Source organism: Cohnella sp. WQ 127256, from assembly GCF_024519285.1.
GTDB lineage: Bacteria > Bacillota > Bacilli > Paenibacillales > Paenibacillaceae > Cohnella.
Window position 1 is genome coordinate 634385 of sequence record NZ_JAMZCY010000001.1, and the last position, 230686, is coordinate 865070.

Annotated in this window: 206 protein-coding genes, 3 riboswitches and 1 other annotated feature (2 of these 210 cut by a window edge); of the genes, 177 read left to right on the forward strand and 29 right to left on the reverse strand. The window is 45.0% G+C overall.

Annotation, left to right across the window (positions count from 1 at the left end; all coding sequences use genetic code 11):
* The 7 genes from fabD to M1K58_RS02585 all read left to right on the forward strand — a co-directional run.
* On the forward strand, positions 1-389 hold the end of the coding sequence (gene fabD, locus M1K58_RS02555) for an ACP S-malonyltransferase (protein ID WP_256757090.1). The gene continues 826 nt to the left of window position 1, outside the view; only the last 389 of its 1215 coding nucleotides appear in the window; the start codon falls outside the window, past its left edge; the stop codon is at positions 387-389.
* A gap of 39 nt (positions 390-428) precedes the next feature.
* Positions 429-2051, forward strand: a complete 1623-nt coding sequence (locus M1K58_RS02560) for a type II CAAX endopeptidase family protein (RefSeq protein WP_256757091.1) — start codon at positions 429-431, stop codon at positions 2049-2051.
* Positions 2052-2062: 11 nt separating this feature from the next.
* Positions 2063-12313, forward strand: a complete 10251-nt coding sequence (locus tag M1K58_RS02565; RefSeq protein ID WP_256757092.1) for a non-ribosomal peptide synthetase — start codon at positions 2063-2065, stop codon at positions 12311-12313.
* A gap of 67 nt (positions 12314-12380) precedes the next feature.
* Complete coding sequence (locus M1K58_RS02570) at positions 12381-22433, forward strand: non-ribosomal peptide synthetase (protein WP_256758213.1); 10053 nt, start codon at positions 12381-12383, stop codon at positions 22431-22433.
* An 11-nt stretch (positions 22434-22444) separates the two neighbouring features.
* Positions 22445-23152, forward strand: coding sequence for a thioesterase II family protein (locus M1K58_RS02575; protein WP_256757093.1), 708 nt, complete (start codon positions 22445-22447; stop codon positions 23150-23152).
* Positions 23153-23188: 36 nt separating this feature from the next.
* The gene (locus tag M1K58_RS02580; RefSeq protein ID WP_256757094.1) at positions 23189-24139 is read left to right on the forward strand and encodes an ABC transporter ATP-binding protein; all 951 of its coding nucleotides are present in this window, start codon (positions 23189-23191) and stop codon (positions 24137-24139) included.
* On the forward strand, positions 24126-24968 hold the full coding sequence (locus tag M1K58_RS02585; RefSeq protein WP_256757095.1) for an ABC transporter permease: 843 nt from the start codon (positions 24126-24128) through the stop codon (positions 24966-24968). The genes M1K58_RS02580 and M1K58_RS02585 overlap by 14 nt, the downstream gene beginning before the upstream one ends.
* Positions 24969-25084: 116 nt before the next feature.
* Here M1K58_RS02585 and M1K58_RS02590 read toward each other — a convergent pair whose 3' ends face one another.
* On the reverse strand, positions 25085-26410 hold the full coding sequence (locus tag M1K58_RS02590) for a globin-coupled sensor protein (protein ID WP_256757096.1): 1326 nt from the start codon (positions 26408-26410) through the stop codon (positions 25085-25087).
* A 375-nt stretch (positions 26411-26785) separates the two neighbouring features.
* Here M1K58_RS02590 and M1K58_RS02595 point away from each other — a divergent pair, with 375 nt between their 5' ends.
* The 7 genes from M1K58_RS02595 (at position 26786) to M1K58_RS02625 (ending at position 35558) form a co-directional block, all read left to right on the forward strand.
* Positions 26786-28405 (forward strand): response regulator transcription factor, encoded by a 1620-nt coding sequence (locus M1K58_RS02595; RefSeq protein ID WP_256757097.1) that lies wholly within the window; start codon positions 26786-26788, stop codon positions 28403-28405.
* Between the two features lie 6 nt (positions 28406-28411).
* Complete coding sequence (locus M1K58_RS02600; RefSeq protein ID WP_256757098.1) at positions 28412-30193, forward strand: cache domain-containing sensor histidine kinase; 1782 nt, start codon at positions 28412-28414, stop codon at positions 30191-30193.
* Complete coding sequence (locus M1K58_RS02605) at positions 30190-31176, forward strand: substrate-binding domain-containing protein (protein WP_256757099.1); 987 nt, start codon at positions 30190-30192, stop codon at positions 31174-31176. Before M1K58_RS02600 ends, M1K58_RS02605 begins: the two co-directional genes overlap by 4 nt.
* 179 nt (positions 31177-31355) lie before the next feature.
* The gene (locus M1K58_RS02610) at positions 31356-32864 is read left to right on the forward strand and encodes a sugar ABC transporter ATP-binding protein (RefSeq protein WP_256757100.1); all 1509 of its coding nucleotides are present in this window, start codon (positions 31356-31358) and stop codon (positions 32862-32864) included.
* 28 nt (positions 32865-32892) lie between these two features.
* Positions 32893-33891: an ABC transporter permease gene (locus M1K58_RS02615; protein WP_256757101.1), complete on the forward strand. Its 999-nt coding sequence runs from the start codon at positions 32893-32895 to the stop codon at positions 33889-33891.
* Between the two features lie 70 nt (positions 33892-33961).
* A complete protein-coding gene (locus M1K58_RS02620) occupies positions 33962-34969 on the forward strand; it encodes an ABC transporter substrate-binding protein (RefSeq protein ID WP_256757102.1) in 1008 nt (335 codons plus the stop codon).
* 178 nt (positions 34970-35147) lie between these two features.
* Positions 35148-35558, forward strand: a complete 411-nt coding sequence (locus M1K58_RS02625) for a DUF6232 family protein (RefSeq protein WP_256757103.1) — start codon at positions 35148-35150, stop codon at positions 35556-35558.
* Between the two features lie 168 nt (positions 35559-35726).
* On the opposite strand, the gene M1K58_RS02630 is transcribed toward M1K58_RS02625, so the two are convergent.
* Positions 35727-36557 carry an AraC family transcriptional regulator gene (locus M1K58_RS02630; protein ID WP_256757104.1) on the reverse strand — a complete coding sequence of 277 codons (831 nt, stop codon included), beginning with the start codon at positions 36555-36557 and terminating at the stop codon, positions 35727-35729.
* Positions 36558-36670: 113 nt separating this feature from the next.
* On the opposite strand from M1K58_RS02630, the gene lacZ reads away from it, so the two are divergent.
* The 16 genes from lacZ to M1K58_RS02710 all read left to right on the forward strand — a co-directional run bounded on the left by lacZ (position 36671) and on the right by M1K58_RS02710 (position 58748).
* The gene (lacZ, locus tag M1K58_RS02635) at positions 36671-39796 is read left to right on the forward strand and encodes a beta-galactosidase, LacZ type (RefSeq protein ID WP_256757105.1); all 3126 of its coding nucleotides are present in this window, start codon (positions 36671-36673) and stop codon (positions 39794-39796) included.
* Positions 39797-39841: 45 nt separating this feature from the next.
* On the forward strand, positions 39842-42031 hold the full coding sequence (locus M1K58_RS02640; RefSeq protein ID WP_256757106.1) for an alpha-galactosidase: 2190 nt from the start codon (positions 39842-39844) through the stop codon (positions 42029-42031).
* 59 nt (positions 42032-42090) lie between these two features.
* Entirely contained in the window at positions 42091-42333 is a 243-nt protein-coding gene (locus tag M1K58_RS02645) for a DUF3892 domain-containing protein (protein WP_256757107.1), read from the forward strand.
* A gap of 235 nt (positions 42334-42568) precedes the next feature.
* A complete protein-coding gene (gene araA, locus M1K58_RS02650) occupies positions 42569-44053 on the forward strand; it encodes an L-arabinose isomerase (protein WP_256757108.1) in 1485 nt (494 codons plus the stop codon).
* Positions 44054-44425: 372 nt separating this feature from the next.
* Positions 44426-46603: a putative bifunctional diguanylate cyclase/phosphodiesterase gene (locus M1K58_RS02655; protein WP_256757109.1), complete on the forward strand. Its 2178-nt coding sequence runs from the start codon at positions 44426-44428 to the stop codon at positions 46601-46603.
* A gap of 53 nt (positions 46604-46656) precedes the next feature.
* Complete coding sequence (locus M1K58_RS02660; protein WP_256757110.1) at positions 46657-46959, forward strand: STAS domain-containing protein; 303 nt, start codon at positions 46657-46659, stop codon at positions 46957-46959.
* 24 nt (positions 46960-46983) lie between these two features.
* Positions 46984-47901: a sensor domain-containing diguanylate cyclase gene (locus tag M1K58_RS02665; protein ID WP_256757111.1), complete on the forward strand. Its 918-nt coding sequence runs from the start codon at positions 46984-46986 to the stop codon at positions 47899-47901.
* 26 nt (positions 47902-47927) lie between these two features.
* Entirely contained in the window at positions 47928-48608 is a 681-nt protein-coding gene (locus M1K58_RS02670) for an MCP four helix bundle domain-containing protein (RefSeq protein WP_256757112.1), read from the forward strand.
* The gene (locus M1K58_RS02675) at positions 48608-50035 is read left to right on the forward strand and encodes a PP2C family protein-serine/threonine phosphatase (protein WP_256757113.1); all 1428 of its coding nucleotides are present in this window, start codon (positions 48608-48610) and stop codon (positions 50033-50035) included. The genes M1K58_RS02670 and M1K58_RS02675 overlap by 1 nt, the downstream gene beginning before the upstream one ends.
* 16 nt (positions 50036-50051) lie before the next feature.
* Entirely contained in the window at positions 50052-50471 is a 420-nt protein-coding gene (locus M1K58_RS02680; RefSeq protein WP_256757114.1) for an ATP-binding protein, read from the forward strand.
* Positions 50472-50771: an STAS domain-containing protein gene (locus M1K58_RS02685; protein WP_256757115.1), complete on the forward strand. Its 300-nt coding sequence runs from the start codon at positions 50472-50474 to the stop codon at positions 50769-50771. It begins immediately after the preceding gene.
* A 293-nt stretch (positions 50772-51064) separates the two neighbouring features.
* The gene (glgB, locus tag M1K58_RS02690; protein ID WP_256757116.1) at positions 51065-52972 is read left to right on the forward strand and encodes a 1,4-alpha-glucan branching protein GlgB; all 1908 of its coding nucleotides are present in this window, start codon (positions 51065-51067) and stop codon (positions 52970-52972) included.
* Between the two features lie 65 nt (positions 52973-53037).
* Positions 53038-54204 carry a glucose-1-phosphate adenylyltransferase gene (locus M1K58_RS02695; RefSeq protein ID WP_256757117.1) on the forward strand — a complete coding sequence of 389 codons (1167 nt, stop codon included), beginning with the start codon at positions 53038-53040 and terminating at the stop codon, positions 54202-54204.
* Complete coding sequence (gene glgD / locus M1K58_RS02700; protein ID WP_256757118.1) at positions 54201-55313, forward strand: glucose-1-phosphate adenylyltransferase subunit GlgD; 1113 nt, start codon at positions 54201-54203, stop codon at positions 55311-55313. Before M1K58_RS02695 ends, glgD begins: the two co-directional genes overlap by 4 nt.
* 27 nt (positions 55314-55340) lie before the next feature.
* Entirely contained in the window at positions 55341-56759 is a 1419-nt protein-coding gene (glgA, locus tag M1K58_RS02705; RefSeq protein WP_306220222.1) for a glycogen synthase GlgA, read from the forward strand.
* A 21-nt stretch (positions 56760-56780) separates the two neighbouring features.
* Positions 56781-58748: a glycoside hydrolase family 15 protein gene (locus M1K58_RS02710; RefSeq protein WP_256757120.1), complete on the forward strand. Its 1968-nt coding sequence runs from the start codon at positions 56781-56783 to the stop codon at positions 58746-58748.
* 129 nt (positions 58749-58877) lie between these two features.
* Here the strand turns inward: M1K58_RS02710 and M1K58_RS02715 are convergent, their stop codons facing one another.
* Positions 58878-59990 (reverse strand): AI-2E family transporter, encoded by a 1113-nt coding sequence (locus M1K58_RS02715; RefSeq protein ID WP_256757121.1) that lies wholly within the window; start codon positions 59988-59990, stop codon positions 58878-58880.
* 99 nt (positions 59991-60089) lie between these two features.
* Here M1K58_RS02715 and M1K58_RS02720 point away from each other — a divergent pair, with 99 nt between their 5' ends.
* Positions 60090-60827: a DUF1361 domain-containing protein gene (locus tag M1K58_RS02720; RefSeq protein WP_256757122.1), complete on the forward strand. Its 738-nt coding sequence runs from the start codon at positions 60090-60092 to the stop codon at positions 60825-60827.
* Here the strand turns inward: M1K58_RS02720 and M1K58_RS02725 are convergent.
* Positions 60816-61652, reverse strand: a complete 837-nt coding sequence (locus tag M1K58_RS02725; protein WP_256757123.1) for a helix-turn-helix transcriptional regulator — start codon at positions 61650-61652, stop codon at positions 60816-60818. The genes M1K58_RS02720 and M1K58_RS02725 overlap by 12 nt on opposite strands.
* Before the next feature lie 121 nt (positions 61653-61773).
* On the opposite strand from M1K58_RS02725, the gene M1K58_RS02730 reads away from it, so the two are divergent.
* Positions 61774-63819 carry a beta-galactosidase gene (locus M1K58_RS02730; RefSeq protein ID WP_256757124.1) on the forward strand — a complete coding sequence of 682 codons (2046 nt, stop codon included), beginning with the start codon at positions 61774-61776 and terminating at the stop codon, positions 63817-63819.
* 156 nt (positions 63820-63975) lie between these two features.
* Entirely contained in the window at positions 63976-64548 is a 573-nt protein-coding gene (locus M1K58_RS02735; RefSeq protein WP_256757125.1) for a zinc ribbon domain-containing protein, read from the forward strand.
* A 70-nt stretch (positions 64549-64618) separates the two neighbouring features.
* On the opposite strand, the gene M1K58_RS02740 is transcribed toward M1K58_RS02735, so the two are convergent.
* From M1K58_RS02740 to M1K58_RS02760, 5 genes are all read right to left on the reverse strand, one after another.
* Entirely contained in the window at positions 64619-65452 is an 834-nt protein-coding gene (locus tag M1K58_RS02740) for a carbohydrate ABC transporter permease (RefSeq protein ID WP_256757126.1), read from the reverse strand.
* A 2-nt stretch (positions 65453-65454) separates the two neighbouring features.
* Positions 65455-66330 carry a carbohydrate ABC transporter permease gene (locus tag M1K58_RS02745; RefSeq protein ID WP_256757127.1) on the reverse strand — a complete coding sequence of 292 codons (876 nt, stop codon included), beginning with the start codon at positions 66328-66330 and terminating at the stop codon, positions 65455-65457.
* 98 nt (positions 66331-66428) lie between these two features.
* Positions 66429-67763: an ABC transporter substrate-binding protein gene (locus M1K58_RS02750; protein ID WP_256757128.1), complete on the reverse strand. Its 1335-nt coding sequence runs from the start codon at positions 67761-67763 to the stop codon at positions 66429-66431.
* Between the two features lie 128 nt (positions 67764-67891).
* Complete coding sequence (locus M1K58_RS02755) at positions 67892-69505, reverse strand: response regulator (protein WP_256757129.1); 1614 nt, start codon at positions 69503-69505, stop codon at positions 67892-67894.
* Complete coding sequence (locus M1K58_RS02760; protein ID WP_256757130.1) at positions 69483-71297, reverse strand: cache domain-containing sensor histidine kinase; 1815 nt, start codon at positions 71295-71297, stop codon at positions 69483-69485. Before M1K58_RS02760 ends, M1K58_RS02755 begins: the two co-directional genes overlap by 23 nt.
* Before the next feature lie 239 nt (positions 71298-71536).
* Here M1K58_RS02760 and M1K58_RS02765 point away from each other — a divergent pair, with 239 nt between their 5' ends.
* Together M1K58_RS02765 and M1K58_RS02770 are read left to right on the forward strand one after the other, a co-directional pair.
* Positions 71537-72982, forward strand: coding sequence for a DEAD/DEAH box helicase (locus tag M1K58_RS02765; protein ID WP_256757131.1), 1446 nt, complete (start codon positions 71537-71539; stop codon positions 72980-72982).
* A gap of 372 nt (positions 72983-73354) precedes the next feature.
* Complete coding sequence (locus tag M1K58_RS02770; RefSeq protein WP_256757132.1) at positions 73355-75037, forward strand: PucR family transcriptional regulator; 1683 nt, start codon at positions 73355-73357, stop codon at positions 75035-75037.
* 84 nt (positions 75038-75121) lie between these two features.
* On the opposite strand, the gene M1K58_RS02775 is transcribed toward M1K58_RS02770, so the two are convergent.
* The 5 genes from M1K58_RS02775 to M1K58_RS02800 form a co-directional block, all read right to left on the reverse strand.
* Positions 75122-75262, reverse strand: a complete 141-nt coding sequence (locus M1K58_RS02775; protein WP_256757133.1) for a sporulation protein YjcZ — start codon at positions 75260-75262, stop codon at positions 75122-75124.
* A gap of 116 nt (positions 75263-75378) precedes the next feature.
* Positions 75379-75762, reverse strand: coding sequence for a spore germination protein GerPE (locus M1K58_RS02780; protein WP_256757134.1), 384 nt, complete (start codon positions 75760-75762; stop codon positions 75379-75381).
* Between the two features lie 199 nt (positions 75763-75961).
* Positions 75962-76624 carry a spore germination protein GerPC gene (gerPC, locus tag M1K58_RS02790; protein WP_256757136.1) on the reverse strand — a complete coding sequence of 221 codons (663 nt, stop codon included), beginning with the start codon at positions 76622-76624 and terminating at the stop codon, positions 75962-75964.
* Between the two features lie 16 nt (positions 76625-76640).
* A complete protein-coding gene (locus M1K58_RS02795) occupies positions 76641-76856 on the reverse strand; it encodes a spore germination protein GerPB (RefSeq protein WP_256757137.1) in 216 nt (71 codons plus the stop codon).
* The gene (locus M1K58_RS02800; RefSeq protein WP_256757138.1) at positions 76856-77092 is read right to left on the reverse strand and encodes a spore germination protein; all 237 of its coding nucleotides are present in this window, start codon (positions 77090-77092) and stop codon (positions 76856-76858) included. The genes M1K58_RS02795 and M1K58_RS02800 overlap by 1 nt, the downstream gene beginning before the upstream one ends.
* Positions 77093-77287: 195 nt before the next feature.
* Here M1K58_RS02800 and M1K58_RS02805 point away from each other — a divergent pair, with 195 nt between their 5' ends.
* Positions 77288-77749, forward strand: a complete 462-nt coding sequence (locus tag M1K58_RS02805; RefSeq protein WP_256757139.1) for a hypothetical protein — start codon at positions 77288-77290, stop codon at positions 77747-77749.
* 73 nt (positions 77750-77822) lie between these two features.
* Positions 77823-78023 carry a hypothetical protein gene (locus M1K58_RS02810; RefSeq protein ID WP_256757140.1) on the forward strand — a complete coding sequence of 67 codons (201 nt, stop codon included), beginning with the start codon at positions 77823-77825 and terminating at the stop codon, positions 78021-78023.
* Between the two features lie 76 nt (positions 78024-78099).
* Here M1K58_RS02810 and M1K58_RS02815 read toward each other — a convergent pair whose 3' ends face one another.
* Positions 78100-78333, reverse strand: coding sequence for a hypothetical protein (locus M1K58_RS02815; RefSeq protein WP_256757141.1), 234 nt, complete (start codon positions 78331-78333; stop codon positions 78100-78102).
* A gap of 158 nt (positions 78334-78491) precedes the next feature.
* Between M1K58_RS02815 and yidD the strand changes: the two genes are divergently transcribed.
* The 7 genes from yidD to mntR all read left to right on the forward strand — a co-directional run bounded on the left by yidD (position 78492) and on the right by mntR (position 85130).
* Entirely contained in the window at positions 78492-78737 is a 246-nt protein-coding gene (yidD, locus tag M1K58_RS02820) for a membrane protein insertion efficiency factor YidD (RefSeq protein WP_256757142.1), read from the forward strand.
* 70 nt (positions 78738-78807) lie between these two features.
* Positions 78808-79066 (forward strand) — a binding site (T-box leader).
* Between the two features lie 85 nt (positions 79067-79151).
* A complete protein-coding gene (gene metG / locus M1K58_RS02825) occupies positions 79152-81188 on the forward strand; it encodes a methionine--tRNA ligase (RefSeq protein ID WP_256757143.1) in 2037 nt (678 codons plus the stop codon).
* Positions 81189-81309: 121 nt separating this feature from the next.
* On the forward strand, positions 81310-82272 hold the full coding sequence (locus tag M1K58_RS02830) for a metal ABC transporter substrate-binding protein (RefSeq protein WP_256757144.1): 963 nt from the start codon (positions 81310-81312) through the stop codon (positions 82270-82272).
* A gap of 55 nt (positions 82273-82327) precedes the next feature.
* Positions 82328-83101 carry a metal ABC transporter ATP-binding protein gene (locus M1K58_RS02835; protein ID WP_256757145.1) on the forward strand — a complete coding sequence of 258 codons (774 nt, stop codon included), beginning with the start codon at positions 82328-82330 and terminating at the stop codon, positions 83099-83101.
* A 3-nt stretch (positions 83102-83104) separates the two neighbouring features.
* Entirely contained in the window at positions 83105-83902 is a 798-nt protein-coding gene (locus tag M1K58_RS02840) for a metal ABC transporter permease (protein ID WP_256757146.1), read from the forward strand.
* A gap of 19 nt (positions 83903-83921) precedes the next feature.
* A complete protein-coding gene (locus M1K58_RS02845; protein WP_256757147.1) occupies positions 83922-84629 on the forward strand; it encodes a cytochrome c biogenesis CcdA family protein in 708 nt (235 codons plus the stop codon).
* Between the two features lie 78 nt (positions 84630-84707).
* Positions 84708-85130, forward strand: coding sequence for a transcriptional regulator MntR (gene mntR, locus M1K58_RS02850; protein ID WP_256757148.1), 423 nt, complete (start codon positions 84708-84710; stop codon positions 85128-85130).
* Between the two features lie 174 nt (positions 85131-85304).
* Here mntR and M1K58_RS02855 read toward each other — a convergent pair whose 3' ends face one another.
* Both M1K58_RS02855 and M1K58_RS02860 read right to left on the reverse strand, forming a co-directional pair.
* Positions 85305-85616 carry a hypothetical protein gene (locus M1K58_RS02855; protein WP_256757149.1) on the reverse strand — a complete coding sequence of 104 codons (312 nt, stop codon included), beginning with the start codon at positions 85614-85616 and terminating at the stop codon, positions 85305-85307.
* A gap of 37 nt (positions 85617-85653) precedes the next feature.
* Entirely contained in the window at positions 85654-86613 is a 960-nt protein-coding gene (locus M1K58_RS02860) for a DUF1385 domain-containing protein (protein WP_256757150.1), read from the reverse strand.
* Positions 86614-86796: 183 nt separating this feature from the next.
* Here M1K58_RS02860 and M1K58_RS02865 point away from each other — a divergent pair, with 183 nt between their 5' ends.
* The 5 genes from M1K58_RS02865 to M1K58_RS02885 all read left to right on the forward strand — a co-directional run bounded on the left by M1K58_RS02865 (position 86797) and on the right by M1K58_RS02885 (position 91044).
* On the forward strand, positions 86797-87342 hold the full coding sequence (locus M1K58_RS02865; RefSeq protein ID WP_256757151.1) for a YqhR family membrane protein: 546 nt from the start codon (positions 86797-86799) through the stop codon (positions 87340-87342).
* Positions 87343-87493: 151 nt separating this feature from the next.
* Positions 87494-87931 carry a type II 3-dehydroquinate dehydratase gene (gene aroQ, locus M1K58_RS02870; protein ID WP_256757152.1) on the forward strand — a complete coding sequence of 146 codons (438 nt, stop codon included), beginning with the start codon at positions 87494-87496 and terminating at the stop codon, positions 87929-87931.
* 62 nt (positions 87932-87993) lie between these two features.
* On the forward strand, positions 87994-89067 hold the full coding sequence (locus M1K58_RS02875; RefSeq protein WP_256757153.1) for a M24 family metallopeptidase: 1074 nt from the start codon (positions 87994-87996) through the stop codon (positions 89065-89067).
* A gap of 35 nt (positions 89068-89102) precedes the next feature.
* On the forward strand, positions 89103-89660 hold the full coding sequence (efp, locus tag M1K58_RS02880; RefSeq protein WP_256757154.1) for an elongation factor P: 558 nt from the start codon (positions 89103-89105) through the stop codon (positions 89658-89660).
* 130 nt (positions 89661-89790) lie between these two features.
* Positions 89791-91044 carry an aspartate kinase gene (locus tag M1K58_RS02885; RefSeq protein WP_256757155.1) on the forward strand — a complete coding sequence of 418 codons (1254 nt, stop codon included), beginning with the start codon at positions 89791-89793 and terminating at the stop codon, positions 91042-91044.
* Positions 91045-91111: 67 nt separating this feature from the next.
* Here M1K58_RS02885 and M1K58_RS02890 read toward each other — a convergent pair whose 3' ends face one another.
* Together M1K58_RS02890 and comA are read right to left on the reverse strand one after the other, a co-directional pair.
* Positions 91112-91570, reverse strand: coding sequence for a DUF441 domain-containing protein (locus M1K58_RS02890; protein WP_256757156.1), 459 nt, complete (start codon positions 91568-91570; stop codon positions 91112-91114).
* An 86-nt stretch (positions 91571-91656) separates the two neighbouring features.
* On the reverse strand, positions 91657-92481 hold the full coding sequence (comA, locus tag M1K58_RS02895) for a phosphosulfolactate synthase (protein WP_256757157.1): 825 nt from the start codon (positions 92479-92481) through the stop codon (positions 91657-91659).
* Between the two features lie 228 nt (positions 92482-92709).
* Here comA and M1K58_RS02900 point away from each other — a divergent pair, with 228 nt between their 5' ends.
* The 38 genes from M1K58_RS02900 to M1K58_RS03085 all read left to right on the forward strand — a co-directional run bounded on the left by M1K58_RS02900 (position 92710) and on the right by M1K58_RS03085 (position 133161).
* Positions 92710-92973, forward strand: a complete 264-nt coding sequence (locus M1K58_RS02900; RefSeq protein WP_256757158.1) for a YqhV family protein — start codon at positions 92710-92712, stop codon at positions 92971-92973.
* A gap of 99 nt (positions 92974-93072) precedes the next feature.
* Entirely contained in the window at positions 93073-94218 is a 1146-nt protein-coding gene (gene spoIIIAA / locus M1K58_RS02905; protein WP_256757159.1) for a stage III sporulation protein AA, read from the forward strand.
* Positions 94211-94738 carry a stage III sporulation protein SpoIIIAB gene (spoIIIAB, locus tag M1K58_RS02910; RefSeq protein WP_256757160.1) on the forward strand — a complete coding sequence of 176 codons (528 nt, stop codon included), beginning with the start codon at positions 94211-94213 and terminating at the stop codon, positions 94736-94738. The genes spoIIIAA and spoIIIAB overlap by 8 nt, the downstream gene beginning before the upstream one ends.
* Before the next feature lie 38 nt (positions 94739-94776).
* Complete coding sequence (gene spoIIIAC / locus M1K58_RS02915) at positions 94777-94980, forward strand: stage III sporulation protein AC (RefSeq protein WP_256757161.1); 204 nt, start codon at positions 94777-94779, stop codon at positions 94978-94980.
* A 9-nt stretch (positions 94981-94989) separates the two neighbouring features.
* Entirely contained in the window at positions 94990-95379 is a 390-nt protein-coding gene (spoIIIAD, locus tag M1K58_RS02920) for a stage III sporulation protein AD (protein WP_256757162.1), read from the forward strand.
* Between the two features lie 19 nt (positions 95380-95398).
* Positions 95399-96649, forward strand: coding sequence for a stage III sporulation protein AE (gene spoIIIAE, locus M1K58_RS02925; protein ID WP_372339093.1), 1251 nt, complete (start codon positions 95399-95401; stop codon positions 96647-96649).
* A gap of 28 nt (positions 96650-96677) precedes the next feature.
* Entirely contained in the window at positions 96678-97442 is a 765-nt protein-coding gene (spoIIIAF, locus tag M1K58_RS02930) for a stage III sporulation protein AF (RefSeq protein WP_256758214.1), read from the forward strand.
* Positions 97443-97464: 22 nt separating this feature from the next.
* Positions 97465-98112, forward strand: coding sequence for a stage III sporulation protein AG (gene spoIIIAG / locus M1K58_RS02935; RefSeq protein ID WP_256757164.1), 648 nt, complete (start codon positions 97465-97467; stop codon positions 98110-98112).
* A gap of 39 nt (positions 98113-98151) precedes the next feature.
* Positions 98152-98832 (forward strand): SpoIIIAH-like family protein, encoded by a 681-nt coding sequence (locus M1K58_RS02940; protein ID WP_256757165.1) that lies wholly within the window; start codon positions 98152-98154, stop codon positions 98830-98832.
* Between the two features lie 232 nt (positions 98833-99064).
* Positions 99065-99550, forward strand: a complete 486-nt coding sequence (gene accB, locus M1K58_RS02945; RefSeq protein ID WP_256757166.1) for an acetyl-CoA carboxylase biotin carboxyl carrier protein — start codon at positions 99065-99067, stop codon at positions 99548-99550.
* A gap of 19 nt (positions 99551-99569) precedes the next feature.
* Positions 99570-100955 carry an acetyl-CoA carboxylase biotin carboxylase subunit gene (gene accC, locus M1K58_RS02950; RefSeq protein WP_256757167.1) on the forward strand — a complete coding sequence of 462 codons (1386 nt, stop codon included), beginning with the start codon at positions 99570-99572 and terminating at the stop codon, positions 100953-100955.
* A gap of 113 nt (positions 100956-101068) precedes the next feature.
* Positions 101069-101476: an Asp23/Gls24 family envelope stress response protein gene (locus M1K58_RS02955; protein WP_256757169.1), complete on the forward strand. Its 408-nt coding sequence runs from the start codon at positions 101069-101071 to the stop codon at positions 101474-101476.
* 213 nt (positions 101477-101689) lie between these two features.
* Positions 101690-102253 carry an alkaline shock response membrane anchor protein AmaP gene (gene amaP, locus M1K58_RS02960; RefSeq protein ID WP_256757171.1) on the forward strand — a complete coding sequence of 188 codons (564 nt, stop codon included), beginning with the start codon at positions 101690-101692 and terminating at the stop codon, positions 102251-102253.
* A gap of 14 nt (positions 102254-102267) precedes the next feature.
* The gene (locus tag M1K58_RS02965) at positions 102268-102498 is read left to right on the forward strand and encodes a DUF2273 domain-containing protein (RefSeq protein WP_256757172.1); all 231 of its coding nucleotides are present in this window, start codon (positions 102268-102270) and stop codon (positions 102496-102498) included.
* 192 nt (positions 102499-102690) lie between these two features.
* The gene (gene nusB / locus M1K58_RS02970) at positions 102691-103146 is read left to right on the forward strand and encodes a transcription antitermination factor NusB (protein WP_256757173.1); all 456 of its coding nucleotides are present in this window, start codon (positions 102691-102693) and stop codon (positions 103144-103146) included.
* Between the two features lie 2 nt (positions 103147-103148).
* Positions 103149-104000, forward strand: a complete 852-nt coding sequence (folD, locus tag M1K58_RS02975) for a bifunctional methylenetetrahydrofolate dehydrogenase/methenyltetrahydrofolate cyclohydrolase FolD (protein WP_256757174.1) — start codon at positions 103149-103151, stop codon at positions 103998-104000.
* 14 nt (positions 104001-104014) lie between these two features.
* Positions 104015-105376 carry an exodeoxyribonuclease VII large subunit gene (gene xseA / locus M1K58_RS02980; protein ID WP_256757175.1) on the forward strand — a complete coding sequence of 454 codons (1362 nt, stop codon included), beginning with the start codon at positions 104015-104017 and terminating at the stop codon, positions 105374-105376.
* Between the two features lie 31 nt (positions 105377-105407).
* Positions 105408-105653: an exodeoxyribonuclease VII small subunit gene (gene xseB / locus M1K58_RS02985; protein WP_256758215.1), complete on the forward strand. Its 246-nt coding sequence runs from the start codon at positions 105408-105410 to the stop codon at positions 105651-105653.
* Positions 105654-105679: 26 nt separating this feature from the next.
* Complete coding sequence (locus tag M1K58_RS02990; protein WP_256757176.1) at positions 105680-106591, forward strand: polyprenyl synthetase family protein; 912 nt, start codon at positions 105680-105682, stop codon at positions 106589-106591.
* Between the two features lie 169 nt (positions 106592-106760).
* Positions 106761-108656: a 1-deoxy-D-xylulose-5-phosphate synthase gene (gene dxs, locus M1K58_RS02995; protein ID WP_256757177.1), complete on the forward strand. Its 1896-nt coding sequence runs from the start codon at positions 106761-106763 to the stop codon at positions 108654-108656.
* Positions 108656-109501, forward strand: a complete 846-nt coding sequence (locus M1K58_RS03000) for a TlyA family RNA methyltransferase (RefSeq protein ID WP_256757178.1) — start codon at positions 108656-108658, stop codon at positions 109499-109501. Before dxs ends, M1K58_RS03000 begins: the two co-directional genes overlap by 1 nt.
* Positions 109502-109744: 243 nt before the next feature.
* Entirely contained in the window at positions 109745-110212 is a 468-nt protein-coding gene (locus tag M1K58_RS03005; protein WP_256757179.1) for a hypothetical protein, read from the forward strand.
* Complete coding sequence (gene ahrC / locus M1K58_RS03010) at positions 110209-110658, forward strand: transcriptional regulator AhrC/ArgR (RefSeq protein ID WP_256757180.1); 450 nt, start codon at positions 110209-110211, stop codon at positions 110656-110658. The genes M1K58_RS03005 and ahrC overlap by 4 nt, the downstream gene beginning before the upstream one ends.
* A gap of 30 nt (positions 110659-110688) precedes the next feature.
* The gene (gene recN / locus M1K58_RS03015) at positions 110689-112374 is read left to right on the forward strand and encodes a DNA repair protein RecN (protein ID WP_256757181.1); all 1686 of its coding nucleotides are present in this window, start codon (positions 110689-110691) and stop codon (positions 112372-112374) included.
* A 127-nt stretch (positions 112375-112501) separates the two neighbouring features.
* Complete coding sequence (spoIVB, locus tag M1K58_RS03020; RefSeq protein ID WP_256757182.1) at positions 112502-113830, forward strand: SpoIVB peptidase; 1329 nt, start codon at positions 112502-112504, stop codon at positions 113828-113830.
* 248 nt (positions 113831-114078) lie between these two features.
* A complete protein-coding gene (gene spo0A / locus M1K58_RS03025) occupies positions 114079-114891 on the forward strand; it encodes a sporulation transcription factor Spo0A (protein WP_256757183.1) in 813 nt (270 codons plus the stop codon).
* A gap of 512 nt (positions 114892-115403) precedes the next feature.
* Positions 115404-116360: an ABC transporter permease gene (locus tag M1K58_RS03030; protein ID WP_256757184.1), complete on the forward strand. Its 957-nt coding sequence runs from the start codon at positions 115404-115406 to the stop codon at positions 116358-116360.
* A 21-nt stretch (positions 116361-116381) separates the two neighbouring features.
* On the forward strand, positions 116382-117275 hold the full coding sequence (locus M1K58_RS03035) for a carbohydrate ABC transporter permease (protein WP_256757185.1): 894 nt from the start codon (positions 116382-116384) through the stop codon (positions 117273-117275).
* A 101-nt stretch (positions 117276-117376) separates the two neighbouring features.
* Complete coding sequence (locus M1K58_RS03040; RefSeq protein WP_256757186.1) at positions 117377-119173, forward strand: extracellular solute-binding protein; 1797 nt, start codon at positions 117377-117379, stop codon at positions 119171-119173.
* Positions 119174-119314: 141 nt separating this feature from the next.
* Complete coding sequence (locus tag M1K58_RS03045) at positions 119315-121099, forward strand: sensor histidine kinase (protein ID WP_256757187.1); 1785 nt, start codon at positions 119315-119317, stop codon at positions 121097-121099.
* Positions 121077-122471, forward strand: a complete 1395-nt coding sequence (locus M1K58_RS03050; protein ID WP_256757188.1) for a response regulator — start codon at positions 121077-121079, stop codon at positions 122469-122471. Before M1K58_RS03045 ends, M1K58_RS03050 begins: the two co-directional genes overlap by 23 nt.
* 6 nt (positions 122472-122477) lie before the next feature.
* Positions 122478-124151 carry an extracellular solute-binding protein gene (locus M1K58_RS03055; RefSeq protein ID WP_256757189.1) on the forward strand — a complete coding sequence of 558 codons (1674 nt, stop codon included), beginning with the start codon at positions 122478-122480 and terminating at the stop codon, positions 124149-124151.
* A 240-nt stretch (positions 124152-124391) separates the two neighbouring features.
* Positions 124392-125351, forward strand: a complete 960-nt coding sequence (locus M1K58_RS03060) for an ABC transporter permease (protein WP_256757190.1) — start codon at positions 124392-124394, stop codon at positions 125349-125351.
* A gap of 12 nt (positions 125352-125363) precedes the next feature.
* Entirely contained in the window at positions 125364-126260 is an 897-nt protein-coding gene (locus tag M1K58_RS03065) for a carbohydrate ABC transporter permease (RefSeq protein ID WP_256757191.1), read from the forward strand.
* 88 nt (positions 126261-126348) lie between these two features.
* The gene (locus M1K58_RS03070; protein WP_256757192.1) at positions 126349-128187 is read left to right on the forward strand and encodes a type 2 periplasmic-binding domain-containing protein; all 1839 of its coding nucleotides are present in this window, start codon (positions 126349-126351) and stop codon (positions 128185-128187) included.
* A 132-nt stretch (positions 128188-128319) separates the two neighbouring features.
* Positions 128320-130080, forward strand: a complete 1761-nt coding sequence (locus M1K58_RS03075; RefSeq protein WP_256757193.1) for a sensor histidine kinase — start codon at positions 128320-128322, stop codon at positions 130078-130080.
* Positions 130073-131482, forward strand: coding sequence for a response regulator transcription factor (locus M1K58_RS03080; protein WP_256757194.1), 1410 nt, complete (start codon positions 130073-130075; stop codon positions 131480-131482). Before M1K58_RS03075 ends, M1K58_RS03080 begins: the two co-directional genes overlap by 8 nt.
* Positions 131479-133161: an extracellular solute-binding protein gene (locus M1K58_RS03085; protein WP_256757195.1), complete on the forward strand. Its 1683-nt coding sequence runs from the start codon at positions 131479-131481 to the stop codon at positions 133159-133161. The genes M1K58_RS03080 and M1K58_RS03085 overlap by 4 nt, the downstream gene beginning before the upstream one ends.
* A gap of 75 nt (positions 133162-133236) precedes the next feature.
* Here the strand turns inward: M1K58_RS03085 and yicI are convergent, their stop codons facing one another.
* A complete protein-coding gene (yicI, locus tag M1K58_RS03090; protein WP_256757196.1) occupies positions 133237-135567 on the reverse strand; it encodes an alpha-xylosidase in 2331 nt (776 codons plus the stop codon).
* A 130-nt stretch (positions 135568-135697) separates the two neighbouring features.
* Between yicI and M1K58_RS03095 the strand changes: the two genes are divergently transcribed.
* The 5 genes from M1K58_RS03095 to M1K58_RS03115 all read left to right on the forward strand — a co-directional run bounded on the left by M1K58_RS03095 (position 135698) and on the right by M1K58_RS03115 (position 140811).
* Positions 135698-136582 carry an AraC family transcriptional regulator gene (locus M1K58_RS03095; protein ID WP_256757197.1) on the forward strand — a complete coding sequence of 295 codons (885 nt, stop codon included), beginning with the start codon at positions 135698-135700 and terminating at the stop codon, positions 136580-136582.
* Between the two features lie 69 nt (positions 136583-136651).
* A complete protein-coding gene (locus M1K58_RS03100) occupies positions 136652-137815 on the forward strand; it encodes a peptidylprolyl isomerase (RefSeq protein WP_256757198.1) in 1164 nt (387 codons plus the stop codon).
* Between the two features lie 242 nt (positions 137816-138057).
* Entirely contained in the window at positions 138058-138756 is a 699-nt protein-coding gene (locus tag M1K58_RS03105) for a response regulator transcription factor (protein ID WP_256757199.1), read from the forward strand.
* Positions 138746-139834: a sensor histidine kinase gene (locus M1K58_RS03110; protein WP_256757200.1), complete on the forward strand. Its 1089-nt coding sequence runs from the start codon at positions 138746-138748 to the stop codon at positions 139832-139834. Before M1K58_RS03105 ends, M1K58_RS03110 begins: the two co-directional genes overlap by 11 nt.
* A gap of 86 nt (positions 139835-139920) precedes the next feature.
* On the forward strand, positions 139921-140811 hold the full coding sequence (locus M1K58_RS03115) for a D-alanyl-D-alanine carboxypeptidase family protein (RefSeq protein WP_256757201.1): 891 nt from the start codon (positions 139921-139923) through the stop codon (positions 140809-140811).
* 312 nt (positions 140812-141123) lie between these two features.
* On the opposite strand, the gene M1K58_RS03120 is transcribed toward M1K58_RS03115, so the two are convergent.
* Positions 141124-141456 carry a DUF2627 domain-containing protein gene (locus tag M1K58_RS03120; RefSeq protein WP_256757202.1) on the reverse strand — a complete coding sequence of 111 codons (333 nt, stop codon included), beginning with the start codon at positions 141454-141456 and terminating at the stop codon, positions 141124-141126.
* Positions 141457-141690: 234 nt separating this feature from the next.
* Between M1K58_RS03120 and lpdA the strand changes: the two genes are divergently transcribed.
* From lpdA to M1K58_RS03150, 6 genes are all read left to right on the forward strand, one after another.
* Complete coding sequence (gene lpdA, locus M1K58_RS03125; RefSeq protein WP_256757203.1) at positions 141691-143121, forward strand: dihydrolipoyl dehydrogenase; 1431 nt, start codon at positions 141691-141693, stop codon at positions 143119-143121.
* A gap of 208 nt (positions 143122-143329) precedes the next feature.
* Positions 143330-144358: a thiamine pyrophosphate-dependent dehydrogenase E1 component subunit alpha gene (locus M1K58_RS03130; RefSeq protein ID WP_256757204.1), complete on the forward strand. Its 1029-nt coding sequence runs from the start codon at positions 143330-143332 to the stop codon at positions 144356-144358.
* Positions 144358-145344, forward strand: coding sequence for an alpha-ketoacid dehydrogenase subunit beta (locus M1K58_RS03135; protein ID WP_256757205.1), 987 nt, complete (start codon positions 144358-144360; stop codon positions 145342-145344). Before M1K58_RS03130 ends, M1K58_RS03135 begins: the two co-directional genes overlap by 1 nt.
* Positions 145345-145376: 32 nt before the next feature.
* Entirely contained in the window at positions 145377-146747 is a 1371-nt protein-coding gene (locus M1K58_RS03140) for a dihydrolipoamide acetyltransferase family protein (RefSeq protein ID WP_256757206.1), read from the forward strand.
* A 154-nt stretch (positions 146748-146901) separates the two neighbouring features.
* Complete coding sequence (gene lipB, locus M1K58_RS03145) at positions 146902-147615, forward strand: lipoyl(octanoyl) transferase LipB (protein ID WP_256757207.1); 714 nt, start codon at positions 146902-146904, stop codon at positions 147613-147615.
* A 118-nt stretch (positions 147616-147733) separates the two neighbouring features.
* Positions 147734-148864, forward strand: coding sequence for a M20/M25/M40 family metallo-hydrolase (locus M1K58_RS03150; RefSeq protein ID WP_256757208.1), 1131 nt, complete (start codon positions 147734-147736; stop codon positions 148862-148864).
* A gap of 80 nt (positions 148865-148944) precedes the next feature.
* On the opposite strand, the gene mciZ is transcribed toward M1K58_RS03150, so the two are convergent.
* A complete protein-coding gene (mciZ, locus tag M1K58_RS03155; protein WP_256758216.1) occupies positions 148945-149094 on the reverse strand; it encodes a Z-ring formation inhibitor MciZ in 150 nt (49 codons plus the stop codon).
* A 120-nt stretch (positions 149095-149214) separates the two neighbouring features.
* On the opposite strand from mciZ, the gene M1K58_RS03160 reads away from it, so the two are divergent.
* From M1K58_RS03160 to fur, 4 genes are all read left to right on the forward strand, one after another.
* The gene (locus M1K58_RS03160) at positions 149215-149784 is read left to right on the forward strand and encodes an NUDIX hydrolase (protein ID WP_256757209.1); all 570 of its coding nucleotides are present in this window, start codon (positions 149215-149217) and stop codon (positions 149782-149784) included.
* Positions 149784-150989 carry an endonuclease Q family protein gene (locus M1K58_RS03165; RefSeq protein WP_256757210.1) on the forward strand — a complete coding sequence of 402 codons (1206 nt, stop codon included), beginning with the start codon at positions 149784-149786 and terminating at the stop codon, positions 150987-150989. The genes M1K58_RS03160 and M1K58_RS03165 overlap by 1 nt, the downstream gene beginning before the upstream one ends.
* Positions 150990-151057: 68 nt before the next feature.
* The gene (gene spoIIM / locus M1K58_RS03170; RefSeq protein WP_256757211.1) at positions 151058-151717 is read left to right on the forward strand and encodes a stage II sporulation protein M; all 660 of its coding nucleotides are present in this window, start codon (positions 151058-151060) and stop codon (positions 151715-151717) included.
* 72 nt (positions 151718-151789) lie between these two features.
* The gene (gene fur, locus M1K58_RS03175; protein ID WP_256757212.1) at positions 151790-152254 is read left to right on the forward strand and encodes a ferric iron uptake transcriptional regulator; all 465 of its coding nucleotides are present in this window, start codon (positions 151790-151792) and stop codon (positions 152252-152254) included.
* Positions 152255-152315: 61 nt separating this feature from the next.
* On the opposite strand, the gene M1K58_RS03180 is transcribed toward fur, so the two are convergent.
* Positions 152316-152792: a glutathione peroxidase gene (locus M1K58_RS03180; RefSeq protein ID WP_256757213.1), complete on the reverse strand. Its 477-nt coding sequence runs from the start codon at positions 152790-152792 to the stop codon at positions 152316-152318.
* A gap of 187 nt (positions 152793-152979) precedes the next feature.
* Here M1K58_RS03180 and M1K58_RS03185 point away from each other — a divergent pair, with 187 nt between their 5' ends.
* Entirely contained in the window at positions 152980-153420 is a 441-nt protein-coding gene (locus M1K58_RS03185) for a MarR family winged helix-turn-helix transcriptional regulator (RefSeq protein WP_256757214.1), read from the forward strand.
* A gap of 20 nt (positions 153421-153440) precedes the next feature.
* On the forward strand, positions 153441-153905 hold the full coding sequence (locus tag M1K58_RS03190) for a glutathione peroxidase (protein WP_256757215.1): 465 nt from the start codon (positions 153441-153443) through the stop codon (positions 153903-153905).
* A 47-nt stretch (positions 153906-153952) separates the two neighbouring features.
* On the opposite strand, the gene M1K58_RS03195 is transcribed toward M1K58_RS03190, so the two are convergent.
* Positions 153953-155065, reverse strand: coding sequence for a response regulator (locus M1K58_RS03195; protein WP_256757216.1), 1113 nt, complete (start codon positions 155063-155065; stop codon positions 153953-153955).
* 58 nt (positions 155066-155123) lie between these two features.
* On the reverse strand, positions 155124-156308 hold the full coding sequence (locus M1K58_RS03200; RefSeq protein WP_256757217.1) for a S8 family peptidase: 1185 nt from the start codon (positions 156306-156308) through the stop codon (positions 155124-155126).
* A 149-nt stretch (positions 156309-156457) separates the two neighbouring features.
* Between M1K58_RS03200 and ald the strand changes: the two genes are divergently transcribed.
* The 7 genes from ald (at position 156458) to M1K58_RS03235 (ending at position 166765) form a co-directional block, all read left to right on the forward strand.
* Positions 156458-157573: an alanine dehydrogenase gene (gene ald / locus M1K58_RS03205; protein ID WP_256757218.1), complete on the forward strand. Its 1116-nt coding sequence runs from the start codon at positions 156458-156460 to the stop codon at positions 157571-157573.
* A gap of 60 nt (positions 157574-157633) precedes the next feature.
* Positions 157634-157867 (forward strand): DUF4227 family protein, encoded by a 234-nt coding sequence (locus M1K58_RS03210; protein ID WP_256757219.1) that lies wholly within the window; start codon positions 157634-157636, stop codon positions 157865-157867.
* Between the two features lie 85 nt (positions 157868-157952).
* Positions 157953-158849, forward strand: coding sequence for a tyrosine recombinase (locus M1K58_RS03215; RefSeq protein WP_256757220.1), 897 nt, complete (start codon positions 157953-157955; stop codon positions 158847-158849).
* Between the two features lie 28 nt (positions 158850-158877).
* On the forward strand, positions 158878-160053 hold the full coding sequence (deoB, locus tag M1K58_RS03220; protein ID WP_256757221.1) for a phosphopentomutase: 1176 nt from the start codon (positions 158878-158880) through the stop codon (positions 160051-160053).
* A gap of 24 nt (positions 160054-160077) precedes the next feature.
* Positions 160078-160905, forward strand: a complete 828-nt coding sequence (locus tag M1K58_RS03225) for a purine-nucleoside phosphorylase (protein WP_256757222.1) — start codon at positions 160078-160080, stop codon at positions 160903-160905.
* Between the two features lie 268 nt (positions 160906-161173).
* Entirely contained in the window at positions 161174-165634 is a 4461-nt protein-coding gene (locus tag M1K58_RS03230; RefSeq protein WP_256757223.1) for a collagen binding domain-containing protein, read from the forward strand.
* A 103-nt stretch (positions 165635-165737) separates the two neighbouring features.
* Positions 165738-165818, forward strand: a riboswitch (cyclic di-GMP riboswitch).
* 36 nt (positions 165819-165854) lie between these two features.
* A riboswitch (cyclic di-GMP riboswitch) is annotated at positions 165855-165935 on the forward strand.
* 14 nt (positions 165936-165949) lie between these two features.
* Positions 165950-166765, forward strand: coding sequence for a transglutaminase-like domain-containing protein (locus M1K58_RS03235; protein ID WP_256757224.1), 816 nt, complete (start codon positions 165950-165952; stop codon positions 166763-166765).
* 52 nt (positions 166766-166817) lie between these two features.
* On the opposite strand, the gene M1K58_RS03240 is transcribed toward M1K58_RS03235, so the two are convergent.
* Positions 166818-167459 carry a class D sortase gene (locus tag M1K58_RS03240; RefSeq protein WP_256757225.1) on the reverse strand — a complete coding sequence of 214 codons (642 nt, stop codon included), beginning with the start codon at positions 167457-167459 and terminating at the stop codon, positions 166818-166820.
* 331 nt (positions 167460-167790) lie between these two features.
* On the opposite strand from M1K58_RS03240, the gene M1K58_RS03245 reads away from it, so the two are divergent.
* The 31 genes from M1K58_RS03245 to M1K58_RS03395 all read left to right on the forward strand — a co-directional run bounded on the left by M1K58_RS03245 (position 167791) and on the right by M1K58_RS03395 (position 199085).
* Positions 167791-169179 (forward strand): sugar phosphate nucleotidyltransferase, encoded by a 1389-nt coding sequence (locus M1K58_RS03245; protein WP_256757226.1) that lies wholly within the window; start codon positions 167791-167793, stop codon positions 169177-169179.
* The gene (locus tag M1K58_RS03250; RefSeq protein WP_256757227.1) at positions 169176-171236 is read left to right on the forward strand and encodes a cyclic di-GMP-binding domain-containing protein, MshE-related; all 2061 of its coding nucleotides are present in this window, start codon (positions 169176-169178) and stop codon (positions 171234-171236) included. The genes M1K58_RS03245 and M1K58_RS03250 overlap by 4 nt, the downstream gene beginning before the upstream one ends.
* A gap of 31 nt (positions 171237-171267) precedes the next feature.
* Complete coding sequence (locus M1K58_RS03255) at positions 171268-172821, forward strand: glycosyltransferase family 39 protein (protein WP_256757228.1); 1554 nt, start codon at positions 171268-171270, stop codon at positions 172819-172821.
* The gene (locus M1K58_RS03260) at positions 172818-173783 is read left to right on the forward strand and encodes a glycosyltransferase family 2 protein (RefSeq protein WP_256757229.1); all 966 of its coding nucleotides are present in this window, start codon (positions 172818-172820) and stop codon (positions 173781-173783) included. The genes M1K58_RS03255 and M1K58_RS03260 overlap by 4 nt, the downstream gene beginning before the upstream one ends.
* A gap of 176 nt (positions 173784-173959) precedes the next feature.
* Positions 173960-175090, forward strand: coding sequence for a D-alanyl-D-alanine carboxypeptidase family protein (locus M1K58_RS03265; RefSeq protein ID WP_256758217.1), 1131 nt, complete (start codon positions 173960-173962; stop codon positions 175088-175090).
* A 214-nt stretch (positions 175091-175304) separates the two neighbouring features.
* Positions 175305-175658 carry an anti-sigma F factor antagonist gene (gene spoIIAA / locus M1K58_RS03270; RefSeq protein ID WP_256757230.1) on the forward strand — a complete coding sequence of 118 codons (354 nt, stop codon included), beginning with the start codon at positions 175305-175307 and terminating at the stop codon, positions 175656-175658.
* Complete coding sequence (gene spoIIAB / locus M1K58_RS03275; protein WP_256757231.1) at positions 175655-176101, forward strand: anti-sigma F factor; 447 nt, start codon at positions 175655-175657, stop codon at positions 176099-176101. The genes spoIIAA and spoIIAB overlap by 4 nt, the downstream gene beginning before the upstream one ends.
* A 25-nt stretch (positions 176102-176126) precedes the next feature.
* Positions 176127-176885, forward strand: coding sequence for an RNA polymerase sporulation sigma factor SigF (sigF, locus tag M1K58_RS03280; protein WP_256758218.1), 759 nt, complete (start codon positions 176127-176129; stop codon positions 176883-176885).
* Between the two features lie 191 nt (positions 176886-177076).
* The gene (locus M1K58_RS03285) at positions 177077-177727 is read left to right on the forward strand and encodes a stage V sporulation protein AA (RefSeq protein ID WP_256757232.1); all 651 of its coding nucleotides are present in this window, start codon (positions 177077-177079) and stop codon (positions 177725-177727) included.
* Positions 177720-178145: a stage V sporulation protein AB gene (locus M1K58_RS03290; protein WP_256757233.1), complete on the forward strand. Its 426-nt coding sequence runs from the start codon at positions 177720-177722 to the stop codon at positions 178143-178145. Before M1K58_RS03285 ends, M1K58_RS03290 begins: the two co-directional genes overlap by 8 nt.
* A 532-nt stretch (positions 178146-178677) precedes the next feature.
* Entirely contained in the window at positions 178678-180405 is a 1728-nt protein-coding gene (locus tag M1K58_RS03295) for a spore germination protein (protein WP_256757234.1), read from the forward strand.
* A gap of 140 nt (positions 180406-180545) precedes the next feature.
* Positions 180546-181877 carry a diaminopimelate decarboxylase gene (gene lysA / locus M1K58_RS03300; protein ID WP_256757235.1) on the forward strand — a complete coding sequence of 444 codons (1332 nt, stop codon included), beginning with the start codon at positions 180546-180548 and terminating at the stop codon, positions 181875-181877.
* Between the two features lie 164 nt (positions 181878-182041).
* Positions 182042-182467 (forward strand): peptidylprolyl isomerase, encoded by a 426-nt coding sequence (locus M1K58_RS03305; protein ID WP_256757236.1) that lies wholly within the window; start codon positions 182042-182044, stop codon positions 182465-182467.
* Between the two features lie 184 nt (positions 182468-182651).
* A riboswitch (FMN riboswitch) is annotated at positions 182652-182849 on the forward strand.
* 301 nt (positions 182850-183150) lie between these two features.
* Positions 183151-184293: a bifunctional diaminohydroxyphosphoribosylaminopyrimidine deaminase/5-amino-6-(5-phosphoribosylamino)uracil reductase RibD gene (ribD, locus tag M1K58_RS03310; RefSeq protein WP_256757237.1), complete on the forward strand. Its 1143-nt coding sequence runs from the start codon at positions 183151-183153 to the stop codon at positions 184291-184293.
* Position 184294: 1 nt separating this feature from the next.
* Positions 184295-184960, forward strand: a complete 666-nt coding sequence (gene ribE / locus M1K58_RS03315) for a riboflavin synthase (protein ID WP_256757238.1) — start codon at positions 184295-184297, stop codon at positions 184958-184960.
* A 14-nt stretch (positions 184961-184974) separates the two neighbouring features.
* Entirely contained in the window at positions 184975-186204 is a 1230-nt protein-coding gene (locus tag M1K58_RS03320; RefSeq protein WP_256757239.1) for a bifunctional 3,4-dihydroxy-2-butanone-4-phosphate synthase/GTP cyclohydrolase II, read from the forward strand.
* Positions 186205-186253: 49 nt separating this feature from the next.
* Positions 186254-186724: a 6,7-dimethyl-8-ribityllumazine synthase gene (gene ribH, locus M1K58_RS03325; protein WP_256757240.1), complete on the forward strand. Its 471-nt coding sequence runs from the start codon at positions 186254-186256 to the stop codon at positions 186722-186724.
* Between the two features lie 62 nt (positions 186725-186786).
* Positions 186787-187578, forward strand: coding sequence for a segregation and condensation protein A (locus M1K58_RS03330; protein ID WP_256757241.1), 792 nt, complete (start codon positions 186787-186789; stop codon positions 187576-187578).
* A complete protein-coding gene (gene scpB / locus M1K58_RS03335; RefSeq protein ID WP_256757242.1) occupies positions 187547-188176 on the forward strand; it encodes an SMC-Scp complex subunit ScpB in 630 nt (209 codons plus the stop codon). Before M1K58_RS03330 ends, scpB begins: the two co-directional genes overlap by 32 nt.
* Before the next feature lie 65 nt (positions 188177-188241).
* Entirely contained in the window at positions 188242-188937 is a 696-nt protein-coding gene (locus M1K58_RS03340; RefSeq protein WP_256757243.1) for a DUF2953 domain-containing protein, read from the forward strand.
* Between the two features lie 94 nt (positions 188938-189031).
* Complete coding sequence (ytfJ, locus tag M1K58_RS03345; RefSeq protein WP_256757244.1) at positions 189032-189517, forward strand: GerW family sporulation protein; 486 nt, start codon at positions 189032-189034, stop codon at positions 189515-189517.
* A gap of 195 nt (positions 189518-189712) precedes the next feature.
* Complete coding sequence (locus M1K58_RS03350) at positions 189713-190939, forward strand: D-alanyl-D-alanine carboxypeptidase family protein (RefSeq protein ID WP_256757245.1); 1227 nt, start codon at positions 189713-189715, stop codon at positions 190937-190939.
* Positions 190940-190941: 2 nt separating this feature from the next.
* Positions 190942-191610 carry a nucleoside recognition domain-containing protein gene (locus tag M1K58_RS03355; protein WP_256757246.1) on the forward strand — a complete coding sequence of 223 codons (669 nt, stop codon included), beginning with the start codon at positions 190942-190944 and terminating at the stop codon, positions 191608-191610.
* Positions 191611-191615: 5 nt separating this feature from the next.
* A complete protein-coding gene (locus M1K58_RS03360; protein ID WP_256757247.1) occupies positions 191616-192155 on the forward strand; it encodes a spore maturation protein in 540 nt (179 codons plus the stop codon).
* A 21-nt stretch (positions 192156-192176) separates the two neighbouring features.
* Positions 192177-192944 (forward strand): pseudouridine synthase, encoded by a 768-nt coding sequence (locus M1K58_RS03365; protein ID WP_256757248.1) that lies wholly within the window; start codon positions 192177-192179, stop codon positions 192942-192944.
* A gap of 128 nt (positions 192945-193072) precedes the next feature.
* Positions 193073-193198 carry a hypothetical protein gene (locus M1K58_RS03370; protein WP_256757249.1) on the forward strand — a complete coding sequence of 42 codons (126 nt, stop codon included), beginning with the start codon at positions 193073-193075 and terminating at the stop codon, positions 193196-193198.
* Between the two features lie 164 nt (positions 193199-193362).
* Positions 193363-193890: a redoxin domain-containing protein gene (locus M1K58_RS03375; RefSeq protein ID WP_256757250.1), complete on the forward strand. Its 528-nt coding sequence runs from the start codon at positions 193363-193365 to the stop codon at positions 193888-193890.
* Positions 193891-193915: 25 nt separating this feature from the next.
* On the forward strand, positions 193916-195625 hold the full coding sequence (gene resB / locus M1K58_RS03380) for a cytochrome c biogenesis protein ResB (protein WP_256757251.1): 1710 nt from the start codon (positions 193916-193918) through the stop codon (positions 195623-195625).
* Between the two features lie 2 nt (positions 195626-195627).
* Positions 195628-196890 (forward strand): cytochrome c biogenesis protein CcsA, encoded by a 1263-nt coding sequence (ccsA, locus tag M1K58_RS03385; protein ID WP_256758219.1) that lies wholly within the window; start codon positions 195628-195630, stop codon positions 196888-196890.
* Between the two features lie 38 nt (positions 196891-196928).
* The gene (locus tag M1K58_RS03390; protein WP_256757252.1) at positions 196929-197642 is read left to right on the forward strand and encodes a response regulator transcription factor; all 714 of its coding nucleotides are present in this window, start codon (positions 196929-196931) and stop codon (positions 197640-197642) included.
* Positions 197643-197645: 3 nt separating this feature from the next.
* Positions 197646-199085: a sensor histidine kinase gene (locus M1K58_RS03395; protein WP_256757253.1), complete on the forward strand. Its 1440-nt coding sequence runs from the start codon at positions 197646-197648 to the stop codon at positions 199083-199085.
* A gap of 231 nt (positions 199086-199316) precedes the next feature.
* Here M1K58_RS03395 and serA read toward each other — a convergent pair whose 3' ends face one another.
* Both serA and M1K58_RS03405 read right to left on the reverse strand, forming a co-directional pair.
* Positions 199317-200909, reverse strand: a complete 1593-nt coding sequence (gene serA / locus M1K58_RS03400) for a phosphoglycerate dehydrogenase (RefSeq protein ID WP_256757254.1) — start codon at positions 200907-200909, stop codon at positions 199317-199319.
* Positions 200910-201140: 231 nt separating this feature from the next.
* Positions 201141-202061, reverse strand: coding sequence for a hypothetical protein (locus tag M1K58_RS03405; protein WP_256757255.1), 921 nt, complete (start codon positions 202059-202061; stop codon positions 201141-201143).
* 94 nt (positions 202062-202155) lie between these two features.
* Here M1K58_RS03405 and M1K58_RS03410 point away from each other — a divergent pair, with 94 nt between their 5' ends.
* The gene (locus M1K58_RS03410; RefSeq protein ID WP_256757256.1) at positions 202156-202749 is read left to right on the forward strand and encodes a CPBP family intramembrane glutamic endopeptidase; all 594 of its coding nucleotides are present in this window, start codon (positions 202156-202158) and stop codon (positions 202747-202749) included.
* Positions 202749-203045, forward strand: coding sequence for a hypothetical protein (locus tag M1K58_RS03415; protein ID WP_256757257.1), 297 nt, complete (start codon positions 202749-202751; stop codon positions 203043-203045). Before M1K58_RS03410 ends, M1K58_RS03415 begins: the two co-directional genes overlap by 1 nt.
* A gap of 47 nt (positions 203046-203092) precedes the next feature.
* Here the strand turns inward: M1K58_RS03415 and M1K58_RS03420 are convergent, their stop codons facing one another.
* Positions 203093-203950 carry a polysaccharide deacetylase family protein gene (locus M1K58_RS03420; RefSeq protein ID WP_256757258.1) on the reverse strand — a complete coding sequence of 286 codons (858 nt, stop codon included), beginning with the start codon at positions 203948-203950 and terminating at the stop codon, positions 203093-203095.
* 147 nt (positions 203951-204097) lie between these two features.
* Between M1K58_RS03420 and M1K58_RS03425 the strand changes: the two genes are divergently transcribed.
* The 33 genes from M1K58_RS03425 to M1K58_RS03585 all read left to right on the forward strand — a co-directional run.
* Complete coding sequence (locus M1K58_RS03425; RefSeq protein WP_256757259.1) at positions 204098-204427, forward strand: hypothetical protein; 330 nt, start codon at positions 204098-204100, stop codon at positions 204425-204427.
* 205 nt (positions 204428-204632) lie between these two features.
* Positions 204633-205232 (forward strand): genetic competence negative regulator, encoded by a 600-nt coding sequence (locus tag M1K58_RS03430; protein ID WP_256757260.1) that lies wholly within the window; start codon positions 204633-204635, stop codon positions 205230-205232.
* A gap of 191 nt (positions 205233-205423) precedes the next feature.
* Positions 205424-206122, forward strand: coding sequence for a glutamic-type intramembrane protease PrsW (prsW, locus tag M1K58_RS03435; protein ID WP_256757261.1), 699 nt, complete (start codon positions 205424-205426; stop codon positions 206120-206122).
* A 50-nt stretch (positions 206123-206172) separates the two neighbouring features.
* A complete protein-coding gene (locus M1K58_RS03440) occupies positions 206173-206331 on the forward strand; it encodes a hypothetical protein (protein WP_256757262.1) in 159 nt (52 codons plus the stop codon).
* Positions 206332-206450: 119 nt separating this feature from the next.
* Positions 206451-207806, forward strand: coding sequence for a germination protein YpeB (gene ypeB / locus M1K58_RS03445; RefSeq protein WP_256757263.1), 1356 nt, complete (start codon positions 206451-206453; stop codon positions 207804-207806).
* 194 nt (positions 207807-208000) lie between these two features.
* Positions 208001-208645 (forward strand): flagellar brake protein, encoded by a 645-nt coding sequence (locus M1K58_RS03450; protein WP_256757264.1) that lies wholly within the window; start codon positions 208001-208003, stop codon positions 208643-208645.
* Between the two features lie 43 nt (positions 208646-208688).
* Entirely contained in the window at positions 208689-208892 is a 204-nt protein-coding gene (locus tag M1K58_RS03455) for a hypothetical protein (protein ID WP_256757265.1), read from the forward strand.
* A 134-nt stretch (positions 208893-209026) separates the two neighbouring features.
* On the forward strand, positions 209027-209731 hold the full coding sequence (gene cmk / locus M1K58_RS03460) for a (d)CMP kinase (RefSeq protein ID WP_256757266.1): 705 nt from the start codon (positions 209027-209029) through the stop codon (positions 209729-209731).
* Between the two features lie 3 nt (positions 209732-209734).
* The gene (locus M1K58_RS03465) at positions 209735-210322 is read left to right on the forward strand and encodes a lysophospholipid acyltransferase family protein (RefSeq protein ID WP_256757267.1); all 588 of its coding nucleotides are present in this window, start codon (positions 209735-209737) and stop codon (positions 210320-210322) included.
* Between the two features lie 135 nt (positions 210323-210457).
* Positions 210458-211696: a 30S ribosomal protein S1 gene (gene rpsA / locus M1K58_RS03470; RefSeq protein WP_256757268.1), complete on the forward strand. Its 1239-nt coding sequence runs from the start codon at positions 210458-210460 to the stop codon at positions 211694-211696.
* A gap of 161 nt (positions 211697-211857) precedes the next feature.
* Entirely contained in the window at positions 211858-213684 is a 1827-nt protein-coding gene (locus M1K58_RS03475) for an alkaline phosphatase (RefSeq protein WP_256758221.1), read from the forward strand.
* Between the two features lie 116 nt (positions 213685-213800).
* Positions 213801-214430: a hypothetical protein gene (locus M1K58_RS03480; protein WP_256757269.1), complete on the forward strand. Its 630-nt coding sequence runs from the start codon at positions 213801-213803 to the stop codon at positions 214428-214430.
* A complete protein-coding gene (locus M1K58_RS03485; RefSeq protein ID WP_372339095.1) occupies positions 214427-215350 on the forward strand; it encodes a YIEGIA family protein in 924 nt (307 codons plus the stop codon). The genes M1K58_RS03480 and M1K58_RS03485 overlap by 4 nt, the downstream gene beginning before the upstream one ends.
* Positions 215343-215522 (forward strand): capping complex subunit for YIEGIA, encoded by a 180-nt coding sequence (locus tag M1K58_RS03490; protein WP_256757270.1) that lies wholly within the window; start codon positions 215343-215345, stop codon positions 215520-215522. Before M1K58_RS03485 ends, M1K58_RS03490 begins: the two co-directional genes overlap by 8 nt.
* Before the next feature lie 163 nt (positions 215523-215685).
* A complete protein-coding gene (gene der / locus M1K58_RS03495) occupies positions 215686-217008 on the forward strand; it encodes a ribosome biogenesis GTPase Der (protein WP_256757271.1) in 1323 nt (440 codons plus the stop codon).
* A 10-nt stretch (positions 217009-217018) separates the two neighbouring features.
* Positions 217019-217636 (forward strand): glycerol-3-phosphate 1-O-acyltransferase PlsY, encoded by a 618-nt coding sequence (gene plsY, locus M1K58_RS03500; RefSeq protein WP_256757272.1) that lies wholly within the window; start codon positions 217019-217021, stop codon positions 217634-217636.
* On the forward strand, positions 217626-218669 hold the full coding sequence (locus tag M1K58_RS03505) for an NAD(P)H-dependent glycerol-3-phosphate dehydrogenase (protein WP_256757273.1): 1044 nt from the start codon (positions 217626-217628) through the stop codon (positions 218667-218669). The genes plsY and M1K58_RS03505 overlap by 11 nt, the downstream gene beginning before the upstream one ends.
* A gap of 77 nt (positions 218670-218746) precedes the next feature.
* Positions 218747-219019 (forward strand): stage VI sporulation protein F, encoded by a 273-nt coding sequence (locus M1K58_RS03510; RefSeq protein ID WP_256757274.1) that lies wholly within the window; start codon positions 218747-218749, stop codon positions 219017-219019.
* 206 nt (positions 219020-219225) lie between these two features.
* Complete coding sequence (locus tag M1K58_RS03515) at positions 219226-219441, forward strand: DUF2768 family protein (protein ID WP_256757275.1); 216 nt, start codon at positions 219226-219228, stop codon at positions 219439-219441.
* A gap of 24 nt (positions 219442-219465) precedes the next feature.
* The gene (locus tag M1K58_RS03520) at positions 219466-219759 is read left to right on the forward strand and encodes a 2Fe-2S iron-sulfur cluster-binding protein (protein ID WP_256757276.1); all 294 of its coding nucleotides are present in this window, start codon (positions 219466-219468) and stop codon (positions 219757-219759) included.
* A gap of 22 nt (positions 219760-219781) precedes the next feature.
* A complete protein-coding gene (locus tag M1K58_RS03525) occupies positions 219782-220402 on the forward strand; it encodes a nucleotidyltransferase domain-containing protein (protein ID WP_256757278.1) in 621 nt (206 codons plus the stop codon).
* Positions 220399-220761 (forward strand): 2Fe-2S iron-sulfur cluster-binding protein, encoded by a 363-nt coding sequence (locus tag M1K58_RS03530; RefSeq protein ID WP_256757279.1) that lies wholly within the window; start codon positions 220399-220401, stop codon positions 220759-220761. Before M1K58_RS03525 ends, M1K58_RS03530 begins: the two co-directional genes overlap by 4 nt.
* Positions 220762-220779: 18 nt before the next feature.
* Positions 220780-221514, forward strand: coding sequence for a hypothetical protein (locus tag M1K58_RS03535; RefSeq protein ID WP_256757280.1), 735 nt, complete (start codon positions 220780-220782; stop codon positions 221512-221514).
* Between the two features lie 304 nt (positions 221515-221818).
* Entirely contained in the window at positions 221819-223297 is a 1479-nt protein-coding gene (gene spoIVA / locus M1K58_RS03540; RefSeq protein ID WP_256757281.1) for a stage IV sporulation protein A, read from the forward strand.
* Between the two features lie 323 nt (positions 223298-223620).
* Complete coding sequence (locus M1K58_RS03545) at positions 223621-224751, forward strand: sugar ABC transporter substrate-binding protein (RefSeq protein ID WP_256757282.1); 1131 nt, start codon at positions 223621-223623, stop codon at positions 224749-224751.
* 120 nt (positions 224752-224871) lie between these two features.
* The gene (locus tag M1K58_RS03550) at positions 224872-226395 is read left to right on the forward strand and encodes a sugar ABC transporter ATP-binding protein (RefSeq protein WP_256757283.1); all 1524 of its coding nucleotides are present in this window, start codon (positions 224872-224874) and stop codon (positions 226393-226395) included.
* An 11-nt stretch (positions 226396-226406) separates the two neighbouring features.
* On the forward strand, positions 226407-227378 hold the full coding sequence (locus tag M1K58_RS03555; RefSeq protein ID WP_306220229.1) for an ABC transporter permease: 972 nt from the start codon (positions 226407-226409) through the stop codon (positions 227376-227378).
* A gap of 115 nt (positions 227379-227493) precedes the next feature.
* Positions 227494-227766, forward strand: coding sequence for an HU family DNA-binding protein (locus M1K58_RS03560; protein WP_256757285.1), 273 nt, complete (start codon positions 227494-227496; stop codon positions 227764-227766).
* A 124-nt stretch (positions 227767-227890) separates the two neighbouring features.
* A complete protein-coding gene (gene mtrB / locus M1K58_RS03565) occupies positions 227891-228112 on the forward strand; it encodes a trp RNA-binding attenuation protein MtrB (RefSeq protein WP_256758223.1) in 222 nt (73 codons plus the stop codon).
* A 186-nt stretch (positions 228113-228298) separates the two neighbouring features.
* The gene (locus tag M1K58_RS03570; RefSeq protein ID WP_256757286.1) at positions 228299-228853 is read left to right on the forward strand and encodes a hypothetical protein; all 555 of its coding nucleotides are present in this window, start codon (positions 228299-228301) and stop codon (positions 228851-228853) included.
* A 101-nt stretch (positions 228854-228954) separates the two neighbouring features.
* The gene (locus tag M1K58_RS03575; RefSeq protein WP_256757287.1) at positions 228955-229833 is read left to right on the forward strand and encodes a heptaprenyl diphosphate synthase component 1; all 879 of its coding nucleotides are present in this window, start codon (positions 228955-228957) and stop codon (positions 229831-229833) included.
* A 6-nt stretch (positions 229834-229839) separates the two neighbouring features.
* Positions 229840-230562 carry a demethylmenaquinone methyltransferase gene (locus tag M1K58_RS03580; RefSeq protein ID WP_256757288.1) on the forward strand — a complete coding sequence of 241 codons (723 nt, stop codon included), beginning with the start codon at positions 229840-229842 and terminating at the stop codon, positions 230560-230562.
* Positions 230559-230686, forward strand: partial view of a UbiA-like polyprenyltransferase gene (locus tag M1K58_RS03585; RefSeq protein WP_256757289.1) — the beginning only. 748 nt of this gene lie beyond the right edge of the window; 128 of the gene's 876 nt are visible here — the first part of the coding sequence; its start codon is at positions 230559-230561; the stop codon falls past the right edge of the window. Before M1K58_RS03580 ends, M1K58_RS03585 begins: the two co-directional genes overlap by 4 nt.

The window sequence follows — 230686 nt, forward strand, 5'->3', positions numbered from 1 at the left end:
AGCTAGGACCGAATTCGATTCTTAAGAAGCTGAACCGTAAAACGGCGCGTAACATTCGTGCTTATTCCTGGGATGAAGCAGAAGATTACACCCGAATCGTTGAAATGCAGCGTCTCAAGCCTGCTCTTATCGACAGATGTTTATCCATCGCAGTTGCTACGCGAAATCATAATGACGATAGGGAACAATTTGAGATAGGGGTTGTCGAACCTTACAAAAACTTATTGCGAATTCAGCAGGAATGTGAGCAATTGGGTCATCCGCCTTCTTCTTTGCAAATGAAAACCATATATGAAAATCTTCAATCGATCTTGCTTGTTAAGAGGGTGGATCAAGAGGAACGGGAAATGCTATTGCTAGAGGTAGAGCTAATAATGAGCGGAATCTAACAGCACATTCGCAAGTGATTTTTATACGAGAGGGAGAAGATGATGAGAAAATATTTGCTGATGGTCGGGGAAGTCGCGTTGCTATTAGGAACCTTTTTGGGGGTATCCATCCTTCACAACACGATTATCGTACCTAATTCGGGTGCCTATGGGGATTTTGTTGGGAGAAATCTACCGATCTGGATCACGATGATGTTTGCGATTACGTCGGTGCTCTACGTGATTTATTTCCAAGTGAAGAAACGATTCGTTAAGAAAAACTATGAAAGTATCATCCAAATGAGCAACTTTAAGAAAATGAACAAGATCGATGTGACGATCTCCGCCTTAATCGGTTTGTTCTTGGGCATTTTCTTCATATGCTTCATGAAATTATCATTCATCATCGATGGATTCCCGGACTTCGAGAATTATGTCGCTATGTTTATGAATTCCGAATCTTTCATCATAACGATCATCGGATTGTCGATCATTGGGCCCTTGTTCGAGGAAGTCCTATTCCGGGGTTTGCTGTTTAACATCATGCGCAAAAGCTTACCATTCGTTGCGGCGTTATTACTGCAAGCCGTCTTTTATGGATATGCCCAGCCCAATCCAAGCATACAGGTGATGGCATTTTTCCTGGCAATCGTCTATGGCATTCTCTATTACCGATTAAAATCGATCTGGTCCTCTTTAATTGGGGCTGCGGTAATGAACACCGTTATCTTCGTAACAAGGGAATACGGCGTTCAAGATAGCATCGCGACTATTCCGGATAATATTCTAATGTTTACTTCGGGCTTCTGCCTCTTCTTCATGATCGCTTTATTAGTAGCGGTATGGAAAGGTGACACCAAAGTAGCCGTCTTGAAAATGACTGGAAATCTACTTCTGTGGACGTTCGTTTATGCGGCATTCTACTACCCTTTCATTTTCATCGTATGGAATCAGTATATTATGGGCATCGATGCGATAGCTCCTTGGCTGGGTGCAAATAATGTGATTGGATTTGTTCCTTACGATATTTTAGCGTTAGTCATTTATTTCTACGTGATGAAATGGGTGAATAAGAAAAACCTGATTAAAGCTAGCAATTTCACGCGCATGTCGTTTAAGAACGGGGTCATCATTTCTATCCTGGGAATCGCGATGGGCGTATGGGTACAATGCTTCTTCGAAATTCCCTACTTCAGAGACAATTATCCGCAATTTGATCAGTTGACCGTATATTTAACGACTACGATTGTTCCCGTTTATTTATTGTTTTTGATCATTCATTCCATTTACAAAGAGATCTATTTCCGCGCATTGATATTTAACGTGCTAAGGACGGCAATGCCAGTCTGGATATCGGTTGTAGGTACGGGAATTATTTACGGAGGTTTGTTCTTCAACTGGGATGTTCCTCTGACAATCTACGCTTCGCTAGGAGCCCTTATTTTCAGTCTGATGTTTGAATGGTATAAGTCGATCTGGGCGCCGATCATTAACGAGTTTTTTGTCTTTGCCGCGTACTACGTGTTAAGAAAGCTTAATCTCAGCTACGGGCCTGGAGTCGTATGGGCACTCGTGATCAGTTCAATTGTCGTCCTTAGCTTGATGTATTATTTGTGGAAAAATCGGGAGACCAAACGCGCACAAAGCTCCGCTGACGAACAAGCCAACACAATGGTTGCTTAGGAGGGGAATCTATGTTGGATTTTAACTTGATCGAATTTAACGATGCGGACGCAGGTGATGGCGATGATATTGAAGAGCTTTCCTCGCAGGAAGTCGCTATTATCGGGATTTCGGCAAAGCTACCACTGGTCGAGAGCCTTGATCAATTCTGGAAGTTTATAAGCAACGGAGTGGATTTCATTTCGGAATTTCCAGAGTCGAGGCGTAAGGACACGGATGTCTATGCCCGAAGCAGAACCAAGGAAGGGGAGCAGCCTGCTTACTTTGACGGTGCTTATTTAGATGATATCGATTGTTTCGATCATGCTTTTTTCCGTCTATCACCGAAAGAAGCGAGCTTGATGAATCCTAATCAACGGATGTTTCTCGAAACGGCTTGGAAAGCCATCGAGGATGCCGGATATAGCAAAACTCAAATGGCAGGTAGCCAGACTGGAGTGTACGTCGGGTTTAACACGGATACGCTCTATGATTATAAAAGAATGATAGCCGAAACGGACCCGGAATCGTTATCGCTAGCGGTACCAGGAAATTTAACCTCAGTTATCGCAGGTAGACTTTCGTATTTGCTCGATTTGAAGGGGCCAAGTATGTGCATCGATACGGCATGCTCCTCTTCTCTGGTTGCGGTGCATCTGGCTTGTCAGGCCATCCGCAATCAAGAATGCGAAATGGCAATTGCAGGCAGCGTCAAAATAAACCTAATGCCTTTAAAAAATGAAGTGAAAATCGGCATCGAGGCTTCCGATTGGCGAGCTCATACGTTTGACGATAGCTCCAATGGTACGGGGGCGGGTGAAGGTGTCATCGCGTTCCTATTAAAGCCTCTCCATAAAGCGCTTCAAGACGGTAATTTCATCTATGGGGTCATCAAGGGTAGCGCGACTAATCAGGATGGAAACTCTGTTGGAATGACTGCACCTAACGTGAAAGCCCAGGAGGAAGTAATCGTTCGCGCTTGGCAGGATGCGGGCATTGATCCTGAATCGATCTCTTATATCGAAGCTCATGGAACGGGGACGAAGCTAGGTGATCCGATTGAAATAGATGGACTCGATCGTGCTTTCCGCAGATTTACGGATCGCAAGCAATTCGTAGCTATCGGATCCATTAAAGCGAACATTGGGCATCTGGACCATGCCGCTGGCATGGCGGGGATGTTGAAATCCGTCCTAGCTATGCGGAATAAGCAAATTCCTCCACTTGCACATTTCACAAAGCCAAATCGAGCCATAGAATTTGTTGAATCTCCTCTATTCGTCAACGATAAGCTGACGGAATGGAAGACGGATCACTTTCCTCGCAGATGTGGAGTTAGTGCTTTCGGGATGAGTGGAACGAATTGCCACGTCATTCTGGAGGAAGCTTCTGAGAGTGAAGAAAGCGGGGAAGCAGGCGAGATTCATTCCAACAACAATTACCTCTTAACCTTATCTGCGAGAAGCGAAAATGCGCTTAAACGGTTGGTTCAACAATACAGTGAGTTTAGCTTGGAGCAAGCTCAGCTGGCTGACCTATGCTATACGGCAAATACGGGAAGAGGACATTACGAATATCGTATGGCCTTCGTATTCCAGGATGCGAGTGAACTGTCAGAACAGCTCGTTTTCTTAAGAGACAGCAGTTTTACCGATAATCGATCCCAAGGCATCTATTATGGTTTTACTAAATTAGTATTATCCGCAGTAGAAGGGGGTAGCTCCATAAATGCGGACCGACTAGTCGCGGATGATCTATCGGATCACAGGCATGAACTCGCACAACGGTATACGGAAGGAACGGATATCGAATGGAGTAGACTTTACGTTGGTCAGCGGCGTTATCGAATTCCCCTGCCCACTTATCCATTCGAAAAAAGCCGGTGCTGGCTAGATGTTCCTAATTCGGAGGAGCAGCTCCAATCGGGTTCTGGATTTGCTACGAAGTGGAGTTCTTCGAGGGTCAGCGAAGTCGAATGGACAGGGAATTCGAACGGCAGCTATTCCTACAATGAAACCGTGATCGCTCAAGCCTGGGGAGAAGTCCTTGGACTAAGTCAAGTGAGATTGACGGACAATTACTATGAATTGGGTGGAGACTCGATTCTAGCGATGAGAATCGTCAACAAAATAAGCTTGCAGCTGACTATCCGATTGGAAGTGGCAGATTTGCTTAAGCATCCTACCATCAGTGAGTTGGCTGCTTACGTAGATCATTTGCCGATCGAAGATCAGCAATCCACTGTTGGAATCCCAGCTATATCTAAAAGGGTTGCTAGAGAGCAATATCCACTAACATCCTCGCAATACCGTGTGTTTATACAAGAACAATTCGCGGCTTCCGGTACTGGCAACAATACGCCGTTCTGCATTAAGGTACACGGCGAGTTAGATGTGAAGCACTTCGAAGCTTGCTTTCGGCAACTGGTCGATCGACATGAATCGTTGAGATCTTCATTCGAGTTTGTGAATGGAGAAGCGGTTCTTCGAGTTGCTCGCATAGTGGATTTTCAAGTGCAGCATTATCGTTGTTCAGAGGACCGACTTGATCGCGTCATTCGTGAATTTATTTGCCCGTTTGATTTAGCGAAGTCTCCCTTACTACGCGTTGGTCTTGTGGGTATTTCTAAGAGCCAGCATGTGATCATGATCGATCTGCATCATATTATTTCTGACGGCGTGTCGACAAGTATTCTGATCAAAGAATTCTGCGAGGTTTATAAAGGTGTGACGTTGTTGGAGCTGCCGCTGCAATATACGGATTATTCCATTTGGCAGCATGACATGCTCGCTCAAGACGGATTTCAGCAGCAGAAGCAATACTGGCTGAACCAGCTGTCCGGCACAATTCCTCTGTTGAATGTACCGACCGATTTCGCTAGAGGTGCGTACAAGACTTTTAACGGAAACTCGGTGAACGCATCGATTCCCGCTGAATTGAAATCGAAGCTTGAGCGCCTTGCCCAAGAACGCGGCATGACCTTGAATTCGTTGTTGTTCTCGGTGTATACCTTAATGCTACACGATCTGTCCGGTCAGACCGATCTGATTGTCGGTACGCTCGTCACGGGAAGAAATAACCCGCGTTTAGAAAATATAATCGGAATGTTCATTAACTTCTTACCTGTACGCATCGTGGTACCGAAGGAGCGTTCCTTCGCCGAGTTCGCTACCGAAGTTCATCGTACGGTAGTGGATGCCTACGGATATGACTATCCTTTCGAGCAGATGATTAGCGATTTACAGGTGAAGACCGAGCGGTCGCGCAATCCGCTATACGATACGATGTTTGTTTACCATAATGAATTCAGCATGAATCCAACGGATCAGTTGAGCATGGATGAGGTTGGTTTGCAATTCGAGGAATATCCCTTACTGAATCCGGCTTCACCTCTGGATTTCAAGCTGGATGTATGGAATGGCCTTGCGGAGAGCTTAACGCTTGTTCTGCAATATGATACGTCCTTGTACATGGAAAGCACGATGCTGCAGTGGCTGAAGCGATTCATAGGTTTGGCGGAAATCGTGGCGACGAACCCAGATATGCTGCTGTCGGGAACCGCTTCCTCTAAAGCACCTGAAAGCCAAGCTAAGCTTGGTACACAAGTGAATTCACCTCTTCAAATCGCGGTAAGCGCAACGTTCACAGCTGAACCGATTGCAGCTCCCGTGAAATGGTGGTGCCAGCAATTTCTTCAAGAAGTGACGATTGAATTCGCAGCGTATCATCAAATTTTTCAGCAATTGCTGGAAGGTTCGAGCTTAATTTCAACTAATGACGGAATTAACCTGCTCTTGATCCGGTTTGAAGATTGGATTCGAGACGATGTTACCTCTATTGAGGATATTGAGGGTATATCAAACAAGCTTGAACGCATTTATAGCGAACTGATGACGGCTCTGCATAATCGCAGTCAGCGTGGAACTTATTTTATCGGGACTTTTCTAGTTTCTACTCACAAGTTGTATTCAAGTGAATTGATCACTTATTTGGAAAGCTTGAATGAGCGCTGGCATAGAGACCTTACTGAACTCAACAACGTGCATGTTCTTGACTTAGGCGAGTCACTAGCTGCACTTTATCAAGTCTCGGAAATGTTTGATCCGATCAAGGATCATGAGGGACATTTGCCTTTCAGCGATGAGTTCTACGCTGCGATAGGTACAGCCATTGCTCGTAAAATCGTGAGCCGCAGCGCAAAGCCCTTCAAGGTGATCGTCCTAGATTGCGACAACACCTTGTGGAGGGGAGTTTGTGGGGAGGATGGTCCGTTAGGTATCACGATTGATGAACCTTTCTTGGCATTACAACAGTTTATGTTAGACCGATACAACGAGGGTATGCTGCTGGCGATATGTAGTAAAAACAATGAAGACGACGTATGGGAAGTATTCGAGAACAATCCGAACATGCTACTCAAGAGGGAGCATTTCGTAGGCGTTAAGATGAATTGGGAAGCTAAGGCCGACAATATCCGCCAGTTATCAGATGAGCTGAACCTAGCGCTCGATAGCTTTGTATTCGTGGATGACAATGCCAAGGAATGCGGAGAGATGATGGCGCGCTGTCCTTCAGTACTTACGCTACAAATACCAGAGCTGATCTGGCATATTCCGTATTATCTAAAGCACGTATGGGCGTTTGATAAATTTGTTGTTACCGAGGAAGATCGTAGGCGGTCATCGTATTATGCTGCCGAGTCTCAAAGACGCAGTATACAGGATCAATCGACTGCATCGATTGAACAATTTCTTAGTAGCTTGAATCTTAAGATGAAGATGCGCCCTTTGACCGAGGAACAGATAGATCGCACGGCGCAATTGACGCAGCGAACGAATCAATTCAATCTCAGTACAATTTGTAGAACAGATGATGAAGTTCGAAGACTGATCGCGGATCCTTCAATGATGTGCTGGGGAATCGAGGTAGCTGACCGGTTTGGAGATTACGGATTCGTAGGCGTTGTGTTTGGTTTGTTGAAACGAGATGCATTCGTATTGGATACTTTCCTGCTAAGCTGTCGGGTGTTGGGGAGACGAGTGGAGCATGCAATATTAAGTGAATTGAAGCGCGTCGCCATCTCTATTCATGCACACACCATTGAAGCCCCATTTGTCGCTACTGCTAAAAATGATCCCTTCAGGCTCTTCCTTGAACAAACAGGTTGGGAGCACAGCGACAAGGAGGGCGAATCAGACCAAGTTTATTACAGTCTGTCATTGGATCAAATTCCAGATGAGGCTGAATTCATTACAATCTGGGAAGACAATTCGGAGTTAAGTCTTCCTGAGCGTCAGGTTGCTGCCAGCTTCTCACAACCCGCCAATCAGATAACATTGGATGCTCCAGAGGAGCAACAGGAGCAGCTTTTGCATTGGGAAGTGTTTGGCTATGATCACAGCGAGTTAACCCACCACAACCAGCTTCTCCCCTTGCAGTACCATAGGGCAGATCAATTATTGAAGCTAACGATACGTAGGCTAGATCAAATGCATCGAATCAGAGGGGAAGACGACGAACCAAGAAATGTAACAGAAATGGAACTGATCAGCATATGGGAAGAGATTCTTGATATAGAACCAATCGGTATTCAGGATCATTTCTTCGATATTGGGGGCAATTCACTACAAGCGGTATCGCTAGCCTCCCGCATACACCAGCATTTCAATGTGGAGATATCCCTGCGTGACCTGTTCGCCGTACCTACGATTCGCCAGCTATCAAGTCTGATTGTTCGAACGGAACAATCACATTATGATCCTATAGAGTCAGATCTTGACTCAGTCTCATACTTAGTCACATCAGCGCAGAAGAGATTGCTTGTGCTTCAGCAATTAGATGCACCGAATTTGGCCTACAATCAGCCGAGTTTGTTTACGGTAGACGGACAGTTAGATGTGGATCGCTTCCAGCAAGTCTGCGAGCAACTGGTGCGTAGACATCACGTTCTGACGACAGCTTTCAAATGGGAGCAAGGTAAATTTTTAGGATACGTCGATTACTCAACAATTGTCCATATTGATTATTATGAGTTAGGCCAGGAAAGCTTAAATGACTTAATCGCCCAATTTATTCGACCGTTCGACTTGACGAAAGCGCCTCTGTTTCGTGCGGGGTTAATCAAAGCTGCTGAGAACAAGCATGTGTTGTTGTTCGATATGCATCATATTGCTGCAGATGGGGTGTCCATCAGCATCTTAATGAAGGACTTCATAGATCTTTATCAAGGTATACATTTGCCTGAGCTTCGCATTCAATATCGCGACTATGCCGTATGGCAGGAAAACTTCTTCTCCGGGCCATCCATGCAGCATCTGGAAGCCTATTGGTTAAACGTCTTTGCGGATGATATTCCCGTATTGAATTTACCAGTTGATGCTCCGCGTTCCGCTATACGGAGCCTCGATGGTCGACGTTTCAGATTCGAGCTAGCTGCTGAACTGCAGGAAGCGGTCAAGAAGCTTGCGTTCGCTGCAGGAGCTACACCTTATATGGTGTATTTAGCCGTGTTCAATATTCTGTTAGCCAAAACCTCCGGACAGGAGGATATTGTGGTTGGTTCGCCTGTTGCTGGAAGACCTCATGCAGATCTACAGACGATGGTCGGCATGTTCGTACAAACTCTTGCGCTTCGGAATAGACCTGCGGGTGGTCGTACGTTCAGGCAGTTTGTCGCAGAAGTGAAGGAAAGCACGTTGAAGGCTTTTGAGCATCAGGATTATCCGTTCGAGACGTTGGTGGAGAAGCTGAATGTTCCGCGTGACCTCAGCCGAAATCCGTTGTTCGACACTATGTTTGTATATCAGAACATGGACTGGACGGACCAGCAAACGGAGGGATTGCGGTTTCAACCCTACGCCTACGATTCCGGACAGAGCCGTTTTGATTTGACTTTGGAAATGGCGGAGATTGGTGAAGGAATGCGTGTTCATTTGGAATATGCAACGGATTTGTTTATGCCAAAGACGATCGAGCTTCTATCGCGACATTTCATTCAAATTCTGAATGCTGTCACTGCTACACCAGACATCGAGCTGGCTCAAATCGATATGCTAGACAAAGTTGAAAAGTCGCAAATTTTATTCGGGTTTAATGCGACCTTCGCCGAATATGCGGCACATAAGACGGTTCATCAGCTGTTCGAGGAACGGGTTCATCTCACCCCAGCGCAGAAGGCTGTCGTTTATGAGAATCAGTGCCTCACTTACCAGGAACTGAATGAAAGAGCGAATCAGTTAGCGCGAACGTTAAGGGACGAAGGTGTTCAGCCGGATCAATTGGTTGGGATTATGGTTGAGCGTTCGTTTGAAATGCTAATCGGCATTATCGCGATCCTAAAAGCGGGAGGGGCTTACGTTCCTATAGATCCGGAATATCCACCGGAACGAATGAGCTATATTTTGGAGGATTCCGGGGCGAAGCTGCTGTTACTACAAGGTCATTTGCATGAAAGACTACCTGTTGCAGGTTTTGACGGAAAGTTAATTGATTTAGATGATCCGCTAGCCTACAACCAGAACGGATTCCCTATCGAGCCAATTGCAACATCGTCTCATTTGGCCTATGTCATTTACACATCGGGTTCTACGGGCAAGCCCAAAGGGGTCATGATTGAGCATCGTTCCGTCGTTCACATCCTCAGTCAGTTGGAGCGGAAGTATCCAATGGTAGCGGGGGACCATTATTTACTGAAAACGACATATGCGTTTGACGTCTCTGTTGCCGAACTATTCGGTTGGTTTGTTGGAAATGGAACATTGGTCATTTTGCCGCCAGGACAGGAGAAAGATCCCTCTCTGCTGCTACAGACGATCGAGCAACAGCACATTACCCATGTCAACTTTGTACCCTCGATGTTTCATGCCTTGTTGAATTCCGTCACGGTGTCACAGTTGGCAAGCGCCCGGAAGCTGAAATATATATTCGTTGCTGGCGAAGCGTTATCCCAAAAGTTAGTCAAACAGTATCACCAGTTAGATCTGCCAGCCAAGCTGGAAAATATTTATGGACCGACCGAAGTGACGATTTATGCAACGCAATATCCAACGAGCTTAGGTACGACGGAATTGTCGAACGTTCCAATCGGGAAACCACTCGGGAATGTGCAGGCTTGGATCGTGAACAGCAGTCTTCAACTTCAACCTATCGGTGTGCATGGGGAGTTGTGCATATCGGGTGAGGGATTGGCGCGGGGCTATCTCAATCGGCCGGAGCTCATGGCGGAGAAGTTCGTTGTCAATCCTAATGTCCCTGGGGATCGGATGTACAGAACCGGTGATTTGGTCCGCTGGCTACCAGACGGAAATATCGAATATTTGGGACGAATCGACCATCAGGTTAAAATTCGTGGCTATCGTATCGAGCTTGGCGAAGTGGAATCCCACATACGGAAAGTAACATCTATCGTAGAAGCAATCGTGGTAGCGTTGACGGATGGATCGGGGCAACAGTATCTTGGTGCGTATTTCGTTGCCACGAAGTTGTTATCTACCGCTGAACTGCGAGGGGCATTAGCTAAAGAATTGCCTGGGTACATGATTCCTTCTCGCTTTATGCAGCTGGACAGCATGCCGTTAAATGCTAACGGGAAAATCAATCTTAAATCTCTGCCGGAGCCAGTACTCTCCCAAGATCATGCTTACGATTCTCCTAGCACGATCTTGGAAGCTGAATTAGCGAAAATGTGGTCGGAAGTTCTCGGTGTCGAGACGATCGGCGTGCAAGACCACTTCTTTGAAATGGGTGGACATTCCTTAAATGCGATCGCTGTGCGGACCCGAATCCATCAAGCGTTTCAAGTTGAGCTGTCATTAACGGACATATTCCAATCGCCTACGATTAAGGAGCTCGCTCTCGTGATTGAGCAGGCCTCCCCGGCTGTATATTCCAGCATTCCAGTGGCCATGCTCAGGCTTCATTATCCATTGTCTTCCGGACAATTGAAGATGTTTGTCCTCCATCAGCTGGAAGGCGGAGCAACCGCTTATAACCTTCCAGGTGCCTATAGGCTGGAAGGAACAATCGATCGGGTTAGGGCGGAGAAGGCATTTAAGGAATTAATACGCAGGCATGAGTCGCTGCGTACTTCTTTTGCGGTTGAGAATGGTCAATTCGTTCAATTCATACATCCTGAAGTGGCGTTTGAAATTGAGTATCGGGAGGATTACGAGGATAACTTCGAGGTCATACAGAAATCACTTGTTGCGTCATTCGATTTAAGTAGACCTCCGCTTATGCGGGTTGTTCTGATCAAGCTGATGAATAGACCGTTCGAAGCTCAGAGTGTTTCAGACTCAGTCGATAGACAACGTCATGTGTTGTTTTTCGATATGCATCATATCATTTCGGACGGGGTTTCCTTAGCCATTCTGATGCGGGATTTCGTGCAGCTATATGATGGGAAGGAGCTTCCTGAGCTCCGCATTCAATATAAAGATTACGCAGTATGGCAGCAACAACAGTTGGAGAGCGATGTGTTTACGCAGCATGCGACTTATTGGTTGGATGTGTTCAGCGGCACACTCCCCGATCTGAGAATGCCGACAGACTATCCGCGTCCGACCGTTCAAAGCTTTGAAGGCAACAGAGTCCATCAATCTATCGGCACGGATCTGACGGAGAAATTGAAAGCGATCGCTGCCGATAACGGTACAACTTTATATATGGTTTTATTCGCTTCTTATTCTGTTCTGCTCTCCAAATACACCGGACAAGAGGACATGATCATTGGAACCCCTTCTGCGGGAAGGACGGATAGCGATTTGCAGCCCTTGATTGGTATGTTCGTCCAAATGCTGGCTCTACGGTGTAAGCCAATAAATACGCTTAGCTTCGACGGGTATTTGCAGGATGTGAAGAAAATGATGCTGTCGGCTTTTGAACATCAAGAATACCCACTTGAAGAGCTGATCAAGACATTGAATCTTCCACGCGATATCACTCGAAATCCTTTATTCGATACTTCGTTTGTGATGCAAAATTACGAAACAATGGAACTAAAGACCGATCAGCTTAGCGCTTCACCGCTTCCCTATGTATCTGAGACAACCAAATTTGACTTCACGTTGGAAGTATACGAACGGGAAGACGGTTTGGAGATGACGTTGGAATATGCAGTCAAGCTTTTCCGTAAGAAGACATCCGAAAGATTACTTTCCGACTTTGTTTACGTTCTACAGACTGTCGTATCTGATCCATCGATACAATTACGAAGCGTGATTTTGGAAAATGCCTCATTTAATCGTCAATCCATCGTGCTTGAAGATGTGGATTTCAACTTTTAGTAGGAGAGTTGACTTGTTTTCGTAGCATTGACAGTTTTGTATTCATTAAGAAGGAGGTCTTACATTGATGGTTAATAATGTCGAAAGTGTATTGAAAGTGAGCTCCGAGACTGAAGTAGACAAACAATATTGGCAAAATCAATTGCAAGGGGTAATGGAGCCTTCAACCTTTCCCGTCGATAATGCTTTATCCGATCGGAGCAAAAGGAGTATGGTGAACAAAAGCTTCCCGTTACCGGGCGAATTAGCTGCAAAATTGTCCTCGATGACCAATAACTCGGATTATGGTCTGTATATGATTGTCCTATCTGGCGTCTTATTTCTTTTAAACAAGTACACCCAACAAACGGATCTCATCATAGGATCTCCTGTGTTCCGAAGCGATTCGCCTAAGATGAACCACATGCTCCCTCTAAGGGTTGAGGTAAACACCGAAGCTACGTTCAAGCAATGGATTCTGGAGATCAAACGCACTTTGAAGGACACTCATGAACATGACCGTTTCCCGCTGCAACAATGGATGTCGTCGCAACCAACTCATACAATGGAAGCCTTCTATTACCGTGTAATCGTTATGCTCGACAACATTCAAGAGCAGACATATGCCCAAAGTATGGATCACGACATGCTGTTCAACTTCGCCAGAGAAGAGAAATCTGTAAGCTTAATCCTTCATTACGACTCCGGATTGTTCAAGGAACAGACCGTGGACGCGATTGTGAGGCAATTACTGACGTACTATAAGTCCATCATGGTTTACCCAGAGTGCTTACTGTCAGAGATTGAGCTCCTTGAACCGGAAGAAAAGGAGCAATTGCTGGTTGGTTTCAACCGCACTTCGGCAACTTATCCGCAAGAGAAGACGATCCACAAGCTATTCGAGGAGCAAGCCGAGAAGACACCGGATGCAGTCGCGGTTAGCTATGAGGATAGTCGAATGACTTATGGAGAATTGAACGCAAGAGCCAATCAGCTCGCACGCACACTAATATTGCAAGGCGTTCAGGCTGACCAATTGGTCGGAATTATGGCTGAGCGCTCGATCGAGATGATTGTTGCTATCCTAGCCATCTTGAAGGCTGGCGGTGCGTACGTCCCGATTGATCCGGACTATCCACCTGAGCGAATCGCTTATATGCTGGAAGATTCCGGAGTGGAGCTGCTGCTGATGCAGAAGCATCTTCAGGAGCTTTCGTTCACGGGCAACGTGCTCTATGTTGACGAGGCTTCATCTTATGATGCGTATAGCTCGAATGTGGAGCCGGTATCGGGGCCTGAGCATCTTGCCTATGTCATCTATACATCGGGCTCAACGGGAAAACCAAAAGGGGCATTAATCGAGCATAAGAATGTGGTTCGATTGTTGTTCAACAGTGACAATCTGTTTGACTTTGGCACTGATGACACATGGACATTGTTTCATTCCTTTTGTTTTGATTTCTCGGTGTGGGAAATGTATGGGGCTCTATTAAACGGTGGGAAATTGGTCATCGTTCCAAGCTTGACCGCGAGAAGCCCAGAGCAATTCCTACAATTGCTCCAAGACGAGAAAGTGACAATTCTGAATCAGACTCCGACCTATTTTTATCAGGTGATTCAAGCAGATAAAGCGAATAATGCCCAATCCAGCCGCAACCTGATCTTAAGAAAAGTGATCTTCGGCGGTGAGGCGTTAAGTCCTTACGCATTGAAGGATTGGCATGCAAAATATCCGAGCACAAAGCTGATCAATATGTACGGCATTACCGAAACGACCGTCCATGTTACCTACAAGGAGATTACGACGGTCGAAATTGAGCAAGCGAAGAGCAACATCGGCAAAGCAATCCCGACCTTGCACGCGTATATTCTCGACGAGAATCGCCTGCTACTACCGATCGGGATGCAGGGTGAGTTATTTGTTGCCGGTGACGGATTGGCACGAGGCTATCTTAACCGGGCAGACCTAACATTGGAGAAGTTTGTGGATAATCCATTCCATCCCGGAACGAAGATGTATCGAACAGGGGATTTGGCGAGATGGCAGCCGGATGGGAACCTCGAATATTTGGGACGGATTGATCACCAAGTGAAAATCCGTGGATACCGTATCGAGCTTGGTGAGGTAGAGGCCCAACTACTGAAAGCGGCAGCAGTTCTTGAAGCGATAGTCATCGCGCGGGAGGACGACGAAGGCCAGAAGGAGCTATGCGCTTATTTCGTAGCGGATTGTCCAAGAACGGCTAGTGAGCTGAGAGAAACGCTAGCGCACGAGCTGCCGAGCTATATGATTCCTACTTACTTCGTGCAATTAGAACAGATGCCGCTGACCTCGAATGGTAAAGTCGACCGCAAATCGCTACCTGCCCCGCAAGCCAGCGTACAGTCCGGAACAGCGTATCAAATGCCTCGCAACGCGATAGAAAGACAGTTCGTGGAAGTTTGGCAGGAAGTGCTTGGATTGATGCAAGTCGGTATTCATGATCCGTTCTTTGCGATCGGCGGAGACTCGATCAAGGTGATCCGAATTATTAGCAAGATCAACGAGCAGCTTCGTACCTCGATCTCGGTTGCGGATTTCTACTCGTACCCTACAATTGCCGAATTGGCGGTGTTGGTTGATGATCGCCCAGCGGCCAGCGATGAGCGAGAGAATGGCTTACGAAGGGTAGCTGCAATCACGGAACAGATCGCCGCCGAAGCAGTGGAACATCCGTTACCGGAACATACAGAAGACTGTTATCCACTCAGTAATATTCAGATGAGTATGGTTTTCTATTCGAAGATGATGCCCCAGGAACCGATCTATCATGATCAGTTTTTCTTTGTATTGGAAATGCCCGGATTTGATTGGGTAATGTTTCAACGCACGATCACCATCTTAACGCAGCGCCATCCCATCCTGAGAACATCCATGGAGTTGGAGCGCTACAGCACTCCGCTCCAAATCGTTCACCGCCATCGCTTGCCGCTCGTGGAGCTAGTTGATTTGAACGGGAACCGGGAGGACGAACAGGAGCTGGCGATTCGTGCATACATGGCACAGGATTTGCAGGACAAATTCAAGTTCGACGGCGATTTGTTGTGGCGTTTGCGAGTATTTCAACTGAGCTGCAAAGAAGCGTGCGTCGTGCTGTCGTTCCATCATGCGATATTGGACGGCTGGAGCGTAGCGACCTTTAACAAAGAGTTGATCGAAACCTATAGCGCCCTTGTCGCTGGTAAGCCGCATTCGCTTCCGTCGCTAAAAGCAAATTACAAAGATTATGTGGCCATTCAAATGTCAAAACAAGCGTCGGATGAAACGCGGCGTTTCTGGAGGGGATATTTGGACGGCTACACACGTAGCAAGCTCCCCTTCAACCTGGCAGGTAAGCGAATCAGTGAGCAAGAAGGGCATGCTATTCATCGGCAACAGGTGGATTCACATATTTGGGAAACGGTTAACAAGTTCTCGCAGCAGCACCGGTACTCAATGAGGGAAATTTGCTTCTCCGCATATTTGTATGTCATGCACATTCTCACAACCGAGAATGACCTGGTTACTGGAATTGTTACCCACGACCGTCCACAGATTGAGGATGGGGACGCGATGCTGGGCTGCTTCTTGAACACGCTGCCGTTTCGAATTGAAGTTAATCGCGAGATGACGAGGCTGCAATTCCTCGAACAAGTGAAAATCCGAATGCACGACATGTTCGCACATGAGCTGTTCTTAGTGGATATCGCCCAAGAGGTTGGGGATACGAAAGGCGATTTGAGCAATCCGTTGTTCGACACCTTGTTCAATTTCACGGATTTCCATGTCATGGATGGGTTGGAGAACAATGCATTCATTCGCGGATCAAATCGCCAACTAGAGCTTACGTCCAGCGAGATGACCAACACGTTATTCGATCTGGAAGTGTCCAACACAATGAATCAGGTATACATTCAGATCAAATATGCGCAGACGCACTTTCATCAGACGGAGATCGAAACAGCTTTTGCGCTCTATGTTCGGATATTGCGTGAATTCGCCGAGCATCCGACTGGCACCCTGCAAGAGCTTCCGGTAATGCAGGATAGGGAACGCAAGCGGATACTTTACGACTTCAATGCGACGCAAGTAGTCTATGCCAAAGAGAAGACGCTGCATGCACTGCTAGAAGAACAAGCAGAAAAGACGCCGGAGCAAGTTGCTCTGAAGCTAGATCAAACGGTAATGACCTATAGGGAATTAAACGGCCTAGCGAATCAGGTAGCCCGCATGCTGCTGAGCAGCGGCGTAAAGATGGGGGATCACGTAGGTCTGTTAGCGGAACGCGGATTCGATATGATTGTTGGGATGTATGCGATATTGAAAGCTGGTGCGGCTTACGTTCCGATCGACCCCGAGTATCCGGATGACCGCAAAGCTTATATTTGCCAGAACGCGGAAATGACGGCACTGCTCACAGATCGCGATTATGGACTCGCGATTGAGAACACGGTATTGCTGGATGCCGGTGTGTATGGTCATTATGCAACTGACAATCTGGAGCTGTTCAAGGATTCGCGGGAGCTCGCGTATATCATCTACACATCAGGCTCAACGGGTACGCCCAAAGGTGTCATGATCGAGCATCATTCGGCCGTGAATCTGGTTCAATGGGTGAATAAGCGATTTGAGGTGGGCGAGCAGGATACGCTGCTGTTCGTGACTTCAATGTGCTTCGATCTATCGGTCTATGATGTATTTGGGACATTGGCATGCGGTGGCAAGGTCGTTATTGCACGCAAAGAGCAGGTGCAGAACCATGTCGAGCTCATTCGCTTGATGAATGAGGAGAAGATCACCTTCTGGGATTCCGTGCCTTCCACGATGAACCATCTGGTTAACATGATCGGGCAGGAAGAGCCTGATTTCTCGCAGATGAACTTAAGGCTCGTTTTCCTAAGCGGTGACTGGATTCCCGTTCCGCTTCCAGATACGATCCGTTCCTTCTTCCCGAATGCGGAAGTGATCGCACTCGGAGGGGCGACGGAAGCGACGGTCTGGTCGAACTATTATCCGATCCAAGGAGTAGAGAGGACGCAAACGAGCATCCCGTATGGCAATCCGATGGACAACAATACGTTTTACATTTTGGATAATCAATTAAGCCCCGTTCCGTACGGGGTAGCCGGAGAGCTTTATATCGGCGGCGTGGGAGTGGCACGGGGTTATATGAACGATAGCGAGAAGACGGCGAATGCCTTCGTGCTGAATCCGTTCTTACCGGGACCGGGAGAAAGAATGTACAAAACCGGGGATCTTGGGCGGATGCTCCCAAACGGGGCAATGGAATTTCTGGGGAGGAAGGACCACCAGGTCAAAATCCGAGGATTCCGTGTAGAGCTTGGCGAAATCGAGAGCCATCTGTTCAAGCATGAGCAGATTAGGGAAGCGGTCGTTCTAAGCAAACAGGATACGGACGGCGTTGCTTATTTGTGTGCATATGTCGTTTGCCATGAACCTATGACCTCGCAGCAATTAAGAGAGTACTTGTCTGGTAAGCTACCGGGTTATATGGTGCCTTCTGCATTCGTACCGTTGGAGCGATTACCGTTAACCTCGAACGGTAAGATCGACCGGAAAGCATTGCCTGAGCCTGAGCGACAGGTGAGAAGTGAATCTGCGGATGTGGGGCCAAGAACGGCGCTGGAGTCGCAGCTCACACAAATATGGAAAGACGTGCTTGGCCTCAACGAGATCAACAAGGACGACAACTTCTTCGAAATCGGAGGGCATTCTTTACGGGCAACAAGCTTGGTAACAAAGCTTCACAAAGAGATGAACATTTCCTTTCCGTTGCGAAATGTGTTCGAATTTCCAACGCTTGAGCAGATGGCGCAAGCGATTGAAGGTATGCAACAAAGCGCGTATTTAACGATACCTGTCGTAGAAGTAAGGGGCACGTATCCCGTTTCTTCGGCGCAGAAACGGTTATTCATATTGAGTCAGATGGAGGAGGGAGAAACCAGCTATAATGTTCCCGCTGTAATGACTGTTGAAGGAGCGATAGACCGAAAGCGATTGGAGGCAAATATCCAGCGTCTAATTGATCGACACGAGACACTGCGAACGAGCTTCGAGTTGGTCAACGGGGAACCGATGCAGCGAGTTCATGAAACAGTGGATTTCGTCGCGTCGTACAGTCGGCTTGGAGATGAAGAGTTGGAGACGAGAGTCCGCGGATTTGTTCGCGCGTTCGATCTGGGGCAGGCACCGCTCTTCCGAATCGAGCTGATTGAGCTCGAAGTCGAGCGCCACGTGTTATTGTTCGATATGCATCATATCATCACGGATGGAACATCGATGGGCATCCTGGTGCAGGAATTTTCCAGTTTATATACAGGAGAAGAGTTGATGCCCTTACGGATCCAATACAAGGATTATTCGTATTGGCAAAGGCAGCAAATGCACAGCGAGCGTTATCGACAGCAAGAGAAATACTGGCTTGAAGCCTTTGCAGGAGACATACCCGTATTGGATCTATTCACTGATTTCCCAAGACCTTCTGTGCGTAGCTTCGTTGGGGCGCAGATCGAGTTTATTGTACCGACTGAGCTAACGGAACAGTTGCGACAGTTGGCGATGAATAGTGGAAGCACATTGTATATGGTTCTAATGGCAACATATACAACGTTGCTACATCAATACTCGGGACAAGAGGATATTATCGTGGGAACTCCGATCGCGGGGAGGTTATCCGCAGACTTGGAGCCACTGATCGGTATGTTTATTAACACACTTGCGATGCGGAACTATCCGGTGAAAGATAAGGCGTTCCTTGCTTATCTAGCGGATGTGAAGGAAAGCGCCTTGCGCGCTTATGAGAATCAAGACTATCCCTTCGAGGAATTGGTCTCGAATGTGAATGTGGCGCGGGATCTCAGCCGGAATCCTCTGTTCGACGCGATGTTCGTGCTACAGAATACCGAGAACGGGAAGCTCGAAGTCGAATCGCTAAGCTTTTTACCTTACGTTCAGGATCAGTTGATCACAAAATTCGATCTTACGCTTACAGTCATAGAGCAAGACGACGAATTGATCTGTAGCTTGGAATACAGCAGCTCTCTATTCAGCGAAGCTACGATCCGTCGAATGGCCGGCCACTTCGTCCAACTTGCTCACTCCATCGTGGAACAACCTGAGAGAACGATTGGATCGCTTACAATGATGACACAACCGGAAATGGAGCAAATCCTGCTATCGTTCAACGAAACAATAATGGACTATCCGCACGAGAAGACGATCCATACGATGTTTGAGGATCAGGCAGCTAAGACGCCTAACGATGTGGCAGTCGTGTTCGCAGATCAGCAGCTTACCTATCGAGAGCTGAATGAACGAGCAAATCAATTGGCTCGAACATTGCACGAGCAAGGCGTACAGCATGAGAGCGTCGTTGGTATTATGGTCGAACGTTCACTAGAGATGATGATTGGCTTATTAGGTATTCTGAAGGCTGGCGGCGCTTATTTGCCGATCGATCCCGACTACCCGCAAGAACGGATTCAATACATGCTGGAGGACAGTCAAGCCAAGCACCTACTCACTCAGAAGTCGATTGCCGTACCTACATTCGAGGGAATCCGGTTAGACATGGCTGATTCTCTCTATGAATTTCAAGACAGTTCGAATTTGGAGTTGACGCAGCCTTCGAATCAGCTCGCTTATGTCATTTACACGTCGGGATCCACCGGGCAACCGAAGGGAGTCATGCTCGAGCATCGAAGTGTGATCAACTTCATCCAAGGGATGGCGGATCGGATCGATTTCTCCGTGGAGAAGACGATTTTGTCGCTGACGACGATCTCGTTCGATATTTTCGTGCTGGAAACGTTCGTGCCCCTGACGCATGGAGGCAAAGTCATTATCGGAAGCGCTGAAGATCAGCAAGATCCGCAACTCATCAGTGACCTGGTCATAAGTCACGGAGTGAACATTGTGCAGATGACGCCTTCGAGGATGCGACTATGGATGAGCGATGCTGCGTATTCCACTGGCGTTCGTCAACTGACTGAGATTCTACTCGGAGGAGAAGCGTTCCCGGCAAAGCTGAAGGATGATCTACTCCAAGCTACCTCGGCCAGGATCTATAACATGTATGGACCGACAGAGACGACGGTATGGTCAACTATGGCTGAAATTGTCGCCAATGATGAGATCACGATCGGCTCGCCAATTGCTAACACTCAAATCTATATCGTGAATGACGGAGATCGTTTGCAACCGATCGGGGCAGTCGGAGAACTGTGCATTGCTGGTGATGGGCTAGCTAGAGGCTATTGGAATAGAGTGGACTTGACGGTGGAGAAGTTCGTGGATAATCCATTCCATCCGGGAACAAAAATGTATCGCACAGGCGACTTGGCGCGATGGCTGCCGAGTGGAAACCTGGAATACGTAGGTCGGAACGATCATCAGGTCAAAATTCGCGGTTACCGCATCGAGCTTGGTGAAGTGGAGGATCAATTGCGACAACTCGCGTCTGTTCAAGACGTAGTCGTTGTTGCAAGAGTTGACGATAACGGGCACAAAAATCTGTGCGCCTATTACGTGGCGGATATCGAACTGAGCATCGGCGAGCTTAGAGGCTCGCTCTCCGCTAAGCTGCCAGGGTATATGATTCCGTCCTATTTTGTACGTTTGGAGCAATTGCCGCTCACGCCAAACGGGAAAATTGACCGTAAACAGCTGCCTGCCCCAGAGCATGACAGGACCTTAATCTCTGAATATGAAGGTCCTGCCAATGCTATCGAAGAGCTGTTAGTCAAGATTTGGCAGGAAGTGCTTCGCATTCCCATCGTCGGCGTACATGACAACTTCTTTGAAGTGGGTGGAAATTCCTTGAATTCGATCCAAGTCATCGCTAGAACGAATACGCTCCAGTTGAACCTTTCCGTTAAGGACATCTGGGATTATCAGACGATTCGAAGGATTACGGAAAACAAGAAGTTGATTCATTCCGTAACCGCGGCAGTTCATGAAGATAGACGGTTTAATCGATCTTTCGAGGTCACTTATGATTACCCCTACTATTATCCGTGCCTCATTGCGGTCATGTTTGAGAAGATCAAACATCAATTTGGTTTTTCACTGGCAAGGGGCTTCCTGCCTGTGTCCGATGGTTTGGCTTTGACTACTTTAGAATACGGGAGATCGGAACAGGGTGTGGACGGTAAGGAATATCGTAAACTCCCATTTGTTCCGACAATGGGGCTTGCCAGAATAATAGAAAAATCGGGCATATCCTTTCAATTTACGGCTTATCCTTCGTTGGAAGAAGGTATGGCTGCGGTTGAGCTTAGCTTAAGTAATAACGAAATCGTGGCGATAGGCGGGATTACTTATTTCTTGAATTACACGCCCGATTACATGCTGCCTGAGGCGGAATGTCGAGAAAGGTTACAAAAACCTGCTTCAAATGTTCCATTCGATCATTCCTTATTAGTCATTGACCGAACGGAGTCGGGTTTTCTCGTGTATGACACGAGCTACAACTTTTTTGGTGAAGTTTCTTATGATGATTTGCTGCAATCGTTTTCCGGTTATCGCAATGTTCAATTCAAGGATGAAGTCCCGCAATACAACGACTACTCCTATCGGGTATTTCATACAAGCAAGCAGGAGGTAATAGTTCGCAAGGATCAGCAATTGGGCCTATCTATTTTTATCGAGTTGATTAATGACTTCTTAAGCTTGCAAGAAAGAGAAATTGAAGCAGAGGGGATTGTCTATTCTAGAGCTGTAGGACTAGGAGCCATTAACGAAATGATGAACATGGTTAGCGCTGAGCAGTTTTTGACGGATGAACAGTTGAATACGGCGTTCCTATCCACGATACTAATCGATTGGAAATACAACTTTATTTTTCTAAGAGATGTACTGGATGATTTGTCTATGCAATTCGACGAGTTTAAGGGATCGTCTACACCAATTGAAATGCTTATTTCGTCTATTGGGGATGCTCACAACGCAATTTTAAACCTGACTTCAGATCAGCGAAGAGATTTGACGAATGTTCTCACTCAAACGATGAACAAGATTTATACCGAACTCTATACTCATTTACCCCAATGGAGAGACTGGGCTCACTTGCGTGAAGAGGAATGTAGAGGTGATGGAGTCTGACGACAATTAAATTGTTTTGTTTCGCTCATGCCGGAGGCTCTGCTGTTGGATTCAACAAATGGAAAAAGCGACTTGATCCCAGAATCGAGCTTTGTCCAATCGAACTGAGAGGGCGGGGAACGAAGGGAGGTCTCCCATTCTACGAAAGCATTACGGAAGCTGTACAGGATTTGTACCCCCTGCTTGTGAAGGAAGCGGGGGGTCGTCCTTACGCGCTACTAGGTCACAGCATGGGGACGTTGCTCATCTATGAAATGTGCCACCATATCAGGAAAATGGGCTTCAGAGACCCTAACACCGTATTGTTCTCTGGTCGGATTGCTCCACACCTCAAAGAAGACGAAAAGGTATTACATCTACTACCAGATGATGAATTTACAGCGGAAATCAAAAAGCTGGGATTAACGCCCGCCGAGCTATTTGAACATAAGGAGCTATTGAATTTATTCATGCCGATCTTGAAGGCGGATTATCGGATGATCGAAACGTACGAATGCGCTGAACGCCCCCAACCGATTAACTCCGAATTTGTCATCTTGACGGGGAGAGAGGATGAGTGGACACAAAATCGAATCAAAGAGTGGATCCCGCTGACAGCTAGGGGATGCCAGTTTCACGAATTTGAGGGAGGGCACTTCTTTCTCTACGAGCAAATGACGGAGGTCATCCCAGTACTGGATCGTTGTTTATTAGCCGCGTTAAGTTCGGTTCATGTATAGAATCAAAGTCCCAATGTGGATAGAGGAGGGGTGTGTGTGAAGAGTGTTTACGAAATTGAGAATTTACGGAAGGTTTATAAGAAAGGGAGAAAGCTTGCGAACGACGATATTTCATTCGACGTAAAGGAAGGGGAGATATTATCGGTGCTTGGTCCGAACGGCGCCGGCAAGTCGACCCTTGTTAAACAAATGGTGGCGCATTCCAGACCGACATCTGGTTCCATATTTCTGTTCCAGCGAGATGTTATTCAACATTCACGGGACGTTAGTCGACTTGTTGGTTATTATGCACAGGAATCTTGGGCTCTTGCGAACTTAACGGTACGAGAGGCGATCTTCTTCACAGCACGGTTAAGAGGAATCGGGAAGTCTGATGCCGAGCGTCTTACAGGATGGTGGCTCGAGAAGCTCAGCTTGAACGGTATTTCCGACAATATGATGAAACGGATATCCGGTGGGCAAAGACGACTTGCTGGGCTAGCAGCCATAATGATCGGAGATCCGCCTGTGCTTATCCTAGATGAACCGACCAACGAGCTAGATCCTGTTAAACGGAAGATTGTGTGGGAGTTGGTGCGCGAGAAAAACCGTGACAACGGAACGACCGTTCTTCTCGTGACGCACAATGTGCTTGAAGCGGAGCAGGTTGTAGATCGTGTAGCCATTATCAATCATGGAAAACTGCAAGTGATTGATACCATCACGAATTTGAAAACAAGGGTGGACCCACGTCTAAAGGTGGAAATCATTGTGCAAAGCGGCAAGCGAGCGGAAGCTGAAGCGATCTTAAAGCAATGGGGAACAGTTGATATCATCAGTGAAAATCGTGTGCAGATGCTCGTTGGACGAGATGAAGTTAACAATCTTGTGTCTCGCATTATAAAAAATTTAGATGAACTTTCATGTATGGAGTACAAGATCGTTCCGCCTAGTCTAGAGGATGTTTATATGAAGCTTGGGGGGCATGATCACGATGAACTCTGTTGATGAAGGGTTAGCGCAGACAAATGCTACTCCTATAGCAACAGCTACTTTGACAAAGGCTGCGCCGGTACCTTTGCTGAGTAGCATCGCGGCATCGATGACGGAACTGATGTACCTGCTAAGAATCCAATATGCAGAAGTCCGTGAAACCTGGATGTGGGTTATTGGATTGGCCTCGATTTTTCCATTCACAACTTTGCTATTCATGAAGTTCTTTCTGGAAAATCCAAGCCCTGAGGTAGTGATGAGGATTGTGAGTGGGAATATTATATTTCCAATCATTATTATGGGAATCAACGGTCTCGGTAATCATATTGCTTGGAGTAAGCAGCAAGGGCAATTTACCTTTTACGCCTCCTTACCCATATCCAAAATCAACTTTTTGCTGGCGTTCATGATCCGTGGCTTCTTGATGTCACTGCCTTCCGTTATTATTATGTCTATCGTCGGACAGGTCGTATTTCACATTCAGATTCATCTGACATTTGGTCTTCTTCCGATGGTGCTCTTATCCGTAGCGGCACCAGCTGGATTCGGAATACTCATCGGATTCCTTTCGAAAAATCCGGATTTGACGAGCATGATCACGAATCTGCTGATGGTATTTTTAAACTTTCTTACTCCTGTGATGATCGATATTAACCAACTGCCTAAGGCGCTGCAGATCATCTCTTATTTGTTCCCGACCACATATGCAGCTGACGGCCTGAGGCAGATGCTCCAAGGGACGTGGACAACTTCGGTTACGCTCGATATGATTGTCCTTATGTTATTCACGCTCTTATCCTTCTGGATCGTTGTTAAGAAGATGGATTGGCGACTTGAGAAGTGAAGTGAGCAGTGCTTTGACCAGTAGTTAAGGATTACAGTTGAGGATTTCGAACAAATGAAGCTTAAATAGACAAACAAGTGGCTGTCTCAACATGCGAGACAGCCACTTTGTTATCATTATAAATTTTCCGTCGCTGCGTTCATGGCACCAGCCATGCCTGCAACCTTGTCGGTAGCGGATCCAACCTCTTCAATTACGCGAACTAGCGAAGCAATTTCTACTTCAACATGGGCAATCTCTGATAAGCTAGCTCCCAGATTCGTGCGGATGTTATCAAACACTGCTTTCGTGCTGATCACTTCCTCCTGACCTATTGCCACTCTTTGCTGGACATCTCCGATTGATTGTACAACCTGTTGAGTAAAGTTATTCGACTGATCGATCAGCTCACGGATTCTCAGAAGGGCTTGATTCGTACCTTCTGCAAGCTTTTTGACCTCTAAGGCAACGACGGAAAATCCCGCACCGTGCACACCCGCTCGAGCCGCTTCGATTGAGGCATTAAGTGAAAGCATCTTGGTTTGTCTGGAAATCCCCTCGACGATGTTCACGATGTTGCGAATTTGAACGGCTGAATCCGTCAATTGTGAGACCGACTGCTGCATATTCACAGAGCTGTCATAGATCGCCTTAATCCCATTATCAAGCTCGTTAACTTTGTCTTCTCCAGAGAGCACGAGGTTTTGTGTTTGCTTAGCTTTATTTGCACTTAATAGAAACGCGCTATTGACTTCATTGCTCGACTCTATGAGTAGCTCCGCTGAGGCGCTAGTTTGTTCTGTTAGTGCGGCAAGCTCCTGGCTGATTGCACCGATTCGACGCTTTAAGTCGTCCTTAACTACCTCGTACTGGCGTTCCTGTACTTCGAGATTTTTCCGTTCATACGCTTCAAGTACGAGCTGCTGCTCGTAATTGAGAATCTTTGTAACAGCATTAGTCAATGCGGTAGTAATCGAAACTTGAATCTGTTCGGTTTGAATCATGGCAAGTAATTCATGCTGCAAATTTTGAAATGCTCCCATATACCATTGGGGCTGAAGTCCGATACGGGAGTGAACGTTCGCAATGAGCATCCGTTTCTCGATGAAGGCTCGATCGATGCATCCATCGAACATCTCGATCATGTGCTGTCGGAGGGTGGAGCGCAACCGCTCTACCGAACTGTTGTGCATGATCAGACTCTGGAGGTGGGGAAGCTCGACTACTTTCGAATAAAAAGCATCCACGATGTGGTCGATATTCTCGATAACCCGGGGTTGATATGCCTTTATGAGCTTCAGGTCAGCCTCAGTCAGGTTAATCATCGCTAGTTGACTGAGTAATTGTGTCTCGTCACGCAGCTCGATTTTTCCGATTGCATGTTCGATGCCTTGCACCCAAGTGGGTACTTGTACCTGTTTGTTGCTTGAACCAGACCCAATAGCCCATCTGAAATCCGACAATATCATCACCCTTAAGAACTGATTTTTCTCATCATAATATATGAGATTTATAGTTGAAGTAAAGGTATATAATGTAATAAATATAATATTTATATTAATCACAATAGAATATTGTTAGATTTCCTACCATGAGTGATTAAATTACAAAAAGTCCCAGTTTTTATTTTATTGGATAACACCAAAAGAAATTCGACTAATAAAGTAGATATTCACATTTTAATGTTTCATTTTGTTCGATAAAATAGAAATATTTCGATTTGTGGAGTTTGCATAATGTTATAGAAAATATGTTAGACTCAGGGAAAACAAACAAATTCATAGCAATAGATATTTTTTGCATTCGTTGCCATTAGAACAACAAGAGGCGGGGATTCCGTGTACAAGCTGCTAATCGTAGATGACGAAGCATTGGTACGGGAAGCAATTAAAGAGCAGATGAACTGGGAACAGCTCGGCTTTGAATGCATTGGCGATTGCGAGGATGGACAAGAAGCGCTTGAATATATTAAGCGTGAAACGCCCGACGTCGTGCTGACCGACATTGGTATGCCGTTCATGAACGGACTGGAGCTGACAAGAGAGCTGTCAATCAGTTATCCAAGCGTGAAGGTCATTATCCTAACGGGGTACGATGATTTCGATTATGCGCAGCAAGCTTTGAAGCTACAAGCCGTGGACTATATTTTGAAACCGATTACAGCAGCGGAGCTTGAAACGATTGTTCGGAAAATGGCTCAGGAATTGGATCATGAGCGAAGTCAAATCCAAGATTACGAGCAGCTGAAGCGCCAGCTCGCAGAGAGTCTGCCACAATTGAAGGAACGGTTTCTGGAGCGTCTTGTCTCCTCTCCAATGACAGTAAAGCAAATTAAGGAAAGCTGTAGTTACTTTCAGATCGAATGGAACGGGCCTTATTTAATGGAGCTTGCTATAGATGTAGACGAGTTTGAATGGCATCTGCCCTCAACGTTATTCGATCAGGAGCTTATTCAATTTGCTGTGTATAATATCGCTCAAGAAATTACGGCTAGGTATACGGGAGCGGCTATCTTCCGGGATCGGGAAAATCGCGTGCTTGTATTAATTTCCGGTGAAGTCACAGAGGAATTGTACGAGCTGAGCGTGATACTTGCGGAAGAAATCCATAGTGCAGCAGCTTCATATTTGCCGATCAAGCTATCGATAGGTATTGGACACGCTTGCTTATTGACGGAGAATGTTTCCATTGTTCACCAATCTGCATTATCAGCTCTTGACTATCGATATGTGATCGGAATGAATGAGATTATCCACATCGCCGATATGGAACAGCGTGAACGTCCAGAGCTGCTATCGGTTGTGACCTGGGAGAGCGAGTTAATTACGAAGCTTAAAACCGGTACACCGCAAGAGATGGACGAGTGGTTAAAGAAGCTGTTTGCGACCTTCCGTGAGCAGGTGTTTCCAATTGATATCTGTTACATCTACCTTCAACGCATCCTATTGACGATGATGCACACTTTATATGAAATGAATAGCAAGCTCTCACAGGCGTCCGGCGAGGAACTCAATCCCATATCCGAAATCAATAGATTTACTACATTGGATGAAATTGAAGCTTGGATGAAGGAATTGTGTGGCAATGCGGTATCTATTATCAGAAGTAAACGAGAGGATCAAACAGCGCTTCAAATCGCGAAGGCAGTCGAATTTGTCAAACAGAATTATATGGATCCAGAGCTTTCACTTAAGACGGTTTGTCATCATGTGTCGCTTAGTAGTAGCTATTTCAGCACAATTTTTAAGGTGAACAATGGCAAAACATTCGTAGAGTTCGTAACCCATGAGCGAATGGAAAAAGCAAAAGAGCTGCTTATTCTTACTGCAATGAAGAGCTACGAAATTGCCTATGCGGTTGGTTATAGCGACCCTCATTATTTCAGCGGGGCTTTCAAGAAGCATACAGGAGATACGCCAACGGACTATCGTAATAATATAACGACAGGGAAAGTGTGAGATCAGGTGAGTATCTTTTCGCGGTTACGCAGCATCCAGACGAATATGGTTCTTGCCTTTGTTATTCTGATTTTGATGACCATATTAATTATGAGCATCACCTCTTACTACTTGACTAAAGATGCAGTGACTTCTAAAGCGCAAGCTTATACGACAGAGCTTGTGAAGCAAGTGAATTACAACATCAAAGACTATGTGAATGGCATGAAGACGATGTCGGATCTAGTGGCGGGTAACCATACTGTTCAGCAATATTTATCTCCAACTGGTTTTAATAGCTTGCAAGAAGAGCAACAGGCTAAGATCGCCGTATCCGATATGCTAGAGTCAATGCTTGTATCTCGCACGGATATTGCTTCAGTGAATGTATTTGGCTATGGAGGACAGTTTGTCTCTGGGCGCAAAAACTTGGAGCTCAATCCTTATGTAGATATAACAAGCATGAACTGGTATACCCTTGCGCAAGAGGCAGGGGGTAAAAGTGTTATTTCTCCCTCTCATGTTCAGCCGGTTTTCAAAGATCGTTATCCTTGGGTCGTGTCTCTAAGTAGAGAACTGATCAGTAGGGATGGCGAGTCGAAGCTTGGCGTGTTTTTGGTTGATTTGAATTTTAGTGTTATGAATGACATGGTTAAAGAGATTAGGCTCGGGCAGAGGGGTTATCTATTTATTGTTGATTCCAGTGGGAAAATTGTTTATCATCCCCAGCAGCAATTAATCTATAGCAACTTGAAATCTGAGATGATTGATAAAGTGCTGGAAATTAAAAATGGTACCTTTACAAGCGATGAAGGCAACGACAGCCGAATGTATACCGTTCAGGAGTCGGATTTCGGGTGGAAGATCGTGGGTGTCTCTTATGTCAACGAGCTTGTAGATAATCAGAATGAGGTCCGGCTGTCCTTTTTTATTTTAGGATTCATATGTATTGTCATCGCGATTATTATTTCCTTCTTCTTGTCTCAGCGGGTGAGTCAGCCGATCAAGCAGCTTCAGGATTATATGAAGGAAGTGGAGAAGGGCAACTTTGATATCCATGTTCCGGTATCTAAGACAGTTGAAATCGGTAGGCTAGCACGTGCGTTCAATATTATGGTAGGGAAAATCAAGGAGCTTATGTCACAGGTTGTATTGGACCAGGAACAGAAGCGCAAGAGCGAGATTAACGCGTTACAGGCTCAGATAAATCCACATTTTCTATACAATACGCTAGATTCTATCGTGTGGATGGCCGAGAGCAATAAGTCCAAAGAGGTCGTATTGATGACCTCCGCGCTCGCCAAGTTATTTCGGGCTTCAATTGGAAAAGGGGAAGAGCTTGTCGCCATTCGTACGGAAATTGAGCACATTACCAACTATTTGATGATTCAGAAGATGCGCTATAAGAACAAATTAGACTATGAGATTGAGATTAGCGATACGGTGCTAGATTACAAGACGATTAAGATCATTCTTCAACCGATTGTTGAGAATGCAATCTATCATGGCATTAAGATGAAGCATGGACCTGGCTTAATTCGGATTACAGCCGAAGAGACGGAATCGGACATTTACCTAATTGTTGAAGATAATGGGAACGGGATGGACGAGGAGAAACTAAGAACTCTGTTACTGTCTTCTCCCAAAACAGAAGAAGGAAGAGGTGTCGGTGTCCGCAACGTCCATGAGCGACTCAAGCTATATTTTGGCCCACAGTTTGGTTTAACTTATAAAAGTACGTTGGGCGTGGGAACAACCGTCTATATTCAATTCCCGAAATCCCTTCAATCATTGGAGGATAGCGAATGATGCCTTGGAAACATAAGTGGTTAGTTAGAGTGGTAGCCGTTCTTCTCATCGTTGTGGTCGGCTTAATCTATTGGTATGACGGTTTCGCCAAAAGAAAACCAATGGATGTCACAGTGATTATTAAATCAGCGGATGCATCCATTGAGTTTTGGCAGGTGTTGGTTGATGGCGTCAATGAGGCGGCAAAGGAATTCGACACACGAGTTCAGGTGTGGGGAGCAAGGGATGAAACGGACGTTGAGGGTCAGATCGCTCTTGTAGAGAAAGCGATAAAAGAGCGACCGGATGCGATTGTACTCGCTGCCACCGATTTCGACCGTTTAGTTCCTGTCGCGAATAATGTGGTGAGCAAAGGGATCAAGTTAATTATTGTGGATTCTGGGATTAATTCCAATGTGGCAAGAAGCATTGTCTCGACAGATAACTTCAACGCGGGTAAAGAGGCGGGGCGAGCGATGCTTGGAGAAATTAAAGGTCCTGCGAAAATAGGTATCATAAGCTACGTTAAAAATGCGGCGTCTCATATCGATAGAGAAAAAGGCGTACGCGAGGTATTAAGTAATCGTCCGGGTATTGAACTATTGGATACTTATTTTGTAGAGGGATCTGAGCAAAAGGCATACTTAAAGGCAAAGGAAATATTACAGGAGCATTCTGATGTGCTAGGAATCATCGGTCTGAACGAGCCGACCTCCGTCGGAGCAGGCCGGGCAATCCGAGAGCTGGGAATTGGAGAACGAGTCAAATTGATTGGCTTCGATAGCTCTGTGAATGAAATAAAATTGTTGGATGAAGGTGTTATGAAGGCGACTGTCATTCAGAGACCTTTCCAGATGGGATATTTAAGCATTAAGACAGCAGTTGAGGTGATTAAAGGCAAGAAGGTTCCCAAGCTGATCGATACGGGCTCCTTAATCATAACCAAACAAAATATGTACGAAGAAGAGAACCAGAAGCTATTGTTCCCATTCGTAGGAAGCTAAGGGAAGGTTTCAAAAAGTCGGCAGATGACTTTTTGAAACCTTTTTTTTTTTGGTTTAATTCCCAAAATTATTCGACTCATATAGAAAGAAATCACATGTAAGCGTTTCGATTCTGCGTGTAAAGTTAATAACAACGAGAAGCACAAAGACATTCGCAAGGGGCTGGGAGGGATAGAAGCATGAGTCAAACGGTTGTGAGGATGGAAGGAATTGAAAAGCACTTCGCCGGAGTACACGCATTAAAGCAATGCCAGTTCGATTTGCGAGCCGGTGAGGTGCATGCTCTAGTTGGTGAGAACGGAGCAGGCAAATCGACGATGATGAAAGTACTTACTGGCGTCTATCAGAAGGATGAGGGACGCATTATCTATCATGGGAATGAGGCACATATTCCAGATACACGCACAGCTCAGAAATTAGGGATCAGCATGATTCACCAAGAGCTGAATCTTGCCCTCGATCTGACTGTCGCCCAGAACATCTTTATCGGTAAGGAGCCTCGTAAAGCGATTCGATTGTTTCTTGATGATAAGGAAATGAATCGGCAGACAGCGATTCTATTAAAGCAAATGAATTTGGATATTGAGCCGACGGCTCTAGTATCGGAGCTGACAGTAGCTAAGCAGCAAATGGTTGAAATTATTAAAGCCATTTCCTACGATTCACAGGTCATGATCATGGATGAACCAACAGCGGCGCTTAGTGATACAGAGATCGATGAGCTATTCAAAATGATCGATCAGCTGCGTGCGAAGGGAGTTGGCATAGTCTATATTTCTCATCGCATGGCTGAATTAAAGCGGATTACCGACCGGATCACGGTTATGCGGGACGGCACTTATATCGATACCGTGAACACGGCTGAGGTCAGTATTGATCGTATCATAGCGATGATGGTAGGGAGAGAAATCTATCAGCCAGCCAAGCCAGACCGTCAGAAGAGCAATGACCAGGAGCATGTGTTTGAAGTACGCAATCTGAATCGCGGCAAAGGGGTCAAAAATGTTAGCTTCACGCTTGGTAAGGGAGAGATTCTTGGTGTAGCAGGACTCGTAGGAGCTGGAAGAACGGAAACGGCGCGGGCCATCTTCGGTGCTGACCCAATTGATTCAGGAGAGATTTTTGTCCATGGTCGCAAGGTGCAAATCAACGGACCGCATCAAGCTGTCATGCATGGCATCGGCTATCTGTCTGAGGATAGAAAGCACTATGGTTGCTTGCTAGAAATGGATGTTAAGACGAACGTCGCTCTAGCTTCGTTAGGCAAATTTACAAAGTTTTTCAGCTGGATGAATGACAAGCATATGGCGAGTGCATCGAAGAAGGTTGTCGAGGATTTAAAGGTCAAGACACCGGGCATCGGACAGATGCTGAAAAATTTGTCCGGAGGTAACCAACAAAAGGTGATCATCGGCAAATGGCTGACGCGGGACTGCGATATTCTAATATTCGATGAGCCTACTCGCGGAATCGATATTGGGGCTAAGAGTGAAATTTATAAGTTGCTTGAAAGCTTAGCAGCTGAAGGAAAGTCGATTATTATGATCAGCTCGGAGTTACCGGAAATTTTAAGACTTAGCCATCGGATTATCGTTATGTGTGAAGGTAGAATTACAGGCGAGCTTATTAATGATGATAGTGCGACCCAAGAACAGATTATGACCTACGCAACGGACCGGATCAGCTAGGACCCGGCAAAGAAAGAGAGGGAGTTCAATGAAGACAGCAACAACAGTAGGTATTCAGAAAAAGCAGTTTGCATTTCATGCAGGGCTGCAGCAGTTTTTGGCTTTCGGAAGCTTGATCTTACTCGTCATCTTTTTCTCGATAGCGTCAAGTAACTTTTTCCACTTTTCTAACATCGTCGGAATTTTGCTGTCCACAGCAGTAATTGGCGTACTCGCACTTGGTGCAACGTTCATTATCGTTACTGGCGGGATTGACTTATCGGTCGGTACGGTTATGACTCTAAGTGCAGTCATGACGGGCGTATTCATTACGATGTGGGGACTACCGGTGTGGGTTGGTGTTATCGGTGGCTTACTGACGGGCGCGCTATGCGGACTCATCTCCGGCTTTGTTATCGCACGACTGGGCATTCCCCCGTTTATTGCGACGCTGGCCATGATGATGATTGCCAAGGGGCTTGCACTGGTCATCTCAGGAACGAAGCCCATCTATTTCACGGATAACGAAGTATTTATGGAGATCGCTTTAGGATCAGTGCTCGGTGATCTGATCCCCGGCTTCGATATTCCGAATGCGGTGCTCATTTTCTTCCTTGCTGCGATCATCGGAAGTATAGTACTTGCTCGTACCATTATCGGACGTTATAACTTCGCGATTGGCAGTAATGAGGAAGCGACTCGCTTATCTGGTGTCGATGTGCGGAAATGGAAGATCATTATTTACATGATTGCGGGTTTATTTACCGGTCTTGCAGGTGTTCTGATGGCATCAAGACTTAACTCAGCTCAGCCGGCTCTTGGTATGGGTTATGAGCTGGAAGCAATTGCAGCTGTTGTCATTGGTGGTACCTCACTGAATGGTGGTAAAGGCTCGATTGTAGGTACAGTGATCGGTGCGTTAATTATGAGTGTTCTGACGAATGGACTACGTATTATGTCGGTACCTCAGGAATGGCAGACGGTCGTTGTCGGTTTAGTTATTTTACTAGCTGTGTATGCGGATATCTTACGACGTCGCAAAGCTTAACTTTGGTATCTTCTCCATTGGAGATTATATAAATCACGTACTCATCATTCATTCAAAAGGGGATAAGAACATGAAAAAGGCATGGTTATTGGCGGTATTGGCACTTGTATTGGTCATCAGCGCTTGCGGTTCCAAGGATAACAATAAGGGCAGCAACGCTTCGCCATCCGCAAAGGCTAGTTCAGAAGCGCCTGCGGCAGACGGACAAAAGATGTACATTCCGATCATCTCCAAGGGATTCCAGCATCAGTTCTGGCAAGCTGTTAAGATTGGTGCAGAGAAAGCGGCTGCTGAGTTAAATGTTGAGATTACGTTCGAAGGCCCTGAGACGGAATCACAGATCGACAAGCAGCTTGAAATGCTTCAGGTCGCATTAGACAAAAAGCCGAGCGCAATTGGATTCGCTGCTCTGGACAGCCAAGCTTCAATTCCATATTTGAAAAAAGCGCAAGATGCGGGCATCCCGATTATTGCATTTGACTCCGGTGTTGAAAGCAATATCCCGGTTGCCTCAGTAGCAACGAACAACGCTGTAGCTGCAGGTATCGCAGCTGATAAGATGGCTGAGTTGATCGGCAGTGAAGGCGAAGTTGCAGTTATCGCACATGACCAAACAAGCCGCACAGGTATTGATCGTCGCGATGGCTTCGTAAACCGTATGAAAGAAAAATATCCGAACATCAAGATTGTTGACATTCAATATGGCGGCGGAGATCACCTGAAATCAACTGACCTTGCTAAAGCGATCATGCAAGCTTACCCTAACCTTAAAGGCATCTTCGGTACGAACGAAGGCTCCGCGATCGGAGTAATCAATGCAGTAGCCGAAACGAAAAAAGAAGGCAAAATTATTGTTGTCGGTTTTGATTCCGGTAAAGCACAAATTGATGGGATCAAAAATGGTTTGATGGCGGGTGCAGTTTCCCAAAATCCAATAGGTATTGGCTATGAAACAGTAAAAGCGGCCGTTGCAGCTGCTAAAGGTGAGAAGGTTGATCCTGTAATCGATAGTGGCTTCGTATGGTACGACAAATCGAATATCGATTCGGAAGAAGTTAAAGCTGTAATTTATGAATAAGCTAAAAATAGCTATCGTATATTAAGTTTACAACCATGTTAAACATAGAAGCTGTCTCAGAGGGTCTGTATTGACCCTTTGAGACAGCTTTCTTTATTGAGTTGACCTATTTTAGGTAGGTATTTCCATCTGGGTGTCGAAGTTTAATTAGGAGCCCATCCTTGAGGAGGAATGAATAATGGAAGTCCAACAACCTATCTTTAAAGATAATAATTTCACCTTAACGAAGGAACTGTTCATAAGTGGTAATACGCGATATGCCATACAGCATCTATGCTCCATTAAGCTAGTCAAATCCAGGCGACAAATACCATATACGTTACTGATCCTTGAAATACTTCTGATCGTTACGGGTTTGATGTGGGACTTCAAATTTCATTCCATCTTAACTTTGGTTGGTAGTCTTGGGTTTATTGCTAATGCGTTAATTTATGTTTTAGTGAAACCGGTTCATAAGTTAACGCTAGTATTCTCTTCTGGCGAAAAAGAGATCATTGGGGTTACGGATTATGCTTACCTCGAAGGTCTAGCAAACTCCTTCAGCCATTGTATGGTGGAAACGAAGCAGAGGGGCTTAATGATTAGCTAATGTCCCAATAAAATAACTAACGATGTAGAGAAAGAGCTGTCCCATAAGTAACTCTTTGGGCAGCTTTTTTGCATTTTCTATCGATTATGTTTTTTGCGAGTATGTATTCCTTCCGGTTGTTGTTGAAATCGTGAAATCTGAATGGGTAAGGGAGGCTGACTGAAGCTATCAACCTCGTCTACCGTAAGACCTCCGAAACTGCTCCGGGCTAACTCCCTCTATTTTCTTAAATACGGAGCTGAAATAGCTAGGATTATCGAACCCAATCCGAAGGGCGATGTCCTGCATCTTCATATTCGGCTCACGGAACATCCATTCCTTGCTCTTATTGATTCGTTCTCGGTTGACGTACTCCATAGGTCTCATCTTTAACGTAATCTTAAACAGGTGACACAGATATTGCGGACTGACCTCAATGCAATGAGCCATCTCGTCAATCGTAATTGGACGGTGGCAGTTGGCTTCAATGAATTGGGTTACGGGATGGAGCTTCATGTAATTGTGGGCTGTCGAAGGCGAGTTTGTCCAGACGCTTCTCATAAGATCCAGTAGGAATGAATAAAGGAGCTTCGAGCATTCCATAGCTAAGAAGGGGTGTCCTGTAGATGACATATTGTAAATATTCGTGATATGCATGATTAGACTATCTGGAGTCGTTAATGTGAAGACACCTGATCTCGTTATTCCAGATTGCTGGAGAAGTTGGGGTACGAGGCTGCCGTTAAAAGAAACCCAATGGACTCCCCAAGGCTCAGATAACGGCTGGTACATATGAGCTTCATTCGGAAATAGTAAAAATCCTTGACCTGGTTTGACAGGATAGATTTGATTGTTGATCAATAGTTCACCTGTACCTGCAATAGCTTGCAGCCATTGATAATCTGGAAACCCGTCAGGACGCTTCGTGCGCTCTTGGGATTCCCAGTACCCGATACTGGTCAAGTATAGCGGAAGCTGGGCGTCCTTCTCGGTCACGACAGGGAAGGAGGGTTTGGTCATGAGGGATCACTACTTTCATATTTTGATAGTCATGTGAATATTGTTAAATACAAAAAGGATAGATATCATTTTATAATATGAATATAGTTATATTATTATAGGGAGTGTAACATTTGTCTAAGTCAAAATTCAAATACGCGCCGCCTAACAATGGTTATCCAGAGTGGAATAATAACCCTGAGATATTTCAACTTAATCGCATGGATGCCCATGCGACTTTAATGACCTATGACTCCTTGGAAGAAGCGTTGAAGGGTGAACGACAAGCTTCTAAGCATTATTCATCCTTGAATGGATTGTGGAAGTTCTCGTTTGCGGAAAATCCGGACAAGCGGATTAAAGATTTCTATGAGCTAGCATTCGATGATAGCAGTTGGGAGGAAATCGTAGTTCCGGCTCACTGGCAGCTTCAGGGGTACGATTATCCGCAATACACTAACGTTAAATACCCGTGGATCGATTCCGAAGTGTTACAGCCACCGTTTGCACCAACGAAGTATAATCCAGTAGGATCGTACATTCGTACATTCGAGGTACCTGAGGGTTGGCAGGGTAAGCCGGTGTTTATTAGCTTTCAAGGTGTGGAATCTGCTTTCTACGTATGGTTAAATGGGGAACTCGTAGGTTATAGCGAGGATTCGTTTACTCCTGCAGAGTTCGATCTAACCCCTTATCTCGTTGCTGGGGAAAATAAGCTGGCAGTAGAGGTTTATCGCTGGTGCGATGCGAGCTGGCTTGAGGATCAGGATTTCTGGCGGATGAGTGGAATATTCCGCGATGTGTATTTGTTTACGGCGCCGAATACGCAAATATATGATTTCTTTGTCCATACAGACTTGGATGATGAATTCCGAGATGCACGGTTAAGAGTCGATGTAACCATTCAGAATTACTTCCGGAAAAATGTTGGAGCACTGGTCGTGGAAGCTGAGTTATACGATTCTCAGAATTATTCGGTGCTGGAACAGGCACTGAAGATTGAGGCGGCTATCGGTTCAAATGAAAGCCTTGAGGTTCAAGGCTCAATAGCAGTTTCTAATCCGTTGAAATGGAGTGCAGAGCAGCCAAATTTATACACGCTAGTCCTTCAGCTATCGAATGAGGATGAGCAACCTGTACAATTCGTAAGCTGCAAGGTTGGTTTCCGCAGGTTTGAGATTCACGACGGACTTATGAAGATCAATGGCGAACGTATTGAATTCAAGGGTGTAAATCGGCATGAGTTTTCATGCGATACAGGGCGTGCACTTGGCGAAGAGGATATGGTCAAGGATGTTATTCTGATGAAATCACACAACATTAATGCGGTTCGGACTTCCCATTATCCGAATCAGTCGAGATGGTATGAGTTATGTGATGAGTACGGCTTGTATGTTATTGATGAAACAAATCTAGAAACTCATGGCTCATGGGTATACGGTCAGCAGGAGGAATTAAATACCGTTCCCGGCAGTAAACGGGAATGGCGCGATAATGTCCTCGATCGCTGTAATTCCATGCTGCAGCACGATAAGAATCATCCGTCTGTTATTATCTGGTCATTAGGCAACGAATCGTTAGGCGGGGATAATTTTGTGCTCATGCATGATTTTCTTCGAGCTAAGGATCCTTCCCGTGTCGTGCATTATGAAGGGGTATTCCATTGGCGTAAGTCGGAAGCCGCTACAGATATCGAAAGCCAGATGTATTCGAAGCCGTGGGATATTGAGCAATATGCGCTTCGAAATCCAGCTCCGTCCAAGCCTCTTATCTTGTGCGAATATAGCCATGCGATGGGAAATTCATGTGGTGGATTATATAAATATACGGAGCTATTCGAGAAATATCCGATCCTGCAGGGAGGGTTCATTTGGGATTGGATTGACCAAGCTATTCGTGTACAAGCTGCAGATGGTTCATCTCACATGGCTTATGGTGGGGATTTCGGGGAGTCTCCCCATGATGGGAACTTCTGTGGTAATGGTCTTATTTTCGCGGATCGTACGGTTTCACCAAAGCTATATGAAGTTAAGAAATGCTACCAGAATGTGAAGTTTACAGCTGAAAGCCTGGAAAACGGACAGTTTATTGTAACTAATCGCCATCTGTTCACAGATTTGAATGCCTATCAGTTGGCATGGAAATTAGAAAGCAGCGGCGTTCTTGTTAAGGAAGGCAAACAAGTCATTCAAGTACCTGCAGGTCAATCGGCAATGTTAGATTTATCCCACTCTTATCCATCAGAAGCGGATATTGGTGATGAATTCGTGCTTACCATTGCGATTCTATTGCAACAGGGGACAGCATGGGCCGAAGCGGGTCACGAAATGGCATTCGAGCAATTTGTGCTGCCGATTCAAGCTCGTGCTGTAGTTGAGTTAGCTGTCGAAGATGCTAAGCCACTGGACATCGTATCCAGTGGACAGGAATGGGTCGCGAAGGGAGACGGCTTCTCTGTTAGCTTCAATACTTTAACAGGGGATATGGTTTCTTATCAGGTGAAGGGTGCGCAATTATTAAAGCAAGGAATGGCTCCGAACTTCTGGAGAGCCTATACGGATAATGACAGAGGTAATAAGCATCAAGAGCGCTGTGCCGTCTGGAGGGAAGCGGGTCAGAATCGCAAGCTTGCAAGATTTGCGACGAGAGCGACCTCAGCTGGTGCTGAAGTTATCGTAGAGTACACCCTTTCAACAAATTCGGTTTCGCATTGTTCCATGATTTATTCGATTCATGGCAATGGCGAGATCGAAGTGAGGCTGACACTTCGTCCGGGGAAAGGTGTTCCGGAAATTCCGGAGATCGGGGTTCTCTTCGAGCTAGACAAAGCGTTCGATACAGTCACTTGGTATGGTAATGGTCCACACGAGAATTATTGGGACCGTAGCTCGGGGGCTAGGCTCGGTCTATTTACGGGTAAAGTGAACGAGCAGGCTGCACCCTACCTAAGGCCACAAGAAACTGGGAACAAGACGGAAGTGCGCTACGCGATGCTGACTAATGAAGATGGCTTGGGAATCAAGCTTGAAGGATCACCTGTATTCGAGCTTAATGTGCTCCCTTACACACCTCAAGAGATGGAGCAATATGACCATCACCATCTTCTACCTCTACCAACTAAATCAGTCGTTCGAGTCAACTATAAACAAATGGGTGTCGGCGGAGACGATAGCTGGGGCGCAAGGACACATCCCGATTTTATGCTGTTTGCTAATCGTCATTATTCCTATTCTTTTGTTCTTAAAGGGATTGTTGGTTAAACTGGCTGTACAATATGTAGATTATAAATATATCGGAGGATCAATATGGGAATTCATTACAATGAGGAACATCGTTTATTCCATCTACAGGGCCCGAATACAAGTTACATTATCCAATTAAACAAGAACGGTGTGCCTATGCATGCTTATTGGGGGCGCAAAGTGTCGGATGCGCCGTGGGTGGGAATGCTTAATTTTCAGGAGCGTGCTTCCTTCTCACCTAATCCTTACCCGGAAGATCGGACGATCTCCTTCGATACCCTTCCACAAGAATACCCGGCGTATGGGAGCAGTGATTTTCGTCACCCTGCCTATCAAGTTCAGCTTGAGGATGGTTCAACGATTACAGAGCTTACTTACGTCGAGCATCGGATATCGTCTGGCAAACCGCAGCTAAAGGGCTTGCCTTCAACATATGCAGAGAACGATTCGGAAGCACACACGTTGGAGCTAGAACTGCAGGATGAGAAAAGCGGATTGCGTGTAATGCTCATCTATTCCGTATTTGCAGAGCATGATGCGATCGTAAGATCGGTCAAATTAAAGAATAAGGGCAATACAACACTGCGCCTGCTTCGGGCATTAAGTGGTAGCGTGGATTTCCGTCACGATAAGTTTCATTTTCTACAGCTATCAGGAGCTTGGTCGCGGGAAAGGGATATGTTCAGACGACAGGTCGTTCCGGGTATCCAATCGGTCGAAAGTCGTAGAGGGTCGAGCAGTCATCAGCAAAACCCATTTATCGCTCTCGTTTCCCCGAATACGGATGAGGAGCAAGGTGAAGCTTATGGCTTCAGTCTCGTTTACAGCGGAAGCTTCATCGCTCAAGCGGAGGTCGACCAATTCCGGACGACTCGGGTTACAATGGGGATTAATCCGTTTGATTTCGAATGGCGATTAGAGGCAGGGCAAGAGTTCCAAACCCCAGAAATGGTCATGGTGTATTCCGGAGCGGGGCTCGGTGGAATGTCGAGAATCTATCATCGTTTATACCGGAGCCGATTGTGTCGTGGTATTCACCGTGATCGCACGAGGCCGGTTCTCGTGAATAACTGGGAGGCGACCTACTTTCAATTCAATGCGGATAAGATTGAGAATATCGCAAAGGTTGGACAAGAGCTTGGTATAGAGCTATTCGTATTGGATGACGGCTGGTTTGGTCATCGGGATAACGATGACTCTTCGCTAGGCGACTGGAAGGTTGATTACCGTAAGTTGCCTGGTGGTTTAGCGGATCTGGCAGAGCGGGTGAATCGACTCGATATGCAGTTTGGTTTATGGTTCGAGCCGGAGATGGTTTCTCCGGACAGTGATTTGTATCGTGCACATCCAGACTGGTGCCTTCATGTTCCTGATCGTAGGCGAACTGAGGCACGTCAGCAGTTAATTCTTGATCTATCTCGTGAGGATGTATGTGAATATTTAATCGAATCTATCGGCTCAGTACTTCGTTCTGCTCCAATCACATACGTGAAGTGGGATATGAACCGTAACATGACGGAGATTGGCTCTGCATTGTTAGCGCCTGAGCGGCAGCGTGAAACCGCGCATCGTTACATGCTTGGCTTATACAAGGTGTTGGAAACAATTACCTCTGAATTTCCAAACATCTTATTCGAGAGCTGTTCTGGGGGAGGCGGTCGCTTCGATCCAGGTATGCTCTATTACATGCCACAAACATGGACAAGTGATAATACGGATGCCGTGAGTCGCTTGCGGATTCAATACGGGACGAGTATGGTTTATCCGATTAGCACGATGGGAGCCCATGTATCCGCAGTTCCGAATCACCAGGTGCATCGCATGACTTCGCTGAAGACACGAGGGGATGTAGCGATGTCTGGTAACTTTGGCTATGAGCTGGACTTAACACAGTTGACTGATCTTGAGAAAGATCAAATAAAAGCCCAAGTGCAGCAGTACAAAGAAATTCGCCATCTCGTGCAATTTGGTGACTTTTATCGGCTGCGCAGTCCATTCGAAGGCAATGATACTTCCTGGATGATGGTTGCGGGGGATGGATCTGAAGCATTCGTTGTGTATGTACGAGTGTTGGCCGAGCCGAATGCGCCACTCGATTGGCTCAAATTCAAGGGTCTAGATCCGGATGCGAAATATCAGGTTGGAGATGAGGAAGCCCTCTATGGAGGCGATCAGCTCATGTATGCCGGTCTAGCCATTCCAAAATTAGATGGGGACTATCAGAGCTATACGTGGCGCCTCATTAAAAAATAAGAAGGTCATGAATGAACTCTCTTGCTGTTGCAAAGACTAACCTCTTGGAGGTGAGTCATATGGAACAACAGGATGGGAAGCAACAACAGATTGTAGCTGTTCGCAAAAATGGGGATGGCGATATCGTGGAAATGCAGCTGTCATCTGGTCAAGTTGTAGGCTATAAAGAAGCTCAGCAAATGGCCAAAAACGATGAAATTGCAAACGTCAATGTGTTTAAGGGTCGTGACGGGGACGAGCACCTGCGCTCTGATCCAGACGGTCGTACAGACAACAACCTAGATCAACTGCCAACTTTTTAACGGATGGTAAAGAAACCGTGGATAACGCGGTTTCTTTTTTTGTCTACTTATGAAGGGGAGCTCCTTAAGTACTGGTATGTACAACATTGAATATATATTAGAAGGAGTCTTCGTTTATTATGAATAAATAATAAATATCTGGTTGTATTAAGCCTAAAATAGCAGTAATATAAGTTTATTATCATGTACGTACAAGTTTGAATTTTATCATTTAACAATAATGGAGGGTTTCCTTATGTTGCAATTGAAGCATTATGAATTCTGGTTTATTACAGGTAGCCAACATTTGTACGGTCCTGAAACTTTGGAGGAGGTTGCTACCCATTCCGAAGAGATAGCGCGAAGCTTAGCAAGTGACTCTAACGTTCCATTCCCGATTGTATTCAAATCAGTCGTTAAAACTTCTCAGGAGATCCGCCAAATTTGCATTGAGGCAAATTCGAGTGAATCCTGCGCGGGTATCATCACGTGGATGCATACGTTTTCACCTGCAAAAATGTGGATTGCTGGGCTTTCTGAGCTTCGCAAGCCTTTGCTTCACTTGCATACCCAATATAATCGAGATATCCCTTGGGATACGATCGACATGGATTTCATGAATACAAACCAAGCTGCTCATGGGGATCGCGAATATGGCTTTATCGGTGCTCGTATGGGCATTGCTCGCAAAGTCGTTGTCGGTTATTGGCAGGATAAGCAGGTTCGTAATAGAATCGGTGGATGGATTCGCACTGCAGCGGCTTACTCGGAGAGTCGTCAGTTAAAGGTTGCACGCTTCGGAGACAATATGCGTCAAGTTGCCGTTACGGATGGGGATAAGGTTGAAGCGCAAATAAAGTTTGGCTGGGAAGTGAATGGTTACGGCGTTGGTGATCTCGTTGAACGTGTTAATGCAGTATCGGAACAAGCGGTTAACGAGCTGTTGGCAGAGTATGATGAGAAATACACCATTGTTGAAGAAGGTCGCACAGAAGGGTCTGTTCGTAACGCCATTGCGTATCAAGCTCGTATTGAGATTGCGCTGAAATCATTCTTAGAAGAAGGTGGATACACAGCTTTCACAACGACATTCGAGGATTTACATGGCTTGGAGCAACTGCCTGGACTCGCTGCTCAACGGTTAATGGAGCAAGGTTACGGCTTCGCAGGAGAAGGGGATTGGAAAACCGCGGCACTCACTCGTCTTGTGAAAATTATCGCTGGGGGTGTGGATACTTCGTTCATGGAAGATTATACCTATCACTTTGAACCTGGCAATGAGCTCGTGCTTGGGTCACATATGCTGGAGGTGTGTCCGACATTAGCTGCTTCCAAGCCTCGCATCGAGGTTCATCCTCTCGGAATCGGAGGTAAAGCGGATCCTGCACGCATCGTGTTCGATGGGAAGGGCGGATCGGCGATCAATGTGTCTGTTGTAGACATGGGTAACCGTTTCCGAATGATTGTAAATGAAGTTGAAGGTGTAAAAGTAGATCAAGCAATGCCGAAGCTGCCGGTAGCACGAGTACTGTGGAAGCCGCAGCCTTCCTTACAGCTAGGAGCAGAAGCATGGATATTAGCTGGTGGTGCCCATCACACCGTATATTCCTTCGCTGTCACGACAGAGCAAATGCTAGACTTCGCGGAAATTGTCGGAATCGAATGCGTTGTTATCGATAAGAACACGAACCCAGTACAATTCCGCAATGAGCTACGCTGGAGTCAGGTTGCTTGGAAATAAAGGAATAGGAACATAAGGATAAGCTAATCCAAATAAGTTCAAACCCCCGATCATGTAGTGAGATCGGGGGTTTTTCTATGTGGTTTAGGGTGTGGTGAATGTGACAATTATCACTTACACGGGAAAGTTTTACAAATAGGATAAAACTATACATCTTGCCGAAAATTAGCATAAGTACAGATAAATTGTAGAAGGCTGAAATCCTAGGTATAACAGAGCTTAAGTCCGTATGGAAATGTATTCTGCGCCAATTGTAATTCTCAGAAACGGGGGAAATCCCCCATTCCAGATGTTAACCGCTTTCATAAATGTGACAAATTATTGAATTTAATAGGCTAAGTTATCATTTGCAGTTTCTGAGGTGAACGGGGTATGGATACGAAGATAGAGTTCAGTTCGAATAAACCCCCAACCTTGAAGGGTGTTCGATGGCCAATACTTGCTGCTCTAGCTGGAGTGCTTCTGGTCATCATGATGAGTCCATGGACGTATTTTGTTATGGAAGATAACAATTATATTAGTTTTCACACGTTTTTGGAGCTGGGAAGTATTGTGGTTTCGTTATCCATAGCCCTTCAAGGCTGGCTAACCTCGATTCATTCCATTACTAGGCAGGCGTTGCTGCTTGCTGCCGTTTTCCTAGGAGTAGGTCTGCTTGATTCGATGCATATGATGACCTACTATGGGATGCCTTTATTTGCATTGAATCCTGAAAGCTCAACATGGTTCTGGAGTGTTGCTCGGATCGTCGAATCTGCAGGATTGTTAATCACATTTGCTATCTTCCAACGTTCTTCCGTTCATTTTTTATCCAGAAGTGTATTGTTTTCATTTGCATTGGTCGCCTTCGTGGCAGTGTCTATTTATTTGTTTGAAAATGCTTCACACTTGCCCCCTCTCCTCTTGAGCGATCTAGGATCAACGAGATTGAAAGTTGGCATTGAACATACGTGCATCCTGCTGAAGCTACTATCCATTGCGCTGCTTATGAGTATGTATTGTCGACGTAGGAATGGATATCTGCTCACACTCGCCTGGGCGCTAATCCTACTCATTCTGGGTGGGATCATGTTCACCTTAAATAAAGTGGAGCAAGATAGCATTAACCTGCTAGGGCATATTTTTAAGTTGCTTGGCTATTACGGCTTTTTGATCGGGATTTATGTCGTGACCGTAGATGAGCCTTTTGCTATTCAGAAGCAGACGAAGCGAGCGCTCTTAGAACATAAGAAGCATATTGAACAAAGTGAACATCGCTATAAGGAGCTAGCCTTTGTTGATGAGCTCACCGGGCTGCCTAACAGACGTAAATTTATGGCGACTCTATACGAGAAAATCGGATTGGACGACAGGGGGGATTATGCTCTGTTGCTTCTGGACATTGACAGGTTTAAGTCAGTGAACGATACGATGGGTCATACTTTTGGAGATTCACTTCTGAGGGCGATTGCAGTCAAGCTGAGGCATTTTTGCGAGGGAAGAGGTTACCTCGCCAGAATGGGTGGGGATGAATTTAGCGTCGTTGTTGCATATACAGGGAATCCAAAGGATATGGTGAGGTTAGGTCATCTGCTGCTTGAGGAGATAGGAACCCCTTGCAGAGTTGAAGATAAGGAATACCGGATGTCGGGTAGTATCGGGATTTCGCTATTTCCACGAGATGGCGATACTCCAGAGTTATTGATGAAGCAAGCTGACATTGCTATGTACCGTGCGAAGGAGCGGCGTAGCAAAGTCGAGATGTATACGTCAGATATGAAGCCAAACCAGGATAATGTTGCGATAGAGCACGAATTGCACAAAGCGCTTGAAAATAAAGAGTTCGTTCTTTATTATCAGCCGCGAATCGATATTGCTCGGAACAGAGTAACGGGTGTCGAAGCATTAATTCGGTGGAACCATCCGCGAAGAGGTCTCATCTCACCTGCAGATTTCATCCCCATTGCCGAGGAAACGGGTTTTATTATCCCATTAGGGGAATGGGTTCTAAGAGAGGCGTGTGATCAATGGTTGGAATGGCAAAATAATGGCTTAGACATACCAACCTTTGCGGTGAATTTATCCAGTCGTCAATTTGATCAAGAACGACTCGTAGAGACGATTTCTTTAATTATGAGAGATGTGGGTATTCCTCCCCAAACCTTAGTACTAGAAATTACGGAAAGCATGGCAATGGATATTGGACAAGCTGCTCAGAAGTTAAATCAATTAAAGTCTTTGGGCGTATTGGTAGATATTGATGATTTCGGCACGGGATACAGCTCGCTAAACTATCTTAAGCGTCTACCTATCGATCGGCTCAAGATAGACCGTTCGTTCGTGAGAGATATTACAACCGATCCGAGCGATGCGGCTATCGTTGCGTCTATTACAGCGATGGCTCATCACTTAAATATAGCTGTTGTAGCTGAAGGTGTAGAGACGATGGAGCAGCTGATGTATTTGACAGACCATGCTTGCGATGAGGCTCAAGGGTACTTGTTCAGTAAACCATTGCCAGCTAACGAATTTAGTAACTACATGAATTTGCAAATAAAGGGTATTCAATAACTGGCGGGCTCTAAGATAAGCGAGCTTACAGAAGTCTGGGGGGGGGGGCGACGATGATTCATGAAATCGTAGTTGATAACGGGGAAATCATTTTGCGACTGCATGGGAAAATCTACGTGGATGAAGCGGCTCTAATTAAAGAGAAGTTATTTCCCTTCATCGATAGAGGCTATTCTCAATTTGTTGTCCACCTTAGTGATGTAACTTATATCGATAGCTCAGGACTTGGGATGCTTGTTGCTGTTCAGAAGAAAGCGCGGCAGATTGGTGGGGGAGTCAAACTCGTGGGATTGCAGGGTGGTGTCCTAGAGCTATTCGAGCTGACTCGTCTAACGAGTGTATTCGAAAGAGAATAACAGCCTAGGCAAGGGGTGATTGATATGAATTACGATGTGTTCGAGGCTGAAGGCTACGTAGAGGCATCGCACCAACAGGCAGAGGAACGACTACGTCTACACGCTAAGGTGTTCGAGTGTTCGGATGAAGGAATGATGATCACCGATACCAAAAATCGGATTCTATGTGTTAATCCTGCATTCACAAAGTTGACGGGATACACCATGGATGAAGTTATAGGACATACCCCGCGTATTATTTCTTCGGGCAATCATGAAGCGCAATTCTATATTCGCATGTGGGCAACGATTCATGAGACGGGCAATTGGAGAGGTGAAATCTGGAATCGGAGAAAGAACGGAGAACTATTCCCTGAACGATTATCTATTAATGCAATCCGGGATGATGAAGGGCGCACAATTAATTATGTTGGTATTTTTAGCGATATCACGATTCAGAAAAAATCCGAAGAGCATTTAACTTATTTGGCCCACTATGATGAATTAACGGGACTCCCAAATCGCTCTCTATTTTTAGAAACACTGAAGGATACACTTCTTCAGGCGAAAAAAAGCTCGACTATGGCTGCCTTGCTATTTATCGACTTAAATAACTTCAAGCTGGTTAATGATCGTTTCGGGCATGTGGAAGGGGATAAGCTACTTCGCTTGACCGCCAAAAGAATTAAACAGTCTGTTCGGCAGTCTGATTTGGTTTCTAGACTTGCAGGCGACGAATTCACGGTTATTCTTCCGTATATTTCAACCAGGAAGGATGCGGAGAGAGTGAAAAGTGCGATCGTGCAAAATATGCTTGAGCCATTTATTTTTGATGAGCAAGAGATGGTAGTTACCGCAAGTGTGGGGATTAGTGTTTTTCCAGAGGATGCTGAGGATTTGGAACAAATGCTGCGTAAGGCCGATTTCTCCATGTATGCGGACAAGAAACGAAAAGCTTATTGATTTGACGGGATAAAAGAGGAGGTGAGATGAACGTGATGCGAGATATGAAATTTAGAGGGAAATTAATATCGATCATTCTGGTCGGCATTGCGTTCGTCCTTTTGGTGAGCTTCATTGGATCTAAATATATCGAAAAAACGGAACGCAATGAGGGGGAAATCTATAAGGCTCGGCTGCTTTCGATAAAGTGGGCTGGAGAAGCAAGCTTGAACTTCCATGTGGTTGAGCGGAACACGAAGGAATTGATGCTAGCTACGGACACGCAGGAAATAATCAATTTACAAGAAGAAATTAATAAATTGATTGTCCGTAATGATGAACTGCTGGAGATGTTACGAGCAGGTAACATTGATTCTTATCAGAAAGATAAGCTCAGTAATATTAAAGAGGCAACCGATGTATACCGGCCTGAACGTAAGAAGGTCGAGATTATGGCGGTTACCGGAAGAGATGAGGAAGTCTATGCTTACTTTCAGCGATATGCAAAGCCGCATCTAAATGAAATCATTAAGCAATATAATGCTCTTGTTGATTACAATGAAAAGTTAATGCAGGATCTATTAGTCGAAATGAGAAATAACAAGGTATCCGTTGATTTCATCCTAATTGGTAGCATACTTATATCGATTCTTCTTGCCATAGGGTTCTTTAGAATAGCGAGTAAGATGAAAAATGACTGTATAGAAGACATTTTAAGGACACGCTGATGACGAAGTTGAAAAACATGAAGCTAAGCCTGAAGCTGGGTGTTGTGTTTGTAACCTTTTTTCTGCTCAATGCAGGGTCGCTTCTGCTTGCTTCTCCAGTCATTTCGAGTATGCAGAGTGATGCGGCTATTATCAATCTATCAGGAATGCAGCGAATGAATGCTGAGAAAATTTATAGATTAGCACAGCAGCTTTCTGCAGATGTTCCCGAAGAGCGTGATGAGCTACTACGAGTGATTCAAAAGTTTGATCATAATCTTCAAATATTAACATATGGAAATGAGACAATCCGTTCCTCGGTGCAAAGCTTGGAAAGCGCGAGTTTCCTTAATGAGAAGGTGTCGCGGAGCTGGGCTGAGATGCATGCTCTATTAGACGAGCTTCTATACGAGTCTTCAGTCAAGGACAGTGCAGTTTTAAAGTCTTCTATTCAATCGATTTATGATCTTTTAAGCTTTGATATTAATCGTTATGTGACAATCGTTCAGCATCAGTCAGATGCTAAAGTGGAGCATTTGAAACGAATTGGCTTGATCATCCTATTGCTGAATTTATTAATCGTCGCTGTGGCTACTTGGGCCGTTATGACCTTTATTTTAAGACCGTTAAGCAGGCTGATCAGGATGATGGATAAGGTAGCGGATGGACATTATCGATTGCCGCTACTGGTTGTAGATAGAGATGATGAAGTTGGTCAATTATCGAAATCATTTAACACGATGCTGCAAAATTTAATGATTCGCAAAGAAGTGATGAAAACCGGGGACTTCCAACGGAAGCTTGTGCCTAGTGAATTCGAGAACGATTGGGTGCAGGTGAGTATGATCTATGAGCCTCAACAATTCGTTAGTGGAGATTTTATAGACTATGTATGGGATGAGCAGCGTAAGCGCCTGTACGGTTTTGTTATTGATATTATGGGTCACGGGATGACTCCAGCGTTGCAAGCGTGTGCGATTCGGGTTTTGCTCCGCCAAGGCAGTCATCGGGAGGAACCACTCCATGAAAGGCTAGCGCGAGTAAATAATGAGACTGTTCAATATTTCAGTGAGGATACATTCGCAGCGGTCATAAGCTTTGAATTAGATGTTGAAACGGGTCGCTTATCCATAACAAGCGGTGGGATCAACCATTTCATTAGCTATGAAGAAGGTAGCATTTCATTGGTGAAAACCCCGGGAGGGTATGTAGGGTTATTGGAAAATTGTAGTTATGAGCAGCAAATCGTTACGTTGAACGCTGAGGCTGGAGTCATCTTCGCCAGTGATGGTTTACTAGAGCTCACAACTATGGATAGGGATGATTGTAATAGCTTCGAGCAATATGTTACTGCTTTAAGGAGATTAGCAAAACAGGGCACGAATCGAGATGATGCTTCTGCGATTTGTATTTATTTGCGGCGGCCTACTAACAGCAAATCGGAGTAGATAGGGGAGAGTCGGCATGGAAGAGATAGAGCTTCGATTCAGTGACATGAACATGTATGCATATTTTCGTAATAGTGTCGGTGAGCTTCTGAAAGATTGGTTTCCAAAGGGTCATACCCTTATCGAGATTGCGGTAAACGAAGCGCTAAATAATGCCTTTTTACATGGGAATAGGGAATCCGCTAAACCGTTGGTCGTTATGAAGGTGAGTAAGGTGGATGAGCATAATCTCGTCATTCGGGTTAAAGACCTTGGTCAAGGTTTTTCATTAAGGAGATCAAGGGATAAGCGTGCTCGAGTTAAAGCGGATAAAATCATGAGCGAATCGGGTAGAGGATTATTAATCATGGAGCAAGTATTCGATGATATCTACTATAACGAAGTCGGTAACGAAGTAACAATGGTCAAAAGAATAGGCGGGCAAGGGGCGAAATAGATGGATAATATTCGTATTCATAATGGCATTGTAGAGATTGTATTATCCGGAAAGGTCTATGCCGACAAAGCCATTGATCTTCGCGAACGATTGTTTCCTTATCTCGGTGCAGGCTATAACCGTTTTTGGTTTGATATGACCGCAATGGATTACATCGATAGCTCTGGCATTGGATTCCTGCTTGCCATTCACAAGAGAGCGGACAAGCTTGGGGGCGAGGTTGTGATCACGGGTCTTCAAGGGGACATGTATAAGCTATTCGAGCTTACCCAGCTTACGCATTTGTTCAAGTTGACATAATCCAATTACGATTTCTTTCACTTCCTACGAGAAGGTAGCAGGAGAATGGGAATAGGAATACGAATTACTTGTAAGGCATACAATGAACTCAATGTGGGGATGATTCCACAAACTTTTTTACGACTTTTTTGAAAATGAGGTGACCTTTTTCATAATATTCGTTATTATTAATGTAAGTTCTGCGTAATTTGTAAGGTATGTTAACATTCAGTTGACATTTTTGACCACAGGATGACATTTCTAGTAGTTGTGAACGCTGATAGTAAGCCCTATTCGTCGGGAGGTGACTTGGCATGCAGGTTTCGCCGGCTTTGGTTTCATCCGACGACCTGTACTTGTTCAATACCGGGCAACTATTTCGTGCCTATTGTACTTTCGGGGCTCATCCAATGGAATTTGAAGGTCAATCAGGTGTTCGCTTCGTGCTGTGGGCTCCTTATGCTCGTGAGGTTTACGTCAGTGGCGACTTCAACAATTGGAGTAGTGCCGATCGACATGTGAGTATGACGCAGGTAGGGACAACGGGAGTGTGGGTTGGATTCGGCCCGAATTTACACGAAGGTGCTCGATACAAGTACGAGATCGTGAATGCTAGCGGAGAACGACAATTAAAAACCGATCCTTTCGGCTTTCAAAGTGAATTACGACCCAATACTGCATCTATCATTTCTTCACTTAATAACCACGCGTGGCAGGATCAGGAATGGCAAATGAATAAAAAGAGAAATCTTCCCTACGATAAGCCTATGCTTATTTATGAGGTTCATCTCGCATCTTGGCGAATGGACGCTCCGGAGCAATTTCGAGATTATGAGCAGCTTTCGCAAGAGCTTGTCGACTATGTATGTTCAATGGGGTATACCCATATTGAAGTATTGCCGATTACTGAGCATCCGTTAGATCGTTCATGGGGATACCAGGCAACTGGCTATTACGCTGCTACTAGCCGTTACGGGCCGGCGGATGGGCTGAAGAAGCTCGTTGATCACTGTCACCGTCGTGGAATCGGAGTATTGTTAGATTGGGTTTGTGGTCATTTTTGTAAAGATGATCATGGCCTTAGGCTATTTGATGGAACAGCTTTATACGAAAGCTCGGATTATCGCCGCGCAGAGAAGCCGTTATGGGGCACTCTTGCCTTTGATTTTGGCAAACCGCAAGTTCAGAGCTTCCTGCTCTCCAATGCATTGTTCTGGCTTGATATCTACCATATCGATGGTCTGAGGGTAGATGCCGTTGCTAGTATGATTGACCTAAATTTTGATAAGCCCGAATCGATGAAGACAGTTAACCGCTATGGTGGAACTGAGGACATCGATGCACTCCAATTTCTACGTAAGCTTAATGAAACCGTCTTTCTCTATTATCCCGAGAGTCTCATGATGGCAGAAGATTCTTCATCCTACCCTGCGGTCACATCACCCACCTACCTAGGAGGTCTCGGATTTAACTACAAATGGAATATGGGCTGGATGAACGATATGCTCCGCTATATGGAGACAGACCCAGACCATAGATCATCCCACCACTCTCTCATCACGTTTTCTCTACATTATGCCTTTTCCGAAAATTATGTTTTACCTCTATCCCACGATGAAGTTGTACACGGTAAACGTTCGTTATTAAACAAGATGCCAGGTAATTATCAAGAGAAATTTGCTAATCTTCGTTTGTTTTACGGATATTGGATCACGCATCCCGGTAAGAAGCTACTCTTCATGGGTGGTGAATTCGGACAGTTCGACGAATGGAAGGATTATGCCGGTCTAGATTGGAGCCTGCTACAATATCCTTCACACGATAGTATGCTGCGGTATGTCCGAGAGCTCAATCACATGTATTTGGACCATTCAGCGTTATGGGAAAGTGATCACGAGCAGAGCGGATTCGAGTGGATTGATGTCAATAACGCCTCTCAGTGTATGCTTTCCTTCCAACGTAATGATCAGTTGTCCAATCGTCCCATCATAACGGTTTGCAATTTCTCTAGACATGCGCACCCTATTTATCGTATTGGAGTATCTCAACCAGGGAAGTATCGCCTGTTGCTTAATAGCGATAAATCGGAATATGGAGGAACGGGAATGCAATTCCCATCCCAAATCGTTGCACAAAATATACCTCTTCACGGTAAGCCCTATAGCATAGAAATTTCGGTTCCCGCTCTATCCATCCAACTGTGGAAGTCAGAATCAGCTTGATCAGTCACAAGGATCATTAAGATTTCGGACGGCGAAGCCGTTTTACTTGGGGAGGAGTGAAGTTCATGCGCAAAAATGAGTGTATTGCCATGCTGCTAGCCGGTGGGGAAGGGCGGAGATTGGGTGTTCTTACTAAGGATTTAGCTAAACCCGGCGTTCATTTCGGAGGGAAATACCGGATTATAGATTTCACTTTAAGTAACTGCGTTCATTCGGGAATAGAAACCGTTGGTGTACTTACGCAATATCAGCCGCTTGAATTGACTCAGCATCTTGGCATCGGTACTCCTTGGGGGCTGGATCGACGTGAGGGTGGTATGCATGTACTTCCGCCATATGTTCGTCAGAAGGGCGGCACCTGGTATAAAGGCACAGCGAACGCAATTTATCAGAATCTAGGATTTATTGAACGCTATGATCCGGAATATGTGCTTATCATTTCTGGAGATCACATCTACAAAATGAATTATGACCATCTATTAGATGCACATAAAAAGAACCGTGCAGATGCAACGATAGCAGTCATTAGTGTACCTTGGGCTGATGCGAGCAGATTTGGAATCTTGAGCGTAGATGATGAAGGCAGAGTTGTCGAATTTGCGGAGAAACCAAAGAAGCCAGCTAGTAATCTTGCGTCTATGGGTGTTTATATGTTTTCTTGGGCGGTTTTGAAGGAAGCGTTGATCCGTGATGAGGCGGAGCGTCTTTCGTCTAATGATTTCGGTAAAGATATAATTCCTACGTTACTTCAAGATAATGCTCGTTTATTTTCCTATCAATTTAATGACTACTGGAAAGACGTAGGGACAATTGATAGCTTGTGGGAAGCCAACATGGATTTGCTTGAAGATAAACCGTCGCTTCAACTGAATGATCGCTCTTGGCGTATTTTTTCCGCAAGTCCCAATCAACCTGCTCAATATATTGCGCCAACGGCTAAAGTGCAAAGTGCACTTATTAATGAAGGTTGTATCGTGGAGGGGCAAGTTAATCGTTCGGTATTATTCCATGGTGCTCGTGTCGGGGAAGGTAGTGTTGTCGATTCTTCTATTCTGATGCCTGGCGCGATTATTGGAAAGAATGCCAAGATTATTCGGGCTATCGTAGGTGAGGGTGCGGTCGTGGGTGATGGCTGTATAGTAGGCAGCATTGATGCGGAGGACATAGCGGTTGTGGGTAGTGGTGAAACTATCCGCCCGGAGGCAGAGCTTAAGGAGGCGGAGACAGTATGAAGTTACCTATGATGGGAGTTATTAATTTAATCCATGAAGCGGATGAGATGGAAGCCCTGACGGCTAATCGCTGCTTGGCGACCGTTCCGTTCGGCGGGAGATATCGGTTAATTGATTTCGCTCTTTCTTCCATGGTCAATTCAGGCATTCCAAAGGTCGCTGTCTTCGCGCATCGGAAATTCCGCTCGCTTATGGATCATCTCGGTTCCGGAAGCAACTGGGATTTACATCGTAAACAAAGTGGGCTGTTCGTTCTTCCGCCATCTATGGAGGATCAGACGGATTTCGGCAGAGGTGATCTCTATCATTTCTATCGAAATCGCGATTATTTTTCCCGGAGCTCAATGGAATACGTAGTGATTTCTCGTAGCCACATGGTTTGTAATGTAGATTTCGCTAAGGTGCTGGATCAGCATCGTGAAACAGGTGCTGACATTACCGTCGTTTGTAAAGAGAGCTTGGAAGGAACACCAGGACTTGCACGTAAGGCAAAGGTGAATGCGGCAGGGCGAATTGTTGAAATGCAGGATCACTTCGGCAGGCTAGATAGTGATATTGTTTCAATGGAAATGTATGTGCTTAGCACGGAGCTATTGCTTGATTTGGTGGAAACATCCTTGGCGCAAGGCCGAGATCATTTCGTACGCCATTCGATATTGCCTCGATTGAACGAATTACAGGTTCATGCTTACATGCATGGGGGTGTACTTGGGGTTGTCAATAATATCGCAGCGTATTACCAGCATAGTATGGAGCTGCTACAACCTGGAGTTTGGAATGAGCTGTTTTTCAAACCAGGCTCCATCTATACGAAGGTTAAAGATGAGCCTCCGACGCACTACCGTAACGGTGCTGATGTGACCCATTCCTTGGTTGCGAATGGATGCGATATTGAAGGCACAGTAACGAATAGTATTCTATTTCGTGGCGTTAAGGTTGCCAGTGGAGCCGTTGTTCGCAACAGTATTGTGATGCAGAATGGCATTATCGGAGTGAATGGTTCGTTAGAAAATTGTATTCTCGACAAGGAAGTGGAAATCCGCGCCATGCAGCAGCTTAGGGGCTCGACAGAGATGCCATTCATCGCATTGAAGCGGAAAGTTATATAACAATCGGGAGTTGATCTTGTGCGGGTAATGTTTGCGGCGTCTGAAGCAATGCCGCTCGTGAAGACAGGAGGGCTGGCGGATGTTATCGGAGCCCTTCCTAAAGCACTAGCTAATCGAGGCGTCGATGTGACTGTTGTGTTGCCTAAATACGGTGAGATCCCAAAAGCGATAACGGATGCGGTCGTTACGATTGCTGTAATCGAAGTTCAATTAGGCTGGAGAAGGCAGTATTGTGGCATACAAGAGGTTACTGTTGAAGGCATTCGTTATTTACTCATAGATAATGAATTTTATTTTAAGCGGGGTTATTTGTATGGCTATGGGGATGAGGCGGAGCGATTTGCTTTCTTCAGCTTCGCCGTACTTGAAATGCTTGGTAAGCTCGAGCAGCTTCCTGATATTATCCATTGCCATGATTGGCAAACGGGACTAATCCCGTTTCTGCTGCGTACGAGGTACGCCTACCATCCCGGTTATCAGCATATTCGGACAGTGTTTACGATCCATAACCTGCAATATCAAGGCGTATATTCTCGTGAGCTGCTGCAGGATTTGCTAGCAACAGGGGATGATTCGTTTACAGAAGATAGTCTTGATTTCTATGGTGCTGGTAGCTGTATGAAAGCAGGTCTTCGTTTTGCGGACAAGCTGTCTACGGTAAGTAATACTTACGCCCATGAAATTCAGACGCCTGAATACGGAGAAAAGCTCGATGGTGTCATAAGGCAACGCTCGCACGATCTATGGGGCATTGTGAATGGAATTGATACAGAGGTATATGATCCGATGAATGATCCACATATTGCTGTTCCTTATCGCAATTCCCAGGCTAAGAAGCGCCAGAATAAAACTGCTTTACAACAGGAGCTTGGGTTGCCGATAGATGAGACGATTCCTATGATAGGTATTGTATCGAGGCTGACGGGGCAGAAGGGCTTCGATCTCATCGGGGAGGCAATGCCTGAATTGATGAAAGAGAACATTCAGCTTGTCATTCTAGGCTCAGGAGAGCCTGGTATTGAAGCTAATCTGCGGGAAGCATTGCTTAAATACCGGAATAAGATCGCGCTTTGGTTCGGTTTTAATGAAGGTCTGGCGCGCCGTGTATATGCTGCCTCGGATATGTATTTAATGCCATCCAGGTTCGAGCCGTGTGGTCTTAGTCAGCTTATCGCTCTGAGATATCGAACCGTCCCGATTGTTCGTGAAACGGGAGGGCTTCGTGACACGGTAGAGCCGTATAACGAATATACCGGAACAGGGACCGGTTTTACCTTTGGTCCGGCAACGACTCACGATTTGTTATATACAGTTCGCCGTGCTTTGGCCTTCTACGAGAAGGAGGAGCATTGGACGCGGGTTGTTGCAAATGGTGCTAAGAAGGATTACGGATGGGAATCCTCGGCAAGATTATATTACAAACTATATCGCGAACTCGTCAGCTAGATAAGAAGGAGAGGGATTGGCATGGCTCGACATCTGGTCATTGGGAATGGAAAAATGCTAGTCAACTTGGACAATAATTGTTTTATTCGCGATGTTTATTTTCCGTATGTAGGACAGTTGAATCATGTGGGTGGCAATGCTTGCCGTTTCGGAGTATGGTGCAATGGCGCCTTTGCTTGGTTAGACGATCCGGAATGGGTAATCGAGTTAAGCTATATCGAGGATTCACTCGTTACGAACGTCACGGCACGACATGATCGTCTGGGGGTTGAACTACAGCTTAATGACGGCATTCATCAACGAGAGTGCATCTATCTGAAGCGTGTCGTTGTGCGGAATTTAAGCGATACCGAGAAGGATGTCCGGGTGTTTTTCCACCATGACCTCATGATCGATGGCAATGAAGTCGGGGATACGGCTGCTTTTTACCCAGAAAACCGTACAATATTCCATTACAAACGCTCTTCCTACTTTATGTTTAACGGCAAATCTGAGCAAGGCGGGATATACCAATTCTCGACTGGCATTAAGAGATTTCATTCGGCTGAGGGTACTTGGAGAGATGCGGAAGACGGCGAATTGATGGGCAATTCGATTGCGCAGGGCTCTGTGGATAGTACGATAAGCTTGCGTACGATTGTCCCTCCGCATAATGAAGGAACGGTCTATTATTGGATGTCGGTTGGATCAGATATGGAAGAAGTGAAGCGGCTAGATCAATATGTGCAGGATAGTCATCCCGAGAAGCTGCTTAGTCGAATAGTGATCTACTGGAATCATTGGCTAGCTCGGGTAGGAGATAGCTTCGGAGATTTGCCAGCTTCTGTGAGCAAGCAGTTCAAGCATAGCTTGCTTATCGTTAGAACGCAGATCGACGAACGGGGTGCCATTCTCGCTGCGAACGATACCGATATTATGCAATACAATCGTGATCATTACAGCTATATGTGGCCGCGGGACGGGGCGCTTATAGCGGACGCTATGTCGCTTGCTGGCTATCATGGGACGATTGCACCATTCTTTCATTTTTGCGGACGGAACCTCACGCCAGAAGGTTATTTGCAGCATAAGTACAATCCAGATGGAACTGTAGGCTCTAGCTGGCATCCTTATGTGGTTCAAGGGGTTCCGAGATTACCCATTCAAGAGGATGAGACAGCTTTAGTTCTCTACGCCCTTTGGAAGGATTACGCTCGTCATGGAGAAATTGAGCTGCCGCAAAGCTTGTACAGTACGCTCATTCGAAAATCGTCGATATTTTTGTGTGAGTACATGGATCATGACTTGGGACTTCCGAAACCGAGCTATGATTTGTGGGAGGAGCGCTACGGGATTTGGACGTATACAGTGGCGTCTGTGTATGGAGGGCTGATGGCTGCCGCATATTTCGCGGACCTATTCGGAGATTACGACCGAAGCGATCGTTATCGGGAAGTTGCTGAGAAGATTAAGCGAGGAATTGTGGAGCATCTATGGGATGAAGAAGCCGGACGCTTTGCTCGCGGTATCGTAAGTCATGAGGGGCGTTGGGAGAAGGATATGACGGTAGAGAGCAGCATGTTTGGGTTGTTCGAATTCGGCGTATTCCCAGCAGAGGATGATCGGGTTGTCCGCACCATGAGGGCGATCTCGGAGAAGCTTCGCATTCATACAGAGGTCGGAGGTATTGCGAGGTATACGAATGATTACTACTTCAGACAATCCGACGATATTGAGAAGGTACCCGGAAATCCATGGATCATCTGTACACTATGGGTTGCGAATTTCCAGATTGAAATAGCGAAGACGCTTGAAGATCTAGATGAGCCTCGTCGGACGCTGGAGAAGGTAACGACCTTCGCTATCCCTGGAGGCAATCTGCCGGAGCAGGTTCATCCGGAGACGGGAGCGCCATTATCGGTTGCTCCGTTAACTTGGTCTCACGCGACTTATGTATCGACGGTTTGTAAATATGTTCGGAAGCGAGAGCAGCTCAAATCGACGCATTAAGCTGCGGTGAATAACTTATAACAACGAACGTTAAAGTGGATTTTGACAAGTGAAAGAAAGACCAAGCAGATTGTGCGTATCTGCTTGGTCTTTTGTCATTTTTCATATCCAAATGGGGAGATCAATTCATTATTTGGACCGCGGGGGTAATAAATTCGGTTCCTTCTTCGTTTCGATAGGGTTATAGAAATTGTATATTCGTATCACAATGATTTTCACGATCGCATAGGTTGGGACGACGATAACCATGCCGAGTGGTCCGACAATGGCTCCTACCCCAATAATAAGAAGCATGACTGTGAGCGGATGAACCTTCATTTGTTTAGCTGTGATTTTGGGACCGATCAAGTTAGATTCGATTTGGTTGGAAATGATGATAATGATGCACACCTGTAGTGCTGCCATCGGTGAGACGGTCAGTGCAACAATGACAGCCGGAATAGCTGCGAACAAGGGTCCTAGGTAAGGGATGACATTCGTTACAGCGGCGACAAGTCCTAGTAATAATGGGTAGGGCAGATCAATGATCAAATAACCGCAGAAGGTTAGAGCACCTATGAGAAGGGAAGTGATTACCTTGCTCATGATGAAGGCGCCGATAGAGGTGTCGATTTCTTTTAACGTGGGAATAACCTCGGCTTTTATACGTTCGGGTAGCAGCTTGGTAACTTGGTTGGGAAATTTATGACCTTCTTTAAGCATGTAATAAATAATAAAGGGTACTAGACTAAGTAATAGGAAAAAGTTCATGATTATGTTGAATATGTTTGTTAAACTACCTACGATGGAATTGAGCAAATCTCCAAGGGTAGAGGTTAATTGGGTAGATAAATTTTCGGTGGAGAAGGATTCGTCTTTACTAATATTTTGAATCCATTGATGCTCCTGTAACGATTCCAACCATTTCTTGACGGATTCAATGATTTCCGGAAAATTGTTGACGAGCAGGATGGCTTGCTCACGAATGGGTGGCCAAACGAGCTTGGCAGATAGAAAAATAAGTCCGAATACAATTAAATATACGATGATGATAGATATCGAGAGTGGAAGCTTTATGGCAATCAGGCGAACGAGTGGTCGGAGCATGTAATAGAACATCCCTGATAGGACAATAGGGACGAACATAGCGAGTAACACCGCGGCAATAGGACTGAACAAATAATCGACTTTCGAGGCTAGATAGGCAATTAACAAAATGATAATGATCCCATATCCGATGCGAAACCATTTTCCTTGTGGCATATTGAACCCTCTTTCATTGATTAAATTTGGTAATTATAGTTTACTATGTAATGTAACTCATCTAAAAGAAATATAAACATTTCTAAAAGGAGTTGTCCAATGAGGAAGCGGGAAGTTCCGGGCTTCGCCCAACCAATCATAGATCCCCTTTTTTACATGCTAACCTTTACTTCTATATTATGTGCGCTTCTAATTAGCGTAAGAGAATTCCAGGTTGAATATGTCCAGTATCGGTTTCTTCTATGGAATCTTTTTCTGGCATGGCTGCCTTTGGGATTCTCGATGTTGGCGTTGCTGCTTACGCGCATTACGAATGGGATTAACCTGTTAATCGGTCTAGCTTTTTGCGGAGTCGCTTGGCTGCTCTTATTTCCGAATGCTCCGTACTTAACGACGGATTTGATTCATCTCATTTTTAACTCTAATTATGAGGGTTATGATAAGCACGGATTATTATTATGGTACGATTTAGTGATGTTTTTCCTGTTTTCTTGGTGTGGATTACTTTTGTGTTATTTGTCTATGAGACAATTCCATTCCATTGTGAGCGATTATATTTCGGCCTGGGTGGGATGGGTGTTCGTCGTTATTGTGTCGTTTCTCGGAGGATTTGGCGTTTATTTAGGACGAGTTGTTCGCTTGAATAGCTGGGATGTTCTGTTCAGCCCCTTCCGTCTGATCAATGGGATTATTGAAGGTATTAACGCGAATGCGGCTGTGTTTTCCATTTTGTTCGGTACGTTAATTCTAATCGTATATGTCACACTGTTCATCTTGGGGCGAAGCCGTAACAAATCCTCTCGATCCAGATTGACGAATGAGGATTTAAAGTGGTGACGGACCGTGAAGTCTACGATAGCTTTCGGGGGTCATCCCCTCCTTCTGGCGAAAGGTAGCGACGAAGTGGCTTGCATCGCGGAAGCCTACAGCCTCCCCGATCTGTCGGACCGTCCAATTCGGACGGGAAGGCAGCCATTCCTTTGCTTTGCGAAGCCGCAGTTGAATAAGATAAGCATAAGCGGTTTGACCAAATAACTCCCGGAATCGTTCATTCAGCTGTCGCTGACCGATGTTTAGTTGTTCAGCCATCTTTGCCAATCCCAAGTCGGGGTTGGCATATTCTATTTCTAACCAATCGAGCAGCTGTTGAATTCTTTCCAACCGGCGGGTTAACGAGGGAAGGTGGTTTTTCCTTCCGTTTGTTTTGAGCAAAGTTAGAAATCGATACAGATCAGCGGAGCTTTTCCAACCGGATGCATCCGAGCCTGATTCAGCAAGCGCTAAAATTTGCTCCAATTGAATCGTAATTTCGTCGTCATTTCGGTCCCATTGGATTTTGTCCGAGAAGGCTCCGAGCAACTCGACAGTGAGCTGTGATGCCATTGTACCTGTGAAGGTAACATAGTAGGTTTTCCAGTTCGGGCTTTTGGCGTAATAGAAATGCTGGACATGGGGATGCAGGAGAATTCCGGAACGTTCAGGAAGCTTGAAGATGGTACCTTGCACATTGAGCTCGCCTTCGCCTTCGATCGTCTGCAGCCAATGAAAGAAAGGATAGCCCTCAGAACGCTGAATATATTCCTGTTCAGGGTTGAGTCCGATCGTTTCTAACTGTAAGGGCAGGGGTTCAGACGGCGTTGGGAACACGGCTCTGCGAAGCATTTCAAAAACCTCCATATTGTTATATGCTATTTCACTTTTATTATATAGGATAAAGAAAAAAATAAACATATAATTAGATTAGAAACGACATTTTACGATATTATAACGACGAGGTGTCCAAATGATTAATACTCAAAAGCCGAAAATATGGTATGGCGGAGATTACAATCCTGATCAATGGGAAAAGCCGATTTGGGACGAAGATTTAAGAATGTTTAAGCTGGCAGGTATTGATGTAGCTACCTTAAATGTGTTTGCGTGGGCTAACAATCAGCCGGATGAGGATACTTATGAATTTGGCTGGCTTGATGAAATGATGGACAAGCTTCATGCGGACGGAGTAGGCGTATGCTTGGCAACGAGTACGGCGGCACATCCCGCTTGGATGGCAAGAAAGTATCCAGATGTGCTACGTGTTGACTTCGACGGACGTAAGCGAAAATTCGGGGGGCGTCATAACTCTTGCCCGAATAGTCCGACCTACAGAGAGTATTCTGTAAAGATGGCGGAGAAATTAGCTGAGCGATATAAGAATCATCCTGCGTTGTTGATTTGGCATGTCTCCAATGAGTATGGTGGTTATTGTTACTGTGATAATTGTGCGGCGGCATTCCGGACTTGGCTGCAAGAACGCTATGGCTCGATCGATGTAGTCAACAAAGTTTGGAACACGAGCTTCTGGGGACACACGTTCTATGATTGGGATGATATCGTACCACCTAGCTCACTGAGTGAGGAATGGCGGGGATGGAACGGGAGGACAGCAACGAATTTCCAAGGGATTTCGTTGGATTATTGCCGTTTTCAATCAGACAGTCTACTAGATTGCTATAAGCTTGAATACGATGCGCTTAAGAAACAGACTCCTGACATCCCTATAACGACCAACCTAATGGGTGCGTATAAGGAGTTGGATTATCACAAATGGGCGAAACATCTGGATGTCGTATCGTGGGACAACTATCCATCCTTGGATACGCCGTATAGCTATACAGCGATGATGCATGACTTGATGCGTGGTTTGAAAGGCGGCCAGCCTTTCATGCTGATGGAGCAGACGCCAAGTCAACAAAACTGGCAGCCCTATAATTCCTTAAAGCGTCCAGGCGTTATGCGATTGTGGAGCTACCAAGCTGTTGCTCGTGGTGCAGATACGGTCATGTTTTTCCAATTGCGCCGATCGGTTGGGGCTTGCGAGAAATATCATGGTGCGGTCATTGAGCATGTGGGTCATGAGAATACTCGGGTGTTTCAAGAGTGTGCTGACTTAGGTTCGGAGCTGTATAAGCTAGGAGACTCATTGCTAGATGCTCGAGTCAAAGCAAAGGTTGCGATTCTGTTCGATTGGGACAACTGGTGGGCGGTTGAGCTGTCGAGTGGTCCAACGATCGCCTTGAAATACGTCGAAGAGCTACACAAATATTACAGTGCGTTCTATCAAGCTAACATTGCAGTGGATGTTGTTGGCGTGGATGCCGAACTTAGCGGTTATGACTTCGTGTTGGCACCGGTTATGTACATGGTTAAGCCTGGTGTCGCAGAGCGGATTGAACGTTATGTTGAAAATGGCGGTACATTCCTAACGACGTATTTCAGTGGAATTGTGGACGAGAATGATAGAGTTACACTAGGAGGATACCCAGGAGAGCTTCGTAAGCTACTAGGTATTTGGTCGGAGGAAATTGATGCATTACTACCGACGCAAAGTAATCGGATAATGTTGAAGTCGTCTATTGACGGGCTTGAACAGTCTTACAACTGCGGAATGCTCTGTGATCTGATTCATTCCGAAGGAGCAGAGGTCATTGCGGAGTATGGTGAAGACTTCTACAAAGGGATGCCTGCTCTAACGGTGAATAAGTTTGGTGCTGGCGAAGCTTGGTATGTGGCGACTAGCCCTGATGTGACTTTCTTACAGGATTGGTTACCGAAATTGTGTGCTGCCCGAGGTATTGAGCCTTTGGTTACTTCCGCTCCTGATGGTGTGGAAACGACCTTGCGCGAGAAAGACGGAGTGAGCTATTTGTTCGTGTTGAACCACAACCCGGGAGCTTCTGTTGTATCGCTAGGTCAACAAAGTGGAGTAGATCTATTGTCCGATAAACAATTGAGCGGAAATGTTGAATTAGCCGGTCGGGACTTATGGATCATTAAGCTCGAAGCGTAATGTTTGCTGCTTAACGCTTACTTAGATAAGGAACAACTCCTTGCTTGCGCTATTATGGGCAGCAAGGAGTTTTCTTATTTTAAGTCTTCTGGAACCATGCGTAATGGTACTCCGTATGAGATAATAAGCATAAGCATGAGAAAGGAGTGAGGTAAGATGAGTTTTTTCAAGAAGATTTCGGATACCGTTAGTAAAGGTGTGACATCGGCAACAGAGAAAGCACAACAGACCGTGGAAATTACGAAGTTAAACTCGCAAATATCTAGCAAACGCAAAGAGATAGATAAAATATTCGCGACAATTGGCGAGTCCGTATACGAAGGTTACTTGGCGCATGATCTGTCCCTCGCCGAATCGAAGGTTTACCCGCAATGCAATGAGATTACGAACATTCGTGATGAAATTGCTGCGTTGAATGATCGGATCAAAGCGATCCGTAACGAAAAGGATTGTGTTTGCGGCAAAAGGCTGCCTGAAGACACGCGGTTCTGCTCTTCGTGTGGTCACCGATTCCCAGATCCTGAACCGGAGCCAGAGCCAGTCAGCACTGATGAATCGTCGATAGATGTGGAGTCGTATGTAACGGATGACACAGCAAGCTCGGAGGATGCAGAAATGGCGGACGTTGTTAAGGCACATGTGGATACTCGTCAGATTTGCAAAAGCTGTAGCACGCCGCTGTATGCAGATAGTCATTTCTGCCCAGCCTGTGGGCAATCAACGCGCTAAATGTAAAAAAAGGACAGTCCCAACGGTCAAATGACTCGGGACTGTCCTTTTTTTTCGTTCGTTTTAACGGCTACTCCTTGACTGCGCCGGCAGTAATGCCAGAGAAAATATACCGTTGTAGGAATAAATAGAGCAGCAAGGTTGGAATAAGTACGATAAGAATGGCTGCGGATAATTGCTCAAAGCTGGAAGCACGCTGTCCAACAAAAGTCATGAGCGACGTTGAGAGAGTATGCAGCTCTTTGGAAGGCATGTATAAATACGGAATATACATATCATTCATGATATCTACTGCCTTAATGATGCCGAGTGTTGCGGCTGCAGGCAGCAGCAAAGGGAAAATGATGCGAGTGAATATATTAACATAGGTTGCGCCGTCAATCATCGCACTCTCATCTAATTGTGATGAGATTTTCTCGATGAACTGTAGGAAAATAAAAATTTGGAGCAAGTCGGTTCCTGCGTAAATGAGCAAAGGAGCGCCTAATGAATCATACAACCCGAAGCTCTTAATAATCTGAAATCGGGCAACTTCCGTTGTGTAGAACGGAACGACCATAGCGACGATAAATAAGCTCATAATGACTTTTTTGAAGCGGAAGTTGAAACGATTCAGAACAAAAGCGGTCATCGCTCCAAGAATTGTGTTCAGAAAAACGCTAACCAAGACGAGAATTCCCGTGTTCTTGAAGCCGATGAGCATATTACCTTTCTCGAAGGCAGTTCGTAGGTTACTGAACGTCCAAGTCTTAGGTAAAGCGAGTGGTGATGAGCTCATTAAGTCAGATGCGGATTTGAATGCCGTAAATACGTTAATGAGTATTGGAAAGAGCACAATTATAGTAATCATAGCAAACAAGAGATACATAAATGGTAGGGAGCGGGTCTGGTAGCTAAGCTTCATGTTTATTCCCCTTTCCCTTTAAACAATTTGCCTTGGAAATAACTGAAGATAATGATCATGAGCATAAGAATGATGGCGAGTGAGGAAGCAAGTCCATAATTATTATATTTAAACGCAGTTTGAATGGTATATACCGTAAAGGTTGTACTCGCAAGCCCAGGTCCACCTTGTGTCATAAGAAAAGGAATGTCGAACACTTGCAACGCTCCGCGGACGTTTAGAAACAGGACAATCTCCATCACGCGGGAAATACCCGGCATAGTAATGTGGATGAATTTCTTCCAAGAGCCCGCGCCATCTATTGTTGCAGCTTCGTATAGGTCGTTCGGGATGGATTGCAGACCGGCGAGGAACAAAATCACATGCAAACCGCTGAACCTCCATAAGGAGACGACGATGAGTGAGTAGTTGACAATGCCTTTATCGCTTAGCCAATTTTGAATCCAGCTTTCTAACCCAAGCGTTTCAAGGAGCGCGTTAATGGGACCGTTGATCGGATTGTACATGTAACTGAATAAGTATGCGACGGCTACACCATTAAGAATATAGGGCAAGAATACGATTGATCTAAAAAAGTTGCTGGTGCGGAGCTTATTGTTCAGGAGTACGGCAACCATCACTTCCAAGGGAATAAATAACGCATGAATCCCAAAATAGAGAAAGTTGTTGGATAATGCCTTCCATATATCCGGATTTTGAAAAGCGCTGACGTAGTTGTCAAGTCCGACGTAATTAAAGCTTTTGCTGATTCCGTTCCAATTCGTCAAGCTGAATTGGAGTAACCGAAGTGACGGGTAGAGCAGAAATAGAAGAAGCAAGGCAACGGGCACGAATAGAAACGAGACGATTACGAGCTTCTTTTGCAAGGAATAACTCATTCCACATCCCCTTAATACTAGGGGGAAAGCCCCGCTTGAGGCTTTCCTCCCATTATGATGGATTCTAGTTTGTTTGTTAGGCTATCGTCTGAGTAGGTTTACTTGGAAGCTTTGGCTTTTGCCCATTTGGTGTTCAAATCAGCAAGGATATCCTCAACCTTCTTGCCTGTCATCATATCCTGGCCGATAGCTTTAACATCAAGCTGGATCGCATTCGTAATTCGTGTGTATTCCGAATCTCCCGGAATATAGCTGAATATCTCATTTTGGTTGCTTGCGTAGAAAGTTTTAAGAAACGGAACATTAGATTCAACACCTTCGAACGTGGAAACCAGCTTCTGTGCATCGATATAGGTTTGGTAAACATCGGGAGAGAAGAACCAAGTCAAGAACGCTTTTGCTTCTTCCTGATGATCGGAGCCGTTCGTAATGCCGTAGAAATGATCGGTGAACATCATGATCTTAAGTGGCTCACTATCGGTCTCTCGATAAGGCATTGGGAAGGCGGCAAGGTCATCGATGTTGCCAACCTTGGACTCGTAAGTAGGTGCAAACCATAAACCGGCAGCGACAACTGCAGCTTGCTTGGAAGTAAATAGATCAGTTGCTTGATCCCAGCTAATGCCAAGCGGATCACGTCCCATTACTTTGCTGGCATACAATTGCTCGATTTGCTTGTAAGCTTTGAAGAAAGGTTTTCCTTCTGTGAAAGGCTGATCATCTTGAGCGATATCGCTCAAATAGCTTTCCGAGCCTGAAACAATCTGTGGCAGGAATTCGTTGAACGGATAATCCGGCCAAGCATCTTTTCCACCCATCGCGTATGGAGTGTATTTACCGTTATCCTTGATCTTCTGCAGTACATCGAGGAATTGCGGCCAAGTTGTAGGCACTTGTAAATTAAGCTCCTTGAATATGCTTGGGTGATAATAAACGAGTTCTGGGAAAGCCATCATCGGTACAGCATACGTTTTGTTGTCAATGGCGAATTTGCTGGCGTATTTGTTTTTGGCTAAATAAGCTTCGCCATCAAGCGGTAGGAGCTGCTCTTGAAAATCATGTAGCCAGTTCGGCTTCAATCCCATAATATCTGGTAGCTCGTTGCCGGTCGCGCGAACCTTCATTGCTTGCAGATAGTCCCCATCAGATTTGAACGTTTCGAGCTCGACTTTGACATTGGGAGCTACTGTGGTATATTCTTTGACTTTTTCATCGAGATAAGTAAGGAAGTCATTGTTGACATCCCAGATTGCCATTTTCAATGTAACCTTATCTTTGCTAGCAGTCGTAGTTGCAGATTGCGAAGCTGTTGGTGTTGAAGCCTTCGGCGATACTGTTCCTTGGTCGTTATTGGTACTACCGCATGCTGCAAGAACTGTGAATGAAGCCAGAATGGTCGTGAGCAATAACGCGATCCGTGAATTTTTCTTCATCTTTGTAACCCTCCCAATGTATTTGTGTAATCGCTTTCGAGATTGATTTTATCGGGAATGGAGACGCTTTCATATGAACGTTCTTGTTCTTTTCTTCTCTCTTTTTATTGTTGACGATGAGAATAACGTCATTTGGACAATTGTTCATCCCGATATTCTAACGGGGTCTTACCGGTAACCTTTTTGAAAATTTTACTGAAGTGTCCTTGATTTGGGTAACCAACCTTCTCCGCAATCTCATAGATCTTCATTCCACTGCTCATAAATTGAATCGCTTTTTCAACCCTTTTCCGCGCGATATATTCGATGAAGGTTTCTCCGGTTTCCTTGGCAAATATTTTGCTTAAATAGCTTTCACTGATGCCAGCGGCCTCGCTAGCTCTCGACAAGGAAATCGGTTCGTGATAATGCCTATCGATCCATTTTTTCACCTTTTCGACTAGAGGTGGTGAATTTTCCATGATGCGTTTTCTCGGATCGATGCTGTCAAAGACGGTTTGAATGAGTGATCGAAACCAAATGTTAAGCTGCGCGACATGCTCGAAAAGAACCAAGTGCTCAAGGGGGGACTCCTGTTCACCAATCGTTGTCCATGTCATCCCCTTGGAATAAAGCAGGGAGCTGATATCCCACAGCAATGCTTGGTACACTTGTAGCGTCTTCTCGACAGGTACTCCACAACCATTTGCGAGGGTATCTAAGCCTTGCTCTAGCATCCTTTGCCAGTCGGGATTGCCGAGTTCTAAATGATTAACAATTCCGGGTGCATCCCAAATCAATGGGTTGAGCTTACTCGGATAGAGAGCGACATCCTCTTCGAAGTAGGCTCGTCCAGAACCGAGATAGAACTTTGTCTCTGCCCAGTGCTTAGCTTGTTTGTAATGCTCCCCCCATGAGGAATAAGGACCACAAACACGCGAAATGCCTAAAGTAGCTCCTAGATTCATGTAATCCCGAATATGGCTAATGATTTTGTTTGCCATCTCAGTGATGATTTCCCGTGTCTGCAACTCTCCCATTTGTCCAGGGATGCGTAACAATATAGCATATTCCCACAAGCTTACGCGGGTGATGACACAATCCAACCGGTATCCACCCGCTACCTGGCGGATCGAATGAGAGATCAAGCGGCTCCGCTGTTTCTCCAAATCTCGATTCGCAATAGGTGGACCTCGGTCGATGAATAGACTGCAAAGAATGTACTGTGAGCCAGTGGTAGACAGCAACCATTCAGAAGCGACCTGGTTATCTTGGGCGGGGATTTCTTCAGAAAAGAGGATGGAAAGTAAGGTTTCCTCTTTCGTTTGTTCTGCGAGTGCGAGGCTTTCTCTTTGCTTCTGCTCATAGACATCGTTAACCGTAGCGATTCTAGTAACTGTCTTTAGTATCACTTCTCCGACGTGCTCTGCATTCAAATCCTCTTTGATGATATAGTCGTAAACTCCGTACATGAAAGCTTGACGAACGTATTCGTATTGAGAATAAGCGCTAAGCACGATTACGGCGATTTTTTGACCCTCGTCTGATTCCCGGAGCTTCTTCAGAAACTCAATGCCAGATAGGATAGGCATCTGGATGTCCGCAATGACTAAGTCAATGCGAAGGGAGGGGATCAACCTGAGGGCGTCCTGGCCGTTGGAAGCTTCGCCTACGATCTCACAGTTGTACTCCTCCCAACAAATAAGCTCTCTTAATGCCAATCTATAAATGGGTTCATCATCAACGATTAATACTTTTAGCATGGCCGCCATCCTCTCGAAGTATAGGCAAGACAACCGTAACGATTGTGCCCTTATATTGTTCGCTTTCGATCGTAACGCCATAGGATGATCCATAATTCAACCTAAGTCTGTCATGAACGTTTTTTAGTCCGATCCCGTTAAAGCTTTCTTGAATGTTGGATTCCTTCGATTCCAGCAGTTGTTGAAGCACTTCTGGGCTCATGCCCCTACCGTTGTCGCGAATGACAATTTGGAAATTGTTGTTGGAGGTAGCTCCAGTAACTTGAATCCAACCTCTTGATTCTCGTTCGTGAAGCCCATGAATGATCGCATTTTCAACGATGGGTTGCAGGAGAAGCTTTAAGATCTGAATGGATCTCGCCTCTGGAGCGATATCGTAATGAATGTCAAATTGGTCGCCATAGCGAATTTTCATAATCTGTACATAGTAGTCGAGTAGCTTAATTTCTTCTTCGACGGTTGTATACATGCCCCCTCGATTAAAAGCGGATGAGAGTAGCTTTGTTAGTGCTTCGGTCATTTTATGGATGTTACCCGCATTTGAGATGCTGGCCATCAGCTTAATCGTGTTTAAAGTGTTTAACAGAAAATGCGGGTTGATCTGCGATTGGAGCGCGGCGATCTCCGCGAGTCGCTTCTGGGTTTCCTTATCTTCGATCTCTTGGATAGATGCTTTTAATTGGGACACCATCTCATTAAATGTAACGCCAAGGATGTAGGTTTCTACGGGACCGGATTCCTTAATTTTTGCTTTTAGATTACCGGCTTTAACGGACGCCATCTGATTGACTAGCGAGCCAATTGGTTTGACGATACTTCGAACGAATAAATAGGAAACAAGTAGGAATACGATTAATGCTGCTGTTGATAGAATGAGTATTCTTTTGTACATGGCATTGGTTTGTTCAAGCATATTGCTGTAGGAGTAAATTTGTATGTATTTATAGCCTTGGTCGGAGGATCTGTAAACGATGAAAGACTGCTGCCCATCGATATTTTCCACGTAATGACCGCTTGTCCCCTGGATGGCTTGCTGGAAGTGAGGATCATCCCGAATTCCGTTCCTCATCGCAGCTTCATTCGTAGAAGCTAGGACGGAGCCCGAAGCATTGAGTACGAAGCTGTCCCCCGCATCGGATACCTTAGTCTTGAGCAGCTCCGTGATTTCTCGTGCTTTAAACACGAAATAGATCATTTCGACTTTGAAGAATGACGTGCTGTAGTTAGGAGCGACAGCAACGCTAATGAATTCATTATCGTTGGAGAACAAGCTTGAGTTCGTTTCGACGCCCATAATAAATACCTTGTTTTTGTTTTGCAGCACCTCTTTGTACCAATCCTGGTTACGCATCAGCTTTTCGTCGATTGTTATGTTTTGTTTGTAGCTGTCTAATCCTTGATCGTTAAAAGTGAACATGATGGATATGACGTCGGGGGTATAGTGGAAGTAACTATGTAGATTCGATTCTAGCTTTCGACTTAGTTCTAGTTGGTTCTGCTTGGTTTCAGAAAAATGGACGGACGATGCGGCAGTAATCATCTCACGGTCGTTTGCAATCGTAGCAATCGTATTCTTCATCAATCTGAGCTTCGAATCTACTGTATAGGAGACTTGCTCTAATGTCTGCATAGCACGGGAGGTTGCGTTATCTAAGAGGATAGTATTGAACGATTTGACGAAATAGCCGGAGATCAACGTAATTGGAAGCGATATCATAATTACGAAAGAGACGATCAGGATGGTTGAGATTTTCCATCTCTTACGATGGGGAGATTTCAATGGCTGTGGCATGGGATTCCCTCATTCCGATAAGTAAGCGTTAATAATTGTATACAATAGCACTCTACTCTAAGTTTCGACAAGACCGTAACGAAGGACTGTGCATTTTAGGGTAATCACGTTGGATTTGCTTGGTGATTTTAGATAATCTATAGGTGGAGATGAACGCACAGACTGGACAGTTGAGTAAAGCTCCGTTATTGTTGGCTATATATAGAAAGATGCTACACCACAGAAGAAGGAGCTTATTAATGAGTGAGAAAAGCTTTAATGACTATAAATTAAGTGAAGAGATCATCCGGGCTTTGGCTAGCTTGGGCTATACAGAGCCGACGGATGTTCAGAATAAAGTGATACCTGTGGCACTTACGAAGAAAGATATCGCAGTGAAGGCGCGTACGGGAAGTGGTAAAACTGCGGCTTTCGGCATTCCCATCTGCGAGATGGTGGAGTGGGAGGAGAATAAACCACAAGCCTTGATCTTAACGCCTACTCGTGAGCTTGCTGCGCAAGTGAAGGAGGACATCACTAACTTCGGCAGATTTAAGCGGATTAAGGCAGCTGCTGTCTATGGTAGAGAGTCCTTTGCGAAGCAAATGGCTGAATTAAAACAGAAAACACACGTCGTTGTAGGTACACCAGGGCGCGTGTTAGATCATATTGGTAGAGATACTATCGAGCTAGATCAAGTGAAGTACCTGGTCATCGACGAAGCGGACGAGATGTTGAATATGGGCTTTATCGAGCAGGTGGAGAAGATTATTCAGAAGCTTCCCAAGAACAGAGTAACGCTGCTCTTCTCCGCAACCTTACCGAAGGACGTAGAGAAGCTCTGCCACAAATACATGAGAAATCCTATCGATATCGAGATTCAACCGCCGACAACAGCTTCGACGCAAATCGATCATTCCCTCATTACAGTGAGAGAGGACGACAAGTTTCTGCTGCTTAAGGACATTCTCATTGTAGAAAATCCAGATAGCTGCATCATATTCGGCCGAACTCAAGAGCATGTAGACAACATAAACAAGCAGCTAGAAGAGTGGGGCTACACCTGCGGTAAAATCCATGGAGGCATGGAGCAGGAGGATCGGTTTAAGGTTATGAATGAGTTCAGAAGAGGGGAATTCCGCTTCCTAGTTGCGACAGACGTGGCTGCGAGAGGGATTGATATTGATAACATCACACATGTTATTAATTATAACCTCCCAATGGAGAAGGAAAGTTACGTGCATCGGACAGGCAGAACGGGCCGCGCGGGTAAAACGGGTAAAGCGATCTCTTTTGCCACACCAAATGAGGATAAGTTTTTAGCTGAAATTGAGGGCTATATCGGGTTTGAAATCCGCCGTAGGAAAGCACCTTCTACGGAAGAAGTGGCACTAAGAATGGAAGCGTTCGAAGCGAAAAGGAATACGCAGCCGACGATCAAAAAGGATAAGAACGAGCAATTAAACAAAGAAATTTTGAAGCTTTACTTTAATGGTGGCAAGAAGAAAAAGCTTAGAGCTGTAGACTTCGTCGGTACTATTGCTAAGCTAGAGGGTGTGACAGCCGAAGACATTGGGATCATTACGATTCAGGACCTCGTTACTTATGTGGATATTCTGAATGGCAAAGGTCCGCTTGTGCTAAAAGCGATGAAGACAACAACGGTTAAAGGCAAGCTGCTGAAGGTTTATGAGGCGAACAAGTAAATTTGTGATCCACCTAATCAATACGAATTGAATTGATAACGAATGGTAAAGGGGCGTCAGGGAAACCTGTCGGCCCTTTTTTTTGTGTTCAACAAAATCATGATTCAAATGCTAGTGTAACTTATGTTAACGCTAATAAAAACGTACAATTTCATAAATTGAATGAAATTACAGGAAAAAACTTTAAATTACTAGTATAAATCTCTAAAGACTTTCGTGATCTTATGTTATATTATATTACATGTATAATAAAATAATCACCGATCCAACCGATATGTCACGTTAGTTCACTTTCGAATATGCACAAATGTTCTTATATTTAGCTGTATTTCCTCTTATCCTAATAAGGACATACAAGAAGGAGATAAATCCATGGCCATGCGCAATGATAATGTCACACGGAGCCAAGTGGAGGAAGCTGGGTTTACCGTTAAGGATTTACTAGCCATTCCGCTGCTTAAAGAGGCACGTCTGATTACGGGTGATCAAGGCATTCACCGGGCAATAACCCAGGTTAATGTGGTGGAGCACCTTGATGGCAACCTTTCTTCTTGGATTAGGCCTGGACAATTCCTAATGCTTACGGGCTCATCCTTGAAGGACGAACCTCAGAGGCTTCATAAATTAGTGTCGGAGCTTATGTTGAATGGGGCTGTCGCTCTAGCGTTCAAAACGAATCTGTATAACGATGAATGGTCATCGGATTTTATGATGAATGCTAGATTGCTTGGCTTGCCACTCATCGAGTTACCTGGAGAAATTGTTATTTCGGAACTGTCCAACTTGATTATGGAGCGAGTTCTAGCGCAGGAAATTTCTCAATATGCGGAGTTGCAAAATCGTATACAGAGTATGACTAGCTTACTTATGGGAGGAAGCGGTCTATACACTTACTTGGATGCCATGGAGGATACGTTAGGAAACCCCGTTGTAGTCGTTCGGGAAAATGACCAGCCTTGGATGTCGCGAGGTCTTCGAAGTGCAGAACCAACGGAAATATGGCCGCTATTGCAATCGCTCGCGTTTCGGCAAGTTGCGCGTGGGTCGAGTACAGGGTTTATGCTTGTGGAGAAAGCGTATCAAATCTATGTGAAACAAATATCAACTCATAAGATGAAACAAGCTTACTTGGTGTTAGTTCAGCGGAATCGAGATATTCAGCCGCTTGATGCACTTAGTTTAGATCGACTGGCCTCGCTTACTGGATTGGAGTTAGCAAACCTAGAGGCTGTGCGAGAGATCGAAGGGAAATATCTCGAACAGTTTATGCAGGATTGGCTGTCGGGTAAAATTGTTTCGGAAGCGGATTGGAAGCTTAGGGCTGAAGTTTGTGGTTGCATGATTCCAGAGGGGATGCCGAAATGTGCGTTTTTAGTAGGGTTGCAGGCTTCAGTGACTCCAGAGAATGTCCGTGACATCGCTAGAAGACTTCGTTCCGAAAGATTCAATAGTGTGGATACGTTACTCGCTACAGCTATTGGAGATCAACTGGCAGTAGTCATTTCGATTCCACCTAACCTATACGGAGCATCAGACCGGGATGAAGCGATCTCGCAATTAATGGGAAAGCTCCTTCAAGAGCTTCGTACATTTGTTGGAGACCGAGAATTAAAGTTATTCGTGGGAAAAATAATTGAGCGTGAAGACAGACTACAAGCAAGCTGGGCTCAAGCGAAACGTGCGAAGCAAGTGGCTGAGGTATGTAGATTGCCAGGAGAGATCGTTACGTATGATCGTTTAGGTGTTTATTCTCTCCTCTATTTGATCCCCTCCGGCGATGAGAGGGAACAATTTATAAGTCGATTCATGGTCCCTTTGCAGCTTGCAGATCGCAAAGGTGGCGGGCGTCTACTGGAGACTTTGGATATGTTCTTCCAATGCAACGGCAATATTAAGCTAACCTCAGAGAAGCTGTTCGCTCATTACAATACAGTCGTCTATCGGCTGGAGAAGATTCAATCAATCCTTGGCATCTCCTTAGATGATCCTGAAGAACGACTACAGCTGCAATTAACATTAAAGCTGGGTCAGATTACACCGTCAATTTCCGGTTAACGTGAGGAATGCAAACGTGAGGCTGTCTCAGAAAGTCAATCCAGACTTTCTAAGACAGCCTCATCGTAGGTTTAGGTCTTTAGGTTAGTGACCAGCCCGAAGGATGATAACCAAAAGAATGAAGAGAACTAATGCGAATGCCGCTGCGCCCATACCGCCTCCGACTGGACCTGGAGTTGGACCACAACCACAACCTGCACCTGCACCTGCTACTGGATAACCCATTGTTAAAGACCTCCTGGATTCATGTGTTTGTGATGGCGAATCACAATGTCAGCATATGGTCGGGGGCATGTGAAATCCTGTATGTTTGTACCGGGAGGACGAATATTCGATGCTTTTCAGCGGATACCCAAATTGTTGTATTGCCGGATGTGCTTGATCCGAGTTTCCGCTACTAGGGGTCCACCATTACCTACTCGTAATTGGGAAGATGCGGACACACCGAGTGTTCTGACAAACCCTACTTGGAGGGTGGGGAATGGGGACTGGCTTTGGAACTGGACGGTTTTACAAGGCTGTAGCGATTGCTTGGGGAGTAGAAATAGAGGATAAGAGGCGAATCGGAATTCGTCATCCTCGTAGTTGGGTATTGCTCTTTGGACGGCGATTGCTCTGGAAAACTGAGTCACTTTATCACTATCACCTAGCTGAACAACTCCAGATGAACTAACTGTATTTACGAATAGACAAGACAGCATGACACAGCGGTATTGTATGCTCATTTGATATCCTCGTTAGGTGGGTTAGGTAGCGGTGCCAATGGCCCTATGATAACGGATTCTGGAGGGGTGTCGAAGTAAGAGTATAGCGTTATAGATTCCGTGTCCCCAAGCAGGAGAGAGGATGAGCTTGATATCCCCACAAGACAGATGCTGCCCACGCATACTGGACCATTCGTAACATTCAGGGTTAACGGAGTGCTCATGGATTAGAGGATTCCCCTTTCTGAGATTGCTGCTGCTTGCTTAAATAGGCAGTGAACGCACCTTGAATATCATTTGTCGTCTTATCCTTGATCGAGTCGAACCACTTCTGCTTATCGTCATCTGTTCCTTTACTTGGATAAGGACTCGTATTGGCATAATATTGCACGCGACTGTTTAGCTGTTTTTTCACATCTGCTACGACATTTTGACGATGTGTATCCTCTAATGAAACTCCGAATTGCTGCTCCAACCCCAGAAGATCATTCGTAGATTGATTGTCCATATAAGCTGCCATCTCATTTTGCAAGATTCCAATAGGGGGCGCGGGTTCGTCTGGTTTTTCAGTCTTAACGTTCCAGCAAGAAGGGTCAGGTGTTTCAAGTGATTCGATCCCCGGTATGCCTTGAGGGGATAAGCCGACATTTAGAGTGCCTTCCAGACGGTTTACCTTTAATTGATCAAAATGATATTCGATGTGAAGGGGCGGTTTGTTCTTTATATCGTTTAGTTGTTGCTGGATACTCGTCAGTTGCTCTGACATTTGCTGGAGCTTTAATTCGGATTGATAGAGTCGTTGAATCCACCCTGACCAATCCGGTGAAATAGGAGCGGGTGTAGGCGTTTGATAGGATCCGTTCCACATAAAAGGCTGCTGCATCTGAATATCCCTCCTTTCAGGTTGGGTTCGGAAGTGGAACGAGTGATAGGGCCGAAGTTGCCTCGGCCAGCTCACCAAGTTGGGGTGCAGCTTCCTTGAAGCCCCCAGTGTTGTTGAGCTGGGATAAGGACTGTATGCTACCGGCGCTGCCGATTTGCAGGACGGAGGAGTTGGTTACTGCGTCTACTCGGAGTTGACAGATTGTTATCGTTTGATTTATTGTCCAGTTCATCAGATGACCCCCGAGTTACCTAGATTATTTTCCGTGGAGTCTTGAACATCTGGATCGTTCGTATTCGTAGCACTGACAGCATTATTGCTACGTGATAAATCCCCTGTTAGGAAGGAACCTGAGCCGGCATAGGTTTTGGAAATGCTCGAGGGAGATATTTGTAGGCTATCCCCGAATTGAACGATGCCGCCACTGCCAACGCTTAGGATTTTGACATTGCCAACAATGCACGGCATGGGCATAACGACTCCTTCGCTTTAGGGTCCTGCATCATAGTATGAAGGCGATCGCCTAGAGGTTCATCTGTTGGTTGTAGATGAGATGATCTTACGCACAGACAGGGTGATTCGGTCATAAGTTGAAGGATATCAACTGGGCGGGTCGCGAGGCCTATTGTACGGTCACAAGCGTGTTAAGGGAGGGATGAGGGCGTGAGCTCCTTTTTTGATAGTGGACCACTTCCAGATTGGAAGCATATCCAGCAGTGGATGGGTAAAGATATTCCTTGGAAGCTAATGGAAAATTGGGACCAGGGTGGCGATTCTAATTGGTTGAATCAATATGTAAAAAATATGATGCAAAACTCAAAAAATATAGCGCGAGTTCAAGCTCAAAGCTTAGTTCAAATTGAGACGAAGCAGGACGCAAAATTTGTATCCGTTACGATCAAGCTTGATTCTGATATTGATCTGAACAAATTGCAGCTATTCGCGACCGTGGATCGGCTTAAGATAACTGGGCTGCCTGGGGATAAAAAGCGCACTGTGCGGTTTCCGAGTCTAGTATACGCCCGAACCGGAAAGGCTGTGATGAAGAAAGAACGCCAGCTCGTTATACGTTTCAAACGACGCCCCCCAGAAAAGTCTGAATATGAATTGTTTATCCAATCGTAAATCGGTATAATGCTAAAGGAAGCAATGATTCGGCATTAATTTGGATGAACAAATCTATTTGGGGGTATGGATTGTGGAAGTCGTCGACGTTTCAAATGTATCGCCAGCATTATTTATTACTGGAGCTATCTTCATCATGGTTATTGGATCTTTCATGAGTGTGGGGATATTACGCTTATTCCAGCTTAAGAAGCGCCAAGGTGGCATATTTATGGGGCTATCCGTCGTGTCGTTCGTGATGCTGTTAGTGGTAGTTAATACCTGGTTTGCATAAACAAAATAAACAAAGACAGCCCCGAACACAGCGGATTGCTGCATTCGGGGCTGTCTATTTAAGAGGATTGAGCGGATTAACGTTTTTTTCTCATGCTTGCAGTGCGAGCACCACGTTCTTCGAAATCACCGCAGAAGACATCTTTAACCGATACCGTCGTTACGTGGTGATAAACGGGTACACAATGATGCCGTTTGATGACTTCGATTTGGTGCACGACATCGACATGCTGAGGATGATAATAATCCTCGAACACGGTTTGAGGTGGGTCGAAAATCGCCTTACCATTACATTTAGGGCAATCTGACATTCTTATCAAGCTCCTTCCTAGGGATCTGGTACAGTATACGATGAACTAACCTATATGACCTGTTCTAAGGCCTAATGGGCTCGCCCACATCTCGTTTGACGAATAATCTCATTTCCTGCATAGTAAAGGGATAAGCGTATTTACAGGAGGTGTTTCTTTTGGGGAAAAGGAAGATTGCGCGTCGAACATTACAGGCGCCGATCCAATTTTACCGAAAGTTTATCTCCCCATTAACGCCACCTTCTTGCCGGTTTCTGCCAACTTGCTCGGCTTATGCGCTGGAGGCGATCGAAGTTCATGGTGCGGCGAAGGGCTCCTACTTAGCTGTCAGAAGAATAAGCAAATGCCATCCCTTTCACCGTGGTGGCTACGATCCGGTTCCTCTCCCGAAGAGCAAGAAGTGAGGCTTCGATTTAGTTGGGCTTGACATGGGTTAAGCAAGTCGGTTATATTTTGGCAATCAGATCATATCAAGCATTTCCATTGAAGGGATAAGTACGAAGACATGCGCCTATTGCAGAGAGCCGGGGGAGCTGAGAACCGGTGTAGGGCAGCTTTGGAAAATGGTCCTGGAGGAATCTTCTTCGAGTGAGGTGGAGGCTGAGTAAGCCTTGGACTTGTAAGGGGGAGACGCATGTCCGGCGTTATGGATGTTTCTTAATGAGCCTTCGGCTATTTGATTTGCGAGGGAAAATTGGGTGGTACCGCGTGAGTAACAACTCTCGTCCCATACGGACGGGAGTTTTTTGTCTTTAAACGGAGCTCAACAAGTCAGTTATTGTCCAGATGATTTTAACTTATTTAGGGAGATGGAATGAATGACGGAAGCGAACAAATCATTTTACATTACAACACCGATTTACTACCCAAGTGACAAGTTGCATATCGGTCATGCTTATACAACAGTAGCTGGGGATGCGATGGCTCGTTACAAGCGCTTGCGTGGGTACAACGTTCGTTATTTGACTGGGACGGATGAGCATGGTCAGAAGATTGAACGCAAAGCTCAGGAATCGGGCAAGACGCCACAGCAATTTGTCGATGATATTGTCGTAGGGATTAAGGAACTGTGGCGTAAGCTTGAAATCACGAACGATGATTTCATTCGTACAACGGAGCCGCGCCACACTAAAGTTGTTCAAGGTATTTTCACAAAGCTACTTGAGCAAGGGGATATTTATAAAGGGGAGTACGAAGGCTGGTACAGCATTTCGGACGAAACCTATTACACAGAAACACAATTGACGGACGTTGTAAAAGGTGAGAATGGTGAGGTCATCGGAGGTAAAAGTCCAGATAGCGGACACCCGGTTGAACTCGTCAAGGAAGAGTCTTATTTCTTCCGTATGAGCAAGTATGCAGACCGATTGTTGGCGTATTACGAAGCTCATCCAGATTTTATCCAGCCCGTATCTCGTAAAACGGAAATGATCAACAATTTCATTAAACCAGGGCTTGAGGATTTGGCCGTATCCCGCACGACGTTTAATTGGGGAATTCCGGTTCCTGGAGATCCGAAGCACGTTATCTATGTCTGGATCGACGCACTATCGAACTATATTACGGCGCTTGGCTACGGTTCGGATTCTGATGAGCTATTCCGTCAATACTGGCCAGCTAGCGTACATCTGATGAGCAAAGAAATTGTTCGTTTCCACACGATCTATTGGCCGATCATGATGATGGCGCTTGATCTCCCGTTACCGGAAAAGGTATTCGCGCACGGCTGGCTTCTGATGAAGGATGGCAAGATGTCCAAATCGAAAGGGAATGTGGTCGATCCAGTGAAGCTGATCGAACACTTCGGATTGGATGCCGTCCGTTATTACTTGCTTCGGGAAGTGCCATTCGGCGCGGATGGGGCATTCACACCGGAGAACTTCGTAGAACGTATCAATTTTGATCTGGCCAATGATTTGGGTAACCTGCTCAATCGGACAATCGCGATGATCAATAAGTACTTCGACGGTACCCTGCCGGAATTCCAGCTTGGACTGACGGAGTTTGACGTTGAGTTGGAGCAAATGTCATTGTCGACAGTTGAGAAGGTGGAAGCAGCACTTGAAAATATGGAATTTTCGGTTGCGCTAAGCGCGATATGGGCCTTGGTAGGACGTACGAATAAGTATATCGACGAAACGAAGCCATGGACATTAGCCAAAGAGGACGAGAATAAAGCTGCTTTGGCGTCTGTTATGGGACATCTCGCTGAGAGCCTACGATTCGTGTCTATCCTCATTCAGCCTTTCCTTACGCATACTCCATTTAAAATTTGGACGCAGCTGGGATTAGAGCAAGGATCGCTGACATCATGGGAAAGTTTGCGAGAATTCACTTCTAAGCTTGCTGGAACGAAGACGGACAAGGGGGAGCCGATCTTCCCGCGTTTGGAGCTTGCAGACGAAGTGACATGGATATCCGAAATGATGGCGGGTGGAGCAGCTCCTATAGTAGCTGCGGGTGACAATATAACCGGAGGCTTGTCGACTCCTGTAACCACTACGGAAGCTGTTGCAGCACCTGACCTTGCACCAGAAATTACAATAGATGACTTCATGAAGGTAGAGCTGCGAGTCGCACAGGTTCTTGCCTGTGAACCGATTCCTAAAGCCGACAAGCTACTCAAGCTTCAACTGGATCTAGGCTTTGAGACAAGACAAGTCGTATCGGGCATCGCGAAGTTCTATAAGCCGGAGGAGTTAGTTGGCCGTAAGGTCATCTGTGTAACTAACCTTAAGCCCGTGAAGCTACGTGGTGAAATGTCCCAAGGTATGGTTCTTGCGGCGTCGCAGGGCGATCAACTGACGCTGGCAACCGTGCCAGTCAGTATGCCTAATGGCGCACTTGTGAAATAATGATGAATTCTTCCCCTTCTCTTCCATAGAGAGGGGGTATTTTGTTGACACCAAGTTGTGAGGGGGCTATAATCGTGTTTGTTAATAAAAAAAATTACGATTAAGGGAGAGGCCATCCTCAATGTCAAAATTATCAAAATTGCTTTTTATATGCCTATGCACAATTGTTGTTGCAGTCGTTTCGGGTTGTGGTAAGGGGGATCAACAAGATGCAGTAGAAGGAAAAATTAATGTTGTGACGAGCTTCTATCCTCTGTATTTTTTCGCAAAGGAAATCGGTGGAGATGGAGCCCACGTCATGAACTTGATCCCATCCGGAGTTGAGCCCCATGATTGGACACCAAAAAGTAGGGATTTGAGCTCCGTATCTAAAGCGCAATTGTTTCTATACAACGGAGCTGGTTTAGAGGGTTGGGTTGATGACTTCCTTCATGGCCTAGGCTCAGACAGCAAGGTGCTAACGGTGGAGGCTAGTAAAGGTATTAAATTAATACAAGGTAATCCAGAACATGAGGCTGAGCACGAAGGGGAAGAGGAAGAGGACCATGGTCACTCTGATCTTGACGTTGACCCTCACACTTGGGTGAGTCCCCGCTCTGCCATAGTAATGGCAGCAAACATTTTAGATGCTTTTGTGAAAGCAGATCCAACCAACAAAGTAGGTTATGAAGAGCGATATGCCGATTTGGAAATGCGTCTCAAGCAGCTGGATGATCAATATACGCAGAAGCTTGCTGGATTTGAGCGCCGTGATATTGTTGTGTCTCATCAAGCTTTTGGATATTTATGTCGCGATTACAACCTCAATCAGATCGCGGTTATGGGGTTGTCTCCAGAAGCAGAGCCGAGATCACAAGATTTGCTTAAAATTATTCGTTTTGTGAAGGAAAACCAAATCCCCTATATTTTCTTCGAGGAGCTCGTTTCCGAACAATTGGCTAACACATTAGCTAGCGAAGCAGATGTAGAAACGCTTGTGCTTAATCCACTGGAAGGCTTGACCACTGAACAGGAAAAAGCTGGAGAAAATTATTTCACATTGAGTGAGAGAAATCTGCAAAACTTGCAGAAGGCTTTGCAGTAATCTAACATAGAAGGAATAAGGCTCACGGTAGCTTAACGAAAGAGGAGTATTCTCCATGAACAATAATGAATTCATACAACAGGCAGGATGTCATCGTGAGATTATCCGCTTGGATGGAGTTTCTTTCTCCTTTGACTCCCAGGTCATCCTCTCCGATGTTTCCTTTAAGATTATGGAACGGGATTTCGTCGGCTTAATCGGGTCCAATGGGGCGGGCAAAACGACGCTGCTGCGAATGATCGTAGGGCTGACAAGACCTCAGAGTGGGAGTATTACACTATTCGGAACACCCGCTGATCAGTTCAAGGATTGGAATCAAATTGGTTATGTCCCACAGAGAAACAATTTTAATCCCTTGTTTCCCGCAACGGTAAGGGAAGTTGTATTATCCGGAATGTACGGTCGGAAGAAGATGTTTCGGCGCTTATCTAAAGAGGACATTAACCGCTGTGAGGATGCGCTTGGGGCGATGAAAATTGCAGATCTTGGCGATAAGAAAATCGGAGCCCTCTCAGGTGGGCAGCAACAGCGAGTATTTCTTGCCCGCGCACTTATCAATAATCCGAAGCTGCTCATTCTAGATGAGCCTCTATCAGGTATAGATATTGAAACGCAGGAAAGCTTCTTCCAAATGATTAAGCATATGCATCAGAGGCATAATATTACATTTTTGATGGTATCACACGATATGGAAATGGTGCGTTCCTACTTGGGAGAAGAGCCGAAAGAGCGTTGTGGCAAGCTTTCGTTCTACGTGCGGCATTCTCATGATCTGGAAAATTGCGAGGGTACGGACTTGCTGCACTCCATTCGGAAAGAAGGTCAGTAAAACTTGGATCTATTATCGGCTGAATTTTTTCAAAGGGCTTTGATCGGAGGGGCTCTAATCGCGGTGACGGCTCCACTAATGGGGCTGTTTCTGGTGTTAAGGCGGTTAGCCATGATCGGGGATACGCTTGCGCATGTCAGTATTGCCGGGGTTGCACTCGGATTTCTGATCAATGTATATCCGGTTGCAGTTGGGCTTCTTTTTGCCATATTGGCATCCTTCGCTATAGAAATATTGCGTAGAACGTATCGATCTTATGCTGAATTATCAATTGCGATCATCATGTCAGGTGGGGTTGCCCTTGCTTCGCTCTTATTTACAATGGGCAAAAATCTAAATATTACTTCTTATTTGTTCGGTAGTATTTATACCCTTGATCGTACGGACTTGATTGTCATTGCAGGTGTTACGGTCATTGTACTTACAATGGTGCTGCTACATAAGAAGGAGCTTTTCCTACTCACCTTCGACGAGGATGCAGCTGCAGTCAGTGGTTTGCCTGTCAGATACTTTAATATCATGCTCAGTATTCTAACGGCTCTTGTGATTAGTGCGTCTATCAAGATCGTAGGAGCTTTGCTTGTCTCGGCCTTGCTGACCATTCCGGCAGCTTGTAGTCTTACGCTTTCTCGTAGCTTTAAGCAGGCGGTCGTATTGGTCGTTATTATCGGAGAAGTTGCGGTATTGGCAGGTCTGTGGGTAGCGGGTGTCGCAAACCTAGCACCCGGTGGAACAATAGTCATGCTGTTGATTGTTATTCTTGCTGTATCCGTTTCTGTGAAACGTATTTTGCGGGCATAGCCCATAGGAGGAGAGTATTATGTCAGATGTTAACGTTGGGATCGCTTTTGCGGCGGGACTCGCTTCATTCATATCACCATGCTGCTTGCCGTTATATCCCGCGTACCTTTCCTACATAACAGGTGTTTCTGTCAATCAAATTAAGACGGACACGAGTCGAAGTATGCGATTTAAGACAATGAGTCATACTTTTTTCTTTATTCTTGGATTTTCGGTTGTGTTTTTCGCCCTCGCATACGGAGCTAACGTTTTTGCGGATGCATTCAGAGATTATCAGGACACGATCCGTAAAATATCCGCAATTTTCATCGTATTAATGGGGTTGTTCTTAATGGGGATTTTCCAGCCTCATCTCCTGATGAAGGAACGTAAGCTGAATATGAAGTGGAAACCGGCAGGGTATTTAGGTTCATTCGTATTCGGAATTGGCTTCTCAGCAGGGTGGTCACCTTGTGTAGGTCCTATCTTGGGCTCCATCTTACTTCTAGCTGCGAGTAATCCAGGGACTTGGATTGGACTCACATCCGCATACGCTCTCGGATTTGCGATTCCATTTTTCGTACTCGCCTTTTTCTTAGGGTCAACAAGATGGATTTTGAAATATTCGAATTTGCTTATGAAAATCGGCGGAGCCATTATGATTATCATGGGGATACTGCTATTTACGGACAAGATGATTTCCATTACCATTTGGTTGCAAGGAATTACGCCATCATGGCTTGGCTAATAACGACTGCACATAAGTTGGGGGCTTGCTCCACGCCTATGCAGCAGTGTATGATATTGTAGGAAAGGGGGATTTGCGTTGCCAACCCCAAGTATGGAAGACTATTTAGAACGGATCTATCGGTTGATTGAAGAGAAGGGATATGCCCGGGTCTCCGATATCGCCGAGGGGCTGGAAGTGCATCCTTCATCGGTCACGAAGATGATCCAAAAGCTGGACAAGGATAACTATTTAATTTATGAAAAATATCGTGGACTGGTCTTAACGAGCAAGGGCAAGAAAACAGGCAAAAGACTTGTTGACCGGCATTTACTGCTCGAGAACTTTTTGAATATCATTGGCGTCCAGGAAGATAAAGTTTACGGAGATGTAGAAGGAATCGAGCATCATCTCAGCTGGAACTCGATTACTTGCATTGAAGCGCTAGTTGAATATTTCAATCGGGATCCATCTCGTGGTGAAGAACTAAGTAAGCTGCGAGCCGAGCTGGACAATGACTAGTAGAATGAATGAACGAAAGCTACCGTTTCTAGGTTACTCTAGGAAAGGTAGCTTTTTTATAGCTATGGGACTGGGTAGGGGAATATCGTCAAAGTTTGTTTCGCAATAATGATATAAAAAAAAGCTACCATGGCAGGGGATAAGTTCCTGACAGTGGAAGCTGTTTTTTTTAAGTTAATGGTACCGTGGAGGTTCGTCGTCCTTGTTCTTCCGACCTTCAATAACAGTGAAAGGGGAAGAACGTCGTCTCTCCGATTTAGTACTCGTGCGATGAATATCTGGGCGTGCACCCCGTCCTGGAGAGCGGCCACGGTGCGAAGGGTTTCTCCATCTTGCCGGTGGGAACTTATACAGCAAGAATACGATGGTGACAAGCACTAAAGGGATTAGCCAAGATTGGGTAGAGCCTCGCGACAAAGAAGTAACCAATCCGATAGCCATGAAGACGAGAACGACGGCAAACCAAGGCTGGATTCGGTTTCTCATGCTTTTCCTCCTCCCATAAGACAAAATCGTTCAAGTGTTACGCTTGCTTAGACAGAACGACAGAAGGAATGATTTGCTGATCCAATTCTCTCATCCGATTGAATGAAGCGATGGATACTGCAACTTGATCATCATTCGGTTCTTTAGTCGTTAAGAGCTGAAGCCACAATCCAGGAACTCCCAACCACTTTAATACCGGAATATCTCTTAGAGCATTTGTCCATTTCAGCACTTCGAAGGATACTCCGAGAACGACTGGTAATAGAACGATCCGCTGAATGATTCTTTCCACCATATTATCCCATGTGAAGAATGAATAGATGATTACACCAACCAACACGGTGAAAATGATGAAGCTGCTTCCGCATCTGTAGTGAAGTCGGCTATGCTTCTGTACTTCGGCGACAGTTAGCTCGGAGCCTGCTTCGAAAGCGCTAATGACTTTATGCTCTGCGCCATGGTATTGAAATAGCCTCTTGATCAATGGGGTTTGGGATATGAAGTAAAGATAGCAGAGCAGGAATACGATCTTGATAGCACCTTCCAGCAGGTTGTGCATTATCTTATTCTCAAAGGCTTGACCAAAGATCAAACCTTCCACAAATGCGGGAACCAATGTGAAAATAAGTTTTCCGACAACAAAGGATAGTATACCCACAAGGGCGACACCTAAAATCATAGTGAGATTCCAGCGTTCTTTCTGCTTAGGCTTAGCGGCCACTTCTTCAGGGGTTGTTTCGTCCTCCGCATAAGCTTCGGCAGAGTAAGTCAAATGCTGTGAGCCTTTTGCTGCAGACTCGACGATTCCGATGATCCCCCGTATAAAAGGGATTTTCTTAACTGCAGCTAGGAAAGGCTGCGGCTTCCTAGGTACTTCAAGGAAAGTGATTTGCTGATCTTTACGACGAACCGCGGTTACATGAACGTGCTTACCCGCGAACATAACTCCTTCTATTACAGCTTGTCCGCCATAGACTGCGGTTGATTTATCGGACATGAATGGTCACCTGCTTTGCTTGAATCTCAGGGTGCGATTAATCTACGCCCAAGTACATCTATTTTACTAGATTGATGGAGAGAAAGCCACAAGGAATGGAAATTGCAATGTCCTAGGATTAGAATATGTACTTCGGGAAACACTATATTCCAGTTTTACCAACTGTGGATGAGGGTGGATGAAATGACATCTGAAAAGGCCGATGAAGCGCAAAGTCGAAAAAAGGGTACAAAGCCTGGTCCTACTCAACCTATTTTATATAGCTTGAAAATTGGTTTTTTTGCAGGCTTGATATGGGGATTAATTCGCTGGCTTGCTACAGGGTTAAATTTCACGAGTGTGACACAAGCGTTTCTGCTCGATCCCTTCGTTCCGAGAAAGCATCTGGGCGGTTTTTACTGGCAAGCTGCAGGCTTGGGAATGTTTATTATGATGTCCATGATCGCAGCATTGCTCTACATTGTGCTACTAAAGAGCCTAAGGGGTCCGTGGCCGGGTTTGTGGTTCGGAGCGCTGTGGTGGGCCATTATATACGCTTGGGTGGGTCCGATGATCGGTGCGGTTCCCCCGCTTAATCAGATCGGATGGAGCAGTATCGTCACTGACTTTTGCCTGTTTTTAATGTGGGGGCTATTTATCGGCTTCAGCATTTCTTTTGAATTTCATAATGAAGCCGAGCGGGAGCCTTCGGGTAAGTCAGCGGGCAAGTCTGCACAACCGAGTTCCTGAGAGCGCTCGACCTTCACTTTCTGTTCCAACATCTTGTTCAACCGTTTTCTTGAGGGATCTGAATATGATACAATGTCTGATGAACTTTACTCGTTATTGGCGCAACTGGCCTTAAAGAATTATGGCTATAAGCGGGAGGAGAGAATCAGACATGCTTAGTATCTTGGTGATTAACGGACCAAACCTGAATATGTTAGGGGTTCGTGAGCCAGGCATCTATGGCGCAGTGACTTTAGCAGAAATCGAAACAAGGCTAATCGATCTGGGGAAAACGCTAGGTGCTGAATTACATTTCTTTCAATCCAATCATGAAGGTTTATTGTTAGATGAAATCCATGCCGCTTATAACAAGCATGATGGAATCATTATTAATCCCGGGGCATTAACGCATACGAGTTACGCTTTGCGGGATGGGTTGGCTGCTGTTGGGCTTCCTGCTGTTGAGGTTCATCTTTCTAATATTCATAAACGAGAAGAATTTCGCCATACTTCGGTAACGGCAGCAGTAATGCTTGGTCAGATCGCCGGATTCGGTCCTGTAAGCTACGAACTAGGTTTGCAGGCCTTATGTCGCCACATCCAGAATTAATCCCCAGTTGCTAGCCTTAGCGGACAGAGGAGATCATCTCATTCGAAAGCGGGGAATTTATTATGCCGAATAATCGTGTCGCACTGTTACGTGAGTTAATTGCTAAATCTGCAGGGAGTGCGCTACTCGTAACTCATCCTATTAATCGCCGTTACCTGACTGGGTTTACAGGATCATCTGGTGTTGTTCTCATTTCAGCGGATCATGCTGCTTTACTTACGGATTTCCGCTACAAGGAGCAGGCTCCTCAGCAGGCGGTAGGCTTTCAAATCGTCGAGCACGGTGCAGATGTGAATATCACGATTGCCGAGCTATTAAGCGAGTGGAAAGTTGAAACGCTGTTAATTGAGGACCAGGATGTTACCTTTGCAACTTACAAAAAGATAGAGCAAGCTCTAAATCCTATAAAGCTGCTACCATCGGAAGGTATCGTGGAGAAGCTGAGGATGGTTAAAGACGATAGTGAGATCGCTATTATGCAGGAGGCTGCGGATTTAGCGGATCGAACCTTCGAACATATATTAGGTTTCATTAAGCCTGGTGTGAGTGAGAAATCCATTGCCTTAGAGATGGAAGTGTTTATGCGCTCCCAAGGAGCTACGAGCTCTTCATTCGATACCATCGTAGCATCTGGCGAACGTTCAGCATTGCCGCACGGTGTGGCGAGTGATCGGATCATTGGACGGGATGAGTTTGTTAAGCTCGATTTTGGAGCGTATTATAACGGCTACTGCTCAGACATAACCCGTACAGTCGTCGTAGGTAAACCAAGCGATAAACATCGCGAAATTTATGAAATCGTCAGGGAAGCTCAGCAATATGCCCTCGACCATTTAACCCCAGGAATGACAGGTAAAGAAGGGGATGCCTTGACGAGGGATATCATCATAAAGTATGGTTATGGTGAATATTTCGGCCATGGGACGGGACACGGACTCGGAATGGAAATTCATGAGGCGCCTCGGCTGTCTTTAACTGGCGGCATCGTACTAACCCCCGGTATGACGGTAACGGTCGAGCCTGGCATCTATCTCCCCGGCTTTGGTGGAGTGCGGATCGAGGACGATATCGTTATTACTGACAAGGGTATTCGAGTATTAACTAGCTCACCCAAGCAGTTAATCGTATTGGACTAATTATGGAGCAATGTCTCTACAGGAGGAATTATTGAGTGATTTCTGTAAACGAATTTAAGACAGGATTGACAATTGAAATGGAAGGCGGTCTTTATTCCGTACTTGACTTCCAGCATGTTAAACCAGGTAAAGGTGCTGCATTCGTACGTTCAAAGCTGAAAAATCTTCGTAACGGTAACGTTGTCGAGAAAACTTTCCGTGCAGGCGAGAACGTAATCCGCGCACATGTTGAGAACCGTGCGGTTCAATACCTCTACAACTCTGTAAATGAATATACGTTTATGGATAACGAAACGTATGATCAATTCGAATTGAACAAGAAGCAGTTGGAGTGGGAAGTTAACTTCCTCATTGAGAACATGACGGTTAACATCTCCAGCTACCAAGGAGATATTATCGGTATTTCTCTTCCGAACAGCGTTGACTTGAAAGTTGTCGAAGCAGAGCCAGGGATTAAGGGAAGCACAGCGACAGGAGCGACGAAATCCGCTAAGCTTGAGACTGGCTATTCTGTTCAAGTGCCGCTATTCATCAACGAAGGCGATGTCTTGACAATCGATACACGTGAAGGAAAATATGTCTCTCGCGCATAGGAGATTCAGCTATAAATCCTTGTTTTTCGCGAAATATTGCGAAAACAAGGATTTTTTTTGTTTTTGGGCCAATATACTTATGCTATAATATACTGCTGTATGCAGAAGTTCTCTTGGGGAGTGACTACCGGTGTCTTTGATAGTAATGAAATTCGGCGGAAGTTCCGTCGGCACGACAGAGCGAATGGGTCGAGTAGCGCAGCGTATTATCGATAAGAAGCTGCAAGGTGACCGCGTCGTCGTCGTTGTGTCGGCGATGGGAGATACAACGGATGATCTGATTGACAAAGCAAATGAGATAAATGATAATCCGCCTTCCCGCGAAATGGATATGCTACTGACAACAGGCGAGCAAATATCTGTTGCTTTATTGTCAATGGCAATTCATAAGCTTGGACATGAAGCTAGGTCTTATACGGGGTGGCAAGCAGGCATCGTGACCGAGGATGTTCATGCGAAGGCCAAAATCAGTGATATTAATCCTGAGCGACTATTCGCATCCTTGGATCAGGGTAACATTGTCATTGTTGCCGGATTCCAAGGCATGACGGAGAGCGGAGAGATTACGACACTTGGCCGTGGTGGCTCCGATACAACTGCAGTTGCGCTAGCTGCCGCTCTTAAAGCAGATGTTTGCGAAATTTATACGGATGTAGATGGGATCTATTCCACGGATCCACGAGTCGTGAAATGCGCCAAAAAACTAGATGAAATTTCATACGATGAAATGTTGGAGCTAGCTCACTTAGGAGCTGCGGTGCTTCATCCGCGAGCAGTTGAGTATGCTAAGCACAACAAGGTGAATCTCGTTGTACGTTCGAGCTTTACGCAAAATGAAGGCACGTTGGTGAGGGAGGCCGCGGAAATGGAACAAGGCGTAGTCGTAAGAGGAATAGCTTCGGATAAAAATGTAGCCCGCATCAGCGTGCTTGGTGTTGAGGATCAACCAGGGGTACTCGCGAAAATATTTGGTGCTCTAGCAAGTCATGGAATCGATGTTGATATTATTATTCAAAGTGGAGTTGCAGAAGGTAAAGCGGACTTCTCATTCACGGTTGGATTAGCTGATCGTCAACGGGCAATTGATGTTTTATCGAGTATTAAAGCTGAAGTGCCTTACCGTGAAGCGACATATGAGGAAGGCTTGGTAAAGGTGTCCATCGTAGGTGCTGGAATGGTGTCTAATCCAGGAGTCGCAGCGAAAATGTTCGAAGCCATTTCGAGCGTGGGCGTAAGCATCAAGATGGTTAGCACTTCGGAAATTAGAATATCCTGTGTGATTGCCGCTGAACTTGTTCAAGAGGTTGTTCGGGCACTTCATACGGCTTATGAGTTGGATACAGCAGAAACCGTATTTGTTGGCGGTCCACAGGATCGTCGCTAATTTTTTGTCGTATAAGGAATAAATGAGAGCTGCCTTTTGAAAGTCTTATGACTTCCAAGGGCGGTTTTTATTTGCCTATAAAGAGCTGAACGACTTTAATAATAACCGCGGTTAGACCGGCTGCCATAAGAGGTCCGACAGGAATTCCTCTTAGTAAAATCACTCCGACAATTGAGCCGATTACAATTCCGACGATTAGCTGGGGATCCATTTTAAGTGTTTCTAATCCTCGACTGTTCAGATAAGCACCAATTGCCCCTCCGGCTAGCGCGACCCAGCCAACCCAACCAGAGAAGGCAATTATAATATCTTTAGGTTGTATTCGCCCAGAGGCAAAAGGAACGAGTACGGCTAAAGTTAAGAACAGCAATCCTAACTCGATGCCTCTACGTTCTATGGACGGAAGATAGCGTTCTAGATGGGTCAGCTTGATGATCAAGAGGATACAAGCTGCGGTAGTAATGATCGACGATCTACCGATTAAGCCTATGATAATTAGCGTGACAAGTACCAGTTCTCCGTACATAACGGCGACACACCCCTGATTGGATAGTTGGTACACGATATGGAACAAGCCCCGCGTTTAGAACGCGGGGCTTGTTAAGGGATCGCTTAAATCATGTAGTCAAAATACGGGACTTGTTGAAGCTCGAAGGTGTCGGAGCGTAGTCCACGCCTTATAGATTCCAATGTGATCACCTCTTGAGGTGCAATATTTCCTAGGTGAACATCCGGACCAAGCGTTTTAATTAACATTACCTGCTGATCTTTCAAAGGGGCTTCCCATAGGATTCGATTCCTATCAGAAACAGCATTAATGATTTCGGATAAATCCTCATCTCTGCAGTCTCCTTGTTCGTCGAACAAGCCAACACCCAAGCCCGATTCCCTAGCCTCTACGGTCACTAATTCTGCACCGCAAGCCAAATCCTGCTCAACAGTTGTTGCGAAATCATATACATTGATCCGCGAACCGAATAGCTTCTTCCCATATTCCGTAAACACCTTCAAACCTAAGCTCTTAGCGTCTTTAATCAGTTCATTCCTTAGGGAACGGCTTAAGTTAATCGTTCCATCTGACACTTCTATACCCGTAAAGCCTAGCTCGGTTACTTGTCGGAAAAATCCGGGGATTAAATCTAAACGGACCGCCGCTTCTAGCAACGTACCACCCGGAATAACCTGGATTCTGTGTTTGTTCGCGAGTTCGATTTTGCTACGTATAACAGGGAGTGGGTACAGAGGGGAGGTGCCAAATCCAAACTTGATAATATCGATGTACTCCCCAGAAGTCGTTAGGATGTCAGTAAAAGAGTGTAACCCGAGTCCCTTGTCTATGACCATAGTTTGGCCAGTTGTTCGAGGTTTGGCTTGCCTACGTCCGCTAGGATCTGATAATGCCTCGGGCCAAGTGGACTTAAATGCTGTTTTTTGCATTCACAACGCTCCTCGTTCGGTTCCTAGATGGATTTTTACAAGCCAATATATGCATTTGCCCATAGTTAGGTGATGTCTAAGCGCAATGATTTAGATAAAGTTCTTCGATCAATGAGACAAGTTACAAGCATGATCCGCATACATATAACGCATACATATAAATACGCACTCATGAGGTCGAACTAATATGTGGATGTCATTCGTACGTCGCGTTTGGGAGGTACAGGTATGGATAAAGCAGCTTTTAGCATGGCGATGCTTAGGATTATGTCTGGAAGTATTGAGTTAATTGCAGCCATTATTATGCTCAGGTTAAACGATGTACAGAAAGCATTGACCGTTAACTCCATGTTAGCTTTGGTAGGCCCCTTAGTCCTTATGTCGACAACAACTATAGGCCTAGTCGGCTTAGCGGACAAGCTGTCCCCCTCAAAGTTCATTTGGATTCTCGCAGGTGTTGGTTGTCTATTAATAGGCATCCTGAGAAAGTAATGCTTGTTCATTCCGTTCGGCCAAGCAGGCATATTCTGGTGGTCCGAGCATACATATGAAACAGCATAGGACAACTTCCGACGGAAAGGGGGGACCTAGTTGCCGCAGCCTTTGATGGAACTGTTCCCGACAACCTTGCGTCTAGTGCTGGAACGAATTCCGGCATTTGCTAGAGAGTCGTTGGAAGAGATCCGAATACGTGAAAATCGGGCTCTAGAGATCAGCTATGGTAGTACGTATTCGTTTGTTCGCGAAGATGGGACACTAACGGAGCACTACAAAGAGGCATTTGTAGCTAGCCAAGAACAATGCCGAGCACTACTGGAACGAGTAACAAACCATTCTATCTACGCGGTAGAAGAGGAGCTTCGACGAGGCTATGTCACAGTACCAGGCGGACATCGCATTGGTCTCGCGGGACGAACGATTCTGGACAAAGGTATCGTTTCTCACCTGCGAGATATCGCAGGATTTAATGTGCGGATCGCTCGTGCTCGTATCGGATTCGGTTCTGAGGTGTTGCCTGGCTTACTAGACTTCAAGGCAAGAACGATCCGCCACACTTTAATCGTCTCCCCGCCGCAACAAGGGAAAACAACACTCATACGTGATTTAGCTCGCTGTCTTAGTTCAGGAGAGTGGCATCATCCAGCAGCGCGTGATTGGGGAAGTCGGAAGGTCGGGATCGTGGATGAACGCTCGGAGATTGCCGCCAGTGAGAGAGGAGTTCCTACCTTCGATCTGGGTCCTCGTTCTGATGTGCTTGATGCATGCCCTAAAGCAGAAGGGATCATGATGATGCTTAGATCCCTATCTCCAGAAGTTATTGTCGCAGATGAGATTGGTCGTCCTGAGGATGCAGAAGCCATCTATGAAGCCATTCACGCGGGCGTGCGTGTGTTAGCTACAGCACATGCTACGAACTTATCTGACGTACTTGCAAGGCCGGTGCTTGCCAAGCTTGCAGAGGACGGAGTATTTGACTGTTATGTGTTCTTGTCTCGAGCTGGCAAGAAAGTGGAGCATCGGATTGTTACGGCTGAGGAGGCAATGCATGAAAAATCACGTCGATATAGCCGTACGATAGGGGCAACCCCAAGGGATGCTCCGTCTCCTATCCATCCCAAGCTTCCGATAACGAGTGCAGTCGCACCTACGCCTACTCAAGTTACAGTTAAAGCTAGACAGATGCCGGTCATTAGATCGCCTAATGGGGATGGGCTAAGGGGATTCGAGGATGCTTAAGTTCGCGGGAATCATACTCGTGCTATTCGCCGGTACGATGATCGGCTTTCTGCAAGCAGCACGTTTTGCTGCAAGACCGCGACAAATTCGTGGACTGCTCCATGCGCTTCAGCGACTGGAAACGGAAATCAGCTATGGCCAAACCCATCTGCCAGAAGCGCTAATGCGGATTTCTGGGATGGTTCCCTATCCCTTGTCCGATCTGTTCGCGAACATTTCCAAGTCGCTCATGAAGGATTCAGCAGAATCAGGAGAAACCGTAAGAGAATGCTGGGAGAGAGCCATTAACGCTCATTGGCCGGAAACAGCGATGAAAAAAGGGGAAAAAGAAGCCATGCTCCGTCTTGGCTCAACGCTAGGACGAAGTGGACGGGAAGATCAGCTCAAGCATATTCGCCTAACGACCCTTCAACTGCAGGTGGAAGAATCGGCGGCGCGTGACGATCAGAATCGGTATGAGAAGCTGAGCCGAAGCTTGGGGATGCTTGGAGCAGCCTTAGTCGTCATTCTGATCATATAGTTGGTGTATTTTGGAGGAACAGTTAGGAGGCCATAGCGATGAACGTCGACATCAGCACCATATTCCAAATTGCCGGCATCGGCATCATTGTGGCAATGATTCATACGGTGCTGAAACAGATGGGCAAGGAAGATATGGCGCATTGGGTGACTTTGATCGGGTTCGTGGTCGTACTGTTCATGGTCGTTCGTATGCTTAATGATTTATTCCAGGAAATCAAGACGATATTCCTGTTCCAGTAGGTGAAGCGGGTGGATATTCTCCAGATCGTCGGGATTGGGTTTCTAGCAACTGTACTCATTCTTATCATCCGAGAACAAAAGCCGATGTTCGCCTATTTGTTAGCCGTATTTGTTGGTGTTGCGATCTTTCTAGCTTTCGTAGGGAAAATCGATGATGTCATCTCTGTTCTGGATGAACTAGCGGATCGCTCAGGCATTCCTACGGTGTATCTCAAGACCATGCTAAAAATCATCGGAATTGCCTATGTTGCAGAGTTCGGAGCGCAAATCGTCAAAGACGCAGGGCTTGAAAGCATCGCATCGAAAATCGAATTCGCTGGCAAAATGCTTATTCTGGTCATGGCAGTGCCCATCATCAGCGTCATCGTCGAAACGGTGCTGAATTTGCTACCGACCTGACGGAAGCTGAACGGGAGGAATGAACATGCTCTGGCAGACGGGAATAGAGAAACGACTCATGATCCTGCTGTTCATGCTTATGTTCTTCCTAATGATGGGGGATTCCCTTGTATTCGCGGAGAAAGGTGCTCCAGAACCCACTTTGACTGAACAAGGGATTAACGAGCCTGACTCTCTATCAGGGGGATTGGCCAAGCAGCAAAGCGAGGACGTTGAGCTGGGTCAAATTCAGAAATATTGGACTGATCTGAAGGGACAATATGGCGGGTATTTTCCAGAAGGAAAGCTGCCCGAGCTTCGTCAGCTCATGTTCCCTGATGGGAATGGGTTTAGCGTAAGTCAGGCGTTCATCGGTCTCGCGAAATTTTTCCTGCATGAAGTCCTCTACAGCGGCAAGCTATTAGTGACAATCGTGCTGCTTACGGTGTTTACGATGCTGCTTGAGACGATGCAGAGTGCATTCGAACGCAATGCAGTAAGTAAAGTCGCTTATGGAATCTCTTATATGGTACTCATCATCTTGGCGGTCAATAGCTTCCGTACAGCAACTTCTTATGCAGGTGATGCAATCGAAAGCATGGTGCAATTCATGCTGGCGATGGTGCCATTATTGCTTACTCTTCTGGCAGGCACTGGGGGAGTTGCATCGGTAGCTGTACTTCATCCACTGATTGTGTTCATGATTCATACGGTAGGAACCTTCGTACATCTTGTCGTATTTCCTTTGTTGTTCTTCTCGGCTGTTCTACATCTCGTGAGTGCGATAACAGAACGTTATAAGGCGACTCAGCTAGCAAACCTGCTGCGTAATATTGGCATTGGTGTGCTCGGGGTTCTTCTGACCGTATTTCTCGGAGTGCTGTCAGTGCAAGGCGCTACAGGAGCGGTAACGGACGGAGTCGCGCTTCGAACAGCTAAGTTCGTAACCGGAAATTTCGTACCTGTCGTTGGGAAAATGTTCTCAGATGCAACGGACACCGTCATGTCGGCTAGCTTACTCGTTAAAAATGCGGTGGGGTTAACCGGGGTCATTGTTTTATTGTTCCTTTGTGCCTTTCCCGCGCTGAAAATATTAACTCTAGCGCTTATCTACAATCTTGCAGGTGCTGTGATGCAGCCGTTGGGAGACACCCCCATCGTTCACTGCCTCCAGACGATCGGCAAAACTCTAATCTATGTATTTGCGGCATTGGCTTCGGTGGGGTTGATGTTTTTCCTCGCCGTTACGATAATTCTAACTGCCGGCAACGCCGCACTCATGATCCGCTGACAAGGGAGGTGAGCGCCCGTTGGGGTTGATGGACGGATTGTCCAATTGGCTCAGGCAGATTATCGCCGTTATCTTGCTTGCGTCGCTTATTGATTTGATCCTACCGAATCGCACAATGCAGAGATATGTTCGGCTCGTTGCTGGATTGTTCATTCTTATGACGTTAGCGACACCGATCCTGCAATGGATGAAGGGTGATTTCACTAGCAAGCTTACCGCTAGCCTTGACGTAGTCGAGCATTCGCCACAACGAGCGAGCCAGCAATTGGCTATGATCGAAGAAGAGGGAGCGAAGCTTCGTAATAAGCATAACGATCAAGCTGCTCAGCTTGTGTCCGCTAAGCTCGAAGCCGCTATTCGTAGTGAAGTGGAGCAAAGCGAGCAACGCGGTGTGCGCAAGGTGGATATCAAACTAGAGCGTGGCAAGGATGATTCTCTGCAGGTTGCGAAGGTCGTCATCTTGCTTGAGCCCGAGTCTGCTCGATCGTCTAGCAGCTCAGTATCTTCTTCCCATAAAGAAGTAGAACCGATCGCGGAGGTTGATATTCACATCGAAGTTGAACAATGGCCGAAGGATCAGGAGACATCAACAGGACCCACATCCGAATCTGCATCTGAATCAACTCTAGAACAACAATCGGACCAAGCCGTAATCGCGGATGCAGACCAGGAGCCTGAGAAGCAAATAGACCGTGAGACACGCTTGCGTGTGTCGGCTTTGATCGCAAGTCGTTTCGGAATTGCGACTAACATCGTCGAAGTGAAAGTACCTGCGGTAGACGTAGAAAAATGAAGAAGATCAGAGGGGGTGCAAAATGGCTAAATGGCTACAGCAACTGGAATCGTTCATCGGTGGGGGCTCGGGCGGACCGCGAAGAATTAAAGCATTCCGGTGGCTTGTGCTGATCGGATTGATCGGTGCAGCCATGCTGCTAGCGGCTTCCCTGATGAATGTCAAAACGGTGGATCCTGCCAAAGAACCTGACCTCTCTCCGCCTCGAGATGAAGATATTCCGCAGCAAGAAGCTTTCTTGGGCAATGAAGAACGGAAGGGCACAACCTTTGCCGATATTGAATCCGAGTATGAGGGACGGCTGAAGGAGCTGCTGGAAAGAATGGTAGGTGTCGGCACTGCAGATATCATGGTCACGGTCGATTCGACGGAGGAAACAGTCGTCCAACTCAATGAGAAGATGATGTCATCCATTACAGATGAGACCGATCGAAACGGTGCCAAGAGACATATTACCGATATCACGAAGGATGGCCAGGTTGTGTTGTACGAAGTATCAGGTAGCCAGTCTCCTATTGTCGTGAAAAAAATAAAACCGCGGATACGTGGCGTCCTCATTGTTGCTAAAGGGGCCGAGAATGCTACCGTGCACAAGCTTATTGCTGAAGCAGTTTCCCGTGGTCTCGACGTACCGATTCATCGGATTTCTGTCGTGCCGCGTAAAACTTAATGACAAATCAAATTTTATTATCCCAGGAGGAATGGAAACATGAACAACAAACGTCAAACCATTTGGTTAGTATCGATGCTGAGCTTGATGGTCGTATTGTCTGCCTTCTACTTATTTACCGAGGATGCTCCGACGAACAAAGTTAACGACAAGGAAGCCGCACAGCTGCTGAATGAGGGGAAATCAACTGTTACAAATGCAGAAGGAGTCATTATTTCGGAAGTCGATCAGGCAACTGACGAGCTAACTGGCGTTCAGGTGGATGGTAAGACGAATGGAACCGTTGCCGAGAATACCAACGAAACAGATGCGACTTCAAAAGGGATTTCCCCTGAAGATGAAGCTGTTATTAAAGGGATCAACAATTCCAAAGGGAACGCTCTACTTGATGAAAAGGCGCTAGAGCGTCTAACAAATACGAGCAAAAAAATGGAAGAATTCTCAGCTATCATGGCGAACAATAAGGTGAGCCAAGAAGAGAGTATTAACGCTGCGGAGCAGTTGAACCGTCTTGAGGACTTGGATACACGGATTACGCACCTCCAGGAAATATTGCTTAAGGACTATGACAATGCAGTCGTATCTGAAGAAGCAGACAAATTCAAAGTCATCGTTCTGAGTGAAAAGATGGATAAGAAACAAGCGATCAGCATTATGGATCTGGCAACGAAAGAGCTTAAAGTAACCCCAGATCTGATCTCAGTACAATATGTACAGTAAGGCTGAAAGCATTAAAAGGTAATCTCCAGTCACCCTGAGGGACTATCTTAAGAGTAGGTTTCGTCTACTCTTGGATAGTCCTTTTACTTGTAATGCAAGGTTTTGCATACGATTGCTCCTAATAGAAAGCGCATAACTCTTTCCATTTCGGTCGATTATGGTATAATAGTTCCGTTGTGGGATCGAACAAGCTTTCTCTATACGGGGAATCCCGAATCAAGGAGTGACCGAGATGTTTAAGCTGAGTGAAATTAAAGAATTGATCAAATTGGTAGACCAAACTACTGTACATGAATTGGAAATTGAGAACGAAGGTATGCGATTATCCATTCGCAAACCGGGTCGCACTGAAGTCGTTAATGTGCAAACACCCCAAATTTCTCATACATACCTGCCACAAGTACAGACAGCTGTGCAAGCACCTAATGCTGCTCCTGCCGCTCCCGTTCTGGAAGAGAAAGCAGCAGACACTTCCAAGTTCCATCGCATCGAATCTCCGATGGTGGGCACTTTTTACCGTTCTCCATCCCCTGATGCTTCATCATTTGTTAACATCGGCGATAAGGTTTCAGACAAGACGGTTGTGTGCATCTTAGAAGCGATGAAGCTGATGAATCCTTTGGAAGCTGAAATAAAGGGTGAGATCGTGGACATTCTCGTGGAGAACGGACAGCTCGTCGAATTCGGCCAACCGCTATTCTTAGTTAAGCCGGAATAATCCCGAGGAGGATTTTAACTTGAAATTTAATAAGATTTTGGTAGCCAATCGTGGTGAAATCGCGGTAAGAATTATCCGCGCATGCCGGGAAATGGGTATTACCGCGGTAGCGGTGTTTTCCGAAGCCGACCGAGAGTCATTGCATGTACGTTTGGCTGATGAAGCCTATTGTATTGGACCAACAGCGTCCAAGGACAGCTATCTGAACTTAACAAATATTATGAGCGTTGCAACTTTGACGGAATGCGATGCTATCCATCCGGGTTACGGATTCCTTTCTGAAAATGCTGATTTCGCGGACATTTGCGAAACTTGCAATATTACTTTTATTGGTCCTTCCTCGGTTGCCATTAGCCGAATGGGCGACAAATCAGTTGCTAAGCAAACGATGAAAGATGCGGATGTTCCTGTTATTCCTGGATCTGACGGCTTGCTCGAAGATCTAGATGATGCTATTCGCGTGGCGCGTGATATTGGTTACCCCGTTATTATAAAAGCAACGGCTGGTGGCGGAGGACGCGGTATTCGGATTGCGGAAAATGAGGAAATGCTTATTCGTGAGATTACGACAGCGCAGCAAGAGGCTGAAAAGGCTTTTGGAAATGCGGGTGTCTATCTCGAGAAGTATTTAACGGGAATGAAGCATGTTGAAATTCAAATTATTGCTGATAAGCACGGTAATGTCGTGCATCTAGGTGAACGGGATTGCTCTGTGCAACGTCGTCGCCAGAAGCTTGTTGAGGAAGCACCTTGCTCGATCATGACACCTGAGCTTCGCGAACGTATGGGTCAGGCTTCAGTTAGGGCTGCTCGTGCTGTTAATTATTCAGGAGCAGGCACGATTGAGTACTTGCTTGGACCAGATGGTCATTACTACTTTATGGAAATGAATACTCGGATTCAGGTGGAGCATCCCGTTACGGAAATGATTACGGGAATCGACTTGATTAAAGAAATGATTTCCGTCGCCGAGGGAGCACCGCTTTCCTTCAAACAGGAGGACGTGAAATTTGACGGCTGGGCTATTGAGTGTCGGATTAATGCGGAAGATTCCGAACGTAATTTCATGCCTTCGGCTGGACGCATCGGCTTCTATTTACCGCCTGGTGGTCCTGGTGTTCGGGTGGACAGCGCTGCTTACCCGCAGTATGTCATCTCCCCTCATTACGATTCAATGATCGCCAAGCTGATCGTATGGGCACCTACTCGTGAAGAAGCCATTGCTAGAACACGTCGGGCATTGAGTGAATTTATGATTGAGGGCGTTAAGACAACGATCCCTTTCCATACGAAGCTCATGAATCATCCGATTTTTAACAAAGGCACTTTCGATATTATGTTCCTTGAAGACCATGATATTAATGGCGAAAGTGAAGCAACAACAGATAACGGCTTCTCGAGATAATTTCTGGCCAAGCGTTTGTCATAATAATCAGAGAATGCTATATTTATAAGTAGTGAAGGCAAGTGCTCGGACTTACTCAGATTTGGTCCGGGTAAGTGGAGGTGGAACTAGGCATGGAAACGATAGCACCGGATTATGAACGTACAGAAATGGGCACCATTGAGATCGCTCCGGAAGTCATTGAAGTGATTGCCGGTCTCGCGACTGTGGAAATCGATGGCGTTGCAGGCATGAGTGGCGGGCTTTCCTCTGGAATCGCTGAACTATTAGGACGTAAAAACCTGTCCAAGGGCGTGAAGGTGGAGGTCGGACAACGTGAAGCTGCTGTTGACGTATCGATCATTGTTCAGTATGGACGTCGGATACCGGAAATTTCAATGGAAATTCAACGTAATGTCAAACGCTCCATCGAGACGATGACCGGGCTTAATGTTGTAGAAGTTAACGTACATATACACGATGTTCACTTCAAAGCGGGCGAGAAGGCTGAAGAAGATGAGACGAATGTACGTGTCCGATAATGACGTAACCGCGTCCTGAATGGTGCGGTAGCGACATAACCTCTGGTCTGCTGATGATGGCCCTCTGACGAGAATTTCCTTCAGGGAACTCTCGCAGAGGCCTTTTCGCAATCATAGAGGACATTTACTCTGTAAGAGAGTTCCTGTTAGCTTCGTGATAAAAAGGATGACTTTTTGAACTCCCTCTATGAGGGAACTGGGAGGGCTCTTACGTTGATTAAAGTGTTGGACAGGCTGCTTTTATTTTTGTATAGTTTGGCGATTGGGATCGCATCGATTGTCGCTATCATTGCAGCAAGCGGCGGATTTTCCGAGAGTTGGCTTATGGATGTCGTTTCAGATTTTACGGGCGACGTAAAAGTCGTACAGGGGTCTGTCATTGGTGTTGCTATTCTTGTAATGCTAATCAGCGTCAGATTTTTTATCGTCTCCATTCGTCGTGATGGCAATTCTGCTCCTTCTATTACCCAACGAACAGAGCATGGAGATATTCGGATCTCTGTGGAAACGGTTGAGAATCTTGCACTGAAGGCAGCTTCACGTACACGCGGAGTTAAAGACTTACGAGCACGTGTAAGGGTATCGGAAGCGGGTCTTGGCATTCTCATTCGGGCTTTCGTAGATGGAGAAGGATCTATACCGACCATGTCCGAAGAAATGCAACGGACCGTTTCGCAGCAGATCGAAGAGGCGACAGGAATTCCGGTTGCGGAAGTTTCTGTATTCATTGCGAACGTGACGCAAGCACCTACTAGCTTTAAGAGCCGTGTAGAATAGGGGGAGAACCGCCTATGTGGAGAATCTGGTGGGAAACCTCTGGAGGAAGAATTGCGGGGGTTGCGGCGGGTCTCTTATTCGGTATTATTTATTTAATATGTGGATTCTGGGACATGCTGTTCTGCGCTTTGCTCATTGGCATCGGATATTGGATTGGAAAGCACAAGGATGAACGACGGGGACCGCTTTTTCCGTGGGAAAGATTGACGGAATGGGCTTCGGACCGTTGGCCTTGGTCACGATAATCCCTGTGAATGTTCTTGCCCAGGCTGGAACGGTGGAGCGCGTATGGTGGCTCTGCAGCTTCCTATGGAATAGATGCTTCATGGGTTTTTTTGTTTTTTATTGTTTCCGTTCGAATAAAGTAAGGTTTTAGCTTTTTTGCACCATAATAAAGGAAACAGAGCTAGTACGATATGTAGCATTCAGGAGGACTCATGAAGCGCAGACTTGCAAGGGAAATTGTGGTACAAAGCCTGTACCAGATAGAGATGAACGGCGTGACGGGTGATGAAGCCGTCAATATTGTGATGGAAGAAGCACGTCAAGACAACGAAATGGGCACAGATGTAGCTGAATTGGCTAGCATCGATGCTTTCACGCGCGAATTGGTTAAAGGAGTTCAAGACAATCAAGACATTATTGATCAAAGTCTTGTTGCTTATTTAACGGGATGGCAAGTAGATCGTCTTTCTAGAGTTGATCGGCAAATTTTAAGATTAGCTGTGTACGAACTAAAATTCTGCCAAGATGTACCCCCTAAGGTCGTCATCAATGAAGCGATTGAAGTCGCCAAGCATTTCGGTTTAGACGAGAATGGGAAGTTCGTGAACGGTGTTCTCGGACGGATGCTACGGGAAAGAGAAGAAGAGCAATCAAAGGAGAGTAACTAGTCGTGAGCGCACAAATCATTAACGGGAAACAGATTTCGGATTCTATCCGTGAGGAAATGCGACAGGAAGTTGAGCAGTTGAAGCAACAAGGGATCACGCCTGGACTTGTTGTTATTCTCGTTGGAGAAGACCCTGCTTCTCAAGTATATGTTAGGAATAAAGCAAAAGCTTGTGAACAGCTTGGCTATTATTCAGAAGTGATCAGAGTTCCATCAGAAACAACACAGGACGAGCTCCTTCGTTTAATTGACCAATACAATAAACAAATTAATATTCATGGCATTTTGGTACAGCTTCCTTTGCCGAAGCATATCGAAGAGAAAGCAATCATTGATGCAATATCCGTAGAAAAGGATGTTGATGGCTTCCATCCGGAGAGCGTCGGTAATCTCATGATCGGTGACGATGCTTTATTGCCTTGTACACCTTCTGGGGTCATCGAACTGCTTAAGAGAACGGGGAATGCACCTGCTGGGAAGCATGCCGTTGTTATTGGCAGAAGCAATATTGTAGGTAAACCAGTGTCGATGCTGCTGCTTCGTGAGAATGCAACGGTAACAATCTGTCATTCCCGTACTCCGAATTTATCGGAAATGGCTCGCCAAGCGGATATTCTAGTCGTAGCCGTAGGTGTAGCTAAGCTAGTGAAGAAGGAATGGGTTAAACCGGGCGCTGTTGTCATCGACGTAGGGATGAACCGTTTGCCAGATGGCAAGCTTTGCGGTGACGTTGATTATGAAGATGTACTCGACGTGGCTGGCTGGGTGACTCCAGTTCCAGGTGGTGTAGGACCTATGACGATCACGATGCTAATGGCGAACACGTTGAAGTCCGCTAAACGCACTCAAGGATAGAAAGGGGCCACAGAATGGAACCGGCGCGCGCGTTAAGCATTCGCGATATTAATCGCCTCATTAAGATGAAGCTTGAAGGCGACTCCGGACTCCAAGACATCTGGCTCAGAGGCGAAATTTCCAATTTTACTTTCCATTCCAGCGGTCACATGTATTTCACGCTGAAGGACGAAGGCGCAAGACTTAAATGTATCATGTTCGCCTCCTACAACCAGCGGCTTCCTTTCTCTCCTAAAGACGGAATGAAGGTGTTGGCTCGCGGAGGCATCTCTGTCTATGAGAGAGATGGGCAGTATCAATTTTATGCGACTGCCATGCAGCCGGATGGGATTGGTAGTCTCTATCTTGCATTCGAGCAATTAAAGAGGAAGCTTGACGCTGAAGGACTTTTTCATGCGGGAGTTAAACGACCTCTACCCCAGTATCCGCGTACTGTAGGAATTATTACATCACCAACGGGTGCTGCAGTCCGAGACATCATGATTACATTAGAGCGTCGTAATCCGGGTGTACATGTGCTGTTATATCCTGTTGTGGTACAAGGAAAGAATGCTGCTCCAGCTATTGTTAAAGCTATTCAAGCAATGAATGAACTAGCTGAGGCTGATGTGTTGATTGTTGGTCGCGGTGGTGGTTCCTTAGAGGAGCTATGGGCGTTTAATGAAGAAGCGGTCGCTAGGGCAATTAGAGCCTCTTCTATTCCAGTGATATCCGCTGTTGGTCATGAGACAGACTTTACGATAGCTGACTTTGCTGCTGATTTGAGAGCACCAACACCTACGGCAGCAGCTGAATTAGCGGTCATGCACGTAGGAGAGCTTAAGCAAGGCCTCGTCCACCTGGAGCAGAAAATGGCGAAATCGCTTAGCGGTCTTCTCAATAAAGCCAAGGAACGTTGGCAGCATGCGGCTAGATCCCCTTACTTTATTCAACCTCGCCGGAGTCTTCTTGTTCAGGCTGAACGATTGGATAGGCTAAGAGATACTTTGCACTACAGAATGCGAGCACAATCGGCTATATCGAAAGAAAAGCTATCCCGACTTAATGGTAGACTGTACGCAGTTAATCCGAGCCAGCAGATTGCTTTTGCCCGCAAACGTATCAAGTCCGCTACGCATGGTTTAGAGCTTTCCATGAATGGAATTTTGCGTCAGCGACACAATCAATTCGGATCGCTTGTTCGTCACTTAGATGCGCTAAGTCCTCTTAAAGTAATGGCACGGGGATACAGCTTAGTCTATGATGAGAAAGAGCAAACTCTAGTTCGTTCCATTAAAGAAGTGCAGCCTGGAGATTTAATCCATGTGCGCTTAGGAGATGGGAAATTGGATTGTCAAATATGGGGGATTCACGGGGAGGAAAGCTCAAGTGGCTAAGAAGAGTTCGGGATCGACGGACAGCTCTGCTATCGACAATACCACTCCCGCTATCACGTTCGAGCAGGCAATGGAAACTTTGGAAACGATCGTATCCAAGCTAGAGAGCGGCGATGTGCCTCTAGAAACCGCAATAGAGCTCTTTCAAGAAGGGATGTCTCTTTCCAAATTATGCGGGCAAAAGCTAGAGCAAGTGGAGCGCCGTATCGAAATGCTGGTTGAAGGCGATGCGGGATTGCAACGTAAACCTTTTGCAGCAACGAAAGATGAAGATTAAGCTTCGGAAGACAAAGGGGTAACCACGTGACAACTTCGGTAGGAATACATACATATTTGGAACAGCAACGTGAAAGAGTGGAAACAGCGCTAAAATCAGTCTTTCCGACAAATGGTTTTATTCCCACTCAGCTTCGGGAAGCGATGGACTATTCTTTATTAGCTGGAGGGAAACGGCTACGTCCTATTTTCGTGCTGGCAGCATCACAGGCGGTATCAGGTGAGGAGCAAGCATCCGAACGGGCACTGCCCTTTGCGTGCGCTGTAGAGATGATCCATACTTATTCGCTAATTCATGATGATTTGCCGGCCATGGACAATGATGATTATCGTAGAGGCCGATTAACGAATCATAAAGTGTTTGGTGAAGCCATGGGGATACTCGCTGGTGATGGTTTATTGACGCATGCCTTTCATGTTGTAACAAGAGCCGCAGCGAGTGGGGTTCCTCCAGAGCGTGTGCTTGCAGTCGTCCAGGAGTTATCTGCATTAGCTGGAGTCCAAGGGATGGTTGGCGGTCAGGTGGAAGATATGCTTGGGGAACAAGGCGTCACCACATTAGAGCAGCTGGAAAACATTCATTTACATAAAACAAGTGATCTGATCGCGTTCTCTCTTAGAGCTGGTGGACATGCAGCAGATGCAGATAATAAGCAGTTGGATGCGTTCGGCTTGTACGGTCGTAATGTTGGCTTAGCGTTTCAAATTCAAGACGATATTCTTGATCTAACTGGAACGACGGAGAAGCTGGGCAAGCCGGTGAAGAGTGATGAGCGTCAGGAGAAGGTCACCTACCCGTTCCTGCTTGGAATGGATGAAAGTCGCAAGCGAGTTGCTCGGCTAACGAATGAAGCGAATGAAACTTTGCTTCAAGCAGGGCTTGCTGCACCGGATAGATTAATCGAAATTGCAAATTATTTGTTAAGTAGGGATCACTAAATGTTCCATCCACCCCAATCGTGTCGAGGAATAGCTCGTATGAGATTGGGGTTTGTTATAACTTGGAGATCAATTGTACTTGCAGACTAATGTTGTTGTAATTTGGGCATTGTTTGGGGATATGATATAATAGCGATAATATTCACTTGGGGAAAGCGGGGAAGATCTCTTGCTGCTCGATCATATCGACAGTCCTACCGACTTAAAAAAATTGACGTTACCCGAACTTCCTCTGTTAGCTGAAGAAGTTCGACAATTCCTAATTCAAAAATTATCTGCTACTGGAGGTCATCTTGCCCCGAATCTGGGTGTAGTTGAGCTCACTTTGGCGTTGCATTATAGGTATAACAGTCCTCAGGACAAATTTATCTTTGATGTCGGACATCAAGCTTACGTGCATAAGATCTTAACGGGACGTCAAAATAGATTCGATACGTTGCGCCAGAAAGACGGATTATGCGGCTTTGTGAAGCGGAATGAAAGCGAACATGATGTCTGGGAAGCGGGTCATAGCAGTACTTCTTTGTCCGCAGCGATGGGGATGGCTTTGGCTCGTGATCTGAAGGGTGAATCCAACAGAGTCATCGCAGTCATTGGTGACGGTGCACTTACCGGGGGTATGGCACTTGAAGCTTTAAATCATATCGGCCATGAGAAACGTAAATTGATGGTCGTGCTTAATGATAACGAGATGTCCATTGCTCCGAATGTGGGGGCTATTCATAATTATTTAGGCAAGGTCAGATCGGAGAAGATCTATCGTAAAGCTAAGGATGAGCTTGATTGGCTACTACGTAAAGTTCCGGCGATTGGTGGTAAGCTTGCTACTACGGCGGAACGCGTTAAAGACAGCTTGAGATACCTCATTGCTCCGGATGGTATGCTGTTCGAAGAATTTGGCTTGAAATATTTCGGACCTGTTGATGGTCACGATGTCAATAAACTGATGGAAACCTTCAAACAAGCAGACAGTGTTGATGGACCCGTATTGGTACATGTACTGACGGTGAAAGGCAAAGGTTATTCTCCAGCAGAAGAAGATTCTCATAAGTGGCATGGCGTAACAGGCTCTTACAAGATTGAGTCAGGTCAAGTCGTTAAGCCTGTTGGTCCTCCGATGTACACTGAAGTATTCGGTAACACTTTAATCGAGCTTGCGGAATCAGATAAGCGGATTGTTGCAGTAACTCCAGCGATGCCTGGCGGCTCCGGTCTTCTGAAATTTGCTGAGAAATTTCCAGATCGGATGTTTGACGTCGGAATCGCTGAGCAACATGCGGCTACGATGTCAGCGGCGATGGCAATGGAAGGCATGAAGCCGGTATTTGCGGTCTATTCAACTTTCCTTCAGCGGGCATACGATCAAGTCGTCCATGACATCTGTCGGCAAAATCTAAATGTGATTTTCGCAATAGACCGGGCTGGCTTCGTTGGAGCCGATGGCGAAACTCACCAAGGGGTTTATGATATTGCGTTCTTAAGACATATTCCAAACATGGTACTGATGATGCCTAAGGATGAGAATGAGCTTCGGAATATGCTGAAAACAGCGGTTGAATATGAAGACGGTCCAATCGCACTTCGTTATCCTCGTAATGCGGGAACAGGTGTGGCCATCGATTCTGAGATGACTCCGATTGAGATCGGAACTTGGGAAACGGTTTGTGAAGGTGATTATGCAGCAGTGCTAGCAATCGGACCGATGGTGCAGGTTGCAATAGAAGCATCTGAGCTGCTGAAGCGTGAAGGAATTAATATTCGGGTCATTAACGCAAGATTCGTCAAACCCTTAGATGAGAAAATGCTTCAAGCCCTTGTTAAGGAACGGTTACCTCTCGTCGTGGTCGAAGAGGGATCTGTCCAAGGCGGGATGGGGAGCGCGATCCTCGAATATTATTCAACACAATCCATTCAGCCAGCTTCGATTCATATCGCTGGTGTTCCAGATATTTTCATCGAGCACGCAACAATTAAGGAACAACGTGCGGAAAGTGGCCTGACGGCTGAAGCTATCGCTAAACAACTGGCTTCGCTCCCCGTACGTAAGAGGCAGAAGGCAACTTAATGGAAAAAACAACAGTCACGAAAGAACGACTTGACGTTCTGCTGCTTGAGCTTGGTTATTACGAGAGCAGGGAAAAGGCAAAGGCTGCCATCATGGCCGGACTTGTATTCATTGGTACGGAAAGCGTAGATAAAGCAGGGACTAAGGTTCCAAGAGATGCAGCCATAACGGTCAAAGGCTCGTTGCACCCTTACGTCAGCCGAGGCGGCTTGAAGCTGGAAAAAGCGATCAAACATTTTGACTTGCAGCTACAAGATGCCATTATGCTGGATATCGGTGCTTCAACTGGCGGGTTTACGGATTGTGCTCTTCAGAACGGTGCTTCATTCGTCTATGCAGTGGATGTTGGCTATAATCAGCTTGATTGGTCCTTGCGTCAAGATGAACGAGTTCAAGTGCTGGAGCGTACGAACTTCAGACATATGACGATGGAGCAGCTGGAAGGACCAAGACCCGTCTTCGCTACGATCGACGTCTCATTTATTTCGCTAAGACTAATTTTGCCGGTGCTCGCCACTTTATTGGAATTAGGTGGACAGACCGTTGCCTTAATCAAGCCTCAGTTTGAAGCAGGAAGAGAGCATGTGGGTAAATCAGGGGTCATTAGAGATCCTGCTGTGCACACCAGCGTACTTCATCAAGTGCTGACAGCCGCGAATAAGCTTGGTTTTGAGCTCAAGGGTCTCACCTATTCTCCAATTACAGGTGGAGAAGGGAACATTGAATTTCTTGCTTACTGGCAATTGTCACAGCAAGGGACTCCATTGCCGGAAATCCCAGACGATGCGCTCGATAAACTTATAAATCAAACGGTCGAAGAGGCTGGATCGACCTTCCGTCGATGATCATTATTTTTTTATAAGATTGCCCCGTTGACCGGAGCTGCCGAAGAACGGCCGGAGAAGATGAACCGGTCGTGTGGCATCTCCGGTTTTTTTTTTCACCTAAAATCGATCAACCAAGTTCCCCTAAAGAGGAAATTCATACATCAATCTCGAAAGAAAAGAGAGCAAGAGCATCAAAACACAACATGTCCACACAGCCTGCTTTTCCTCCGTTCGCGAAATGATCTAGGAGGTAGTATCGGTATGGATAGGCTCGGTGATTGGGTTATTATGCTGGCTGCTGCGGGGATTATGGTGTGGTGGGTTGTTAGAAGAATTGATCGATGGCTGCATGAGCCTCCAGGATCAAGGCTAAGAAAGCTTGCGCTTGCTGGTGGAGTCGACCAGGATGATACTGTCCTACTGTTACAGGAGCATGGCTATGAAGTGCTTTCAGGTAAACACCGTATTCCGCTTGGGGTTGTGCTGGACGATGGACCCGTTATGTCCACGCGGCTATATTTTGATTATTTGATTACGAAGGAAGATAAGTATTATTTAGTAAAGCTCGAGCGAGCGAGACAGCCTATGGAATGGACTGCAAGCGGCTTGCGTGAACAATTGCTCGTATATGCATTAATGTTCCCAGATTGCGACGGAATCGTCATTGTTCTTGCTCAGGAACAGCAAATAAAAACGGTACGATTCAAAGTGGAGGCTGGCGAGGAATGAAAGGGAAACGTCAACGTAAAATTCGTGAATTAATTAGTACACGTGAAATTGAAACGCAAGAGGAGCTAGTTGAAGCGCTCAGTATGGAAGAGATGCATGTTACGCAAGCAACGGTATCGCGTGATATTAAAGAGCTACAGCTTATTAAAGTCCCACTTGAGGATGGTCGATATAAGTATTCATTGCCACAGGACCAACGATTCAATCCCTCACATAAGCTAAAACGTGCTTTGCTTGATCATTTCATTGGTGCGGAAGCTGCGGAAAATTTGGTTGTATTGAAATGTTTGCCCGGTACAGCTGGTACAATTTCCTCTTTAATCGACGGAATGGAATGGCCAGAAATAATTGGGACGATCGGCGGCGACGATACAACATTAATTATTAGTAAATCAAAAAGCCATGGAGAAGACGTGTTAAAACGGATATCCGATATGATGCACTAACCTAACTTGACGAGATTAAGGAGGCTATTTATGCTTCGGGAATTATCCATCCACAACTTAGCAGTTATCGAAAATGTATCCGTTAATTTTCATTCGGGATTTCATGTTCTTACGGGTGAAACTGGGGCTGGTAAATCGATCGTCATCGACGCTTTGACATTAACAGCAGGAGGTCGTGGCTCCGCAGAAATGATTCGCCATGGCTGCGATCGAGCAGATATTGAAGCGGTATTCGATTTGCCACGACAGCATCCCGTTTGGGCGACGCTTCAGCGCTTAGGTATCGAAGCGGACAAAGAAGAAACCTTGCTTATCCGTCGTGAGCTGCTGTCTCATGGCAAATCATCTGCAAGGATTAACGGCCAAAGCGTTACCTTAACGATGCTAAGAGAGATCGGAGAACATCTTGTTAATATCCATGGACAGCATGAGCATCAGTCGTTACTTCGGACCGATAAGCATTTGGAGTGGTTGGATCTCTTTGCGGGAGAAGATATCCATGAAGAAAAATCTACATATCGTAAATTGTTTCAGCAGTATCAAACGGTTAGCAGAGAGCGAAGAGAGCTGGAAGAAAAGTCGCGTCAAGGCATGCAAATGCTCGACCTCTATCGTTTTCAATTGGAAGAAATTTCAGCTGCCCGGCTTAAAGCGGGAGAAGATGAATCCCTTGCTGATGAAAGACGCAAACTAGCCCATGCGGAGAAATTAACAGATGCCGTAACAGAGGCTTATGATCTTCTATATGGCTCCAAAGGATTACCAGCACTTTCACGTGCCTTAACGCGTCTGCAAGACATTGTCAAAGTAGATCCGACGACGCTACAACCGATTGTTGAACAATTGCAATCCTCGTATTACGGTGTGGAGGATAGTGCATTCCAATTACGCGACTACAAAGAAGGCATCGAATTTAACCCACAGCGTCTCATGCAGATCGAACAACGTTTAGATCTTCTTCATAGCTTGAAGCGCAAATACGGTGAGACGATTGAAGATGTATTGAATTATCAAGCTCGAATTAAAGGTGAAACGGATCAGCTTGATAATCGGGATGAGCTGCTCAAGGATCTAGCGACGAAAGAAGTAGCTCTGCATAAAGAAATTCAAGCCCAAGCAGAGAAGCTGACTTCAATAAGAAGATCAGCATCACGGGTTCTCTCGCGTAAAATTGAACAAGAGCTAACCGAATTACAAATGAGTCGTTCTGTTTTTGAGGTTAAGCTAGGTACAGTAGCTCTTACGAGTACGGGAGCAGATAGTGCTGAATTCGTTCTCTCCACAAATCCTGGTGAACCACCGAAGCCTTTAGCTAAAATTGCATCGGGAGGCGAAATGTCGCGGGTTATGTTGGCGCTTAAAGCGATTTTTGCTCAAATAGATGAAATTCCGGTTTTGGTGTTCGATGAAGTGGACACAGGCGTAAGTGGAAGAGCAGCTCAGGCAATCGCTGAGAAGCTGTCGTTACTGTCGAGCCACTGTCAAGTATTCGCGATTACGCATCTGCCTCAGGTCGCCTGTATGGCTGATCACCAGTATGAGATCTACAAGCAGATAACAGAGCAAGACCGTACTCAGACTTCCGTAACGGAGCTTACAGCGGCTCAGAGAGTGGAAGAATTGGCTAGAATGCTGGGTGGAGTGGAAGTGACGGAAAAAACCCGCCATCATGCTCAAGAAATGCTTAGTTTGGCTCAGCAACAAAAAAACGCGTAGTATCGCGAAAAATCAAATGAAAGGAAGCTTTTTGACAACATAAAAGTGGCACAGCACGGTTACCTTATAGGTACGTTATCGGCGACAGAAAAAAGAGCCGATTCAGACTGTAGGGGAGCGTGAGAACTTGTATCAGAAACACTCCAGGAAGCGTCGCATAGGTCTCGTTGCTGTTATTATGCTGTGTATTGCCGTATGTTCTGCTCCTTTTCAACATTTTGCGAAATTTCCTAATCAATTAAGGCTTTTTCAAGGACAAGCGGTATCCCTACATTATGCGATGCCGGTTCATGCGCAAGGGAGCTTAAATCCAAGTGTTGCTGAAATTAACGGGAGCAACGATGCTCAAGTGCGGGTCGACTTAAGACAGCCTTTATCTATTCAACCCAAGCATAGCGGCGTAACAGATCTTAAACTTAAGCTGTTTGGTAAAATTCCTTTTAAAACCGTTCGTCTTCAAGTTATTCCTGATTTACGGGTCATTCCTGGAGGACAGACCATTGGTGTCAAAGTTAAATCTGCTGGCATTATGGTTGTGGGTCATCACCTGGTCCAGACGAAAAGCAATGCTAAGACTTCTCCTGGCGAGGAAGCAAAATTAAGGCTTGGAGATCTAATCGTCGAAATTAACGGGAAGCCGTGTAACGATATTTCGAAAATCGCCTCTTTTGCTGAGACGGCAGGTCGCAATGGAGATCATCTGAAATTATTAGTACAAAGAGGCAAGGAAAGATTCAAAACGAATTTAACACCTGCTTATGATGAAGAAGATAAAGCTTGGAGATTGGGTCTGTATATTCGTGATTCGGCTGCTGGAGTCGGTACATTAACATTTTACGCGCCTGATCAAGGTGTATATGGGGCATTAGGGCATGTCATTACGGATATGGATACACAAACTCCGATCGTTATCGGAAGCGGCGAAATTTTACAGTCGAACGTAAATTCGATTACGAAGAGTCAAAGTGGTGAGCCAGGTGAGAAGAGAGCGGGTTTTATTAAAGGAGGTAAAACACTTGGCAACGTGGAGCGGAACACTCCTTTCGGCATCTTTGGTCAAATGAAGCAAATACCGGAGCATTCATACAACCCTGAGCCAATGCCTGTCGCTTTTGCAGAGGAAGTCAAAGAAGGTCCAGCCCAAATATTGACGGTAATCGATAAGCAGAAGGTGGAAAGCTTCAATATTGAAATTGTTCATGTATCCAAGCAATCATCACCAGCGACTAAAGGAATGGTTATTAAAATCACAGATCCTAAGCTGTTGGAGCGTACGGGTGGGATCGTTCAAGGCATGAGCGGCAGTCCAATTATTCAAAATGGAAAATTAGTTGGTGCAGTTACACATGTATTCGTTAATGATCCTTCTTCGGGTTATGGTTGCTTTATTGAATGGATGCTTCAGGATGCTGGCATCATGCTCAACCCAGAACAAGCGACATCTAAGGCGGTTTAACGCCTTAGATTTTGTCAATTTGAGCAAGTTTGACTACTTGTCGAAAATGTACGAATATAATCATGATTTATCATGATTTGACAGGTCATGACGCAAATTATTAATTATATTCGATTTTAATAAATAAATAAAGTTTTTTTTTTATTTTCAGAAGGAATACAGAATGGCAATGTCGAAAACGGATAAACAGAGAAACGATAAGCGTTTTTCGTCATTAAATTTTGCACAGAGAAAGGGAGGACCAGACATTGCCACGGATAGAAGTGTTCCTAGCAGACGACAACCGAGAATTTACGAATTTGTTATCAGAGTACATCCAAGAGCAGGATGATATGACGGTCATCGGAGTGGCGTACAACGGAGAAGAGGTCATCCGTCAACTGGAGGAAACACAAAGGGTTCCGGATGTCATGATCCTAGATATTATTATGCCGCATTTAGATGGACTTGGCGTCCTTGAAAAATTGCGGGATATCAATTTATCTCCAATGCCCAAAATTATTATGCTCACAGCTTTCGGACAAGAGAACATTACACAGCGTGCGGTACAACTTGGCGCTTCATACTACATACTAAAACCGTTCGATATGGATGTTCTAGCTAATCGGATCCGGCAGCTTGCAGGTAATTCCGTGTCCTCATCCGTCACGACATCTTCCAGTGGTAGTCTCCACAACCGTTCGAACATTGTACAAATCGGTAAGCCCAAAAATCTCGATGCTAACATCACCAGCATCATCCATGAGATTGGGGTTCCGGCACATATTAAAGGCTATCAGTATTTGCGTGAAGCTATTACGATGGTTTACAACAACATCGAAATTCTTGGCGCAATTACGAAAACGCTCTACCCGGCAATTGCCGAAAAATTCAAAACAACGCCTTCCCGCGTTGAACGCGCTATCCGCCATGCGATTGAAGTCGCTTGGACGCGTGGTAACATCGACAGCATTAGCCATCTGTTTGGCTACACGATCAATATTAGCAAGTCAAAGCCTACCAATAGCGAGTTCATAGCTATGGTTGCAGACAAGCTACGGATTGAGCATAAGGTGAGCTAGTTGTAGATTTATGTTGATGTGGTTGGGTTCGTGATTTTTTGGCAGATTTTAACATCCAGAACAATTTTGGCGGTTAATATCTGAAATACTCGATTCCAAACCGATAAATTTCCATGTAGCATACCAACTAATACCGTTATTCATTGGGTTTGCAAAAACCCAATGAATAACGGTATTTTTTATGACTGATATTGAATTTCAGGTAGAACAATCTGACTAATCGAGTCAGGTTTGTAAGAACCCTAAAGCATTCAAATAGATAAATGAGGTACTCCAGAGCCATTGGTTATCAACCAGTGATCAAGGATTACCTTTTTTTGTTGACCAGATTAGAAAACGGTTTCATTCAGTTAGATATTTGTTTACAAATTACGAACCGCGAATGGAATAGCGGAAACATGTACCCATCCCATCTCCGTGTTGCAAGCAATTAGAATAAAGGAAGGGAATCGTAGTAAACGCTTTCAAACCAATTGGCGTTCATCGTCGGTTGACACAACAGGGGGGATAACATGAAGCCGGTTCTAAACAATAATCTACCAAAATCTGTAGCCATCAAAAGCGGACGAATTAGTGAACGCTATCGGCTATTTTTGTACGCATCACCTTTACTCTTACTCGTCTTATTATTTAGCTACTTACCTTTGTACGGTTGGGTATACGCCTTCTTCAATGTTCGACCAGGGTTCAGCTTATTTTCTTCCGAGTTCGTAGGGTTAAAATGGTTCCGTTCACTAGTATCTAATCCGACACAGACGGCGGAAGTCGTTAGAGTCATGAAAAACACGATGGCAATGAGTACGTTGGGCATTGTCACTTCTATTTTTCCGGTTATCTTCGCCATTCTCCTAACTGAAATTAGATCAAAAAGGTTTAAAAAGTGGGTGCAAATTCTTACGACGCTCCCTAATTTCATAAGTTGGGTTCTCGTCTTCTCGATAGCATTCATGTTGTTATCGGTGGACAGCGGAATCATCAACAAAATAATGATCAGCCTTGGGATTCAGGATGCGGGCATCAATTACTTGGCTTCGGACAGTTACATTTGGCTCAAAATGACCTTATGGTCCCTTTGGAAGGGACTTGGCTGGGGAGCTATCTTATACATAGCAGCCATTTCGTCGATCGATCAAGAGCTGTATGATGCGGCGAAGGTGGATGGTGCAGGTCGGTTCAGACTGATGTGGCACATTACGCTACCTGGTGTTATGCCAACGTATTTCGTGCTGCTCCTTCTGTCCATTGCCAACTTCATTAATAACGGCTTAGAACAGTATTACGTATTCCAGAATCCGATCAACAAAAACTCAATCGAGGTACTGGACCTTTACGTTTATAATATCGGATTGCTCGGATCTAACTTCTCATTTGCTACAACTGTCAGCATGCTTAAATCCTTGATCAGTATTATGCTTTTATTTTTCGCTAACCGGCTATCCAAGCTGGTTCGTGGAGAAACCATCATCTAACAGAACAGGAGGAGCATCATCATGGAACTTCAACGAACGAACGGCGATCGATTGTTCTCCGTGTTTAACTATACTTTCTTCGCATTATTTACGTTTCTGTGCGTTTTTCCTTTTTATTATTTGTTCATACAGACGATCAGCGGCAATGACTTAAGTGCGCGTGGACTGGTTACTTGGTATCCAAAGGACATTCATTTAACGAATTATCTCGAGGTATTGAAGATTAAAGGACTCTCTCATGCAGCATTGGTTTCCGTCGGTAGGACGGTAATCGGTACAATCCTGACGGTTCTAGGCTCAGCATTCCTAGGGTTTCTCTTCACGAAGCGACGGATGTGGGGGAGAAAATTCTGGTATCGCTTTGTAGTCGTTACGATGTACTTTAATGCAGGTATTATTCCTTGGTATATCATCATGATGAACTTGCACATGACAAACAACTATCTTGCCTATATATTGCCAGCGATCGTCTCTCCTTTTTATGTGATTCTGATCAAAACATTCGTTGAATCCCTGCCAGATGCGTTACAGGAATCAGCTGAGCTTGATGGAGCAGGCATCATGACCTTGTTCGTTCGGATCGTGTTTCCGTTAATCTTGCCGATTGCGGCAACGACAGCGATCTTCTCTGCGGTCGCTCAATGGAACTCCTTTATCGATACCGTCTTCCTGATGACCGAAGCGAAATATCATACTTTGCAATATGTACTTTTGAAATATTTGAATGAGTCGAATTCACTCGCTTCCATTATCCGATCACAAGGAACAAGTAATGTCGACTTGACGAACTTGCAAACACCTAATTCGATTAGAACTACGGTGTCCATGTTCGTGGTCATTCCGATCCTGCTTGTCTATCCGTTTTTCCAACGCTTCTTCGTGAAAGGCATTATGATCGGGGCTGTGAAAGGATAACGAACGATTTTTTATTAAGGGTGGTGATGCTGGGCGGGTGAGGATCGCTAGTTATTAGCAATAAAATACTGAAGCAACATCATTAAAGGGAGGCAAACCGCGTGGCTTCATTTAGAAAATCAATTTTCATCATCTTATCCGTTATACTTGCTGTTTCACTTGCAGCATGTTCCTCTGGAAACAATAATAAACCAGAGGCGGGAGCATCCTCTTCAGCACCAGCAGCACCATCCGCGTCTGGAGAGGTTAGCCCATCAGCAGAACCATCTCCTGAGCGTGAAGAGCTTACACTTGATGTATTTTCCATGACAGCGAACTTCTCCGGCGAACAGCCTGGCTGGTTTGCAAAAGTGGTAAAGGACAAATTCAACATTAAGCTGAACATCATTGCATCTCAACTTGAAGGCGGCGATGCGAAATTCAGCACGATGATGGCTTCTGGCAATTTAGGAGACCTAGTTATTTTCGGCGGATCTGACCAGAAGTGGTTGGACGCAATCGATGCTGGGATGCTTCTGGATTTTAATAAAGATGGATTGCTAGAAAAGTATGGTCAAAACATGCTGAAAAATGCACCGAAGGCACTAGAGAAAAATAAAGTAAACTTCGGTAAAGGGACGAGCATTTATGGTATCGGCTTTGATGTTGGTCCGGATCAAGCGGGTCCTTCCGAAGCTAAAGAGCTGAATGCCCATCCGAATTTACGTTGGGACCTGTATGAAAAGGCAGGCCGTCCAGCAATCAAAACGATGGAAGATTATTTGCCAGTGTTGAAGAAAATGCAGGAATTGCAGCCTAAGAGTGATTCAGGCCGTCCAACCTACGCATTCTCGATGTGGGGCGACTGGGATGGCAACATGATGATGCATTCGAAAGCTTGGTCCACATTGTACGGCTTTGAAGAAGGAGACGGATTTAATCCAGGTGGCTTCTCGCTGATCTCCGCTGACAAGGATGAAGTACAAGGTATCCTTGATGAAGATGGTCTCTATTTGAGAGCACTGAAGCTCTACTACGATGCTAACCAAATGGGTCTTGTGGATCCAGACTCATTAACACAGAAGTTCGATGATGCGCAGAACAAAATGAAAGATGGACAAATCTTGTTCTCTATGTTCGCATGGCAGGATGATATGTATAGCACACCTGAGCGTCTAGCTGAAGGTAAAGGCTTCCATCTTGTTCCGTTCGAAGAAGAACGCAATTTCTCCAATGGCTTTAATCCTTATGGTGGAGATCGCTTCTGGTCCATTGGCTCGAAGACGAAGCATCCTGAACGTGTTATGGAATTTATCGACTGGTTATACACTCCTGAAGGTTACATGACTTCCAATTATGGTCCTGAAGGCATGGTCTATGAACTGAAAGACGGTAAACCGGTATTAACAGCACTTGGTGAGCAAGCATTACCTTCAAACGATACACCGATCCCAGAGGAATTCGGTGGCGGTAACTGGAAAGACGGACGCAGCCAATTGATAAACTCCTTCAAATTCACATCCGTGAACCCAGACAATGGGGAGCCTTACGACTATCAGCTTTGGTCATCAGAGCTTGCAAAGGTTACTAACAAAGTGGATGAGAACTGGACTAAAGCGATGAACGCGAGCTCTGCAAAAGATTGGCTAGAGAAAAACAATAGGCTGGCCATTCAAAAACCAATCTTCACAGGTACAGCTCCAGTCGTTATTTCTGCTGATTTAGAGCAAAAGAGAGGCCAAATCGCACCGATCATCAAGGAATATTCTTGGAAAATGATATTCGCTAAAAACCAAGCAGATTTCGACAAGCTGAAAAAGCAAATGATCGATAAAGCAAAAGGTCTTGGCTACGATGAAGTTCTTGCATTCAATGTTGAGCAAAACAAAAAGGTATTCGAATACCGTAAAAACAGCTAATTAACTGCTGCGAAAGGGTATGAGAGACACCGCTCTCAGCGGGATCTTTCATACCCTTTCTACATTTACCTGTTTCTTGATGTCGAATGAACTGGTAACATAGGAGAAGTAAGCGATTCCATCGGGAAGGGGATAACCGATTTGTCCGTATTGCGCTATATTCGTAAGATACCTCATCCGTTCAAATCGGGCACTCTGAGACGTACACTAGTGATCTATTTGCTGATCGCATGTTTATTTCCACCGATCATTTTTTCCGGGTATACATATTCCACTTCCTTATCTATTCTTACTCACAAAATCAAGGCGGGAATCGACGCTAGCTTAAAGCAAGAGGCGACTGGACTAGAAAATGTGTTTAACAACCTGGACTTCGTATCTAAGCAATTTGCTCTTGATGGGCAAACCGCTGAACGTGTGAATGAATATTTGAACACCGTGAAGGTGACTGAGAAAGCTGAAATTATGAAAGATATTGAAGAGAGTCTAAACGTCGTCAATTTTACAAATCCGAATTTGGGGTTGACGGTTTATTATAATCCGCAAGCGAAAAACCCGATTCTATTTACGAACTTAGCTGTGAGCACCGAATTTGGGGTTTCCAACCTGCCTAACTTCGTTAGATACAATGGAGCGATTTATTTCGGACCTCACCAAACCCAATATAAGAACAGTGAGAATATTGTGTTTTCGTCTTTAAGAGAGGTGAGAACGGACGGCGAACAACCTGTCTATATCTACTTGGAATCCAACAATAATTTATTCCGTCAAATCATGAATAGCCAATCTAACGAAACTTACGGAATGAAGGTATCACATTATTTAATTAATGAGGCTGGCTTAGCATTTTACGCAGATGATGGTGAAGCTCCATTCGATGCACAATCGTTGAAGTGGGAAATGGCAGCTTCAGGTGACCAACTACATGAAGGGCAGTACTTATTCGGATATGAGAGTCCGCAGGGCTGGAAGCTAGTAACAGCAGTAGATCAAGGCGTCTTTAATCATGAGATTAATGTGTGGATATGGCGGATGGCTGTTCTGTTCATTGTCACCTCTGCCTTTGCGGTTTTCTTAGCAACGATGGTCTGGCGCAAGGTGTATGGATCTCTACGCAAGGTGAATAGAGAAATTGTCAGAATGACAGGTGAACGAGAAGCGCCGGTTAGCTTAACAAACGTGGAAGAATTTGATCAGCTTTTGCGCAACTTCCAAGTGATGAAAACGACTGTTAATGAGTTAATTAGTGAAATTGCGAGTAATGAGCGATTGAAGGGTCAATTAGAGATGGAGAAGCTACTAAGCCAGATCAATCCTCATTTCCTCCACAATACATTGAATACGGTTCAATGGCTCGCCCGCTCCAATGGCCAGGACGATATCGATAGACTCTTAACCTTGCTCGTCCAAGTGCTGCATTATAATATGGGTAAGCAAAGCTTGATCGTAACGGTTCGCGATGAAATAGAGGCACTTAAAAAATATATAGAGCTTCAAGGCTTCCGATATGAAGGGGAGCTTGATTTCGATATTCAGATCGAGGAGGAGACGCTAAATCTCCCCATCCCTCGATTTTTACTACAGCCGTTAGTGGAGAACGCCATTTATCATGGAAAAAATGAGGAGCATGGCATCATTCAGATTTCGACACTTATGACGAGTCAGGGTAAGCTGCGATTGGAAGTAAAAGACAATGGACCGGGTATAGACGAGGATACTGTCCAGCGATTAATAGGCGCTTCGGGAGAACCCCCTATACTCGGGATGGGCATTGGGCTTAAATATGTTCGTAGCTTACTTGAACGTTATTATGGAAATGAAGAGTTGCTGATCATTCAAAGTAAACCCGGTGAGGGGACAATTCTATCTGTAGAAATACCGAACGACATCAAGGAGGAACGCTATGATCAACGCATTAGTGGTTGATGATGAGAAGCTAGTACGTAAAGGCTTCATCGCGATAGCCGATTGGCAGGCTTTCGACATTCATATTGTTGGAGAAGCGAAGGATGGCAACTCTGCTTTAGCGATGCTCGGCAAGCACGAGGTTGACTTGCTGTTCGTGGATATTAGTATGCCAGGGATGTCTGGCTTTGAATTAATGGAGCAGGTGCGCAACCGATATCCTAAAATCAAAGCTGTTGTGCTTACCTGTCATCACGAATTTGATTACGTTCAAGAAGCTCTACGGCTGGGTGCCATTGATTACATCGTTAAAACGCTGCTTAACCGTAACAATGTCTCGGAGACGATTAATCGGATCTTAAAGCGTCTTTCATGGGAATCCAGGGAATCCGTTGTGTCAGCTACGATTGCTAGCACGTTCTCTGGCGCCGCAGTGTTTTGCTCTTTCGATAGTGTGCCACATAAAGAGATTCTGACAGACGAACTTCCCGCTAGCTTACGTGCTTCCCCATTAGATCATGCGGTATGGATGGCTCCACTCCACAATACGGATTCAGCTGATTGGCTGAGAGAGCTACCAGACAGTGTGAAGGACCAATGGCAAGCTATACATATCGCTACTTCGGCCAAATTCACTCTGCCGGAAGCAGAAGCGGCAATCGTTAGTGGGCTTCGTCCTTATGTATTTTATTGGACCAAGACAGAGCCTCTTACAATCATTCGTTTGGAGGATCTCGATACGGATCATGGATCGAGATCCATAGAGGACGAATGCAAGGAATTACGTAACGAGTTAGACAATATGAAGTGGCTGTTATACGGTAAGGATTGGAAGGTTTTAATCGATAAAATCGAAGAAACCAAGCCGAATCCCGATCAGTTACTTGCTCTAATCCAACAGTTAGCCAATGATTGGTTGCTTTATTTCGAATGGGACGAAGACAGCTTAGAGCATTGGACACCTGAGCAGAAACCGCGAAGCTGGAAGCAGGTAAAGGGCTGGCTTTCTGACATGGCTACGAATGTTCAGCGAAGAATGGTAGAGATGTCTTTGTCGCGAGAGGTTGTTGTTTGTCTGCTTCAGGCGATGGTCTATATGAAGCACAATAGGTGGACCGATTTGAATCAAAATGCAGTCGCTCATCAAATCGGAATGAGCCGAAGCTACTTCAGCCAATGCTATAAGAAATTTACGGGAATGTCGTTCGGAGATACCCTTCGGAAGATGAGAGTGGAGTATGCGAAGGAGCTTCTACTGCATACAGATTTATCCGTTTACGAAATTGCAAGTCGGATCGGATTTGAGGATGACAAACATTTCAGTCGGGTATTCCGAGAACGGGTGGGGCTGTACCCAACGGAGTTTCGGATGCAGCGAGATACAAGGGGGTAAGATCAAATGGCAACAATGCGAATAGCGGGAAGGCACCGGTTAGGGTTAGCTCTCTGTGTCTGTTCGTTGCTTGTCACCCTCGCAACGGGTTGTTTTCAGTCGAATGGTTCTGATGAGCAGCAAGTCGTAGAAGATAAGGCATTCGCTCCTTATGAGCCATCGATCATGCTCAAGATCGCTTATTCTTATTCCGATATCGTTCTGCCTGAGGGAGATTTGCGTGACGATCACTTCTTGACCCGTTACCTCAAGAAGAAGACTGGAATTAACATTAAGTATGAATGGGAAGCGGGCGGGGAAGAGCAATATAAAAGCAAGCTAGATCTAGCCATCCGAAGTAATGATCTTCCAGATGCATTCATTGTCGACCGGGAGCAGTTCCGGAAGCTCATCCAACGTGATATGATCGAGAATTTAACCGCATATTACGATCCCTATGCATCTAAGCTAGTGAAATCCATATACGATGCAACAGAAGGAAAGGCGCTTAAGGAAGCTTCTGTCGATGGCAAGATATACGGGATGCCGAACGTGGCTATTGAAGCGGACTCCCCGAGCTATGTCTGGGTGAGGCAGGATTGGTTGGATAAGCTAAAGCTACCTGCTCCTCGGACATTGGATGATATTGAGAAAATTGCAAGTGCATTTATAATGCAGGATCCAGACGGTAACGATAAGGCCGATACGATTGGCATTCCCGTCGATAATGTGCTCGTCTTTGGGGATAAGAAGGGTGTACATGGATTAAATGGTGTATTCTCTTCCTATCATGCCTTTCCGAAAAACTGGATTCGTGATGAGAGTGGGAATATCGTTTATGGTTCGATCCGTCCGGAAGCGAAAATTGCCTTGGATCGACTTGCAATGTGGTATAAAAAAGGAATAATCGATCATGATTTTGTATTACGTAAAGAGATACTAGACGTCATAGAATTAAATCAAACGGGTATTATTTTTGGACCATGGTGGGCGCCTAATTGGCCTTTGAGTAGCTCAGTGTCGAAGGATACGAAGGCGGAATGGCGCGTATATGCGGCACCGGTAGATAGCAATGGAACATTCATGACGAACAGTTCCCCTACAACAGACCGTTACTTAGTCGTTCGTAAGGGATATCCACATCCAGAGGCTGCTTTAAAGGTCATGAATGTCCTAACCCAGCTCGAAAGAAACCAAGATCCGAATATGCTTGAGGTAGAGAAGCTGAGGACGACAGCCGCGCAGTTAGGGACACAGCTTCGCAATTATTATCCGTTTGACCTGTTGCTAGATTATCCGGATGTAATTGAGAAACGCTACGATTTGTTGGACCAGGTTATGAAAGGCGAGCGAGATCCTGAAAGCTTGGACCCAGAAACGAAATCCATATATAAAGACATTTTACTTGAACATAATGCACCACGTAAAAATATGGATGCTTGGAGCATCTCCCAAATTGCATTGTTGGGAGGAGCGGTTAGTAAGCAGCCCATGGTTAAGAAGGAAAGCTTATTTTATGGCACGACCCCAACAATGGAACAGCGCTGGGCTAATCTTCAGCAGATGGAGCACGATACCTACTTGCAGATTATTACGGGGGATTTGCCTATTGATGCCTTCGACTCGTTCGTGGAGAAGTGGAAGAACGATGGTGGGGATCAAATAACAAAGGAAATATCCGAGCTTACAGATGCACAATGATTCGTTGCAAATAACCTGATGGATAGGGATAGGATGAGCTTGCTTAAGGCTGGTAACAGCTAAAGGCAAGCTTTTTTTGTTCGTCAAGGAGAGAAAATGGTTGGTGAGGGTAGGAATTTGGTTTAGTTATTACCGACGATTGTCTCTCAGCGCAGAGCGCCTTTCACTCTCAACAACACCAAGGGATGGATTACAATGAAAGCGCAAACAAGACAATAATGATCGACAGGGGACGAGGAAATGAGATCACCTTCTACAAATGTTGCCCATGTGACGGATCATGGTTCTGGGCCAAGGCGGGGAATTCCGAACAAATATAAATTGTTTCTAATGGCATTCCCTTTTCTAGTCACAACTTTTATTTTTTACTACTTGCCGATTAGTGGATGGATTTATGCTTTCTATGATTATACGCCTGGCATTCCTTTGTCCGATACGGAATTCGTCGGATTCAAATGGTTCAAGTCGATTGTAGCCAATCAGACGCAGATGGAAGAAGTGCTGCGGGTGTTGAAAAATACGGTCGCTATGAGCGCACTCGGTATTATTACTTCCGTATTCCCCGTCGCATTTGCCATATTGCTATCAGAAATCAAGACGAGCTGGTTTCGTAGATTCGTTCAGACGTTAACGACAATCCCGAACTTTATTAGCTGGATTCTCGTGTACGCACTGGCATTTACACTGTTCTCGGTGGATAACGGGGTCGTCAATACGCTTCTTATCAAGCTTGGAATTATCGAGGAAGGTATTAATTTCCTAGCTACGAACTCGAATATCTGGTTAACGATGATCGCTTGGTATTGGTGGAAATCGCTAGGCTGGGGAGCCATCCTGTATCTTGCTGCGATTACTGGGATCGATCAGGAATTGTACGAGGCTGCTGAAGTGGATGGAGCTAATCGCTTCCGGAAAATATGGCATATTACGGTTCCAGGTATTATCCCAACCTTCTTCGTACTCCTCATTCTATCAATCGGAAATTTCATCAATAATGGCGTTGATCAGTACTTTGCCTTTCAGAATGCAATGAACAAGGATTCCATTGAGGTGCTCGATTTGTATGTTTACAACATCGCGTTTGCCAACAATTTTCCGTTTGCAACCGCTGTAAGCATGCTTAAATCAGTTGTCAGCGTATTCCTGCTGTTCATGGCTAACTCATTGTCTAAGCTCGTGCGAGGCGAAACGATTATTTAACGGAGGGACCGTATGCGAAAGAAGAAGCTACATTCGAGCGGAATCGCATTTCAAGCGATCAATTATACGCTCTTCGGACTATTTACACTGACATGTATTTACCCGTTCTATTATTTGTTCATTAATACAATCAGCTCCAACGATCTAAGTGCTGCTGGATATATCACATTCTATCCGAGGGAAATTCACTTCGATAATTATATGAACGTTTTGAAGATTAATGGATTGGCGGAAGCAGCCTACGTCTCGATTTACAGAACGGTAGTCGGTACGCTGCTTACGGTAGGAGCATCCGCATTCCTTGGTTATCTTTTCACGAAGAAGGAAATGTGGCTGCGCAAGCTATGGTACCGGATGCTCATCGTCACGATGTATTTCAGTGCTGGACTTATTCCTTGGTATATCACGATGAATAATCTCGGTCTTACGAACAATTACCTGGCTTATATTCTCCCTACGATCATTACTCCATTTAATATCATACTCGTCAAAACATTTGTAGAGGCTTTGCCCCCTTCATTGGAGGAATCAGCTGAGCTGGATGGAGCGGGTTATTCGAAAGTATTTAGGAGCATTATCATCCCACTGATCACACCTATTCTAGCTACAATTACAATATTTTCAGCGGTTAACCAGTGGAACTCCTTTATCGATACTGCTTTTCTTATGACAGACACCAAGTATTATACCCTACAGTTTCTATTGTGGCGTTACTTGAACGAATCATCTTCCTTAGCCGCGCTTATTCGGAACTCTCAAGACATGGCTGCTAGCATGCAGCACAAGCAGACTCCGGGCTCCGTGAGAATGACTGTAACGATGATTGTTGTATTGCCGATCCTCATTATTTATCCCTTCTTCCAACGCTTCTTTGTTAAAGGGATTCTGATTGGTGCAGTTAAAGGCTAAGCCGAAGTCAAACATAGGTTTGGGTTTACACCCTTATCGGGGGTTGAACTAATAAAGCATCTATCTATTAAAGGGAGGCAATTCTGAAATGAGATTAAAAAGAACGCTGATTCTTATGTTGTCACTCGCGATCGTAGTCGTCATGGCCGCGTGTAGTAAAGGAAACAACAGCTCGAGTCCATCTGCATCATCCAGTTCGGCCCCCCCTGCAAGCTCAGCATCAACAGAGCCAGCAGAATCTGCATCTGCAAGTCCAGAGGCAACTGGGCTTGATCATTCCGAGACACTTAAGCTTACCGTGTTCTCCACGACGGCGAACTATGCAGGCCCACAAATTGGATGGTTTGCAAAAGCGATCAAGGACAAATTTAACATTGAACTCGACATCGTAGCTTCTAACCTCACGGGTGGAGATACTAAGATCGCAGCCATGATGGCGTCTGGGAATCTGGGGGATATTGTGATCTGGGGCGATGATAAAAACCACTATCCGAATGCGATTAAAGGCGGCTTGCTGCTGGATCTTGCGAAGGATGGACTTCTGGACACGTATGGCAAAGACATCGTAGCTACGTATCCGAAAGCAATCGAGAAGGCGAAGGTCGCTTTTGGAAGTGGTTCTTCCGTATTCGGAATTGGTAACAATGTTGCTAGCAATCCTACAGGCCCTTCTGAAGGAAAAGACATGACATGGGGTCCGGATCTTCGTTGGGATTTATATCAACAAGTGGGCTCACCGGAAATTAATAGCGCGGCAGATTACCTTCCTGTACTGAAGCAAATGCAGGCGCTTGAGCCTAAAAACGCGCAAGGCAAAAAGACGTATGCATTCTCGCTGTGGTCCGATTGGGATGGCAACTATAAGATGACGTTGGCTAAGCAGTTCGCCAACATGTACGGATATGACGAAATCGTCGACACTGCCCTTTACACAAAAGCGGATGAAGAAAAGTACTATGACTTCCTGTCGGAAGAAAGCTGGTACATGAAATCCCTTAAGCTTTATTTTGACGCTAATCAGATGGGCTTGCTTGACCCGGATTCATTGACTCAGAAATTTGATGACGTAGTAGCAAAGTACAAAGACGGACGCTTACTATTCTCCTGGTTCCCGTGGATGGGAGCAGCGAACTATAATACAGCGGAAAATATTGAGGCTGGTAAAGGCTTCGCAACGGTTCCATTTAAGGAAGAAGTGATGTATTCTACTGGATTTAACGTTTATGGGGGTAACGGAATTATTTCAATCGGCGCAGATGCTAAAGATCCTAAGCGGATCATGGAATTCATTAACTGGTTCTACACTCCAGAAGGTGGCATGATTTCGGCTGGTGGCGGTACGGCTGTTCCGAATGGTCCTAAAGGATTGACATGGGATGTTGGAGCAGACGGTAAGCCAGTGATCACGGATTTTGGAATTAAAGCTTATGCAGATCAACAAAACACACAAATTCCAGAAGAATTTGGTGGCGGAGATTACTATTACGGTGCGAATCAAATGAACTTCTCCTTCGTTGTACCTGCAGAGGTGAACCCTGAGTTTGGCGAGCCATACGATCACAACCTATGGCAAACAACGCTCAAACGGAATCCGAACAAGCTGGAAAGCAGCTGGCGCGAGAAATACGGCGTACTGACGCCTAAAGAGTATTTTGTCAAAAATAATAAAATCGCGGTTGCCCCTCAAGGCTTTACGGGTAAAGAACCACTAGTAATGGATAAAACGCTAGAACAGAAGAACAAATTGATCGGTACTGTCATTCAGCAATACTCATGGAAGATGGTATACGCTAAGAACGAAGATCAGTACAACAAAATCAAACAAGAAATGCTAGATAAAGTAAAAGGCTTAGGCTATGACGAAGTGATCGCATTCTCTATTAAGAAAGCTGAAGAATTGTACGAAGCACGCAAAAGTGTACAATAATTAACTTTATTTGTTGGCCCATGATCTGGCAGAGGGGGGAAGAGCCTCTCTGCCAGATTTGTCGTCAATCCATTTGTGGCAGGGTAAATATGGTATAATATTGAGAATACTGGTGTTTTTGAGAGGAAGAAGATGCAACGGATGCTTGGACACCTTGTAGGGCGGAATCGATTCGCTGCTCGATCCTTGAGGAGCAGATTAGTCATCTATTTGATGATCGGTTGTTTGCTGCCTCTTCTATTAGTAGGCATCGTAACTTACTCCTCAATTTACTCGATTCTCACTGGAAAAATTCAAAGTGGGATTAGTGCTAGTCTACAGCAAGAGTCTGCAAGTCTTGAAAATACCATTAATAACCTCGACTTCGCTTCTAAGCAATTTGCGTTAGATGGGCAGATTGTAGATGAAGTATCGTCATTTCTTCAAGAAAAACAAATCTATAAGAAGTCGCAAATTATGGCTTCTATTAATGAGAAGATGAATCTCGTAACCTTTACAAATCCCTATCTGGGCCTTACCGCTTACGTGTTACCAGGTGCTGAGGATCAGATTTTGTTTACTAATCTAAGCATGAGCTCTGACTTTAATCGTAGTAAGCTGCCGAAGTTCATGTCTTATAATGGAGCTGATTATTTTGGCCCTCATAAGACCATGTACAAGGATGGCTCTAATATCGTTTTCTCAGGGCTTAGAGTTGTGCGCGCGGAAGGGAAACAAGAGGTATTCATTTATTTAGAAACGAATTACAATCTATTTCGCAAAATCATTAGTGAGCAATCCTATGGGATGAAGGTTAATCATTTGCTCATTAACGAGAATGGTGAAATCGCATACATGGATGATGATAACCTTCCCGCTGGCATTCAGAGCTTGTCCTGGGATCAATCCACGGACATTTATCAGGAATACAAGGGCTTTCATTTATTTCGATACGCTAGCCCGCAAGGATGGGAACTGATCACCGCTGTGAAGAAATCTACCTTTAACAGCGAAATCTATTCGTGGATAACGAAGATGATCGTTTTAGCTGTATCGACGCTTCTCTTTGCCGGATTACTCGCTTATCTCATTTGGAGGCAGGTTTACAAGCCACTCCGCAAGGTGAATGTGGAAATCGTCCGTATGGCGGAAAACCGCACAACACCTGTTTCATTCACGAACGTGGTAGAGTTTGATCTCGTCCTTAATAATTTTCAGATGATGAAAACCCAAGTTAACGATCTGATTGATGCCGTTGCCCATAACGAAAAACAGAAAGGGCAATTCGAAATCGAGAAGCTGCTCAGCCAGATCAATCCACACTTTCTACATAACACGTTGAATACGGTACAGTGGCTTGCCCGATTGAACGGACAGAAGGAAATCGATAAATTAGTCACCTTACTTGTTAAGGTTCTACATTACAATCTTGGAAAGCAGAGCTTGATCGTGACAATCGGTGACGAGATTGAAGCCCTGCAGCATTATATGGAGCTGCAACGAATCCGGTATGATTATGAATTTGAGTTCCATGTGGACGTTGAAGAAAGTACCTCCTTCGTTGCGGTACCTAGATTTCTTCTGCAGCCTATCGTAGAGAATGCGATCTATCACGGGATAAGTGAAAGGAACGGACGGGTTCAAGTCATGATCCGTTCCGTTGGTACTGATCACGTTAAGCTAAGCGTAGAGGATAACGGAGCAGGTATCGAACCGGATGCCATCGAGAAGCTGTTAAACGATGATGAAGGGACCAAGCGCAGGGGGCTTGGTATAGGTCTTTCTTATGTGAATCGAATGCTAAAGCAATTTTATGGAGCGGAAGTTCAGTTTGATATCCAAAGCGAACCGGGCGTGGGTACTCAGGTAACCATCGTCATTCCGAGGAAATCAAAGGAGGAGTTTGATGATTAGAGCGGTCGTCGTCGATGATGAGAAGCTAGTACGCAAAGGGTTTATATCCTTGATCGACTGGGCTCAATTCGGAATCGTGATGGTAGGTGAAGCTGCAGATGGTCGATCGGCTCTTGAACTGCTGGAGCGAGTTGAAGTTGACCTTCTATTTACGGATATTACGATGCCCGTGATGTCGGGCTTTGAGCTTATCAAGGAGGTCAGACAACGTTATCCCCGAGTGAAATCAGTTGTCCTTACTTGTCACCACGAATTTGATTTCGTGCAGGAGGCGTTACGCCTTGGTGCGATTGACTATATTGTCAAAACGCTGCTGGAAATGGATAACGCTGATGATGTGATTAATCGCATTGTGGAACGGTTCGAGTGGGAGGAAGGAAGCCAAGCGACCTATAAGTCCGATGGGAATCCGAAGCGGACATTAGCTTCAACGGCGTTGCTCTTTAATCCATTAACGGATGCGAAGGAAGGCGGACAATTGTTCCAGCTTGGTATTGTGCGTCGAAATCCGATTGAGGAGCTAGGGCGTATGTGGATGGCGCAGCTCGTTCATACGCCGACCCTGGAGGAGATTAGTCGTGACTTGGGAAGCGAAATACACCGACGGTGGCAAATCGCGATTGTGACTGGGCTTGAGGATCAGCCGTTAGAAGATGTGAGACGGACATTAGAAAGCAAGCTCCCCCTAACCCTGTTTTATCGTGCGAATGGAGCGGAGCCAGTACGAATAAGTTACGATGAGCTCACTCCTGCTAAATCCGAAATGCAGAAGCCAATCGAACAATTCATGGATAATGGCTTGGATTTGAGATGGACGCTTTATGCAGCGGACTGGGGAGACTTTTTGCGAATAATCGAGGAACAGCGTGCTGAGCCTGCGGAGATTATCCATTTTGCGGAGACACTTTGTCAGGAATGGGTTGGTGTGATTGTGAAGCAAACGGATGCGTCTGTTCTTTTGTCCGATATTAAGCACAATCGCAACTGGGCTGATTGGAAGAACTGGCTGAGGAGATTTGCGGATCTTGTGCAGCTACGGATGATCGAGCTGTCCTTATCTAAAGAAGTGATGCTTTGTTTAATACGGGCGGTTAAGTATATGAAGCTTAATGCTGGCGATAAAATTAATCAAGCTGACGTGGCTGGCCATGTGAATATGAGCCGTAGTTATTTTAGCCAGTGCTTTGCTAGACTAGTGGGAGAATCGTTTGGCAATGTACTCAGAGATATGAGAATCGACAGGGCGAAAGGGCTGCTCTTACAAACATCCTTACCTATTTATGAAATCGCTTCAATGGCGGGCTTCGAGGACGATAAATATTTCAGCAAGCTATTCCGCGAGCGAGTTGGGAAGCTTCCCTCCGAATATCGAGTCGAGGGTGGGAAAGAGGTCTTATCATGAAAATGAGATCATGGCTTGTCGTTGTTAGTATCGTATTTTTGCTTAGCTCTTGTACATCTAATAATCCAAATTCAGCACATTCTGAGAATGGCCTGAAGGCTACGAATATACCTTCGATCGCGGACGATCCGATATATGGCAAATACGAGCAACCCATTACTGTTAACATCGGCTTCAAAATTCCAGATGAGAAAAATAATACAGGTGAGACGAATGATAACAATCCGGTCTCTCGATACTTCGAAAGCATTACGAACATAAAGGTCGTACATTCTTGGGAAGCGAAGCGAGAAGAGGCGTTTGTTCAGAAGGTGAATCTAGCGATCGATAGCAGCGATTTGCCGGATGCGATGGTTGTGGATCGAAATCAACTGAGAAAATTGATCGAGAATGATATGATCGCTGACCTCACCGAAGTATACAATAAATACGGCTCCAGCCTAGTCAAGGCCATGTATGATTCCACCAAAGGAATTGCCCTACAAAATGCATCCTCAGGAGGTAAGCTATACGGTTTGCCGAATGTGGCGATCGAAGCGGATGCCCCATCATTGCTATGGATACGACAGGACTGGCTAGAGAAGCTTAACCTTCAGCCTCCAAAGTCATTTGATGATCTGGAGCGTATAGCTCTGGCGTTCATAGAGCGTGATCCTGACGGGGATGGCAAGCGGGATACAATTGGCCTCCCAGGGGATAAGAAGGTTGTTCACGGTCAACAAAAAGCAGGGCTGAATGAATTTGATACGTTATTCAGCGCGTATCATGCATTTCCAAAAAACTGGATCAAGGATGCCAATGGTCAAGTTGTATATGGGTCAATTACTCCAGAGAATAAGGAAGTGCTCACCAAGCTAGCTGATTGGTACAAACGAGGAGTTATAGATAACCAGTTCGTTCTGTATAAGGATGCTCAAGAGCCGATTATTACGAACAAAGCGGGCATCTTTTTCGGACCCTGGTGGACGCCATATTGGCCTTTAGCAGAAGCGGTATCGAACGATACGAAGGCGGAGTGGCGTGCTTACGCCGCCCCGCTTGATTCTGAGGGTAAGTTCATTACCCATATGTCACCCACTACAGATCGCTTTCTTGTTGTTCGCAAAGGCTATGAGCATCCAGAGGCTGTCGTAAAATTGCTTAATGTGTTCACTAGATTAGAGAGAAGACAAGATCCGAATGCGGATGAAGTGAAGAAGCTCGATGAGTTCTCCGCGCGGACTGGAGTGCAGCTGCGGAGCTATTATCCGTTTGATCTGCTCCTTGATTATGCGGATGCAATCACGCAGAGATATGTAAATGTCGAGAAGGCGATGCGAGGGGAAATCGATCCTAATTCGCTGGATAACGATACGAAACAACTATATGGATTGTCTGTCGCAGAGAAAGAAAACCCGAAAAAAAATATGGATGGCTGGAAAGCGGTCAAAGCTTCCGAATATGGCGGCGGCGTGCTTTACATGACGGATATGGTGCAAGTAAGAGGGATTTTCTACGGGACGACGACGACGATGGAGACGGAATGGACAATGCTGCAGAAGCTTGAGAACGAGACGTTCTTGCAAATTATCGTCGGGGATGAACCGATAAGCGCATTTGATGATTTCGTCCAAGAGTGGAAACGGCTTGGCGGAGATCGCATTACCGCAGAAGTCGCGCAAATTGTAAGTGGGAATTGAACGGTTAATGAAACAGGGTCGTTCCACCAAGTGATGTGAACTTGGCGGAACGACCCTGTTTTTGTGTAGACAGGTTTAATCGATTAATTGAATGGTAATTGTAGCTGCGGAAGTATCCTTGATGATTTGAAGGTCTTCAGCTGTGGCAGTCGCTTGGCCACCAGAAATAGAAGCAATGGAAGTTATCCCTCGAAGGAGTAAGCTCCAGTTTGCAGCTTGTCCTTCAGCATCGATTGTAATTGTGTTGCCATTACGACGAGCCGTAACGGAAAGCTGTGTTTCTCCTTTAATCGTTGGAATATTAGCCGTAGCGCTTGCGCCGTCTTGGAGTGCGAATAGCTGAAGCGTAACACCATCTGCATAGTCATAATCTGGGATATTTTCTTCACTTCCCACAGGAATCAGGCTATTCTCGCGGACAAACAAGGGCAGGCTGAAGTAATCATAGCTTTCTTTACGCCATATGCCGCCTTGTACCTGTACTCCTGTGAGGAAATGAGTCCAAGTTCCGTGGGGCAAATAGTAGGACGCTTCTCCTTCAGGATTGAAGATTGGCGCTACAAGCAGGGAATCTCCCAGCATATATTGCCGATCGACATAATCACAGGTCGGATCACTGCCGAATTCAAGCACCATAGCTCTCATAAGTGGAATACCGATTCTAGAAGAATCTACGGATTTGCCGAAGAGATAAGGCATTAAGCGCATTTTGAGCTTCGTAAAGAACCGCAAGACATCGACAGCTTCTTCATCGTATAACCAAGGCACGCGATAGGAGGTGCTACCATGAAGACGGCTGTGGCTGGAAAGTAAGCCAAATTGCACCCATCGTTTGTACAAATCAGGAGGTGAGCTTTGCTCGAAGCCTCCGATATCGTGACTCCAGTAACCAAAGCCAGATAATCCAAGAGACAATCCTCCACGAAGGCTTTCCGCCATCGATTCATAAGTCGCTTCGCAATCTCCACCCCAGTGAACAGGGAATTGTTGGCCACCAGCGGTTGCGGATCTCGCGAATAAAGCGGCTTCGCCTTTGCCACGTTTCTCTTCAAGAAGCTCGAATACGACTTTATTGTATAGCTGAGTGTAGTAGTTATGCATTTGCTGTGGATCAGAGCCATCATAATATACAACATCGGTTGGAATCCGCTCACCGAAATCGGTTTTGAAGCTATCCACGCCCATATCTAGAAGCGCTCCAAGCTTATCCTTGAACCATTGGCAAGCCGCAGGATTCGTGAAATCGACAATGCCCATGCCATACTGCCATAAATCCCACTGCCACACACTTCCGTCAGCACGTTTAAGTAAATATCCTTTTTCCATGCCTTCATCGAACAATGCGGAGCGCTGGGCAATATATGGATTAATCCAGACGCAAATTTTCAAGCCTTTGGCTTTCAAGCGTTCCAGCATTCCGACTGGATCAGGGAATACACGCTCATCCCACTCGAAGTTACACCATTCGTACTCCTTCATCCAGAAGCAATCGAAGTGGAATACTGCTAAGGGGAGATCACGCTCTGCCATACCTTCAACGAAGCTTGTAACTGTTGCCTCATCGTAATTCGTAGTAAAGGACGTCGTTAACCATAAACCGTATGACCATGCTGGTGGCAATGCGGGTTTACCTGTTAGTGAAGTGTAGTTCTGCAATACGTCCTTGAGAGAATCGCCACCAATGAGGTAATATTCTAAGCTTTGCCCTGGAACGCTGAATTGGGTTTTCGATACAATTTCCGAGCCAACCTCGAAGGAGACGAGCTCAGGGTGATTCACGAACACACCATAACCACGGTTCGTGACATAGAAAGGAATGTTCTTATAAGATTGCTCGGAGGCAGTACCTCCATCTTGGTTCCAAATATCGACGACTTGTCCATTTTTCACGAATGGGGTGAATCTTTCTCCTAATCCGTAGACGGTTTCCCCAACGCTAAGGGATAATTGCTCGCGGAAGTGGTGATTGCCATCGTCAGCTTTGACGAAAGCCGTTGATTTCGTACCACTGCTAGTTAGCTTTCTGCCTTTGTACGTATACGTAATACTGACAGGGTTTTTCTTGGTAATTGTTACTGTAGTATCTCCGCTAGTCAGGCTAACAAATTCAGCATTGTTGTCTATGGCAACAGGGACGTTACCTGTAGGCAATAGATCGAATGAGGATGGGCCTTTGCGAACGGTACCTTTGTGATGATATAGCTTTACTCGAATGATATCTGGCAACGGTGAGGAAAACTCCATTGTCATTAGGGGCTCATTTAAAGTATTTCCGCGGTTTTCCAGATGTCTATGCGTGGCATAAACCGTAATGGAATCTGCTCCTGTTTTCACATCATGAATTTCATAAGGGCTTAACAGCTGATAACCTTGCCTTGTCATCCAATAGCCGTCTGAAAACTTCATCCACTATTCATCCCTTCTATATGGAACGTTTGAATTCGTTGTATAATTGACATTATAATGATGCCATGAGTAAATATCTTGTATTATAATGCTCAATAATAACAAAATTATGATAATACGGAGAATGTTTATGGATCAGAGACATTTGCGTGAGAATAGACGCCATGGTACACCACAATTCCCACTTGCAACTTATAGGCAGGATCGGAAGTCTTTCGAAGCGATTCTAGATAATCACTGGCACGAGGAAGCAGAGTTTCTATATGTGGTAAGTGGACAAGCTGTTTTTCAAATAGGTCTTACTACGTATGAGCTCCATGCTGGGGAAGTTATATTTATTCCTAGTGGTGAGATGCATGGGGGATATTCTATTGACAACTCGCCTTGCTCCTACATTGCTGTTGTGTTCCATATGGACTGGTTTACGGATGCCAAAGACGGAATATCCAGTCGATATCTGAAGCCCTTGCAAAGAGGGGAGGTTACCATTCCTTCTGTCTATAGCTTAGAGACAGCTTGGGGTAAGCTCGTTGTTCAGCATCTCACAACAATAGATAGGTTATACGAGTCGAGTGATCGAGCGAAGGAAATGAGGATTAAGGCGGAATTATACTTCTTGTTCGCTGATTTACTTAGTCATGATCAATGGACACGGAGAGACACCGCAACCTATTCCGTAGATTCGCAAACGATGGATCGATTAAAAAGTACGGTTACCTATATTGAGAACCATTGCGGGGAACCTCTAACCGTACCTCAATTAGCGGGTTTGGCGGGTATGAGTGTCGGACATTTCAGTCGGGTTTTTAAGGTATTCATGAGAAAGACACCCATGGACTACGTTAACCATTATCGCATTCAACAAGCGGCTTTCTTATTACAAAATTCAAAAATTTCAGTTGCCGAGGCAGCGATGGAGGTAGGGTTGACCAATTTTAGCTACTTCAGCAAAAAATTCAGGTCGGTATTTGACTGTACTCCTTCGCAATTTTGCAAAAAATTTAGGAGTCTTTAAGGTAATTTCCCGAAATTCTGCTATAGTAAATGAGGCGATTGTTAAAGAAAAAGAGGAGGAAATACAATTATGAGTGAACGCAACGACAATGAATTGAACGATAGGGAGCAAGAGGTCACGAACGATGAGATTGAAAGAGAGATTCAGAACAATGAAGTTGAATTGAACAAGCCTTTTGATGTATCGACCAGTGTTAGTGCTGCAACGCCATCAGCAACTGCTACTAAATCAGCGTCGAGTATTGTGCCATGGATCATCGCAGTGATTGCCATTGTTGCATTGGTATTCGTGCTTGTTAAAAACACAGCAGGCGATTCCTCTAACGAGACAATAGGTAAATTGGATGGAGTTACAATCAAGCAATCTGATGCGTATGCCGAAATAGCGAAACAAATGGGTGAAGATCAGATGATCTCGCTCGTTGATAGTATCGCTCAAAACAAAATCATCGAATTAGAGTCTGACAAAGCAGGCATTAAGATTACAGACGAGGATATTAAGAAAGAGATGGAGACCATCAAAAAGATGTACGGCATGACTTCCGACGAGGATTTGAATGCTGCGCTTCAACAATCCAACATTACTTTGGAAGTATTCAAGGAACAACAAGTGCTTCCACAGCTCAGAATCACAAAGCTATTTATGAATACACATCCCGTATCACAGGAAGATCTGCAAGGGTACTTTGAGAAGAACAAGGAAACTTTCGCTACGACACCGAAGGAAGTTAAAGCATCCCACATCCTTCTGCAAACACAAGAAGAAGCAGATGCTGTTCTTGCTGAACTGAAAGCGGGTAAAGACTTCGCGACTTTGGCGAAAGAAAAATCTCAAGATCCAGGTTCCAAGGATGCGGGAGGAGATCTCGGCTTCTTCGGACGCGGCATGATGAACGAAGGGTTTGAAACGGCGGCATTTGCTTTAGCAAAAGGTGAAATGAGTGATGTTGTATCCGCGGAGAGCGGATTCCATATCATTAAGGTAACGGACATTAAGGAACCAGTCATTCCTACTTATGATGAAGTGAAAGACGAAGTTAAGGATGCTTATTATCTTGAAAAGCTTAACAACGAAGCGAAAGCTTGGTTAGAAAGCTTGAAGAAAGATAGAAATTATAAGAACCTGTTGGTTAAAGAACCAGAAGCAACTGCTAGTCCTTCTGCTTCTCCAGAAGCATCATCGACAGCACCGGCTTCACCAGAAGCATCTCCATCAGCATCAGCGGCACAATAATTAGATTTCATTGAACAGCTTTCCGGATGTGCCTCACGGCGCATCTCGGACGAGCTGTTTTTTTTCACCCTAAACAATAATCTTAGTGACAAACAAAGATAAAGATAACCTTAAGGCTTCCTTAAGAAGTGTAAAACCTAGTGTATGGAGTGAGACAGAATGCTAAAGGTTACGGTATAGTGGGGAGGATAACTCAATGAATAAAGGGAAGATCGTTTTCCTTGTAAAGGAGTACCTTACAGATGTCTAAATCAATTCTAATCGTTGACGATGATCGTGAAATTGCTAATCTCATCGATATTTATTTACGCAATGAAGGATTTGATACCGCTCAAGCTCATGACGGTTTAGAAGCCTTAGCAATGCTCGAGAGTCAAGCCTTCCATCTTATTGTGCTTGATATTATGATGCCTAAGATGGATGGGATGGAGGTTTGTAGGCGTATTCGCGAAAAGGGATCAATCCCGATCCTCATGGCCAGCGCCAAGGCGGAGGACATGGACAAGATCCTCGGGCTTATGACGGGGGCGGATGATTATGTTGTTAAGCCATTTAATCCGCTGGAGCTGGTCGTTCGTGTCAAAACATTACTACGGAGAGCTTATCAGTATACGCAGCAAACAAGCCCCTCGGGAAATGAAGAGGGACTGCTGAAGCTACACGAATTGACGATCAACAAATCCACCCATTCAGCGGAAGTCGAAGGCCGACCCATTCATTTAACATCTACGGAATTTGGCATATTACATCTTCTTGCCAGCAATCCGGGGCGTGTGTTTAGCGCGGAGGATATTTTTCAACAAGTGTGGAAGGAAAAGTACTTTGAATCCAATAACACGGTAATGGTGCATATTAGTAAATTGCGAGAAAAGCTTGAGCAGGAGATGGGACGAAAGCTCATTACGACCGTATGGGGGGTCGGCTATAAAATTGAAGGTTAATCTAGCTCTTCGTATGGCTTGGCGGTTAGTGTGGCAAATTGTTTTAAGTGCGATTTTAGCGATTGTTACTTTTTATTGGTCCATCATCGTATTGGAGCGAATGACTCGTAATAATTATGGCATTCGTTCTATTTTCATCAACATCAATAATACGTTTGATGATATGATTTTGCTCGTATTTGGAAGCTTTGTTCTCTTTATTATGTATATGGTCGTCTTAAATTGGCGACGTTTCAGTTATTATGCCAAGCTTAGTCAATCGGTCGAGCATATCGCCAAAGGAAATTTCGACGATATCGTTCCAGTGAAACAAGATAATGAAGTGACCTTACTTGCCGAAAATATGAATTCATTGGTCATTGAGCTCAAACGCTCGCTGGATGAGGAACGGAAAGCGGAGCAAACGAAAAATGAGCTCATTACTAACGTATCCCACGATCTGCGTACACCGCTGACATCCATTATCGGATATTTGGGGCTTGTTGAGCAGGATAGATATCGGGATGAAGTGGAGCTTCGTCATTATGTTCAGATTGCCTATGCAAAGGCTGAGCGACTGAATGTGCTTATTCAGGATTTATTTGAATACACACGTATGCGACATGATGTAATTCCCTTAAATAAAAAGACATTTAATCTCGTTGAGATGATGAATCAATTGTTAGTTCATTATCGCTTATCACTGGAGAACGTTAAGATGACAGGAAATCTCATTACGAATGAGCACGAATTGTCCATAGTGGGGGACCCCGATAAGCTAGTTAGAGTGTTTGAAAACTTGCTTTCCAATGCGATTACTTATGGTCACGCAGGTGGGAGGGTCGATATCTATTTGAACAAGCATAGCGAGGCTGCCACAGTTGAAATCGTGAATTATGGCGAAGAGATCCCCTCTGCTGACTTGCCCCACTTGTTCGATCGCTTCTACCGTGTTGATAAATCTAGAACGGAGAATACGGGAGGAACGGGGTTAGGTCTTGCGATCGCCAAAGGAATCGTAGAGAAACATGGTGGCTCAATTGCAGTGACAAGCGACGGAGGCACCACGAACTTCCAGATTAGACTTCCGTTATCTTAAGGTAATCTTATGATTTGCTTTCAGTTTGTTTTAAATCTTCCCTCTACAATAAGGATTATGGAATGTTGTTCAGGAGGGAAAGGATTATGAGACTAAAGCGTTTATTAGTTGTGATTGGCTTAATTATCATTTTAGGCTGGGCAGTGGACATAAAAGGGAAGCTAACATTTTCCAAGGATGCAGGTCCTAGCTTAGCGGTAGTGTCTGCAGTCATGATGGAGGCAGATACGGGGAAATGGTTATATACGAGTAATGGTAAGAAGCCGTTACCACCAGCGAGCATGTCTAAGATGATGACTGAGCTTCTCGTGCTTGAGAGTGTTAAGCTCGGTGAGCTTGGATGGGAAGATGAGGTTTCCGCTAGCTCTTACGCTGCTAATGTCGGTGGAGCCGGGATGGGGCTCGTTAAAGGGCAAGTCATAACGGTAAGAGCTTTGTTCGATTCGATGGCGATACATTCAGCTAATGATGCAACGGTATCCTTGGTTGAATACATAGCGGGTTCAGAAGCTGAATTCGTGAATCGGATGAATGCTAAAGCAAGAGAAATCGGTTTATCTAAAGATACGCATTTTGCGAATGCAACAGGGCTGCCAAGCGATGACATCCAGAAATATATGAAGGCTGCGTCGGATGGGGATACGGTAATGAGTGCCGAGGATGTTGCATTGTTGGCGCATTATTTGATTGAAACGTATCCAGAAGTGCTGAAAGTCACCAAGAAATCAACGACAAGTGAAGATGCGAGTATCCGTCTGCAAACGACGAACGAAATGCTACCCGGACAGCGCTTTGGTACGAAAGGCAATGATGGGTTAAAAACAGGGTACACACAAGAGGCTGGTTATTGCTTCACGGGCACAACTGTAATAGATGGGAAGCGTTATATTACTGTCGTTATGGGAGCTAGCACGCCGGAAGCGCGTTTCGAGGAAACAAAGAAGCTGCTCTCCTATGCGGAAAGGACCTTCTCATGATCGAATATAACAACCGGATAGCTAACTTGAAAGTGTTTGAAGTGCTCTGTTACTCGTTATGCATTCACATTCTAGTCGAGGAAGCATTAGCAATTAACGCAACAAAAGCAGTCTTACTTGATTTATTCAAGGATGAACAATTTTGGCTGCTGGAAGGTAAGGAAAGGGATAAGAGGGCTCGTAGACTGGCAATAGCAAGATCTATGGAGGTTCTTACTAAACGTATCATAACTACTATAACTAAAAGGCTCTATCACCTTAGGGGAGATAGAGCCTTAATCGTTTTAGTATAGTTTCATTGCTGCAGCTTGTTTATTCTGAATTATCAGTACGTGAAATGTCAGATTCCGGACGCGGTTGCCGCGGGGGACGCGCGATTTTGGGTCTGAATCGTGAGGATAAATAATTATGCTTACGATCGCGGAAAAAGATCCATCCACCGATAAAAGCGATACCAATAATAAATAGAATCGCGCCACCGATGAACATTCCCCATGAGAATACGGGGGTAATTACATTTACGTCGCCCATTTTTGCGAAATAATCAAACAAGGCATCTTTCATCAGAAGAAATCCGTAAGCAGCGGATAAACCGGGGATAACGAGTAGTAGAACGGCAATCAGGCGCTGTATAAGCAACTTCATAGGATGCAAAAGCCCTCCTTCCAATTCCTTAATTGTAAACGATTTAGCAGTGAGTTGTCCACGCAACAAGGATGACTCACTTGTTATCCCTTTCTCTCAGGAGAAATCTGTAAAAAATAGAGGTGAAATTTAGTTGCATTCCTCTTTCGTTTTCACGTTATTTCAACTGATTTTTGTTCACAGCGTTAAAAAAAGGTACAATAGGAACGAGAGTTTACATACGGAGGGGAAACTATGCCAATCGAAGTCGATGTCGCCATTGTGGGTGGCGGGCCGGGAGGCTACATAGCTGCGGTTAAAGCGGCACAGGCCGGTCGTAGCGTTATTATCGTTGAACGGGACAAGCTAGGTGGAACTTGCTTGCATCGTGGTTGTATTCCTAGTAAGTCGCTACTTAGAAGTGCAGAAGTCTATGCGACAATTGGGGAAGCCATATCTTATGGCATTACATTACCGGAAGGTACCGTTTCTGTGGATTGGAAAGCGGTGCTCGATCGTAAGAATAGTATCGTGGAGCAGTTACATAAAGGACTACAATCCCTTATGAAGCAGCATAAAATTGACGTTATTAACGGAAGCGGACGTATTATCGGTCCTTCTATCTTCTCCCCTCGTAGTGGGGCAATTGCAGTTGAACTTGCAGACGGACAATCAGAGATGATCGTACCGAAAAATGTAATTATAGCAACAGGCTCCCGTCCTCGTCGGTTGGATGGGCTAGTCTATGACAGTGAGCATATCGTGACTAGTGATGAAGCATTAGATTGGTCGACCCGACCTTCATCTATTCTTATTATCGGCGGCGGAGTTATTGGGGTAGAATGGGCTTCAATGCTTTGCGATTTTGGAACAGAGGTTACTATCGTGGAGACTGCCGACCGTATACTCCCTACGGAAGACAAAGATACAAGCTCAGAAATCGCGAAGGCTTTGCAGAAGAGAGGCGTTAAGATCATCGTTAACGCATCACTGCAAGCGGATGGTTGCCGTCTGACGGATTCAGGTGTACAAGCATCGGTTAGTGTTAAAGATGAGGTTGTAATCCTTAACGCAGAAAAGATGCTAGTATCGATAGGTAGACAAGGGAACGTTGAGAATCTTGGCTTAGAAAATACGGACATCAAAGCGGAGAAGGGCTTTGTGAAAGTGAATCCAAACACTTTGCAGACTGGCGAAGCTCATATTTATGCGATTGGCGATTGTATTGGCGGTATTCAGCTTGCGCATGCTGCTATGCACGAAGCGTCTGTTGCTGTTGAACATTTGACAGGTACTAAACCGTCTCGGGCTGCGGATCGTGATATTCCACGTTGCATTTATTCTCGTCCAGAAGCGGCGTCGATAGGCTGGACAGAAGCAGATGCCAAAACACAAGGGTTTGCAGTGAAGACAGCAAAATTACCGTTACGTATTCTTGGAAAAGCATTGGTTTACGGGGAAGTTGAAGGGTTTGCTAAGGTCGTGGCAGATTCAAAAACCGGAGATTTGCTTGGTGTTCATCTTGTTGGCGCACACGCTACGGAGCTTATTGCCGAGGCTTCTCTTGCGAAGCTGCTTGATGCGATACCTTGGGAAATTGGCCGGACGATCCATCCTCATCCGACTTTGTCTGAAGCGATGCAGGAAGTCATGCTGGCATTAGATGGCGGCGCGGGTCACGGCTGAAGATAGCTGAAGGGATGCTCAACTCGGAAGACTTTGTCTTCTACGTGAAGAACAATTACCTAATGAGGTAATTTCTTTCTCGCGAAAGAGTTGGGCGTTTCTTTTTGCTTTCGAGCGGAGTATAATAGGATTTAAGCTCAAGTATTAAGACCAGGTTATAGAACTAAACTATACTACACCACAATAACAATACCAGGAGGACGCGTCCATGAAACAAGCAGGTTCCGTCCAGCAAACCCATCGACATATCGCGCTCGGCTTAACGGATGAACGCGCAGTCGAAATGTACAAGACGATGATGCTTGCCCGTCGTTTCGATGAGCGGGGGCAGTTATTGCAGCGCGCTGGCAAAGTTAATTTTCATATCTCAGGTATTACTCAGGAGCCATCGCAGGTTGCGATGGGTTTTGCCATGGATCTAAAGCACGACTGGTTCCTTCCGTATTATAGGGACTATGGTTTTGTATTGTCTCTTGGTATGACCGTTAAGGAATTGATGTTATCGGTATTTGCCAAAGGAGAAGATCCGAATAGTGCAGGCAGACAGATGCCAGGCCACTTTGGGAGCAAGCGGCTACGGATTGTGACGGGATCGAGTCCGGTGACAACTCAAGTGCCACATGCGACTGGATTTGCTCTGGCCGCTAAGCTGAGAGGTGAACCCTCTGTTGCGATCGTAACTTTCGGAGACGGATCAAGCAATCAGGGCGACTTCCATGAGGGCTGTAATTTCGCTGGAGTTCATCAGCTTCCGGTTATTTTCGTCTGCGAGAATAATCAATATGCGATTTCTATGTCACTTGATAAACAAACAAGGGGACGCATTTGCGACCGAGCTTTAGGGTATGGATTCCCTGGCATAAGAGTGGATGGTAATGATCCGCTTGAAGTTTACCGAGTCGTGAAGGAAGCACGTGCACGCGCGGTAGCAGGAGAAGGTCCAACCTTAATCGAGATTATGACTTACCGGGTCACAGCGCATTCGACTTCGGATAATGATATGGCTTATCGGACGAAGGAAGAGGTTGATCTTCATCGCGCGAAAGACTCTTTACCCGTATACCAACAATACTTAATGGATGCCGGTCTTTGGACTGAAGAACAGGAAGTCAAGCTTCAGGCAGACATCCGTGCTACGATTGATGAAGGAAACGAATATGCGGAGAAAGCTGCATTCCAGCCTGTGGAAGATGCGTTCCGCTATGTATACGCGGAGCAGAACGGGGAGGGTCAATAATGCCAGTTATTGAGTATATCGATGCGATTAGGTTGGCCATGAAGGAAGAGATGGAACGGGACAATGACGTATTCGTTTTAGGTGAGGACGTAGGACTAAAAGGCGGCGTCTTCGGTACGACGAAGGGATTGCAGCTGCAATTCGGTGATCAGCGTGTTATTGATGCACCACTTGCTGAATCCGCGATTGCTGGAGCGGCGATTGGAGCTGCCATGGCAGGAATGAAGCCGATTGCCGAGATGCAATATTCAGATTTCATGTTCCCTGCGACCAACCAAATCATTAGCGAAGCAGCCAAAATCCGCTATCGCTCTAATAATGACTGGGATTGCCCGATCGTCATTCGCGCGCCAATCGGCGGCGGTGTATTCGGTGGGCTTTACCATTCCCAGTGTACGGAATCCGTGTTTTTCGGAACTCCAGGACTTAAGATTGTAGCACCGGCTACGGCTTACGATGCAAAAGGTCTGCTTAAGGCTGCCATTCGTGACCCGGATCCGGTTATCTTTTTTGAGAATAAAAAGTGCTATCGATTAATTAGCGATGATGTGCCGGATGATGATTATATCGTCCCTATCGGTAAGGCGAACGTGATGAGAGAAGGCAGTGACATTACGGTAATCGGCTATAGTATGCCTCTTCATTTTGCCATGCAGGCGGCTGAGGAATTGTCTCAAGAGCACGGGATTGAAGCTCATATTCTTGATCTGCGTACGATCCAGCCGTTGGATCGCGAAGGCATTCTCGAGGCTGTGGCGAAGACAGGTAAAGTACTTATTGTTCATGAAGATAATAAAACGGGCGGAGTCGGAGCTGAAGTAGCTGCCATTATCGCTGAAGAACTATTGTACGAGCTAGATGCGCCGATTCGTCGTCTATGTGGGCCGGATGTGCCAGCCATGCCGATAAATCCACCGGGCGAGAAGCATTACCTGTTGAACAAAGAAAAGCTCAAAGCAGCAATGCTGGAGCTTGCAAAATACTAATCAGGTGATTGTTACTGGGGAGATGAAATAGGATGGCTAAACAAATAATTGAAATTACAATGCCACAATTAGCAGAATCACTCGTATCTGCAACCATTGAACGATGGTTGAAGGAGCCGGGTGATAGCATAGATATGTACGAGCCTATTTGCGAGCTAATTACGGATAAAGTAAACGCGGAGCTTCCTTCAACCGTTCGAGGGAAACTCGTTAAACATTTAGTCGGCGTAGGAGAGACTGTAGGAATTGGAGCGGCGATCTGTCTCGTTGAGGTTGAAGCAACAGGAGCTACGGATAATGTTGCGAATCCAGTTATACAACAATCGGAAGCAGCTGAGCAGCCTTCTTCCCCTTCAACTTCCCGTCCACAATTAGCCGGAGCAGGAAGTGGTGGAGCGACGATTGATGCTAACGCCCCGATGCGTAATCGCTATTCTCCAGCAGTTCAGAAGCTTGCGGCAGACAATGGAATTGATCTGAACCGAGTACCTGGAACGGGAGAGGGTGGACGGATTACCCGCAAAGACGTACTAGCTGCTGTAGCCGCAGGTGCTGCGACTTTCGGCACTTCGTCCAACGGAGTAGCGAGTATACCCGTATCAGCGCCAATGGATCCGAAAACGCAGGTTCGTTCCTCGGGAATGCATCTATCCGAGTCTCCTCGCATTCCTTCTGTTGAAACACAAGCACAGGAAGCGCCAGGACGTGGGGAGTATTTCATCGATATTACCCCTGTGCGGAACACCATAGCGACGAAGATGCGTCAAAGTGTGAGTGAAATTCCACATGGCTGGATGATGATTGAAGTTGATGTGACGGATTTGGTTCTCCTCCGCAATAAGTTGAAAGGGGAATTCCAAAATCGGGAAGGGATCAACCTCACGTATATGCCTTTCTTGATCAAGGCTGCGGTGAATGCGATCAAGGATTATCCGATTATGAATTCTGTTTGGGCGGTGGATAAAATCATCGTGAAGCGGGATATTAACATCTCCCTCTCTGTCGGTACGGAGGATTCGGTTGTAACTCCGGTCATTCGTAATGCAGATCAGAAAAATATTGCGGGGATCGCCCACGAGATTGATGATCTTGCACGCCGAACTCGTGAGAAGAAGCTGAAGCTGGACGATATTCAAGGCGGAACGTTCACAGTCAACAATACGGGTTCGTTCGGATCAATCTTGACACAGCCGATTATCAACTATCCTCAGGCTGCGATTCTTACCTTCGAATCTATCGTCAAGAGACCTGTTGTCATTAACGATATGATTGGGGTTCGTTCAATGGTAAACCTCTGTCTGTCGCTTGATCATCGGATTCTTGATGGCGTTATCTGCGGCCGCTTCCTACAACGAGTAAAAGAAAATCTTGAAAGCTACAATTCAGATACGAAGCTGTATTAAATAAAATGTAGCCCGGTTCATTGCGATTATGCGATGCTCCGGGTTTCTTTAACGATTCATAAGTTTCCGAATCCACTTACTCGTCGTTTGCAGTTGATGTTTTCGATAAGCTACAATAGTGTGGTCATGTGTTTGTTTGGAAGGAGGAACGACTTTGCCAATACTTAAATCTGAGTGGTTGTCCAGAATGGATTACGGTCAAGCGTGGGAGCTTCAGAAAAAGCTCGTTAAGGAAATCGATCGCGAAGAGCGTTCTGATACACTATTGCTTTTAGAGCATTCGCCGACCTATACGATCGGTTCCGATCGACATCCTGAGCACTTATTGTATAGCAAAGAGGAATTGGCGCGAAGAGGAATCTCGCTGTATGAGATTGATCGGGGCGGCGACATCACGTATCACGGTCCAGGGCAATTGGTGGGTTACCCCTTATTGTATTTGGATGCAGTTGGACTAGATTTACATCAGTATCTACGGAATTTAGAGGAAGTTATCATTAAGCTGTTGGCGGACTTCGGAATTGTAGGCGATAGAAAACCGGAGTATACTGGTGTGTGGGTCGGAGATTTGAAAATTGCAGCAATTGGCGTTAAATTTAATAAAGCCCGCACTCGTCGAGGGTTCGTTACGAGTCACGGGTTCGCTTTAAATGTAAAGAAGAATGTGGAACAGGATGGCTTCCAGGGGATTATCCCATGCGGCATTACGGAGTATGGCATTGCCTCTCTCGAGATGCTAACGGGAACAGAGCTACAGGTGGAAGCCATTGGACAACAAATCCTTCCGTACTTCACAGAAGTATTCGGTTACTCCATTCCTATTGCATCAGAGAGCCTAAACTCATTAGCAAAGTTGAAACAAGCATAACCAGTAAGGTTACGTAAATGATGATTTTAAACAAACGTTTGTTCATTGTGATACATCCTTTCAATAAGTTCTTGTACACATTACTATTGTAACTAAAGCTTCGTCAGGAGGAAAGATCATGGTACAAAAAGAACGATTATTAGCAGAATTTATGGAATTGGTGCAAATTGATAGCGAAACGAAATATGAAACTGAAATTAGCAAGGTATTGAAGGGGAAGTTCGAAGCCTTCGGTCTTGAGGTGACGGAGGATGATGTAGCGGAGAAAATCGGACATGGAGCTGGAAACCTGTTCGCATGGCTGCCTGCTTCTTCAGGCCAAGAGAATGTTCCTGTAATTTTGTTTACCTCCCACATGGATACCGTCTCTCCAGGCAAAGGGATTAAGCCTCGTTTAGACGCTGATGGTTATGTACGTAGTGATGGGACAACGATTCTAGGCGCCGATGATAAAGCAGGCCTATCTGCCATGTTTGAAGCTTTGCGCGTCCTTAAAGAACAAAACCTACCGCACGGTGCCATTCAATTCGTCATCACCTCAGGTGAGGAATCTGGTTTGCTTGGTTCACGAGCCATGGACGGCTCACGTCTGCGTGCGAAATTCGGTTACGCGCTCGATTCAAACGGAGCCATCGGTGAAATTGCGGTTGCTGCACCAACGAATTCTCGCCAATTCATTACCATTAGCGGCAAAGCCGCACATGCTGGCGTTAATCCTGAGGATGGTATTAGTGCGATCCAGGTTGCCTCTAAAGCGGTTTCCCGAATGAAGCTTGGTCGGATCGACAGCGAAACAACAGCGAACATCGGTCGGTTCGAAGGCGGTGGCGAAGTGAATATCGTGACGGATACGATCAAGATTTTCGCAGAAGCTCGCAGTCAGGTGCAAGAGAAGATGGATCGTCAAATCGAGTCCATGCGCGAAGCAGTGGAAAGCGCAGCTAAAGAGTATGGTGCGGAATTTGAATTCATCACCACAACGATCTACCCTGCTTATTCCTATGGTGATGAGGATGAAGTCGTTCAAGTTGCCAAAGCAGCGATCGAGGCTATCGGTCTCAAGCCTCATACCTTCGCTTCCGGTGGCGGTAGTGATGCCAATATGTTTAACGGAAACGGTGTTCCGACTGTAAACCTAGCTGTTGGTTATGAGCATATTCACACGACCAAAGAGCAGATTAAAGTGGATGACCTTGCTAAGACTGCAGAGCTAGTGCTCTCCATCATCAATGAAACTTTGAAAAAATAAAGGAAACAAAAGGGGCAGCGTCCTAGGTATGAGCCTAGAACGCTGCTCCTTTCAATTGTACATGTGAGCATAGGGATAAATTAAGAACCGGATTGATGGGGCTTAGACGACAACAATTCAATTAAGGGGAAGTTGCCACCTCGTAACTTCTTCTCTTGACGCAGGGCGTGACGGATTTCCCATGCCTTGCCAACGAGCTGCAGTTTCTGAGGGGTTATATATTTTTTCAACATAGAATGATTCCTCCTCTATTCGAATAGGCATTTGGCTTCGGTGCTTGCAATAGGATGGACAAGCTTATATGTTGAACATATGTGAGAAATATTATGAATATGTCTGGAGGAATTACAATGAGTGATCATCACACTAAGTCACAGCATCCGTTTAACGAAGAGACGTTGGAGAGCAAGCCGATTTTCCAAGGGAAAATCATTTCTCTACAGGTGGATACAGTGCGCCTACCTAATGGGGAAACTTCAACACGGGAAATCGTGCGTCATCCAGGAGCTGTTGCTGTTGTTGCCATCGTAGACAATAAAATGCTGGTTGTTGAACAGTTCCGCAAACCGTTAGAGAAGCTGCAGGTCGAGATCCCTGCTGGAAAGCTGGATGCGGGAGAGGAGCCTGAAGCAGCAGCGCGCAGAGAACTGGAAGAAGAGACGGGATATCGAGCTAGGAGTATCGAGCATCTACAATCTTTCTCGACCTCACCGGGATTTGCGGATGAAATCGTGCATGTCTATTTCACTGATGATCTTGAGCAGGGTGATGTACATTTGGACGAAGATGAATTTCTGACCTGCGAAGCGATAACTCTTGAGCAGGCTCAGGCGTATATTAAGGAAGGCCGAATCTGTGATGCCAAAACATTACTTGCCGTCTACGCATGGCGTTTACGCACGCTGACAGGCTCTTTCTAATGAGTAATAATCCTAAGGGATCTGAGGAGCTCCAAACTTACTTTGCAGATTTACATGTGCATATCGGGCGTAGTCAAGATGGTCAGCCTATTAAGATCAGTGGAAGTAAAAACCTTACCTTTCTAAATATTGCGAAAGAAGCCTCAGAGAGAAAAGGAATTGATCTGATCGGGATCATTGATTGCCACTCTCCGGCTGTTCAGAAGGATATTGTGGATTGCTTACATAGTGGCGAGATGGTAGAAATCAATGGAGGAGGAATCCGCTACAGGGATACGACGATCCTGCTAGGCATTGAGATGGAAGTGAAAGAGGAGGGCGGGGGTCCTTTTCATTTGCTTGGTTACTTACCGAATTTACAGGCGATGCAGGAATGGACCTCGTGGATGAAGCCACGAGTCACAAACATAACTTTAAGCTCGCAGCGTATCCGGGTTACGGCGAGGGAGATGCAGGATGAGCTTCTCGCAAGGGGGGGCTTACTCATCCCTGCACATGTATTCACTCCGCATAGGGGTCTGCTTGGCTGCTCAGCGGATCGTCTACAGGATCGACTCGATCCAGAACGGATCGCAGCGATTGAGCTTGGATTAAGCGCGGACTCAGAAATGGCGGGAACCATTTCGGAACTGGATCGATATCCTTATCTGACGAATTCGGATGCGCACTCTACAGGTATGATTGGACGAGAATGTAATGAAATACAACTCAGGGAGCCTTCGTTCGAAGAATTCGATATGGCACTAAAGGGTCAAGCAGGGCGACATATCGTTGCGAACTACGGACTGCATCCACAGCTCGGTAAATATCATACGACGTATTGTAACAGCTGTAAGAAAGCTTTATCAGACTCACATGAGTTGTCCGGCGTTTGTCCTACTTGTGGGAACGCCAAGCTCACTCGGGGAGTGTCAGGGCGGATTCAGCAGTTAGCTGATCGTAAGCAGTCGTATCAGCCTACATCTCGGCCGCCTTATCGTCCACAGGTTCCGTTATCTTTTTTTCCAGGAATAGGACCGGCAAAACGCGAGCGCATGTTTATGGAAATAGGCACTGAAATGGAAATCCTCCATCGCATACCGCAGGATATAATTGCAACGGTAACAGGTGACAAGATCGCAAGTTTGATCGTCGGGGTAAGGGAAGGTAAGGCTCTTTTCACGTCGGGGAGCGGGGGCAGCTACGGGAGTATACTCCAATCATAAATTCGACTTGTCCAACATACACATAGGCACGAGACAGGCTATGAGTTGTGGACAAGGAGGATGCCCTCATGAATTTTCGGTTATGGAATTTGTCAGCTCGCGATAATGTGAATTTGTATGTATTCGTTGGTGTTCTTGTCATTGTGGGAGCAATATTCGGGGCATTATTAGTAAATGCATTGACCCTCGAGCAGCAGCAGGAGCTTGCAGATGAAATCGGCGTATACATGACAAAGATTAAAGTGTCAGAGCATCTTTCACCAGCGACTACTTTTTGGTCAAGCTTCTTCTTTTATGGGAAATGGTTGCTGTTAATCTGGTTTCTAGGATTGTCTGTTATTGGGCTGCCACTCGTATTGGTGTTAGATTTTCTCAAAGGTGTATTAATCGGCTTCGCAGTCGCCTTGCTCGCACAAGAGCTTGCTTGGAAGGGCGTGTTTTTCTTCCTTGTCGCTACAGCGCCTCAGAATGCTATTGTCGTTCCTGCTCTTATGATTGCCAGTATTTCAGCCGCTAGGTTTGCATACTTTGTCGTACGGGAACGACTTTTTCGCCGCAAAGGACAGCTTCTTCCCCCGTTTCTTGCCCATACAGCTGTAACGGGGCTCATGTTAGTTATGCTATGCGTTGCTTCTCTCTTTGAAGCTTTTCTATCACCAGTCTTATTAGAACGTGTAACTCCATCGGTTGTTTCCGCAGAAATTTCTCCACCATCTTCTAAATTCTGATATGAGGTTTGACTTATCGATAAAGCTCATCCTATAATGGAGGGAAGTGCAGTAGCGACCGGAGGGGAAACTATGGAAGCCCGCATTGATAAAATTAAACAGCAATTGCAGTCTCAGGGCTACAAGCTGACTCCACAAAGAGAAGCGACGGTTCGGGTGCTCCTAGAGAATGAAGAAGACCATCTAAGCGCGGAAGATGTGTTCATGCTCGTTAAGGATAAAGCTCCAGAAATCGGTCTTGCAACGGTGTATCGGACGTTAGAGCTTCTCAGTGAAATGCATGTCGTTGAGAAATTGAATTTCGGTGATGGCGTTGCCCGATACGATCTGCGTACGGATAGTAACAAGCACCATCATCATCATCTTATCTGTGTGAAATGCGGTTCCATGTCGGAGATTATGGAAGATTGGCTCGGACCGCTAGAAGAACGGCTGGAAAAGGAATATAACTTCTCTGTTCTTGACCATCGCTTGGACTTTCAAGGCATTTGTGCCAAATGCCAAGTCAATATACCGGCAGTACCAGATAGTGAATAAAAAAGCTTTAGTAAACAAATAGAGGCTAACCCTATCAAGTAATAGGGTAGCCTCTATTTGTTTATAGCAATTTCTGAATATAGCTCTCGATTTTCTCCGGTGTGACAGTTGGGGAGAAGCGCTTGATGATTTTCCCATTCCGATCTACGAGAAATTTCGTGAAATTCCATTTTATGTTCTTGAGCCCTAGAAATCCAGGTGAGGCATTCGTTAAATGCTGATATAAGGGATGAATGTCGTTGCCTTTAACATCAATCTTGGCGAATAAAGGGAAAGTGACACCGTGATTAATCTGGCAATGCTCGGTAAGGGATTCACCTTCAAGTGGTTCTTGGTTTCTGAATTGATTGCTTGGAAATCCAAGCACGGCCAATCCTTTATCTGCATAAGTCTCATGTAGTCGTTGCAAGCCTTTGAACTGAGGAGCAAACCCACATTGACTTGCTGTGTTGACGATTAGCATCACTTTACCTTCATAGTCGCTTAGATCCTTTGTTTCTCCGCGAGATGAGTTCACTTTTATATCATATACAGACATTTTCCATCGCCTCCATCGTTAGAATGAGTAGTTAATAAATCGCCTCTAATTCAATTGTATACAATCTATATGACTGGAGTCAAGGCTTTGACAGTGATCATGCTGAATGTTATAGTAAAGGCGATTAAATTGTATGCAATCAATTAAATCAATCTCTGCCCGACCTAAAGGGATAAAGGAGGCGCTAATGAATACCGACGCGGTATTGAAACTAGATAATCAATTATGCTTTGCCGTCTATGCGTGCGCTCGGGAGATCACGAAGCTTTACCATCCCCTCCTCAAAGAGCTAGGACTTACCTATACACAGTATATTACGATGCTCGTGCTGTGGGAGGAAGATGAGGTCACAGTCAAGTACTTAGGACAACGCCTCTATTTGGACTCCGGTACGTTAACTCCATTGCTCAAGAAGCTTGAGAGTATGGGACTTCTCACTAGGGTAAGGGATAAGAAGGATGAGCGTAGCGTTATTATCACATTGACGGAACAAGGCTCTCTATTAAAGGAGAAGGCAATCGATATTCCTGAAAGACTGTTCTGCCAAGCAGGCATTTCTACGAACGAAGCTGAGGAACTACGCTCACAAATTACGGAAATGCTACAAAAAGTTCAAGCTCAGCAATGAAATCATGAGGAGGAAAAAACATGACCATCCATCAATTCTCAACACGCAAGCCTAACGGTGACTCCGTAGATCTGAGCACATACAAAGATAAGGTGCTGCTTTTCGTCAATACAGCAAGTGAATGTGGATATACACCTCAATATGCGGAGCTTCAGAGTCTATATGAGACTTATGCAGATAAAGGACTGGTCGTGCTAGGCTTTCCTTGCAATCAGTTTGGCGGGCAGGAGCCGGGTACATCAGCTGAGGTTGAGCAGTTTTGCAGCTTGAATTTCGGTGTAACCTTTCCAATCTTAGAGAAGTTGGACGTCAAAGGTCCAGATGCAGATCCAATATTCCGTTATTTAACCGAGCAAACGGGTGGGGAAATCAAGTGGAACTTCACTAAATTTCTCGTAGATGGCCAAGGAAAAGTCATTAAGCAATACGACTCATCCATTAAACCGCTGGATATCGGTGCTGATATTGAGAAGCTTCTAGGTTAACTGATAAATAAGCTGATAAATAACTAAAGGGAAGCCGCGGCTTCCCTTTAGTTATTTAATTGCTTAACCCATTGTGTTATGGATTGAGACGGCTGAATATTGTATTCCTCTAACAGCATCGAGCATAGCTGTTCATATTTTTTATTGGCCAAATGGAGATATCCGCTGTTCACATGAAGCTTCATCGATAGCACGTAAATCTCCTCGAGATAAGGAAACTTCTTCTCGATGGTGTCATAGATCTCTATCGCTTCATGAGTATTCCCCGCATCGATACAAGCCTGGCTGACTGCCAGAGCATGCTTGTACCAAACATCCCTCAATCTCTGCTTCTCATTCTCAGCCCACAAGTAATCATGCTCAGACAAATATTCTCCTTCATAGGCATGAAGCCACTTCACATGGTCGGGAACAGTGTCCATGGAGAGCTCAGGTAAATCTTGTCGCGCGTTTTCCCATTCCTGAACATCGTATAGGTTGTTACCCATGTCTAAGTAATAATCACTTCCGCTATTCGATAGACGAATCGTAATACCAGCTGCTTCAAGGGACTTACGTAATTGGTATATCGTCGTATACAGCTGTGTATAAGCCTTCTTATAGTCCGTATTCGGCCACATTAATTCAAGAAGGACATCCTTACGGACAGATTGGTTTCTCTTATATATCATATAGGCGAATAATTCTTGGGATCGGGCTGTTCGCCATGAGAAGGGTTCAGACTTACCGTAGTCAATGTGCAATTTTTTGAAACAGTGGACCATGGCTACGATTGGCTCCGAGGTCTGTTCAAATAAGTTTGGTTTATGATGCATAAGCCTCTCAATCGTGCGTTGTAGCCGAACGGAGTTAATGGGTTTCAATACATAATCCAAAGCGGCTAAATCGAATGCTTTTATGGCATACTCTGCATAGGCAGTCACGAACACAATATCAATGGAGCTATCTATTTGCTGTAGCTTATCAGCAGCTTCAAGACCAGATATTTCTGGCATTTCAATATCGAGGAATACGACATCGGGCTTCAATTCCGCGATTTGCTGGAGAGCTTCATTTGCATTTTGAAAAGTAGCCACAACTTCAATGCCGCCTATTTTACCTAATTGCCTTTCAAGATCTCTCAGAGCTAAGCCTTCATCATCCACTAAAATCGCTCTCAATTCGTGTCACTCCTTAAGCAAAAATACAATTTCTATTTTGATATCAGTCTATATCAGTCTATATCGGCATCTTTGCTCGATTTGTTGCTATCTGATGTCGATTTTTGCTTCGTATTTTGTAGCAAGAGAATCTTGCTGCTGGAGCAGCTTGCACTAATCCATAACCTGCAGCGTCTAGTCCACCGGGGATGTGAAGGGCGGTCATCTTGAGTCTTCGACTTACTTGTGAGGGACTTAAACCTGAGCGGACGCTTCTGAGAAGAGCGACAACGCCGGTAACATGAGGAGAAGACATCGATGTTCCGGATTCTCTTACATAAGTGCCTTTCAGCCATGTTGATAAGATATTGACTCCTGGAGCAGACACATCAATTCTTCGACCCCGACTGGAAAATAGAGCGACTTGATTGCCACGGGTTGTCGAGGCAACGGCCACAGTTTCCGGATACCGGGCGGGAGCATCAATTTGCTTGAACTGCATGCCACTATTTCCCGCTGAGGCAACCATGACTGCGCCTTTGCTCTTTGCCCTGCGAACCGCATTTTTCAGTAACTGACTATCGCCATTAAGTCCAAAGCTCATGTTCATGATCAAGATGCCATGGGATAAGCACCAATCGATACCTTCAACAATGTCCGACACGAATCCTGCGCCGTCTGCATTAAGCACCTTGACGGCATAAAGCTTGACCTTTGGTGCAACCCCATAAATTTTACGCTGTCCGGTAGCTGCTGCGATACCTGCAACGTGGGTCCCGTGTCCATTATCATCGGCGAAAGATTTGCCACCAATGGTATTAACTCCACCTGCGATGCGTAAATCGGGGTGGCGTGCAATGCCTGTATCCAAAATGCCAACCTTAACCCCGTTTCCGAAATGCGCTGCCAGCCAAAGCGGTGGAGCTTTAACCCGATTTACATGCCAAGGAATTCGGCTTTTAATGACGAGCGCGCTATTTATTGGAGACTTAACCTCGTGGGCTTTCACTTTCCGGTCACGTTCGACGAAAGCGACACGAGGATGATTGTGAAGATGCTTCCAGCTCCTAGTGCGATCGGCATAACAACAGATGGAGCGCAAAGAGTCGTTTGTCTTTACAGGTGTTATTCCAACATGGGATAGCTGCTTGAGACAGGTACGGTAGTCATGTTCACGGTGAAATACGATGTTCCTTCGCTCCGTTTGCAAAGTTGGCCTGCGTTTCACCATGAGACTTAATTGTTTAGCTAATTTATTCATCATTGGTTCTCCTTTGCGGGCCTTGGCCGTATTCTGTTGTAAAGTATGGCGAGTTTGGTTAATAAGTGCATAAGTATCATTTGCGTACATATTTTTAATCGCCTAGGAGATTGCTATGTTAGGAATAAATTTAGTTAGTGGGGGGTTGTAACATGATCGTAGGGCTACCTAAGGAAATAAAGAAGCAAGAATATCGTGTAGCGCTGACTCCAGCAGGCTGTAAAATGATCATTGAACAAGGACAAGATGTCATTTTCCAGCAAGGGGCTGGAGAAGGTAGTGGTTTCTCGGACGAGGAATATGCAGCTGCAGGAGCAAGACTGGTTCCAGATGCCGCTGAAGTATGGGCGACAGCTGAGATGATTGTTAAAGTGAAGGAGCCGCTACCGGAGGAGTTTGACTATTTTCGACAGGGGCAAATTCTCTTTACCTATTTACACCTAGCTACAGCCCCAGATCTTGCGAAGGCTTTAGTTGATAAACAAGTTACGGCAATCGCATATGAAACGATTCAAGCTCAGAATGGCAGCTTGCCGTTGCTAACGCCGATGAGTGAGGTGGCCGGGAGAATGTCGGTGCAGGAAGGGGCCAAATATTTGGAGGCGTTCCAAGGAGGCAGAGGTGTGCTACTTGGGGGCGTACCGGGTGTGCCGCCTGCTGAAGTCATTATCATAGGTGGAGGTATTGTCGGAACGAATGCAGCCAAGATGGCGCTTGGTCTCGGAGCCGATGTTGTGGTGCTTGAGAAGAATGGGGATCGGATGCGTTATTTGGATGATGTATTTCAAGGACGACTTCGTACCTTAATGAGTAATCCATACAATATTGCAAATGCGGTTCGTAAAGCTGACTTGCTTATTGGTGCTGTACTTGTCCCTGGTGCACGCGCACCACAGCTCGTTACAGAAGAGATGGTCAAGACGATGAAGAAAGGGGCAGTAATCGTCGATGTAGCAGTGGATCAGGGAGGATCAATTGCTACGATTGACCGTGTGACTACCCACGAGAATCCCATCTATGAGAAGCATGGGGTCATCCATTACGCTGTAGCCAATATGCCGGGTGCTGTGCCACGGACTTCAACTTTAGCTTTAACGAACGTGACGATTGATTATGTTTTGCAGTTGGCGACCAAAGGCTTCTTTAATTCGGTGAGTTCAAATTCGATGCTTGCGCTCGGTGTGAATGTTTACAAAGGAGCTATTACTCACCCTCAGGTTGCGGAAGCCATTGGTTTCTCGCATTCGCCAATCGAAAGCTTATGGTGACATGAATTCGACCTCATCATCATACGGTTTAGTATGAGCGGACAAGATGGGGGAAGAACAATGAAGCAGCCTATGAACAAATGGTGGGAGCGCCTGCAATATACGCTCCTGTTTCTCGCGTTAACGGTATTCGTTCACAGTTTTTTTGGTTGGTTTCATAATTGGTTGAAACCTTCAGATCCTTACAAGGTGCCTGAGGGGAGAGCTTCGAAGGTGTTTCAAACCGGAGAAGGCAATGATCCTGATAGCTCCCCTGGAGACCGTCTTCGGTTGTTTTATTGGATTGGAGAATGAGGCAGCTTAGAAGGAAATATAGGACCAAGTGTGGAATATTGAACGTGTCTGGAAAATGTAGCTAGAGCGTAGGAAGGTAATGATTATGGAATTGAGAATCTGGCTGCATACCTATCTTGCATATTTGGTAGAAGAACGACGAGTTGCTCCTAATACAATGCAGGGCTATTCGAGTGATTTGTCGGATTTCTTAGCCTACTTGGAGTCGAATCAAGTGACTCGAGCCAATGAGCTTCGGCCTCATCACCTGAATTCGTATTTGAACCATTTACGTAACGAGGGACGGACGATAGCTACGATTACGCGAAGAATTGTTTCCATTCGCTCTTACTGCAAGTTTTTAACGATACAGAGAGCGATCGATTACAACCCAGCTATCCAGCTAGAAGCGCCCAAGCCTGACAAAAAGACACCAAAGATCGTAGATGCACTTGTTCTGGACAAGCTATTAGAGCTGCCGGATACAAGTAATGAAATGGGATTAAGGGACCGTGCAATGCTTGAACTACTATATGCAACTGGGCTTAGAGTAACGGAATTGGTTATGTTAGATATCAATCACGTTAGACTAGACATGGGATTTTTGCTATGCTTGGGTTCTGGGGGCAGGGAAAGAATGGTGCCTGTTGGTTCTCACGGATCAACTTGGGTAGCCAAGTATCTGGAGGAAGCCCGCCCACAGCTAGCTCGTCAGGATAAGCTCAACGATGCGTTATTTTTGAACCATCTTGGCACAAGACTGACCCGTCAAGGCTTCTGGAAGCTGATGAAGAGGTACGCGTCTCAATTGGGCTTAGATATGACTCCGCATACGCTTAGAAACTCCTTCGCTACTCACTTATTGGATAACGGGGCAGATATTCGGGCGGTGCAAGAGATGTTAGGACATGCTGACCCCTCTACGACGCAACAGTATCTTTCTTCCGCCAAGCTGAAGATCAAAGAGATATACGAGCAAAGTCACCCGAGGGCGCGAAGCTGATTGACTACGAATAAAGGGGTACAAACGAATGGCTTATCAACGGATAACCGTAATTGTGCTGGATAGTGTGGGTATCGGCGAAATGCCTGATGCTGAGCAATACGGTGATACAGGTGCACATACTCTAGGGCATATTGTTCAAAGGGTTGAAGGGCTTGCTTTGCCAAATATGCGTCGCTTAGGACTTGGTAATATTGAGCAGCTGGGAGATTGGAAACCGGAAAGTAAGGTCGTTGGTTATCATGGCAAAATGTCGGAAGTGTCTGTAGGCAAGGATACGATGACGGGGCATTGGGAGCTCTCGGGATTACGAATAGACACGCCGTTCCGTACATTCCCAGATGGGTTTCCTGAAGCGTTATTAAGGGAGTTCGAGGAGCAGACAGGAAGAGCAGTCATTGGCAATAAACCGGCTTCCGGCACAGAAATATTGGATGAGCTGGGTGCCGAGCAAATGAAAAGCGGTGCGTGGATCGTCTATACCTCCGCAGATAGTGTATTTCAATTGGCTGCGCATGAAGAGGTTATCCCTCTTGAAGAGTTGTACAATGCTTGTAGGATTGCGCGTAGGCTAACGATGAAGGACGAATTTTCCGTAGGTAGAGTCATTGCTCGGCCTTACATTGGGGAGCCGGGAGCCTTCAAGCGCACTCCGAATCGTCATGACTATGCCGTGAAGCCACCTCAACAAACTGTACTTAATGCGCTTAAGGACAAAGGGCTGGATGTTGTCTCTGTCGGGAAAATTAATGATATTTTTAGTGGTGAGGGAATTACACGGTCTACGTCGACGAAGAGTAATGCAGACGGAATTGCCGTAACATTACGAGAAATGCAAACTGATTTCCATGGTTTCTTGTTTACTAATCTGGTCGACTTTGACTCCTTGTATGGTCATAGACGTGACCCTGAGGGCTATGGAAGAGCGTTAGAAGAATTCGATCGGGCACTTCCTGAGCTTATGGGAGCAATGAAGGATGATGATCTCCTTATCCTGACAGCCGATCATGGCAATGATCCGATCCACGCTGGAACGGATCACACACGGGAATTTGTGCCTTTGCTGGTATGGAGTCCAAGCTTTACTGGAGCAGGTGAGCTAGCAGACCGGGCAAGCTTCGCAGATTTAGCCGCAACCATTGCGGATAATTTCGGAGTTGAGTACAATACGCATGGGAAGAGCTTCCTAGAGCTATTAAAGTAAAAATGAAATCGAGGAGAGATGGATTTGGCACAGGTTACATCGAAAGCAATTATTGAAGAAGCTGCAGCATTTATTCGTTCCACCACAGATGTTCGGCCAGAGATTGGCCTTATTCTAGGATCGGGATTGGGCATCCTTGGAGATGAGTTGGAGGATGCAGTAACGATTCCTTATGAAGACATTCCTCACTTCCCAGTTTCTACAGTTGAAGGTCACGCTGGTGAGCTACTCATTGGTAAGTTACAAGGGCGTAGCGTCGTGCTAATGCGTGGACGTTTCCATATGTATGAAGGTTATGAACCAGAGCGCACAGCATTGCCTGTTCGTGTCATGAAGGCACTCGGCGTGAAGACTTTGCTCGTAACGAACGCTGCAGGTGGCATCAATCTGAACTATAAACCAGGTAATCTGATGCTAATCTCTGATCATATTAACCTTACAGGTAAAAACCCGCTGATTGGTCCTAACGATAATGCTTTAGGTGTGCGCTTCCCAGATATGTCCGATGCTTACAGCACCCGCTTGCGTAAGATCGCGAAGGAAACCGCTGCTGAGCTTAAGTTCTCGGTTCAAGAAGGCGTCTATGTTGGATTACTTGGCCCGAATTATGAGACTCCAGCTGAAATTCGTATGCTACGTACGCTAGGAGTTGATGCTGTTGGAATGTCGACCGTCTCTGAGGTTATTGTTGCTAGACATTCCGGCATCGAAGTGCTCGGGATTTCATGTATTAGCAACATGGCAGCAGGTATTCTAGATCAGCCGTTGTCCCATGAAGAGGTTATGGAAACGACCGAAATGGTCAAAGAACAATTCTTATCTCTAGTCCTTACGATAATTCCAAAAATGTAATTTTACAGTTATTTGGCTTTATTTATGCTCTTAGAGAAGGAGTTGGCGCAAAGCGCTAGCTCTTTTTCTCTGTGCGCCGAGAAATCACGATTATAGATTGAAAGTCTCGACAATTTATATCTGGAAACGAGCTTGTCTCGACAAATTTTTCAGAATGTGTTCATTTTTTTGTGGTAATATGATGTAGGAATTATTCCCTATAGCTTTGGATGGACCAGTTTCGACAGGCTTAGACTTAAAAAAGAACATATGAGGTGAAGTTAACAAAATGGAAAAGTTCAAAAAACCGCTGTACATATTTTTAGCTTTCATTCTAACGTTGAGTTTGGTATTACCTTCTACGCTGACTCGTGTTGAAGGTGCAAGTGTGTTTGGTAACGTTTACGGGAAGGCTGGTGCTGGTCCTGAGATTAAGGTGAACCTAATTACTGACGTCAAGTTGTATGATAAAGAACCTATTAAAGGAACCAGTGTTCCTCATCCAGATGGGAAAGAAATTCAAACGATTCGACCGGAAGTCAATAATGCAGTTGCGATTTTCTATGAATGGTCATTGCCAGATGACCAACATGCTTATGATGAGGGTTCGACTTATACATTTAAACTTCCTAAGGAGTTTGAAGTTCCAACAGTCCTAAGCGGACAGCTAACTGGTGAAGTCGGAGACTATGTAGTGAGCACTGATGGAACAGTCACTTTCACATTCAATGATTCCATCAAGGGTCAACAGTTAAGTGGTAACTTTTACGTATGGTTAAAATTCGATAAGGACCAACTTAATGGGAGCATACATCAACCATTAGATTTCACTTCAGTTGGACAAGGTGTTATTAATGTAAACTTTAAAAATAAAGCAGTGGACGCGCTTAAGAAAACGGGTGTACCTAATAAAAATAACTTCAACTCAGATGAAATTACTTGGACGGTTGACTTTAACCAAGGTGAGAAAACGATTAATGGTGCTCAACTTACGGATACCCTTCCCACTGGTTTGGCCCTTAAAGGCTCGATTAATATTTGCGAGTTGGAAGTGAAATTGGACGGGACTGTAGCAGTAAAAACAGGTACAGTATGCACAACTGCAGCTTCCTTTCCAATTAGCTTGGGGAATATCGATAAAGCTTATCGTGTGACTTATACGACTAGCGTTACCGCTCCTATTGTGGCTCCTTTTACAAATGTAGAATTTAAAAACTCGGTAGAGCTTACTGGAACTAATGTGGACAAAGAAACTGAAATTGGTAAAGTAACGATTAGCTTTAATGAGCCACTAAATAAAGAAGCTATTGATTACGATTCAGCTTCGCAAACGATCACATGGAAAATCAAATATAATTACAACCAGCAATCGATCTCGAAGACGAATGCGTGGCTTGAAGATACATTTGATACTACGAAACAAGAGCTGGTTAGTGTTTCTACAGCCGTATATGAGGTTGCTATTAATGCTGATGGTACAGCAGGAACGCGGACTCTTGTTGATCCGAGCAAATACACATTAAGGGATACAGCAGTCTCCCCTGCAAGCTTCAAATTAGAGTTTAATGATGTTGCCGGAATTAACAAAGCCTATGATATCGAATATAAGACTAAAGCAATTAATCGTATCTATTTGGATGATACAGTGACTAATATTGTGAAAATGTTCGATGGTACGACTAAACCAGCTGAACAAGATATTAAAGAAGTTATTTTTGCGAAAAGTGTAGTAAAGGAAGACTTCGAGAATAAAACGATAGAGTGGAAGCTCGTTATTAATCAAGATTTGAAGGACATGACGAATATCGTCATTACAGATGATTACACAGGAAGAAATATGAAGCTGGACCCAGCAATCATTAATGTTACTGGACCAAACGCAGCGGATTTTGTTCTAGATGCTCCAACTATTGTCGACCCGGATTACGAAAAAGGCTTTACAATTAGATTGAAACCTGGCGTAACGATTAGTAAAAAGCATGAAATTACGTATACAACATCATTTGATCCTACGAAACCATTGCATGCAGATAAAAAGTATAAGAATTTTGCAACACTTAATTGGAATGAGGGATTAATTCCACAAATTCCGATTACAAAGGAAGCAGAAGTAGTACCACAAGATTATACGATTAACAATGGGAACAAAATAGGGGAATATAACGCGAAAGACAAAACAATTACTTGGACCATTGATGTCAACTACAATCTTCATGATATTCAAGAAGCAATAATCAAAGATTCGTATACAGGGGATCAAGATTTTGTAGATGGTTCCTTGGTAGTCAACAAGTTAGTGCTTAAAGGTGGCAATAACGCATTTACTATCGGTGCACTAGTTGTACCAACGACTAACCAATTCAAACTAAATCTGGATCGCAAAGGTTTTACTTTGAATCTCGGCAATATCGGAAAAACAGCTTATCGTATTCAGTACAAAACAAGCCTTGATGGTTTATATCCAGTTGTAGGTAAGTATTCTAATAACGCAACACTACAAGATGGTGCTGCGGGTCCGTTTATTTTCAAGAAAGAGTTTGATGTAACGCCTAAACATGGTGGAAACTATGTGTACAAAACAGGTAAACAAGAAGGCAGTACGGATATGGCTTCTTGGACGGTAAATATTAACCCAAGCCAATCTTATGTAGCAGCGAGGTCCGTCGTGACGGATACATTGTCAGACAATCAAATTTTATTAAAAGACACTATAAAACTGTATGAAACAAAATTACCTGCAAATAACTCAGGTGATATTTCGATCAAGGGTAACCCAGTAAATGCAGCTGACTACGAGCTAACTGTGGTCGAAAACACCTTCACAATTACTTTCAAGAAAGAATTGAAAACGGCTTATCTGTTGGAGTATAAATCATTTATTAATGCAGATAGTGGCGATAGAATTGGAAACGAGGTTCAATTTGCGGGTAAGAAAGTATCCGTAATTGGGGCAGACCATCAGGCAGGTTTTATCGTTTCAATAGCTGGAGCAGGTGGAGGAGCTTCTACAGGACGTGATAAGTTGAAAATCGTCAAAGTAGATGATCTAAATCAACCACTCGAAGGCGTTGTGTTTGAGCTCTATAACGCATCCGGAACGATACTCTTGGAAACACTCGTAACAGATAACAAAGGTGAAGCTACAACTTCCCGAAAATACAGATTCAATGATAAAACGGCTACTGGCTTGCCATATAAGCTTAAGGAAGTGTCTGTACCAAGCGGTTATTTAATGGATCCTGATTATACAGCTGCGACAGGGAAGGTCGTTGCCTTCAAAGATCCTACTGTACCTTTTACGATTACAAACAAAATCATTCGTCAAGGCTTTGAATTAACAAAAGTTGATTCCGTAGATCATTCGAAAAAGTTAATAGATGCTACTTTTAATTTACTCGATCCAGCCGGTACGGTGATTGACACGCTGACGACAGGGGCGGATGGAAGAATTGCGAAAGGTGATTTAGCACCAGGAAACTACACGTTAGTAGAAGTTGCGGCTCCTGAGTTTTATGAATTAGATGTAACACCTATTCCTTTAACAATCGTTGCTGATCAAACCGTAATCTTACAATTGACGAGCAAGAATGTGTTGGGATCAGGTGGTAAGCTACTCATTACTAAGGTCAATGCTAAGGATCTTTCTGCAGTAGAGGGAGTGGAATTCGAACTTCGAGATAGCACGAATACAGTCGTTGATAAGAAGACGACGGATGTAAATGGTGTAATCGAATTTACCAATTTGACTTACGGTAAATACACATTAGTAGAAACGAAAGCTGACGGTTTCGTTATTGAAGTACCAGAAACGGCTGTGTCAATTAAACTACCTTCGACGATATTGACGATTGAAAATAAAGAAAACGATCGTTCCGTTCAATTAACGAAATATAACTCGAATAAAAGTCTGAAGCTTGAAGGAGCTATTTTTGAATTAAGAGCCCAGACACCATTCTTTGACCTTGAAGGAAACTACATCTACGAGGTTGTTACGGGTATTGATGTATCCAAGCTTACAACGAATAAGAATGGAGAACTGAGATTAGAAGATCTACCAGCTAATAAATACCAGTTGGTTGAAATCCAAGCGCCAAGTGGTTATGAATTAAACAAAACACCTGTACCATTCGAAATCACGAACGTTCAAACCGTGACTGTTCTTGTTGAAAAAACAAACAATAGTAAACCTGGTGGTGGGGGAGGTTGGACTCCTCCAGTAGAGCCCACTCCAAGCCCAGAGCCTAGCCCAAGTCCTGAGCCTAGCCCAAGTCCTAAGCCTAGCCCAAGTCCTGAGCCTAGCCCAAGCCCTGAACCGAGCCCAAGCCCTGAGCCGACACCAAGTCCGACTCCGGGTAAGGAAATCGAGAAGGAAAAGACACCAATCGATACTCCTAAGACTGGGGAGGTCAAAGTTCCAGATGAGGGTAAAGTAACGGTTGGTAAACAGCCTGAGCATGGCAAAGTAACCATTACGCCAGATGGAAAATGGACGTACACGCCAGACAAAGGTTATAAAGGTAAAGATTCATTTACGATTATTGTCAAAGACAAAGACGGTAATGAAACTGAAATTCTTGTTGATCTAGATGTGGAAGATGTACCACGTGGAGGAGCTAATGGTGGAAATAAATCCCTAACACTTCCTCAGACAGGAGAAGAAAGCCACTTGCCAATCCAATTGGCTGGTCTTGGTTTAATCGTTCTGGGTGTATTCTTCTTAGTTTCAAGAAAGCTTAGACGTAATAATTAGAAAGATAGAAATTTGAAATATCCTTAACCTGCTGATCATTTCAGCAGGTTTTTTTTGTTGCTATTCCATTTGAAATCTATTACTATTAAAGTAGTAATAACTAGAACGATAATGGCAAACCTGTCGAAAGTCAGGGACGCAAAGCTAAAGGGCCTTCCCGTCAGGATGGCAGCCAGCTACCGAATGACTAGTTTTTTTGTTTTTATGGGTGATAACTCAAGTACGATAATGGCAAACCTGTCGAAAGTCAGGGACGCAAAGCTAAAGGGCCTTCCCGTCAGGATGGCAGCCAGCTACCGAAAGGAGTTTTATCCGATGCGGAAGATTACAGGATTATTGTTGACGTTCATTATCGTTATGGCTGCTGTTCCTTCCATGGTATTCGCCAACACGGCTACAGCTAGTGAAGTGCTGGATAAGTCCAAACTGGACAAAGGTTCAATCGGCATCAATTATGAAGTTAAAAAAGATACACTGACGAAAGTCAAAATCACAAAAGCTGGCGCAGCTTATACCTATACGCTTGATCAACTGGCAGAGAAAAAAACCGTATGGTTCTCGTTGCAAATGGGTGACGGAATCTATGAGATTGCAGTGTTCGAGAATGTGACAGGTAACCAATATAGAACGATCGTATCCGATAAAGTTGAAGTCAAAGTGGTAAATGGTCCGGATGTATTTCTAAATGCAGTACAAAACCTTAACTGGATGGACGCAGACAAAGCGATTGCTAAGGCGAAGGAACTAACGAAGAGCAGCAAGACGGATGATGAGAAAGTTAAAGCGATTTACAATTATATTGTGAGTAACGTTCGGTACGACACTGAGCTTGCGAAAATTGTGAAAACGGATTATATCCCGAATATTAATGATACACTCGCAACCGGCAAAGGCATTTGTTATGGTTACGCTACATTATTTGCAGCGATGCTTCGCAGTGAAGGGATTCCTACTAAGCTATTAATGGGGACAGCAGAAGCGGTATCTGAATATCATGCTTGGAACGAAGTTTATGTAGGTGGCAAATGGATCGTCGTGGATACAACGGTTGACGCAGGCTTGAAAAAAGGATTAGCAAAAGATTCAATTGCAAAAAAAGCTATTGATTATAAGGCTATCAAAACCTACTAATCTTCATAAATAAGAAAAACTACCAAGCTCAATGATCTTGGTAGTTTTTTGTTTACTTAACCATCTTGGCATGGACAATAAGTCTATGTGTCGGATTAACGAGTGGCTCGCAAGTAATGAGAGTAAGAATAGCATCTTTGTTATTGCCTTCCAATACAGACAGATCAGTTGGCTTGACGACGGATATCTTATCTACTGTGTAAATCAATGTTGAATCCTTTGTTCTGATCGAGATATCATCACCGACTTCCATCTCATTCAGTCTGTTGAATTGTCTTCCTTTTGTTCGTGCTCTATGTGCAGCTATAGCAGCATTCCCTATTTCGCCAAGTGGTGCTGTTTCGGTCATGTGTGCCGCGCCGACCTTCATATTTTTTAGAGTAGCGCCTTCTAACACCGCTAATTTTAAATCAATTTTGTCGATTGTGATAACCGCGATAGCTTTATCATTCATGTCTGTGATCGAAGTTTGATCGGGGCTAGACTCTTCGGCGCTTCCGTTAAAAATTGACGAAAGTTGTTCATATTCTGTCGCAACGTGTTTGTTCGTTAATTCGTTATTAATAGGGAGAGACGAATCTTCCATCTCGTTTAAGAGTTGTTGCTGCTCCCAATCGTAGTAATATTCTCTTGCTATAGGGAACAGCATTAGAATAGCTCCGGCAGTTATTAATATCAGGGATAGTCTCTTCATTTTAACCTCCTAAAATTTACTCATTAACTATTTTAGATGAATGAACTGAACAAAATCTATAATGAATGATAAAAAATAAACTGGAAAGCTTATTTGATTACATTTAATAGAACATTTGCAGTCTTGTTCAGAGATTGTTCAGAAATAAACGATAAAATGAGATGTTGCTTTAAATAAATTTAGTTAAATAGTCTCAATCGGCGTTTTTCATTTAAGTAATGGTAGTTCTTAAAAACTAAATTAAAAATGTAACTAGTAGATAAAATTGCCTAATTTTGATATATTAATAACTAGTGAATTTTGCCGGCTAGAGGGCTTAAGGGAGATTAGTATGAGAATTATATTATTATCCGGGGGATCTGGTAAAAGATTATGGCCTCTGTCAAACGATTATCGTTCGAAGCAATTTATCAAAGTGATGAACAATGATAAATCTGAAGAAGTAAACCAAACTTCGATGATTCAACGTGTTTGGGCTCATTTGAACGAGATCGATCTAGCTAATTCTGCGGTAATTACGGCGAGCAGGGTTCAGCAAGAGATCATCCAATCCCAGCTTGGAGATGATGTACCACTCGTACTGGAGCCAGTTAAAAGAGATACCTTTCCAGCAATCTGTCTCGCTGCTAGCTATTTAAAGTCGAAAATGAAAGTGCACGATGACGAAGTGATCGTCGTTATGCCTGTAGATGTGGACGCGGATGAACAGTTCTTTGAAACGATTAAGCAATTAGCGGTTGAATTTGAAAAATCTACAGCTAATATAGGGCTTATTGGTTTGAAACCTACGTACCCTTCAGAAAAGTTTGGTTATATATTGACGGAACCCTCCTCTAATAGTCATTCAACACTTTTAGCAATTGATAGATTTGTTGAGAAGCCTTCCGCCGCAGATGCTTCCAACCTGATTGATTCCGGTGCGTTATGGAATTGTGGTGTTTTCTCCTTCCGATTAGGTTATATTCTCCAGATTTTAGAGACTGGCAGTTGGCCTACACACTATGAGGAGCTTTTGGCTCAGTTTCATTTAATGCCTGCCATTAGCTTTGATTATCAAGTAGTAGAGAAGGAAGAGAACATCGTTGTTAAACCTTATCAGGGCAGATGGAATGATCTTGGGACTTGGAATGACTGGACAGATATTATGCAGAATCGGCTGAATGGTAGAGGGATTTTAAGTGAAGATAGCGAGAACACCCACGTAATTAATGAATTACAAATTCCGGTAGTTGTGATGGGAATATCCAATGCAGTTATCGTAGCAAGTCCAGATGGAGTTCTTGTTGCTGATAAAGAAAAAAGTCCAAAACTTAAAGACTTGGTAGAATCGATCTCAGCTCGTCCGATGTATGAAGAAACGTTATACGGATGGTATCGCGTGATTGATGTAGACAATAACCCGAACAACAATCAAGTTGTGACGAAGCGTGTACATATTTGGCCGGGTAAAAATATAAGCTATCAAATACATGAACATCGAGATGAAATATGGACACTTATTAGCGGAATAGCTGAGGTAGTCATTAATGAAAAGCGGTTTCAAGTGGGTGCTGGTGACGTGATCCATATTGAATCTGGAACCAAACATGCGATTAAAGCCATTGATGGAGTTGATTTGATAGAGGTTCAAATTGGGAAATCTGTGAGTGAAGATGATATTACTAGATATCAATATGATTGGGAAGAAAGCATTCAGGGGAAGGGAAGTAAGTTAGGATGAAACCGATAAGAATTGGAGATGCCCTCTTAAAAGAAGGAATAATTACTCAAGCACAATTACAAGAGGCTGTTGAATATCAGACGAAGCACGGTGGACGGTTAGGCGATATTATTGTAGAACTAAATGGTTTGGACAGCGACACGATTCAATGGATCACAAAGCAAGTGCCTGTCAAAGGTCGACTAGGTGAGATGTTGGTGAATACCGGTGAAATTTCCCAAGAGCAGCTGGATCGTGCGCTCGCTTTCCAACAGAAGAGTGGCGGAGTTCTTGGAGATATTCTGTTATCGTTACACTTTATTGAGCCAGATCGGTTGTACCGGGCAATTGCAACTCAGAATAATATTGGTAGAATCGGAGCAGAGTTTTCCTTCGAGAAGGAAAACAAGCTTCCGGAAGAAATGGCTCGTTCTTATAATGCGGTCGTTATTAATAGCGATTTTAATCGTTTCTTGATTGCGGTCAGTACGATTCTAACATCGGAGCAAGTCACTGAACTAGAACAATACCTGGGTAAACCGATCGAACAAGTTATGGCAACTCGCGATGAGATGGAATATTTTTGGAAAGAAGTGTACGTTGAGGAACTGCTCCAAGTAAGTACAGAAAAGCTATTATTCGAGAGACCTGAAAACTCGGCACATATCACATTCACTTCAATGCAAAAAATTGGTTTTATTGTAACGTGTGTTCTATTAGTTGGCGCTTTGGTGTGGAACTGGCTTTGGACCTTGATCGTGGTCAATATTGCTGTTCAGTTAGGATATTTAGTTATGTCTATCTTTAAATATTCGATTATTATTTTCGGAGCTCAGAAATCATCGCAACTACGATTTACGGATGAAGAAATCGCAGCAATCGACGAACGCTCTCTACCTATTTATAGTATTCTGGTTCCCATATACAAAGAAAGTAATATCATCCCTCAGCTTCTCAATAATATAGAAAATTTGGATTATCCGAAATCGAAGCTGGATGTCAGGCTATTAATTGAAGAGGATGATATAGAAGCCCAGCAATTACTCGTAACGAAAAAGCTACCCCCTTATTTTACTACATTAGTCGTACCTCACAGCTTGCCCAAAACCAAACCGAAGGCTTGTAATTATGGGCTAATCCGGGCAAGAGGCGAATATGTGGTTATTTATGATGCCGAAGATCGCCCAGATCCAGACCAACTAAAGAAAGTATATCTTGCATTTAAATCTAGTCCAGATAATTGCTGCTGTATACAAGCGAAGCTTAACTATTTTAACAGTAATCAGAATTTACTTACCGGTTGGTTTACACACGAATATAGTATGTGGTTTGAATTGCTGCTGCCTGGTGTAATGAAGCTCGATATTCCAATTCCTCTAGGTGGAACCTCTAATCATTTTAAGACGGATATTTTGAAAAAAATTAACGCATGGGACCCTTATAACGTGACTGAAGATGCCGATCTAGGTGTTCGACTGTATAAAGAGGGTTATAAAACGGCAATCGTGGATTCTCGTACCTGGGAAGAAGCGACAAGTCGTGTAGGAAACTGGATAAGACAACGGTCGAGATGGATTAAAGGCTATATGCAGACCTGGCTTGTTCATATGCGCAATCCGTTTCAGTTGTGGCGTGACTTAGGTCCGAAGGGATTTTTTGGTTTTCATGCGATGGTTCTAGCTACTCCTCTACTTCCATTGTTGAACCCAATATTTTGGTCCATGCTGTTGCTGTGGTATTTAGCTAAATTAGAAATTATCCCACTATTTTTCCCAGGCCCGATTTATTACTTTGCTGCATTTGAGCTGTTCCTTGGGAACTTCATATTTGTATATAGCCTAACAGTAGGAATCTATTGGGTTACAAAAGAGCTGCACGACAAAGGAAATAAAGTGTTCTCCTTTTCGCTCATAAAGTATACATTGCTGGCACCGATTTACTGGGTTTTAATGAGTATCGCAGCGGTCAAGGCGGCGGTTCAACTCATTACAAAACCGTTCTATTGGGAGAAAACGACACATGGACATGCAACAACCGATACACAACTTACTGATTCGACACACGAAAAAGCAATGTAGATAATCCTTAATAATGGATAGGAGAAGCGGTATGGCTACAGCTTGGAAACGATCGATTTACGGTATTTTTATTGTGATTTTGTTATTAGAACTTGCAGTAGGCTATTATTTAACTTCCATTTACGGGTTCATGTCTGGTGATGCTTCAAGTCGTGTCGCTAACGCATTTTATGTTTTGTACAGCCGCGAACCCAATCTAGCAAATATCGGGTTTGTATGGAATCCTCTACCAAGCTTTATGGAAATGATTCTACTCGTCTTCTATCCGATCTTTCCGGGGCTTGCCTCGGAAGGGTTAGCAGCTGTGATTGTTTCGAGCTTGTTTGCAGCTTTGACTGCAGCTCTCATTGTAAAAGCAGGGCTGCAATTTGGCTTGAATAAATGGTTAAGTATCGTCATTGCCCTTCTCTATGCCTTTAATCCATATATCTTTTATTACGGAGCAAATGGTTTAACAGAGGTTATCTTTATTTATTTTATAAATTTAGCGGTTATTCAAATTCTACTCTGGATGCGTGATGACGGTTCGAGGTCACTTGTCATTGCAGCGTTGGCACTTGCGTTTGCCTTTTGGACGCGTTATGAAACAGTATTTTTCGGAGTTGCAATAGCGCTTGTTGTGCTAGTATGGCTATTGCAATCGAAGAAGGATCCCGTAAAGGAAAGATTTCAACAGCTGGAAGGAACATGGACGGTACTATTAACTCCTGTTGTTTTCTCTGGATTGTTATGGATTTTCTTTAATTACACCATTATGGGTGATGGATTTTATTTCCTTACTTCCTCTTACGGTAATTTAGGACAAGCGGACCTGCTCATGAGTGATGATAAGTTCACTTCTTTGATGGGCAACCCCATTGCAACTTTGGTCTTTGTGGCTGAACGATTATGGTATTTTTGTATACCGCTCATGATCATTTTTGTCATTCGATTAATTGAGCGTCGCTTATTCAGATGGGATTTTCTTATGCTGCTTATTCTAGCGATTTCCATACCCTCCATGCAGTTTATATTATTGATCAAAGGGGGAACCGCGGCTTGGATTCGTTATTACATGTACGCATTCCCGATAGTAGCAGTATGGATTCCCTATGAGATAAGTCGAATGAAATTCCGGAAAACCGGATCAACTGTACTCGTTATTGGATTACTCGTAAGTACTGTAGTCATGGGGAAGATGATGAACAATCCCCAAATTGCATCTGATGAGTACGAAGCTTTCCGGCAGAATAAATTGTATGCGGAGCAGGAAGCCGGTAAGAACGCCACAGCTTTCATTAATGAGCACTTGTCGGATCAAATGATTTTAACGGACTCATTCAGTAGCTTCCGGATTATTATGGGAAGTCAAAACTCCAAAAATTTTGTCATTACAAGTGATCATGACTTTACAGATTCTCTTGATAAGCCAGCAGAGCACAAGATAGACTATATTTTACTTCCTAATCCTCAAGCGGTCCTGTCCTTAGATAGTGTGAATCAAAAGTATCCTAATCTCTATGATCAGGGGGCTGAATGGGCTACTTTGTATCAGGAATTTAATGGTTATTGGAAATTATATAAGGTACATGGAGGTACACAATGACGATTAAATACTCAGTTATTGTCCCGCTATTCAATGAGGAAGAAGTCATTAACGAAACTTACAATCGCTTGACTACAGTGATGCAGCAAACTCACGAATCCTATGAGCTTGTGTTTGTTAATGATGGAAGCCGTGATCGAACAGTCGAAATTGTAAAAAAGCTTTGTAATTCAGATGAGCATTTACGATTAATTAACTTTTCCAGAAACTTTGGACATCAGATCGCGATAAGTGCAGGAATGGACTACGCTCAAGGACAAGCTATAGTTGTTATTGACGCGGATCTACAGGATCCACCTGAGGTCATTCTTGAGATGATTTCAGAGTGGAAACAAGGCTATGACGTTGTCTATGGCAGACGTCTAGTCCGAAAGGGTGAAACTCTATTTAAGAAGGCGAGTGCATCATTTTTCTATAGATTACTAAGAAGTATGACCAGTGTAGATATTCCCGTAGATACGGGAGATTTTCGTCTGATTGATCGTAAAGTTTGTGATGTGCTAAAAGGGCTGAAGGAAAAAAACCGCTTTGTACGCGGCTTAGTCAGTTGGGCTGGTTTCCGACAAAAGAGTGTGGAATATGTAAGGGAAGAGCGATGGGCGGGAGAAACGAAATATCCGCTCAAGAAGATGATTCGATTCGCAATCGATGCGATTACATCGTTCTCCTATAAACCTCTAAAGCTGGCTAGCTATATTGGGATGACTCTTTCATTGTTTAGCTTTGTTTACTTAATCGTAGTGCTATACCAGAAGGTATTTACGAATTCAACAATTGCCGGTTGGTCCTCTACTCTTGCAGTAAATTTGCTGTTCAACGGTATTATTCTGATGATTCTAGGGGTCATGGGCGAATATATTGGGCGGGTATACGACGAATCGAAGGACAGACCTTTATACATTATTTCCGAGACGAAGGGCTATGCTCGTGAACATGCTTTGGTTGGGAGCCATAACAGGTAAGTGATGCTCACCTCTTGGAATATTTTTCTACCCAGAAGGACAAACTAATGGGAAGGAAAATATTGGCCGAAATTCGGCCGCAGGAGGGGGAGCCACTTTTGGCCTGTAACGATACACGTAGATCTGGATTTCGCTCGTTTGCATGGATGCTAGCCTGTATGCTTTCGGTTACTTTAATGATTCCTTCCGTTGCATGGGCTAAAGAAAAGTCGCCGGGAAATACGATTACGGATATGGCTGCAAGTGCGAGGTCTGCAATTCTGATGGATGCAGATAGTGGGACAATCATTTACGAGAAAAACAGCAACGACTCCTTACCACCGGCTAGCATTACCAAAATTATGACGATGCTTCTCGTCATGGAAGCGATTGATGAAGGTCGACTGAAGCTAACAGATAAAGTTCAAGCAAGTGAATATGCCGCTTCTATGGGCGGATCTCAGATTTTCTTAGAGCCAGGCGAGGAAATGACGGTTGAGGAGATACTTAAAGGCATCGCTCTAGCTTCAGGCAATGATGCATCCGTAGCTATTGCAGAGAAGCTTGGAGGCAGTGAACAGCAGTTCGTTGCTATGATGAACGAGAAAGCTGTGCAATTAGGAATGAAGAACACGAAGTTTATGAATTGTAATGGACTTCCTGCTGAGGGCCACGTGTCGTCAGCTAATGATATTGCCCTTATGTCGAGGGAGCTGCTTAAATACGAGGATATTACAAAGTATACAGGGCTCTATCAAGACTACTTACGTAAAGGGAGTCCGAAGCCCTTCTGGCTTGTGAATACGAACAAGCTTGTCCGCTTCTATAGTGGGGCGGATGGTTTGAAAACTGGTTTTACGAGTGAGGCCAAGTTCTGCCTATCAGCAACGGCGCGTAGAAACAATTTACGATTGATTGCCGTCGTTATGGGCGAACCAAATACGAAAACTCGTAACGCAGAAGTTTCCCAACTATTTGATTATGCTTTTGCCCAGTATACGAACATTCCGATTTACAAGAAAGGTGATCCGATCGGAACTTTGTCGGTAGAGAAAGGCAAAATTGATAAAATTCCTTTATCAGCAAAGCATTCTTATAGCGTACTGCTTAAGAAAGGTGATGCGGGCAAGGGTATTCGACATGAGCTGATACTTAATCCTAATGTGAAGGCTCCGGTTGAAGTTGGACAGTCTATAGGGAAGCTAGTCGTCTATCGTGGTGCAGAAGTATTAACGGAATTCCCAGTGGAATCTCCAATGGCAGTTACTCGAGCAGGTTGGTGGACGCTTCTTCGTAGAACGACAGGCCACTTATTTCTTTCAGATTAAAGCGACATAAGGCGGATTGACGGGAATGATGTCAACGCCGTTTTGACGTGTTTTGTCGAATAGAGCGAGGTTACTTCTAGTTTTGTCGGAGGGCAGGAATGGGAGAGTCTTCCGTAGAATTGGTGACAAAGGTCGATGCGCGAATAGGTGTTGCATGATCGGTCTAGCTGGTGTGACGAGCTATGCTCGCACTTATGGGGAAGGGGAAATGAGAATGAGCTTACAGGTCGAGCTGGAGCAGCACCGCAATGTTTTGATTGTCCGACTGAGGGGAGAATTGGATCATCATACTGCGGACATCGTCCGGTTTAAGATGGAGGACGCGATATTAAGAGGCCGGTGTGATCACGTCGTTCTGAGCTTGAAGGAATTGATATTCATGGATAGCTCCGGTCTTGGCGTTATTCTTGGCCGCTATAAGCTAGTGAAGAGCCGCGGTGGGAAAATGGTCGTATGCGACACACAGGCTAGCGTCAAACGATTGTTCGAATTATCGGGGCTGTTTAAGATTTTATCGTTCTATGACACCGAGCGCTCAGCAATTGCCGGTCTGGAGGTCGTATCATGAGCGGACACAATCACATGAAACTGTCGTTTGCTAGTCGTTCTGAGAATGAAGCCTTTGCTAGAATTACCGTTGCAGCGTTCGTCTCGCAGATGGATCCTACTTTGGAGCAGCTTGATGAGATAAAGACAGTTGTTTCCGAAGCGGTTACGAATGCGATCATTCACGGCTATAACGGAACTGAGGACGGTATTGTTACCGTTGATGCAGAAATCGATGGAGATACGGTAACGGTATCCATAAGCGATCAAGGGAAAGGCATTGAGGACTTGGAGCTTGCTCGTCAGCCGTTATTCACTTCCAGACCTGAACTGGAGCGTTCTGGAATGGGCTTCACCATTATGGAAAACTTCATGGACGAATTTGATGTTGTTAGTTCTGTGTCAGGCGGTACTTCGCTCAGGATGAAAAAGCGGATTGAATCGAAAAAAGTACTATTCAATTAAAAACCGTGCGGCAGGGGTTGGAGGCATGGATTCAGAATGGAAGCGATCGTCTCCGCCGGCTTACTTGGATGACTCTGAAGTTAAGCGCCTAATTGCGCTAAGTCAATCCGGAGATATGGTCGCGCGTGATACGCTTGTTAATAGTAATATTCGGTTAGTGTGGTCGGTCGTTCAACGGTTTTCTAACCGGGGGTACGATAGTGATGATTTGTTTCAAATTGGCTGTATTGGGTTGCTGAAATCCGTCGATAAGTTTGATCTTTCTTACGATGTGAAATTTTCAACTTATGCGGTACCTATGATCATCGGTGAAATCCAAAGATTTCTTCGGGACGATGGCACTTTGAAGGTGAGCCGTTCACTTAAAGAAATGGCTAACCGGGTGCGTAAGGTAAAGGACGAATTGTCTAAGCGACACGGACGTGCTCCAACGATTAGCGAAGTAGCCGAAGAGATTGGCGTTACACCGGAGGAAATCGTGTTTGCTCAAGAAGCGAATAAACCACCGGCTTCTATTCACGAAACCGTGTTCGAGAATGATGGAGATCCGATTACACTTATGGATCAAATCGCTGATGAATCACAGGAACGATGGTTCGACAAGCTGGCCCTCACCGAAGCGATTCAAGGCTTGAGTGAGCGAGAACGGCTTATCGTCTATCTTCGTTATTTCCGCGATCAAACCCAGTCTGAAGTTGCTGGACGGCTTGGAATATCTCAAGTTCAAGTCAGTCGTTTGGAGAAAAAAATATTACAGAATATTAAAGACCAAATCGCTCAATAGTGTTGTTAGGAAATAAAGTGAAAGCTTTAAGTGATGTTACACCTATAGGAATCACGAATCTCGGTAGATAGATTCGTGGCTTCCTTTCGGGCAAAAGCATCATTTGAGGCTTTTTTCTTTTTTCCCATATCCGACTATATTGGTCGATTGTTCCACATACTAAGCAAAATGCAGACAAGGGGGAGGTCTAGGTGGAGCGTTCGAATACAGAGTCTAAAGTCGTCTATGTACGAATGCGACGCAGGGCAGTCGTACGACCCTTGTCATTAGTTACGTTAGGTGATGTGGCGAGACTTGTTACGGATGATGATTTGCAGAAGCGTTTGAAGAGTGTGCCGCTTCATCGAATAACCCCTAAAGACGGAAATCTATTGTTGATCGATATGCTGCAGGTCGTAAAGGCGATACGTACGGAGGAGCCAGGATTAATTATTGAAACGTTCGGCGAGCCTCACGTGTTGCTTGAGATTTCACCTGAGGGTGAAGTGAAGCCGCGTATGTTCGTGTTAGTGCTGGCATGGCTTCTGTTGTTCTTCGGTTCGGGGATGGCAATGATGAATTTTCATGCAGATGTAAATATGCCCCAGGTGCAGCGCAGAATTACAGAATTGATTACGGGGAAAGCCCAATCGCATCCGTGGTTATTCCAAATCCCTTACTCTATCGGCATTGGAATGGGAATGCTCCTGTTCTTCAATAGGCTGCTGCGCAAACGACTTAACGACGAGCCGAACCCTCTCGAGGTGGAGATGTTCATGTATCAAGAAAACGTTAATCATTATGTCATAACAGAAGAGTATAGCAAGAAACATGAGGATCAGGCAGGAGAAAATCGTGACTGAAGTATTGCAGGGGATCATGCTTGGGATTATCGGCTTGGCTGGTGGGTTCTCGGTCGGGAGTGCCTTCGTCGCTTTGCTGATCGTGCTTGACCTTATTCCAAGACTCGTCCAGTTAACAAGAGCTTATCGACGCTCCTCGGTGTTCGAGTCGGGCATTTTAATTGGAGCACTTTACTGGAGCTGTGCTGATTTATTCCACTGGTCCATTAAGCTTCCTGCTCAATTTCTGCTGCTCCCGGCTATTTTCCAAGGGTTATTCGTTGGAATGTTCGCAGCTGCTCTGACAGAGGTGCTGAATGTCATTCCGATTGTGTCTAAGAGGTTTAAGCTCAAGCCTTACTTATTGCCATTGTTAATGGCAATGGTGCTGGGGAAAGTTACTGGTTCACTGGTCGACTGGCTATGGCTACACCCTTGAGAGGAAGTTCAAAAAGTCAGCTTTTGATCACGAAGTTAAACAAGGAGTAGAGTCGGCATCGAAGGTTGAATTCAGCCGGACCTTCCGGTGCTCACGTAGGTTTTTCCTACGCTCCGCTCCTCAGTCCCTAGCTTCATCCAACCTTCTCGGTGCTGAAAAGCTAACTTTTTGAACAACGATTAATTTTGAAGTTCAAAAAGTCAGCTTTTGATCACGAAGTTTTACAAGGAGTAGAGTCGGCATCGAAGGTTGAATTCAGCCGGACCTTCCGGTGCTCACGTAGGTTTTTCCTACGCTCCGCTCCTCAGTCCCTAGCTTCATCCAACCTTCTCGGTGCTGAAAAGCTAACTTTTTGAACAACGATTAATTTTGAAGTTCAAAAAGTCAGCTTTTGATCACGAAGTTTTACAAGGAGTAGAGTCGGCATCGAAGGTTGAATTCAGCCGGGCCTTCCGGTGCTCACGTAGGTTTTTCCTACGCTCCGCTCCTCATTCCCTAGCTTAAGCATTTTACATAAAGGAGCGTGATAGTGATGGAAACAAGAGATCAAGAAAGCGTGGACCTAGAGCAATCAGAGAATCCAGGCATATATAACATAGAGGAACAAAATGAGGATGCACAACAACACGTCGATGAAGAGCAACAAGGCGGTAAAGAGCAACAACAAGCAGAGAAGAACGGAAATGAAGAAAACAACGAATACGCCAAAACGAGCAATCAAGCAGAGAAAAACCAATACGCGGATATGAATAATAACCCCAAAAAACCTGCTCCTTCAGCATCAGAACAAGCACGCAAAACACAAAGACAGATTCCGGACAACATTGAGGAATGGAAGGAGCTGCTTGTTAAATCGATTGGCTTGAACAAAAGCTTCGAGGTTCAGGTCAGAGAAATGACCTTTGGTGGTAAAAAAGTCGGGCTTCTGTTTCTCAGCGTATTTGCGAAAGATTCAGCACTGACAGAAATTATTAAGCGACTGACTTATCTTGAGACAGATAGCGTGATGGATCATGATTCAATGCACACGTTCCTAGAATGCTATGTACCAGCCATACAAATCACAACAACAAATTCTTTTCCGAAAATGATTGATGAAGTATTGATGGGAAATACGGCGTTCTATGTAGACGGAGAGCCGACTGCCCTCATTATCGATGCTAAAACCTATCCGGCACGTAACCCAGAGCAGCCTTCGCTTGAGAAAGTCGTCCGTGGGAGTCAGGATGGCTTTACCGAAACTCTAATCGTTAACGTTGCACTCATTCGTAGAAGACTGAGGGATCCGAATTTGCGTTTCGAAATGTTAAAGGTAGGAAGACGAACGCAGACGGATGTATGTATTGGATATATTGAGGATATTGCAAATGTGGAGCTGGTTGAATCCATTCGGGATAAAATAAAAGCGATCGATATTGATGGCATACCCCTAGCGGATAAGCAGTTAGAAGAAATGACGGTTAACAGCAGTTGGAATCCGTTCCCACTCGTTCGATACACAGAAAGACCAGACGTCGTTTCTGCGCAGCTTCTGGAAGGCAGTGTGACGATTATCGTTGATACGTCTCCAAGTGCAATCCTATTACCAACGACTTACTTCGATCTTGTTCAACATGCGGAAGAAAACCGTCAGAACCCATTTATGGGAACGTATATGCGTTGGGTTAGGTACTTGGGGATGTTAGTATCGTTATTCATGATGCCGCTTTGGTATTTGTTCAATGAAAATCAAGCGTTAAGACCTCAGTGGTTATGGTTCGTAGGTGCGGATAAAGTGGGACAAATACCGCTCATTCTACAGTTTCTCATCGCAGAAATCGGAGTAGATTTGCTCAGGCTAGCAGCTGTGCATACCCCTGCACCACTTGTGACAGCGATGACCTTGTTGTCAGCGATTCTGATCGGCGACATTGCCGTGAAAACAGGTTTGTTCATTAATGAGGTCATTTTGTATATGGCTGTGTCCGCAATAGGGATGTTCGCAACGCCAAGCTATGAATTAGGACTGGCAAATCGAATTATTAGGCTGGGATTGCTGCTAACTGTTTTCTTTTTCCATCAGATTGGATTTGTAGTCGTTACAACTTTAGTGTTTATCTATCTGGCTTTCAAAAGATCCTTCAACACGCCTTACCTATGGCCGTTTTTGCCCTTTAATGCCGCGGGTTTTCTGAATATTTTGCTGAGAAGACCTCTTTCAACAAACAAGAAACGATTGTCGATCTACCGGACCAAAAAAAATCGCAAACAGCCGATCTAAAGGTAATAATGCAAATGATGTGGCAAATCCTCCATTTCCCCGAGGACAGTTTTCCGCTATACTCAGGATAAATCGTGTAACTACCGGTTAAGAGTCGAATCAGACTGTGTTCCGGAATTTTCGCCAAAGGGGAAATAGAAATGTTCTTGCATGGAACTAGCAAAATTAACAGCAAAGGTCATCTAGAGATCGGAGGCTGCGACGTTACAGACTTGGCTCAGGAGTTTGGGACGCCTTTATACATTGTGGATGAGGCTCTTGTGCGCCAACGTGCGCGGGAATTTATGGATGCTTTTCGTTTGACGGGACTTCGCCACCAGGTAGCGTATGCATCGAAGGCTTTCTGTGTTATGGCTATGTGCCGAGTTGCTGAAGAGGAAGGAATGAGCCTTGATGTCGTATCAGACGGAGAGCTCTATACAGCGCTGCAAGCAGGATTCCCGGCTGCGCGTATTCATTTCCACGGAAACAACAAAACACCAGAAGAAATTAACATGGCTTTGGATGCGGGTATCGGTTGCTTTGTCGTTGATAACTTTAACGAATTGCAGCTTCTCAACGCTTTAGCAGCGGATAAGGGCAAACGCGTGAATGTATTGCTTCGCATCACACCGGGCGTGGAAGCTCATACTCATGATTACATTTCGACAGGTCAACAGGACTCGAAGTTCGGCTTTGACCTTGGGAATGGGACAGCGTTCAAGGCAATTGAAACTGCGATCAGCTTACCTCACTTGAAGGTGCTCGGAGTTCACTCCCATATTGGTTCTCAAATATTCGAAGTCGAAGGATTCCGCATGGCAGTTGAGAAGGTCGCTGCATTTGCTGTGGAAATTCGAGATAAGTTGAACTATACATTCACAGTGCTTAATCTTGGTGGTGGATTCGGAATCCGATATGTGGAAGGTGATCAGCCTCTTCCAGTGGGTGTTTATGTTCAAGCCATTGCGGATGCGATCAAAACAACATGTGAGAGTGCAAACTTCACATTGCCTGAAGTATGGATTGAACCGGGTCGCAGCATTATCGGTGACGCAGGGACGACTCTTTATACCGTTGGGACAAGCAAAGATATTCCTGGTGTTCGTAAATATATCGCTGTTGATGGTGGAATGACTGACAACCCTCGTCCAGCACTTTATGAATCCCAATATGAGGCGGTTCTTGCGAATCGTGCAAATGATGAGCTCACAGAAGTGGTTTCTGTTGCGGGTAAATGCTGCGAAAGCGGAGATATGTTGATTTGGGATCTGAAGCTGCCGACCGTACAATCGGGAGATCTACTTGCGGTATTCTGTACGGGTGCGTATAACTATGCGATGGCGAGTAACTATAATCGGATTCGCCGCCCGGCTGTTGTGTTCGTTAAGGATGGTAAAGCGGATCTTGTCGTCGCTCGGGAATCTTATCTCAATATTGTTGGGAATGACATTATCCCACAAAGGCTGCAAAAGCAGACAGTGGCGAAATAATACGAAATTATCCATTAAGATGGACATCGTGCCTACTCTGGGCATGATGTCTATTTTACGATGTATGGGATTTTGGTCGGAATTGATAATAATCTAATAGAATAGTTTTGGTTTATAGAAATTTGTTGTACAATAAGGCGATATGATTTAAGGAGGATATACAATTGTCTAAACAAGCGGTAATTAAAATGACGGATGGTAACGAGATCGTATTGGATTTATTTAACGAGGATGCTCCGAATACGGTTGCTAACTTCGAAAAGCTTGCGAACGAAGGATTTTATGACGGAATTCCCTTCCATCGTGTCATTCCTGGATTCGTAGCACAAGCTGGTTGCCCGAATGGGAATGGAACTGGCGGTCCTGGATATTCGATCAATTGCGAGCACAACAAAAATAAACACGAACGTGGCAGCTTTGCTATGGCACATCGTGGACCTAATACAGGTGGAAGCCAGTTTTACATCTGCTATAACGCTCAGCCGCATCTTGATGGTGTTCACACTGTATTCGGTAAAGTAACTGCAGGTATGGAGCATGTGGATGCTCTTAAAGGTCAAGAGAAGATGGAATCAATCCGCGTAAGCTAATTCAGTGCTCTGAGTAAAATGACATGAAACCGTGATCCTGCCTTCTGGCATAGATCGCGGTTTTTTGATTCGTCGAACAACGCAAGCAGGGATCATTATCCTTGCTTTTTATCTGGATAAATGATAATATTCCAGTCAGTATTACGTGTTATCTACAAAAGCTTGATTTTTATCATTTTTATCGCTAAACCTTCGGGGCGGGGTGTAATTCCCCACCGGCGGTGATCGGCACTTGAATCCACTGTAAGTTCATTACAGAGATCTAGCAGCCGTCAGTCCGTGACCCGTCATCGCTACTTCCGGAGCAACCGGTGGGCGTGGTGCGGTGGACCTGGTGCAATTCCGGGACCGACAGTTAAAGTCTGGATGGGAGAAGGAAGCGCAGCGCGGCCTAGCCGTGTCCATATGAAGCAAAAACTTGCCGCAGGTCTAATGCCATCTTGAACATTAGTTTTATTTGTTCTTTTTTTCACAATCCTGCGCTAGCGGACAATGGATTCAGCACGTCAAGTTAGACGTCTACACCTCACAAGAGGTTATTCGTTTTGTCGTGAAATCACTTCTATTGTATTTGCTTTAAGGACATGACCTATGGGTCTTTATATTGCTGTGTATCCAACTACCCCCGAGGCGTTCATCTCGGGGGTTTTCTGTTTGTTTGCGGATTGGAGAGGAGGATGCTAATGGAACTGCTCAATGATGATTATTACATGCAGCTTGCATTGAATTTAGCAGGGAGCGCGACAGGACAGACCGGAGTGAATCCCGTTGTAGGTTGTGTCATCGTGCAAGGCGGCAGAATCGTTGGCATGGGAGCCCATCTGAAGCACGGCGAAGGACACGCAGAAGTACTTGCCTTGAATATGGCTGGTGAGCAAGCGCGTGGCGCAACTGCATACGTGACGCTGGAACCGTGCAGTCACTATGGTAAAACACCACCTTGCTGTGAAAGGCTCATTAAGGAAGGTGTTTCCCGAGTTGTCGTAGCTACATCTGACCCCAATCCACTAGTAGCGGGTAGAGGCATTGAGCAAATGCGGAAGATGGGAATTCAAGTCGAGGTAGGGCTGCTTGAGGCTCAAGCTTGCCAATTGAATGAAGTGTTTAACAAGTTCATTCTGACGGGCACTCCCTTCGTAACCTTGAAGACCGCATTGTCGTTAGACGGTCGTATTGCAACGCGTACAGGGAACAGTCGTTGGATTACGGGTCCGGAATCAAGGGAAATCGTGCATACACTGCGTCACCGTCATAATGCCATCATGATAGGGGCAGCAACTGTATTTGCGGATGATCCGGAATTAACTACACGATTGAACGTACCTGGTTTGCATCCTACAAGAATCATAGTGGATTCCAAGCTCAGAGTTCCTTTGACCGCGCGTGTCCTGAATGAAGAAGCGCCTACGATCATTTTGACGACAGAGCAAGCTGATGAGTCTAAGGTTAAAAGTTTACATGAGCTAGGCATAGAAGTACTGCCTTGCGGGACTGGATCTCGTGTTGATCTTGTTAAGGCGATGAAGCTGTTAGGTGAACGAGGCATTAACTCAATCTTGCTTGAAGGCGGCGGAGTACTCAACGGAGCGATGATTGAAGCAGGATTAGTAGATAAGCTGATGTTATTCTATGCGCCTATCATCGTTGGTGGGGATGGATCGCCGTCTGCTTTTGCTTTCACAGGACCTGATGAAATGTCATCCGCACTCCGTTTGAATCGCGTCTCAATGCAGGCCTTCGGCGAAGATTGGTGCGTCACAGGCTATCCTACAGGCAAGGCTATGAATGATTTATCCGAAGCCATTGCTCATAAAGGAGAGAAGTAAAGTGTTCACAGGTCTAATTGAAGAAATGGGTGTACTTCGTGCAGTACAGCGACGTGGAGAGGCAATGATCTTAACGATTTCTGCGTCTAAAGTTCTTGCCGATGTCAAGCTGGGGGATAGTATTTCTGTTAATGGAGTCTGCCTCACGGTGGTGGAATTCGATCGCTATTCTTTTTCCGTAGATGTTATGCCAGAAACCTACCGGCTAACAAATCTTCATTCCATCCCATCAGGTAGTGCTCTGAATCTAGAGAGGGCAATGATGGCGGGGGGAAGATTCGGAGGTCATCTTGTCCAAGGGCATGTGGATGGCACTGGGACAATTAAAGAAAGGTCCACACAGGCCAACGCCATTGTGTTCACGGTTGAACCGAATGATGTCCAGATTATGCGACACGTCGTTCAGCAAGGCTCTATCACACTTGATGGGATTAGTCTTACCGTCGTTTCGGCTGATCGTGAAAGTGGTCATTTTACGGTTTCAATCATTCCGCACACCTTGCGGGAAACAGTACTTCAGAATAAGCATCCAGGACATACTTTGAATATTGAATGCGATATTCTTGGCAAATATGTCGATCACTTATTGAGCATGAGAGATACTCAGCCGGCTAAACAATCAGGTGGATTAACAGAATCTATACTTCGTGATAATGGATTTATGTGAGAGGGGCGAGAGTCATGGTGCAAAGTCATTTTGATACAATCGAAGATGCGATTCATGATTTAATGGAAGGAAAGGTTGTCATTGTAGTAGATGACGAGGATCGTGAAAATGAAGGGGATCTTATTGCGTTAGCGGATAAAGCTACACCAGAGGTCATAAATTTCATGATCCGCGAGGCGAGAGGGCTTCTATGTGTTCCAATCACACAAGAAAGAGCGGAAGCTCTTGACCTACCGCCGATGGTAAGTCACAATACGGATTATCATGGTACGGCATTTACCGTATCCGTCGATCATAGTTCGACAACAACGGGAATCTCTGCCCCTGAGCGTTCGCTATCGATTAAAGCGCTAATTGACCCGTCAGCAAAGCCGCATGATTTCCGCAGGCCTGGACATATTTTCCCGCTCATCGCGCGGAAGGGCGGCGTACTTAGACGTGCTGGTCATACAGAAGCCGCTGTTGATCTCGCAAGATTGTGTGGCTCAGATCCATCGGCTGTCATTTGTGAAATTATTAAAGAGGACGGAACGATGGCGAGATTACCTGATCTTGAGGTTTTCGCGCAAGAGCATTCCTTAAAGTTAATCACGATCAAAGAATTGATTCGTTATCGGAATGAAAAAGAGAAGCTTGTTAAGAAGGAAGTCGAGGTCAGAATGCCTACAGACTTCGGGATATTCCAAGCGATTGCATATACGAATGAAGTAGACAACAAGGAACATGTTGCTTTCGTTAAAGGGAAGATTGACAGCTCGAAGCCCGTGCTTGTCCGCGTGCATTCAGAATGCTTAACTGGTGATGTTTTTCACTCCCATCGGTGTGATTGCGGTCCTCAGCTAGAGGCTGCACTTAAGCAGATTGATGAAGCCGGGAGTGGTGTCTTGCTCTACATGCGCCAAGAAGGCAGAGGCATTGGTTTGATTAATAAACTACGTGCTTATGAATTACAGGAGCAGGGATTAGACACCGTGGACGCGAATATCAAGCTTGGCTTTTCTCCAGATCTACGCGATTATGGCATTGGAGCGCAAATATTGAAGGATATTGGGGTCAAGGATATTCGTCTTCTAACCAATAATCCCCGCAAGATCAAAGGCTTAGAAGGCTACGGTCTAAACGTTGTTGAGCGGGTGCCCATCCAAATGACTGAGAACGAAGATAATACGAAATATTTGCATACGAAGAAAGCTAAGCTAGGTCACTTATTGTCCTTTAAGGACGAAGTAAACACAGAAGTCTAATGGGATTGAAAACATAAAAACATAACTTAAACTTGAGAGGATGATTGAAATGTCAGTTGTTTACGAAGGTCACTTAATTTCCAAAGGTTTGAAATATGCGGTAGTCGTCGGTAGGTTTAATGAGTTTATTACATCGAAGCTATTAGGTGGAGCACTTGATGCGCTTAAGCGGCATGGTGCTGAGGAAAGTGAAATTGAGATTGCTTGGGTTCCAGGCGCATTCGAAATTCCCTTTATTGCGCAGAAATTTGCTGAAAGCGGCAAATATGATGCTGTTATTACGCTTGGTGCTGTTATTCGTGGTTCAACACCGCATTTCGACTATGTTTCCAGTGAAGTGACTAAGGGTGTAGCTGCGATTTCATTGAAGACGGGCGTTCCTACCATATTCGGAGTATTGACTACGGATAGTATTGAGCAAGCAGTTGAGCGTGCGGGCACTAAAGCTGGGAATAAAGGCTGGGAAGCTGCAACTACGGCAATTGAAATGGCAAATTTGACTCGTGCAATTACAGGGTAAATAACCTTATAATGAAAAGATGACAAAATGAGTACGCGTGATAAGCAGGAGGAGAAATTCGAGTGGCAATGTTATATAAGCTGGAAACTTTCGAAGGGCCGCTCGATTTGCTGCTGCATCTTATCGATAAAGCAGAAATTGATATTCAGGATATTTCGATCAATGACATTACAGATCAATATATGGAGTATTTAGCGGCTATGCAAGTGCTCGAGCTTGACATTACCAGCGAGTTTCTCGTTATGGCTGCCACACTGCTTTCTATGAAGAGCAGACAGCTCCTTCCGAAGCCTCCCGTAACCGAGGAGCCATGGCTTACCGTGGATGACGATGATTATTTGGATCCGCGGGAAGAATTGATCCGCAAGCTACTCGAATACCGTAAATTCAAATCGGTAGCTGGGCAGCTACGTGAGAAGGAATGGGATCGAAGCCAAGTGTATACGCGGGAGCCGACGGATTTGACGCCTTTCGAGAAAGTCGTGCAAACGAATCCGGTTGAAGGGCTACATGTAGAGGATCTGGTGAATGCATTCCAGAAAGCAATGAGACGATTAGCTGGACGTCATCGGGTATCTTCTATTCGGAAAGATGAAATATCGGTTAAAGATCGGATTTTTGATATTATAGAAACATTAAAAAACAGATCCAATGAGGGAAAATTATTATTTTCCCAGTTGCTCAGCGATGAGGATGACCGTGGGGAAATCGTTGTGACTTTTCTGGCTATCCTCGAATTAATGAAGCGTAAATGGGTTTCTTGCCATCAAAGCGCTTTGTTTGATGAAATCGTGTTGTCGTGGACGGGGAGAGAGGATAACAATGGATTACTCGACATTGAAATCAGTACTTGAGGGACTACTATTCGTCTCTGGCGACGAAGGAATAACCGCCAAAACAGCCGCAGAAGTGGTTGAGTCAGATGTGGAAGTCGTCAAAGATGTTCTTAAAGATTTACAGAAGGAGCTCGGCAAGAAAAATCGAGGAATTCGAATTGCAGAAGTAGCGGGTGGTTATCGGTTAACTACCGTGATTGAGCACGCTCCCTATTTCGAGAAGCTCGCCTATTCACCTTCGCGTTCGGCGCTTTCGCAAGCCGCATTAGAAACCTTATCGATCATTGCATACAGGCAGCCGATTACCCGTGTGGAGATCGAGGAAATCCGTGGAGTTAAGGCAGATCGCGCATTACATAATCTGGTTAATAAAGATTTAATCGAGGAGAAAGGTCGTGCCGATGCGCTAGGTAGGCCGATTCTCTATGGTACGACGAAATCATTCTTAGATTATTTTGGTTTGGCGAGTATAGCCGGCTTACCGGAGCCATCCATATCTGAAGGCGACGATGAGTTGGAAGAAAGAACGAAGATGCTGTTCGATCGGATTGAAGGGCGTCAGCTCTCTATGGAAGATATGGATAAAGAACTGGATACGGAAATAGATTCGGAATAATATTCTTATAATGGAATGAAGAATTGTCAGAAGGTCATACTACCCCTAGGAAAGGCGGGGGAGGTATGGCCTTCTGGCTTTGGTTGCTTTGGATTGCGGGGACAATTGTTGTTGTATGCTTCATCGCAGCTTTATTTTCGAGGATCCGTGTTCGTGTTCGTTATTCGCGTAGCGGTCATTTGGATCAGCTTGTAGTTGTCACTCAAGCTTTGTACGGATTGTTTCATTATCAGATTATTCTACCGACCATTGTTATTCGTGACTGGAGCGTCATTTTTCGCGAACAAAGTGTTGGGGGATTGCCTGGTGGCCACAATCAAAAGAAAAAAAGACGTTTCATCGGTAGAGGGACTATTCTTCGATACGCCAGAGCTTATAGGACACTTTTACTATCGACTAAGAAATTCAAGCGCTGGGCTAGACAATCGATGAAAAAAGTGGAGTGTACCCGTTGGCGGCTTGATTTCCGCGTAGGAACGGGGGATGCTGCTTCAACGGCGGTTGTGTCAGGCTTGTTATGGGCAATATCCGGATGTGCTTCGGGAATTGCCGGACAATACATAACATTAAAGACTTCCCCGCAAGGCCAGGTAGCGACTAATTACTCTGCGCCTGAATTTACGGTCGTTTGGGAAGCGGATTTTCGCATTCGCTTAGGCACAGCTTTGGGGGTAATACTTAAGCTTGGCACGAAAACGATTCAGTTAAAGAAGGCTATCCGTGCTTGGCGCAATTGGTTATCAGGGCCTAAGGAAGCTTAATTTTGCTTCGTACATACTCGCTCCTCATAGTGCGCACAATACAAAAAGCGTAGGTAAGTTCTTTTCTATATCGCGAATCGAGGAGGAGTAAACAATGGCTGAGCATCCAATTAACGGTTTAATGCAAACCGCCATGGAGAACATTAAGGACATGGTGGACGTCAATACTATTGTCGGCGAACCGGTTCAAACACCTGACGGCAGCGTGATTTTACCAATATCTAAAGTTGGTTTCGGATTTGCTGCTGGGGGGAGTGAGTTTACTGGCATAGAAGACCCTTCAGGGGGTTCTCACCAGAAGTCAAATGGACAAGACGGACATAATGCCTCAGTATCCCTCCCTTTCGGTGGAGGTAGTGGTGGTGGTGTCTCCATTACGCCAATTGCGTTTCTCGTCGTAGGCTCGCAAGGCGTCAAGGTTGTACCGTTGGATAATCAGACCCATCTTCTTGAACGCTTAATTGACGCTGCTCCACTATGGGTTGATAAGCTGAAAAATGCTTTCCAGAGCAATCACGACTCCACTACGAGTACCCACATTTCAGCTGACATCTCTAAATCATCTGACAATATGATGTAACACTCAAATACTCATAAAGTTATTTACTTTTACCGATCTACCGACCTATTGGTCGGTATTTTTTTATGAACCCGCCTATCCAAAAGTCGCATACCACTTACATACTTTTGGACATGCTTACATAAAATTGATACATGGACGATTGTAACGGTCTCAAGAAAGCAAAGAGCGGCAAGTGATTTGAGGAGGATACGCATGTTCACCTTGACCAGATATCATTTACCACGTTTCATCGGAATGGGAATAATTACGGTTTCATTGTTTTTGGTGCCCGTTCATACCGCTGTATCCGCAACGCAAGAAGCCGCGCCTGAAGAAGCAGGAATACCAAATCCACCGATGAATCACGCCAAATCTGCGGCGCTCATTGACGTTACCTCTGGGCGTATTTTGTTCAGCCAGCGAGGGGATGAGCCCATGAAAATCGCTAGCTTAACGAAGATCATGACAGCGATCGTTGCGATCGAGCACGGCCAGTTGGATAGCACGGTTAAAGTGAGCACTCGTGCAGCGGGTAAAGAAGGCTCTTCGCTTTTTCTGAAGGCTGGGGAGAAGATTTCGCTGCGAAATGTGCTTTACGGCCTTATGCTTCGTTCAGGCAATGATGCTGCAACGGCCGTAGCAGAGCATGTCGGAGGCTCTGTCGAAGGCTTCGCTTACCTGATGAATCAGAAAGCTGAGGAAATCGGACTTACCCATAGTCACTTCATGAATCCGCACGGATTAGATGAACAAGGTCATTATTCATCAGCGAATGATTTGGCCAAGCTTACTGCTTATGCCATGCACAATTCAGACTTCAAAGAAATTGTTAAAACTCAAGTGAAGACCGCTCCTAACCCGAATGATTCCTGGGATTATAAATGGGTGAACAAAAATAAGATGCTAACGATGTATGAAGGTGCAGATGGTGTTAAAACCGGGTATACGAAGCAAGCCTTACGTACACTCGTCAGTTCTGCTACTAGGAATGGTCAGCAGCTTGTTGCCGTTACCTTGAACGACGGGGATGATTGGCGTGATCACATGAATTTACTCGATTATGGATTTGCTCATTTCCCCCTTACCAGTGTCACGAAAGCGGGTGAGCGTGTCGCCGGATACCCTTACAAGGTATCGAACAGCTTCGTATATCCATTCGCAGCAGGGGAACGTGATCAGTTAGATATTCGATTGGCTCCTTTGCGAGAAGGAACAGTCCATTATAATTTGGGCTACCGGGGACAGCTAAAATTTGTCTTGAAAGATAAGCTCATCGGAACCGTTACCATCATTGAGGCAACAGATCAGCAGCAATCACAGCAGACGATTGAGATGGAGGATTCAGAACCGTCTAACGCTCGTGCAACAGCAGGACAACATTCATTTCTCACAGCGATGAGATCTACAATAAGAGCACTGTTTCTGCAAGAGGGGGCGTAGAGATGGTGAATTGGATTTGGATGGGGATGATCGTGTTCAGTGTTGTGTTTGGTGCAGCGAATGGCAAAATGGAGCAAGTCGCTGAAGCGGCATTCGGTGGTGCGCAGACTGGAGTTACTGTATGTTTAGGCCTCATTAGCATTCTCGTATTCTGGATGGGACTCATGCGAATTGCAGAGGATGCGGGACTCGTACGAAAGCTATCCGTTCTGTTGGCTCCGATTGTCAGAAAGCTGTTCCCAGACGTTCCGGCGGATCATCCTGCGATGGGGTACATTCTATCGAATATGAGTGCGAATTTGCTAGGCTTAGGAAACGCAGCAACACCGATGGGAATCAAGGCCATGCAGGAGCTGCAGAAGCTTAGCGCGGAGCCTACAGTAGCAACTCCAGCGATGTGTACACTTCTAGCTCTAAATACTGCAAGTATTACGCTGGTCCCTACGACGATGATAGCGATCCGGATGAATTTCGGCTCCGTTCATCCTGCGGATATCGTTGCCCCTACTTTATTGGCAACAATCATATCCACCGGGGCAGCCATCCTAATTGATAGGTGGTATCGTAGCAAAAATAAAACACCGCCCACCTCTTCATCAATTCGAATGAATAAGGGGGCTGCACCTCCAACATCCCAGATTAACCCTTCCGCTCCCGCAGGGGGAGGCTGATTCTATTGGTCGAGTTGATTCAGATTGTATCCACTTGGACGATACCTGTACTTATAGCCTTTATTCCTTTATACGCGTCACTCCGTAAAGTACCTGTTTATGAATCTTTTATTGATGGGGCCAAGGACGGTTTCCAAACAGCCATTAGCATCATCCCTCACTTAGTTGGCATGATGACAGCAATCAGCATGTTCAGAGCATCTGGAGCAATGGACGCTTTCGTAGGGTTAATTAGACCTTTGTTAGAGGGCTTTGGAATTCCAGGTGATGTGCTGCCCCTCGCCCTACTTCGTCCGATAACTGGAGCGGGCTCATTAGCCTTTGTTACGGATCTAATTAAAGAACAAGGGCCGGATACTTTCGTCGCACGGATTGCCTCGACCATTCAAGGTAGCACGGACACAACTTTATATGTTCTAACGGTTTATTTCGGTGCAATAGGCATTCGGAATTCACGTTATGCATTAAAAGTAGGCTTATTATCTGATCTAGTTGGGTTCTTTGCTGCTGTTGCCGCTTGCTGGTTGATGTTTGGCTTGGTATGATGGGTAATGAGGTGAACGACCGTGGAGGAAAGATTACAGAAGGTTCTTGCTAATGCCGGTGTTGCTTCTAGGCGCAAATGCGAAGATCTCATTACAGCCGGTAAAGTTACGGTTAATGGAGAAGTCGTAACAGAGCTTGGGGTCAAAGCCGATCCAACTAAAGATACCATAACGGTATCTGGTAAACCGATTAAGAAAGAAGCTAAGGTTTATCTGATGTTCAACAAGCCCAAGGGAGTCATTACAAGCGTATCCGATCCCCAAGGCCGAAGTGTCGTTATGGACTATTTGAAGGAAATCAAGGAGCGGTTATATCCGGTCGGACGATTGGATTACGATTCTGAAGGTTTGCTACTCATGACGAATGATGGTGACCTAGCTCATAAGCTAACTCATCCGAGCCATCATGTACCGAAAACCTATCATGCCACAGTGGAGCGAGTTCCCCATGGTAATTCATTGGAGAAATTGGTGAAGGGCATCAAGCTTGAGGATGGGATAACGGCTCCGGCTGAAGTTGAATATCATGATATCGATCCTGAGAAGAAGTTTGCGACGATATCTATTACGATTCATGAAGGACGTAACCGTCAAGTACGCCGGATGTTCGACGCGATTCATCATCCTGTTACTCGATTGAAAAGGATTTCCTTCGGAGGCTTGTTTCTTAATAATTTACAGCGGGGCAAACATCGACGACTTACAGCAGAAGAGGTAAGAAAGCTTGAAGAGTCGGTAGCGGGAATCGCCATCGATCCTGAAGCAACGCTAGAAGATACAATCGATTGAGAATTCAGAGCTGTCAAATAAGGACAACGGTTTTTTGAAATGCAAGGGGTTGTCCTAAGAGTGAAATGCTCCCCAAACAGTAGACAGGTGTAATAATAAAACCTGATACCGTTAGGGGAGTATTTTCTATGTACAAAAGTAAACTTAGTGCTGCTGAAACTCTTGAAAATGAGTACGGAAAAGTGAAGCGACTGAAAATCGGATTGAAACGGGAGGCGGGTCACAATGAGCTCGAGATCGCGTTGCTCCAGTAACTTCCCAAGCAGCAAGTGGTCACCCTTTTTATTGTACTAAATTAGACATACAAAGCTGCTGAATCGTGAGGAAAATCAACGTATACTGGAGAAGGTCGATTGATGATGGACGATCATTCCGCTACAATGGAAGTAATGAATTACGGGTGGGGAGTAGGTTATATATGGGACGTTATCGCAAATCAATACAATACATAATATTGGCTGCTGTACTCCTAGTAGGAGGCTATGCGATCGCCAATTCTTTATTTTCGAAGAGTGTCGTACTAACTAAGGGAGACAAGCCTCCATCTTTCCGTCTAGCTGGCTTAGACAATGAGGTTCATGAGCTACAGGATTATGAAGGGAAGCCTCTCATCTTGAATTTCTGGGGTACGTTCTGTCCCCCTTGCCGTGATGAAATGCCCGCCCTGCAGAAGCAGTATGATAAATGGAAAGGGGAAGGACTTGAACTTGTGGGAATCAACTTGAGCGAGGATAAGTTAACCGTTGAAAGCTTCATTCGACAAGTTGGAGTGAGCTTCCCGATTCTAATGGATAAGGATAAGAAAACGGAGAAGAAGTACGGTCTTAAGCAATACCCGACCACATTTTTCATTACCCCTAAGGGTGTAATCCAAGAGGTTGTCATCGGTGGTTTATTGTCCGAAGAGGAAATAGAAGTACGCGTGCAGAGGTTAATGAAATCTTGAATGCAAAGTTAAGGAGGCAATACAGTTGTTCCAGAACACCAAGTGCGAGTGTGGACACCAGAATCCTGTAGGTACGGTATTGTGCGAGTCATGCGGCAAGCCCCTACTCGAGGAATTACTGACCGACGAGAGCGCCCCACTTGAAATGAGATACGACGGGGTAGCCCGTAGATCCCAGAAAGCGAACCCTCATATTGTAGATCGGATTTGGAATTTTTTCTCATCGGTAAAAATTGCCGTTTATCTGATTGCAATTACGCTTGTAGGAGCTTGTCTCGGTACGATTTTCCAACAAGAAAATACTTTGATCAATATGACCGAGAGATCGGAGTTCGCAGCCTTTTACAAAGAGCAGCACGGAACGTTTGGCGTCATCTACCATGCGTTAGGCTTGTCGAGAACGTACGAGTCTTGGTGGTTCGTCTTGCTTCTCGTTATGATTGGCACCTCGCTCGTCATATGTAGTCTAGATCGAGTTCTGCCGCTCTATCGCGCTCTATCTAAACAGCAGATTCGTAAGCATCTCCAATTCATCACACGACAACAGGTTGTTTACAACGGGACAGTTGAAGGTGATCAAGAAGCATGGCTTACTGAATTAGGTAAACAGCTTAAACGTAAGCACTATCGTGTATATCAGGAAAAGGGAGCTTTGCTAGCAGAGAAAAATAGATTTAGCCGATGGGGACCGTATATTAACCACATTGGACTTATTATTTTCCTACTCGCAGTATTAGGTCGCAGTATACCTGCCTGGCATATGGATAAATATCTCACTCTCTATGAAGGAGAAACGAGACAAATCCCAGATACGAATTATTACGTAAAAAATGAAAACTTCACTGTGGACTATTATACAGATGATGAGCTTGCGAACAATCAGAAAGGGACGAAGGTCGTTAAGCTGTACGAGACGGAAGCCCGTTTATACGAATGTACGGACGCTTGTGATGATCCGATGAAAGAACCTGTTCTGACCGAAGTTAAGCATCATAACATTCGAGTGAATAGCGCGCTTTCATATAAGGGCTTGAAGTTGTATCAGAATAGCTACCAAGAACGAGTACGTTTCATCTCTGTTAAGCCGTCTTTAATAAACTCTGCAACAGGTAAATCATTAGGCACGTTCGAATTGTCCATGGATCATCCAGCTGAGAAGCTTGAAGTTGGGTCTTATAAGCTGACGCTTAGTGATTATTATCCGGATTTCTCCTTAGATGATAAAAGCCAGCCAATGACTAAGACGAGGGAGCCAAACAATCCTGCGTTCGTGATCAGAGTCAATGGTCCGAACATTCAAGCTGCTGGAGAATTATATATCTATTTCGCAATGCCTAGCGAGAAAAGTAAATATTATGAGAAAATTATCAATGAGAGCTTTAAGCAAAGAGGAGATAATACGGGACTTTTCACAATTAAGGTGGAAAACCCGATCGTCGATGGTAAAATGAATAATATCACCTATTCCGAATATTCGACTTATTTGAACATCCGAGTGGACAAGGCTATGCCTTACATTTGGTTCGGTGCAGCGATTTCTATGATTGGACTCATCATGGGCTTCTACTGGCAGCATAGGCGGATATGGTTGAGGTTTGATGATCATTCACTTTCACTCGGAGGTCATACAAACAAAAATAGCTTTGGTCTAAGGGCTGATGTTGCTTGGGCTTTGGGGAAAACCGGTATCGAGGTAGAACCCAAATCGCTTGATAATAGGAGGAATGTACGTTGACGTTGAATGGGTGGATAGATTTCAGCAGTGATGCTTTTATAGTTGCTTTTTATTTGTATTGTGCCTCATTTATATGCTTCGCGATCGCGGTTGCAGGAAAGCGTTGGAGCAACCGTAAACCGGAGGATCACACTTCCCGTTGGGGGAAAATTGGCTTTGGCTTGGCCGTGCTTGGATGGCTTGCACATCTGACTTTCTTCTTTACCCGATGGTATGGTGGCGGACATATTCCGACAAGTAATATGTATGAGTTTATGACTTTTCTAGGTATGGCGATAATGTTCGCATTCATCGTTGTGCATCTCATTTACCGCAACATGATCTTGGGAGCCTTCGCGCTGCCTCTGATTATTATTATTATCGCTTATGCTTCTGTATTTCCTTCTGAAGTGCAGCCGCTCATTCCGGCATTAAATAACTATTGGTTGAAAATACATGTTACAACGGCGGCGACTGGTGAAGCCTTCTTTGCAGTTGGATTTGCCGCAGCTCTTATGCAGCTTATTCGAGTGGTCGATTTTACCCGCACAGACAAAGCGGGTAAACGCTCGCAGTTCTGGACGGAGTTCTCTCTGTTTGTCATTATCGTTCTTATTGGCTTCCTTGTTGCTGTGTTTACGTTCCGTGCTGCGGGATATGAGTCAACCTTTAACCAAGAGACGATCGTGATTGATGACGCTGGTATTGCCAAATCATCCGTTAAAGAAGTGATATACAGCTTACCGCCTCTAGTAGCTCCTTATAATAGCGAAGCAGTTTCATTCCAATCCTTCATTGGAATGAAAGAGCCATTGTTTGAATCCCCATCTTGGTTAAATGGTGCCAATGCGGGACGCAAGCTCAATACAGTAATATGGTCAGTCATTGCCGGTCTCCTGCTATACGGTGTGCTCCGATTGTTCGCACGCAAGAAGCTCGCGGCGGTTATTCATCCTCATCTGTCTGATATAGACCCGGATGATTTGGAGGAAATTAGTTACCGTGCTATTGCAATCGGATTCCCTATCTTTACACTGGGTGCGCTCATCTTTGCCATGATATGGGCAGAAATCGCTTGGTCACGTTTCTGGGGCTGGGATCCGAAGGAAGTATGGGCTCTCGTTACATTTTTGTTTTACAGTGTTTACTTGCATCTCCGATTGTCTCGCGGATGGCAAGGAACGCGCTCGGCGTGGCTGGCGGTTATCGGCTTCCTTGTCGTTATGTTTACCTTAGTAGGTGTTAATCTCGTCATTGCCGGGTTGCATTCATACTCCGGAGTATAAGATAGACTTAGAACATAGAGCCGAGAGGGTGCATTCGTATGAATACAGGAAATCGGATTTTGGTAGTGGATGACGAGGAAAGAATTCGTCGATTGCTCAGAATGTATTTGGAGAAGGAAGGCTATATCATCGATGAGGCGGAGGATGGTGAAACCGCTCTTCGTAAAGCACAAGAGGAAGAATTCGATCTCATCGTGCTAGATCTTATGCTTCCAGGTATCGATGGGCTTGAGGTATGTGCACGCCTGCGCCAGCAGAAAGCGACTCCAGTACTTATGCTCACGGCTAAAGGTGAAGAAGTAAATCGAGTTCAAGGGTTTGAAGTGGGCGCGGATGATTATGTCGTGAAGCCATTTAGTCCACGGGAAGTTATTTTCCGGATTAAAGCGATCCTTCGTCGTTCGTCTGCGACAGCTTTCTTATCCAAAGAATTGAATACAAGTAACAACATCGTATTTCCTTATTTAATTATCGAGCATGATGCGCATCGCGTCATCGCTAGTAGCCAAGAAGTGAACTTAACACCTAAGGAATATGAGCTTCTTCACTATTTAGCAAGTACTCCGGACAAAGTATTCTCCCGTGAAGAACTACTTAAAGATGTTTGGAACTACGATTTCTTCGGCGATCTGCGTACGGTTGACACTCATGTGAAGCGGCTGCGCGAGAAGCTAAACCGTGTATCCTCGGAAGCGGCGTCGATGATTACGACAGTATGGGGAGTCGGCTACAAGTTAGAGGCGGCGAAGTAGGGTATGGCCATATGGAGATCAGTCGTTGGAAAAATGTGGCTAACGATTATCGGCTTAGTTGCAGTTGTAATAATAACGCTTGGACTGTTCCTGCTGGAGTATATCGATTTATCGTTCACTGAGCCAGAGAAAATCAAACATTTGTTCATTTACTCTGGCATTATCGGTTTTCTGTTAACAACGTTCTTCGCCTTTTTCCTTCTCACCAAAATCACCCAGCCCCTTAGGGAGATGAAGGATGCAGCGAATCGGGTTGCTCAAGGAGATTACTCGACCCGGGTAACGATTCGTTCTTCCGATGAAATCGGAGAGCTTGCTAATACATTTAATCAAATGGCTTCTGAATTGCACACGCTCATTCGTGATATTCAGCATGAACGAGATCACCTGAGCAGTGTACTAAGAAGTATGACGGACTCGGTTATTTCCTTCAATAATGAAGGGGAGGTCATCCTGACGAATCCTCAAGGCCAATGCCTTCTTAAGGATTGGAGTACTGTTGATTGGTCCGACGATGACTTATCGGAGCGCGATTCTAACGTTCCAGGACCGCTTCGTGACCTCTTCCAAAATGTGATTATTAGTACTAGTGGTAAGGAGCTCACTGGGAAAATCCACGTAAAGAGCGGAGTTTGGTCAGTCGTCATGACGCCACTTGTGTCAACGGATTCGATCCGGGGCGCTGTAGCAGTGCTGCGGGATGTCACAGAAGAATTTCGCGTGGACAAGATGCGTAAGGACTTCGTCGCGAATGTATCGCATGAAATTAGAACACCCCTATCCATGGTTCAAGGGTATAGTGAAGCGCTCATGGATGATATTGTAGCAACTCCGGAGGAACGGAGGGAGCTGGTGCAGGTCATCCATGATGAATCATTAAGAATGGGTCGCCTAGTTAAGGATCTGCTTGATTTAGCGAGGATGGAAGCCGGATATTTAGAGATGGAATTCCAGCAGCTGGATGTGAATGGCCTCATATCGCGAGTGTATCGTAAGTTTAATGCTTTGGCGAAGGAACGCAACATCGTGCTTACGAAGTCACAGGAGGATCCGAATCTTGTGCTTGAAGCCGCGGATGTAGATAGACTTGAGCAGGTATTAACAAACCTTATGGATAATGCTCTTCGTCATACCGCATCTGGAGCTGCTATTTCTTTGATTGCCGCTCGTATTGATAATGACAAGGGTAGCTGGCTGGAGATTAAGGTTATGGATCTAGGACGGGGTATTCCTCCTGAAGATTTGCCTTTCATCTTCGAACGCTTCTACAAGGCGGATAAAGCCCGTAAGAGGGAAATGACGGGTGGAACAGGACTTGGACTAGCCATTGTCAAAAACCTGATCGTCGCCCACGGAGGCACGATTAGTGCCACTAGCCAGCCAGGTGAAGGAACAACATTCTCGATTCATTTGCCCGTTTATGCAAATCGGATTATGAAGTAGAAGTAAGATCGATTGATCCCGTTTTCCGGTGATCACGATCTTTTTTTTGTCTTCAAAACTCACAACAAGGAGATTTCACGATTCAAAAGGCAAACTGTCGCTCCTACAGGAAATACATACCCTCTATTTTCATCGATTTAGGAAAGTTGACCAAAAAACGAAAGGGGTGGCACAGGAATGAATCCCTGAACCACCCATTTTTGACTTTAATCTTGAAAGTCATCTTATTGCTTAATCCAAATGAACTTCTTTAGCAGTTTTCAGGTCAGGTAGGGCAGTAAGCTCGCTTAACACTTGCTTAGTTACGCCTTTATCGACACCTAGTAGCATGATCGCTTCGCCACCGACGATTTTACGTCCTACTTGCATTGTAGCGATATTGATTTCATTCGTACCAAGCAGTGTACCTACACGACCGATAATGCCTGGTTTGTCATCATGAGAGATAAGTAGAATATGGCCTTGTGGTTCAACGTCAACTGGGAACTTGTCAACTTGAGTAATTCTAGGTCCGAATCCGTTCAAGAGTGTACCAGCGACAAGACGTTCTTCTTTATCTGTGCGCAAAGTTACGCTAACTTGGTTAGTGAACCCTTTGGCTGTATGGGATTTCGTAATCACGATATTTACATCGCGGTTCTTAGCAAGATGCATCGCATTAACAACGTTGACTTGATCGGCACCTAAATGATAAGCAAGAACTCCTCCAACAATGTGGCGAGTTAACGGTTGAGTATCGACTTCGGCTAGATCACCTGCATAAGAAACGGCAATTTCCTTCACAGGACCCGCAGCGATTTGAGCTGCAAAGCTACCTAGCTTCTTACCTAGCGAGAAGTAAGGCTCAAGCTTAGAAAGAACTTCAGCAGCAACCGGAGGCATGTTAACCGCATTTTTGAACGGCTCACCACGGAGGATGTGTAGAAGTTGCTCCGAGACATCGATAGCTACATTCTCTTGGGCTTCGATAGTGGAAGCACCCAAATGTGGTGTAACGATGATTTTTGGATGTGATAAGAACGGGTGATCGGAAGCAGGAGGCTCTTCTTCGAATACGTCGAAAGCCGCTCCAGCAACTCGTCCAGCATCGATTGCTTCAACAAGTGCCAATTCATCGATAATACCGCCGCGTGCGCAGTTGACGATACGTACGCCTTGCTTGATGCGAGCAAATTGATCTTTGCCGATCATATGACGGGTTTCCGGAGTCAGTGGAGTATGGACAGTAATAAAGTCAGCCTCAGCAATAATGTCTTCAACGGATGCTTTACGAACACCCATTTTCTCTGCACGTTCTTCCGTTAGGAAGGGATCGAAGCCTAGAACGTTCATTCCGAATGCTTTGGCGCGAGCAGCAACCTCGCTACCGATACGTCCCATGCCTAATACTCCAAGCACTTTGTTGCGAAGCTCAACACCAACGAAGGATTTGCGATCCCAAACGCCGCCTACCGTTTTCAAGTATGCTTGCGGAATGTGGCGAGCAACGGCCATCATCATAGCGAAAGTATGCTCACAGGTTGTGATGGTGTTTCCATCAGGGGCATTGATAACGATAATACCGCGTTTTGTAGCCGCTTCAAGGTCGATGTTATCGACGCCTACGCCAGCTCTGCCGATTACTTTTAACTGCTTACCGGCATTCATAATTTTTTCTGTTACACGAGTCTGGCTACGAACGAGTAATGCGTCATATTCACCAATGATGGATACTAGCTCGTCTTCGCTTAAACCTGTTTTCTTGTCAATAGTAATGTCGGAAGCTTCAACTAGAAGTGAAATACCTAAGTCGCTAATCGGATCTGATACCAAAACTTTAAACATGTGTGGAATCCTCCTTCGAAATATAGAAAACACCCTCAACCGCCGCTCTCCGCATGAAGCGGACATACGGTGCGTAGAGGGTGACTCCGCAAGGTCACTTCTATTCTTGTTTCTCAATACGCACGAGCACCGGTTCCAATTGCCTATCCTATTTTATAGCAATGAGATAGGCAATTGCAATGGCGAAAGTGCAACAAAATGATTCGAACCTACGTTAATTGACAAATAGCTTTACTTTCCAGGGAAGAAAAACGGAAGCTGTGGCAATTGCTCACTATCGTAGAAGCGAGATTTCATTTCAGCGAAGTCGCCACTACGAACAGCTTCAGTACTTGTTAATAGCTCTGCGATTGCGTTGAAGCTCTTGACCTTCCGCTTTTCTGCTTGACCTGAGAGAATAAATTGATCGATTCTCGCAGTCAAATCATGCGGCAAATATTCAGACATTTGCAATTGTGCGGCCAAGTAGTCGGAGGATATTTTGTTCTTAACGAGGAACGGTAGTTTCTTCCATGCCGCGATCGTAAGAACTTCAGGGCTTTCGTAATTGTCAGGAATATCGGAGTTGACTGATTTAGCCCAGCTTACCATGGAGCTATAATATTCCTTCTGGGCATTTAGTGATTGAGTACGCCCTTCCTTGTAGAAGGAATCTTTGTTAATTTTGTCCATTACCATGTCTGCAGTACCTTCATTGGCCGAAGCTGCTAACGAAGAGAACGTTTCTTGGAATAGCTTTAAGCTTTTTAAGTAGCTTGTTTGTGAGTTTTTAAGTTGTGGTGAGATTGGAGCTACATAAACCGCTTTTACTGAGTCATACTTTTTCTGGGCAGATTTGGATAATTCCTTCATAGATGCCGCACGATCCGCAGTTGGATCGGATTGCCACTTATTTTGGGCGGCGAACCAATCGTTTTGAAATTCACGGTAAGGTAAAAATACGGTATGATAGAATGAAACTAAATCTTGTTGTTGGTAGGCATTTGGTTGCGGGGTTGCCGCTGCCTCTTGCACCTCACTTGCGACTTGCTTGGCTTCGGTTCTATCAGTGCCCACTTTAACGCCGTAAAAAAAAGCACCCACTGCGATGACAAGCATGAGTAAGAAAGCTAGAGAAAACATGAGATCTGATCTGTTTAGGCGCTTTTCCATCGGTTACTCCTTTGAACGGTAGTTTGTTGGTAGTCCTAGTATAGAAAAAAAAATTGCACTTGAACACACAAAAATTCACAAAATACGAGGGAACATGAAAAAATTCGACATTAGAAACATCAAAATACGCAAAGTAACCGTTGACCAGTTGAATGATAAGATGCTACTAATGAATTTGTATGTAACCCAAGTGCTTACACTTATTATCGGAATTGTGTGGATTTTATTTCAGGGTCGAAATCCTCTTGATTTTTTCAAATTGCCGATAACTAATGATTTTATTATCTGGGGAACAGGTCTGGCGATTCTTGTTTTAATTTTTGATTTAGGGATCTCCCGTTTCGTCCCAGAAGAAGCGGCAGATGATGGTGGCGTTAACGAAAGAATTTTTAAAACAAGAGCATTGTGGCATATCGCCGTAATTTCTTTGGTTGTTGCGATTTGCGAAGAGGTTTTGTTCCGTGGAGCTATTCAATTCGCGATAGGACCTTATTGGACTAGTATTTTATTTGCTGCAATCCACGTTCGTTATTTACGTCATTGGATACCGACGGGCTTGGTATTCTTGATCAGTTATGGTTTAGGTTGGATTATGATTCATACAGGTACGTTATGGGCTCCCATTTTGGCCCATTTTCTAATTGATTTCGTGATGGGTTGCATCATACGTTTTCGGAGGGAAGAGTAATGCAAGAGGAAGGCGATTCTTCATCGGTATGGGGTAAATATGTTGCGGCCAAGAAAACGGCTTTCGGTACCCCGGAGGATAGCGAGGCGCTTCAAGGCTTAGCTGAGCTGGAGGCTGCTATAGCAGAGAAAGCAGCTAACTCCGGGATCCCGGAAATTGGATTGCCTCCGCGTTCGGGCGTTCATCCAGTTAAACGAAGCCAAATGTCTAGATGGTTTTATTTGACACTTGTTATTTTATTCGCCTCTTTGGTGATTGGTTTAATATGGTGGGGACAACGTGAATATAATTATTGAAAAAAGGGCCATTGAGCATCATTGCTCAATGGCCCTTTTTTGTGAAGTTACAGTTCAGTATCAATGGCATTAGGATCAACGAAGGAATAACCCTTCTCCTCTAGCTGGGTGAGTAAGTTATCTAATGTTTTGGCGGTCCATGGTAGCTCATGCATAAGAATGTTACTTCCTGAGTGCAATTGCTCCATGACATTGTCGATTACGGCTTGAGGCCGTTTTTCTTCAGCAATTTTGCTCATATCCCAGTCCAGAGAGCCGTTGGACCAGGTCATGAACAATAATCCGTTGTCCTTAGATATTTTGCGCACATCATCATTAGAGGCTCCAAATGGAGGCCTGAAGAAAACGGGAGATTTGCCCGTAATTTCTTTAACAAGCGATTGTACTTGTTCGATTTGTTCTTTGATTTTCGGTGCTTTTTCTTTCTTCAAAGAGATGTGATCCCAGGAGTGATTACCGATAACCTGGTTGCGCTCGTCAATGACTTTGAGAAGATCAGGATTTTCTTTCACGCGATAACCATTTACGAAAAAGATGGCTTTCGCATTATGTTTGTCCAATGTATCTAACAAAGGATCCAGCGTTGCATGATCTTTAGGGCCGTCATCAAAAGTAAGGAGAACAACTTTGCTTTCCGTCTTTTCTTTATCAATAGGAACAATGAAATAATTTTTATTCATTTGATACGTTTTCTCAACTTCGGTTGGTTCAGGTGCGGTGCTTGGTTCGATTTCATCGGAAGCAGAAGCTTCTGGACTGGAAGAAGAAGTAGGAGTTGGTGAAGCGGTCTCCGTGACGGTAGGAGGGGACGAAGAACTACTGCCGTTTGTTGTAGAGCTATTTCCGCAGGCGGCAAGGCCTAATAGTAAAACGGTTGTACATAATGCAATTACTAGACGATTCATGATGAAATGACCTCCAATTAACATTCGTTGCGTAAGTCCGATTGTATCATAATTACCCCATTTTTCGACAGGTGACAACCTTCCTTATTTTGATGGGGCATGTCTTACGATCACTCGGTCACACTAAAGCTAATAAGGAGGTGGCAAATGAAAATCGGGACTTTCATTTTAGGTGGATTAGCGGGCGCTGCAGTTGTTATGATGATCCAACGCAATCAAACGATGACTGCTGTTGCAGCAAGCGTTGGAAGTAATATTAAGCACCGAATGAATCACATGAAAAACGATGTTGTAGGGAAGGCGATTGATAAAAGCTTTTCAAGCAGCTTTAAGACTTCGATGAACACCGAAAAGCATGACGCTTCATCATCCTCCCTACATGGTGAAGGTCTGAAAGAGGTTGAAAAACTGATCTCGCAGGACCCAGATGTAAGCAAAGAAATTAACACCATATTAGAGCAGAACGGACAACATTAAATGTAATTGTTCAGGAATGAATGCAGGGAAAAAACGGCATCGTCCTCTCCGGATAGGAGAGGCATGATGCCGTTTTTTTGTATTTCGAGGGTTTTCCCTAGTGCATTTCAGTTTGAGAAGTGATAACATGTTCTCAAGAAAGTTTCATTCACGCATTATATGCTTAATCATAAGCTGTTATCACCCACAGAAGGAGGATCCTGTCATGAGGATGGAGCGGCTTAGCCAAGATAAAATTCGGATTTTTCTCACCTTCGATGATTTGACTGAGCGCGGGATCCAGAAGGAAGATATGTGGCGCGAGATTCCGAAGGTTCATGAGTTATTTAGTGAAATGATGGATCAAGCCTACAATGAGCTTGGCTTTGATGCCTCTGGCCCGCTAGCTGTTGAAGTGTTCGCAATGCCTGCACAAGGAATGGTTGTAATTGTCACAAGAGGTAAGCTAGAGAGGGATGCAAACTCATCATCTGAGGATGATGAAGAAGTTTATGAATTGGAAGTTACGCTTGAACAGAGCGAAGCTATTATATATCGATTTAAAGACATTGAAGACGCGATCGGTGCGGCAAAAACATTATTTGGTCATTTAACGGATGAAGGAACCATGTACCGTTATCAGAACCAATGGGTGCTCTTCTTTGATCCCGCAGGTATGGAAAGCGCGGGTTATCATGCTTTAATCGCTGTATTAGCCGAGTATGGAGAGGCAACATCCATTACGCATGCTGTTCTAGAGGAATACGGTAAAGTAATTATTGACAAGAATGCTGTTAAAGTTTTAGCGGAAAATTTTTCTAATTAAGCAAATCGATCAGTACAGTTAAGTAACCAAGCCGATTGCACATGGTTTGGTTGCTTTTTTTTGCCATTTTATTTATTTTTCTGAAAAAGCTGGTACTTTGTCCAGTCAATATTTTTGATTTTCACTCAAAGTTCTTTTTTTTAGCTCCTCTTTTGCTGTTATAATAGATGGGGTAAGAAGGGAGGGGACTCATGGTCTCGCTCATGTCGATATTAGCGGCCTCGATTGCACCTGGAATAGCATTGTTGGTTTATTTCTATTGGAAAGACCGCTACGACACTGAGCCGGTCTCGATCGTCATCCGGATGTTCCTGACTGGAGTTCTAATCGTAATACCGATAATGATCGTACAACGTGGGTTAGTGCTTTGGTGGGGAGAATCGCCATTCACCTTTTCCTTTATTATATCTTCTGGTGTTGAAGAGTTCTTCAAGTGGTTCGTCCTCTATCATATTATATATAACCATACGGAGTTTGATGAACCGTATGATGGAATCGTCTATGCCGTCGCTGTATCACTCGGGTTTGCGACTTTAGAAAATGTGCTGTATGCCTTCCTGCAACCCGCAACATTCAGTACACTTATGATGCGAGCATTGCTTCCGGTATCAGGACATGCATTGTTTGGTGTATTCATGGGCTACTCATTGGGGAAAGCCAAATTTTCTGTCGGTAGGAGTGTTAAGATTCACCTAGGTCTATCATTGCTGTTACCTATTATTTGGCATGGCGTATATGATTTTATATTACTGACCGTACCTGCCACGTGGATTTGGCTTGTTGTTCCTTTTATGTTTTTGCTTTGGTTCGGGGGCATGCGTAAGGTGAACAATGCGAATGCCGTCTCTCCTTTTCGGTTCTTAAAACGTGAGGAAGAGATTAAATCGTAATCGTTCCGTCTATACTGGGTGTGGGAATATCCGGTAGGGGGGAATTACAGTTGTCTCATCGCTTTAAGGTCACGATACGGTGTAATCGTTGTAACGAGAAGTTTATATTAAGGGGTCGTAAAGATCGCGGACGAGTAGACACTGGTTTTAAGCAATGCTTATGTAGTAATGCAGAGGATTTCGACATTGAAGAGGAAGTACTCATCTAACAAGCTGAGTACTTCCTCTTCTTTTGTATTTGAGAAGATGATGAATTCCACGCATAAAATGGGAACCTTCTTCCCACAATAACGGCATACCGTTTGGGAATGAAAGGGGTCGGCTTTTCATGTATGCACGTCTAAGTTCCATTATGTTTCCGATTGCTACAATTCTGTTTATTGGTGCTATCGTTTGGGGGTATCAGGAGCATCAGGAGAAAAACTCGGTTCTAATTAAAGCGGAAAATCAATACCAGCGTGCGTTCCATGATCTCAGCCATAATATGGGACGTCTACATGAACAGTTAGGTCAAAGTCTGGCTGTGTCTTCTGCTTCTCAAGGCATGCAACGTAAAGGCTTAGTCAATGTCTGGAGACTGACAAGTCAAGCGCAAAGTGAGATTAATCAGCTTCCACTTTCGCTTCTTCCCTTTGATAAGGCGGAGGAGTTTCTTACGCGAGTATCCAGCTTTGCTTATCGTACGGCAGTGCGAGACCTTACGAAGCAACCACTTAGTCCAGAAGAAATGAAGACGATGAAGTCTCTGTATAAAACTGCAGAGTCCGTGAATTCTGAGTTAGGTAAAGTCCAGGATGCAGTCATTGCCGATCGTTTGCGTTGGATGGATGTTGAGGTAGCGATGGCGAGTGAGAACGGTCCACAAGACAATATGATCATTGATGGCTTTAAGGAAGTAGATAAACAGATGGGTGCATACCCCGAAAATGATTGGGGTCCTTCTGCACTATCTGCGGACCGGAAGCGTTCGGAAGCGGAGTTGGACGGTCAGAATATGACTGGGGAGCAAGTTAAGAAGCTTGCGATGGAGTTTCTAGGAAAACAAGCAAATGGAGTAGAAGCTAAAGTGACTGAGGATGGGAGTAAAACGGATCTACCCGCATACACCGTTACTGTGAAGGAACAGGGCGGTGCTAATATTCAAATGGATTATACCCGTAAGGGAGGTAAGATTCTCTGGTTCATGAATACGCGCGAAGTAAAAACCCGTAAGCTTAATTTCGACACCGCGCGCAATAAGGGATCTCAATTCCTAGTGCGGCATAATTACAAGGATATGACCCCTATTACCTATGATGAGTATGACCATGTTGCAGTGTTTACCTATGCCCATACGATAGATGGAGTGAAAATTTATCCAGATAAAGTTACCGTGCGTGTTGCATTGGATAATGGGGACGTTGTAGGATTACAAGCCTCGGATCATGTGTTTGCCCAGAAGCTACTCACTCCGGGTAAAGCAAAGATTACGAAGGAGAAGGCACAAGAGGGATTAAATCCTGATTTCAAGATCGAGGGTTATTCCCTAGCTGTTATTGAAGATGATATGAGGAAGCCGATTTTATGTCACGAATTTCTCGGTAAAATCAACAAACATCAATATCGAATTTATATGAGCGCGGAAACTGGACTGGAAGAAAGCATAGAGGAAGTTCCAGATTCAGCTAAAACAATTTACAAGTAGACAAGCATAAACGACTTTTGCCTTCCTTAGTGATGGCAAGGGAACGATTATGTTGAAAAAAACGATGCGCTTCACCCGGTTATATTGGGGTGAAGCGCATGCGTATGTCATTCCCCAAACCTCTTCCATCATGATATAATGAGGCGAATCGATAGGGAGTGTTTTCCAATCGCGCCTAATGTGGAGGGTTCCGAGTGCTGCCGAAAATTAATCAAACGATGTACATACAGACCGAGACGGGTTCCGAGCCCGCAACATTGCGCTCTCGAGTAGCAGATGAGGATAACCAGAACATTTACATCGAAATTCCGTTCAATGAAAAAAGCCGTAGCCTCTATCGTGCGCAATTAGGGGAAGAATTCCAATTTTATTATTTCACACAAGATGGAGTTAAACATCTATTCACGAGTACGGTTACAGGATTTCGGAAAGAAACGGTGTCTCTAGTTGCCATTCGAAAACCTAGTCTAGAGGAGATTACTAAAGAACAACGCCGCAGCTTCCTAAGGGTGGAGGCCAACTTGGAGTTAGCCGTGAAATTCGGAGACAAGCTCGGGTTTGTTGCGGTTACAGAAGATCTCGGAGGTGGAGGGGTATCCTTCACATGTGAGAGAAGATGGCCGATCTCCCAGAATGATGTTCTCTCTTGTTGGCTATTATTAAATTATAAGGGTGGATCGGTTGCTCATGCGAACTTCGAAGGTGAAGTCGTAAGAGTTCTGCCGACGGAGACGGACAAGCACCTTATCATGATGCGGTTTCAAGATATTGGAGAATCCGACCAACAGAAGATCGTGCGGTATTGCTTTGAACGTCAATTGGACATGCGCAAGGATTAAAGACAAAGTATCTAAAGTCTGGTGAGAACGGGAGGTATGTGAAGTGGACGAATATGGGAGTGACAAGTATAAGTCCAACTTCATCTCTTGGTCAGACCGGATAGAACGATTACTGGTGCGTAGCATCAAATTGCTCATTATCTTGCTCATTCTATCGCAGCTTATTTTGCAATTTCCAGCGGCGCGTCGGGTATTAACGACAATAGATGGATCAGAAGGCATTCCATTTCATTATGATGCACGTTAGCTGTATTTGGCGTGTTTTTTGCATCCATAGGTACCCTGTGGTATAATTTTCTCATTCCTCGCAGGCTTCGCCTGCCTTATTTTTTGAGTATGAATCGTAAAGTTGCATGGCGTCTAGGAGGCATTTTTTCTCTCATGAGTGAATCTCAATCTTATCGAATCAATATTGCTATCGACGGTCCGGCAGGTGCGGGTAAGAGTACTGTAGCTCGCAAGGTTGCCAGGGCGCTTCAATATATTTACGTAGATACAGGTGCAATGTACAGAGCGGTTACACTTAAGGTACTCGAATCGGGGCTGTCGACCGAGGATGACATCAGCGTTGGAAGCTTGGCAAATGCTTTGGATATTGTTCTGTTACCTGGAGCTGAATCCCAGCTTGTTCATGTGAATGGCGTAGACGTTACCACGCAACTAAGATCTTTGGAGATTAATCGCAACGTATCGTACGTTGCCCGATTGGGAAGCGTTAGAACGCGTATGGCTGAGCTTCAGCGTCGTATGGCTCTGGAGAAAGGTGTAGTTATGGACGGTCGAGATATTGGCACCCATGTGTTGCCAGATGCCGAATTAAAGGTATTCTTGACAGCAACGCCGAAAGAAAGAGCGCAACGCCGATTTCTAGAGCTGGACCCAGAAGCAGGAATAACGTTAGACCAGTTGGAGAAAGAAATCACCGAGCGCGATCGTTTGGATCAAGAACGGGAAATTGCTCCCCTCCTTCAAGCTCCGGATGCTCGTCTAATCGACTCAACAGGTCGAACAGTAGACGAAGTGGCGGAAGAAATCGTACAATGGGGACTTGCAGCGACAAGAACCATTTTGGCGGAGGAGAAGTAAATTATGTTATACCGTTTTTGCAGGGCCATTCTACGTGCAATCTTTATACTTCTGTTTCGCTTAGAAGCGCGAGGGGTTTCTAACATTCCTCTCGATGGACCCGTAATTTTATGTAGTAATCACAAGAGCTTATTAGATCCCATCACTTTGGGGGTAAGGGTGCCCCGCAAAGTTCATTATATGGCTAAGGAAGAATTGTTTCGTATTCCCCTTTTTGGCTCGTTAATTAGAGCTGTAGGTGCGTTTCCAGTGAAGCGCGGAGGTGTGAGTAAAGAAGCGATTCGGACGGCAATCAATCTTTTGCAAGCTGGTAATGTGATGGGGATATTTCCAGAAGGTACACGCAACGAATCGGTCGGAATGGGCAAACGAGGAGCTGTAACAATGGCGATTCGTTCCAAAGCGATTATCGTGCCGGTTGCGTTAGTTGGGGAATATCGTCCGTTTCGTAAGATGATCGCTGTATATGGCGCACCCATTGATCTAGTGCCTTACGCAGAGCAAGGAACGACCGAAAGCATGGAAGAAGCAACAGAGCTTATTATGTCGCGTATCCGGGAAATGGCTAAAACAAGCCAGCCTGCTTCCTAAAGGATGCATGTTTCTAAGGAGAAACCCTCATAATAAAGGTATTATTTGGTTCTCATGATTTCGGGTGAATAAGATTTAAGCACCGCTAGAAGCGGGTTTAAATAAAGTTGGGGTAGAACTGAGGAGGTAATTTTCATGTCTGAAGAAATCAACATCCAGGAAACAGCGGCCGCTGAAACTGTAGCGGAAACGATTAGCCAGGAAGTACTGGAAAATCTCGTGACCTTGAAAAAGGGGGACACCGTGAAAGGTACGGTAGTCAAAATCGAGGATAACCAAGCGTATGTCAGCCTTGGATATAAATACGATGGTGTCATTCCTTTGCGCGAGCTTTCTTCCGTTAACTTGGAGAATGCTGCTGAAGCTGTACAAATCGGTCAAGAAGTGGAAGCGAAAATCGTTAGCATCAATGATGCTAAAGAATCGCTTGTTCTTTCCAAACGTCAGATTGACAGCCCACGTGCTTGGGATGAGCTACAAGCTAAGTTCGAAAATGGCGAAGCGTTCGAAGTTGCTATCACCGACGTCGTTAAGGGCGGTTTGGTAGCAGACGTAGGCGTTCGCGGATTTATTCCTGCTTCTATGGTTGAGCGTCATTTCGTAGAAGATTTCGCTGCTTACAAAGGCCGTACGTTGAAAGTAAAAGTGAAAGAAATCGACCGTGAGAACAACAAGGTCATTCTTTCCGCTAAAGACGTATTGGATGCAGAATACGAAACTCAAAAGAAACAAATTATGGAAACGTTGCAACCGGGTCAAGTACTCGAAGGTAAAATCCAACGTTTGACTCCATTTGGCGCTTTTGTTGACATCGGTGGTATCGATGGTCTCGTACACGTGTCTGAAATGGCATGGCAGCACGTAGCACATCCTTCGGATGTTGTAGCTGAAGGCGATAGCGTTAAGGTGAAGGTTTTGAAAATTGATCCTTCCCTAGGCAAAATTTCGCTTAGCATTAAAGCTGCGCAACCGGGACCTTGGGATTCTGCTAATGGCCAATTTAACGTTGGCGATATCGTTACTGGTGTTGTTAAACGTCTCGTAACATTTGGCGCTTTTGTTGAAATTGCTCCAGGTGTTGAGGGTCTTGTTCACATCTCCCAGATCGCACATCGTCACATTGCCACGCCTTTCGAAGTGTTGAAGGAAGGTCAAGAAGTTCAAGCTAAAGTTCTTGATTTCAACCCTGCTGAGAAACGCGTATCCCTTTCCATCAAGGAAACGGAAGAAGCGCCAGAACGTCCAGAGCGCGAGCAACGTGAGCCGCGCGCTCCACGTGCACCAAGAGAAGAAAAAACAAATCTTCCACCCGTTGAGAACATGAGCTTTAACCTGGGCGAAAGATTTGGCGACAAATTAAGCAAATTCAAATAAGTAAATATAAGAAACAAAAAAAGGTACCGCTATCCTCAGGATAGCGGTACCTTTTTTTGTATATTTTACAATCCGATCATCTTTACATTCTCGTTAATTTACATATAGCATTTACACTCTAATAGAAAGATTAATTCTATTGGAGGGATTGATACGTGATTATGCTCAAAAAGAAGGTATCGACGTTACTGCTTGTTTGTATGTTATTGTATGTATCTGCTCTGTCAGGAATCGCAACGACTGCTGCCGCAGAGGCGAAGCCCTCCATTACTATTCTACCTATTGATCGAGCTACCGTGCTAGCAGGACAAAAGTTTGATTTCCGTGTAGAACTAAACGATGGGCTTGCGAAGAAAGAAGAGTTACAAGTCACCATTAACGGTAAAGATGCGGAAGCTTATTTTGGGAAAAAAGCTGTTCGCACGAACGCGAATGAGAAAAGTGCAGAATTTACGATTAGAAATGTGAGCTTCTCGAAAGCAGAAAATATTACGGTTAAGGCCACTGTGAAGGTAGATGGAAAAGCAATAGTGAAAACCGTTAATTATGAAGTGTACCAAGTTATCGGCAATGCAAAAAAAGCAAAAAACGTAATCTTGATGATCGGAGATGGGATGAGCGCGAATATTCGTACGGCAGCGCGTGTCGTCTCCAAAGGAATTGATGAAGGTAAATTCAAAGGTTGGCTGGAAATGGAGAAGATGGACTACATGGGACTCGTGACGACTTCCGGGATGGATTCCATCGTAACCGATTCAGCGAACTCTGCATCAGCCTATGCCACAGGTCATAAAACAGCGGTTAACGCTGAGGGTGTATACCCAGACAATACTTCAGATCCACTAGATGACCCAAGGGTTGAAAATATCGTAGAGCTTGTAAAACGGACGAAAAAAATGGCCACGGGGCTTGTCACAACAGCGGATATCACGGACGCTACACCCGCGGCTATGGCTACTCACACACGTAAGCGGAGTGCATCAGAGGATATCGTAAACATGTACTTAGATCCTAATTCTCGTCCGGATGTTCTTATGGGCGGCGGTTTAGAATGGTTTCTTCCAGAGGCACAGGGCGGCAAACGGAAAGATGGCGCTAATAAGATCGATGCTTTCAAATCAGCTGGATATACTTATGTTACGAATGCGACTGAATTGAACAAGGTGTCTAACCAAAACCAATTGCTAGGTTTATTTAAGAAAGGCAACATGAACGTTTACTTCGACCGTGAGTATACAAAACCAATCAATACGGATGTCCTAGGTAAAGATACGGATCAGCCCACGTTAATGGAAATGACGACGAAGGCTATCGATATTCTCGACAACAACAAGAACGGATTTTTCCTGATGGTCGAAGCAGCTTCTATCGATAAGATGGCACATCCGATGGATTTCGAAAGGCTAATCTGGGATACAATTGAATTCGACAAGACGATAGGTATTGCTAAGCAATATGCCGTTAAGCATCCAGATACCTTAGTTATCGTTACTGCTGATCATGGTCATTCTATGACATTAAACGGTACCTACAACACAGCAGCAGCATCTGGTAAATCGGGTGAAGAGCTACGTGAGCTAGTTGGAACTTATGCGGATTCTAAATTCCCAACATATGTGGATGCGAACAAGGACGGGTTCCCGGATAATCCGGATTCGGATTGGAAGATTGCAGTAGGATGGGGCAATCATCCGGATTACAATGAAGATTATTTGACTAATCCAGTTCCGATCAATCCGACGATACAAGACCCTACGATCAAAGATAAAGCCTATTATATTGCTAATCCGGATAAGGATCCGGAAGGAATACATCTCACGGGTAACATTCCACATGATGAAAGTGTAGAGGTTCATACTTTCGATGATGTACCGGTAAACGCATCTGGTCCAGGAGCAAACTTATTCGCAGGTTATATGGATAATACTCAAGTTTTCCGCAACATGGTAACAGCACTTGGCATTCAAGCAGCGTCAACTAAGAAATAAGAACTTAACTCATGACTAAGCGGTCTCCAATCGGGGGCCGCTTTCTCATATTTATCTCTATCCAAGGGCATGGTTTCCACTCATTCAGGCGCATACTAGCTGAAGGAGGTGGAGTGATGTCACCAGTGTTTGGCGCTGTTTTTTTGTGGCTAATGGCAACGATCCTATGGTGGAGCGGTTGGAGGGGTGAGGCGATGGAAGACGTGCCTCATTGGGCGATAGGGATATTTCTTGCGATTTGGCCTCTGGCATTGTTGGGAAATGTCACGATCACACCGGCTTTTTCTGTTAATGGGGCATGGATTTGGACGTTGGTCATGATTATGATTTTAGGATGGCGAACACCCGCCATGCGCAGATGGATTTCGGTGTCTGCAGGAATTCTATTGGGCTCAATATTCGTGGTCTTAAGCCGATTGGCGCATTATCCTTCTGGTTTCTCGCAGTTTGTAGCACCGTGGGGTGTGGCAATAATTATTGGCTTGTTCGCTGCGGTTCTTTTACGCCATGCGGCGGAGCAAATGCTGGCCATTTCAACGGGCTTTTATCTAAATGAAGGGATTGACGCTTTCGTCCATGCTTCATTAGATTCTATCCAAATTATTCATGCTTCTGAATGGATGCAGGGCTGGTGGATAGCGTTACTATCTGCGCGGATTGTGTCAGTTTCAGCGAAAGCTGTAGTTACAGCTACAAGAAAATGGGCACTTAAGATTGGTGGAAAAAGAGGAGGTCAGCGTTCATGATGCTGTTGGATTGGTTTCATTCCCATAAGGATATGTCCGGTGTCATTATAGGATCCATGTTTGGAATGGGTGCGAGAATTTTCATGCTGCGCAGCGATTATCGTCAGTATCCTGCGTATCCGCATGGCAAGATCATTCATCTTGCTCTAGGACTCATTGCGGGGGCATTAGGAGCCGTAGCGGTTCCCGCTCTATTTAATAAGGATTATACTGCCATTACTTTTCTTGCCTTGGCTGCCCAACAATTTCGTGAGGTTCGCAACATGGAGCGAAATACGTTAACGGCAATTGATCATATGGAGCTTGTACCGAGAGGTGCGGTATATATAGAAGGCATATCGGTTGTTTTTGAAGGGAGAAATTATTTAGCGATATTTACAGCCTTTCTATCAAGTCTATTCGTTTTGTTGGTCGCTTGGTGGTGCGGTTTAATCGTAGGGGTGCTTGCGCTTATTGTTGCCCATGTATTCATGAAAGGGAAAAAAATATCACACATCGCGGACGTAGAAATGGTTGATGTGAGGTTAGATGGTCCAGATTTATACGTTGGCGATGTCTATATGATGAATGTAGGTTTAGAGGAGAACAGAGAGATTATTAGGGAGCAGGGCATTGGCTTTATTTTAACACCGAAGAGCGACGATGCGAAGGTTACCATCGCCAACCTGGGACAACGTCAAGCCATTCTGCATGATGTATCGACAAGACTGGGTGTTTATCGTGATGATGGGGATCCTGCATTGATGCCTATTGGCAAGCTCGGATTGCGAACAGGCAAGCTAGGTTTGCTTGTGCTGCCACGTGAGAAGGATATAGATAAGGCTTATCAAGCCGTAAGTAATGTGCCATTACTTGAAGCGGCAGTTCGTATGCCGACAGAAGCGAATCGGAAAAGTACGGAGGCGAAGCCCATTGGCTAAAATCGTCGGTATTATTACGACTGATCGTAACAGAGTAGGTGGCGTTGGTCCGATTTTTGTCGCTCGCGACAGAGATCACCTGCAAAAAATATCTCATTTACTGGAGAAAGTGCTGGATTGTGCGGCACATACCGTTGATGAAGACCTATTCATTATAGTCGACAGACACTAAGAAACAGGTGGAATGGACTAAGTTTCAGCAACATTTGCATGGAAGGCGGTAATAACTGTTAGCCAAGCCGCTCTATTTTTGTTATGATAAAAGTTGTGAGTGTTTTAAATGTGCAAATCATCTAAGATGATGAAACTGTTTGACATGTTGAGGAGTGGAAAATATGGCACGTCCCGTTATCGCTATCGTTGGAAGACCCAATGTGGGCAAATCCACGATTTTTAACCGGATTATTGGCGACCGGCTTGCAATTGTCGAAGATAAACCGGGGATTACCCGTGATCGTATCTACGGTACTGGAGAATGGAATGGAGTTAACTTTAGCGTTATAGATACAGGAGGCATCGAGCTTGAGGGCGATGATAGCTTGCTTCGTTCCGTTCGTGCGCAAGCAGAGCTTGCCATCGAAGAGGCAGATGTTATTGTTTTTATGGTTGATGCTAAAGCTGGCGTTACGAATGCGGATGAAGAAGTAGCTCAAATGCTATTCCGCTCCAAAAAGCCTATCGTGCTTGCAGTGAATAAAGTGGATAATTTGCTGCGGATGGATGATATTTATGAGTTTTATTCCCTAGGCTTTGGTGAACCTGTGCCACTTTCCGGATCGCACGGTATGGGAATCGGTGACCTACTCGATGCTGCTGTTAACAAGCTGCCCGAAAAGGAAGACCAAGTATACAACGATGATATTATTAAAGTTGCACTGATCGGACGTCCCAACGTTGGGAAATCCTCGCTTGTTAATGCTATTCTTGGCGAAGAGCGCGTCATTGTTAGTGATGTAGCGGGTACAACTCGTGATGCTATCGATACGCCTTTTGAGAAGGACGGTCAAAAGTATGTATTGATCGATACCGCTGGCATGCGCAAGCGGGGTAAAGTATATGAAACAACAGAGAAATACAGTGTCATGAGAGCCATGAAGGCCATTGAACGTGCGGACGTAGTACTAGTCGTGATCAATGGAGAAGAAGGCATCATTGAGCAGGATAAGCATATCGCAGGCTATGCACATGAGAATGGCAAAGCGGCAATATTCGTCGTAAACAAATGGGATGTTGTTGAGAAAAGTGATAAGACAATGCAGCATTTTACGAATACAATTCGTGATCACTTCCTGTTCATGTCGTATGCGCCGGTTGTATTCTTGTCTGCACTTACGAAGCATCGCTTAACGAAGCTATTTCCAGTTGTTAATCATGTTGCGGAGCAACACGCCTTACGAGTTCCTACAAACGTGCTTAACGACATTATTTCAGATGCAATTGCGATTAATCCACCGCCTACCGATAAGGGACGTAGACTACGAATTAACTATGTTACACAAGTAGCGGTAAAACCGCCAACATTGCTTATCTTTGTTAATGACCCCGAATTGATGCATTTTTCTTATGAACGCTACTTGGAGAACAAGATCCGTGCGGCCTTCGCATTCGAAGGAACGCCGCTTAGATTGTTCACCCGTAAGAAGTCGGATCAAGAATAGGGGAGTCTAGGTGTTAAACTCGATAATTGCGATTGCTATCAGCTATTTGTTAGGCTCCATATCCTTTAGTATTTTATTCGCGCGGTGGCTCCGTAAAATCGATATCAGAGAACATGGTAGTGGAAATGCAGGGGCTACAAACACCCTAAGAGTTTTGGGTAAGGGACCTGCCATTTCCGTGTTTTTGCTGGATATTGCGAAGGGATCCGCTGCTGTATTAATAGGATTGTGGCTCGGGGATGGAAGGGATTGGGTACCGGTAGCGAGTGGTCTTGCTGCAATCGGTGGTCATAACTGGCCAATATATTTTCGATTCAAAGGTGGTAAAGGAATCGCGTCGACCGTTGGCGCATTAGTGGTGTGGGCATTCGTCCCAACCTTAATTGCAGGTGTTGTCGCGATCCTTGTTATCGTATTTACCCGCTATGTGTCATTAGGATCGATGATTTTCGCGGTATTACTGCCCATTTTATTTTACTTCTTTGATTTAGAAGCGGCCTATATCTGGGGAGCATTAGTCGTTGCGATATTGGCCATTGTTCGCCATCGCAAAAATATCGTTAAACTCATGAATGGCACTGAGAATAAGATAGGCAGTAGCAAAAAGGGTGAACCTCATGGAGCATAAAAAAGTAGCTGTCATCGTTGCAGGTAGCTGGGGGACAGCGTTATCAAGAGTATTGGCCGATAATGGACATCTCGTGAAGCTCTGGACCCGTAATGAGGCCCAAGCAGATCAAATAAACGTTGAGCGTCGTAATGAGAAGTTTCTTCCGGGTGCAATATTACCGGAAGGCATTACGGCTACAACAGATATGGCTGAAGCCGTTAAGGATGCGGAAGCGGTCTTGTTCGTCGCTCCTTCTTCGGCGATGCGCGATGTCGCTCGTCAAGTGGCGAAATATATACATAAGGATGCCTTGGTCATACACGCGACTAAGGGATTCGAGAGTGAGAGTCTGAAGAGGATGTCCACTGTTCTTGCAGAGGAGCTTCATCTTCCTGAGGAACAAATCGTTGTATTGTCCGGACCAAGCCATGCGGAGGAAGTCATTAATCGGCATCCGACGACGGTTGTGGTTGCTTCCGAACAATTATCATGCGCAGAAGCAGCACAAGACTTATTCATGAATGATGCGTACTTCCGTGTGTACACGAATCCAGATGTTATCGGTGTTGAAACCGCAGGAGCCATTAAAAATATTATTGCGCTAGGTGCTGGTCTATCCGATGGTCTAGGTTTCGGTGACAACGCAAAAGCTGCACTCATTACGCGTGGATTAGCGGAAATTGCCCGCTTAGGTGCTGCGATGGGTGCGAACCCCTTAACATTTGCAGGCTTAGCTGGTGTTGGTGATTTGATTGTAACCTGCACGAGTCAGCATAGTCGGAATTGGAGAGCCGGATCCATGCTTGCGCAAGGTCTGCCCCTGAATGAAGTTCTTGAGCGCATGGGGATGGTTGTTGAGGGTGTACGTACGACGAAGGCTGCTCATGTGCTATCCGATCAATATCATGTTGAGATGCCCATTACTGATCAGCTGTATGCTGTATTATTTGAAGGGCTGTCTCCTGAGAAAGCGGTAGGAGCACTAATGGGACGTGTCCGTACTCATGAGATTGAGGAAATTGCTTCTGCTTCCCGAGAGGAATGGCTTTAGGAAAATCAAGAACTAGCCCACACGCTTCGCCTTTTTTCCTCATAGGATGATGTGCAAACACCCGGAGGAGGGGAAGCATGGACAAATTTCCTAAAGATTTACTTGGCGCTGTTAACAAAAAGGCAGGGAAAAGTATTTCCGAGAATTCCATTAAGAAAATAGCGAGTGGCGTAACTCCAAGTACGTTGCAAAGCGAAGCACAGATCAGGCAACTGATTAAACAAGTGTCGACTATGGCTAACGTGCCCGTTTCCGATGATACGGTGAAGGAAATTGTAAATGCCGTGAAGAAGAGTGGGATGAACTTAAATAGCTTGGAGTCGCTTGTGAAGATGATGATTAAGAAATGAAAACAGCCGTCCAACTGCGTGGTTACTGCAGGGGGGACGGCTGTTTAGTTAATGAACGATGTTTGACAAATAGGTCAGAAAATGTCGATGCATCTGCTTCAAGCTCTGTCGAATTTATTTGTATGTTTCTTTCGTTTTGTCATTATTGTTCTAGAATGGTATAATATTATGCATTTGAGTCCTTGAGAATACGGAGGAATACATAGATGTATATGATGCTACAAATTTTTATGGCTGCCAAGCTAGATGCAATGAGTAAAATGTGGCTTTCTTTGATTGGCATTGGGTTAATGGTCGTTGCAGCACTCATTATTACATTCGCACGTACGAAGACTAAAGGCTGGATACGAGTTGTTCTGACTCTATTTGCTATTGTTCTGCTCATCTATGGATTGATTAGTGGTCTTATATCTATTCTTTAATGGTTTGTTTGGAGGGGCTTAAACTTGATTACGCTAATTGGAAAAACACTTACAAAAACGACAGAAGCTCAATTGGGCCAAAGTTTGCTAAAAATTGCACAAGAGGCTTCCGTAGATTGGCAGTTTAATTGCTCACGGGGAACTTGTGCGAGGTGCAGGTGTATCATATTAGAAGGCGCGGATTATCTCTCTGAAGTTAATGATGCGGAATGGGACCGTCTGGGGCCTGATGAGCTAGATGCAGGTTATCGGCTTGGTTGCCAAGCAGTTGTTGAACAGGATGGAAATATTAAAGCAATGAATAAAACCTATTTTTGAACGATGAATGGAAGTGACCCGAATGGGTATTGATTTGCCAGCTTCCGCACTTGCACGCTTAGCCGCAATGTTGGATGGCTGCAAAGCGACTTGGGTTGTTGGGGGTAGTACGGGGTTAGTATTAAGGGGGGCAAAGCTAGACCGCGCTCCAAGGGATTTAGACATCTATGTGGATAACGCTTCTGTTTCTATTGTCCATGAGAGACTCAGTTCGTACGCATTGGATGAGCCCGTGGATAATCAAACGGAGAGATATCAATCGATCCTTTCTCATTATAATATTATCGGGACACAAGTGGAATTAGTCGGGGATTTTCGCGTATCAGCCTATCAGTCGTTATATACGACCGAAGTGAGCCCATTTTTGTTTCCGAATAGTGACAAAATTAGTGTTGAAGGCTATGAAGTCCCGTTAGTTCCACTCGGTCACGAGTTAATTTTTAATTTGCTTCGGGATCGGAAGGACAGGGCTGAAGTTGTGGGTCACTTAATTAGACAAGCTCCCGAACGGCATCTGCCCATTTTACATGCTCTGCTGAAGAGAAATTCAATTTCTTCCGATATCGCAGCCGAAGCATTAAACTTAGCAAATAATGTTGCTCAATATCCTTCGCCCTCGTCTTCGAACAAGGAGCCGGTATGACAAATCAACATTTGGTCACCTTTGAGCCTGATAACCGTTCTATATCTGTTCGACCAGGGACGACATTGCTGGATGCTTCTCGTCGTGCAGGCGTACATATCCGTACTCGGTGTGGAGGCGTTGCTGGATGCTTAATGTGCAAGGTGCATGTGGCAGACGAGCAGCTTGAATTTCTACAGTCGCCTACTCTAGCAGAATCGCGCAAGCTTGGTTCCCAATTGGCGGAGGGATTACGTCTTTCCTGCCAAGCACGGACGAAGGGGAATGTTATCGTTACGATACCGGAAGATCCCTTAAAAGCAGCGATACGCAAGAAGCTAGCGGAGCAGCAAGAAGAGGATAACGATTGGTTTAAATGATACCTTCCAGGAGGACTAATGATGAATTTACGCAAAATTCCTAAAGTCATTGTATTAGGTCTGCTCACTATGATGTTATTCTCCCTCACAGGCTGCCTGTACCCTGACGATCAAAGTAAAGTGGGCAATGGATCTGCGAGGGAATCCGTGTTAGTTGTGCAGGATGCTGTAGATCGCTATCAAGAAAAAACGGGTGTGCTTCCGATGCAGAATGCTGATGCTAAGACGCTTGAGTATGAGAAGTTCAGGGTTGATTTCGGCAAGCTTAAGCGCATGGACTTCATTGCTCAAGTTCCTTCCACTGCATTCGAGAATGGTGGTGGCTTTCAATTTCTGATCATTGATGAGGAAATGAATCCGCTTGTTAAGCTTTTGGATCTAGCTGTGTTTCAGGCGGTAACCGATGTGCAGAAAAAGGTCGATGCTTACCGTACAAGTCATGCGAATCAGAATCCTTCAGGTGATGAGCTTTACCCAGGCTTTCAGATGATCAATTTCAAGAAGCTAAACATGAGTGAGCCGAAAATTAAAAGCATGTTCTCGAATCAATCATTGAATTTACTTGTGAATGAACAAGGCCAAGTGCTCGTAGATTACGGGACTGATGTGATGGCTGCTGTTAAGAAGTTGAATGATCAGCCGCAACCTGAAGTAGATTTACGCCGTGTTCTCATCGAAGCCTCTTATTTCGTTCCAGTACGTTCCCCTGTGTATCATTGGGTGAATGGAGAGCCGCTACCCGTGCGGGCATAAAGAGCTAGCCTATCAGAAAGTCGCATTTCCCTGTCCAAAGGACTGTGAGGGAATGCGGCTTTTGTTTATATTTCCACAATCTATTTAAGCGAAGTTGACATACAAGTCTCTCTTTTTTCATATGATCATGGGGGAAACAACAGGAGCGCCGACAGGCGTTAGTCGGCAGGGCAAACATTTTGTGCGGGCAGCGTCATAAATGTGCCGTTCGCGTAATACAATGTTACCAGTCCAAGTTCGTGTACGAGTTCCGCCCTGAAGGCGGGTCACGAAAGTTTCGCGATTACGATGGGAGGGAATCTCAGTGGAAAAAGTGGACATTTTCAAAGATATTGCCGAACGCACCGGCGGTGATATCTACCTCGGGGTCGTGGGTGCCGTCCGTACGGGCAAATCGACCTTTATCAAACGGTTTATGGAAACCGTAGTATTGCCTAATATTGCGCACGAAGCGGACCGGGTACGCGCAATTGATGAGCTGCCGCAAAGTGCGGCAGGTCGAACAATTATGACGACGGAGCCCAAGTTCGTTCCGAACAATGCAGTGCAGCTAAAAGTAGCTGAAGGTCTTGAAGTTAATGTTCGCCTTGTGGATTGCGTCGGATATACCGTCGAAGGGGCGAAAGGCTTCGAGGACGAAGGCGGACCGCGAATGATTACGACACCGTGGTTCGAGGATCCTATTCCGTTTCAGGAAGCTGCGGAGATTGGTACGCGCAAAGTTATACAAGAGCATTCTACGCTTGGTGTAGTCGTTACGACCGATGGTTCGATCGCTGAAATTCCACGTAGCTCTTACGTGGATGCAGAAGAACGAGTCATTAACGAGTTAAAAGAGGTTGGCAAACCATTCGTATTAGTCGTAAATTCAGCGCGGCCTAAGGGTGAAGAAGCTCAGGCTCTTCGCAATGAGTTAGCCGCTAAATACGATATCCCCGTAATGACTTTAAGCGCTGCTACGATGGGCGAAGAGGAAGTTATGGGCGTGCTTCGTGAGGTGCTTTACGAGTTCCCTGTCCATGAAGTGAACGTTAATCTCCCAAGCTGGGTCATGGTTCTCAGTGAAGGTCATTGGCTTCGCGCAAGCTACGAGAATTCCGTTCGCGAAACCGTAAAAGACATCCGCCGTCTTCGTGATGTAGAGCGCGTAGTCGAACAATTTATGGAATATGATTTTGTTGCGCGTGCCGGTTTAAGCGGTATGAATATGGGCCAAGGAGTCGCGGAAATTGATCTGTATGCTCCAGATGAATTGTACGATAAAATTCTCATGGAAGTCGTTGGAACCGAAATTCGCGGTAAAGATCACTTACTCCAGCTCATGCAGGATTTCTCTCATGCGAAACGAGAGTATGATCGGTTCGCTGAAGCACTTGAGATGGTCAAAACAACAGGCTATGGCATTGCTGCCCCATCCCTTGCTGAGATGGCGCTCGATGAGCCAGAGCTTATCCGTCAAGGCTCTCGCTTCGGTGTGAGACTCAAGGCTACGGCTCCTTCGATTCATATGATCCGTGTAGATGTCGAATCTGAATTCGCACCTATTATCGGAACGGAAAAGCAGAGTGAGGAGCTTGTCCGCTATCTGATGCAGGATTTCGAGAAGGATCCGATTAAGATTTGGGAATCTGACATATTCGGTCGTTCCTTACATTCGATTGTGAGAGAGGGCATCCAAGGCAAAATAGCGATGATGCCGGATAATGCTCGATACAAGCTTCAGGAAACGCTTGGTCGTATTATCAATGAAGGTTCTGGCGGTTTGATCGCGATTATATTGTAAGCTGTTTCATTAAGGAAACCCAAAGTGCTGAGGTGGGAGCTGCTCCCATCGAGCGTTTTGGGTTTTTTTTACTAGAGAAGATGTAATTTGTCTCCTAAAGAAGTGAAATATAGTGCTGTCATTTAAGCGGATATGGAGAAATGATAGATTGGATGTTGTCATAGATAAGGAAATGACCTAGAATAATGGATGGTATTAGCGCGTAAACCTAGAGTATACAAGCATTTTCATTAAATAATTAAAAACCGATTGACATACTCGGAATAAATGTTTATAGTAAATTTATTCTATTAAGCAGCGAAGACTTGGGAGGAAACAAAGAGATGAAAAAGAGAAATTTCAAAGGGGCATTGCTCGCATTAACGTTAGTACTCGTATTGGTACTAGCGGCTTGCGGCAATAAAGAAAAGAACAATGCTAGTCCATCGGCGCCGGCTTCGGGATCTGCATCTGCATCTTCTGAAGCATCCGCAAATGCATCATCTGAGAATCCGTTAAAAGGGAAGAAAATTGCACTCGTTATGCGTTTCAACACAGGAACTTTCTCCGCTCAGTATGTGGATGGTGTTACGAAGCAAGTAACCAAATACGGCGGTACAGTGAAAGTATTTGCTTCCGAGAATGATCTTGCTAAAATGACAGCTAATCTTGATTCCGCTGTTAATCAGAAATTTGATGGCATCTTGATCGATCACGGAGATGCAGCAGCGTTAACAAATGGATTGAATAAAGCTAAAGAAGCGGGCATTCCAATCGTTGCTTTCGACTCTGGCTTGCAAGCATTTGAAGGTATTACAAATCTTGCTCAGAATGATCAACAGCTAGCTGAATTTACGCTAGAGAAGCTTGCTGAAGAAGCTGGCGGCAAAGGTAACATCGTTAAAGTATGGGTAGCGGGCTTCCCTCCAATGGAGAGCCGTGAAATTTCCTACAGATCCTTCATTGGAAAATATCCAGAAATTAAAGAAATCGCGCAATTCGGCGATGCTTCAAACCCTCAGCTTGATTCACAAACAAGAATGGAAGCTGTATTGAAGCAATATCCGAACAAAGGCGATATTACAGCAGTCTGGGCTGCATGGGATGAATTCGCTAAAGGCGCGGCTAATGCGATTAAACAAGCAGGACGCGATGAAATTAAAGTATACGGTATCGATCTTAGCGACGAGGATCTGAAGATGATTCAAGATCCAACAAGCCCTTGGGTAGCGTCAGCTGCAGTAGATCCGACTTCCATTGGTACAGTACAAGTGAGATACTTGTATCAGAAGCTACATGGCGATACGACAGATCCAGTTGTTCAACTTGAGCCAGTTTTCGTTCACCGTAGCGCTCTTCCAACAGACAAAATCATTACGACAGCTGAGCTTTCTGAATACGTTAAAGGCTGGGGTAGCAGTGATCTAGGAAACACGGATTATTTGAAAGAACTAGAATTATCCGCAGCACACTAATAAAATCCGGCAAGAGTGTTCGATTAATTAAGTAGGTACGGCGCGGGAAACAACCGCGCCGTTTCCTGCTGTCAACAACCTGTTTCATCAGTCTTCGTTCGGAAAGGGGGACGGCTTAACATGACGGCAATACTTAAAACTTCTGAATTAAACATGCGGAGTATTTCGAAATCTTTCGCAGGTGTTCCGGCATTAAAAAATGTGGATTTTAACGTTCGAAGCGGGGAAATTCATGCTTTGCTCGGAGCCAATGGCGCAGGTAAAAGCACATTGATGAAAATTTTGTCTGGCGCCTTTGAGACAGATACAGGCTCTATCGAAGTGGAGAGTGGTTCATACACGTTCAACTCGCCATCTGATTCCAAGAGAGCGGGCATCCATTGTGTATATCAAGAAGTGGATACTTCACTCGTTGCTCACCTAAGCGTTTCTGAGAACATATTCCTCGATAAGCTAGCCGCATCAAAGGGCAAAGCTTGGTTGAAGTGGGGAAGTCTTCACGAGGAAGCTAAGGCAGTGCTAAGTCAAATCGGATTAACAATATCACCGCGAGCTCTCGTCAGAGATTTAACCTTATCGGAGAAGCAGCTCGTGCTCATCGCTCGATTACTTGCCGAGAAAGCTAAATTTGTTATCCTTGATGAGCCAACCGCTCCGCTTAGCATTGAAGAGACGCACAAGCTATTTGGGATTATGAAAGGCTTGAAGAAATCAGGTATTGGGGTTATTTTCATTACTCACCGTCTACCAGAGGTGTTTGACGTATGTGATCGAATTACCGTTATGCGTGATGGTGAACGTGTGCTTACTGAAGAGAAACAGAATATGGATGCAGCGGGTGTTGTACGAGCGATGCTTGGCAGAAGCTTTGAGGAAGAATTTCCGAAGCTAGCAGCGGTCATTGGTGAGCCTGTACTAACAGTGAAAGGTCTTGAGGCAGGACGTCGCGTTCGTGGTGTGGATATGGTTGTTCGACGCGGTGAAATCGTTGCGATCGTAGGCTTGGTTGGAGCAGGCAAGACGGAGCTGTCCCGTGTGCTGTTTGGCGCTGATCCTGCCGACCGAGGGACAGTTGAAGTTGCCGGAAAGCCGGCTAAGCTAAATAGCCCTTCGGACGCTGTACAATCGGGAATTGCGCTGATCCCTGAAGAACGGCGAAAGGAAGGTATTCTCGTTAAGGAATCCGTGCTCCATAATTTGAGTTTACCGATTCTAAAGTCGATTAGTCGTTTAGGGTTTTTATCAGGTAAGTTAGAACGTGAGCTTGCCAACAATCAGATAGCAAACTTAGGTATTAAAACCTCTTCGATTTCTCAACTTACTGCTTTTTTAAGTGGGGGCAATCAACAAAAGGTTGCGATCGGGAAATGGTTGGGAACAGAAGCGGACGTGTTTCTCTTTGATGAGCCTACTAAAGGTGTGGATGTAGGGGCTAAGAGTGATATTTTCAGAATCATTGGCAAGCTTGCCCAAGAAGGCAAAGGAATTGTCTATCTAACTTGCGAGTTAGCCGAAGCACTAGGATTAGCAGATCGCATACTCATCATGTGTGATGGTCGTATTGTAAAATCATTTAACCGCGGAGAAGCATCCCAAGAGGATCTATTGTATTATGCTAGCGCGGGTCGGGAGGAATTCGTGTGAAAAATAAACTTATGCCGTTCACATTCAAATACGGTGCGCTAATATTCATAGGTTTAGTTATTTTGTTTTTCTCGATGAAAAGCGAGTATTTCTTCACTTATAGCAATTTAACGGATATTCTTCGTTCCATATCTATCGTAACCTTCGTTGCTATTGGAGTAACCATATCGCTGACCGTAGACGGCTTTGATCTCTCTGTAGGCGCCACCGTATCTCTATCAACCGTCGTGACGGCTACTCTTATGGTATGGTACGAGATGCCGCTTGCTGTCGTGCTTATCGTTCCCATTGTCGTGGGTGCGCTTGTTGGATTATTAAATGCATTGTTAATTGTCAAAATTCGAATCCCGGACCTGCTAGCGACATTAGCGGTTATGTACATCGTAGGTGGCATTCACAAAACCTATACAAAGGGATATTCGATCTATAGCAATATGCCCTTGCAAGATGGAACGACTGCTCCTGGAGTGATGAACAAGGATTTCTTATGGATTGGTCAAGGTAAGCTGCTAGGCGTACCGTTCCCTGTAATTCTGATGCTGCTTGCAGTTATTGGGGCTCATATTTTCTTTAAATACACACGGTGGGGTCGGCAGATGATTATGACTGGCGGTAACGAGGAGGCTGCTCGTCTGTCCGGGTTAAAGGTCAAACGCGTGCGGACACTTGCTTATGTCGCTTCAGGAGTATTCGCATCCATTGGTGGGATTCTATTCGCTTCACGGATCGGATCAGGCCAAATAGACGCGGGAGCACCGATGCTGATGGAATCCGTCGCAGCCGTGTTCGTAGGCTATTCTGTATTCGCTGCAGGACGTCCAAACATCATTGGTACTTTCTTTGGAGCGGTATTGATGGGCGTATTGGTGAATGGAATGACGATGATGAATGTCCAGTATTATACAACGGACATTATTAAGGGCGGGGTCCTCGTGCTTGCTCTTGCCATCACATTTATTCATCTAAATCGAAGAAAAGCATGATGAAACGCTAAATATTGCCGTCATGCTTGAAAATTCGCACGACTCAAGTGTATAATTTCTGTTGAAACGGACAAACAGATAACATGCCATCGTATCCCCTGGGGAGGTGAATGCTATGAACAAAACCGAATTGATCACTAAAGTGGCTGAATTGGCCGACTTATCCAAGAAGGATGCTACTCAAGCAGTAGATGCTGTATTCGACGTGATTTCCGAAGCTTTGCAAAACGGAGATAAAGTACAACTCGTTGGATTTGGTAACTTTGAGGTGCGTGAGCGCTCTGCACGTAAAGGACGCAATCCGCAAACGGGTGAAGAAATCGAAATTCCGGCCGGGAAAATCCCCGCATTCAAGCCGGGTAAGGCGCTTAAAGACGGCATCAAATAAGTAGTGTTACATAACATTAGACTGCTTTCTCGCATTCGTTATGTGGGAGAGCAGTTTTTGTTTGACTTTACTCTATCTTTTCCTTCATCATGGAAGTTAAGGAAAGGGGTTCAATTCTATGGATATGAATTCAGATCAACAAGAATATATCGTTATTAAAGCAAAAGACAACGGCGTACAGGTTATTGGCTTGACACGTGGACAGGATACAAAGTTTCATCACACGGAAAAGCTAGATAAAGGTGAAGTCCTTATCGTTCAATTTACCGACCATACCTCCGCTATGAAAATTAGAGGCAAAGCCACGATCTTAACGAAACATGGCTCAATCGATACGGATGTGTAGGGACAAAGGAGCGGAGCGTAGGGAAACTACGTGAGCACCGGAAGACCCGGATGAGTTCAAGATTCGATGTCGAATAAGCTTCTTGAGTAGACTTCGAGATCAAAAGCTGACTTTTTGAACAACATCTCAGGAGTGGCAGGCATAGCCTGCCCTTTTTGTTTGTACAATGGGTAAGGAGAGCCTCTCATGAAAGGGGGATTCAAATTGCCCATTACCAAGTTAAAACAATGGAGCTTATTATTGCTATCTGGGGTAGCTGTTGTCTTATTGATGAGCCAACTACCGTCCGTCGACCGTGGATTCCAACAGCGTCATTCCACAGTTCCTGTTTTTCAACCTAATAAAGCAATTGTACTAACGGATAATAATTTGGTGGATTTAATAGCTAATCTTCCCCTTAAAGACCAACTGGCGAAGGTGGGATGGGACCATTCGATCCTAACAGTTGACATTATTGGGGAAGTGCCGGATGCGATGTGGTCAGACTTTGGGCAATTCATTGTGTTTTCCTTCGGAGAAGTAAATAATGTGAAGCAAGTCCTTATTAGAGTTTTTGCGGATAAGGGCGAGAGACGTGAGCTGCTTCTTGCAGCAGAAGCCCGTAAGTACGAATGGACAGACAAAGAGCTGGACGAATTAAAGCGATCTCCTCTTTTGGCTGACTCTAACAATATTTTAAAATTCAAGCTTTCAGTAACTCCGTCCGGTAAGCGTTGGATCGCAAATTTTGCAAATTCATGAACAAAATCCGTAGCTTATGCGAGCTATTCAAGGATATGTTATAATAACTGAAATGAAACCCGTTGTTAAGGTGCCTGGCAGCATGTTCGGAGGCGGAAGCAATGAATAAAGTACGGATAACCCAAATGGCGAATAAGTATTTAAATTACGATATGATTGGCCTCCATACGGAATTACCTGAATTTCCAATTGGCAGGATTTCTTTACTTCACACCGTTTTAAGCTATCAACCACGCGTTGCGTCCCAGAAGGATTTGTTATCGGTCGTTACTTCGCTCGTTCAGATGGGATTAGATACACACGATACGGTTGAAAACTCTCCTAATTCTGCTAAGAATGGGATATTAGGCATGCGTGCCCAACAGTTGAAAGTGCTCGCAGGAGATTATTTCAGCAGCCGCTTTTATTCCTTGTTGGCACAAGCTGGACAAACCGAGGTGGTACTTCAACTCAGCGAAGCCATATGCAAGATTAACGAGACTAAAATGAATGTATACCTCAAAATGAAACAAATGAAGTTGAACGCAGAGGAATACCTTCAATACGGTGCTGAACTTAGAGCGGGACTTTTCCTCTCTTTTACTGGATTCATGAGTGGGCTGTACGAACGTTTATGGCCTGAATTAGTAGAATGCTTCAGTCGCTGTGAGGTACTGTTACAGGAGCTTCGCAAACTAGAAGACATGTCTTCGATGGATCATAGCTGGGGGGTGTGGCACATTCTTCAGGAAGGCACTGAAGAGGATCGCCGCAATCTGATTGAGCGCCGAGAAGACCATAACCTGATTAAAACATTGCTGCATAAGTATGACGTTGCTGATAAATTAGGCGGTTTGCTACGTCAATCTGCAGATCAACTGCAAGTGTTGCTCCAGAAGCTTCAATCGGATAAGTTGTTGCAAGAGCTACAGCCCTTGATTGAACCATTTCTGCAGGCGACAGGATCGCAACGAGCAACTGCTTTGAAGGAGCTGGGATAACAGAGCATGATGGAATCAAATTCGAAAACAAAGGACGTTCACGCGGTGTTCGAAAGCATCGCACCTAAATACGATATGATGAACGACATCATTAGCTTTCGAAGACATAAAGCATGGCGCCGATTTACGATGCGCAAGATGGACGTTCAGCCTGGACAGTCATCCCTAGATATATGCTGCGGAACATGCGATTGGACCATTTCGCTCGCCAAGGCGAGTGTTAAAGGAAAAACAGTCGGACTTGATTTCAGTGGTAATATGCTAGAAGTCGGACAAGCGAAAATTAATAAGGTAGGTCTCCATGACCAAATCACACTCGTTCAAGGTAATGCTATGGATCTCCCATTTGAGGATAACTCCTTTGACATTATTACGATCGGATTTGGTCTGCGAAACATTCCGGATATTATTAAAGCACTTAAAGAAATGAAGAGAGTTGTGAAGCCGGGCGGTAAAATTGTTTGTTTGGAGATGTCCAAGCCTACAAGGCAACCTTTTAAATCAGTTTATTATTTCTACTTTGAGAAGATACTGCCTTTAATGGGGAAGTGGTTCGCTAAGAGTTATGACCAATATAGCTGGCTGCCAGAGTCACTGAAAACTTTTCCGGACATGCAGGCACTTGCCGAGATTTTCCGCGATGTTGGATTGCGCAACGTGAAAGCTTATCCGCTTACAGGTGGAAGTGGGGCGTTGCACATCGGAACGAAAGGGAATGAAGGCGTATGATGTCCAAAGTTCGTATTTTTCTAGAAATGATTAAGTTCGAGCACACCTTATTTGCTCTCCCGTTTGCTTTCGTAGGTGCAATCCTTGGGGCGGTTACAGTAGAGAAGAGATTGCCTGACTGGAG

What these genes read in the sequence shown, in the direction of transcription:
- lysA (WP_256757235.1), top strand. Translation starts at nt 180,546, where the DNA reads ATGTTCTTGCATGGAACTAGCAAAATTAACAGCAAAGGTCATCTAGAG.
- M1K58_RS03430 (WP_256757260.1), top strand. Translation starts at nt 204,633, where the DNA reads ATGAGGATGGAGCGGCTTAGCCAAGATAAAATTCGGATTTTTCTCACC.
- M1K58_RS03555 (WP_306220229.1), top strand. Translation starts at nt 226,407, where the DNA reads ATGCCGTTCACATTCAAATACGGTGCGCTAATATTCATAGGTTTAGTT.
- M1K58_RS03075 (WP_256757193.1), top strand. Translation starts at nt 128,320, where the DNA reads ATGCAACGGATGCTTGGACACCTTGTAGGGCGGAATCGATTCGCTGCT.
- M1K58_RS03190 (WP_256757215.1), top strand. Translation starts at nt 153,441, where the DNA reads ATGACCATCCATCAATTCTCAACACGCAAGCCTAACGGTGACTCCGTA.
- M1K58_RS03240 (WP_256757225.1), bottom strand. Translation starts at nt 167,459, where the DNA reads ATGAAGAGACTATCCCTGATATTAATAACTGCCGGAGCTATTCTAATG.
- yicI (WP_256757196.1), bottom strand. Translation starts at nt 135,567, where the DNA reads ATGAAGTTTTCAGACGGCTATTGGATGACAAGGCAAGGTTATCAGCTG.
- sigF (WP_256758218.1), top strand. Translation starts at nt 176,127, where the DNA reads ATGGATTCAGAATGGAAGCGATCGTCTCCGCCGGCTTACTTGGATGAC.
- M1K58_RS03530 (WP_256757279.1), top strand. Translation starts at nt 220,399, where the DNA reads ATGACAAATCAACATTTGGTCACCTTTGAGCCTGATAACCGTTCTATA.
- M1K58_RS03425 (WP_256757259.1), top strand. Translation starts at nt 204,098, where the DNA reads ATGAAAATCGGGACTTTCATTTTAGGTGGATTAGCGGGCGCTGCAGTT.
- M1K58_RS02815 (WP_256757141.1), bottom strand. Translation starts at nt 78,333, where the DNA reads ATGTCAGATTGCCCTAAATGTAATGGTAAGGCGATTTTCGACCCACCT.
- M1K58_RS03050 (WP_256757188.1), top strand. Translation starts at nt 121,077, where the DNA reads ATGATCAACGCATTAGTGGTTGATGATGAGAAGCTAGTACGTAAAGGC.
- spoIIIAG (WP_256757164.1), top strand. Translation starts at nt 97,465, where the DNA reads ATGGCTAAATGGCTACAGCAACTGGAATCGTTCATCGGTGGGGGCTCG.
- ribD (WP_256757237.1), top strand. Translation starts at nt 183,151, where the DNA reads ATGGAACTGCTCAATGATGATTATTACATGCAGCTTGCATTGAATTTA.
- M1K58_RS02955 (WP_256757169.1), top strand. Translation starts at nt 101,069, where the DNA reads ATGGAAACGATAGCACCGGATTATGAACGTACAGAAATGGGCACCATT.
- M1K58_RS02630 (WP_256757104.1), bottom strand. Translation starts at nt 36,557, where the DNA reads ATGACCAAACCCTCCTTCCCTGTCGTGACCGAGAAGGACGCCCAGCTT.
- nusB (WP_256757173.1), top strand. Translation starts at nt 102,691, where the DNA reads ATGAAGCGCAGACTTGCAAGGGAAATTGTGGTACAAAGCCTGTACCAG.
- M1K58_RS03150 (WP_256757208.1), top strand. Translation starts at nt 147,734, where the DNA reads ATGGTACAAAAAGAACGATTATTAGCAGAATTTATGGAATTGGTGCAA.
- M1K58_RS02770 (WP_256757132.1), top strand. Translation starts at nt 73,355, where the DNA reads ATGGCCATGCGCAATGATAATGTCACACGGAGCCAAGTGGAGGAAGCT.
- M1K58_RS03215 (WP_256757220.1), top strand. Translation starts at nt 157,953, where the DNA reads ATGGAATTGAGAATCTGGCTGCATACCTATCTTGCATATTTGGTAGAA.
- M1K58_RS02800 (WP_256757138.1), bottom strand. Translation starts at nt 77,092, where the DNA reads ATGCCGTGCATTGTTGGCAATGTCAAAATCCTAAGCGTTGGCAGTGGC.
- ahrC (WP_256757180.1), top strand. Translation starts at nt 110,209, where the DNA reads ATGAAAGGGAAACGTCAACGTAAAATTCGTGAATTAATTAGTACACGT.
- M1K58_RS02760 (WP_256757130.1), bottom strand. Translation starts at nt 71,297, where the DNA reads ATGCCACAGCCATTGAAATCTCCCCATCGTAAGAGATGGAAAATCTCA.
- M1K58_RS03115 (WP_256757201.1), top strand. Translation starts at nt 139,921, where the DNA reads ATGAGACTAAAGCGTTTATTAGTTGTGATTGGCTTAATTATCATTTTA.
- accB (WP_256757166.1), top strand. Translation starts at nt 99,065, where the DNA reads ATGTTTAAGCTGAGTGAAATTAAAGAATTGATCAAATTGGTAGACCAA.
- M1K58_RS02740 (WP_256757126.1), bottom strand. Translation starts at nt 65,452, where the DNA reads ATGAAGCTTAGCTACCAGACCCGCTCCCTACCATTTATGTATCTCTTG.
- M1K58_RS03235 (WP_256757224.1), top strand. Translation starts at nt 165,950, where the DNA reads ATGCGGAAGATTACAGGATTATTGTTGACGTTCATTATCGTTATGGCT.
- M1K58_RS02695 (WP_256757117.1), top strand. Translation starts at nt 53,038, where the DNA reads ATGCGCAAAAATGAGTGTATTGCCATGCTGCTAGCCGGTGGGGAAGGG.
- M1K58_RS02775 (WP_256757133.1), bottom strand. Translation starts at nt 75,262, where the DNA reads ATGGGTTATCCAGTAGCAGGTGCAGGTGCAGGTTGTGGTTGTGGTCCA.
- spoIIIAE (WP_372339093.1), top strand. Translation starts at nt 95,399, where the DNA reads ATGAACATGCTCTGGCAGACGGGAATAGAGAAACGACTCATGATCCTG.
- der (WP_256757271.1), top strand. Translation starts at nt 215,686, where the DNA reads ATGGCACGTCCCGTTATCGCTATCGTTGGAAGACCCAATGTGGGCAAA.
- M1K58_RS02900 (WP_256757158.1), top strand. Translation starts at nt 92,710, where the DNA reads ATGGATAAAGCAGCTTTTAGCATGGCGATGCTTAGGATTATGTCTGGA.
- serA (WP_256757254.1), bottom strand. Translation starts at nt 200,909, where the DNA reads ATGTTTAAAGTTTTGGTATCAGATCCGATTAGCGACTTAGGTATTTCA.
- M1K58_RS03200 (WP_256757217.1), bottom strand. Translation starts at nt 156,308, where the DNA reads ATGATGAATAAATTAGCTAAACAATTAAGTCTCATGGTGAAACGCAGG.
- ribH (WP_256757240.1), top strand. Translation starts at nt 186,254, where the DNA reads ATGTCAGTTGTTTACGAAGGTCACTTAATTTCCAAAGGTTTGAAATAT.
- M1K58_RS03000 (WP_256757178.1), top strand. Translation starts at nt 108,656, where the DNA reads ATGGAAAAAACAACAGTCACGAAAGAACGACTTGACGTTCTGCTGCTT.
- M1K58_RS02940 (WP_256757165.1), top strand. Translation starts at nt 98,152, where the DNA reads ATGAACAACAAACGTCAAACCATTTGGTTAGTATCGATGCTGAGCTTG.
- M1K58_RS02875 (WP_256757153.1), top strand. Translation starts at nt 87,994, where the DNA reads ATGCCGAATAATCGTGTCGCACTGTTACGTGAGTTAATTGCTAAATCT.
- M1K58_RS03375 (WP_256757250.1), top strand. Translation starts at nt 193,363, where the DNA reads ATGGGACGTTATCGCAAATCAATACAATACATAATATTGGCTGCTGTA.
- M1K58_RS03135 (WP_256757205.1), top strand. Translation starts at nt 144,358, where the DNA reads ATGCCAGTTATTGAGTATATCGATGCGATTAGGTTGGCCATGAAGGAA.
- M1K58_RS03485 (WP_372339095.1), top strand. Translation starts at nt 214,427, where the DNA reads ATGATGCTGTTGGATTGGTTTCATTCCCATAAGGATATGTCCGGTGTC.
- M1K58_RS03355 (WP_256757246.1), top strand. Translation starts at nt 190,942, where the DNA reads ATGGTGAATTGGATTTGGATGGGGATGATCGTGTTCAGTGTTGTGTTT.
- M1K58_RS02725 (WP_256757123.1), bottom strand. Translation starts at nt 61,652, where the DNA reads ATGCTTCGCAGAGCCGTGTTCCCAACGCCGTCTGAACCCCTGCCCTTA.
- M1K58_RS03005 (WP_256757179.1), top strand. Translation starts at nt 109,745, where the DNA reads ATGGATAGGCTCGGTGATTGGGTTATTATGCTGGCTGCTGCGGGGATT.
- M1K58_RS02625 (WP_256757103.1), top strand. Translation starts at nt 35,148, where the DNA reads ATGGAAGTCCAACAACCTATCTTTAAAGATAATAATTTCACCTTAACG.
- M1K58_RS02610 (WP_256757100.1), top strand. Translation starts at nt 31,356, where the DNA reads ATGAGTCAAACGGTTGTGAGGATGGAAGGAATTGAAAAGCACTTCGCC.
- M1K58_RS03295 (WP_256757234.1), top strand. Translation starts at nt 178,678, where the DNA reads ATGGAAACAAGAGATCAAGAAAGCGTGGACCTAGAGCAATCAGAGAAT.
- M1K58_RS03165 (WP_256757210.1), top strand. Translation starts at nt 149,784, where the DNA reads ATGAGTAATAATCCTAAGGGATCTGAGGAGCTCCAAACTTACTTTGCA.
- M1K58_RS03055 (WP_256757189.1), top strand. Translation starts at nt 122,478, where the DNA reads ATGGCAACAATGCGAATAGCGGGAAGGCACCGGTTAGGGTTAGCTCTC.
- M1K58_RS02645 (WP_256757107.1), top strand. Translation starts at nt 42,091, where the DNA reads ATGGAACAACAGGATGGGAAGCAACAACAGATTGTAGCTGTTCGCAAA.
- M1K58_RS03340 (WP_256757243.1), top strand. Translation starts at nt 188,242, where the DNA reads ATGGCCTTCTGGCTTTGGTTGCTTTGGATTGCGGGGACAATTGTTGTT.
- M1K58_RS03080 (WP_256757194.1), top strand. Translation starts at nt 130,073, where the DNA reads ATGATTAGAGCGGTCGTCGTCGATGATGAGAAGCTAGTACGCAAAGGG.
- M1K58_RS02655 (WP_256757109.1), top strand. Translation starts at nt 44,426, where the DNA reads ATGGATACGAAGATAGAGTTCAGTTCGAATAAACCCCCAACCTTGAAG.
- M1K58_RS03515 (WP_256757275.1), top strand. Translation starts at nt 219,226, where the DNA reads ATGTATATGATGCTACAAATTTTTATGGCTGCCAAGCTAGATGCAATG.
- M1K58_RS03395 (WP_256757253.1), top strand. Translation starts at nt 197,646, where the DNA reads ATGGCCATATGGAGATCAGTCGTTGGAAAAATGTGGCTAACGATTATC.
- M1K58_RS03570 (WP_256757286.1), top strand. Translation starts at nt 228,299, where the DNA reads ATGAAAGGGGGATTCAAATTGCCCATTACCAAGTTAAAACAATGGAGC.
- M1K58_RS03130 (WP_256757204.1), top strand. Translation starts at nt 143,330, where the DNA reads ATGAAACAAGCAGGTTCCGTCCAGCAAACCCATCGACATATCGCGCTC.
- M1K58_RS03180 (WP_256757213.1), bottom strand. Translation starts at nt 152,792, where the DNA reads ATGTCTGTATATGATATAAAAGTGAACTCATCTCGCGGAGAAACAAAG.
- M1K58_RS02640 (WP_256757106.1), top strand. Translation starts at nt 39,842, where the DNA reads ATGGGAATTCATTACAATGAGGAACATCGTTTATTCCATCTACAGGGC.
- M1K58_RS03350 (WP_256757245.1), top strand. Translation starts at nt 189,713, where the DNA reads ATGTTCACCTTGACCAGATATCATTTACCACGTTTCATCGGAATGGGA.
- M1K58_RS03100 (WP_256757198.1), top strand. Translation starts at nt 136,652, where the DNA reads ATGAGTGAACGCAACGACAATGAATTGAACGATAGGGAGCAAGAGGTC.
- M1K58_RS02830 (WP_256757144.1), top strand. Translation starts at nt 81,310, where the DNA reads ATGTCAAAATTATCAAAATTGCTTTTTATATGCCTATGCACAATTGTT.
- M1K58_RS03065 (WP_256757191.1), top strand. Translation starts at nt 125,364, where the DNA reads ATGCGAAAGAAGAAGCTACATTCGAGCGGAATCGCATTTCAAGCGATC.
- M1K58_RS02675 (WP_256757113.1), top strand. Translation starts at nt 48,608, where the DNA reads ATGACGAAGTTGAAAAACATGAAGCTAAGCCTGAAGCTGGGTGTTGTG.
- M1K58_RS03245 (WP_256757226.1), top strand. Translation starts at nt 167,791, where the DNA reads ATGAGAATTATATTATTATCCGGGGGATCTGGTAAAAGATTATGGCCT.
- M1K58_RS03390 (WP_256757252.1), top strand. Translation starts at nt 196,929, where the DNA reads ATGAATACAGGAAATCGGATTTTGGTAGTGGATGACGAGGAAAGAATT.
- M1K58_RS02755 (WP_256757129.1), bottom strand. Translation starts at nt 69,505, where the DNA reads ATGCTAAAAGTATTAATCGTTGATGATGAACCCATTTATAGATTGGCA.
- scpB (WP_256757242.1), top strand. Translation starts at nt 187,547, where the DNA reads ATGGATTACTCGACATTGAAATCAGTACTTGAGGGACTACTATTCGTC.
- spoIIM (WP_256757211.1), top strand. Translation starts at nt 151,058, where the DNA reads ATGAATTTTCGGTTATGGAATTTGTCAGCTCGCGATAATGTGAATTTG.
- spoIIAB (WP_256757231.1), top strand. Translation starts at nt 175,655, where the DNA reads ATGAGCGGACACAATCACATGAAACTGTCGTTTGCTAGTCGTTCTGAG.
- M1K58_RS02565 (WP_256757092.1), top strand. Translation starts at nt 2,063, where the DNA reads ATGTTGGATTTTAACTTGATCGAATTTAACGATGCGGACGCAGGTGAT.
- glgA (WP_306220222.1), top strand. Translation starts at nt 55,341, where the DNA reads ATGTTTGCGGCGTCTGAAGCAATGCCGCTCGTGAAGACAGGAGGGCTG.
- M1K58_RS02745 (WP_256757127.1), bottom strand. Translation starts at nt 66,330, where the DNA reads ATGAGTTATTCCTTGCAAAAGAAGCTCGTAATCGTCTCGTTTCTATTC.
- M1K58_RS03580 (WP_256757288.1), top strand. Translation starts at nt 229,840, where the DNA reads ATGATGGAATCAAATTCGAAAACAAAGGACGTTCACGCGGTGTTCGAA.
- M1K58_RS03535 (WP_256757280.1), top strand. Translation starts at nt 220,780, where the DNA reads ATGATGAATTTACGCAAAATTCCTAAAGTCATTGTATTAGGTCTGCTC.
- spoIIIAC (WP_256757161.1), top strand. Translation starts at nt 94,777, where the DNA reads ATGAACGTCGACATCAGCACCATATTCCAAATTGCCGGCATCGGCATC.
- M1K58_RS02780 (WP_256757134.1), bottom strand. Translation starts at nt 75,762, where the DNA reads ATGAGCATACAATACCGCTGTGTCATGCTGTCTTGTCTATTCGTAAAT.
- M1K58_RS03230 (WP_256757223.1), top strand. Translation starts at nt 161,174, where the DNA reads ATGGAAAAGTTCAAAAAACCGCTGTACATATTTTTAGCTTTCATTCTA.
- M1K58_RS03250 (WP_256757227.1), top strand. Translation starts at nt 169,176, where the DNA reads ATGAAACCGATAAGAATTGGAGATGCCCTCTTAAAAGAAGGAATAATT.
- M1K58_RS03120 (WP_256757202.1), bottom strand. Translation starts at nt 141,456, where the DNA reads ATGAAGTTGCTTATACAGCGCCTGATTGCCGTTCTACTACTCGTTATC.
- M1K58_RS02845 (WP_256757147.1), top strand. Translation starts at nt 83,922, where the DNA reads ATGTCAGATGTTAACGTTGGGATCGCTTTTGCGGCGGGACTCGCTTCA.
- M1K58_RS02860 (WP_256757150.1), bottom strand. Translation starts at nt 86,613, where the DNA reads ATGTCCGATAAATCAACCGCAGTCTATGGCGGACAAGCTGTAATAGAA.
- M1K58_RS02765 (WP_256757131.1), top strand. Translation starts at nt 71,537, where the DNA reads ATGAGTGAGAAAAGCTTTAATGACTATAAATTAAGTGAAGAGATCATC.
- M1K58_RS03070 (WP_256757192.1), top strand. Translation starts at nt 126,349, where the DNA reads ATGAGATTAAAAAGAACGCTGATTCTTATGTTGTCACTCGCGATCGTA.
- M1K58_RS02965 (WP_256757172.1), top strand. Translation starts at nt 102,268, where the DNA reads ATGTGGAGAATCTGGTGGGAAACCTCTGGAGGAAGAATTGCGGGGGTT.
- M1K58_RS02660 (WP_256757110.1), top strand. Translation starts at nt 46,657, where the DNA reads ATGATTCATGAAATCGTAGTTGATAACGGGGAAATCATTTTGCGACTG.
- M1K58_RS03525 (WP_256757278.1), top strand. Translation starts at nt 219,782, where the DNA reads ATGGGTATTGATTTGCCAGCTTCCGCACTTGCACGCTTAGCCGCAATG.
- mtrB (WP_256758223.1), top strand. Translation starts at nt 227,891, where the DNA reads ATGAATTCAGATCAACAAGAATATATCGTTATTAAAGCAAAAGACAAC.
- M1K58_RS02585 (WP_256757095.1), top strand. Translation starts at nt 24,126, where the DNA reads ATGAACTCTGTTGATGAAGGGTTAGCGCAGACAAATGCTACTCCTATA.
- M1K58_RS03140 (WP_256757206.1), top strand. Translation starts at nt 145,377, where the DNA reads ATGGCTAAACAAATAATTGAAATTACAATGCCACAATTAGCAGAATCA.
- M1K58_RS02890 (WP_256757156.1), bottom strand. Translation starts at nt 91,570, where the DNA reads ATGTACGGAGAACTGGTACTTGTCACGCTAATTATCATAGGCTTAATC.
- M1K58_RS03560 (WP_256757285.1), top strand. Translation starts at nt 227,494, where the DNA reads ATGAACAAAACCGAATTGATCACTAAAGTGGCTGAATTGGCCGACTTA.
- M1K58_RS02865 (WP_256757151.1), top strand. Translation starts at nt 86,797, where the DNA reads ATGACATCTGAAAAGGCCGATGAAGCGCAAAGTCGAAAAAAGGGTACA.
- M1K58_RS02670 (WP_256757112.1), top strand. Translation starts at nt 47,928, where the DNA reads ATGAACGTGATGCGAGATATGAAATTTAGAGGGAAATTAATATCGATC.
- M1K58_RS03265 (WP_256758217.1), top strand. Translation starts at nt 173,960, where the DNA reads ATGATTCCTTCCGTTGCATGGGCTAAAGAAAAGTCGCCGGGAAATACG.
- M1K58_RS03420 (WP_256757258.1), bottom strand. Translation starts at nt 203,950, where the DNA reads ATGAATCGTCTAGTAATTGCATTATGTACAACCGTTTTACTATTAGGC.
- spoIIIAF (WP_256758214.1), top strand. Translation starts at nt 96,678, where the DNA reads ATGGACGGATTGTCCAATTGGCTCAGGCAGATTATCGCCGTTATCTTG.
- ypeB (WP_256757263.1), top strand. Translation starts at nt 206,451, where the DNA reads ATGTATGCACGTCTAAGTTCCATTATGTTTCCGATTGCTACAATTCTG.
- spoIIIAB (WP_256757160.1), top strand. Translation starts at nt 94,211, where the DNA reads ATGCTTAAGTTCGCGGGAATCATACTCGTGCTATTCGCCGGTACGATG.
- M1K58_RS03510 (WP_256757274.1), top strand. Translation starts at nt 218,747, where the DNA reads ATGGACAAATTTCCTAAAGATTTACTTGGCGCTGTTAACAAAAAGGCA.
- M1K58_RS03060 (WP_256757190.1), top strand. Translation starts at nt 124,392, where the DNA reads ATGAGATCACCTTCTACAAATGTTGCCCATGTGACGGATCATGGTTCT.
- M1K58_RS02620 (WP_256757102.1), top strand. Translation starts at nt 33,962, where the DNA reads ATGAAAAAGGCATGGTTATTGGCGGTATTGGCACTTGTATTGGTCATC.
- M1K58_RS02570 (WP_256758213.1), top strand. Translation starts at nt 12,381, where the DNA reads ATGGTTAATAATGTCGAAAGTGTATTGAAAGTGAGCTCCGAGACTGAA.
- M1K58_RS02715 (WP_256757121.1), bottom strand. Translation starts at nt 59,990, where the DNA reads ATGCCACAAGGAAAATGGTTTCGCATCGGATATGGGATCATTATCATT.
- M1K58_RS02680 (WP_256757114.1), top strand. Translation starts at nt 50,052, where the DNA reads ATGGAAGAGATAGAGCTTCGATTCAGTGACATGAACATGTATGCATAT.
- M1K58_RS02720 (WP_256757122.1), top strand. Translation starts at nt 60,090, where the DNA reads ATGAGGAAGCGGGAAGTTCCGGGCTTCGCCCAACCAATCATAGATCCC.
- M1K58_RS03035 (WP_256757185.1), top strand. Translation starts at nt 116,382, where the DNA reads ATGGAACTTCAACGAACGAACGGCGATCGATTGTTCTCCGTGTTTAAC.
- M1K58_RS03210 (WP_256757219.1), top strand. Translation starts at nt 157,634, where the DNA reads ATGAAGCAGCCTATGAACAAATGGTGGGAGCGCCTGCAATATACGCTC.
- M1K58_RS03545 (WP_256757282.1), top strand. Translation starts at nt 223,621, where the DNA reads ATGAAAAAGAGAAATTTCAAAGGGGCATTGCTCGCATTAACGTTAGTA.
- M1K58_RS02795 (WP_256757137.1), bottom strand. Translation starts at nt 76,856, where the DNA reads ATGAACTGGACAATAAATCAAACGATAACAATCTGTCAACTCCGAGTA.
- M1K58_RS03475 (WP_256758221.1), top strand. Translation starts at nt 211,858, where the DNA reads ATGCTCAAAAAGAAGGTATCGACGTTACTGCTTGTTTGTATGTTATTG.
- ald (WP_256757218.1), top strand. Translation starts at nt 156,458, where the DNA reads ATGATCGTAGGGCTACCTAAGGAAATAAAGAAGCAAGAATATCGTGTA.
- glgD (WP_256757118.1), top strand. Translation starts at nt 54,201, where the DNA reads ATGAAGTTACCTATGATGGGAGTTATTAATTTAATCCATGAAGCGGAT.
- M1K58_RS03255 (WP_256757228.1), top strand. Translation starts at nt 171,268, where the DNA reads ATGGCTACAGCTTGGAAACGATCGATTTACGGTATTTTTATTGTGATT.
- aroQ (WP_256757152.1), top strand. Translation starts at nt 87,494, where the DNA reads ATGCTTAGTATCTTGGTGATTAACGGACCAAACCTGAATATGTTAGGG.
- M1K58_RS03030 (WP_256757184.1), top strand. Translation starts at nt 115,404, where the DNA reads ATGAAGCCGGTTCTAAACAATAATCTACCAAAATCTGTAGCCATCAAA.
- ytfJ (WP_256757244.1), top strand. Translation starts at nt 189,032, where the DNA reads ATGGCTGAGCATCCAATTAACGGTTTAATGCAAACCGCCATGGAGAAC.
- M1K58_RS02710 (WP_256757120.1), top strand. Translation starts at nt 56,781, where the DNA reads ATGGCTCGACATCTGGTCATTGGGAATGGAAAAATGCTAGTCAACTTG.
- M1K58_RS03095 (WP_256757197.1), top strand. Translation starts at nt 135,698, where the DNA reads ATGGATCAGAGACATTTGCGTGAGAATAGACGCCATGGTACACCACAA.
- M1K58_RS03550 (WP_256757283.1), top strand. Translation starts at nt 224,872, where the DNA reads ATGACGGCAATACTTAAAACTTCTGAATTAAACATGCGGAGTATTTCG.
- M1K58_RS02730 (WP_256757124.1), top strand. Translation starts at nt 61,774, where the DNA reads ATGATTAATACTCAAAAGCCGAAAATATGGTATGGCGGAGATTACAAT.
- lpdA (WP_256757203.1), top strand. Translation starts at nt 141,691, where the DNA reads ATGCCAATCGAAGTCGATGTCGCCATTGTGGGTGGCGGGCCGGGAGGC.
- recN (WP_256757181.1), top strand. Translation starts at nt 110,689, where the DNA reads ATGCTTCGGGAATTATCCATCCACAACTTAGCAGTTATCGAAAATGTA.
- xseA (WP_256757175.1), top strand. Translation starts at nt 104,015, where the DNA reads ATGGAACCGGCGCGCGCGTTAAGCATTCGCGATATTAATCGCCTCATT.
- fur (WP_256757212.1), top strand. Translation starts at nt 151,790, where the DNA reads ATGGAAGCCCGCATTGATAAAATTAAACAGCAATTGCAGTCTCAGGGC.
- M1K58_RS03505 (WP_256757273.1), top strand. Translation starts at nt 217,626, where the DNA reads ATGGAGCATAAAAAAGTAGCTGTCATCGTTGCAGGTAGCTGGGGGACA.
- metG (WP_256757143.1), top strand. Translation starts at nt 79,152, where the DNA reads ATGACGGAAGCGAACAAATCATTTTACATTACAACACCGATTTACTAC.
- M1K58_RS02615 (WP_256757101.1), top strand. Translation starts at nt 32,893, where the DNA reads ATGAAGACAGCAACAACAGTAGGTATTCAGAAAAAGCAGTTTGCATTT.
- M1K58_RS03260 (WP_256757229.1), top strand. Translation starts at nt 172,818, where the DNA reads ATGACGATTAAATACTCAGTTATTGTCCCGCTATTCAATGAGGAAGAA.
- M1K58_RS02560 (WP_256757091.1), top strand. Translation starts at nt 429, where the DNA reads ATGATGAGAAAATATTTGCTGATGGTCGGGGAAGTCGCGTTGCTATTA.
- M1K58_RS03320 (WP_256757239.1), top strand. Translation starts at nt 184,975, where the DNA reads ATGGTGCAAAGTCATTTTGATACAATCGAAGATGCGATTCATGATTTA.
- M1K58_RS03185 (WP_256757214.1), top strand. Translation starts at nt 152,980, where the DNA reads ATGAATACCGACGCGGTATTGAAACTAGATAATCAATTATGCTTTGCC.
- M1K58_RS03405 (WP_256757255.1), bottom strand. Translation starts at nt 202,061, where the DNA reads ATGGAAAAGCGCCTAAACAGATCAGATCTCATGTTTTCTCTAGCTTTC.
- M1K58_RS03370 (WP_256757249.1), top strand. Translation starts at nt 193,073, where the DNA reads ATGTACAAAAGTAAACTTAGTGCTGCTGAAACTCTTGAAAATGAGTAC.
- M1K58_RS03410 (WP_256757256.1), top strand. Translation starts at nt 202,156, where the DNA reads ATGAAAAAATTCGACATTAGAAACATCAAAATACGCAAAGTAACCGTT.
- deoB (WP_256757221.1), top strand. Translation starts at nt 158,878, where the DNA reads ATGGCTTATCAACGGATAACCGTAATTGTGCTGGATAGTGTGGGTATC.
- M1K58_RS03465 (WP_256757267.1), top strand. Translation starts at nt 209,735, where the DNA reads ATGTTATACCGTTTTTGCAGGGCCATTCTACGTGCAATCTTTATACTT.
- M1K58_RS02855 (WP_256757149.1), bottom strand. Translation starts at nt 85,616, where the DNA reads ATGAGAAACCGAATCCAGCCTTGGTTTGCCGTCGTTCTCGTCTTCATG.
- M1K58_RS03160 (WP_256757209.1), top strand. Translation starts at nt 149,215, where the DNA reads ATGAGTGATCATCACACTAAGTCACAGCATCCGTTTAACGAAGAGACG.
- spoIIAA (WP_256757230.1), top strand. Translation starts at nt 175,305, where the DNA reads ATGAGCTTACAGGTCGAGCTGGAGCAGCACCGCAATGTTTTGATTGTC.
- M1K58_RS02685 (WP_256757115.1), top strand. Translation starts at nt 50,472, where the DNA reads ATGGATAATATTCGTATTCATAATGGCATTGTAGAGATTGTATTATCC.
- M1K58_RS03575 (WP_256757287.1), top strand. Translation starts at nt 228,955, where the DNA reads ATGAATAAAGTACGGATAACCCAAATGGCGAATAAGTATTTAAATTAC.
- cmk (WP_256757266.1), top strand. Translation starts at nt 209,027, where the DNA reads ATGAGTGAATCTCAATCTTATCGAATCAATATTGCTATCGACGGTCCG.
- M1K58_RS03105 (WP_256757199.1), top strand. Translation starts at nt 138,058, where the DNA reads ATGTCTAAATCAATTCTAATCGTTGACGATGATCGTGAAATTGCTAAT.
- M1K58_RS03480 (WP_256757269.1), top strand. Translation starts at nt 213,801, where the DNA reads ATGTCACCAGTGTTTGGCGCTGTTTTTTTGTGGCTAATGGCAACGATC.
- M1K58_RS02665 (WP_256757111.1), top strand. Translation starts at nt 46,984, where the DNA reads ATGAATTACGATGTGTTCGAGGCTGAAGGCTACGTAGAGGCATCGCAC.
- rpsA (WP_256757268.1), top strand. Translation starts at nt 210,458, where the DNA reads ATGTCTGAAGAAATCAACATCCAGGAAACAGCGGCCGCTGAAACTGTA.
- M1K58_RS02735 (WP_256757125.1), top strand. Translation starts at nt 63,976, where the DNA reads ATGAGTTTTTTCAAGAAGATTTCGGATACCGTTAGTAAAGGTGTGACA.
- M1K58_RS02835 (WP_256757145.1), top strand. Translation starts at nt 82,328, where the DNA reads ATGAACAATAATGAATTCATACAACAGGCAGGATGTCATCGTGAGATT.
- comA (WP_256757157.1), bottom strand. Translation starts at nt 92,481, where the DNA reads ATGCAAAAAACAGCATTTAAGTCCACTTGGCCCGAGGCATTATCAGAT.
- glgB (WP_256757116.1), top strand. Translation starts at nt 51,065, where the DNA reads ATGCAGGTTTCGCCGGCTTTGGTTTCATCCGACGACCTGTACTTGTTC.
- araA (WP_256757108.1), top strand. Translation starts at nt 42,569, where the DNA reads ATGTTGCAATTGAAGCATTATGAATTCTGGTTTATTACAGGTAGCCAA.
- M1K58_RS03085 (WP_256757195.1), top strand. Translation starts at nt 131,479, where the DNA reads ATGAAAATGAGATCATGGCTTGTCGTTGTTAGTATCGTATTTTTGCTT.
- gerPC (WP_256757136.1), bottom strand. Translation starts at nt 76,624, where the DNA reads ATGCAGCAGCCTTTTATGTGGAACGGATCCTATCAAACGCCTACACCC.
- M1K58_RS02605 (WP_256757099.1), top strand. Translation starts at nt 30,190, where the DNA reads ATGATGCCTTGGAAACATAAGTGGTTAGTTAGAGTGGTAGCCGTTCTT.
- prsW (WP_256757261.1), top strand. Translation starts at nt 205,424, where the DNA reads ATGGTCTCGCTCATGTCGATATTAGCGGCCTCGATTGCACCTGGAATA.
- M1K58_RS02750 (WP_256757128.1), bottom strand. Translation starts at nt 67,763, where the DNA reads ATGAAGAAAAATTCACGGATCGCGTTATTGCTCACGACCATTCTGGCT.
- M1K58_RS03415 (WP_256757257.1), top strand. Translation starts at nt 202,749, where the DNA reads ATGCAAGAGGAAGGCGATTCTTCATCGGTATGGGGTAAATATGTTGCG.